This is a genomic window from Streptomyces sp. NPDC014764 (assembly GCF_043082785.1).
Lineage (GTDB): Bacteria > Actinomycetota > Actinomycetes > Streptomycetales > Streptomycetaceae > Streptomyces > Streptomyces althioticus.
Map to the genome: position 1 here is coordinate 395,241 of NZ_JBIBXY010000003.1, position 227,619 is coordinate 622,859.

The 227,619-nt window shown below is 73.0% G+C and carries 200 protein-coding genes, 5 pseudogenes and 2 riboswitches (2 of these 207 running past the window's edge); of the genes and pseudogenes, 95 read left to right on the forward strand and 110 right to left on the reverse strand.

Going from position 1 to position 227,619, the window contains the following annotated elements:
* Positions 1-885 carry the 3' portion of an amidohydrolase family protein gene (locus tag ACF1AG_RS10540; protein WP_391809606.1) on the forward strand. It extends 726 nt beyond the left edge of the window, so only the last 885 of its 1,611 coding nucleotides appear in the window; its start codon lies beyond the left edge, outside the window; it ends in the stop codon at positions 883-885.
* A 39-nt stretch (positions 886-924) separates the two neighbouring features.
* Here ACF1AG_RS10540 and ACF1AG_RS10545 read toward each other — a convergent pair whose 3' ends face one another.
* Positions 925-1,860 carry a trypsin-like peptidase domain-containing protein gene (locus tag ACF1AG_RS10545; RefSeq protein ID WP_391809607.1) on the reverse strand — a complete coding sequence of 312 codons (936 nt, stop codon included), beginning with the start codon at positions 1,858-1,860 and terminating at the stop codon, positions 925-927.
* Between the two features lie 325 nt (positions 1,861-2,185).
* On the opposite strand from ACF1AG_RS10545, the gene ACF1AG_RS10550 reads away from it, so the two are divergent.
* Both ACF1AG_RS10550 and ACF1AG_RS10555 read left to right on the forward strand, forming a co-directional pair.
* Entirely contained in the window at positions 2,186-3,397 is a 1,212-nt protein-coding gene (locus ACF1AG_RS10550) for a pyridoxal phosphate-dependent aminotransferase (RefSeq protein ID WP_387794937.1), read from the forward strand.
* 104 nt (positions 3,398-3,501) lie between these two features.
* Positions 3,502-3,927, forward strand: a complete 426-nt coding sequence (locus ACF1AG_RS10555) for a hypothetical protein (protein WP_387794938.1) — start codon at positions 3,502-3,504, stop codon at positions 3,925-3,927.
* A 152-nt stretch (positions 3,928-4,079) separates the two neighbouring features.
* On the opposite strand, the gene ACF1AG_RS10560 is transcribed toward ACF1AG_RS10555, so the two are convergent.
* Together ACF1AG_RS10560 and ACF1AG_RS10565 are read right to left on the reverse strand one after the other, a co-directional pair.
* Complete coding sequence (locus tag ACF1AG_RS10560) at positions 4,080-4,367, reverse strand: DUF397 domain-containing protein (RefSeq protein WP_387794939.1); 288 nt, start codon at positions 4,365-4,367, stop codon at positions 4,080-4,082.
* The gene (locus ACF1AG_RS10565; protein WP_387794940.1) at positions 4,348-5,202 is read right to left on the reverse strand and encodes a helix-turn-helix transcriptional regulator; all 855 of its coding nucleotides are present in this window, start codon (positions 5,200-5,202) and stop codon (positions 4,348-4,350) included. The genes ACF1AG_RS10560 and ACF1AG_RS10565 overlap by 20 nt, the downstream gene beginning before the upstream one ends.
* Positions 5,203-5,360: 158 nt before the next feature.
* Between ACF1AG_RS10565 and ACF1AG_RS10570 the strand changes: the two genes are divergently transcribed.
* Both ACF1AG_RS10570 and ACF1AG_RS10575 read left to right on the forward strand, forming a co-directional pair.
* A complete protein-coding gene (locus tag ACF1AG_RS10570; RefSeq protein WP_371234221.1) occupies positions 5,361-5,564 on the forward strand; it encodes a hypothetical protein in 204 nt (67 codons plus the stop codon).
* Positions 5,564-6,004, forward strand: coding sequence for an ATP-binding protein (locus ACF1AG_RS10575; protein ID WP_387794941.1), 441 nt, complete (start codon positions 5,564-5,566; stop codon positions 6,002-6,004). Before ACF1AG_RS10570 ends, ACF1AG_RS10575 begins: the two co-directional genes overlap by 1 nt.
* A 37-nt stretch (positions 6,005-6,041) precedes the next feature.
* Here ACF1AG_RS10575 and ACF1AG_RS10580 read toward each other — a convergent pair whose 3' ends face one another.
* Together ACF1AG_RS10580 and ACF1AG_RS10585 are read right to left on the reverse strand one after the other, a co-directional pair.
* On the reverse strand, positions 6,042-6,473 hold the full coding sequence (locus ACF1AG_RS10580) for a hypothetical protein (protein WP_387794942.1): 432 nt from the start codon (positions 6,471-6,473) through the stop codon (positions 6,042-6,044).
* A gap of 259 nt (positions 6,474-6,732) precedes the next feature.
* On the reverse strand, positions 6,733-7,698 hold the full coding sequence (locus ACF1AG_RS10585) for a zinc-binding dehydrogenase (RefSeq protein ID WP_387794943.1): 966 nt from the start codon (positions 7,696-7,698) through the stop codon (positions 6,733-6,735).
* Between the two features lie 80 nt (positions 7,699-7,778).
* On the opposite strand from ACF1AG_RS10585, the gene ACF1AG_RS10590 reads away from it, so the two are divergent.
* The 6 genes from ACF1AG_RS10590 to ACF1AG_RS10615 all read left to right on the forward strand — a co-directional run bounded on the left by ACF1AG_RS10590 (position 7,779) and on the right by ACF1AG_RS10615 (position 12,778).
* The gene (locus ACF1AG_RS10590; RefSeq protein WP_387794944.1) at positions 7,779-8,405 is read left to right on the forward strand and encodes a TetR/AcrR family transcriptional regulator; all 627 of its coding nucleotides are present in this window, start codon (positions 7,779-7,781) and stop codon (positions 8,403-8,405) included.
* 99 nt (positions 8,406-8,504) lie between these two features.
* The gene (locus tag ACF1AG_RS10595) at positions 8,505-9,110 is read left to right on the forward strand and encodes a DUF6058 family natural product biosynthesis protein (RefSeq protein WP_391809608.1); all 606 of its coding nucleotides are present in this window, start codon (positions 8,505-8,507) and stop codon (positions 9,108-9,110) included.
* Positions 9,111-9,168: 58 nt separating this feature from the next.
* Positions 9,169-10,368, forward strand: a complete 1,200-nt coding sequence (locus ACF1AG_RS10600) for an AAA family ATPase (RefSeq protein WP_387794946.1) — start codon at positions 9,169-9,171, stop codon at positions 10,366-10,368.
* A 7-nt stretch (positions 10,369-10,375) separates the two neighbouring features.
* Entirely contained in the window at positions 10,376-11,998 is a 1,623-nt protein-coding gene (locus ACF1AG_RS10605; protein ID WP_391809609.1) for a VWA domain-containing protein, read from the forward strand.
* A 61-nt stretch (positions 11,999-12,059) separates the two neighbouring features.
* The gene (locus ACF1AG_RS10610) at positions 12,060-12,443 is read left to right on the forward strand and encodes a type II toxin-antitoxin system RelE/ParE family toxin (protein WP_391809610.1); all 384 of its coding nucleotides are present in this window, start codon (positions 12,060-12,062) and stop codon (positions 12,441-12,443) included.
* Positions 12,440-12,778 (forward strand): helix-turn-helix domain-containing protein, encoded by a 339-nt coding sequence (locus tag ACF1AG_RS10615; protein WP_033272245.1) that lies wholly within the window; start codon positions 12,440-12,442, stop codon positions 12,776-12,778. The genes ACF1AG_RS10610 and ACF1AG_RS10615 overlap by 4 nt, the downstream gene beginning before the upstream one ends.
* A 292-nt stretch (positions 12,779-13,070) precedes the next feature.
* On the opposite strand, the gene ACF1AG_RS10620 is transcribed toward ACF1AG_RS10615, so the two are convergent.
* Positions 13,071-14,891, reverse strand: a complete 1,821-nt coding sequence (locus tag ACF1AG_RS10620) for a phosphoenolpyruvate carboxykinase (GTP) (protein WP_391809611.1) — start codon at positions 14,889-14,891, stop codon at positions 13,071-13,073.
* Positions 14,892-15,218: 327 nt separating this feature from the next.
* Here ACF1AG_RS10620 and ACF1AG_RS10625 point away from each other — a divergent pair, with 327 nt between their 5' ends.
* The 3 genes from ACF1AG_RS10625 (at position 15,219) to ACF1AG_RS10635 (ending at position 17,698) form a co-directional block, all read left to right on the forward strand.
* Positions 15,219-15,932: a hemolysin III family protein gene (locus tag ACF1AG_RS10625; RefSeq protein WP_387794952.1), complete on the forward strand. Its 714-nt coding sequence runs from the start codon at positions 15,219-15,221 to the stop codon at positions 15,930-15,932.
* Positions 15,933-16,297: 365 nt separating this feature from the next.
* The gene (locus ACF1AG_RS10630; RefSeq protein ID WP_391809612.1) at positions 16,298-16,930 is read left to right on the forward strand and encodes a TetR/AcrR family transcriptional regulator; all 633 of its coding nucleotides are present in this window, start codon (positions 16,298-16,300) and stop codon (positions 16,928-16,930) included.
* A 33-nt stretch (positions 16,931-16,963) separates the two neighbouring features.
* The gene (locus tag ACF1AG_RS10635; RefSeq protein ID WP_359748487.1) at positions 16,964-17,698 is read left to right on the forward strand and encodes a Mut7-C RNAse domain-containing protein; all 735 of its coding nucleotides are present in this window, start codon (positions 16,964-16,966) and stop codon (positions 17,696-17,698) included.
* Between the two features lie 158 nt (positions 17,699-17,856).
* Here the strand turns inward: ACF1AG_RS10635 and ACF1AG_RS10640 are convergent, their stop codons facing one another.
* Positions 17,857-19,950 carry a thioredoxin domain-containing protein gene (locus tag ACF1AG_RS10640; protein ID WP_391809613.1) on the reverse strand — a complete coding sequence of 698 codons (2,094 nt, stop codon included), beginning with the start codon at positions 19,948-19,950 and terminating at the stop codon, positions 17,857-17,859.
* 190 nt (positions 19,951-20,140) lie between these two features.
* Between ACF1AG_RS10640 and ACF1AG_RS10645 the strand changes: the two genes are divergently transcribed.
* Positions 20,141-23,341 (forward strand): tetratricopeptide repeat protein, encoded by a 3,201-nt coding sequence (locus ACF1AG_RS10645; protein WP_391809614.1) that lies wholly within the window; start codon positions 20,141-20,143, stop codon positions 23,339-23,341.
* A gap of 28 nt (positions 23,342-23,369) precedes the next feature.
* On the opposite strand, the gene ACF1AG_RS10650 is transcribed toward ACF1AG_RS10645, so the two are convergent.
* From ACF1AG_RS10650 to mca, 3 genes are all read right to left on the reverse strand, one after another.
* The gene (locus ACF1AG_RS10650; protein WP_391809615.1) at positions 23,370-24,116 is read right to left on the reverse strand and encodes a VWA domain-containing protein; all 747 of its coding nucleotides are present in this window, start codon (positions 24,114-24,116) and stop codon (positions 23,370-23,372) included.
* 209 nt (positions 24,117-24,325) lie between these two features.
* A complete protein-coding gene (locus tag ACF1AG_RS10655; RefSeq protein ID WP_391809616.1) occupies positions 24,326-24,571 on the reverse strand; it encodes a hypothetical protein in 246 nt (81 codons plus the stop codon).
* The gene (gene mca / locus ACF1AG_RS10660; protein ID WP_359601587.1) at positions 24,564-25,445 is read right to left on the reverse strand and encodes a mycothiol conjugate amidase Mca; all 882 of its coding nucleotides are present in this window, start codon (positions 25,443-25,445) and stop codon (positions 24,564-24,566) included. Before mca ends, ACF1AG_RS10655 begins: the two co-directional genes overlap by 8 nt.
* 148 nt (positions 25,446-25,593) lie before the next feature.
* On the opposite strand from mca, the gene ACF1AG_RS10665 reads away from it, so the two are divergent.
* A complete protein-coding gene (locus ACF1AG_RS10665) occupies positions 25,594-25,992 on the forward strand; it encodes a DUF4307 domain-containing protein (protein WP_359601588.1) in 399 nt (132 codons plus the stop codon).
* A gap of 168 nt (positions 25,993-26,160) precedes the next feature.
* Positions 26,161-26,658 (forward strand): transcription elongation factor GreA, encoded by a 498-nt coding sequence (greA, locus tag ACF1AG_RS10670; RefSeq protein ID WP_359601589.1) that lies wholly within the window; start codon positions 26,161-26,163, stop codon positions 26,656-26,658.
* Between the two features lie 57 nt (positions 26,659-26,715).
* On the opposite strand, the gene ACF1AG_RS10675 is transcribed toward greA, so the two are convergent.
* The 3 genes from ACF1AG_RS10675 to ilvA form a co-directional block, all read right to left on the reverse strand.
* Positions 26,716-27,561, reverse strand: a complete 846-nt coding sequence (locus tag ACF1AG_RS10675; protein ID WP_359601590.1) for an ABC transporter permease — start codon at positions 27,559-27,561, stop codon at positions 26,716-26,718.
* Positions 27,558-28,544, reverse strand: coding sequence for an ATP-binding cassette domain-containing protein (locus ACF1AG_RS10680; RefSeq protein WP_359601591.1), 987 nt, complete (start codon positions 28,542-28,544; stop codon positions 27,558-27,560). Before ACF1AG_RS10680 ends, ACF1AG_RS10675 begins: the two co-directional genes overlap by 4 nt.
* 184 nt (positions 28,545-28,728) lie before the next feature.
* Entirely contained in the window at positions 28,729-29,958 is a 1,230-nt protein-coding gene (ilvA, locus tag ACF1AG_RS10685; RefSeq protein ID WP_359601592.1) for a threonine ammonia-lyase, read from the reverse strand.
* Positions 29,959-30,103: 145 nt separating this feature from the next.
* On the opposite strand from ilvA, the gene ACF1AG_RS10690 reads away from it, so the two are divergent.
* The 3 genes from ACF1AG_RS10690 (at position 30,104) to ACF1AG_RS10700 (ending at position 31,517) form a co-directional block, all read left to right on the forward strand.
* Positions 30,104-30,622 (forward strand): MarR family transcriptional regulator, encoded by a 519-nt coding sequence (locus tag ACF1AG_RS10690; protein WP_359601593.1) that lies wholly within the window; start codon positions 30,104-30,106, stop codon positions 30,620-30,622.
* Positions 30,623-30,748: 126 nt separating this feature from the next.
* A complete protein-coding gene (locus tag ACF1AG_RS10695; RefSeq protein WP_391809617.1) occupies positions 30,749-31,249 on the forward strand; it encodes a sigma factor-like helix-turn-helix DNA-binding protein in 501 nt (166 codons plus the stop codon).
* Between the two features lie 19 nt (positions 31,250-31,268).
* Positions 31,269-31,517: a hypothetical protein gene (locus ACF1AG_RS10700; protein ID WP_359601595.1), complete on the forward strand. Its 249-nt coding sequence runs from the start codon at positions 31,269-31,271 to the stop codon at positions 31,515-31,517.
* Positions 31,518-31,535: 18 nt separating this feature from the next.
* On the opposite strand, the gene ACF1AG_RS10705 is transcribed toward ACF1AG_RS10700, so the two are convergent.
* Positions 31,536-32,693 (reverse strand): cystathionine gamma-synthase, encoded by a 1,158-nt coding sequence (locus ACF1AG_RS10705; RefSeq protein ID WP_359601596.1) that lies wholly within the window; start codon positions 32,691-32,693, stop codon positions 31,536-31,538.
* Between the two features lie 150 nt (positions 32,694-32,843).
* Here ACF1AG_RS10705 and ACF1AG_RS10710 point away from each other — a divergent pair, with 150 nt between their 5' ends.
* The 3 genes from ACF1AG_RS10710 to ACF1AG_RS10720 all read left to right on the forward strand — a co-directional run bounded on the left by ACF1AG_RS10710 (position 32,844) and on the right by ACF1AG_RS10720 (position 35,957).
* A complete protein-coding gene (locus ACF1AG_RS10710; RefSeq protein ID WP_359601597.1) occupies positions 32,844-33,962 on the forward strand; it encodes a hypothetical protein in 1,119 nt (372 codons plus the stop codon).
* A 108-nt stretch (positions 33,963-34,070) separates the two neighbouring features.
* Entirely contained in the window at positions 34,071-35,225 is a 1,155-nt protein-coding gene (locus ACF1AG_RS10715) for a translation initiation factor IF-2 N-terminal domain-containing protein (protein WP_359601598.1), read from the forward strand.
* 48 nt (positions 35,226-35,273) lie between these two features.
* Positions 35,274-35,957, forward strand: a complete 684-nt coding sequence (locus ACF1AG_RS10720; RefSeq protein ID WP_359601599.1) for an SAVMC3_10250 family protein — start codon at positions 35,274-35,276, stop codon at positions 35,955-35,957.
* Between the two features lie 296 nt (positions 35,958-36,253).
* On the opposite strand, the gene ACF1AG_RS10725 is transcribed toward ACF1AG_RS10720, so the two are convergent.
* A complete protein-coding gene (locus ACF1AG_RS10725; RefSeq protein WP_391809618.1) occupies positions 36,254-37,294 on the reverse strand; it encodes an NAD(P)-dependent alcohol dehydrogenase in 1,041 nt (346 codons plus the stop codon).
* Between the two features lie 177 nt (positions 37,295-37,471).
* On the opposite strand from ACF1AG_RS10725, the gene ACF1AG_RS10730 reads away from it, so the two are divergent.
* Positions 37,472-38,383: a helix-turn-helix transcriptional regulator gene (locus ACF1AG_RS10730; protein ID WP_359601601.1), complete on the forward strand. Its 912-nt coding sequence runs from the start codon at positions 37,472-37,474 to the stop codon at positions 38,381-38,383.
* Between the two features lie 73 nt (positions 38,384-38,456).
* On the opposite strand, the gene ACF1AG_RS10735 is transcribed toward ACF1AG_RS10730, so the two are convergent.
* Positions 38,457-41,777 carry a S8 family serine peptidase gene (locus ACF1AG_RS10735; RefSeq protein WP_391809619.1) on the reverse strand — a complete coding sequence of 1,107 codons (3,321 nt, stop codon included), beginning with the start codon at positions 41,775-41,777 and terminating at the stop codon, positions 38,457-38,459.
* Between the two features lie 311 nt (positions 41,778-42,088).
* Positions 42,089-43,342: an Ig-like domain-containing protein gene (locus ACF1AG_RS10740; RefSeq protein WP_359606821.1), complete on the reverse strand. Its 1,254-nt coding sequence runs from the start codon at positions 43,340-43,342 to the stop codon at positions 42,089-42,091.
* Between the two features lie 688 nt (positions 43,343-44,030).
* Here ACF1AG_RS10740 and ACF1AG_RS10745 point away from each other — a divergent pair.
* Positions 44,031-44,357, forward strand: coding sequence for an LAETG motif-containing sortase-dependent surface protein (locus ACF1AG_RS10745; protein ID WP_181383235.1), 327 nt, complete (start codon positions 44,031-44,033; stop codon positions 44,355-44,357).
* A 58-nt stretch (positions 44,358-44,415) separates the two neighbouring features.
* Here ACF1AG_RS10745 and hutH read toward each other — a convergent pair whose 3' ends face one another.
* The 3 genes from hutH to ACF1AG_RS10760 form a co-directional block, all read right to left on the reverse strand.
* On the reverse strand, positions 44,416-45,984 hold the full coding sequence (gene hutH, locus ACF1AG_RS10750) for a histidine ammonia-lyase (RefSeq protein ID WP_359748531.1): 1,569 nt from the start codon (positions 45,982-45,984) through the stop codon (positions 44,416-44,418).
* 88 nt (positions 45,985-46,072) lie between these two features.
* On the reverse strand, positions 46,073-47,224 hold the full coding sequence (locus tag ACF1AG_RS10755) for a diguanylate cyclase domain-containing protein (RefSeq protein ID WP_391809620.1): 1,152 nt from the start codon (positions 47,222-47,224) through the stop codon (positions 46,073-46,075).
* Between the two features lie 43 nt (positions 47,225-47,267).
* On the reverse strand, positions 47,268-48,068 hold the full coding sequence (locus ACF1AG_RS10760) for an enoyl-CoA hydratase/isomerase family protein (RefSeq protein ID WP_391809621.1): 801 nt from the start codon (positions 48,066-48,068) through the stop codon (positions 47,268-47,270).
* A gap of 590 nt (positions 48,069-48,658) precedes the next feature.
* Here ACF1AG_RS10760 and ACF1AG_RS10765 point away from each other — a divergent pair.
* Complete coding sequence (locus ACF1AG_RS10765) at positions 48,659-48,781, forward strand: hypothetical protein (protein ID WP_391809622.1); 123 nt, start codon at positions 48,659-48,661, stop codon at positions 48,779-48,781.
* Positions 48,782-48,796: 15 nt separating this feature from the next.
* Here ACF1AG_RS10765 and ACF1AG_RS10770 read toward each other — a convergent pair whose 3' ends face one another.
* Entirely contained in the window at positions 48,797-49,909 is a 1,113-nt protein-coding gene (locus tag ACF1AG_RS10770) for an adenylate/guanylate cyclase domain-containing protein (protein WP_359606814.1), read from the reverse strand.
* A gap of 641 nt (positions 49,910-50,550) precedes the next feature.
* Entirely contained in the window at positions 50,551-51,453 is a 903-nt protein-coding gene (locus tag ACF1AG_RS10775) for a biotin--[acetyl-CoA-carboxylase] ligase (protein WP_391809623.1), read from the reverse strand.
* A gap of 111 nt (positions 51,454-51,564) precedes the next feature.
* Here ACF1AG_RS10775 and ACF1AG_RS10780 point away from each other — a divergent pair, with 111 nt between their 5' ends.
* The 4 genes from ACF1AG_RS10780 to ACF1AG_RS10795 all read left to right on the forward strand — a co-directional run bounded on the left by ACF1AG_RS10780 (position 51,565) and on the right by ACF1AG_RS10795 (position 54,389).
* Positions 51,565-53,154: an acyl-CoA carboxylase subunit beta gene (locus ACF1AG_RS10780; RefSeq protein WP_359753267.1), complete on the forward strand. Its 1,590-nt coding sequence runs from the start codon at positions 51,565-51,567 to the stop codon at positions 53,152-53,154.
* Between the two features lie 9 nt (positions 53,155-53,163).
* Positions 53,164-53,376, forward strand: coding sequence for an acyl-CoA carboxylase epsilon subunit (locus ACF1AG_RS10785; protein WP_391809624.1), 213 nt, complete (start codon positions 53,164-53,166; stop codon positions 53,374-53,376).
* 129 nt (positions 53,377-53,505) lie between these two features.
* Positions 53,506-53,634 carry a morphogenic membrane protein MmpB gene (mmpB, locus tag ACF1AG_RS10790; protein WP_086703397.1) on the forward strand — a complete coding sequence of 43 codons (129 nt, stop codon included), beginning with the start codon at positions 53,506-53,508 and terminating at the stop codon, positions 53,632-53,634.
* Positions 53,635-53,768: 134 nt separating this feature from the next.
* Entirely contained in the window at positions 53,769-54,389 is a 621-nt protein-coding gene (locus ACF1AG_RS10795) for a nucleoside triphosphate pyrophosphatase (protein ID WP_359601148.1), read from the forward strand.
* Here the strand turns inward: ACF1AG_RS10795 and ACF1AG_RS10800 are convergent.
* The gene (locus ACF1AG_RS10800; RefSeq protein ID WP_359753269.1) at positions 54,358-54,822 is read right to left on the reverse strand and encodes a hypothetical protein; all 465 of its coding nucleotides are present in this window, start codon (positions 54,820-54,822) and stop codon (positions 54,358-54,360) included. The two genes, ACF1AG_RS10795 and ACF1AG_RS10800, sit on opposite strands and share 32 nt — an antisense overlap.
* A 364-nt stretch (positions 54,823-55,186) precedes the next feature.
* Here ACF1AG_RS10800 and ACF1AG_RS10805 point away from each other — a divergent pair, with 364 nt between their 5' ends.
* Positions 55,187-56,959: a biotin carboxylase N-terminal domain-containing protein gene (locus ACF1AG_RS10805; RefSeq protein WP_359601150.1), complete on the forward strand. Its 1,773-nt coding sequence runs from the start codon at positions 55,187-55,189 to the stop codon at positions 56,957-56,959.
* A 68-nt stretch (positions 56,960-57,027) separates the two neighbouring features.
* Here ACF1AG_RS10805 and ACF1AG_RS10810 read toward each other — a convergent pair whose 3' ends face one another.
* Complete coding sequence (locus tag ACF1AG_RS10810) at positions 57,028-57,993, reverse strand: DeoR/GlpR family DNA-binding transcription regulator (protein WP_387794967.1); 966 nt, start codon at positions 57,991-57,993, stop codon at positions 57,028-57,030.
* A 99-nt stretch (positions 57,994-58,092) separates the two neighbouring features.
* Positions 58,093-59,541 (reverse strand): NAD(P)H-quinone dehydrogenase, encoded by a 1,449-nt coding sequence (locus ACF1AG_RS10815; RefSeq protein ID WP_359601151.1) that lies wholly within the window; start codon positions 59,539-59,541, stop codon positions 58,093-58,095.
* A gap of 87 nt (positions 59,542-59,628) precedes the next feature.
* Here ACF1AG_RS10815 and ACF1AG_RS10820 point away from each other — a divergent pair, with 87 nt between their 5' ends.
* The 3 genes from ACF1AG_RS10820 to ACF1AG_RS10830 all read left to right on the forward strand — a co-directional run bounded on the left by ACF1AG_RS10820 (position 59,629) and on the right by ACF1AG_RS10830 (position 63,185).
* Complete coding sequence (locus tag ACF1AG_RS10820; RefSeq protein WP_359601152.1) at positions 59,629-60,066, forward strand: gamma-glutamylcyclotransferase; 438 nt, start codon at positions 59,629-59,631, stop codon at positions 60,064-60,066.
* 81 nt (positions 60,067-60,147) lie between these two features.
* On the forward strand, positions 60,148-60,972 hold the full coding sequence (locus tag ACF1AG_RS10825) for a purine-nucleoside phosphorylase (RefSeq protein ID WP_359601153.1): 825 nt from the start codon (positions 60,148-60,150) through the stop codon (positions 60,970-60,972).
* A gap of 578 nt (positions 60,973-61,550) precedes the next feature.
* Entirely contained in the window at positions 61,551-63,185 is a 1,635-nt protein-coding gene (locus tag ACF1AG_RS10830; RefSeq protein WP_391809625.1) for a phospho-sugar mutase, read from the forward strand.
* Between the two features lie 207 nt (positions 63,186-63,392).
* Here ACF1AG_RS10830 and ACF1AG_RS10835 read toward each other — a convergent pair whose 3' ends face one another.
* Positions 63,393-64,127: a PH domain-containing protein gene (locus ACF1AG_RS10835; RefSeq protein ID WP_391809626.1), complete on the reverse strand. Its 735-nt coding sequence runs from the start codon at positions 64,125-64,127 to the stop codon at positions 63,393-63,395.
* A gap of 181 nt (positions 64,128-64,308) precedes the next feature.
* Between ACF1AG_RS10835 and deoC the strand changes: the two genes are divergently transcribed.
* From deoC to ACF1AG_RS10850, 3 genes are read left to right on the forward strand one after another with little or no spacing between them, the layout of a single operon-like run.
* Entirely contained in the window at positions 64,309-65,262 is a 954-nt protein-coding gene (deoC, locus tag ACF1AG_RS10840) for a deoxyribose-phosphate aldolase (protein WP_359601180.1), read from the forward strand.
* A 5-nt stretch (positions 65,263-65,267) separates the two neighbouring features.
* Positions 65,268-66,704, forward strand: a complete 1,437-nt coding sequence (locus ACF1AG_RS10845; protein ID WP_359601156.1) for an aldehyde dehydrogenase family protein — start codon at positions 65,268-65,270, stop codon at positions 66,702-66,704.
* Positions 66,697-67,620, forward strand: a complete 924-nt coding sequence (locus tag ACF1AG_RS10850; RefSeq protein ID WP_359601157.1) for an aldehyde dehydrogenase family protein — start codon at positions 66,697-66,699, stop codon at positions 67,618-67,620. The genes ACF1AG_RS10845 and ACF1AG_RS10850 overlap by 8 nt, the downstream gene beginning before the upstream one ends.
* A 204-nt stretch (positions 67,621-67,824) precedes the next feature.
* Here the strand turns inward: ACF1AG_RS10850 and ACF1AG_RS10855 are convergent, their stop codons facing one another.
* Together ACF1AG_RS10855 and ACF1AG_RS10860 are read right to left on the reverse strand one after the other, a co-directional pair.
* Positions 67,825-69,414, reverse strand: a complete 1,590-nt coding sequence (locus ACF1AG_RS10855) for a hypothetical protein (protein WP_359601158.1) — start codon at positions 69,412-69,414, stop codon at positions 67,825-67,827.
* A 93-nt stretch (positions 69,415-69,507) separates the two neighbouring features.
* Positions 69,508-69,846, reverse strand: a complete 339-nt coding sequence (locus tag ACF1AG_RS10860; RefSeq protein ID WP_391809627.1) for a hypothetical protein — start codon at positions 69,844-69,846, stop codon at positions 69,508-69,510.
* Between the two features lie 59 nt (positions 69,847-69,905).
* Here ACF1AG_RS10860 and ACF1AG_RS10865 point away from each other — a divergent pair, with 59 nt between their 5' ends.
* Positions 69,906-70,616 carry a uridine kinase gene (locus ACF1AG_RS10865; RefSeq protein WP_391809628.1) on the forward strand — a complete coding sequence of 237 codons (711 nt, stop codon included), beginning with the start codon at positions 69,906-69,908 and terminating at the stop codon, positions 70,614-70,616.
* Here the strand turns inward: ACF1AG_RS10865 and ACF1AG_RS10870 are convergent.
* Positions 70,613-71,251, reverse strand: coding sequence for a DUF6518 family protein (locus ACF1AG_RS10870; protein WP_359601161.1), 639 nt, complete (start codon positions 71,249-71,251; stop codon positions 70,613-70,615). The two genes, ACF1AG_RS10865 and ACF1AG_RS10870, sit on opposite strands and share 4 nt — an antisense overlap.
* A 280-nt stretch (positions 71,252-71,531) precedes the next feature.
* Positions 71,532-72,269, reverse strand: a complete 738-nt coding sequence (locus ACF1AG_RS10875) for a SigE family RNA polymerase sigma factor (RefSeq protein WP_359601162.1) — start codon at positions 72,267-72,269, stop codon at positions 71,532-71,534.
* A 243-nt stretch (positions 72,270-72,512) separates the two neighbouring features.
* On the opposite strand from ACF1AG_RS10875, the gene afsQ1 reads away from it, so the two are divergent.
* The 5 genes from afsQ1 (at position 72,513) to ACF1AG_RS10900 (ending at position 76,373) form a co-directional block, all read left to right on the forward strand.
* Positions 72,513-73,190 carry a two-component system response regulator AfsQ1 gene (gene afsQ1 / locus ACF1AG_RS10880; RefSeq protein WP_033272295.1) on the forward strand — a complete coding sequence of 226 codons (678 nt, stop codon included), beginning with the start codon at positions 72,513-72,515 and terminating at the stop codon, positions 73,188-73,190.
* Positions 73,187-74,788 (forward strand): HAMP domain-containing sensor histidine kinase, encoded by a 1,602-nt coding sequence (locus tag ACF1AG_RS10885; protein ID WP_359601163.1) that lies wholly within the window; start codon positions 73,187-73,189, stop codon positions 74,786-74,788. Before afsQ1 ends, ACF1AG_RS10885 begins: the two co-directional genes overlap by 4 nt.
* Positions 74,788-75,423, forward strand: coding sequence for a hypothetical protein (locus ACF1AG_RS10890; protein WP_359601164.1), 636 nt, complete (start codon positions 74,788-74,790; stop codon positions 75,421-75,423). The genes ACF1AG_RS10885 and ACF1AG_RS10890 overlap by 1 nt, the downstream gene beginning before the upstream one ends.
* A gap of 154 nt (positions 75,424-75,577) precedes the next feature.
* Positions 75,578-76,114, forward strand: a complete 537-nt coding sequence (locus ACF1AG_RS10895; RefSeq protein ID WP_359601165.1) for a VanZ family protein — start codon at positions 75,578-75,580, stop codon at positions 76,112-76,114.
* Positions 76,115-76,172: 58 nt separating this feature from the next.
* Positions 76,173-76,373 carry a PspC domain-containing protein gene (locus ACF1AG_RS10900; RefSeq protein WP_359601166.1) on the forward strand — a complete coding sequence of 67 codons (201 nt, stop codon included), beginning with the start codon at positions 76,173-76,175 and terminating at the stop codon, positions 76,371-76,373.
* A 173-nt stretch (positions 76,374-76,546) separates the two neighbouring features.
* Here the strand turns inward: ACF1AG_RS10900 and ACF1AG_RS10905 are convergent, their stop codons facing one another.
* The gene (locus ACF1AG_RS10905; protein ID WP_359601167.1) at positions 76,547-76,894 is read right to left on the reverse strand and encodes an ATP-binding protein; all 348 of its coding nucleotides are present in this window, start codon (positions 76,892-76,894) and stop codon (positions 76,547-76,549) included.
* A 138-nt stretch (positions 76,895-77,032) separates the two neighbouring features.
* Complete coding sequence (locus ACF1AG_RS10910; protein WP_391809629.1) at positions 77,033-78,190, reverse strand: adenosine deaminase; 1,158 nt, start codon at positions 78,188-78,190, stop codon at positions 77,033-77,035.
* 113 nt (positions 78,191-78,303) lie between these two features.
* On the opposite strand from ACF1AG_RS10910, the gene ACF1AG_RS10915 reads away from it, so the two are divergent.
* The gene (locus ACF1AG_RS10915) at positions 78,304-79,062 is read left to right on the forward strand and encodes an alpha/beta hydrolase (protein WP_359601169.1); all 759 of its coding nucleotides are present in this window, start codon (positions 78,304-78,306) and stop codon (positions 79,060-79,062) included.
* A gap of 9 nt (positions 79,063-79,071) precedes the next feature.
* Here ACF1AG_RS10915 and ACF1AG_RS10920 read toward each other — a convergent pair whose 3' ends face one another.
* On the reverse strand, positions 79,072-80,034 hold the full coding sequence (locus tag ACF1AG_RS10920; protein ID WP_359601170.1) for a LysR family transcriptional regulator: 963 nt from the start codon (positions 80,032-80,034) through the stop codon (positions 79,072-79,074).
* 63 nt (positions 80,035-80,097) lie between these two features.
* Here ACF1AG_RS10920 and ACF1AG_RS10925 point away from each other — a divergent pair, with 63 nt between their 5' ends.
* Together ACF1AG_RS10925 and ACF1AG_RS10930 are read left to right on the forward strand one after the other, a co-directional pair.
* Positions 80,098-81,381 carry an MFS transporter gene (locus ACF1AG_RS10925; protein ID WP_387794974.1) on the forward strand — a complete coding sequence of 428 codons (1,284 nt, stop codon included), beginning with the start codon at positions 80,098-80,100 and terminating at the stop codon, positions 81,379-81,381.
* Positions 81,382-81,532: 151 nt separating this feature from the next.
* Positions 81,533-82,555 (forward strand): sigma-70 family RNA polymerase sigma factor, encoded by a 1,023-nt coding sequence (locus ACF1AG_RS10930; RefSeq protein WP_391809630.1) that lies wholly within the window; start codon positions 81,533-81,535, stop codon positions 82,553-82,555.
* A gap of 21 nt (positions 82,556-82,576) precedes the next feature.
* On the opposite strand, the pseudogene ACF1AG_RS10935 reads toward ACF1AG_RS10930, so the two are convergent.
* Positions 82,577-82,819, reverse strand: a pseudogene (locus tag ACF1AG_RS10935) (hypothetical protein); the annotation flags it as partial.
* A gap of 188 nt (positions 82,820-83,007) precedes the next feature.
* Here ACF1AG_RS10935 and ACF1AG_RS10940 point away from each other — a divergent pair.
* A complete protein-coding gene (locus ACF1AG_RS10940; RefSeq protein ID WP_391809631.1) occupies positions 83,008-83,928 on the forward strand; it encodes an AEC family transporter in 921 nt (306 codons plus the stop codon).
* 90 nt (positions 83,929-84,018) lie between these two features.
* Here the strand turns inward: ACF1AG_RS10940 and ACF1AG_RS10945 are convergent, their stop codons facing one another.
* The 12 genes from ACF1AG_RS10945 to ACF1AG_RS11000 all read right to left on the reverse strand — a co-directional run bounded on the left by ACF1AG_RS10945 (position 84,019) and on the right by ACF1AG_RS11000 (position 98,956).
* Positions 84,019-85,293 (reverse strand): thymidine phosphorylase, encoded by a 1,275-nt coding sequence (locus ACF1AG_RS10945; protein ID WP_391809685.1) that lies wholly within the window; start codon positions 85,291-85,293, stop codon positions 84,019-84,021.
* Positions 85,294-85,391: 98 nt separating this feature from the next.
* Entirely contained in the window at positions 85,392-85,793 is a 402-nt protein-coding gene (locus tag ACF1AG_RS10950; protein ID WP_359601174.1) for a cytidine deaminase, read from the reverse strand.
* Positions 85,790-87,064 carry an ABC transporter permease gene (locus tag ACF1AG_RS10955; protein ID WP_359601175.1) on the reverse strand — a complete coding sequence of 425 codons (1,275 nt, stop codon included), beginning with the start codon at positions 87,062-87,064 and terminating at the stop codon, positions 85,790-85,792. Before ACF1AG_RS10955 ends, ACF1AG_RS10950 begins: the two co-directional genes overlap by 4 nt.
* Positions 87,061-88,185 carry an ABC transporter permease gene (locus tag ACF1AG_RS10960; protein WP_359753059.1) on the reverse strand — a complete coding sequence of 375 codons (1,125 nt, stop codon included), beginning with the start codon at positions 88,183-88,185 and terminating at the stop codon, positions 87,061-87,063. Before ACF1AG_RS10960 ends, ACF1AG_RS10955 begins: the two co-directional genes overlap by 4 nt.
* Complete coding sequence (locus tag ACF1AG_RS10965) at positions 88,185-89,765, reverse strand: ABC transporter ATP-binding protein (RefSeq protein WP_359601177.1); 1,581 nt, start codon at positions 89,763-89,765, stop codon at positions 88,185-88,187. Before ACF1AG_RS10965 ends, ACF1AG_RS10960 begins: the two co-directional genes overlap by 1 nt.
* 198 nt (positions 89,766-89,963) lie before the next feature.
* Positions 89,964-91,013, reverse strand: coding sequence for a BMP family ABC transporter substrate-binding protein (locus tag ACF1AG_RS10970; protein ID WP_359601178.1), 1,050 nt, complete (start codon positions 91,011-91,013; stop codon positions 89,964-89,966).
* 314 nt (positions 91,014-91,327) lie between these two features.
* The gene (locus tag ACF1AG_RS10975) at positions 91,328-92,377 is read right to left on the reverse strand and encodes a BMP family protein (protein ID WP_391809632.1); all 1,050 of its coding nucleotides are present in this window, start codon (positions 92,375-92,377) and stop codon (positions 91,328-91,330) included.
* Positions 92,378-92,685: 308 nt separating this feature from the next.
* Positions 92,686-93,915, reverse strand: a complete 1,230-nt coding sequence (locus ACF1AG_RS10980; RefSeq protein WP_359606296.1) for a M20 family metallopeptidase — start codon at positions 93,913-93,915, stop codon at positions 92,686-92,688.
* Positions 93,916-94,174: 259 nt separating this feature from the next.
* Complete coding sequence (locus ACF1AG_RS10985) at positions 94,175-95,263, reverse strand: hypothetical protein (protein ID WP_391809633.1); 1,089 nt, start codon at positions 95,261-95,263, stop codon at positions 94,175-94,177.
* Between the two features lie 44 nt (positions 95,264-95,307).
* Complete coding sequence (locus tag ACF1AG_RS10990; protein ID WP_359606290.1) at positions 95,308-96,243, reverse strand: N-acetylneuraminate synthase family protein; 936 nt, start codon at positions 96,241-96,243, stop codon at positions 95,308-95,310.
* 14 nt (positions 96,244-96,257) lie between these two features.
* Complete coding sequence (locus ACF1AG_RS10995) at positions 96,258-97,616, reverse strand: cytidylyltransferase domain-containing protein (RefSeq protein WP_391809634.1); 1,359 nt, start codon at positions 97,614-97,616, stop codon at positions 96,258-96,260.
* A gap of 32 nt (positions 97,617-97,648) precedes the next feature.
* The gene (locus tag ACF1AG_RS11000; protein WP_359606286.1) at positions 97,649-98,956 is read right to left on the reverse strand and encodes a DUF6716 putative glycosyltransferase; all 1,308 of its coding nucleotides are present in this window, start codon (positions 98,954-98,956) and stop codon (positions 97,649-97,651) included.
* Between the two features lie 198 nt (positions 98,957-99,154).
* Between ACF1AG_RS11000 and ACF1AG_RS11005 the strand changes: the two genes are divergently transcribed.
* Positions 99,155-100,144, forward strand: coding sequence for a glycosyltransferase family 2 protein (locus ACF1AG_RS11005; RefSeq protein WP_391809635.1), 990 nt, complete (start codon positions 99,155-99,157; stop codon positions 100,142-100,144).
* The gene (locus tag ACF1AG_RS11010) at positions 100,141-101,418 is read left to right on the forward strand and encodes a polysialyltransferase family glycosyltransferase (protein WP_391809636.1); all 1,278 of its coding nucleotides are present in this window, start codon (positions 100,141-100,143) and stop codon (positions 101,416-101,418) included. Before ACF1AG_RS11005 ends, ACF1AG_RS11010 begins: the two co-directional genes overlap by 4 nt.
* Before the next feature lie 6 nt (positions 101,419-101,424).
* Here ACF1AG_RS11010 and ACF1AG_RS11015 read toward each other — a convergent pair whose 3' ends face one another.
* Positions 101,425-102,603: an RCC1 repeat domain-containing protein gene (locus ACF1AG_RS11015; RefSeq protein ID WP_359606280.1), complete on the reverse strand. Its 1,179-nt coding sequence runs from the start codon at positions 102,601-102,603 to the stop codon at positions 101,425-101,427.
* 387 nt (positions 102,604-102,990) lie between these two features.
* On the opposite strand from ACF1AG_RS11015, the gene ACF1AG_RS11020 reads away from it, so the two are divergent.
* Together ACF1AG_RS11020 and ACF1AG_RS11025 are read left to right on the forward strand one after the other, a co-directional pair.
* Positions 102,991-103,956, forward strand: a complete 966-nt coding sequence (locus ACF1AG_RS11020) for a glycosyltransferase family 2 protein (protein ID WP_359606278.1) — start codon at positions 102,991-102,993, stop codon at positions 103,954-103,956.
* Positions 103,957-103,959: 3 nt separating this feature from the next.
* Positions 103,960-105,312 carry a polysialyltransferase family glycosyltransferase gene (locus ACF1AG_RS11025; protein WP_359744023.1) on the forward strand — a complete coding sequence of 451 codons (1,353 nt, stop codon included), beginning with the start codon at positions 103,960-103,962 and terminating at the stop codon, positions 105,310-105,312.
* Between the two features lie 370 nt (positions 105,313-105,682).
* Here the strand turns inward: ACF1AG_RS11025 and ACF1AG_RS11030 are convergent, their stop codons facing one another.
* A complete protein-coding gene (locus ACF1AG_RS11030) occupies positions 105,683-106,333 on the reverse strand; it encodes a TetR/AcrR family transcriptional regulator C-terminal domain-containing protein (protein WP_359602066.1) in 651 nt (216 codons plus the stop codon).
* Positions 106,334-106,405: 72 nt separating this feature from the next.
* Between ACF1AG_RS11030 and ACF1AG_RS11035 the strand changes: the two genes are divergently transcribed.
* Positions 106,406-107,806: an FAD-dependent monooxygenase gene (locus ACF1AG_RS11035; protein ID WP_359602065.1), complete on the forward strand. Its 1,401-nt coding sequence runs from the start codon at positions 106,406-106,408 to the stop codon at positions 107,804-107,806.
* Between the two features lie 47 nt (positions 107,807-107,853).
* Here ACF1AG_RS11035 and leuE read toward each other — a convergent pair whose 3' ends face one another.
* Positions 107,854-108,504, reverse strand: a complete 651-nt coding sequence (gene leuE / locus ACF1AG_RS11040; protein WP_359602064.1) for a leucine efflux protein LeuE — start codon at positions 108,502-108,504, stop codon at positions 107,854-107,856.
* A gap of 63 nt (positions 108,505-108,567) precedes the next feature.
* Complete coding sequence (locus ACF1AG_RS11045) at positions 108,568-110,148, reverse strand: methylmalonyl-CoA mutase family protein (RefSeq protein ID WP_359602063.1); 1,581 nt, start codon at positions 110,146-110,148, stop codon at positions 108,568-108,570.
* Positions 110,149-110,469: 321 nt separating this feature from the next.
* On the opposite strand from ACF1AG_RS11045, the gene ACF1AG_RS11050 reads away from it, so the two are divergent.
* Positions 110,470-111,351 carry a L,D-transpeptidase family protein gene (locus tag ACF1AG_RS11050; RefSeq protein ID WP_359602062.1) on the forward strand — a complete coding sequence of 294 codons (882 nt, stop codon included), beginning with the start codon at positions 110,470-110,472 and terminating at the stop codon, positions 111,349-111,351.
* A 249-nt stretch (positions 111,352-111,600) separates the two neighbouring features.
* Here the strand turns inward: ACF1AG_RS11050 and ACF1AG_RS11055 are convergent, their stop codons facing one another.
* The 8 genes from ACF1AG_RS11055 to ACF1AG_RS11090 form a co-directional block, all read right to left on the reverse strand.
* Positions 111,601-112,764, reverse strand: a complete 1,164-nt coding sequence (locus ACF1AG_RS11055) for a hypothetical protein (protein ID WP_391809637.1) — start codon at positions 112,762-112,764, stop codon at positions 111,601-111,603.
* A complete protein-coding gene (locus tag ACF1AG_RS11060) occupies positions 112,764-113,438 on the reverse strand; it encodes an RNA polymerase sigma factor (RefSeq protein ID WP_359602060.1) in 675 nt (224 codons plus the stop codon). Before ACF1AG_RS11060 ends, ACF1AG_RS11055 begins: the two co-directional genes overlap by 1 nt.
* 489 nt (positions 113,439-113,927) lie before the next feature.
* Positions 113,928-114,818: a hypothetical protein gene (locus ACF1AG_RS11065; protein WP_391809638.1), complete on the reverse strand. Its 891-nt coding sequence runs from the start codon at positions 114,816-114,818 to the stop codon at positions 113,928-113,930.
* Positions 114,819-115,050: 232 nt separating this feature from the next.
* A complete protein-coding gene (locus tag ACF1AG_RS11070) occupies positions 115,051-115,668 on the reverse strand; it encodes an RNA polymerase sigma factor (RefSeq protein WP_387794980.1) in 618 nt (205 codons plus the stop codon).
* 195 nt (positions 115,669-115,863) lie between these two features.
* Positions 115,864-116,259, reverse strand: a complete 396-nt coding sequence (locus tag ACF1AG_RS11075) for a hypothetical protein (RefSeq protein ID WP_359602057.1) — start codon at positions 116,257-116,259, stop codon at positions 115,864-115,866.
* A 151-nt stretch (positions 116,260-116,410) separates the two neighbouring features.
* Complete coding sequence (locus ACF1AG_RS11080; protein WP_359602056.1) at positions 116,411-116,989, reverse strand: hypothetical protein; 579 nt, start codon at positions 116,987-116,989, stop codon at positions 116,411-116,413.
* 106 nt (positions 116,990-117,095) lie between these two features.
* A complete protein-coding gene (locus tag ACF1AG_RS11085; protein WP_391809639.1) occupies positions 117,096-117,602 on the reverse strand; it encodes a hypothetical protein in 507 nt (168 codons plus the stop codon).
* A 110-nt stretch (positions 117,603-117,712) separates the two neighbouring features.
* On the reverse strand, positions 117,713-119,263 hold the full coding sequence (locus ACF1AG_RS11090; RefSeq protein ID WP_359602069.1) for a glycoside hydrolase family 20 protein: 1,551 nt from the start codon (positions 119,261-119,263) through the stop codon (positions 117,713-117,715).
* Positions 119,264-119,463: 200 nt separating this feature from the next.
* Between ACF1AG_RS11090 and ACF1AG_RS11095 the strand changes: the two genes are divergently transcribed.
* The 7 genes from ACF1AG_RS11095 (at position 119,464) to ACF1AG_RS11125 (ending at position 126,115) form a co-directional block, all read left to right on the forward strand.
* Positions 119,464-120,105 (forward strand): 2-oxo-4-hydroxy-4-carboxy-5-ureidoimidazoline decarboxylase, encoded by a 642-nt coding sequence (locus ACF1AG_RS11095; protein ID WP_359602054.1) that lies wholly within the window; start codon positions 119,464-119,466, stop codon positions 120,103-120,105.
* 202 nt (positions 120,106-120,307) lie between these two features.
* Positions 120,308-120,688, forward strand: a complete 381-nt coding sequence (gene sdhC / locus ACF1AG_RS11100; RefSeq protein WP_093769371.1) for a succinate dehydrogenase, cytochrome b556 subunit — start codon at positions 120,308-120,310, stop codon at positions 120,686-120,688.
* 5 nt (positions 120,689-120,693) lie between these two features.
* Positions 120,694-121,176, forward strand: coding sequence for a succinate dehydrogenase hydrophobic membrane anchor subunit (locus tag ACF1AG_RS11105; RefSeq protein ID WP_033272338.1), 483 nt, complete (start codon positions 120,694-120,696; stop codon positions 121,174-121,176).
* A 108-nt stretch (positions 121,177-121,284) separates the two neighbouring features.
* Complete coding sequence (gene sdhA / locus ACF1AG_RS11110; RefSeq protein ID WP_033272339.1) at positions 121,285-123,039, forward strand: succinate dehydrogenase flavoprotein subunit; 1,755 nt, start codon at positions 121,285-121,287, stop codon at positions 123,037-123,039.
* The gene (locus tag ACF1AG_RS11115) at positions 123,039-123,818 is read left to right on the forward strand and encodes a succinate dehydrogenase iron-sulfur subunit (protein WP_033272340.1); all 780 of its coding nucleotides are present in this window, start codon (positions 123,039-123,041) and stop codon (positions 123,816-123,818) included. Before sdhA ends, ACF1AG_RS11115 begins: the two co-directional genes overlap by 1 nt.
* A 366-nt stretch (positions 123,819-124,184) precedes the next feature.
* Entirely contained in the window at positions 124,185-125,426 is a 1,242-nt protein-coding gene (locus ACF1AG_RS11120; protein ID WP_359602053.1) for a histidine kinase, read from the forward strand.
* Positions 125,423-126,115, forward strand: coding sequence for a response regulator transcription factor (locus ACF1AG_RS11125; RefSeq protein ID WP_359602052.1), 693 nt, complete (start codon positions 125,423-125,425; stop codon positions 126,113-126,115). Before ACF1AG_RS11120 ends, ACF1AG_RS11125 begins: the two co-directional genes overlap by 4 nt.
* Here ACF1AG_RS11125 and ACF1AG_RS11130 read toward each other — a convergent pair.
* Both ACF1AG_RS11130 and ACF1AG_RS11135 read right to left on the reverse strand, forming a co-directional pair.
* On the reverse strand, positions 126,058-127,281 hold the full coding sequence (locus ACF1AG_RS11130) for an FAD-dependent monooxygenase (protein ID WP_391809640.1): 1,224 nt from the start codon (positions 127,279-127,281) through the stop codon (positions 126,058-126,060). The two genes, ACF1AG_RS11125 and ACF1AG_RS11130, sit on opposite strands and share 58 nt — an antisense overlap.
* Entirely contained in the window at positions 127,278-128,720 is a 1,443-nt protein-coding gene (locus ACF1AG_RS11135) for an MFS transporter (RefSeq protein ID WP_359602068.1), read from the reverse strand. Before ACF1AG_RS11135 ends, ACF1AG_RS11130 begins: the two co-directional genes overlap by 4 nt.
* Before the next feature lie 236 nt (positions 128,721-128,956).
* On the opposite strand from ACF1AG_RS11135, the gene ACF1AG_RS11140 reads away from it, so the two are divergent.
* The 3 genes from ACF1AG_RS11140 to ACF1AG_RS11150 all read left to right on the forward strand — a co-directional run bounded on the left by ACF1AG_RS11140 (position 128,957) and on the right by ACF1AG_RS11150 (position 130,812).
* Positions 128,957-129,364, forward strand: coding sequence for a hypothetical protein (locus tag ACF1AG_RS11140; protein ID WP_359602050.1), 408 nt, complete (start codon positions 128,957-128,959; stop codon positions 129,362-129,364).
* A gap of 185 nt (positions 129,365-129,549) precedes the next feature.
* Entirely contained in the window at positions 129,550-129,987 is a 438-nt protein-coding gene (locus ACF1AG_RS11145; RefSeq protein WP_391809641.1) for a thiol-disulfide oxidoreductase DCC family protein, read from the forward strand.
* 30 nt (positions 129,988-130,017) lie between these two features.
* Positions 130,018-130,812, forward strand: a complete 795-nt coding sequence (locus ACF1AG_RS11150; protein WP_359602048.1) for a TetR family transcriptional regulator — start codon at positions 130,018-130,020, stop codon at positions 130,810-130,812.
* Between the two features lie 35 nt (positions 130,813-130,847).
* On the opposite strand, the gene ACF1AG_RS11155 is transcribed toward ACF1AG_RS11150, so the two are convergent.
* Positions 130,848-133,280: an MMPL family transporter gene (locus tag ACF1AG_RS11155; protein ID WP_387794984.1), complete on the reverse strand. Its 2,433-nt coding sequence runs from the start codon at positions 133,278-133,280 to the stop codon at positions 130,848-130,850.
* 154 nt (positions 133,281-133,434) lie between these two features.
* On the opposite strand from ACF1AG_RS11155, the gene ACF1AG_RS11160 reads away from it, so the two are divergent.
* A complete protein-coding gene (locus tag ACF1AG_RS11160) occupies positions 133,435-134,124 on the forward strand; it encodes a response regulator transcription factor (RefSeq protein ID WP_359602046.1) in 690 nt (229 codons plus the stop codon).
* A complete protein-coding gene (locus ACF1AG_RS11165) occupies positions 134,121-135,593 on the forward strand; it encodes a HAMP domain-containing sensor histidine kinase (protein ID WP_359602045.1) in 1,473 nt (490 codons plus the stop codon). Before ACF1AG_RS11160 ends, ACF1AG_RS11165 begins: the two co-directional genes overlap by 4 nt.
* Before the next feature lie 456 nt (positions 135,594-136,049).
* Here ACF1AG_RS11165 and ACF1AG_RS11170 read toward each other — a convergent pair whose 3' ends face one another.
* Together ACF1AG_RS11170 and ACF1AG_RS11175 are read right to left on the reverse strand one after the other, a co-directional pair.
* A complete protein-coding gene (locus ACF1AG_RS11170) occupies positions 136,050-137,366 on the reverse strand; it encodes a metallophosphoesterase (protein ID WP_359602044.1) in 1,317 nt (438 codons plus the stop codon).
* Between the two features lie 32 nt (positions 137,367-137,398).
* Positions 137,399-137,647 (reverse strand): SCO4848 family membrane protein, encoded by a 249-nt coding sequence (locus tag ACF1AG_RS11175; RefSeq protein WP_349790834.1) that lies wholly within the window; start codon positions 137,645-137,647, stop codon positions 137,399-137,401.
* A 91-nt stretch (positions 137,648-137,738) separates the two neighbouring features.
* On the opposite strand from ACF1AG_RS11175, the gene ACF1AG_RS11180 reads away from it, so the two are divergent.
* Entirely contained in the window at positions 137,739-139,016 is a 1,278-nt protein-coding gene (locus ACF1AG_RS11180) for a D-alanyl-D-alanine carboxypeptidase (protein WP_359602043.1), read from the forward strand.
* Here ACF1AG_RS11180 and ACF1AG_RS11185 read toward each other — a convergent pair.
* Genes ACF1AG_RS11185 through ACF1AG_RS11200 form a run of 4 tightly spaced genes read right to left on the reverse strand, consistent with a single transcriptional unit; the run spans position 138,964 to position 141,768 of the window.
* Complete coding sequence (locus ACF1AG_RS11185; protein WP_359602042.1) at positions 138,964-139,881, reverse strand: YihY/virulence factor BrkB family protein; 918 nt, start codon at positions 139,879-139,881, stop codon at positions 138,964-138,966. The genes ACF1AG_RS11180 and ACF1AG_RS11185 overlap by 53 nt on opposite strands.
* Positions 139,869-140,306, reverse strand: coding sequence for a GtrA family protein (locus ACF1AG_RS11190; RefSeq protein WP_058916825.1), 438 nt, complete (start codon positions 140,304-140,306; stop codon positions 139,869-139,871). Before ACF1AG_RS11190 ends, ACF1AG_RS11185 begins: the two co-directional genes overlap by 13 nt.
* On the reverse strand, positions 140,303-141,238 hold the full coding sequence (locus tag ACF1AG_RS11195) for a decaprenyl-phosphate phosphoribosyltransferase (protein WP_387794987.1): 936 nt from the start codon (positions 141,236-141,238) through the stop codon (positions 140,303-140,305). The genes ACF1AG_RS11190 and ACF1AG_RS11195 overlap by 4 nt, the downstream gene beginning before the upstream one ends.
* Positions 141,235-141,768, reverse strand: coding sequence for a phosphatase PAP2 family protein (locus ACF1AG_RS11200; protein WP_359602041.1), 534 nt, complete (start codon positions 141,766-141,768; stop codon positions 141,235-141,237). The genes ACF1AG_RS11195 and ACF1AG_RS11200 overlap by 4 nt, the downstream gene beginning before the upstream one ends.
* A 132-nt stretch (positions 141,769-141,900) precedes the next feature.
* Here ACF1AG_RS11200 and ACF1AG_RS11205 point away from each other — a divergent pair, with 132 nt between their 5' ends.
* On the forward strand, positions 141,901-143,250 hold the full coding sequence (locus tag ACF1AG_RS11205; RefSeq protein WP_387794988.1) for an FAD-binding protein: 1,350 nt from the start codon (positions 141,901-141,903) through the stop codon (positions 143,248-143,250).
* 35 nt (positions 143,251-143,285) lie between these two features.
* A complete protein-coding gene (locus ACF1AG_RS11210) occupies positions 143,286-144,041 on the forward strand; it encodes a decaprenylphospho-beta-D-erythro-pentofuranosid-2-ulose 2-reductase (protein WP_359602039.1) in 756 nt (251 codons plus the stop codon).
* Positions 144,042-144,057: 16 nt separating this feature from the next.
* On the opposite strand, the gene ACF1AG_RS11215 is transcribed toward ACF1AG_RS11210, so the two are convergent.
* Positions 144,058-144,636, reverse strand: coding sequence for a 2'-5' RNA ligase family protein (locus ACF1AG_RS11215; protein ID WP_391809642.1), 579 nt, complete (start codon positions 144,634-144,636; stop codon positions 144,058-144,060).
* A gap of 208 nt (positions 144,637-144,844) precedes the next feature.
* Positions 144,845-145,858 (reverse strand): tryptophan--tRNA ligase, encoded by a 1,014-nt coding sequence (gene trpS, locus ACF1AG_RS11220; protein ID WP_359602037.1) that lies wholly within the window; start codon positions 145,856-145,858, stop codon positions 144,845-144,847.
* A gap of 131 nt (positions 145,859-145,989) precedes the next feature.
* On the opposite strand from trpS, the gene ACF1AG_RS11225 reads away from it, so the two are divergent.
* From ACF1AG_RS11225 to ACF1AG_RS11235, 3 genes are all read left to right on the forward strand, one after another.
* Entirely contained in the window at positions 145,990-146,532 is a 543-nt protein-coding gene (locus ACF1AG_RS11225; protein WP_359602036.1) for an RNA polymerase sigma factor, read from the forward strand.
* Positions 146,529-147,356, forward strand: coding sequence for a hypothetical protein (locus tag ACF1AG_RS11230; protein WP_387794990.1), 828 nt, complete (start codon positions 146,529-146,531; stop codon positions 147,354-147,356). Before ACF1AG_RS11225 ends, ACF1AG_RS11230 begins: the two co-directional genes overlap by 4 nt.
* A 202-nt stretch (positions 147,357-147,558) precedes the next feature.
* On the forward strand, positions 147,559-148,254 hold the full coding sequence (locus ACF1AG_RS11235; RefSeq protein ID WP_359605707.1) for a hypothetical protein: 696 nt from the start codon (positions 147,559-147,561) through the stop codon (positions 148,252-148,254).
* A gap of 18 nt (positions 148,255-148,272) precedes the next feature.
* Here the strand turns inward: ACF1AG_RS11235 and ACF1AG_RS11240 are convergent, their stop codons facing one another.
* The 4 genes from ACF1AG_RS11240 to ACF1AG_RS11255 all read right to left on the reverse strand — a co-directional run bounded on the left by ACF1AG_RS11240 (position 148,273) and on the right by ACF1AG_RS11255 (position 153,059).
* A complete protein-coding gene (locus ACF1AG_RS11240; RefSeq protein WP_359605708.1) occupies positions 148,273-149,724 on the reverse strand; it encodes a glycine hydroxymethyltransferase in 1,452 nt (483 codons plus the stop codon).
* 35 nt (positions 149,725-149,759) lie between these two features.
* A riboswitch (ZMP/ZTP riboswitch) is annotated at positions 149,760-149,846 on the reverse strand.
* 86 nt (positions 149,847-149,932) lie between these two features.
* Positions 149,933-151,117 (reverse strand): glutathionylspermidine synthase family protein, encoded by a 1,185-nt coding sequence (locus ACF1AG_RS11245; protein ID WP_359605710.1) that lies wholly within the window; start codon positions 151,115-151,117, stop codon positions 149,933-149,935.
* Positions 151,118-151,123: 6 nt separating this feature from the next.
* Positions 151,124-151,465, reverse strand: coding sequence for a hypothetical protein (locus tag ACF1AG_RS11250; protein ID WP_391809643.1), 342 nt, complete (start codon positions 151,463-151,465; stop codon positions 151,124-151,126).
* Between the two features lie 211 nt (positions 151,466-151,676).
* Complete coding sequence (locus ACF1AG_RS11255; protein WP_359605714.1) at positions 151,677-153,059, reverse strand: PLP-dependent aminotransferase family protein; 1,383 nt, start codon at positions 153,057-153,059, stop codon at positions 151,677-151,679.
* Positions 153,060-153,106: 47 nt separating this feature from the next.
* On the opposite strand from ACF1AG_RS11255, the gene ACF1AG_RS11260 reads away from it, so the two are divergent.
* Positions 153,107-153,613, forward strand: coding sequence for a carboxymuconolactone decarboxylase family protein (locus ACF1AG_RS11260; protein ID WP_359605716.1), 507 nt, complete (start codon positions 153,107-153,109; stop codon positions 153,611-153,613).
* Positions 153,614-153,632: 19 nt separating this feature from the next.
* Here ACF1AG_RS11260 and ACF1AG_RS11265 read toward each other — a convergent pair whose 3' ends face one another.
* From ACF1AG_RS11265 to ACF1AG_RS11305, 9 genes and pseudogenes are all read right to left on the reverse strand, one after another.
* Entirely contained in the window at positions 153,633-154,589 is a 957-nt protein-coding gene (locus ACF1AG_RS11265) for an ABC transporter substrate-binding protein (protein WP_359605717.1), read from the reverse strand.
* A gap of 1 nt (position 154,590) precedes the next feature.
* Complete coding sequence (locus ACF1AG_RS11270) at positions 154,591-156,540, reverse strand: ABC transporter permease (RefSeq protein ID WP_391809644.1); 1,950 nt, start codon at positions 156,538-156,540, stop codon at positions 154,591-154,593.
* 335 nt (positions 156,541-156,875) lie between these two features.
* Positions 156,876-157,988, reverse strand: a pseudogene (locus ACF1AG_RS11275) (glycine betaine/L-proline ABC transporter ATP-binding protein); the annotation flags it as partial.
* Positions 157,985-159,517, reverse strand: coding sequence for a GMC oxidoreductase (locus ACF1AG_RS11280; RefSeq protein ID WP_359605723.1), 1,533 nt, complete (start codon positions 159,515-159,517; stop codon positions 157,985-157,987). The pseudogene ACF1AG_RS11275 and the gene ACF1AG_RS11280, both read right to left, overlap by 4 nt.
* A 156-nt stretch (positions 159,518-159,673) precedes the next feature.
* Entirely contained in the window at positions 159,674-161,194 is a 1,521-nt protein-coding gene (locus tag ACF1AG_RS11285; RefSeq protein WP_359605725.1) for an aldehyde dehydrogenase family protein, read from the reverse strand.
* A gap of 442 nt (positions 161,195-161,636) precedes the next feature.
* Complete coding sequence (locus ACF1AG_RS11290) at positions 161,637-162,605, reverse strand: hypothetical protein (RefSeq protein WP_387794992.1); 969 nt, start codon at positions 162,603-162,605, stop codon at positions 161,637-161,639.
* 10 nt (positions 162,606-162,615) lie between these two features.
* A complete protein-coding gene (locus ACF1AG_RS11295) occupies positions 162,616-162,969 on the reverse strand; it encodes a hypothetical protein (RefSeq protein WP_359605727.1) in 354 nt (117 codons plus the stop codon).
* A gap of 2 nt (positions 162,970-162,971) precedes the next feature.
* Positions 162,972-164,693 (reverse strand): hypothetical protein, encoded by a 1,722-nt coding sequence (locus ACF1AG_RS11300; protein ID WP_387794993.1) that lies wholly within the window; start codon positions 164,691-164,693, stop codon positions 162,972-162,974.
* Positions 164,694-164,874: 181 nt separating this feature from the next.
* Positions 164,875-165,864, reverse strand: coding sequence for a malate dehydrogenase (locus ACF1AG_RS11305; protein ID WP_359608119.1), 990 nt, complete (start codon positions 165,862-165,864; stop codon positions 164,875-164,877).
* A 500-nt stretch (positions 165,865-166,364) separates the two neighbouring features.
* Here ACF1AG_RS11305 and ACF1AG_RS11310 point away from each other — a divergent pair, with 500 nt between their 5' ends.
* On the forward strand, positions 166,365-166,727 hold the full coding sequence (locus ACF1AG_RS11310; RefSeq protein ID WP_387794994.1) for a hypothetical protein: 363 nt from the start codon (positions 166,365-166,367) through the stop codon (positions 166,725-166,727).
* Here ACF1AG_RS11310 and ACF1AG_RS11315 read toward each other — a convergent pair.
* From ACF1AG_RS11315 to ACF1AG_RS11325, 3 genes are all read right to left on the reverse strand, one after another.
* Positions 166,637-167,734, reverse strand: coding sequence for a DUF2690 domain-containing protein (locus tag ACF1AG_RS11315; RefSeq protein ID WP_387794995.1), 1,098 nt, complete (start codon positions 167,732-167,734; stop codon positions 166,637-166,639). The two genes, ACF1AG_RS11310 and ACF1AG_RS11315, sit on opposite strands and share 91 nt — an antisense overlap.
* Positions 167,735-168,265: 531 nt before the next feature.
* On the reverse strand, positions 168,266-168,772 hold the full coding sequence (locus ACF1AG_RS11320) for a DUF3017 domain-containing protein (RefSeq protein ID WP_359744094.1): 507 nt from the start codon (positions 168,770-168,772) through the stop codon (positions 168,266-168,268).
* Positions 168,762-169,616 carry a bifunctional methylenetetrahydrofolate dehydrogenase/methenyltetrahydrofolate cyclohydrolase gene (locus tag ACF1AG_RS11325; RefSeq protein WP_359602596.1) on the reverse strand — a complete coding sequence of 285 codons (855 nt, stop codon included), beginning with the start codon at positions 169,614-169,616 and terminating at the stop codon, positions 168,762-168,764. Before ACF1AG_RS11325 ends, ACF1AG_RS11320 begins: the two co-directional genes overlap by 11 nt.
* Between ACF1AG_RS11325 and ACF1AG_RS11330 the strand changes: the two genes are divergently transcribed.
* The 8 genes and pseudogenes from ACF1AG_RS11330 to ACF1AG_RS11365 all read left to right on the forward strand — a co-directional run bounded on the left by ACF1AG_RS11330 (position 169,615) and on the right by ACF1AG_RS11365 (position 176,123).
* Positions 169,615-169,797 (forward strand): hypothetical protein, encoded by a 183-nt coding sequence (locus ACF1AG_RS11330; protein WP_359602598.1) that lies wholly within the window; start codon positions 169,615-169,617, stop codon positions 169,795-169,797. The genes ACF1AG_RS11325 and ACF1AG_RS11330 overlap by 2 nt on opposite strands.
* A gap of 111 nt (positions 169,798-169,908) precedes the next feature.
* A complete protein-coding gene (locus tag ACF1AG_RS11335) occupies positions 169,909-170,502 on the forward strand; it encodes a hypothetical protein (protein WP_359602599.1) in 594 nt (197 codons plus the stop codon).
* Between the two features lie 205 nt (positions 170,503-170,707).
* Entirely contained in the window at positions 170,708-171,457 is a 750-nt protein-coding gene (locus ACF1AG_RS11340; protein ID WP_359602601.1) for an FHA domain-containing protein, read from the forward strand.
* Entirely contained in the window at positions 171,454-172,998 is a 1,545-nt protein-coding gene (locus ACF1AG_RS11345; RefSeq protein ID WP_387794997.1) for a protein kinase, read from the forward strand. The genes ACF1AG_RS11340 and ACF1AG_RS11345 overlap by 4 nt, the downstream gene beginning before the upstream one ends.
* Positions 172,999-173,084: 86 nt before the next feature.
* A complete protein-coding gene (locus ACF1AG_RS11350; protein ID WP_391809645.1) occupies positions 173,085-173,570 on the forward strand; it encodes a hypothetical protein in 486 nt (161 codons plus the stop codon).
* 193 nt (positions 173,571-173,763) lie between these two features.
* Positions 173,764-174,505, forward strand: a pseudogene (locus ACF1AG_RS11355) (FHA domain-containing protein).
* Positions 174,502-175,500: pseudogene (locus ACF1AG_RS11360) on the forward strand (serine/threonine-protein kinase); the annotation flags it as partial. The pseudogenes ACF1AG_RS11355 and ACF1AG_RS11360, both read left to right, overlap by 4 nt.
* Positions 175,501-175,718: 218 nt before the next feature.
* Complete coding sequence (locus ACF1AG_RS11365) at positions 175,719-176,123, forward strand: peptidase inhibitor family I36 protein (protein WP_387834038.1); 405 nt, start codon at positions 175,719-175,721, stop codon at positions 176,121-176,123.
* Between the two features lie 48 nt (positions 176,124-176,171).
* Here ACF1AG_RS11365 and purH read toward each other — a convergent pair whose 3' ends face one another.
* Positions 176,172-177,734 carry a bifunctional phosphoribosylaminoimidazolecarboxamide formyltransferase/IMP cyclohydrolase gene (purH, locus tag ACF1AG_RS11370; protein ID WP_359602609.1) on the reverse strand — a complete coding sequence of 521 codons (1,563 nt, stop codon included), beginning with the start codon at positions 177,732-177,734 and terminating at the stop codon, positions 176,172-176,174.
* On the reverse strand, positions 177,731-178,372 hold the full coding sequence (gene purN, locus ACF1AG_RS11375) for a phosphoribosylglycinamide formyltransferase (RefSeq protein ID WP_037641175.1): 642 nt from the start codon (positions 178,370-178,372) through the stop codon (positions 177,731-177,733). Before purN ends, purH begins: the two co-directional genes overlap by 4 nt.
* Positions 178,373-178,758: 386 nt before the next feature.
* Between purN and ACF1AG_RS11380 the strand changes: the two genes are divergently transcribed.
* On the forward strand, positions 178,759-179,556 hold the full coding sequence (locus ACF1AG_RS11380) for a hypothetical protein (protein ID WP_359744106.1): 798 nt from the start codon (positions 178,759-178,761) through the stop codon (positions 179,554-179,556).
* A 248-nt stretch (positions 179,557-179,804) separates the two neighbouring features.
* Here the strand turns inward: ACF1AG_RS11380 and ACF1AG_RS11385 are convergent, their stop codons facing one another.
* On the reverse strand, positions 179,805-181,442 hold the full coding sequence (locus tag ACF1AG_RS11385) for a DUF6350 family protein (RefSeq protein ID WP_391809646.1): 1,638 nt from the start codon (positions 181,440-181,442) through the stop codon (positions 179,805-179,807).
* Positions 181,443-181,538: 96 nt separating this feature from the next.
* On the opposite strand from ACF1AG_RS11385, the pseudogene ACF1AG_RS11390 reads away from it, so the two are divergent.
* Both ACF1AG_RS11390 and ACF1AG_RS11395 read left to right on the forward strand, forming a co-directional pair.
* Positions 181,539-181,718: pseudogene (locus tag ACF1AG_RS11390) on the forward strand (helix-turn-helix domain-containing protein); the annotation flags it as partial.
* 528 nt (positions 181,719-182,246) lie between these two features.
* The gene (locus tag ACF1AG_RS11395) at positions 182,247-183,380 is read left to right on the forward strand and encodes an RNA polymerase sigma factor (RefSeq protein WP_391809686.1); all 1,134 of its coding nucleotides are present in this window, start codon (positions 182,247-182,249) and stop codon (positions 183,378-183,380) included.
* Positions 183,381-183,468: 88 nt separating this feature from the next.
* On the opposite strand, the gene sucD is transcribed toward ACF1AG_RS11395, so the two are convergent.
* From sucD to ACF1AG_RS11425, 6 genes are all read right to left on the reverse strand, one after another.
* On the reverse strand, positions 183,469-184,353 hold the full coding sequence (gene sucD / locus ACF1AG_RS11400) for a succinate--CoA ligase subunit alpha (RefSeq protein WP_359602615.1): 885 nt from the start codon (positions 184,351-184,353) through the stop codon (positions 183,469-183,471).
* Positions 184,354-184,380: 27 nt separating this feature from the next.
* Entirely contained in the window at positions 184,381-185,562 is a 1,182-nt protein-coding gene (gene sucC / locus ACF1AG_RS11405) for an ADP-forming succinate--CoA ligase subunit beta (protein WP_359602617.1), read from the reverse strand.
* A gap of 571 nt (positions 185,563-186,133) precedes the next feature.
* Entirely contained in the window at positions 186,134-186,739 is a 606-nt protein-coding gene (locus tag ACF1AG_RS11410) for a hypothetical protein (RefSeq protein ID WP_359602618.1), read from the reverse strand.
* Between the two features lie 854 nt (positions 186,740-187,593).
* A complete protein-coding gene (locus ACF1AG_RS11415) occupies positions 187,594-188,772 on the reverse strand; it encodes a VWA domain-containing protein (RefSeq protein WP_359602620.1) in 1,179 nt (392 codons plus the stop codon).
* Complete coding sequence (locus tag ACF1AG_RS11420; RefSeq protein WP_359602622.1) at positions 188,769-191,165, reverse strand: DUF5682 family protein; 2,397 nt, start codon at positions 191,163-191,165, stop codon at positions 188,769-188,771. The genes ACF1AG_RS11415 and ACF1AG_RS11420 overlap by 4 nt, the downstream gene beginning before the upstream one ends.
* Entirely contained in the window at positions 191,162-192,319 is a 1,158-nt protein-coding gene (locus ACF1AG_RS11425) for an AAA family ATPase (RefSeq protein WP_359602623.1), read from the reverse strand. The genes ACF1AG_RS11420 and ACF1AG_RS11425 overlap by 4 nt, the downstream gene beginning before the upstream one ends.
* Positions 192,320-192,452: 133 nt before the next feature.
* On the opposite strand from ACF1AG_RS11425, the gene ACF1AG_RS11430 reads away from it, so the two are divergent.
* A complete protein-coding gene (locus tag ACF1AG_RS11430; RefSeq protein ID WP_359602625.1) occupies positions 192,453-193,616 on the forward strand; it encodes a hypothetical protein in 1,164 nt (387 codons plus the stop codon).
* A 124-nt stretch (positions 193,617-193,740) separates the two neighbouring features.
* On the forward strand, positions 193,741-195,375 hold the full coding sequence (locus ACF1AG_RS11435) for a DUF5691 domain-containing protein (RefSeq protein WP_359602626.1): 1,635 nt from the start codon (positions 193,741-193,743) through the stop codon (positions 195,373-195,375).
* A gap of 389 nt (positions 195,376-195,764) precedes the next feature.
* Here ACF1AG_RS11435 and ACF1AG_RS11440 read toward each other — a convergent pair whose 3' ends face one another.
* Positions 195,765-196,181 carry a cobalamin B12-binding domain-containing protein gene (locus ACF1AG_RS11440; protein WP_359602628.1) on the reverse strand — a complete coding sequence of 139 codons (417 nt, stop codon included), beginning with the start codon at positions 196,179-196,181 and terminating at the stop codon, positions 195,765-195,767.
* Between the two features lie 392 nt (positions 196,182-196,573).
* Here ACF1AG_RS11440 and ACF1AG_RS11445 point away from each other — a divergent pair, with 392 nt between their 5' ends.
* Both ACF1AG_RS11445 and ACF1AG_RS11450 read left to right on the forward strand, forming a co-directional pair.
* The gene (locus ACF1AG_RS11445) at positions 196,574-197,443 is read left to right on the forward strand and encodes an alpha/beta fold hydrolase (RefSeq protein ID WP_359602629.1); all 870 of its coding nucleotides are present in this window, start codon (positions 196,574-196,576) and stop codon (positions 197,441-197,443) included.
* Positions 197,444-197,735: 292 nt separating this feature from the next.
* Entirely contained in the window at positions 197,736-199,298 is a 1,563-nt protein-coding gene (locus ACF1AG_RS11450; protein WP_359602631.1) for a M23 family metallopeptidase, read from the forward strand.
* Positions 199,299-199,370: 72 nt separating this feature from the next.
* On the opposite strand, the gene pcrA is transcribed toward ACF1AG_RS11450, so the two are convergent.
* Entirely contained in the window at positions 199,371-201,851 is a 2,481-nt protein-coding gene (pcrA, locus tag ACF1AG_RS11455; RefSeq protein WP_359602633.1) for a DNA helicase PcrA, read from the reverse strand.
* A gap of 242 nt (positions 201,852-202,093) precedes the next feature.
* Positions 202,094-202,261: riboswitch (cyclic di-AMP (ydaO/yuaA leader) on the forward strand.
* A gap of 7 nt (positions 202,262-202,268) precedes the next feature.
* Here pcrA and ACF1AG_RS11460 point away from each other — a divergent pair.
* A complete protein-coding gene (locus ACF1AG_RS11460; RefSeq protein WP_359602635.1) occupies positions 202,269-203,435 on the forward strand; it encodes an NlpC/P60 family protein in 1,167 nt (388 codons plus the stop codon).
* A gap of 102 nt (positions 203,436-203,537) precedes the next feature.
* On the opposite strand, the gene ACF1AG_RS11465 is transcribed toward ACF1AG_RS11460, so the two are convergent.
* The gene (locus ACF1AG_RS11465; RefSeq protein ID WP_359607918.1) at positions 203,538-203,891 is read right to left on the reverse strand and encodes a hypothetical protein; all 354 of its coding nucleotides are present in this window, start codon (positions 203,889-203,891) and stop codon (positions 203,538-203,540) included.
* Between the two features lie 363 nt (positions 203,892-204,254).
* On the opposite strand from ACF1AG_RS11465, the gene ACF1AG_RS11470 reads away from it, so the two are divergent.
* Positions 204,255-205,295: an NlpC/P60 family protein gene (locus ACF1AG_RS11470; protein ID WP_359607916.1), complete on the forward strand. Its 1,041-nt coding sequence runs from the start codon at positions 204,255-204,257 to the stop codon at positions 205,293-205,295.
* Positions 205,296-205,336: 41 nt separating this feature from the next.
* On the opposite strand, the gene ACF1AG_RS11475 is transcribed toward ACF1AG_RS11470, so the two are convergent.
* Together ACF1AG_RS11475 and ACF1AG_RS11480 are read right to left on the reverse strand one after the other, a co-directional pair.
* A complete protein-coding gene (locus ACF1AG_RS11475; RefSeq protein WP_033272396.1) occupies positions 205,337-206,080 on the reverse strand; it encodes a response regulator transcription factor in 744 nt (247 codons plus the stop codon).
* Positions 206,077-207,369: a PspC domain-containing protein gene (locus tag ACF1AG_RS11480; RefSeq protein ID WP_359607913.1), complete on the reverse strand. Its 1,293-nt coding sequence runs from the start codon at positions 207,367-207,369 to the stop codon at positions 206,077-206,079. The genes ACF1AG_RS11475 and ACF1AG_RS11480 overlap by 4 nt, the downstream gene beginning before the upstream one ends.
* Positions 207,370-207,736: 367 nt before the next feature.
* Between ACF1AG_RS11480 and ACF1AG_RS11485 the strand changes: the two genes are divergently transcribed.
* Together ACF1AG_RS11485 and ACF1AG_RS11490 are read left to right on the forward strand one after the other, a co-directional pair.
* Positions 207,737-209,149, forward strand: a complete 1,413-nt coding sequence (locus tag ACF1AG_RS11485; protein WP_391809647.1) for a PspC domain-containing protein — start codon at positions 207,737-207,739, stop codon at positions 209,147-209,149.
* Positions 209,136-209,387: a hypothetical protein gene (locus ACF1AG_RS11490; RefSeq protein ID WP_391809648.1), complete on the forward strand. Its 252-nt coding sequence runs from the start codon at positions 209,136-209,138 to the stop codon at positions 209,385-209,387. The genes ACF1AG_RS11485 and ACF1AG_RS11490 overlap by 14 nt, the downstream gene beginning before the upstream one ends.
* Here the strand turns inward: ACF1AG_RS11490 and ACF1AG_RS11495 are convergent.
* The 3 genes from ACF1AG_RS11495 to ACF1AG_RS11505 all read right to left on the reverse strand — a co-directional run bounded on the left by ACF1AG_RS11495 (position 209,384) and on the right by ACF1AG_RS11505 (position 212,331).
* Positions 209,384-209,905 (reverse strand): DoxX family protein, encoded by a 522-nt coding sequence (locus ACF1AG_RS11495; protein WP_359607475.1) that lies wholly within the window; start codon positions 209,903-209,905, stop codon positions 209,384-209,386. The two genes, ACF1AG_RS11490 and ACF1AG_RS11495, sit on opposite strands and share 4 nt — an antisense overlap.
* Before the next feature lie 141 nt (positions 209,906-210,046).
* The gene (locus ACF1AG_RS11500) at positions 210,047-211,327 is read right to left on the reverse strand and encodes a hypothetical protein (protein ID WP_359744142.1); all 1,281 of its coding nucleotides are present in this window, start codon (positions 211,325-211,327) and stop codon (positions 210,047-210,049) included.
* A gap of 209 nt (positions 211,328-211,536) precedes the next feature.
* Complete coding sequence (locus tag ACF1AG_RS11505; protein WP_359607471.1) at positions 211,537-212,331, reverse strand: class II aldolase/adducin family protein; 795 nt, start codon at positions 212,329-212,331, stop codon at positions 211,537-211,539.
* 158 nt (positions 212,332-212,489) lie between these two features.
* On the opposite strand from ACF1AG_RS11505, the gene ACF1AG_RS11510 reads away from it, so the two are divergent.
* Positions 212,490-213,005, forward strand: coding sequence for a pyridoxamine 5'-phosphate oxidase family protein (locus tag ACF1AG_RS11510; protein WP_391809649.1), 516 nt, complete (start codon positions 212,490-212,492; stop codon positions 213,003-213,005).
* Between the two features lie 18 nt (positions 213,006-213,023).
* Here the strand turns inward: ACF1AG_RS11510 and guaA are convergent, their stop codons facing one another.
* Complete coding sequence (guaA, locus tag ACF1AG_RS11515) at positions 213,024-214,604, reverse strand: glutamine-hydrolyzing GMP synthase (protein WP_391809650.1); 1,581 nt, start codon at positions 214,602-214,604, stop codon at positions 213,024-213,026.
* A 341-nt stretch (positions 214,605-214,945) separates the two neighbouring features.
* Here guaA and ACF1AG_RS11520 point away from each other — a divergent pair, with 341 nt between their 5' ends.
* The gene (locus ACF1AG_RS11520) at positions 214,946-215,242 is read left to right on the forward strand and encodes a chorismate mutase (protein ID WP_037641140.1); all 297 of its coding nucleotides are present in this window, start codon (positions 214,946-214,948) and stop codon (positions 215,240-215,242) included.
* A gap of 288 nt (positions 215,243-215,530) precedes the next feature.
* Here the strand turns inward: ACF1AG_RS11520 and ACF1AG_RS11525 are convergent, their stop codons facing one another.
* Positions 215,531-215,758, reverse strand: a complete 228-nt coding sequence (locus ACF1AG_RS11525; RefSeq protein ID WP_391809651.1) for a hypothetical protein — start codon at positions 215,756-215,758, stop codon at positions 215,531-215,533.
* 389 nt (positions 215,759-216,147) lie between these two features.
* Here ACF1AG_RS11525 and ACF1AG_RS11530 point away from each other — a divergent pair, with 389 nt between their 5' ends.
* Positions 216,148-217,227: an LAETG motif-containing sortase-dependent surface protein gene (locus tag ACF1AG_RS11530; RefSeq protein WP_391809652.1), complete on the forward strand. Its 1,080-nt coding sequence runs from the start codon at positions 216,148-216,150 to the stop codon at positions 217,225-217,227.
* A gap of 119 nt (positions 217,228-217,346) precedes the next feature.
* Here the strand turns inward: ACF1AG_RS11530 and ACF1AG_RS11535 are convergent, their stop codons facing one another.
* The 6 genes from ACF1AG_RS11535 to ACF1AG_RS11560 all read right to left on the reverse strand — a co-directional run.
* The gene (locus ACF1AG_RS11535) at positions 217,347-219,164 is read right to left on the reverse strand and encodes a GMC family oxidoreductase (RefSeq protein ID WP_359606748.1); all 1,818 of its coding nucleotides are present in this window, start codon (positions 219,162-219,164) and stop codon (positions 217,347-217,349) included.
* 66 nt (positions 219,165-219,230) lie between these two features.
* Positions 219,231-220,844, reverse strand: a complete 1,614-nt coding sequence (locus ACF1AG_RS11540) for a succinic semialdehyde dehydrogenase (protein WP_391809653.1) — start codon at positions 220,842-220,844, stop codon at positions 219,231-219,233.
* Between the two features lie 156 nt (positions 220,845-221,000).
* On the reverse strand, positions 221,001-222,776 hold the full coding sequence (locus tag ACF1AG_RS11545; protein ID WP_359606744.1) for a protein kinase: 1,776 nt from the start codon (positions 222,774-222,776) through the stop codon (positions 221,001-221,003).
* A gap of 126 nt (positions 222,777-222,902) precedes the next feature.
* Positions 222,903-224,222, reverse strand: coding sequence for a protein kinase (locus tag ACF1AG_RS11550; protein WP_391809654.1), 1,320 nt, complete (start codon positions 224,220-224,222; stop codon positions 222,903-222,905).
* Between the two features lie 83 nt (positions 224,223-224,305).
* Entirely contained in the window at positions 224,306-225,955 is a 1,650-nt protein-coding gene (locus tag ACF1AG_RS11555) for a protein kinase (RefSeq protein WP_391809655.1), read from the reverse strand.
* 148 nt (positions 225,956-226,103) lie between these two features.
* Positions 226,104-227,619: the 3' portion of a protein kinase gene (locus tag ACF1AG_RS11560; protein ID WP_391809656.1), read on the reverse strand. It continues 932 nt past the right edge of the window; only the last 1,516 of its 2,448 coding nucleotides appear in the window; its start codon lies beyond the right edge, outside the window; it ends in the stop codon at positions 226,104-226,106.

Here is a 227,619-nt window from a genome sequence, read left to right on the forward strand (position 1 = left end):
CTGACCCGGGAGGCGGGCTGCCCGCTGCACCTGGCCCACGCCACCATGAACTTCGGCGTGAACAAGGGCCGGGCGCCCGAGCTGCTGGCCCTGCTCGACGAGGCGCTGGATGCGGGCGCCGACATCACCCTGGACACCTACCCGTACACCCCGGGCTGCACGACCCTGGTGGCGCTGCTGCCGAGCTGGGCGAGCGAGGGCGGCCCGGAGGCGATCCTGCGGCGGCTCGCGGACGAGGCGACGGCGGAACGGATCCGGCACGACCTGGAGGTCACCGGCTCGGACGGCTGCCACGGCGTGCCGGTGGAGTGGGAGACCATCGAGATCTCGGGCGTCGGCGACCCGGCGCTGGACGAGTACGTCGGCCGTACGGTGCCGGAGTCGGCGCGGGCGCGCGGGGCGGCGCCCTGGGCCGTGGCGCGGGAGCTGCTGCTGAAGGACCGGCTGGCCCCGACGATCCTCCAGCACGTGGGCCACGAGGAGAACGTCCGGGCGATCATGCGGCACCGGGTGCACACCGGTGGCTCGGACGGCATCCTCCAGGGCGCCAAGCCGCACCCGCGCGCCTACGGGACGTTCCCCCGCTACCTCGGCCACTACGTGCGGGAGCTGGGGGTGCTGTCGCTGGAGGAGTGCGTGGCGCATCTGACCTCGCGGCCGGCGGCCCGGCTCGGGCTGCCGGACCGGGGGCTGGTGCGCGAGGGGTTCAAGGCGGACCTGGTGCTGTTCGACCCGCGGACGGTGGACGCCGGGTCGACCTTCGCCGAGCCGCGCACGCTTCCCACAGGCATCCCGTACGTCATGGTCGACGGGCGGTTCGTGATCGAGGACGGGCGGCGCACGGACGTGCTGGCGGGGCGGGCGGTGCGCAGGACCCCGCGCTGACCGCCCGCCCTGCGCCGACCGCCCGCCCCGCCGGGCCCGTCAGGGCTTGGGCACGGTGCAGCCGCTCGCGCTCAGGTCGAGGCGGTTGCCGGTGGTGAAGCAGGCGGTGAAGGGGTAGGTCTGCTGGGCGTAGTTGATGCCCTGGCGGACCGTGACACCGCCGTTCGCGTCGACCTCGCACGGGTTGTTGACCGTGCAGCGGCCGCCGTCCTCGTTGCCGGTGTTGTTGACGGCGACCACCGTGCCGGTGGCGTCGTCGACCACCGGGGATCCGGAGGTGCCGCCGATGGTGTCACAGGCGGAGGTGTAGCGGACCGAGTCCTTCCAGGTCCAGTCGCCCTCCTTCAGCCGGTACGCGAAGCCGTCGACGGAGCAGCTGTAGATCCGCTTCCAGTAGCCGGAGACCACGCTGATGGCGGAGCCGGCGGCCGGGCGGGAACTGCTGAGGGTGAGCGGGTCGATCCCGTACGAGCTCTTGATCTGCGCGTACGTGCTGCTCAGGCGGTAGATCGCGGCGTCCGTGTCGGTCATGGTCGCGTAGACCAGCCGGTTGGCGCGCAGGGTGGCGACCTTGGCGCCGGAGGCGTTCAGCAGGCCGAAGGTGCGGCTGGACGCCCGGTCGGTGAGGACCTGGCCGGGCGCGGGGAAGCCGCTCTCCAGGCAGTGGCCGTTGGTCAGCACCAGCGCCGGGTCGGAGGCGGCCGAGTTCGGCATGCGGACGACGGAGCCGGAGCAGTTGCTCAGCGAGACGGTGCCCGCGAAGTTCACCGCGGCCGACTTCGGCGCGGTGAGCCCCGACAGGGTGTCCGCGACGGCCCCGACCGTGTCGTTGACGACGTCCGTCAGCGACGTGGCCGGGGCCGTGCCCGTGGCCGTGTCCGCGCCCGTGGGGGAAGGCGCGGCGGCGACCGCGGGGGTCGCGCCCGCGCCGGCGAGTGCCAGGGCGCAGAGCGCGACGACGAGAGGTTTTCTCATGGGGGTCCCCTCAATGCGGCGTCGGGCGGCCGGATCGCTCCGGCCGCCCACAAAGTTGTCATGCGCATTGTCATCACGGGGACGCCGGGCGGGCAAGGACGCGTTTTCCCCGGTGCCGGCAGGGCGCGGGACGGCCTACAGGGTCAGCCCTGGAGCTGCGGAAAGAGGGGCCGGGCGCGGGGAGGCCCGGTGTGGAGGCGATGAAGGCGCACGCCCACGATCGTCACGCGGAGGAGTCCGCGCAGGACAAAAACACCCGAACCGACGCGTCTCACGTGGCGGAAAACACGGCCCGAAGGGCCATACCGGGCCGTAAGCTCCCAGCATGCAGGTGATCCAGTCGACCAAGCTCGCCAACGTCTGTTACGAGATCCGGGGCCCGGTGCTCGAGGAGGCGATGCGGCTGGAAGCGGCCGGTCACCGCATCCTCAAGCTCAACACGGGCAACCCGGCGGCGTTCGGCTTCGAATGCCCGCCCGAGATCCTCGAGGACATACTGCGCAACGTGTCGTCGGCGCACGGCTACGGCGACGCCAAGGGCCTCCTGGCCGCGCGCCGGGCCGTCGTCATGCACAACCAGACCCTCGGCATCGAGACCGACGTCGAGCACGTCTTCATCGGCAACGGCGTGTCCGAGCTGATCGTGATGGCGATGCAGGGCCTGCTCGACGACGGCGACGAGGTACTGGTCCCCGCCCCCGACTACCCGCTGTGGACGGCGGCCGTCTCCCTCTCCGGCGGCACGGCGGTGCACTACCGCTGCGACGAGCAGTCCGACTGGATGCCGGACCTCGCCGACGTGGAGCGCAAGGTCACCGACCGCACCAAGGCCCTCGTCATCATCAACCCGAACAACCCGACCGGCGCGGTCTACGACGAAGCCGTCATCAAGGGCCTGACCGACATCGCCCGCCGCCACAACCTGCTGGTCTGCTCGGACGAGATCTACGACAAGATCCTCTACGACGACGCGGAGCACGTGCCGACCGCGAAGGTCGCCCCCGACCTGCTCACCCTCACCTTCAACGGCATGTCGAAGGCGTACCGGGTGGCCGGCTACCGGGTGGGCTGGATGTCGATCTCGGGCCCGCGCGCCCACGCCGACTCCTACATCGAGGGCCTGACCGTCCTGGCGAACATGCGCCTGTGCGCGAACATGCCGGGCCAGCACGGCGTGGTCGCCGCGCTCAGCGGGCGCCAGACGATCAACGACCTGGTGCTGCCGGGCGGACGGCTGCGCGAACAGCGGGACGTGGCGTACGAGCTGCTGACCCAGATCCCGGGCGTGAGCTGTGTGAAGCCGAAGGGCGCGCTGTACCTGTTCCCGCGTCTGGACCCCGAGGTCTTCAAGGTCAATGACGACCGGCGGATGGTGCTGGACCTGCTGCGCCGCGAGAAGATCATGGTCGTGCAGGGCACCGGCTTCAACTGGCCGGAGCCGGACCACTTCCGCGTGGTCACCCTGCCCTCGGTCACCGACCTGCGGGACGCGGTCGGCCGTATCGCCCGCTTCCTCGACGGCTACAGCCAGCACTGAGGCCCGCACACTCCGCACGGAGGACTGATCACTTTCGACCTTGGGTCAACTTTAGACAGAATCTAAGCTAGGATGGTTTCCTGTCAGCACCCAGGAGGCCATCCATGTACGAACCGATCCGCTCCAAGTCGGTCCACAGCACGATGGCCGGCCCTGACGACTTCCCCCACAGGTCCCGCGAGGAGGAGCTGGACATCCAGCTCGCGGGCCATCTCGCCGCGCTGCTCACCGTCACCGACGAGCTGCGCGTGGCAGTGCCCTCGGCCGATCTGGACACCGCGGCCGAGCGGCTCACCCAGGAGATCGCCCGCCTGCGGGGAGGACGTACGCCGGCCCGTGCGACGACGTCCACGCGCGGCCGCGAGCCGGACGCGACGGCCCTGCACCGCAAGGCGCACGCGCTCGCCGGACGCGCCCTGGTCGTCGCCGCGTCCCGCGCGGACACGGCGGCGGCGATCCTGGCCGCCGAGCGGATGGACGCGCACACCGCGGCTCTGAAGCCGCGCCCGCTCGCGTCCACCGCGCACTGAGCCCCCCGCCGGGGCTCCCCACATACGGCCCCGGTCCGCGCGCAACCCGCAGCGACGCGCGGACCGGGTGCCCCTCACGTCACAGGTCGGCCCGCGTACACCGACGCGCCAGGGCCCGCAGATCAGGCGGGCCCCGGGAAACAAGGTGGTGATTACGGCTTCTGCATCTTGAGGGAGGCGACGAACGACGTCCAGGCCTGGGCCGTGACGGTGAGGACCGGGCCGTGGGGGACCTTGGAGTCGCGGACGGGGACGACGGCGGTGTGGGCGTCGCAGACTTCGAGGCAGTTGCCGCCGTCGCCGTTGCTGTAGGTGCTCTTGCGCCAGCGGGCGGCGCCGGGGAAGGCCTCGGCTACCTCGACGCAGTCGCCGCCGCTGCCGTTGCTGTACGTACTCTTGCGCCAGGCAGCTGTACTCAAGTCAATTGCGTAGCTTGCCATTTCTGCCATCCTCAGCCGCTTGCTCAACCAGGGCGAGGGACGCCTCCGGAGGTAGCGCGGCGGCCCTGAGCAGATCGTACGACCTGCGGTACTCCTTCACGAGGCCCGGATCGTCGATGGTGTCCCCGCTGTGGAGTGCCTCTGTGTAGACCAGCGGTGGCGCGTCGGGGAACGTCATGATCTTGGCAGTGCCCAGCATGAACGGATGCGCCCCGCAGTTCCACGGAAGGATCTGGGGAACGATGCGATGCCGCCGGGCCAGCCCTGCAATGTGCTCCCACTGTTCGGCTGCCTGGTCCGGCGGGACGATCGGCTGGCGGAGCAGGGACTCGGACAGGATGGCCCAGTACACCGGAGTCTTGTGGTTCTCCTCGAAGAGACGGGCTCGTGCCAGTCGGGCGGTGGCCTTCTCCTCCACCTCCTCGTCCGGTGCCAGCGGATGGGTCGCCCTCACCACCGCCCGCGCGTAAGCGTCCGTCTGCAACAACCCCGGAATCAGCGTCGGACACCACTCCTCGATGGTCTCCGCGTGCTTCTCCGCCTCCAGCACCCGCTCGAAATAACTCGCGTGCCCCCGCCGCTTCGCCCGCCGCACGTCCTCGCACCGGCGCCGGAAGAAGCCGTCCGTGCCGAGCACCTTGTCCACGTGCTCGGCCAGTTCCGCCGGCATCCGGCGCGTCCCCCGCTCGATCTCGCTGAGGTGGCTCGGGCCGTAGAAGCTGCCCTCGACCAACTGCTGGAGGGTGAGCCCCGCTTCCTCCCGTTTCCAGCGCAGTTCGCTGCCGTAGAAGGTCGGGACGCCCGTCGAGCCGTCGATGTCCTTGCGCTGCCCCATCGTTCACCGTCCATGGGTTGCCGTTACCGCCCGCTCCCCCTTCCCACACCACATACGTGCAGTTCAGGGCCGGGATGCCGAAGGTCTGTCACGCTACGCCGACCGGCGGCACAGTGTGAGCGGTTCGTCACACAGCGCACTGGAAGGTGTGAACCCCCATGCACAGCACCACCGAAGCCGACGCCCGCGCCGAGGAGTTGCGGGCGGCGCTCGCCGCGCACGGCATCACGCTGCCGTCCCTCGGCGTCGACCTCCCCGCGTTCGCCTCCCGTTGCCCCGTCCGGCCGCTGATCGCCCTCGGCAACTGCAACCTCCTCACCGCCCAGGCCCTCACCGCCGCCCTCCGCAAGGGGGCCGCGTGATGCGACCGGCCACGACGCTGGAACTGCTCGCGACACCGGCCGAGGTGTCCGGCGTACGGCGTGCCCTGAGCGCGTACGGCGCCGACGTCCAGCTCTGCGCGAGCGAGCTCGTCACGAATGTGGTCCAGCACCTCGGGGAGGGCGTCCCCGTCACCGTCCGGGTCTGGTGCGACGACGGCGGGCGCACGCGCCTGGAGGTGACCGATCCCGACCCGCGTGCGCTGCCCGTCCTGCGGGCGTCGGTGGGCGCCGACGAGGAGTCGGGGCGGGGGCTGGCGCTGCTGGACGCGCTGGCCGCCAGGTGGGGCGTGGCGTACGGGCCCGGCCGCGGCAAGACCGTGTGGTGCGAGCTGGAGGCGGGTGCGGGCGACGGTGCGGAGCCCGTGGTATCCGCCGGAGGGCCCGGTCGTACGGCTACCGCGGGCCGCGACCCGCGGTAGCCGTCCTGCTGCGGGACGGCCCCCGGTGCACGGCCGGTCAGCGCGCGGTCCGCCGGGACCGGCCGTGCAGGGTGAGGTAGAAGGTGCGCAGCGACTCACGCCGGCTGCCCGCCTCGAAGCAGTTGCGGACCTTGCCGAGAGGGTTCCACACCCGCCCGTCCGGCATCCGTACACCGACCGGCTGCACGAAGTAGGCCCGCCGGTCGGCGTCGAAGTCGATCCAGGTCGCGCCGGCCCGGCGGACCAGCACCTCTCCCACGTACGCTCCGAGCCCCGCCAGCACACCGCTCACCCGGGCCTCGTCCGCTCCGTGCTTGCGCAGTCCGTCGATCAGGAAGTCGACAAGGCGGAGGCTGGCCTCGGAGTAGTCCAGAGGGAGCCGGTTGCCGGCGGTGGTCCGTCCGACGAAGGCAGCGGCGCGCGCCCGCATCTCCTCCGCGTGCATCAGGTGTTCACCCACGTCGCTCACGGGACCACTCCGTTCCGCCGGAATCGGGGAGAACGTTCGCCCGTTCCCCACGAAGTCCAGCGGAACCGTTCGCGGAAGCGTCACGACCAACGGACGTGCGGAATGCCACAGGAAAGCATGCGGGTGCGGGTACAACCTTTGCGTCCGCTGTGCGTCCTGGACCGTCCGGCGCGGGTGGGACTGGCCCCCCGACGGCCCCGGCTCGTGTGCCTTCACACACAGAGCAGCACCTGGACCAGGCGTCCCTTCACGTCCCGGCTCAGGGTGTGAGCACCACCCGCCCGAACACCTCCCCCGCGTCCATCGCGCGGTGGGCGTCCGCGGCCCGGTCCAGCGGCAGCACGTCGTGCACGACGGTGCGCAGCTCCCCCCGCGCGGCCTCGGCGAACTGCTGCGCCCGTACGGCCTGACGGTCGGGGACGGGCACGGTGTCGGCGCTGAAGGTGGCGAACGACAGCGACTTGCGGAAGCCGTGCATCAGCCGCGCGCCGAAGTCCTCCGGCGGCTGCCCGCCGACGACGCCGGCCAGCACGTACCGCCCGTCGGCGTGCAGCGCGTCCAGGGCGTCCGGCAGTCCGGGCCCGCCGACCACGTCGATCACGACGTCGAAGCCGGTGGGCGCGTCCGGGTCGCCGCTCTTCCCGGAGCGGTCGAGCACATGGGTCGCCCCCAGTTCCCGCAGCCGCGCGCCCCGCTCCTCCGACGAGGTGGTGACCGCCACCGCGCCCGCACCGCCCCGCGCGGCGAGCTGCACCGCGGTGATCCCGATGCTGCCCGCCGCACCGCGCACCAGCACGGTCTCGCCGGGCGCGAAGTGGGCCTTGCGCAGGGCGAAGTGGGCGACGATCCCCGAGCCGCCGAGGGTCACCGCGTCCGCACCGCTCAGCCCGACGGGCAGCGCGAGGACGTCCTCGACACGGGCGACGGCCCGCTCGGCGTACCCGCCGGACAGCCCGGTGAACGCCCACACCCGCCGCCCGGTCCAGGAGGCGTCCACGCCCTCCCCCACGGCGATCACGGTCCCCGCGATCTCGCTCCCGAGGAGGTGCCCCTCACGGAACCCGTGCTCGGCGAGCGCACCCCGGCGGATCACGGCGTCCACCCCGCCCACCCCGATCGCCTCGGTGGCGACCAGCACCTGTCCCGGCCCGGGCACCGGCGCGGGAAGGCCGACGACCTCCAGCCCCTCCGGCGCTCCGAACGTCCGGATCACCACGGCTTTCATCTCTGCTCCTTAAAGTCGGTGGCAGCACCGCCGTCGGACCGTAACGGACGCCCCCGTCCGCTCGACCGAAGTGAGAGACGATGACCACCGAAGTGCCTCACCACCCCGTCCGCTCCGACGCCCGCGACAACCGCGCCCGCATCCTGGAGGCGGCACGCGCGGTGTTCGGCGAGGAGGGCCTGGGCGCGCCGATGCGCGAGGTCGCGCGGCACGCGGGGGTCGGTCCCGCCACGCTGTACCGGCACTTCCCGGCCAAGCGGGACCTCCTCGCGGAGACCTTCGCCGAACAGCGGCGCGCCTGCCGTACGGCGGTCAGGGACGCCATCGCGGACCCGGACCCGTGGCACGGGTTCCGCACCGTGATCGAGCGGATCTGCGAGCTGCATGCCCGCAGCCGGGGGTTCGCGGACGCGTTCATGACGGCGTTCCCGGAGGCGATGGACTTCACGGCGGACCGGGAGCGGACGCTGCGCGCGGTGGCGGAACTCGCGCGGCGGGCGCGGGAGACGGGCCGGCTGCGGCCGGACTTCGTGGTCGACGACCTGGTGCTGGTCCTGATGGCCCACCGGGGCCTCCAGGACACGCCCCGCGAGGCACGGGTCGCCGCCTCCCGCCGTTACGCGGCCTACGTCATCGAGGCGTTCCGCGCGACACCGACGCCGGAGGCGGCGACTCCGCTGCCGCCGGCGCCCCGTCTGTCCACGTGAGGGACTCCGTCCACCGTTCGGTGAGCGCCGAACCGTCCGGCCCGTAGCGTCCGGAGTCCCGCGCGGGAGACGCCCGCGCCCAGACGCAGGAGGCGCCCCGTGCCGGAGACGCATCTGAAGGAGCAGCTCGCCGAGCGGTTCCGGGAGATCAACGGGGACCACCCGATGACCGACGCGGACGACGCCTACGTCAGCGCGCAGTTCGTCGTCCTGGAGGAGCTGTGCGCGGCGCAGGACCGCGACACCGACGCGGTGCGGCGGCTGATGCTGGACGGGCGTCTCCCACTCCCTGGCTATCTGCGGTCCGACGGCGCCGAGATGGTGCCGGCCGATCTGTTCGCGCTCGCCGACGAGGCCGGCGGCGTCGGCCTGCTCGAGGCGTGGTTCACCGCCCACTGGGCCGACCAGGTCGCCGGGAAGGCGGAGTGGAGCGCGTATCTCAGCGGACGGTACGTGTGTCTCCGCTCGGTGACCCCGGCCACCATCCGGCGGAAGGACCAGCTGACGGCCGCGATCGGCGCCGCGCTGGAGGAGCCGGACGCCGATGCGGTGCGGCTGCATTCCCTGGCCGACGAGCTCGACGCCCTGGAACCGGCGTTCACGGACTACGACCGTCTCCGGTTCGGCGGGCCCACGTCCCGCGACACCTGCATCGACGCGGTGCGCGCCCGCTTCCCGCGCCCGGACGGGCCCGGGCGTAGGTAGCGTTGGCCGCACGGGTGACCGAGGTCGCCTCTGGTGCGGGGACGGGGAGGGACACGGGATGGCGGGGGACGCGCAGGACACGGCGCGGCGGCTGCGGGCGGTCTGCGAGGAGCTGTCGGAGCGGTTCTTCGAGCGGGACGACGTGGTACGGACGCTGGTGGTGACGCTGCTGGCCGGGCAGCACTCGCTGCTGCTGGGACCGCCCGGCACGGCCAAGTCGGAGCTGGCGCGGGAGCTGACGGGCCGGATCGACGGGGCCGCGTACTGGGAGATCCTGCTGTCGAAGTTCACCGCGCCGACGCGGATGTTCGGGCCGATCGACGTGGCCGCCCTGGCACGGGGCGAGTACCGGCAGGTGTACGACGGACGGGCGACGACCGCGCACGTCGCCTTCATCGACGAGATCTTCAAGTGCTCCACGGCCGCGCTGAACGAGACGCTCGGCTATCTCAACGAGCGGATCTACCACCCCGAGAACGGCGGCGCCCCGATCCACTGCCCGCTGATCGGCGCGATCACCGCGAGCAACGAACTCCCCGACGGGGAGGACTCCGCCGCGATCTACGACCGTCTGCTGGTGCGGATCGAGGTCGGCTATCTGGAGGACCCCTCGAACTTCGCCGCGCTCGTACGGTCCGCCGTCGGCCGCCCCGCCGAACCCGCACCCCGCACCACCCTCGAACTGCCCGCGCTCCGGCGGGCGGTGACCGTGGGCGTCCCGGCGGTGGGGGTGCCCGACGCGATCGTGGACGCGGTGGTGACGCTGCGGGCCGCCCTGCGCCGCAAGGAGCTCGTCGCCTCCGACCGGCGGTGGCGGCAGGGGGTCGGGCTGCTCCAGGCGTCCGCGTACCTCGACGGGCGGGCCGAGGTCGCGGAGACCGACCTGTCCGTGCTGACCCACGTGCTGTGGGACTCCCCCGCCCAGCGCCCGGTGGTGGAGCGCGAGGTGCTGAACCTGGTGAACCCGGACGCCCGGGAGGCCCTCGACCTGGCCGACGTCGTCGAGGAGCTGGAGGCGCAGCTCGACGCGATGGCCGGGCAGTCGCGGGAGGCGCTGAGCGAATGGGTCATCAAGAACGCCCACCACAAACTGGCCATGGCGGGCAAGCGGCTGGAGCGGCTGCGCGAGGAGGCGGCGGGGGCCGGACGGTCCACGGCGACCATCGACCGGGTGACCGGCCGCCAGCGCGCGGTCCGCGCCCGGGTGCTCACCGAGGCGCTGGGCGTGGACGCGTCCATGGTGCCGACCCGGCTCTGAGGCGCGCATGGACGAGGAGACCGAGCAGCTCAACGCGCTCACGCAGCACGCCGGCCGGTGGCTGGCCCGCTCCGCCGGCCCCGCCGAACGGCACACGACGGCCGTGGTGGCGGGCCCGTACGACCGGGTGGCGTGGCGGGACGTCCACGCGCAGTCGGCGGCGCTGCGCGAACTGTCGGCGCAGCTCCTCACCCGGCACGCACACGCGCACGACCTTCTGGCGGACGTCTTCCTGTGCGCGTACCAGGCGGCCCCCCGCCTGCGGGAACGCGCCGTCATGACCCCGTCCCATCTGGTCCACCACCAGGTGGTCACCGCACTCACGCAGTCCTCCGACTTCGCCGCCCTGCGCCGGGACACGGCGGGCGACGCCTACGCAGCCGCCATGGCCGTACTCGCCCAGGCGTCCGCGCTGCGCGGGCTGCTGGAGCGGTCGCGGGAGGCGAGGGAGCGGACCGGGCGGGCGGACCGGGCCCGGCAGGAGGCCGAGGCCGCCGCGGCCGCCGTGGGCGAGGCGCTGCGGCAGGCCGCCGAGGAGGCCGACGGGCAGAGGGTGGTGCCCGCGTCGGCCGCCGCCGCCGTACGCCGGGCGGTCGGGGCGGCCGAGGCCGCCGAGGACGAGGCCCGGCGGGAGGACGGCGCCGCCGCGCAGGCGATGGCGGCGGCGGTTCCCGGCATCAGGTCAGCCGCCCGGAACGCGGCGTCCGCGGCGGCCCGGGCCGTGCGGCAGGAGGCCGCGCTGATGCGGGCGTGGGGTGTGGAGGCGGGCGAGACGGAACGGATGCCGTTCGAGGAGCGCGCCCGCCTCGCCGAACGGCTGCGCTCCGGGCGGCTCGCGCGGTGGGCCGAACTGATCGGCCGCTTCCGGCAGATGGCGGCCGGCGAACGGGCCCGCAAGGTGGAGCACGCCACCGGTGAACTGGTCGGCGTCGCCCTCGGCGACGATCTCTCCCGCGTCATCCCCTCCGAGCTGGCGGTCCTCGGCGTGCCGGAACTGCGCGCGGTGTTCGCCGCGCGGTACGCCGCCGGGGAGCTGATGCTGTACGACAGCCGGGGCGAGCAGGGCACCGGCAAGGGCGCGGTGATCGCCTGCGTGGACACCTCGCACTCCATGTACGCGGAGGGGCCCGGCGGGATCACCCGGGAGGCGTGGTCCAAGGCGTGCGCGCTGGCCCTGCTGGACCAGGCGCGCCACGCCGGCCGGGACTTCGTCGGCATCCTGTTCTCCGCCGCCGACAGGCTCCAGGTGTTCCGCTTCCCGGGCGACCGGCCGGCCCCCGTCACGGATGTCCTGGACTTCGCGGAGGCGTTCCTCGGCGGCGGCACGGACTTCCAGCGCCCGCTGGGCACGGCCGCGAAGATCCTTGAGGAGGAGTTCGACTCCGCGTCCCGCGCCCGCGGCGACATCGTCCTGATCACCGACGACGCCTGCGAGGTCTCGGAGAACTGGACCCACCTGTGGAACGAGATCAGACGCCGCCTGGGCTTCCGCCTCTTCGGCATCGCCATCGCCACCCCGGACACGGCCACCGCCTCCGGCTCGGTCCTGGAGTCGCTCTGCGACAACCTCCGCACGGTCGAGGACCTGACGGACGTCCACACGACGGCGGACCTGTTCCGCGTGATCTGAGGAACGCGCGGGTGCGCTGCCGCGCGTTGCGTATGTCGTCGACGACATATGGCGTGACGGCGTGGATGGACTGTTCACCATCGAGCTGGAGCCCGAGGTGCGCGACTGGCTCGTCACCCTGTCAGCCAGGCACTTCCTCAAGATCGACGAGTACGTCGGCCCGCTGGCGGAGCAGGGTGCTGAGCTGGGCGAGCCTTGTGCCCGGTACCTCGGCGACGGTGTCCGAGAGCTGCGTCCGACGCTCGACGGCGCCGCCATACGTGTCACCTACTGGTTCACACCTCAGCGCACCGCGGTCCTGCTGACCGTCTTCCGAAAAACGAGAATGCGGGAGGACGGCGAAGTCAGGCGCGCGAAACTCGCGCAGAAGGTGTGCGAGGCGGAACACGAACCGGCGTACGAGGAGTTCATCCGAACCGTCGGTGAGGGAGAGGTGAGGCAATGAGCCACAGCCGCTGGAAAAGTTTGCGGGAGCGGAAGCTGGCCGAGGGTCTGACCGAGCCGGAGGACGTGGCCGAGGCCCGCCGCGAGATCCGGCTGTCCATGGCGCTCGCGAAGGCCGTCTACGACCGTCGAGCCGAGCTCGGACTGACCCAGACCGAGCTGGCCGACCGTGCGGGTCTCACCCAGGCGAAGATTTCCCGGATCGAGGGGTCCGACACCGTCCCGACGCTGCCGCTGCTCGCCAAGCTGGCGACAGCACTCGACGCGACGCTGAACATCGCCCTGGACGACGACGACACGCGCGTGACCTTCACCGCGCACGATCACGCGGCCTGAGCGCCGTCGCGAAAGCGCACGCACAGCCGGACGCCCCGGCCTGGAAAGACCGGGGCGTCCGTCGGGGTCTCGGCACGTTCGTGAGCCCCTGGGCGGGCCGTGCCGAAGGGGGGCGGGGGTGGCCCGGTGCCGCGGGTTCCCGTCGGGGCGGACGGGAGGGGCGGCGCCGGGACCGGTACCCCGCACGCCGTTGTGCGGGGCCCCGCCGGTGTGTCCGCGGCCGGCCGTGGCGTGACGATCGCTGGTCAGGGCATCCTCATACCGGCCGGCCGCGGGGTCTGTGCGGGTGTGGTCAGCCCAGGCGCTCCACGAGCGCCCGGTGCTGGTCCCACAGCTCCTTCGGGGTGTGGTCGCCGAAGGTGTTGAGGTGCTCGGGGACCAGGGCGGCCTCCTCGCGCCACACCTCCTTGTCCACGGTGAGCAGGAAGTCCAGGTCGCCGTCGGAGAGGCCGAGGCCGTCCGTGTCGAGGGCGTTCTTCGTCGGCAGCACGCCGATCGGGGTCTCGACGCCCTCCGCCTTGCCCTCCAGGCGCTCCACGATCCACTTCAGGACGCGGGAGTTCTCGCCGAAACCGGGCCAGACGAACTTGCCCGCGTCGTTCTTGCGGAACCAGTTGACGTAGTAGATCTTCGGCAGCTTGGACTGGTCCTTGTCCTTCGCCACGTCGATCCAGTGAGCCATGTAGTCGCCCATGTTGTAGCCGCAGAACGGCAGCATGGCGAAGGGGTCGCGGCGCAGCTCACCGACCTTGCCCTCGGCGGCGGCGGTCTTCTCGGAGGCCACGTTGGCGCCGAGGAAGACTCCGTGGTTCCAGTCGAAGGACTCGGTGACCAGCGGCACGGCCGTGGCGCGGCGCCCGCCGAAGAGGATCGCCGAGATCGGCACGCCCTTGGGGTCCTCCCACTCGGGCGCGATGATCGGGCACTGCGACGCGGGCACCGTGAAGCGGGCGTTGGGGTGCGCGGCCGGGGTCCCCGACTCCGGGGTCCAGTCGTTGCCCTTCCAGTCGGTGAGGTGGGCCGGGGTCTCCTCGGTCATGCCCTCCCACCACACGTCGCCGTCGTCGGTGAGGGCGACGTTGGTGAAGACGGCGTTGCCCCACAGGGTCTTCATGGCGTTGGCGTTGGTGTGCTCGCCGGTGCCGGGCGCGACGCCGAAGAAGCCGGCCTCGGGGTTGATCGCGTAGAGGCGGCCGTCCTCGCCGAAGCGCATCCAGGCGATGTCGTCGCCGATGGTCTCGACCGTCCAGCCGGAGATCGTCGGCTCCAGCATGGCGAGGTTGGTCTTGCCGCACGCCGACGGGAAGGCGGCGGCGACGTACTTGCTCTCCCCCTGCGGCGGGGTGAGCTTGAGGATCAGCATGTGCTCGGCGAGCCAGCCCTCGTCGCGGGCCATGACGGACGCGATGCGCAGGGCGTAGCACTTCTTGCCGAGCAGGGCGTTGCCGCCGTAGCCGGAGCCGTACGACCAGATCTCGCGGTCCTCGGGGAAGTGCGAGATGTACTTGGTGGAGTTGCAGGGCCAGGGGACGTCCGCCTGGCCGGGCTCCAGCGGGGCGCCGACGGAGTGCACGGCCTTGACGAAGAAGCCGTCGTCGCCGAGCTCGTCGAGGACGGGCTGTCCCATGCGGGTCATGGTGCGCATGGACACGGCGACGTACGCGGAGTCGGTGATCTCCACGCCGAGCGCGGACAGCGGCGAGCCGAGCGGGCCCATGCAGAAGGGGACGACGTACATGGTGCGGCCCCGCATGGAGCCGCGGAAGACGCCCTTCTCGCCCTGGAAGATGTCCCGCATCTCGGCGGGGGCCTTCCAGTGGTTGGTCGGGCCGGCGTCCTCCTCCTTCTCGGAGCAGATGAAGGTCCGGTCCTCGACCCGGGCGACGTCGGTCGGGTCGGAGGCGGCGTAGTAGGAGTTGGGGCGCTTGATCGGGTCGAGCTTCCTGAACGTGCCCTTGGCGACGAGCTCCTCGCACAGGCGCTCGTACTCGGCTTCCGAACCGTCGCACCAGACCACGCGGTCCGGCTGCGTCAGCTCTGCGATCTCGTCGACCCAGGAGATCAGTCCCTGGTGGGTGGTGGGGACGCCGGGTTCCGCGATGTCGCGCGCCACGTTTGCTCCTAAATGAGGGGTTTTTGTGGTTGGAGGCCCCGTGGGGGCTGCGACCCGGATGCTGAAAGCGGTGACTCTGGCGCTCATCCGGTGTCGACCGCACTCATTTGATCATCCGACGCGTGCGCCCATCTGTCCAGAGGGCCGCACAGGTGAGCAACGTGACGCTGACCACGGTTACCGTGCGGCTTTACACGCACGTTGAGAGGAGGAAACCGATTCTTTGCGTGACGTCCGACGCGGTCCGCCATGAGACGATGGCCACTTCACGTGGCCCAACAGGACACCGCCAGGTGTAACTTACGGACCCGTAGGTACCATGCGGACATGACTGCGTTCGCCCCCGACACGCCCAAGGACCCGCAGGCCGAAGGCCGGGGCCCGGTGGCGACCTCTCTGCCCCACCCCGTGAAACCGAAGCTGCGCGGCTGGCTCCACCTCGGCATGTTCCCGGCCGCCCTGGTCGCCGGACTGGCCCTCACCGCGTTCGCCGACTCGCCCCGTGGCCGCCTCGCCTGCGGTGTGTACGCCCTGACCGCCTGCCTGCTGTTCGGCGTGAGCGCGCTGTACCACCGGGGCAACTGGAGCCCCCGCATGGACGGGATACTGCGCCGCCTCGACCACGCCAACATCTTCCTGATCATCGCGGGCACCTACACCCCGCTGACGATCCTGCTGCTGCCCGGCTCGAAGGGCCGCTGGCTGCTTTGGGGCATCTGGGCCGCCGCGGCCGCCGGGATAGCCTTCCGCGTCTTCTGGGTCGGCGCCCCGCGCTGGCTCTACACGCCGTGCTACATCGCGATGGGCTGGGCCGCGGTGTTCTACCTGCCGGACTTCATGCGCACCGGCGGCGTCGCCGTGCTCGTCCTGGTCGTGGCCGGCGGCCTGCTCTACAGCGCCGGCGGCATCGTCTACGGCATCAAGAAGCCCAACCCGTCGCCCCGCTGGTTCGGCTTCCACGAGGTGTTCCACAGCCTCACCCTGGCCGCCTTCATCGCCCACTACGTGGGAATCTCGCTGGTCGCCTACCAGCACGCGTAGGAGGCGACGAGGGGCGGCTCCCCGCCCCGCACGCAAGGCCGCGGCATCGACGCCGCGGCCTTTTTCGTGCCCGCACACCCTCCCACACTTTGACGGCTACCATCTTTTGAGAGTGACTCTCATCTCATGCCGCCTGTCACGAGCACATCGGCCCGCCCACCCCCGCCGCTGGTGGGCCCCCGGCGCACTGGTCGCCAGCATGCTCACGCTGGGTTTCGACCTGACGACCCAGTCTGCGTGATCGCCGCGCTGGTCACGGCCCTGCTGGTGGCGGCGTGCCTGCCCGGCCGGCGGTCCGCGACGGCTGCGGGGGCCGCTGACGAGGACACGGCAGGTGCGGAGGCCGATGCCCGACAATGAACGTCATGACGGCCGCACGATCCCCCCTCGCCCCCGACGCCCCACCGCGCCCCGGACTGCGCGAGCGCAAGAAGATCAAGACGCGGGAGGCCATCCGCGGCGCGGCCTACGCGCTGGTCGGGGAGCAGGGGTACGACTCCACGACGATCGAGCAGATCGCCGAGCGCGCCGAGGTGTCCCCGTCGACAGTCTTCCGCTACTTCCCCACCAAGGAGGACATCGTCATCACCGACGAGTACGACGAGCCGCTGCTCGCCGAACTCGCCGCGCGTCCCGCCGACGAACCCTGGACCGACTCCGTCCGGTACGTGATCCGCAAGGCCGTCCGCCTCGCCATGACCGAGCAGCCGGAGATCACCGAGCTGCGCGCCCAGCTGATGCTGGAGGTCCCCGCGGTCCGCGCGCGGATGCGGGAGACCCTTACGGGCACCGGGCGGACGCTCGCCGACGCCATCGCCGGCCGCACCGGGCTCGAACCGGACGGACTGGAGGTGCGGGTGCACGCGATGGCCCTGATCGGCGGCCTGCTGGAGGCCACGATGTACTGGGCCGAGCACGGCCACCGCGAGGACTACGCCGACCTCGCCGACCGGGCGATCGACGTGATCGAGCACGGCCTGCCCACCGCGAAATCCTGAGACGGCGCACGCCCGGCATGCCATTCTGACCGGGTGAACGGTCCCGAGATCCACGTCGAGTTCGCCCCCGAGCTGCTCGTCTTCGTCCCTCAGGCACGCACCACGGGCAGTCTCAGGACGGCCACCGACGGCTTCTCGAGCCTCGGTCACGTCGTCGAGTCCCTCGGCGTCCCGCTGACCGAGGTCGGCGCCCTGCTGGTGGACGGCCGCGAGGCGCCCGCCGGGCACGTCCCGGCCGCGGGCGAGTCGGTGACCGTCCGCCCCCACACGCATCCGCAGCGGGTGCCCGGCGCTCCCCTGCGTTTCCTGCTCGACGTCCACCTCGGCACCCTCGCCCGCCGGCTGCGGCTGCTGGGCGTGGACACGGCGTACGAGTCGACCGACATCGGCGACCCGGCTCTGGCCGCCCGCTCCGCCGCCGAGAAGCGGGTCATGCTGAGCCGCGACCGGGGCCTGCTGCGCCGCCGCGAGCTGTGGGCGGGCGCCTTCGTCTACAGCACCCGCCCCGAGGAGCAGCTGCCGTACGTCCTCGACCGTTTCGACCCCGAGCTGAGGCCCTGGACCCGCTGCACCGCCTGCAACGGGCTGCTGCGCGCGGCCGGCAAGGAGGACGTCGCCGACCAGCTCAAGGAGGGCACCCACCGCACGTACGACGTGTTCGCCCAGTGCGCCGACTGCGGGCGCGCCTACTGGAAGGGCGCGCACCACGAGCAGCTGGAGGCGATCGTGGAGCGCGCGGTGGCGTCCCGGGCGGACCGGGGTCTCTGAGGCTCCCGCCTGCCGGGGCGCCGTTTCCGGCGGATCGTGCCGTAGGTGGGACCGCCAAGACCTTCGGCGTCGTGCCTCCGTATGCGGAGGGCTCCGCCCCCGGACCCCCGTTCGCGCAGTTCCCGGCGCCCCCGGGGGGGCGTTGCCCGCGCCCTCGCCTACCCCCGCCCTCCCAGCGCCACGCGCAGCCGGCCCGGGTCGGTCGTCGGGGCGTCGCACGTGAAGTTGCGGCAGACGTAGGCCGCCGGGGCGCCGTCGACGAGGGGACGGTCGGCGAGCAGCGGGAACTCGTCGCTGCCCTCCGTGCCCGCGGCGACCACCGCGCCGGGCGCCGTGCCCAGCAGGGCGGTGCGGTGCAGCTCCGCGGTCGCCGGGTCGCCCCCGCCCCGCCCGACCACCGCGACCTCGCGCGGCCCGTCCAGCACGGCCTCCGCGACGGCCAGCCCCCAGCCGATGAACCGCGGCACCCGCGGGCCGAGCGCCTTCACCACGCCCAGCGCCCGCTCGGCGGCCGTGCGGTGCGGCTCGGAGCCGGTGTGCGCCGCGTAGCCCAGCAGCGCGCCCGCGGCGGCGGTCCAGCCGGACGGGGTGGCGTTGTCCGTGGGGTCCTGGGGACGCCGGATGAGCCGCTCCGCGTCCGACGCCGTGTCGTACAGGGCGCCCGACTCCGTGTCCTGGAAGCGGGTGAGGACGTGGTCGACGAGTAGGCCGGTGAAGTCCAGCCACACGCCCTCGCCGGTCACCGACGCCAGCGCCAGGAAGCCCTCGGCGACGTCGGCGTAGTCCTCCAGCACACCCGCGTTGGCGCCCACCTGCCCGTCCTTGCTGGTCCGGGCGATACGGGCCTGCTCGTCCAGGTGCACCCGCACCAGCAGGTCGCCCGCGGCCACCGCGGCCTCCACCAGGTCCGGCCGGTCGAAGTAGGCGCCGGTCTCGGCGAGCGCGGCGATCGCCAGGCCGTTCCAGGCGGCGACCACCTTGTCGTCCCGGCCGGGCGCGGGCCGCCGGCCGCGCGCCGCGAGCAGCCGCTCCCGGACGCCGTCGATCCGGGCCGCGTCGAACACCTCGTCGCGCTGCGGCAGCTGGAGCACGGACGCGCCCTCCTCGAACGTGCCCTCCTCGGTCACCCCGAAGTAGCGGGCGGCCAGGTCCGCGTCCGCGTCGCCCAGCACCTCGCGCAGCTGCTCCGGCGTCCACACGTAGTAGGCGCCCTCCACGTGCCGCCCGGTGCCGCCCTCCCGTCGCCCGCCACCACCCTCCTGATGACGCCCTTCGGGCGGCACCACCTCTTCGCTGTCGGCGTCCAGCGCGGAGGCGAACCCTCCCTCGGGCGTGCGCAGTTCGCGGACCATGAAGTCGGCCGTCTCCAGCGCGACCCGCCGCGCGAGTTCCGAGCCGGTGGTCCGCCACAGGTGGGCGTAGACCCGGCACAGCAGGGCGTTGTCGTAGAGCATCTTCTCGAAGTGCGGGACCACCCAGTCGCGGTCCACGGAGTAGCGGGAGAAGCCGCCGCCGAGCTGGTCGTAGATGCCGCCGCGGGCCATCCGCTCGCAGGTGTCCGCCGCCATCTGCAGCGCGCCCTCCGCGCCGGTGCGGGCGTGGTGGCGCAGCAGGAACTCGATGACCATGGACGGCGGGAACTTCGGCGCCCCGCCGAACCCGCCGCGCTGCGGGTCGTACTCCCGGGTCAGCCCGAGCAGCGCCTGCGCCAGCTCCTGCTCGCCGGGCACCTCCTCGCCACCCACGGACAGCTCGCGGCCCGCCAGGTCCCGCGTGATCTTCCCGGCGACCTCGCCGACCTCGTCCCGCCGCTCCTCCCAGGCCTGCCGGACACCCTCCAGCACCTGCCGGAACGACGGCATGCCGTGCCGGGGCGCGGGCGGGAAGTACGTACCGAAGTAGAAGGGCTCGGCGTCCGGGGTGAGGAACACCGTCATCGGCCAGCCGCCGTGCCCGGTGGCCGCCTGCACCGCCTCCATGTACACGGCGTCGACGTCCGGCCGCTCCTCGCGGTCCACCTTGACGCTGACGAAGTGCGCGTTCATCTCGTCCGCGGTGGCCCGGTCCTCGAAGGACTCGTGGGCCATGACGTGGCACCAGTGGCAGCTCGAGTAGCCGACGCTCAGCAGCACCGGCACGTCGCGCCGCCGCGCCTCCTCGAAGGCCTCCTCGGACCAGGTCCACCAGTCGACGGGGTTGTCGGCGTGCTGGAGGAGGTAGGGGGACGTGGCCTGCGCAAGTCGGTTCGCCATGTCTCCATCCTGACGCACTCCGCCCGCCCGGCGCGGGACGGGAGGGGACGCGGCCCGTCGTGCGCCCCCGGAGTGCGCCGCCGTGTGAAGGGATCGTGACGGGGCGGCCGTTGATCGCCGCACCCTCGCGCGACGGGCGGGTCCGCAGGACACTCGTAGCGACACGATCGCCGCCGGAGGGGGACGGGACATGAGAGACGGTCATCGGGCCGACGCCGAACGGCTGTTGGCGCGGGCCGTGGAGGAGGAGGTGCGCCGGTCGGGCGGGCGTACCGACGGGAAGGTGCTGCTGTCCCGGGCGCGGGGGGCGCTGGACGCGATGGCGCGCACGGCGGCCGAGGAGTACGAGGCGTACACCGGCGCCCTGGACGAGGCGGAGGCGGGCCGGCTGTCGTTCCGGCAGCGGTACGCGCGTGAGGGCGGCGGGACGCCGTTGCTGGTGGCCGGTGTGGCGGGCGTCGCGGCGGTGGTCGCCGACCTGACGTTCGGCACGGACACCGGGACCGCGCTGGGCGCGGGTGTGGCCGTCGGCGTGGCCGGGGCGGCGGCGACCGTGGTGAAGGTCGCCGGGTCGCACCTCCCCGCCGCCCACCATCGCGCCGGTGCGGCGGGCCAGCCGGGCGGGGTGGAGCAGCTGCGGCTGCAGTGGCTGACGGCACTGGAGGTGCGGGGCATCCGGCCCTTCCTCGACCAGCAGCGGGTCCTCGCCGCGTCCACGGCGCCCAAGCGGACCGGACCGCGGCTGCGCGGCACCGACAAGAGCGCGGCGGCCCGTGGCCGAAGCGTCCTTGAGCAGTCGTTCGGGCAGCTTCCGGAGCCGCACGGCCCGTTCGCGGGGCGACGCCAGGAGATGGCGCGGATCCGGCAGTGGGTGCAGTCGGCCCGCGCGAGCACGGAGACCCGGCCCACGGTGGTGGTGCTGCACGGGGAGCCCGGCAGCGGCCGCACGACACTGGCGGTGCGGGCCGCGCACGAGCTGAGGGACCACTTCCGCGGTGCCTGCGTGGTGGATCTGCGCGGTGACGGCTCCGGCGAGCCCCCGCTGTCCACGCGGGACGCGCTGCTGCACCTGCTGAACCGGCTCGGCGCGCCCCGCGAGCAGCTGCTGTTCCGGGAGCGGACCTCCCCGGACCAGCAGGTCAAGCGGCTGAGCGAGCTGTACCACCAGCATCTGACCGGCACACCCGTCACGATCGTCCTCGACGACGCCTCCGACCCGCAGCAGGTGCGCACGCTCCTCCCGGAGCGGTCCGACAGCCTGGTGCTCGTCACCTCGCGCTCCCCGCTCGGGCTGCCCGAGGACCTGCCCGCCCAGGTGTACCGGCTGCCGGTGGAGCCGCTGGACGCGGCGGGCGCGGAGGAACTGCTGACCGCCGCCGCGCAGGACGCCTCCGGGCCGTACGACGCCGAGTCCGCGGAGCGGGTGCGGGAGCTGTGCGGGGGCCTGCCGCTGGCGCTGCGGCTGGCCGGCGCCGCCCTCGGGCCGCGCTCCACGCTCGCCCTCGCCACCGACCTCGGCGCCTACGGGCCCGTCGAGCCGGTCGAACGGGCCCTGTGGCTGCGCTACACCGACCAGCCCGACACCGTACGGCGGCTGCTGCGGCGGCTGGCGCTGGCCGGGCGCGCCTCGCTCGGCGCGGCCGCGGCGGCGGCGCTGCTCTCCACCGACGAGGCGGAGGCCACCCGGCACCTGGAGGCGCTGCACCGGGCCGGGATGATCGACCGGGTCCGGCACAGCAGGTACCGGCTGCACGCCCTGGTGCGGGCGTTCGCCCACGCCCGCCTCCTCGACGAGGAGGACCCCGACGAGCGCGCCGCCGCGCAGGAGCGGCTGATCGTCAACTACGCCGAGCTCGCCGACTCGGTGCTGCGGCTGGTCGACGGCAACATGTCGACCCGCTCCGACCGCTTCGGCCCGTACGGCTTCACGTCGCTGGACGAGGCGCTGCGCTGGCTGGACGACGAGTCCAGCTTCATCACCGCCGCGCTGCGGCACGCCGAGGGCGTCGAGCAGGGGGCGGTGCTGAACCTGCTGGGCGCGCTGTGCGACTACTGCCTGCTGCGCGGCGACCTCTACCGGCTGGGCGAGATCAACGAGCTGGCGCAGGCCGTCGACGAGGGGCTGCTGGTCCGCTCGGTGCAGTGGCGCACCGGTATCGCGGCACGTCAGCTCGGCGAGCTGGACACGGCGCGGACCACGCTGACGTCGGTGGTGGACCTGTACCGGGAGGCGCAGCACGAGGCGGGCCAGGCGCGGGCGCTGACCTCGCTCGGCATCACGCTGCACCACCAGGGCAATCTGACGGAGGCGTCGACGCGGCTGCGGGAGGCGCTGGACCTCCAGGCGTCCGACACGCTGGCCGCCGACCGGGCCTGGACGATGCACGCGCTGGCCGCGGTGGAGCGGGACCGGGCCCGGCTGGCCGAGGCGCTGGAGCTGCTCACGGAGTCGCTGGTGCTGCACCGTGCGGGCGAGTCCCTGCACGGGCAGGCGTGGGCGCACTTCCAGCTCGGGCAGCTGCACCTGCGGCGCGGGGACGTGCCGCGCGCGGAGGGCGAGCTGCGCACCGCCCTCGACCTGTACGGCCGCACACGGGACGCGCGCGGTGAGGCGTGGGCGCTGACCGAGCTGGCGCGGGCCCGGCTGGTCGACGGGGACGCGGGCCCCGCGGTGGAGGAGCTGCGCCGGGCCGCCGCCCGGCACCGGGACAACGAGGACGCGCGCGGCGAGGCGTGGACGCTGTACTACCTCGGGCAGGCGCTGGAGGAGAGCGGCGACCTGGACCGCGCGGTGCGGGAGCTGGAACGCGCCCGCACGATGTTCTCCCGCATGCGGGACGTCTACGGGCTGGCCTGCGCCCGGCACCACTCGGCGCGGGTCACCCGCGACCAGCGGGCGGCGCAGACGGGCTCGCTGCGCAACTCCGGGTTCGCCCGGCAGCTGCTGGTGGACGCGCGCGCCGACTTCCAGCGGATCGGGGTGGCGCACGGCGAGGCGTGGACGTGCCTGGAGCTGGCGGTCGTCGACGCGGGCAACGCGCGCACCCAGCAGGCGCTGGCGCTGTGCGACGAGGCGGTCGCGCTGTTCGCCTCCTACGGCGACCGCCGCGGCGAGGACTGGGCGCGCTTCCTGCGCTGCACGCTCCTGCCGTACGCGGCGCCGGGCGGCACGGAGGTCGGCACGGCGGTGGCCCAGCAGGAACTCACGGACCTGGCCGCCGCAACCCACCCGGCCCGCGACCCGAAGATCACCGACTGCGTCGACGCCTACCAGCTGCTCCTGGAGCGAGGCGTCGACCTCGACACGGGCTGGCAGCCCTGGAACCTGGGCCTGGTCCCGACCCGCCACGCCCGGGAGGTGATGGGGGTGACTGTGCCGCTGGACGCGTGAGGGTCCCCGGGGGAGCTGCCCCCTGGTTCTACAGCGCGATGCCGGCGGTGCGGACGGCGGTCAGCCAGTCGGGGAATTCCCGCAGGAGCTGGTCGAAGAGGTCGTCGTCCCGGACGGCACGCGGGGTGCGGCCGGCGTGGAAGAAACCCGCGTTGTCGACGATGCGGCGGGCCGGGACGGCGAGGGTGTCCAGCTTGCACAGGAACGCGAACTCGTTGTCGTCGGGGTCGCCGAAACCGATGAACTGCCAGAACAAGGGAAGGCGAGCGGCCTTGCACAGGTAGCGTTCGGCAGCGAACTTGCTGGTGGGGCCGCCGTCGGTCTGGAAGATGACCAGGGCGGGGCACCGGCTGCCGGATGCCAGGTAGTGGTCGACGACCTCGTCCATGGCCCAGTGATAGTTGGTGCGCCCCATGTGACCGAGGTTCTCGTGCAGCTTGTCGATCCGGCCGCGGTGCCCGCCGAGCGTCAGTTCGGCGGTGCCGTCGACGCCGGTGGAGAAGAACACGACGGGAACGATGCCGTCGTCGTCGAAGTGGGCCGACAGCGAGAGAACCTGCTCGGCCAGGTGCTGCATGGTGCCGTCCCGGTAGTAGGGCCGCATCGACCCGGAGCGGTCCAGCACGAGATACACCGCGGCCCGCACGCCCTCCAGCCCGTGCCTGCGCACGCCGGCACCTGCCGCCTTGTACAGGCTGACCAGGTCGGGGGCCCTTTCCTGCACCTTGGACAGGCTGATGGCCGTGGTGCGTTCACTGCCGTTCGTCGGAAGCACTCCCCCATGGTGGGGCACCGCCTCCGCGCAGGTGCGGCGTTCGCCGGATTCGCTGCGGGCGGGGTGGCCCGCTGCAGGAACGTCCTCACGCGCTTGGCGGGCCCGAACGGGGCGAGGCCTCCGGCGAGGGCGCTGCGCCCGGCGCGGCGGTCAGCGGCACACGGCTGCGGCACCCGGCGGGGCGCCGGGTGCCGTCGCGTGGCCCGGTGTCAGGCCGTCGTCCTGTCGGCTTCGGGCGCGGCGGCGTCCGCCGGGGCCTTGTCGTCAGGCTCGGCGAAGTTCACGCGGCCCATGTGCCGGTTCATCGACTTCATCAGGCCCCAGACCGCCAGGGCCATCACCGCGAAGACGATGAAGCCGAGGACACCGGGGGTGACCTTGTCCTCGTCGAATTCCTTGGCGAGGGGGACCAGGTGGGTCATTGCCAGGCTTGCGCTTGCGCTCATGTCAGCCATTGTCCCGGATGCCCGCGAAGAGGTCGTCCTCGGGGAGGGAGGTGTCCACGAGCGACTTCGCGAGCTCGTACTCCTCCGTCGGCCAGACCTCCCTCTGGAGGTCCAGGGGCACCCGGAACCAGCCCCCGTCGGGGTCGATCTGCGTGGCGTGCGCGATCAGCGCCTTGTCCCGGATCTCGAAGAAGTCGGCGCACGGCACGTGCGTGGTGAGCGTGCGCTCCTTGCGCTCGAACTCGTCCCACCGCTTCAGCCAGTCCCCGTACGGCGACTCCAGCCCGCGCTCCAGCATCGCGTTGTGCAGGGCCTCGGTGCGGGGCCGGTTGAAGCCCTGGTTGTAGTACACCTTCAGCGGCTGGTACGCCGGACCGAACTCGTCCTCCGGGTACTTCGCGGTGTCCGCCGCGCCCTCGAACGCCACCATCGTGATCTTGTGGGTCATGATGTGGTCGGGGTGCGGATAGCCGCCGTTCTCGTCGTAGGTGGTGATCACCTGCGGCCGGAAGGAGCGGATCTTGCGCACCAGCTCGCCCGCCGCCTTGTCGACGTCCTCCAGGGCGAAGCAGCCCTCCGGCAGCGGCGGCAGCGGGTCGCCCTCGGGCAGACCCGAGTCGACGAAGCCCAGCCACTCCTGCTTCACCCCGAGGATCTCGCGGGCCTCGTCCATCTCCTTCTTGCGCACTTCGTGGATGTGCTCCTCGATGTACGGGTCCCCCTGGAGCTTGGGGTTGAGGATGGAGCCGCGCTCCCCGCCCGTGCAGGTCACGACCAGCACGTCCACCCCCTCGGACACGTACTTGGCCATGGTGGCGGCGCCCTTGCTCGACTCGTCGTCGGGGTGGGCGTGCACGGCCATCAGTCGCAGCTGGTCAGTCAAGACTCAATCCTCAAGTCGTGGGCCGCCCTGGGTACGGCGGCGCAGTCGCAGGCTTCTATAGTGACGGAACCGGGGGGCGAAAAATTCCGGAGCGCCGCTCCCGGGGACGGTCCGGGGACGACGGTCCCTTCCTGCCGAGGAGACGATCATGAGTACGTCGAGCACGCGGCTGCCCGAGGGCCGCTACGGCCGCTCCTCGGACCAGCGTGCCGACCGCACCCTCAAGGTCGTCGGCGGTGTGCTCGCCGTCCTGTTCACCGCCCTGATCGGCTGGTTCGGCTACCACTACGTCGCGCAGAACGAGATCAGCGCCGAGCTGATCCGTTTCGAGACCGGCCAGGACGCGGTGAAGGTGCACCTGGAGGTGCACAAGGACGCCGGCGTCGTCGGCTACTGCACCGTGCGCTCGCAGTCCGAGGACGGCGCCGAGGTCGGCCGGGCCGACTTCCGCTTCGACGGCGACGTCACCCGCATCGACCAGGTGGTCACGCTGCGCACCACCTCCCCCGGCACCAGCGCGGAGCTCGTCGGCTGTCACGCCGAATGAGCGGGCGGGGAATACCCGGCCGCTGACCTGCGCGGGCGTGAGAACAGTGGCTTATGTCCTCCCCCTGCGGGCAGTGAATTGTTAGGCTCGTGGTTTCGCCCGTCCCTGGGGGACCATCCTTCCGGGTAGGGCGATGCTTTGTATTCCCAGTACCTACGAGGAGCACCTGTGACCCAGACCAGCGAGAACGTCACCTGGCTGACCCAGGAGGCGTACAACAAGCTCAAGGACGAGCTTGAGTACCTTACTGGTCCCGCGCGCACGGAGATCGCCTCCAAGATCGCCGCCGCGCGCGAGGAGGGCGACCTGCGTGAGAACGGCGGGTACCACGCGGCCAAGGAGGAGCAGGGCAAGCAGGAGCTCCGTGTGCGCCAGCTCACCCAGCTTCTCGAGAACGCCAAGGTGGGCACGCCCCCGGCGACAAACGGCGAGGTGGCGCCCGGCATGGTCGTCACGATCGCCTTCGACGGCGACGAGGACGACACGCTGACCTTCCTGCTCGCCTCCCGCGAGTACGCGAGCTCCGACATCGAGACCTACTCGCCGCAGTCCCCGCTGGGGTCCGGCGTGATGGGCCACAAGGTCGGCGAGGAAGCCGAGTACGAGCTGCCGAACGGCAAGAAGGCCTCGGTGACGATCCTCAAGGCCGAGCCGTACAGCGGCTGACCCACCGCGCGCGAGTCTCCACGGGCCCCCGGCACCTCAGCGGTGCCGGGGGCTTCGTCATGCCGCCGCCGAGCGGTACTTGCGCACGGCCAGGGTCCGGAAGATCGCGATGATCAGCACGGAGTAGATCACCGACGCCCACACCGGGTGCTGCATCGGCCAGGCGTCCGAGGTGGAGACGCCCGGGTTGCCGAACAGCTCGCGGCACGCCTGCACGGTGGCGCTGAACGGGTTCCAGTCCGCGATGTGCCGCAGCCAGGGCGTCATGTTGCTGGAGTCCACGAACGCGTTCGACACGAACGTCACCGGGAAAAGCCAGACCAGGCCGCCGGAGGTGGCCGCCTCGGGCGTGCGCACCGACAGGCCGATCACCGCGCCGATCCAGGTGAACGCGTACCCGGTGAGCAGCAGCAGTCCGAACGCGCCGAGCACCTCGCCGAGGCTGGTGTGCGTGCGCCAGCCGACCAGCAGGGCGACGACGGCGAGCACGAGCAGGGTGAGCGCCGTCTGCACCAGGTCGGCGAGGGTGCGGCCGGTGAGCACCGCGCCGCGCGCCATCGGCAGGGAGCGGAAGCGGTCGATGAGCCCCTTGTGCATGTCCTCGGCGATGCCCGCGCCGGCTCCCGCCGTGGCAAAGGTGACGGTCTGGGCGAAGATGCCGGCCATCAGGAACTCGCGGTAGACCTGTGGGCTGGTGGAGCCGCCGATGTCCAGCGAGCCGCCGAACACGTAGGAGAACAGCACCACGAACATGATCGGCTGGATCAGCCCGAAGATGACCACCTCGGGGATGCGGATCATGCGGATCAGGTTGCGCTTGGCGACGACCAGCGAGTCGCGGACGGAGCGGGTGAACGCGTTCCCGGGGGACGCGACCCGCACGGATTCGGTGACGGCACTCACTTCGCGGCCTCCTCGTCGGACTGCGCGGACTCGGCGGCATGGCCGGTGAGGGAGAGGAACACGTCGTCGAGGGTGGGGCGGCGCAGGCCGATGTCGTCGATCTCGATGCCGTCGGCGTCGAGCTCGCGGATGATCTCGGCGAGCAGCTTGGCCCCGCCGGAGACCGGCGTGGTGATCTTGCGCATGTGCTCCTCGACCGTGGTGTCGCCCTGGCCGGTGCCGCGCAGGCTGTACTTGTCGAGGAGGGCGGCCGCGGTGCGGATGTGCTCGCGGTCGTGCACCACGACCTCGACACGCTCGCCGCCGGTACGGGCCTTGAGCTGGTCGGAGGTGCCCTGGGCGATGACCTTGCCCTGGTCGACTACCGCGATGTCGTGCGCCAGGTGGTCGGCCTCCTCCAGGTACTGCGTGGTGAGCAGCAGCGTGGTGCCGCCGGAGACGAGGTCCTTGATCACGTCCCAGAGCTGCTGGCGGTTGCGCGGGTCGAGTCCGGTCGTCGGCTCGTCCATGAACATCACGGGCGGGGAGACGACGAGGGCGGCGGCCAGGTCGAGGCGGCGGCGCATGCCGCCGGAGTAGGTCTTGGCCGTGCGGTCGGCCGCGTCCGCGAGGTGGAACTGCTCCAGCAGCTCGTCCGCGCGGGCCCGGGCGGCCTTGGCCCTCATCTGGTAGAGCTGGCCGACCATCTGGAGGTTCTCCCGGCCGGTGAGGTACTCGTCGACGGCGGCGAACTGACCGGACAGGCCGATCGAGCGTCTTACGGCGTCGGGGTGCTTCAGCACGTCGATCCCGGCGACGACGGCTCTGCCGCTGTCGGGGCGCAGAAGCGTGGTGAGGCAGCGGACGGTGGTGGTCTTGCCCGCGCCGTTCGGCCCGAGCAGACCCAGGACGGTCCCCTCCGGGACCTCGAGGTCGACGCCGTCCAGTGCCTTGACGTCTCCGAAGGTTTTCACCAGACCTTCGGCTTGGATGGCACCTGGCATATGAATCTCCACGTCATCGTGATTCTTCGGAAAAGCCTAAGTTCGTGTGCCTCCGGGCGCCGGGCGCCGCCCCGGGAGAAAAACGGGGATCGCCGACGGTCACACCGTGACAGAGCACACACCATAACGCGATGTATCGCGTCTCTCAATGCGATTACCCGAAGGGGTGAAGCAGCCGCCGGCGTCAGCCCATGACCGTGTAACCCGCGTCGCGCAGGGCCTGCTGGACCTCGACGCAGTGCGCCGGCCCCTTGGTCTCCAGGTGCAGCTCGACCTCCGCCTCCGTGAGGCCCAGCCGCGGGTCCGTCCGCACGTGGCTCACGTCGAGGACGTTGGCGTCGACCACTGACAACGCCCCGAGGAGCGAGGCGAGGGCGCCCGGCCGGTCGGTCAGCCGCAGGCGTACGGCCAGGTAGCGGCCCTGCGCCGCCATGCCGTGCCGCAGCACCCGCTCCATCAGCACCGGGTCGACGTTCCCGCCGGACAGCACCGCGACGACCGGCCCCTCGAAGGCCTCCGGCCGGCTCAGCAGCGCCGCGACCGGGCTCGCCCCGGCCGGTTCGACGACCAGTTTGGCCCGCTCCAGGCACAGCAGCAGCGCGGCCGACAGCTCGTCCTCGGTGACCGTGCACACCTCGTCCACCAGCTCGCCGACCAGCGCGAACGGCACATCACCCGGCCGCCCCACCTTGATCCCGTCGGCCATCGTCACCGGGTGGCTCAGCGACACGGGGCGCCCGGCGGCCAGCGACGGCGGGTAGGCCGCCGCGCCCTCCGCCTGCACGCCGACGATCCGCACGTCCGGCCGCAGCGACTTCACCGCGACCGCGATGCCGGCCGCCAGCCCTCCCCCGCCGACTCCGACGACGACCGTCCGCACCTCGGGGCACTGCTCCAGGATCTCCAGGCCCACCGTGCCCTGACCGGCGATGATGTCCGGGTGGTCGAAGGGGTGGATGAACACCGCGCCCGTCTCGTGCGCGTACTCCTGCGCGGCGGCCAGCGACTCGTCCACCACCTGCCCGTGCAGGCGCACCTCGGCGCCGTACTCCCGGGTCGCGCTGATCTTCGGCAGCGGGGCGCCCTTCGGCATGAACACCGTCGAGCGCACGCCCAGCAGCGACGAGGCCAGCGCCACACCCTGCGCGTGGTTGCCCGCGCTCGCCGCGACGACCCCCGCGGCCCGCTCCTCGGGGAGCAGCCCGGCGATCCGCACGTACGCGCCGCGCAGCTTGAAGGAGCCGGTGCGCTGGAGGTTCTCGCACTTCAGCAGCACCGGCGCGCCGACCTGCGAGGACAGGTGCCGGCTCCCTTCCATCGCGGTCGTGCGGGCCACGCCGGAGAGCATCTTGTGAGCGCCGCGCACGTCGTCGAGGGTGACGGTGCGCAGCCGGTCGGCCGTGCTGTAGCTCATGCCTCCAGCATCGCAGTTTCCACAGGGACGGCCCCGGTGTGACCAACCCGCGGACGACCGCTTTGCACAGCCCCGGTACGGTCCGCGCCCCGGCCGCGTACCCTGTCGTCCCATCAGCAGCCCATCACGAAGTGAGCCCCCCGCCATGCCCACTACACCTGAAATGTCGATGGACATGACGCCCGATCTGACGGCGGTCGGCGACACCGGTCTTCTCGACACTCTGCAGCACGAGGTGGCGCTCTTCGCCCGCCGTGCCGAACAGACCCGGCTCGGCGGGGTCGGCCAGGTGCGGAACTCCATGGACCGCGCCGCCTACCTGCTGCTCAACCGGCTCGACAAGGAAGGCCCGATGGGCGTCAAGGCCCTGGCCGCGAGCATGGGGATCGACTCCTCGACCGTGACCCGGCAGGTGGCGCCGCTCGTGGACACCGGCCTGGTCACGCGGACCTCGCACCCCGACGACGGCCGCGCCGTCGTGCTCCAGCTCTCCCCGCGCGGCCAGGCCCGCCTGGAAGAAGTACGCGGCTCCCGGCGGCAGTTGATGGCCGAGCTGACCCAGGACTGGGCGCCGGAGGAGCGTGAGGCGTTCTGCGCGCTGCTCACCCGGTTCAACGGCGCGCTGTCCGCCCGGATGGCCGGGCACGAGCGCGGCGACTCCTGACCCGGCCGCGCTCCCGCACCGTGCGCGCCTCTTGACCCGGGGGGCGCCCTGGCCTGATATGTGGAGGGGGACCCCGTCCGCCGCCCGGCGCGGGGCGGCCCTCCGCGAGGGCTTCGGGAGGTGCGGGTGCGACCACGGCATGCGTTCGACGACGTCCGTCGCGCCCAGGAGTTCCGGGCGTACGTGGCGGGCGCGGGCGGACGGCTGCTGCACACCGCGACCCTGCTGACCGCCGAGCCCCCAGGCGCCAACCCGCGCGCCCAGCGCCTGCTCACCCTTGCCCTGGCACGTACGTACGCCTCCTGGGACCGGCTGCACGGCGAGGACCCGTACGACCACACCCGGCGCTATCTGATGATCAGGTTCGCGGTCGGCACCCTGCGGTACGGCGCGCGGCTCCCCTTCCGGGCACCGCCCGGCGGCACGCTGGCCGAGCTGAGCCCGCAGGAGCGGCTGATCCTGGTGATGCGGCTGCACGAGGGCATCGGCGAGGACCAGACGGCGGCCCTGCTGGGCCTGCCGACGGAGCGCGTCCGGGCCGTGCAGAACCGTGCGATGGCCGTCGTGCTGCGTCCCGCGCCCGGACCCGCCCCCTCGCTGGGCCGCGCCGGCACGGTGCCGTCATGACCGGGGAGGCGGCTGGCAGGTGAACCGTTCGGACCGTGAGGAGCGGGTGCGGAGGCTGATGGTGGCGGGCCCGCCGGTGCTGCCGCCCGATCTCGCCGCGGAGGCGGTGCGGCGCGGCGCCCGTATGCTCCGGCGCCGCACCTGTGCCCGGCGCGTGCTGTGGCTGCTGCTGTGCGCGGCGGCCGTGGCGTTCACGGTGTGGGCGCTGACCGCCCGGCCCTGGGTGGAGCCGCCGTCCGACACGACCCCACCCCTCACCGGCTGGTGACCGGCCTTTTGTCCCGGTCTAGCGGCCGAGGGCCTGCTGCAGGTCCTCGAGGAGATCGTCGACGTTCTCGATGCCGACGGACAGGCGCACCAGGTCGGCCGGCACCTCCAGCTGCGAGCCGGCCACCGACGCATGGGTCATCCGGCCCGGGTGCTCGATCAGCGACTCGACGCCGCCCAGGGACTCGCCGAGGGTGAACACCTTCGCGCGGTTGCACACCTCGACGGCCGCCTGCTCGCCGCCCTCGACGCGGAAGGAGATCATGCCGCCGAAGGAACGCATCTGCTTGGCGGCGACCTCGTGGCCGGGGTGGTCGGGCAGGCCCGGGTACAGCACGCTCGTCACGCGCGGGTGGCGGGTGAGCATGTCGGCCACGCGGGTCGCGTTCTCGCTGTGACGGTCCATGCGCACCGACAGCGTCTTGGTGCCGCGCAGCACCAGCCACGAGTCGAAGGGCCCGGCGACCGCGCCCATCGCGTTCTGGTGGAACGCCAGCTCCTCGCCCAGCTCCGCGTCGGCGGTGACCAGGGCGCCGCCGACGACGTCCGAGTGCCCGCCCATGTACTTGGTCAGGGAGTGCACGACGACGTCCGCGCCGAGCGCCAGCGGCTGCTGGAGGTACGGCGTGGCGAAGGTGTTGTCGACCACCAGCCGGGCGCCGGCGTCCCGCGCCACCTGGGCGACGGCGGCGATGTCGGTGATGCCAAGCAGCGGGTTGGAGGGGGTCTCCACCCAGATGACCTTGGTCTTCGGGGTGACGGCGGCCCGCACCGCCGACGGGTCGGAGGTGTCGGCCACCGACCACTCCACGCCCCAGCGCGCCACGACCTTCGCGAACAGGCGGAACGTGCCGCCGTAGGCGTCGTTCGGGATGACCACGTGGTCGCCCGGCGCGAGCAGCGTGCGCAACAGGCAGTCCTCGGCCGCCAGTCCGGACGCGAACGCGAGCCCGCGGCGGCCGCCCTCGAGGGCGGCCAGGTTCTCCTCCAGCGCGGTCCTGGTCGGGTTGGCGCTGCGGCTGTACTCGTAACCGCCGCGCAGGCCGCCGACGCCGTCCTGCTTGTAGGTGGACACCTGGTAGATCGGCGGGACGACCGCGCCCGTCAGGGGGTCGGCCGTGTTGCCCGCGTGGATCGCGAGCGTCTCGAAGTGCTGACTGATGTGCCTGTCGCTCATGCGCCCGAGGGTAGTGCGCACAACGGTGTGATGACGTCCGCGGCCGGTCCGGGCGGGGCGAAGGAGCCTTTTCGGGCGGGCGGCGGGGTTTTTCCACAGGTACGGGCCACGGGTTGGCCATTCGGCCGCGCCGTCTGGTTCGCTTGTGACATGGAGATTCTGTGGGTCCTGATCGCCCTCCTCATGATCAGCTTCGTGCTGCTGCCGTTCCTGCGGCGGCGGCGCGGCGCTGTGGGTCTCGTCCCGGCCGGCCACCCGGACGCGGCGGACCCGGCGAACTACGGCTTCGCGCGCCAGGAGGAGCTGGACATCCGCATGCCCGGCCCCGACCAGGACCTGCTGGACGTCCTCGACCTGGTCCAGCGCACCCAGGACTACCGCGCGGCGCAGCAGCTGCTCGCGGGCACGCCCGCGGACGGCGAGCAGCGCTGGCAGCGGGTGCAGGCGTTCGCGGGCGCCGCGTCCCTGGAGCTGGCGCAGCGGCCCGGCGGGGTCTCCGAGGCGCCGGGCGGCCAGTGGCTGCGGGTGTGGCGCTCCGAGATGCCCAAGGACGCGGGCGGCGCCGCGGTGCACGCGGAGTTCCTGGTCCAGCAGGCGTGGCGCACGGCCGCGCCCGGCTCGGACGAGTTCCGGATCATCATGGAGGAGGCGAAGGCGGCGTGCGGCGAGGCCGCGCTGCTGGCCCCGGGCGACCCGGTGCCGTACATCGTGGAGCTGTCCGTGGCGCGCGGACTCGGTTACCCGCGGCAGGAGTTCGAGCAGGTCTGGCTGAAGATCCTCGACCGCGCCCCGGCGCACATGGGCGCGCACCTGGCCGCGCTGCACTACTGGTGCGAGAAGTGGCACGGCTCGCGGCAGCAGGCGTACGACTTCGCGGAGGCCGCGGCGGCGCGGGCGCCCGAGGGGTCGCTGCTGGCCGCGATGCCGCTGTTCGCGGTGTTCGAGCACCTCCCGGAGGTGAACCTGGTCAGCGGCTTCTACCAGACCGAGGTCGTCTCCAGGGCGATCCACGGCGCGCTGCACGCGGCGCACTCGGCCCGGCCGGACGACCCGATGTCGGCGCATGTGCGGCACATGCTGATCTTCTTCCTGGTGCGCGCCGAGCGCTGGGCGGAGGCCATGAACCAGCTCATACACGTGGACGGGCACGTCGGAGCCCTGCCGTGGACGCTCTCCCCGGACCCGGCCGCCGAGTTCGCGGTGTACCGCGCCCTGGCGGTCGCCGGCTACGAGGCGAACGGCGGCAGCCCGGCCACGCTGCCGCACTGACGTCAACACCCGCACGATGCCCCGGTGTTTGTCCGTATTTTGACCCGTCCGCACCCATATTCTTGACCCCTGCGAGGCCAGGACGGGCCTCCGGTGGAGGAGTCGGGTGTGGCGAACGTACGGGTCTACGAGCTGGCCAAGAGGGTCGGGGTCGACAGCAAGGTCGTCCTGGACAAGATGACCGAGCTGGGCCACTTCGTGCGGTCGGCGTCGGCCACCGTCGAGGCGCCGGTGGTCCGGGAGCTGATCGACGCCCTCGGTGTCGTGCACGAGACGGCCGCGTCCCTGCCCCGGGTGCCGTCGCCCGCGGCGCCGCCCGCCGGTTCGGTGCTGCGGCCGACGCACCACGAGTGGGACCCCACGTCCCGCTGGAAGCCGCTCCAGCCCTTCGACCCGCGCCGCGTCGGGCCGTACACGGTGCTGCGGCGGATCGGCAGCGGTTCGATGGGACGGGTGTTCCTCGGACGCACCCCGGCCGGGCGGCTGCTCGCCGTCAAGGTCGTCAAGGAGGAGCTGGCCGACGACCTGGAGTTCCGCAGGCGCTTCCAGCGTGAGGTGGCCGCCGCGCGGGGCGTGAACGGCTTCTACGCACCACCCGTCGTGGACGCGGACACCACCGGCGACATCCCCTGGCTGGCCACGGCGTACGTGTCGGCGCCGTCCCTGAAGGACCTCGTCGACGCGTGCGGGCCGCTGCCGCTGAGGGCGCTGCGCTGGGTGGCCGCGCAGCTGGTCGAGGCGCTGCGCTCGGTGCACGCGGCGGACATCGTCCACCGTGACCTCAAGCCGTCCAACGTGCTGGTCGGCGTGGACGGCCTGCGCGTGATCGACTTCGGGCTCGCCCTGGCGGCGGCCGCCGCGGCCAGCAAGCTGACCGTCGCGCACACCACGCTGGGGACGCCCGCCTTCATGTCACCCGAGCAGGCGCTGGACGCGCGGAAGGTGACGTCCGCGAGCGATGTGTACGCGCTGGGCGCGGTGCTGGTGTTCGCCGCGACCGGGCGCAGCCCGTACCCGGGCAGCGACCCGGTGCGCACCATGCTCCGCATGCAGACCGAGGCGCCCGACCTCGGCGGGGTGCCGGACGCCTTCGTGGACGTCGTCGCGCCCTGTCTGCGGCCGGACCCGGACGGGCGCCCCGGTCTGGACGAACTGCTGGACCGCATCGTGCGGGACATGGAGCCGGGCCCGGACGGGCTGTACCGGCCCTCGGAGCTGTTGCCGCCGACGGCCTTCGAGTTCCTCGGTCTCCAGGACGTGTGACGAGCGGTGACGAGTGAAGAACGGGGACGTGTGAAGAACGGAGCAGGAGTGCAGGAAGTCATCTACCTGTCCGACCGGAAACTCTCGCAGTTTCTGCCCGGACTGCGGTCCGCGTGGCCCCGGCAGCGGGTCAGCGTCTCCACGCCGTTCGGCGGGGTGGAGGTGGACCCGTCGCCCGGCCCCGCGTCCGACCTGTGGGGCAGGCATCTGCTGCGGGTGGTGCGCCGGGTCGAGGAGTCGGCGCGCTGGTACACGGAGGCGGGGGTGCGGCCGGGGCAGTGGATCGCCTTCGAGGCGCCGCTCAACTACTTCGTCCTGGACGGCGCCGACCCGACGATGGTGTTCTTCGCGGACGCCCCGGAGCCGGACCGTCCGGTCCGGCTGCTGCTGCACGGTTCGGTGGACCATCTGATCGCGGGTCCGCCGGCCCGCGTCACCGACGAGACCCGTCGTTCCGGCACGCTCGTGCGGGATCTGCTGGGGTCCGACGCCAGCGCGCCCGGCGCGCTGCTCGCCGCCCTCTCCGACGACCTCGGCACCGGTCCGGACGGCCGCCGTCCCTCCCTGGTCACCGCCCTCCACGCCCTCCTGGCCCGCATCGACGCCCAGACCCATCCGGAGACGGCGGCGACGATGCGCGGCTACGCCCGAGTCACCACGGGCTTCCCCGCCACGAAGCTGCCCGGTCTGCTGGTCGCGAGCCCTCTGTACGTGGAGTACACGGACGCGTGACGTCCAGGGTGACGGCGCTGCCCGGAGGAGGGGCGGCTGCTCAGGCCGTCCAGGCGGGCGGCAGGGCGTCCAGGGACAGGCCCTCCTCCTCCGGTTCGTCCTCGTCGGGAAGGGCGGGCGCGTCCTCGGGCGGGGCGGGTCCGTCCTGCACCGGGGCCTCCTGCACGGCTGCGGCCGGGTAAGGCCGGTTGGCGGGCTGTTCGTCACCGTGCCACCTTCCCGGGCCACGGCGCAGTAGTCCGTCCGGCACCGGACCGGCGCGACGGCACGGCCGCGACGGTCCGGTGCGCGAGGACTCAGATGGTGGCCGTGTCGATCACGAAGCGGTAGCGGACGTCGCTGTTCTCGACGCGCTCGTAGGCCTCGTTGATCTCGGACGCGGCGATCAGCTCGATCTCCGCGCCGATGCCGTGCTCGGCGCAGAAGTCCAGCGTCTCCTGCGTCTCGGGGATGCCGCCGATCATCGAGCCGGCCAGCGACCGGCCGCCGCCGATCAGCGAGAACAGGTTCAGCGAGATCGGCTCCTCCGGGGCGCCCACGTTCGCCAGCGTGCCCTCGGGCTTGAGCAGGGACAGGTACGCGGCGAAGTCCAGCGGCGCAGACACCGTCGACACGATCAGGTCGAAGGAGCCGCGCAGCTCCTCGAAGGTCGTCGGGTCGCTGGTCGCGTAGTAGTGGTCGGCGCCCAGCCGCAGCCCGTCGTCCTTCTTGCGCAGGGACTGCGACAGCACCGTCACCTCGGCGCCCATCGCGTGCGCGAGCTTGACGCCCATGTGGCCCAGGCCGCCCATGCCGACGATCGCGACCTTGCGGCCGGGGCCCGCGCCGAAGCGCTTCAGCGGGGAGTACAGGGTGACGCCCGCGCACAGCAGCGGCGCGGCGACGTCGAGGGCGATTCCGTCGGGGATGCGCACGACGAAGTTCTCGTCGACGACGACCTTCTCGGAGTAGCCGCCGTAGGTGGGCTCGCCGTCCCGGCCGATGCCGTTGTAGGTCGGGGTCTGGCCGTTCAGACAGTACTGCTCCTTGCCCGCCCGGCACATATCGCACTCGCGGCAGGAGTCGACCATGCAGCCCACGCCCACCCGGTCGCCGACCTTGAACCGGGTCACGCCGGGGCCGACCTCGGACACTACGCCCGCTATCTCGTGGCCGGGGGCCATCGGGAAGATCGCCTCGCCCCAGCCCTCACGGACCTGGTGGATGTCCGAGTGGCAGATCCCGGCGAACTTGATGTCGATCAGCACGTCGTGCTCGCGGACGGCCCGCCGCTCGATGGTGGTGCGCTCCAGCGGTGCCTTGGCGGCGGGCGCGGCGTACGCGGCGACAGTGGTCATACGAAGTTTCTCCTCCTGAGGGGGTCGTGCGCCCGGAATCTCTCCTCCCGGGCCCGCACGGGGTCCAGCCTGCGACAACGGGCGGCGCGTACCCAGACTTCCTGGTTGCCTACGCACGCTGTGCCTACCACTGGCGGGGACAGACACGAGGTGCGTACGAACGGGCACCATGGACATATGGACGAGCACACGGACGACCCGGCCGGCCTGCGGGGCGGACTGGACCCGCGTGCCGAGCTGAGCGAGTTCCTGCGCACGCGGCGGGCCCGGCTGAAGCCGCGGGACGTGGGACTGCCCGACCTCGGACGGCACCGCAGGGTGCCCGGTCTGCGCCGGGAGGAGCTGGCGCAGCTAGCCGGGGTGTCCGTGGCGTACTACACACGCCTGGAGCAGGGAAACGGGCGCAACGTGTCGACGGAGGTCCTCGACGCGATCGCCCGCGCGCTGCGGCTGAGCGACGCCGAGCACGCGCATCTGACGCATCTCGCCCGGCCGGGCCGGCGCCGCAAACGCCCGGAGCCCCGCAGCCGTCAGGCCCGCCCGGCGCTGCGGCAGCTGCTGGACGCGATGGAGACGGTCCCGGCGTACGTGGTGGGCCGGCGCTCGGAGATCCTCGCCTGGAACCGGATGGCGACGGCGGTCTTCGGCGACTGGGGCGCGCTGCCGCCCCAGGAGCGCAACTGGGCGCGGATCGTCTTCCTCGATCCCGCGCAGCGCGAGCTGTTCGTGGAGTGGGAGCAGAAGGCCTGCGACATGGTCGCCTATCTGCGCATGGACGCGGGCCGGCATCCGGACGACCCCGCGCTGTCCGCGCTGGTGGGCGAACTGTCCGTGAAGAGCGAGGAGTTCCGCACGCTGTGGGCACGGCACGACGTCAAGGAGAAGAGTCACGGCGTGAAGCGGCTGCGGCACCCGCTGGTCGGTGAGATGACGCTGCTGTGGGAGTCGTTCCGCCCGGCCGGGGAGGCCGAGCAGTCACTGGTGACGTACTTCGCGGAGGCCGGGTCGCCGTCGTCCGAGGCGCTGCGCCTGCTGGGCAGCTGGAACGCGGACGCGCCGGCGGACGGGCCGCGCACGCCGGCCGCCTGAGAAGCGGGACGGACACAGGAACGGCGACGCCCGCCGGAGGCGGATGCCTCCGGCGGGCGTCACCGGCGCCGGACTACTTGCCGTAGTAGGCGTTGTGGACCGTGATCAGGGACGCGTTGCCCTTCTTGTCGGTGATCTTGGCGCGCAGGGAGACCGCCTTGCCCTTCGCGGGGTTCTTGACGGTGACCTTGCCCTTCGTGACCTTGGTCTTCTGCCAGGTCTTGCCGCCGTTGTAGGAGACGTACACCGCGAGGGACTTGAGGTTCTTGCCCCTGGCGGCGCCCTCCACGACGACCGGGAAGGTGGCCTTCTTGCCGGCCGGGACCTTGCTGTCCAGCCCCGTGACCGCGGCGAACCGGGCCGAGGAGACGGGCAGCTGCTTCTGGCCCGACGTCTTCTTGGACCGGAAGGTCCAGCTCGCGTCGATGCGGGTGGACGCGGCGGCGACCTTGGCGCTCCGCCTGACCGAGGTGGTCAGCCGGTAGGCGGCGTCACCGGACGGGACGGCGAAGCTCTCCTCGCCGAACAGCGGGTCGGTGTGGGAGCCGGCCTTCTTGCCGTTGCGGTAGAGGGTCGTCACTGCGGAGGTGTGGTCGGACGAGCCCACGTGGCCCTTGCCGTCGGCGAACAGCGGGATCAGGCCGTAGATGCTGTTGCCGTCGCGGAAGACGCCGTAGGACGAGGTGAGACGCGGGCCGAAGACGGCCGTGTTCACGGTCTCCTTGTAGGTCCTGCCGCCCTTGTAGGTCCTGCCGGTGCCGATGCTGTAGAACGCGTCGTAGACGGGCCAGCCCTCCTCGTCGACCCCGCCGAGCTGCTCGAAGTCGAGGTCCCATGTCACGCCGTTGACCGTGGACAGGTACAGCGTGCGGGTGCCGGGCAGCTTCTGCTCCTGCGAGAAGCCGGTCGCGCCCGAGCCGCCGGGCAGCCAGCCGAACGCGGTGACGGCGCCCTGCTTGCCGCTCGCCGCGGCGCCCATGCCGACCTGGACGGTGGCGAACTCCTTGGCCTTGAAGGCACGGGTGTAGCCAGTGGCGACCTTCTTCACCTTGCCGCCGCTGACGGCGCTGTACTGCGCCTTGGCGCCGTTGCTGAAGTGGGCGTTCCACTGCTGGCTCAGCGTGCCGTTCGTGATCTGCGGGCCGAGGTGGGCGGTGCGGAAGCCGCTGAAGTTCTCCAGCCACCAGCCGTAGGAGACCGCGCCGTCGTTCGTCTCGATCGTGAAGTCGGTCGCGGCGAACTGCGCCTTGGCGCCCTTGCCCGGCACGGTGAACTTGACCGGCTTGGCCTTGCGGGCGTCCACCGTCACGGTCGTGTTCCTGGTGACGTCCAGCTTGGGCTGGGCGAGCCAGTCGGCGCCCCGCCACTTCTCCGGGTCGGCGCCCACGAGCACGCTGGCGTCCAGGACGTAACTGCCCTTGGGCACGCGCACGCTGACGGTGCCGTCGGCCTCGTACGGCGCGAACGACCGGTCCTTGCCGAGGCCGGTGAGGCCCGACAGGTACGTCATGTAGTTCGCGGTGGCCTTGCCGGAGCGGTCGAGGACCTTCAGCGTGACGGTGTAGGACTCGACCTCGCGCTCCACCGCGGCGGCGGTGCGCACGCTCTGGCCGGCGCCGGTGGCGACCACGTACGCCGAGTACGTGCCGTCGACCGTGCCGCCGAGGCGGGTGTCGGCGGTGACGTCCACGGAGGCCGTGCCGTTCGCCGGGACGGTGAGGGTGGAGGCGCCGAGGGTGAAGAAGCCGGCCGGGGCGGCCTTGCCGTTCGGGCCGGTCGCGGCCGACGTCAGCTTCAGCGTGACGTCCTCGGTGCCGAGGTTGCGGTAGGTGAGCTTCTTGGTGACCGGCTTGTCGTCGGCGTGCGGCCACTGCTGCACGCCGAAGCTCAGCGACACCGGCTCCGCGATCACGGTCTGCGTGATCGCCTTGTCCACCTGGACGCGGCCCGAGCCCTGCTCGAACGGCGTGTACTTCCCGTCCTTGGTGGAGGCGGTGAGCGCGCCCTTCAGCTCCGTGTACGTCCACTCCGGGTGCTGCTGCTTGAGCAGCGCGGCGGCGCCCGCGACGTGCGGGGTGGCCATCGAGGTGCCGGAGATGGTCATGTAGCCGGCCGGCTTCTCGCCGACCTCCTTGGCGATGTCGTTGCCCTTCGCCGAGGCGGCCGTGATGTCCACGCCGGGTGCGGTGACGTCCGGCTTGACGGCGCCGTCGCCGAGGCGCGGGCCGGTGGAGGAGAACTCGGCGAGCTTGTCCTTGTCGTCGACGGCGCCGACGGTGAGGGCGGAGTCGGCGCTGCCCGGCGAACCGATCGACTGCGGGCCCTCGTTGCCGGCCGCGACGGCGAAGAGGATGCCCTTCTCGGCGGACAGCTTGTCGACCGCCGCCTCCAGCGGGTCGGTCTCCGGGGTGTCCATGCCGCCGAGGCTCATGTTGACGATGTCGGCGCCCTGGGCGGCCGCCCACTCCATGCCGGCGAGGATCCCGGAGTCGTCGCCGAAGCCGGAGTCGTCGAGAACCTTGCCGTTGAGGATCTTCGCGCCGGGCGCGACGCCCTTGTACTTGCCCTTGGACCGGGCTCCCGTGCCGGCCGCGATGGACGCGACGTGGGTGCCGTGGCCGACCACGTCCCCGGTGCCGGGCGCGGAGGTGAAGTTCTTGGCCGCGCTCACCTGGCCCTCGAGGTCGGGGTGGGTGGCGTCCACACCGGTGTCCAGGACGGCGATCTTGACGCCCTTGCCGTCGTAGCCGGCCTCCCATGCCTTCGGGGTGCCGATCTGCCCGACCGAGGTGTCCAGGGACGCCTTGCGGACGCCGTCCAGCCAGACGCGTGCGACACCGGAGGCGGTGCGGTCGCCGTCGGTGACGGCCTCCCACAGCTCGGCCGTGGCCTCGTGCTGCGTCTGCACCGCGTCCGCGTTCAGGGACGTCAGCGCCCGGCGGACCGTGCCCGCGTCGCGGACGTCGGCCTTGGCGGTCTTCGCGGCGCCCCGGTAGCCGACGATGACCTTCAGACCGCCGCGGTGCGCGGTGCGGGTCGCCGCCCTGTTCAACTCGGTGACGTCGAAGAGACGTTGGTCCAGTTTGCCGGTCGCGACCAGCCGCGCGGCGTCGGCCGGGACGACCAGCGTGCGGCCGTCATGGCGGCGGATCTGGACGGGTATGTGCTCCCGGCCCTCGGCCGGCTCCAGGCCCACGACGCGTCCCTTGGCGTCCAGTGCGACCCGGTCACCGGTGATGAGGGTGACCCGGTGCTTCCCTTCGAACGCGGCCGCGCCGGCGGACGAGCCGGCCGCCCTGCCCTTCTCCCCGTTCGCCGACGCGGGGCCGGCCATGCCCGCCGCGAGCGCCACAGCGGTCGCCGTGGCGATCGTGGCCGCGCATGCTCTTTTCACTTGTCTGCGCAAGGTTCCCCCTAGCGAGATCTCCGGGCGGCAGAGGTGCCACCCGGCCGGGGGTGGTCTCGTACGCCCGTGCGCACCCCCCGGTGCTCGGAGTATGCCGACCGGTGATCAAGCGGCTCAAGGGATTCGGGAGTGGTCGGCAAGTCGCCGGGTGACTGTGATGTGGCCGCCGGAACTCCGTTACGAGATCGCGTGGTTGGGGCGGGAGGGACACAGGACGGCCGATGCCCCCGTCACCGCTCCCGAAGGAGGGGACGAGGGCATCGGCCGTGTGGTGTGGGTCCGTCGTGGCGGAGGGGGCGTCAGACCGCGGAGCCGGCCTTCCACTGCTCCCAGCTCATGTTCCAGCCGTTGAGGCCGTTGTCCGGGGCGATGGTCTTGTCGCCGGTGTTCTGCACGACGACGACGTCACCGACGATCGAGTTGTTGTAGAACCAGGCACCCGGCGTGCTCGGGTCGTTGGCGCCCTTGGCGTCGGCGAGGCCCACGCAGCCGTGGCTCGTGTTGACGCTGCCGAAGATGGACTTCGCACCCCAGTAGTTGCCGTGGATGAAGGTGCCGGACGTGCTCAGACGCATGGCGTGGGGCACGTCCTTGATGTCGTACTCGCCCTTGCCGTCGTCGTCGGTGAAGCCGACCGTGGCGCCGTTCATCCGGGTCTCCTTGAACTTCTCGGAGATCACCATCTGGCCCTCGTACGTCTTGTTCTCGGGCGCGCCGGCGGAGATCGGGATGGTCTTGACGGTCTTGCCGTTCTGCGTGACCTTCATCTGCTTGGTCTTGGCGTCGACGTAGGAGACCTGGTTGCGCCCGATCTTGAAGGTGACCGTCTTCTGCTGGACGCCGTAGACGCCCTCGGCGCCCTCGACCCCGTCGAGCGCCAGCTTCAGGGTGACGGTGGAGCCCTCCTGCCAGTACTGCTCGGGGCGGCAGTCCATGCGGTTGGCGTTGAACCAGTGGCAGGCCACCTCCTGGCCGCTGCTGGAGGACACCTCGATGCCCTTCTGCACGGCGGCCTTGTTGGTGATGGCCTTGTCGAAGTTGATCGACACGGGCATGCCGACGCCGACCGTGGTGCCGTTGTCCGGGGTGAAGTTGCCGATGAAGCTGTTGGACGGGGAGACCGTCGTGAAGGAGGCGTTCTCGTGGGCGACGAGGCCCTCGGAGTCCTTCGCGGAGGCCGACAGCTTGTAGGTGGTGGCGCGCTCGAGCTGGCCGCTGGGCTTCCAGCTCTTCTTGTCGGCCGATATCTGGCCCTCGACGGCGGTGCCGTCGGCGGTGGTCATCGTGACCTCGGTGAGCTCGCCCTTGTCGACGGTCACCGTGGCCGAGTTGTTGATGGAGGCGTTGTTCGACCCGTCCTTGGGCGTGATCTTGATCTGCGCCTCGGAGGACTTCTTGGCCGCCGCCTCGTCGACCTGCGCCTGCGAGGTGTCCTTGCCGTCGGACCCCGCGGCGTCGTCGTCCCCGCCGGAGCACGCCGAGAGCACCAGAACTCCGCCGAGCAGAGCGGACGCGGCCGCCAGACCCCTGCGCCGCCGCTTACCGTCCGTCATCACACGCTTCTCCATCGTTGCCAGAATCCCAACCCCACGAGGCCCCTGGCGGGAGCCGAGGCACCTCGTCCACAACCTTCAACGCTACGACCGGGTGATCCGGTTCCCGAGTCCCACGCATGTGGGACTCACCACGTCCGCCGTTGCGGACCGCGGGAACGCCGGTCAGTGCGCCGATTGAGACGTGCCGGCCCGGGGCGCCGGTTGCCTTCCGGGGTCAACATTTCCCCAAGTCGCCTCAGCCGGCGCGAAACCCGCCGTCGGGGACGCGTCGTCGTGGTGGGACTCTTCGTCGTCGGACTCGTCTTCGCAGTCCTCGTCGAACCGGTCGCCATCCTCGTCGCCGCTCACCCCTTCACGCGAGTACGAGCCGTGATCCAACCCCCCGCCGCCGTACGCCCTCCGCCCCGGCCGGCCCCCCGCCACCCCCGCCGACCAGTACGAACGGATACGTAAGAGAGCACGGGGATTCTTACTGTGGCCTCGGTCACAAACCTTTGCCCGCAAGCCCGTTGAGCATCCACCCCTCCTCCCTTTCGGGTGAATCCTGGCAAATCGCCACATCTCCCACGGGCTTGTCACCGGAGCGCACAGAGAAGGGCTCGCGTGACTTTCCTGTGACCCGCACGGTTCACTACCATCAGCCCACACGGCCAATTCGCCAGCGCCACAAGGGGATCGATATTCCGTGTCATCCGCGCTCCGTCCGTTGCTGACCGCCACCGCCGCGGGCACGCTGCTCTGCGCCCTGTGGTTCGTCCCGTCCGCGAACGCGACCTCGGACGCCCCGGCCCGGACCGCGCCGTCCGCGAGCCCGTCCCCACAGGTCACCGAGCAGGCGAGAGGCGTGTCGAGCGCGACGACGGCCAACCTGGAGAGCACCGGCCAGGAGGTCCGCCTCGCGGACACCGGCAGCTTCGACAGCACCCCGTACATCGTCGGCGGCACGGCCTGTCTGGCCCTCGGCGCCGGCTTCGTCGTCTATTCGGTCCGCCGGGAGCGCCTGGAGTTCTGAGCGCCCCTCCCACGGCACACCGGGGCCCCGCGGAGCCGTCCGCGGGGCCCCGGCCTTTTCACTTCAGAGGCCCCGTGACCCGTTCCACGGCCTCGACCAGCCGCCCGTCGCGTACGAAGGTCTCCGCGGCGGCGAGGTCGGGCGCCAGGTACCGGTCGGGGCCGGGACCGCCCACACCGGCCTCCCGCAGCGCCTTCAGGACCGCCCGTGTCGCCGGGGCGGGGGTGAGCCCCTCACGCAGTTCCACGGCCCGTGCGGCGGCGTACAGCTCCACGGCGACGACCCTGGTCAGGGCGTCGACGGCGGTGCGCAGCTTGCGCGCCGCCGACCAGCCCATGGAGACGTGGTCCTCCTGCATCGCGGACGACGGGATGGAGTCCGCCGACGCCGGCACGGCGAGCCGTTTCAGCTCGGCGACCAGGGCGGCCTGCGTGTACTGGGCGATCATCAGGCCGGAGTCGACGCCGGCGTCGTCGGCGAGGAACGGCGGCAGTCCGTGGCTGCGGTTCTTGTCCAGCAGCCGGTCGGTACGGCGCTCCGTGATGGAGGCGAGGTCGGCGACGGCGATGGCGAGGAAGTCCAGGACGTAGGCGACCGGAGCGCCGTGGAAGTTGCCGTTGGACTCGACCCTGCCTCCCCCAGAGCCGAAAGCCTGGGAGGTACCCCCAGGCAGTACGACCGGATTGTCCACCGCCGCCGCGAGTTCGCGCTCGGCGACCAGCCGGGCGTGCGCGAGGGTGTCGCGTCCGGCGCCGGCGACCTGGGGGGCGCAGCGCACGGAGTAGGCGTCCTGCACCCGGGGCGCGTCGTCCTGGTGATGCCCCGTCAGGCCGGAACCCTCGAGGACGGCCAGCATGTTGGCGGCGCTGGCGGCCTGACCGGGGTGCGGCCGGATGGCGTGCAGCTCCGGGGCGAGCACCCTGTCGGTGCCGAGCAGCGCCTCCAGGCTCAGCGCGGCGGTGACGTCGGCGGACCGGTAGAGGAGGTCCAGGTCGGCGAGGGCCATGACCAGCATGCCGAGCATGCCGTCGGTGCCGTTGAGGAGGGCGAGCCCTTCCTTCTCCCGCAGCTCGACGGGCCGGATGCCGTGTTCGGCCAGCAGGTCGCCGGCGGGCCGCACGCTGCCGTCGGGGCCCTCCGCCTCCCCCTCGCCCATGAGCGCCAGGGCGCAGTGCGAGAGCGGGGCGAGGTCGCCGGAACAGCCGAGCGAGCCGTACTCGTGCACCACCGGGGTGATCCCGGCGTTCAGCACGTCGGCCATGGCCTGCGCGACCTCCGGCCGGACGCCGGTGTGCCCGGAGCAGAGGGTCTTGAGCCGCAGGAACATCAGCGCGCGGACGACCTCCCGCTCCACCCGGGGCCCCATGCCGGCGGCGTGCGAGCGGACGATGTTGCGCTGGAGCTGCGCGCGCAGGTCCGGACTGATGTGCCGGGTCGCCAGGGCGCCGAAGCCGGTGCTCACCCCGTAGACCGGGTCCGGCTTGGCCGCCAGGGCGTCCACGATCTCGCGGGACGCGGCGAGGGCGGCGACCGCCTCCTCGGACAGTTCGACGCGGGCCCCGTCGCGCGCCACGGCCAGCACGTCGGACGCGGTCACGTCCGACGTCCCCACCACCACAGTGTGCATATTCATATTCAGGAGCCTACGCAGTGAATGCGTCACTGTCACCACCGGACCCGGCCCGCACCCCTTACCCGGACCCGGCCCGCACCCCTTACCCGGGCGCGTGCCGCCCGCGGAACCGGCGCCGCTCCCCGTCGGCCTCCCGCGAGGGTTCGTCCGCGAGCCGAACCACGGGGTCGTCCGCCCCCTCCCGCCCGGCCACCACGGGTTGCGCGGCCCGCTCGGCCTTGGCCCGGTACTGAGCCGCGTCGGCCAGCCGGAACAGCCGCCGCGCCGAATGCACCGGCCCGATCGGGTCCTCCGTGGACGCCACCCCGCACGCGACACCGTCGCCGATGCCCAGCTCAACGGCCCGCCGGCAGACCTCGTCGGCCGCCTTGACCACCTCGTCGGCGGACGGCCCCACCGCCAGCAGACAGAACTCGTCCCCGCCGAGCCGCGCCGCCAGGGCGCCCGGCAGCATCGCCCCGCACAGCGACAGCACGCTCCCGAAACGCTCCAGCAGCCGGTCCCCCACGGAGTGCCCGAGGGTGTCGTTGACCCGCTTCAGCCCGTTGACGTCGCACACCACCAGGCTGACCACGGCCCCGTCCCGCCGGTGCAGCTCGACCGCCTCGTCCAGCCGGGCGTCCACCGCCCGGCGGTTCGCCAGCCCCGTCAGCGAGTCCGTGAAGGCCAGCCGCCGCGCCTCCTCGAGACGCTCGGTCTGCGCGATCCCCGCGGCCACCACGGCGGCCAGCACGGTCGCGAAGTCGGCGTCCGCCCCTCCGAACACGGGCTCGCCCACCGGCCGGGCCACGTACAGCTCGCCCCAGGCCCGCCCGTGCAGCACGATGGGCGCGACCACGCAGCAGCCGCGACCGCGCCGCCGCAGCGCCGCCACCCGCTGGTGGCAGTACCCGGCGCGCCCCTCCTCGGGGCCCTGCGCGGTCTCCACCCAGGCGTCGGGCTCTCCCCCGCCGGCCCACTGCTCGTGCAGGAACTCGGTGATCTCGGCGAACTGGTGCACCGGGTACGACTCGTCGTCGGGGAACTCCTCCTCCCCCTCGGCGAGCTCCCCGACGTTCACCAGCACCCTCAGCCGTCCGAGCTCCCGCTCCCACACGGACAGCGCGGCGAAGCTCCCGCCCAGGGCCCGGCGGGCCCCGCCGGCCGCGGCCCGCCACGCCTCCCGCGAACTGTGCGCGGCGGCCATGCCCTGAGCCAGCGCCACCACGGCCGCCAGACGGCTCTCCTCACCCATTCCCCCAGGTTAGGGATATTTTCCGCTTATCGAGACATCGGGGTCACTCACCCGGCCACTCCGGCCGCCGCTTCTCGTTGAAAGCGGCGACCCCTTCCGCCCGGTCCCCGGAGAACGCCACGGACCGCCAGGCCGCGTCCTCGACCTCGAGACCGGCCGGCAGGTCGAGCCCGTGCCCCAGTCGCAGCGCCCGCTTGGCGGCCCGCAGCCCCACGGGCGAGTTCCCGGCGATCCGCGCGGCCATGGCGAGCGCGTCCTCACGGTCCCGCCCCTCGTTCACCAGCACATCCACGAGCCCGATCTCCCGGGCCTCCCCGGCCTCGACCCGCCGCGCGGTGAAGATCAGCTCGGCCGCACGCGCCGACCCGACCCGCCGGGGCAGCAACTGCGTACCACCTCCGCCCGGGATGACGCCGACGGACACCTCGGGCAGCCCCATGACGGCCGTACGGTCGGCCACGATCACGTCACACGACAGGGCGAGCTCACATCCGCCCCCCAGGGCGAATCCGTGCACGGCGGCAATGGCGGGCACGGGCAGCTGAAGCACCCCGGTGTAGGCGCCCCGCGCCACGGGCCGCTGCCGCACGAGATCGGCATCCGTGAACGAGTTCCGCTCCTTCAGATCGGCCCCCACACAGAAGGCCCGCTCGTGCGACGAGGTCAGCACCACCGCCCGTACGTCCCGGTCCCCACCCAGCGCCGCACAGGCGCCGGCGATCGAACGGGCCATCTCGGTCGACACCGCGTTCATGGCCGTCGGCCGGTCGAGGACGAGCTCCGCGACATGCCCCCGCTCGTGCCGCCGCACCAGCACGAACTCCCCGAACCGTTCCTCACTCATGACACCCTCCGGTTAACGCGGGTTAACTTGGCTCGCCCCGATCATGGCAGCCGCGAGCCGCCGAGGAAAAGGGTCCACCCGTTCGAGTGACATACGACCGACTCGCCTGAGCCGCACCGCCCTCGGCGCATACCGTGCGCACACCGCGCGCGCCGGGGGCGCACGCAGGGGGGAGACAGACCATGACACCGGCCGAGACGCGCACCGTCCCCCGGGGACGCCACCGAAAACCCCGCCACCGCCGCGCCCTTCTGGCCGCGGGCGCCCTGACCCTGACGGCGGGCGCGGCGACGCTCATCCACCTGTCGACGCCGGACGCCCCGCCCAGCAACACGAGGGCGGCCTCGCTCCCCTCCTTGGAGGAGAGCGGCGCCCCCACCGCACCGGGCAGGACGACGAGTCCCCGCAAGGGCACGACACCCCCGCCCACACCCCACCCGAGCCCGACGTCACCGAGGGCCCAGGGCGGAAAGGCACAGGCACCGCTGACGCAGCCGCCACCACCACAGCCGTCGACGGCACCACCAGGCCCGCACACGGCGACACCCCCGCCACCCAGGACGTCACCGACACCTGAGAACCCGCCGGAAGTGAAGCCGACACCACCGGCGTCGACGACGACACCCCCACCCCCGCCACCCGACGACGAGCACGAGGACGAGAAGGACCGCGCCCTCTGTCTCCCGCTGCTGAACATCTGCCTCGGCGGCTGAGAGCCGCGCCGACGGTCAGTCGGCGGATGCCTCCGGGGGAGTCCTCCGGGTGAGCAGCCAGGGCTCGACCACGCCGAGACCACGGACGGGCCGCTGCCACATCGGCTGGAGGGCGAACCGGTACGAGGGCGGCTCCTCGCCCTCCTTCTCCGCCTTCGTCGCCGCTTCGGCCGCAGCGGCCTCGCTGGCCGGCGCGTCACCGGTGCGGATCAGCTCCTGGGCGAAGTCGGCGTCCACCAGCACCGCGTCGCGGGGGGCTATGGAGGTCAGCCGGGAGGCGAGGTTGACGGTGGTGCCGAAGACATCGCCCATCCGGGTGGTGACGGTGCCGAAGGCCATGCCGACGCGCAGTTCCGGCATGGTCTGGTCGTTCGCCATGGTCTCTATCAACCGCAGGGCGATCTCCGCGGCGGTCCCGGCGTCGTCGGCGGCGTACAGCACCTCGTCCCCGAGGGTCTTGATCAGCCGCCCGCCGCGCGCCGCGACCAGATCGGCGGCCGTCGTCTCGAAGGCCTCGACCAGCTCGCCGAGCTCCTCCTCCTCCATCCGCCGGGTGAGGCGGGTGAAGCCCACGAGGTCGGCGAAGGCGACGGCGAGCCGCCGGTCCACCATCTCCTCGTCGTCGGCCTCCTGCACCACACGCCCGGCCGAGGCGGCGAGCTGCCGCCGCCACACGTAGACCAGGAACTCCTCCAGCTCGGGCAGGAGCAGCTCGACGATCGGATACGTGACCTCGGTGCGGGTCATGCCCGGCTCGGGCGGCTCCGTGAGCCCTTCCAGGAACGAATCGATCTGCCATTCGGCCAGACGCGCGGTGGTCTGACCGGTGGACCGGGCGACCTGGACTGCCATGGCCTCACTCAGCAGGCCGGCCTCCACCAGACCCGCGAGGCGGCGCAGAGCGAGGACGTCCGCCTCCGTCAGGGCCTTCGCCTGACCCACGTCGGCGAAGCCCATGGCACGCCAGAAGCGGGTGGCGAGCTCCATCGTGACGCCGGCGCTGCGGGCCGCCTGGAACGGCGTGTAACGGCGCTCGGCGCCCAGAATGAGCTGCTCGAGGCGCAGAGCAAGCGGATCCTCGCCGTCGCCCTGCGCGTCCGCACCGGAACCCGAGTCGTCGACGCTCACGCGTTGCTGCCCTTCCGATCTGTCACGGCCATGTCTCGACCGGGCTCAACTCTACGGCAGGTGTGCGGTAGCTCACTCCGTCAGGTTGGGCCATGGGTGAGGTGTGGGGCGCGTGCCTCTACTTACGCGCCGGGGGCGGCATCCGGGGGTGCGTTTTCAGCCACGGTCGCGGCGGGGCTGGGTGTTGCACACCCGGGTGGGGTGCTGCCCAGATACCCGTCGCGGGTGCGGCCCGCGGGAGTCGGCGCACCTGGCGCCAAACAGGGTGCCGTCGCGCCCACCGTGCCGCCCTGGGCGGCACGGATGCCCGCGGTGAGCGCGCCACCGGTGCCGGTGCAGCCGCCGATGGCGCGGAGGGGACGGGGTGGGGGTGGGCGCCCGCAGCGGCCGGCGCGTCCACGCCCTGGGCAATGCAACACGCACTCTCGCGCCAGACCGAGGACGACCACCCCCACCGCGGCCCCGCACCACCACCCCACCGTGGGCGCTACACCAACCCCCACCGGGGCGGACGTTGCGCCGCAGGCGTCAAACCCAAGCCCCCACCGGCCAGACCCCCACCACAGCCGTCACCCCCCCCCCACCGGGCGCCCCGCCTCCCACCGGGCGCTCCGCCCCCCACCGGGCGCTCCGCCGTCACCTCACCCCGCAGCCCGCAGATGCACGATGTCCCCCGCCCCCACCGGCTCCTGCACCCCCGCCTCCGTAGCCAGCACCAACCGCCCGTCCCCGTCCACAGCCACCGCTTCCCCCACCAGCGCCCGCTCCCCCGGCAGCTCCGCCCGCACGACCCGCCCCAGCGTCGCGCAACCCGCCGCGTACGCCTCCTGCAGCCCGCACGCCCCCGCGTCACCACCAGCAGCCCGCCACCGCCCGTACCAGTCCTCGATCCCCCGCAGCACAGCCCGCAGCAGCGGATCCCGATCAGTGCTCACGGCCCCCGCCAGCCCCAGCGACCCCGCCGTAGGCACAGGCAGCTCCTCGGCCCGCAAGCTGACATTCACACCGACCCCCACCACCACGCCCCCGCCGTCCCCGGTGGCCTCCGCCAGGATCCCCCCAGCCTTCCGCTCCTCTCCCCCCACCGTCACCAGCACGTCATTGGGCCACTTCAACGCCGTGTCCACGCCCGCGGCCCGAGCGAGCCCCGTAGCCACGGCAACCCCCGTCAGCAACGGCAGCCACCCCCACCGCTCCATCGGCACACCGGCATCCCCGGGCCGCAGCGACACGGAGAAGAACAGCCCGGACCGAGCCGGAGCCACCCACTTCCGGTCCAGCCGCCCCCGCGCAGCGCTCTGCTCCTCGGCGACGAGAACGACCCCCTCCCTCAACCCGCCCTCGCCCTCGCCCCCGGCAGCCGCCCGCGCCACAAGGTCGGAGTTCGTGGAGCCGGTCCGCTGCACCACGTCCAGCTCCCTCCACAAACCCCCCTCCCGTACAAGAGCCCGCCGCAACGCGGCGGCGTTCAGCGGGGGCCGGTCGAGATCGGACCACCGACTGCGACGGGGCTCAGGGGATTCGGAGTCATCTCGGGGTGTCATGCAACCCACACTAGGTGTGGGAAACACCGCACTGCCGAACACACAGCCCCCCACTACGCTACGGATGAGTAACCGTCCCCCCCTTTTGAGCAGGCAGGGAGCCGCATCCCGATGTCCGAGCCGGAAGAGCAGCAGCCTGACATCCACACCACCGCGGGCAAGCTCGCGGATCTCCAGCGTCGTATCGAAGAGGCGACGCACGCCGGCTCCGCACGTGCCGTCGAAAAGCAGCACGCCAAGGGCAAGCTGACGGCCCGTGAGCGGATCGACCTCCTGCTCGACGAGGGCTCCTTCGTCGAACTGGACGAGTTCGCCCGGCACCGCTCCACCAACTTCGGCCTCGATGCGAACCGCCCGTACGGCGACGGAGTCGTCACCGGCTACGGCACGGTCGACGGCCGCCCGGTCGCCGTCTTCTCCCAGGACTTCACCGTCTTCGGCGGCGCCCTCGGCGAGGTCTACGGCCAGAAGATCGTCAAGGTGATGGACTTCGCCCTCAAGACGGGCTGTCCCGTCATCGGCATCAACGACTCCGGCGGCGCCCGCATCCAGGAGGGCGTGGCCTCCCTCGGCGCGTACGGCGAGATCTTCCGCCGCAACACCCACGCGTCCGGTGTGATCCCGCAGATCAGCCTGGTCGTGGGCCCCTGCGCGGGCGGCGCGGTCTACTCCCCCGCCATCACCGACTTCACGATCATGGTCGACCAGACCAGCCACATGTTCATCACCGGCCCGGACGTCATCAAGACGGTCACCGGCGAGGACGTCGGCTTCGAGGAGCTCGGCGGCGCCCGCACCCACAACTCGACCTCCGGCGTCGCGCACCACATGGCGGGCGACGAGAAGGACGCGATCGAGTACGTCAAGCAGCTCCTCTCCTACCTGCCCTCGAACAACCTCTCGGAGCCGCCCGCCTTCCCCGAGGAGGCGGACCTGACGGTCACCGACGAGGACCGCGAACTCGACACGATCGTGCCGGACTCGGCGAACCAGCCGTACGACATGCACACGGTCATCGAGCACGTCCTCGACGACGCGGAGTTCTTCGAGACGCAGCCCCTGTTCGCGCCGAACATCCTCACGGGGTACGGCCGCGTCGAGGGCCGCCCCGTAGGCATCGTGGCGAACCAGCCGATGCAGTTCGCCGGCTGCCTGGACATCACCGCCTCGGAGAAGGCGGCCCGCTTCGTGCGGACCTGCGACGCCTTCAACGTCCCGGTGCTGACCTTCGTCGACGTCCCCGGCTTCCTGCCGGGCGTGGACCAGGAGCACGACGGCATCATCCGCCGCGGCGCCAAGCTGATCTACGCCTACGCGGAGGCCACGGTCCCCCTGATCACCGTCATCACCCGCAAGGCGTTCGGCGGCGCGTACGACGTCATGGGCTCCAAGCACCTGGGCGCCGACCTCAACCTGGCCTGGCCGACGGCCCAGATCGCGGTGATGGGCGCGCAGGGGGCCGTCAACATCCTGCACCGCCGCACCATCGCCGAGTCGGACGACGCCGAGGCGACCCGCGCCCGGCTGATGCAGGAGTACGAGGACGCTCTCCTCAACCCCTACGTCGCCGCCGAGCGGGGTTACGTCGACGCGGTGATCATGCCGTCCGACACCCGCCGCCACATCGTCCGTGGCCTGCGTCAGCTGCGGACCAAGCGCGAGAGCCTGCCCCCGAAGAAGCACGGCAACATCCCCCTGTAAGGAGCCGCTGTGACGATCAAGGTCGTACGGGGCAACCCGACCCCGGAGGAGCTGGCCGCCGCACTGGCGGTGGTCAGGGCGCGTGCCGCGGCGGCGGCCACCCTGCCGTCCGGCGCGCCCACGATCCCCGACGCCTGGTCCGACCCGTCCCGCATCGCCGCGCGCCGTGTGCCCCAGCCGGGCCCGGCGTCGTGGTCGCGGACGTACTGGCCGGGCGGCTGACTCCACACCACCGACCAGGACGGGCCGTACGCACCGCGTACGGCCCGTCCGGCGTGTCGAAGGCGTCCGTCGCCAAGTTGAGTACGCGTACTCAGGCGCCCCGCGCAGGCTCCGCCGCACGCTGGAGGAATGCTGTGGTCCGACCCCGAGAACAAGCCGCCGAAGGAACTGCGTGACACGCAGGAGATGCTGCGGCGGCTGGGCGTTCTCATGGCACTGGCCATGGTCCTGGCGATGCTGGTGATCGGCGTCAGGTGATCGGCGCGAGGTCCTCGGCGTCAGGTGATCGGCGCGAGGATGAGCCGCCCTCACTCCGCACGAGGCGCCGCGGCCCCGCGCGGGCCGTGCCGGCGCGAGATGAGCCGTCCGGAGGACGCCGATACGCTGACCGCATGACAGATCAGCCGCGTCGCCGCCTCGTTCTCGCCTCCCAGTCCCCCGCCCGGCTCGGGCTGCTCCGCCAGGCCGGGCTGACGCCCGAGGTGATCGTCAGCGGGGTCGACGAGGACGCCGTCTCCGCCCCCACGCCCGCCGAGCTGGCGCTGGCCCTGGCCGAGGCGAAGGCGTCCGTGGTCGCAGCGCGGCCCGAGGCGAAGGGCGCGCTGGTGATCGGCTGCGACTCGGTGCTGGAGCTGGACGGTCAGGCCCTCGGCAAGCCGGAGGACGCCGAGGAGGCCACCGCGCGCTGGAAGGCGATGCGGGGCCGCGCGGGCACGCTCCAGACCGGCCACTGCGTCTACGACACCGTCAGCGGCCGCTACGCCTCCGCCACCGCCTCCACGGTGGTCCGTTTCGGCGAGCCCTCGGACGAGGAGATCGCGGCCTACGTGGCCTCGGGCGAGCCGCTGCACGTGGCGGGGGCGTTCACCCTGGACGGCCGCTCGGCGCCGTTCATCGACGGCATCGACGGCGACCACGGCAACGTGATCGGCCTCAGCCTGCCGCTCGTACGGCGCCTGTTGGCCGAGCTGGGCGTCGGGATCACGGAGCTGTGGGCGCCGCGGGAGGACTGAGGGGCGGCGTCCCCGCGTCGACGGGCTCGTCGGGCTTCCCCGGCCGCCCGTCGTACGTCATCAGGAGCAGCACGATCAGCGCGAGGACGACGACCATGAAGAGGAACGCCGTCCACCCGATCAGGCCCCATGCGAAGGCGCCGAGCAGCGCATGGACCACGGCGGCGCTGATCAGCAGCACCTTGCCCAAGCCGGCCGGGGCCCGGTCGCGCAGGGCGACCAGCAGGGCCACCACTCCGCACAGGCCGAAGTAGAGCCCGAAGACCACTCCGCCGGCCTTCGACGACACCGACATCACGTCCGGGTCGAGGCCGGCCAGCGACATGTCCTGCCGGTCGACGACGACACCCAGGAACCAGTTCACCGCCAGCACGCCCAGCGCCTCGGCGAACAGCACGAGCGCGACGATCCACGCCACCGGTCTGCGGACCACCGGCCCCCACCCACTTTCGAGCACGACTGTGGTTACCCCGAGTATGTTCGGGACGACGCGAAGGCTACTAACGGGTAAACCTCGGTACAAGGGGCGTGCGGCGGGCAAAGAATCATTGGGCCATTCGTAGGGACTCCACAAAGAATCGAAGTGGGCCGCAGCACGCTCTCACAGAGACCTTGACCACACGACAGGGCTAGGGTTTCCGGGAGGAGTCCTGCGTACCGAGGTGCGACAAGGGATTTCGCGGGTCGAGCGAGCCTCGCATCACGCTCCGTGTGGGCAAGCTCACCACTGGGGACGGGTCGAAGTGCCGTGTCGGCAGTCCCTAAACTCGGCTTGTTTCAAGGAGGGAGCCTCAATCGTGCGCAAGGTGCTCATCGCCAACCGTGGCGAAATCGCTGTCCGCGTTGCCCGGGCCTGCCGGGATGCCGGAATCGCGAGCGTTGCCGTCTACGCCGACCCGGACCGGGACGCTCTGCATGTCCGCGCCGCGGATGAGGCGTTCGCCCTGGGCGGTGACACTCCGGCCACCAGCTACCTCGACATGGACAAGGTGCTGAAGGCCGCGCGGGAGTCCGGGGCCGACGCGATCCACCCCGGCTACGGCTTCCTCTCGGAGAACGCCGAATTCGCCCAGGCCGTTCTGGACGCGGGCCTCATCTGGATCGGCCCGCCACCGCAGGCCATCCGCGACCTCGGTGACAAGGTCGCCGCCCGGCACATCGCCCAGCGTGCCGGCGCCCCGCTGGTGGCGGGCACGCCCGACCCGGTGTCCGGCGCGGACGAGGTCGTCGCGTTCGCCGAGGAGCACGGCCTGCCGATCGCCATCAAGGCCGCCTTCGGCGGCGGCGGGCGCGGCCTGAAGGTCGCCCGGACCCTGGAAGAGGTCCCCGAGCTGTACGACTCGGCCGTCCGCGAGGCGGTCGCCGCCTTCGGCCGCGGCGAGTGCTTCGTCGAGCGCTACCTGGACAAGCCGCGCCACGTGGAGACCCAGTGCCTGGCCGACAGCCACGGCAACGTGGTCGTGGTCTCCACCCGTGACTGCTCCCTGCAGCGCCGCCACCAGAAGCTGGTCGAGGAGGCCCCGGCGCCGTTCCTGTCGAAGGAGCAGAACGCCGAGCTGTACCGCGCCTCCAAGGCCATCCTGAAGGAGGCCGGCTACGTCGGCGCGGGCACCGTGGAGTTCCTCGTCGGCAACGACGGCACGATCTCCTTCCTCGAGGTCAACACCCGCCTCCAGGTGGAGCACCCGGTGACCGAGGAGGTCTCCGGCATCGACCTGGTGCGCGAGATGTTCCGCATCGCCGACGGCGAGGAGCTCGGCTACGACGACCCGCCGCTGCGCGGTCACTCCTTCGAGTTCCGCATCAACGGCGAGGACCCGGGCCGCAACTTCCTGCCCGCGCCCGGCACCGTCACCACGTTCGCCCCGCCGTCCGGCCCGGGTGTGCGTCTGGACGCGGGCGTGGAGTCCGGCAGCGTGATCGGCCCGGCGTGGGACTCCCTGCTGGCGAAGCTGATCGTCACCGGCGCCACCCGCGAGCAGGCCCTGCAGCGCGCCTCGCGCGCCCTGGAGGAGTTCACGGTGGAGGGCATGGCCACGGCCATCCCGTTCCACCGCGCGGTGGTCAAGGACGCGGCGTTCGCCCCCGAACTGACCGGCTCCGCCGACCCCTTCACGGTCCACACCCGCTGGATCGAGACCGAGTTCGTCAACGACCTGAAGCCCTTCGTCTCGCCCGTGGACGCGGACGCCGAGGAGGAGACGGGCCGCGAGACGGTCGTCGTGGAGGTCGGCGGCAAGCGCCTGGAGGTCTCCCTGCCCGCGTCGCTCGGCATGAGCCTGGCGCGCACGGGTCTGGCCGCCGGCGCCAAGCCGAAGCGCCGTGCCGCCCGCAAGTCGGGCCCGGCGGCCTCCGGTGACACCCTCGCCTCCCCGATGCAGGGCACGATCGTCAAGGTCGCGGTCGAGGAGGGCCAGGAGGTCAAGGAGGGCGACCTGGTCGTCGTCCTGGAGGCGATGAAGATGGAGCAGCCCATCAACGCCCACCGCTCCGGCACCGTCAAGGGCCTGAACGCCGAGGTCGGCGGTTCGGTCACGTCCGGCGCGGCGATCTGCGAGATCAAGGACTGACCGCTCACGTCACAGCGCCCGGCGTCCTCCCGGAGGGCGCCGGGCGCTGTCGTACGTCCGCGGGCCGTTCAGCGGCGTCGCATGTCCGCCACCCGGGCGGCCCGCTCGGCGCCCTGCCCCTGGTCGGACGCGGCCCCCAGCGCGACGGCCGTACGCAGGCCGGGGGCCTGACGCCTCGGCCCGGGCAGCGGGACGTCACGGCGCTGCCGGCCCGACGGAGGGCCGTCACCCCCCGAGCTGCCGTTTCCCCCCGGCGCCCCCGCGACGGCGATCTGCACGCCCTGGTCGGCGAGGGCCTGGAGCTCGGTCGCCGCGCGGTCGTCGTGCGCGGGCGGCTCGTCGGTGACCAGCCGGGTGATGAGGTCCGTGGGCACCGTCTGGAACATGGTGTCCGTGCCGAGCTTGGTGTGGTCGGCGAGGACCACCACCTCGGCGGCGGCCTGGACCAGCGCCCGGTCGACGGACGCGGACAGCATGTTGGACGTGGACAGCCCGCGCTCGGCGGTCAGGCCACTGCCCGAGAGGAACGCCCGGGACACCCGCAGACCTTGGAGGGACTGCTCGGCGCCGCTGCCGACGAGGGCGTAGTTGGAGCCGCGGAGCGTGCCGCCGGTCATCACGACCTCGACCCGGTTGGCGTGGGCGAGCGCCTGGGCGACCAGCAGGGAGTTGGTGACGACCGTCAGCCCGGGCACCCGGGCGAGCCGGCGGGCCAGCTCCTGCGTGGTGGTGCCCGCGCCGACCACGATGGCCTCGCCCTCCTCCACGAAGTTCGCGGCGAGGTCGGCGATGGCGGTCTTCTCGGCGGTGGCGAGGTGCGACTTCTGCGGGAAGCCGGACTCGCGTGTGAAACCGCCCGGCAGCACCGCACCGCCGTGCCGGCGGTCGAGGAGTCCTTCTGCCTCCAGCGCGCGCACGTCCCGCCGTACGGTCACTTCGGAGGTCTGGACGACGCGGGCGAGCTCACGGAGCGACACGGCTCCGTTCGCTCGCACCATTTCGAGGATCAATTGGCGACGTTCTGCAGCGAACACGAAACTGACAGTAACGCCGACGACCGTCTGCTTTCAGCAGTTTGCGCTGAATAGCAGAAGTTGTTCGCACGGCCCCACAGCAAGTGGTATAGAGCCGGGTCAGGCCTCGGCGCCCGCCTTACGCGTGTGCAGCTGCCGCGCCACCTCGGCGATCGAGCCCGACAGGGACGGATACACGGTGAAGGCGTTCGCGATCTGTTCGACGGTCAGGTTGTTGTCGACCGCGATCGAGATGGGGTGGATGAGTTCCGAGGCGCGCGGCGCCACGACGACACCGCCGACGACGATGCCGGTACCGGGGCGGCAGAAGATCTTGACGAAGCCGTCGCGGATGCCCTGCATCTTGGCGCGCGGGTTGCGCAGCAGGGGCAGCTTCACGACGCGCGCGTCGATCTTCCCGCCGTCCACGTCGGCCTGCGTGTAACCGACGGTGGCGATCTCGGGGTCGGTGAAGACGTTCGACGAGACGGTCTTCAGATTGAGCGGAGCGACCGCGTCCCCGAGGAAGTGGTACATGGCGATCCGCCCCTGCATGGCGGCCACCGAGGCCAGGGCGAAGACACCGGTGACGTCACCGGCCGCGTACACACCCGGAGCGGTGGTCCGCGACACCTTGTCGGTCCAGATGTGCCCGGAGTCGCGCAGCCGCACCCCTGCCTCCTCCAGTCCCATGCCCTCGGAGTTCGGGATGGCGCCGACGGCCATCAGGCAGTGCGAGCCGGTGATGACCCGGCCGTCCGCCAGCGTCACCTCGACCCGGTCCCCCACACGCTTGGCTGACTGCGCCCGCGACCGCGCCATCACGTTCATGCCGCGCCGCCGGAAGACGTCTTCCAGCACGGCCGCCGCGTCCGGGTCCTCGCCGGGCAGCACGCGGTCGCGCGACGACACCAGCGTCACGCGGGAACCGAGGGCCTGGTAGGCGCCGGCGAACTCGGCACCGGTGACACCGGAACCGACCACGATGAGCTCCTCGGGAAGCTCGTCGAGGTCGTACACCTGCGTCCAGTTCAGGATCCGCTCCCCGTCGGGCTGCGCGTCCGGCAGCTCACGGGGATGCCCTCCGGTCGCGATGAGCACGGCGTCGGCGTTGAGCGTCTCCTCGCTCCCGTCGGCGGCGGTCACGACGACCTTGCGTGACCCGTCGAGCGCCTGCATCCCGTCCAGCCGCCCGCGCCCGCGCATGACGCGCGCGCCGGCGCGCGTCACGGAGGCGGTGATGTCGTGCGACTGCGCCAGCGCGAGCCGCTTCACACGCCGGTTGACCTTGCCCAGGTCGACACCGACCACCCGGGCCGCCTGCTCCAGCGGCGGGGTGTCGTCGGCCACGATGATCCCCAGCTCCTCGTAGGAGGAGTCGAAGGTGGTCATCACCTCGGCCGTGGCGATCAGGGTCTTGGACGGCACGCAGTCGGTCAGCACCGACGCACCGCCCAGGCCGTCGCAGTCGACGACGGTCACCTCCGCGCCGAGCTGCGCGGCGACCAGCGCCGCTTCGTATCCGCCGGGTCCGCCACCGATGATCACGATCCGAGTCACGTACTCCATTGTCCCGCACACTTCACCGTGCGCCCGCCCGGGGGTGCATCCCCTGAGCCACGACCGTCGCGGCACCCCCTGCCGTACCCTTCCCCCATGTCGCTCTACGCCGCTTATGCCGGCAACCTCGACGCCCGGCTGATGTCCCGCCGCGCCCCGCACTCGCCGCTGCGGGCCACCGGCTGGCTCAACGGCTGGCGGCTGACGTTCGGGGGCGAGCACATGGGCTGGGAAGGCGCACTCGCGACCCTGGTCGAGGACCCGATCTGCCAGGTCTTCGTCGCCCTCTACGACATCGCGCCCATGGACGAGGAGTCCCTGGACCGCTGGGAGGGCACGGGCCTGGACATCTACCGCCGCACGCGGATCCGGGTGCACACCCTGGACGGCGAGGAACACGCCTGGACGTACGTCCTGAACTCCTACGAGGGCGGCCTGCCCTCCGCCCGCTACCTGGGCGAGATCGCCGACGCGGCGGAGTCCGCGGGGGCGCCCCACGACTACGTGATGGAGCTCCGTAAGCGCCCCTGCTGACGGAAACGACAAGACAACGATCGCCATCCCGTCACCTCCCACATCTACGCGCGTAGGCGAATTGCGGCTACCCTCGTCGACGTGAACGCTTCTCTTCTTCCGGACGACATCCAGGGCGACCCGTACGCCGCAGCCGACGCCGCCGCAGCCCGCCTGCGCGAACTCACTGGCGCCGAGACCCACGACGTCGCCCTCGTGATGGGCTCCGGGTGGGCCCCGGCAGCGGACGCGCTCGGCACCCCCGAGGCCGAGCACCCGGTCACCGAGCTGCCCGGCTTCCCGCCGCCGGCGGTCGAGGGCCACGGGGGCAAGATCCGCTCCTACCGCATCGGGCAGAGGCGTGCCCTGGTCTTCCTGGGCCGCACCCACTACTACGAGGGCCGCGGCGTGGCCGCCGTCGCGCACGGCGTCCGCACGGCCGTGGCGGCGGGCGCGAAGACGATCGTGCTGACCAACGGCTGCGGCGGCCTGCGTGAGGGCATGCGCCCCGGGCAGCCGGTCCTGATCAGCGACCACATCAACCTGACGGCGACGTCGCCGATCGTCGGCGCGAACTTCGTCGACCTCACCGACCTGTACTCCCCGCGTCTGCGCACGCTGTGCAAGGAGATCGACCCCTCCCTCGAGGAGGGCGTCTACGCCCAGTTCCCCGGCCCGCACTACGAGACGCCGGCGGAGATCCGTATGGCGCGTGTCATCGGGGCGGACCTGGTGGGCATGTCCACGGTCCTGGAGGCCATCGCCGCGCGCGAAGCCGGCGCCGAGGTGCTGGGCATCTCCCTGGTGACCAACCTCGCCGCCGGTATGACCGGCGAGCCGCTGAACCACGAGGAGGTCCTCCAGGCGGGCCGCGACTCGGCGACGCGCATGGGCGAACTGCTCACCCAGGTCCTGGGCCGCCTGTAACCCCCTCCTCCACAACGGGGCTGTGCACCCACGGGTGCGGGTGCCTTCGGCGGGGGCGGCTTTCAGTGACACCCGGCGTCGGTGCGGACCCGGGGGTGTCGGCGCAACTCGGCGCCACGAGGTGCCGCCGCGCCCACCCTCCCCCATCGCCCTGGGCGGCACGACTGCCCGCGGTGAGCGTGCCACCGGTGCCGGTGCCGGTGCAGCCGCCGACGGCGAGGAGGGGACGGGGTGGGGGTGGGCGCCCGCAGCGGCTGGCGCGTCCACGCCCTGAGCCTCTCGAGACGCACTCTCGCGCCAGACCGAGGACGACCACCCCCACCGCGGCCCCGCACCACCACCCCACCGTGGGCGCTACACCAACCCCCACCGGGGCGGACGTTGCGCCGCAGGCACGCGACCCCAGCCCTCACCGGGCGGAAACGTGCCGCAAGCACACCACCCCCGCCCCCACCGGGCGAAAACGTGCCGCAAGCACACCACCCCCGCCCCCACCGGGCGAAAACGTGCCGCAAGCACACCACCCCCGCCCCCATGCGAACCTGACACCACACCGACCGAGAGAGGCCGACCGAACCGTGGAAGACGACGCGCTCATCGCACAGGCCCAGGCATGGCTCGCCGAGGACCCCGACCCGGACACCCGCGAGGAACTCGCCCGCCTCATCGACGACGGCGACCACGCCGAACTCACCGCCCGCTTCGCCGGCACCCTCCAGTTCGGCACCGCCGGCCTCCGCGGCGAGCTCGGCGCCGGCCCCCTCCGCATGAACCGCTCCGTGGTCATCCGCGCCGCCGCCGGCCTCGCCGCGTACCTCAAGAAGCAGGGCCACGACAACGGCCTCGTCGTCATCGGCTACGACGCCCGCCACAAGTCGCACACCTTCGCCGAGGACACCGCCGCCGTGATGACCGGCGCCGGCCTCCGCGCCGCGGTCCTCCCGCGCCCCCTCCCCACCCCCGTCCTCGCCTTCGCCATCAGGCACCTCGGCGCGGTCGCCGGCGTGGAGGTCACCGCCAGCCACAACCCGCCTCGCGACAACGGCTACAAGGTGTACCTGGGCGACGGCTCCCAGATCGTCCCCCCGGCGGACGCCGAGATCGCCGCGGAGATCGACGCCGTGGCGTCACTCACCACCGTCCCCCGCCCCACCACCGGCTGGGACACCCTTGACGACACCGTCCTCGACGCCTACCTCGCCCGCACGGACGCGGTCCTCTCCCCGGCCTCCCCCCGCACGGCCCGCACCGTCTACTCGGCCATGCACGGCGTCGGCAAGGACGTCCTCCTCGCCGCCTTCGCCCGCGCGGGCTTCCCCACCCCCGACCTGGTCACCGAGCAGGCCGACCCCGACCCGGACTTCCCGACCGTCGCGTTCCCCAACCCTGAGGAGCCCGGCGCGATGGACCTCGCCTTCGCGAAGGCCCACGAGACGAACCCCGACCTGGTCATCGCCAACGACCCCGACGCCGACCGCTGCGCCGCCGCCGTACAGGACGGCGGCGACTGGCGCATGCTGCGCGGCGACGAGGTCGGCGCGCTCCTCGCCGCCCACCTGGTCCGCCGCGGCGCGACCGGCACGTTCGCGGAGTCGATCGTCTCGTCGTCCCTCCTCGGCCGTATCGCCGAGAAGGCGGGCCTCCCGTACGAGGAGACACTGACGGGCTTCAAGTGGATCGCCCGCGTCGACGGCCTGCGCTACGGCTACGAGGAGGCCCTCGGCTACTGCGTGGACCCGGACGGCGTACGCGACAAGGACGGCATCACGGCGGCGCTCCTCCTCACGGAACTGACCTCCGAGCTCAAGGCGGAGGGCCGCACCCTCCTCGACCTCCTCGACGACCTCGCCGTGGAGCACGGCCTGCACGCCACGGACCAGCTCAGCGTCCGCGTGAAGGATCTGGGCCTGATCGCCGCCGCGATGCGCCGCCTGCGCGAGCAGCCTCCCACCGAACTGGCGGGGCTGCGCATCACGAGGACCGAGGACCTCACCGAGGGCACGGACAAGCTTCCGCCCACCGACGGCCTCCGCTACACCCTGGACGGCGCGCGGGTCGTCGTCCGCCCGAGCGGCACGGAGCCCAAGCTGAAGTGCTACCTGGAGGTCGTGATCCCGGTGGCGGCCAAGGCGGACCTCCCCGAGGCCCGCACGAGGGCGACGGCCCTCCTGGCCGCGATCAAGCAGGACCTGTCCGAGGCCACGGGCATCTGAGAAAGCGGGGGCGGCCCAGAAGGACCGCCCCCGCCGCACCTCACAGCCCACGCGCCCGAGCCCAGCTGAGCCGGCTCAGCCCGCCCCTCCCCGGCCGGCCCCTCAGCCCGGCCCTCATCCGGCCCGCAGTCCCGCGCTCAGCCGGCCCGCAGCCCAGCTCTCAGCCCAACCCTCAGTCCAACCCTCAGCCGGCCCGCAGCCCCGCTCTCAGCCCAACCCCCACAACACACCCAGCAGCACAGCCCCCGCCACGGCAGGCGCGATGATCTCGTAGGCCCACCGCACGGTGACCTCCCCCTGCGTCCCCGGCTCCCCCTGCCGCCGCTCGTGCAGCTCACGCAGCTCGTCCATGGCCTGGTCCGTCTCGGCCCGACGCGGCCCGTCGGCGGCAAGGGCGGCACCTGCTCCCAGATCGGCGGCCCCCACCGCACCCCCGGGCACCCCGGCACCCCCGCTCCCGCGACCGCGCCCGCCCTGCCCGGCTCGGGCGGCCGCACGCGCGGCCCGCGCCTCCTGCCGCGCCGCCTTGCTGCGCGCCCGTACGGAGACGGGCAGCGCCCACAGCTGGTACTTGGTGCCGGACTCGTCGACGACCTCGTTGGAGAACCCGGACCGCAGCGAGGCGACCTGCCCCCACGGCAGCACGATCAGCCGCAGCGGGTTGCGGATGCGCAGCCGGTCGTCGTTGACGAAGACGGCGGGCCGCAGGGTGTAGGCGAACACCAAGGGCACGAGGAAGAGCATGGTGGCGAGGGCGAGCCACGGCGTGCGGCCCTCGCCGACGAAGACCGCGTCGATGCCGAGCCAGGCGACGATGGCGAGCACCAGCGCGCCTCCGACGACGCCTGCGGGCGAGCGGTAGACACGGTCCTTGTACGGGGTCGTCGCGGTCCCGGCGGGCTTCGTGGGCTCCGGCTCGCGCGACGGGTCGGGGGTCGTCATGCCCCCGATTCTGCACGACCCCGGCCCCGGACCCGAAGGCCGCTCGTCCCGGCCCCGGCCACTTGCCCGTCCCGGACCGGCCCCTCGCTCGCCCCGCCCCCTCCCCCTCACACCCCACGGCCCCGGATCCGTTCCGGGGCTGTACAGCCGCTACGCGCGTAGATATGCTCGTCTGGTGACCATGCCCACCACTGCACCCCACGCTCTGAGCGACGTCACCGCGTCCGACAGCACGCTGCGCCGTTTCCTCCACGGGCTGCCCGGCGTCGACGCGGTCGGCCTGGAGGCACGTGCCGCCTCCCTCGGCACCCGCTCGATCAAGACGACCGCGAAGGCGTACGCCATCGACCTCGCCATCTCGATGGTCGACCTGACGACGCTGGAAGGCGCGGACACCCCGGGCAAGGTCCGGGCGCTCGGCGCGAAGGCGGTCCGCCCCGACCCGACCGACCGCACCACGCCCGCCACGGCCGCGGTCTGCGTCTACCCCGACATGGTGGCCACGGCGAAGGAGGCGGTCGCCGGTTCGACCGTCAAGGTCGCCTCCGTCGCCACCGCCTTCCCGGCGGGCCGCGCCCCGCTCTCCGTGAAGCTGGCGGACGTCCGTGAGGCCGTCGCCGCCGGTGCGGACGAGATCGACATGGTCATCGACCGCGGCGCGTTCCTCGCGGGGAACTACATGAAGGTGTACGACGAGATCACCGCCGTGAAGGAGACCTGCGGGACGGACGCCCGCCTGAAGGTCATCTTCGAGACGGGCGAACTGTCGACGTACGACAACATCCGCCGCGCGAGCTGGCTCGGCATGCTGGCCGGGGCCGACTTCATCAAGACCTCGACGGGCAAGGTCGCGGTGAACGCGACCCCGGCGAACACCCTCCTGATGCTGGAGGCGGTGCGCGACTTCCGCGCCCAGACCGGGATCCAGGTCGGTGTGAAGCCGGCGGGCGGCATCCGCACCAGCAAGGACGCGATCAAGTTCCTGGTCCTGGTCAACGAGACCGCGGGCGAGGACTGGCTGGACAACCACTGGTTCCGCTTCGGCGCCTCCTCGCTGCTGAACGACCTGCTGCTGCAGCGGCAGAAGCTGGCCACCGGCCGCTACTCCGGTCCCGACTACGTGACGGTGGACTGATCACCATGGCACCTGTTTTCGACTACGCCCCGGCGCCCGAGTCCCGCTCGGTCGTCGACATCGCGCCGTCCTACGGCCTCTTCATCGACGGCGAGTTCACCGAGGCGGCCGGCGGCAAGGTCCTCAAGACCGTCTCCCCCTCCACCGAGGAGGTCCTGTCCGAGGTCGCCGAGGCGTCCGAGGAGGACGTCGACCGCGCGGTGCGGGCGGCCCGCAAGGCGTTCGAGAAGTGGTCCGCGCTGCCCGGCTCGGAGCGCGCGAAGTACCTCTTCCGCATCGCCCGCATCATCCAGGAGCGCAGCCGCGAGCTGGCCGTCCTGGAGACGCTGGACAACGGCAAGCCGATCAGGGAGACCCGCGACGCGGACCTCCCGCTGGTCGCCGCGCACTTCTTCTACTACGCGGGCTGGGCCGACAAGCTGGAGCACGCGGGCTACGGCGCGAACCCGCAGCCGCTCGGCGTCGCGGGCCAGGTCATTCCCTGGAACTTCCCGCTGCTGATGCTGGCGTGGAAGATCGCCCCGGCGCTCGCGACCGGCAACACGGTCGTCCTGAAGCCCGCCGAGACCACGCCCCTCTCCGCCCTCTTCTTCGCGGACATCTGCCGTCAGGCGGGCCTGCCCAGGGGCGTCGTCAACATCGTCACCGGTGACGGCCGCGCCGGAGCCGCGCTGGTCGCCCACCCGGACGTGAACAAGGTCGCCTTCACCGGATCGACCGCCGTCGGCAAGGAGATCGCGCGCACGGTCGCGGGCACCCGGAAGAAGCTGACGCTGGAACTGGGCGGCAAGGGCGCGAACATCGTCTTCGACGACGCGCCGATCGACCAGGCCGTCGAGGGCATCGTCAACGGCATCTTCTTCAACCAGGGCCAGGTCTGCTGCGCGGGCTCGCGCCTGCTGGTGCAGGAGTCGATCCACGACGAGCTGCTCGACTCCCTGAAGCGCCGGCTGTCCACGCTGCGCCTCGGCGACCCGCTGGACAAGAACACCGACATCGGCGCGATCAACTCCGCGGAGCAGCTGGCGCGGATCACCGCGCTGGCGGAGCAGGGCGAGGCGGAGGGCGCCGAGCGCTGGTCCCCGGCCTGCGAACTGCCGGAGAACGGCTTCTGGTTCGCCCCGACGCTGTTCACGAACGTCACCCAGGCGCACACCATCGCCCGCGACGAGATCTTCGGCCCGGTCCTGTCGGTCCTCACGTTCCGCACGCCGGACGAGGCGGTCGCCAAGGCCAACAACACGCCGTACGGCCTGTCGGCGGGCATCTGGACCGAGAAGGGCTCGCGGATCCTGGCGGTGGCGAACAAGCTCCGCGCGGGCGTGATCTGGTCCAACACGTTCAACAAGTTCGACCCGACCTCGCCGTTCGGCGGTTACAAGGAGTCGGGCTTCGGCCGCGAGGGCGGCCGCCACGGCCTGGAGGCGTACCTCGATGTCTGACAAGAACGAGAAGACCGAGAAGCCCGAGAAGAACGAGCGCCTCTCCGTCTTCAAGACCTACAAGCTGTACGTCGGCGGGAAGTTCCCGCGTTCCGAGAGCGGCCGGGTGTACGAGGTGACTGACGCCAAGGGCAAGTGGCTGGCCAACGCACCGCAGTCGTCCCGCAAGGACGCCCGTGACGCGGTGGTCGCGGCCCGCAAGGCGTTCGGCGCCTGGTCCGGCGCGACGGCGTACAACCGCGGCCAGATCCTGTACCGGATCGCGGAGATGCTGGAGGGCCGCCGGGACCAGTACGTGCGGGAGGTCGGCGAGGCCGAGGGCCTGTCGAGGTCCAAGGCGGCGGCGCAGGTGGACGCGGCGATCGACCGCTGGGTCTGGTACGCCGGGTGGACCGACAAGATCGCCCAGGTGGTCGGCGGCGGCAACCCGGTCGCGGGCCCGTTCTTCAACCTGTCCTCCCCCGAGCCGACCGGTGTGGTCGCCGTGCTGGCGCCGCAGGAGTCGTCGTTCCTCGGCCTGGTCTCGGTGGTGGCGCCGGTGATCGCGACGGGCAACACGGCGGTCGTGATCGCGTCGGAGAAGGCCCCGCTGCCGGCCCTGTCCCTGGGCGAGGTGCTGGCCACGTCCGACCTGCCGGGCGGTGTGGTCAACATCCTCTCCGGCCGTACGGCGGAGATCGCCGCGCCGCTCGCCGCGCACCAGGACGTCAACGCGATCGACCTCGCGGGCGCCGACGAGGCGCTGGCGAAGGAGCTGGAGATCGCGGCCGCGGACAACCTGAAGCGCGTGCTGCGTCCACAGCCTGTGGACGAGTGGGCGGCGGCGCCCGGCACGGACCGTATGACGGCCTTCCTGGAGACCAAGACGGTCTGGCACCCCACGGGTTCGCTGGGCGCGTCGGGCTCCTCCTACTGACCCCCCCCCCCCCCGCGGCCGGTCCTCCGGACTGCTCGAGGACGGTCGCGGCTCATCTCCGTCCGGATGAGCCCCCGGCCGTCCTCGAGCACCGCCTGACACGGGCCGCCACGACCTGGGCCCGGCCCCGTACGGACGACGCGCTCGTCCGCCGGGAGACATACGACAGCAGCCCGCGCGGTGCACCCGCTCCCCGCCTCGCCGTCACCCCGAGGCCAGCTGCTCCGCTATCTCACTGATCCAGCCCGCCGTCTTCGCCGGGTCGTCGAGGGTCTGCGCCCACGTCTCAGGATCCAGCTCGTGGTCGGCGGGGCCCGCCTTGAGAGCGATGAGGAGGGCCCTCGCGGATTCCCTCATCTCGAGCGTCCTGTCGCCGCTGCCGGGGATGCCGGGGCCCGCCGCCAGGGCGTAGATCTCACGTGCCATGGCCTGGCGTTCGCCCTTCGACACCTTCTTCCAAAACGTCAGGGCGTGCTTCAGCGAGTCAGCGCGCGATGCGGCCTTCTCCGGGGTCTCTCCCTCCGGCGCCCAGCGTTCGGGGTGGCGTTTCTCCTCGTACCGCTTCGTGGCCGCGCGGAGCGCCTTGTACAGGGTGACGCCGAGAACGAGGCCGGCGCCGGCCCCGGCGAGGCCCCACCCGACCGGATTGCTCGCCAGCCCGGCCGTTCCCGCCGCGACCGCCGTCACGACGCCGGCCGCGGCCTTGGCGGACTCGCCCACCGCGCCGCCGACCGTCTCCTTGCCGATCTTGGTGAGCTGCTTCTTCTTCGCGTACTCCTGCGCCCTGGTCAGCCTGTCCGCTTCCCTCTCCCTCTTCCGCTCCGCGTGCTGGATGCTCTCGGCGGCGTCACGGACCTCACCCATCGCCTCCCAGGCGGCGTCGATGGCCTCGGCCACGAGCTCCAGCCGTTCCTCGCCCTCGTGGTCCCAGTAGGCGTCCAGCGCGACGTACGCCTCCGCCGCGGCCCATTCGGCCTGTTCCCGCGACTCGTTCAGCCGGGCCAACGCCGCCACCTCGACGAGGTGAGGGTCGCCGAGCTCCTTCACCCTCTTGTACTTGCGGGCCGCTCCCCCGACGCGGAAGGCCGCCCGTATGCCCTTGACCGCGCCGACGGAAGCACTGGCGATACCGCTCGCTTCGGACGCCACCGCGGCGTCCGCCGCCTTCTGGACCTTGGTCACCTCTTTGGCGATGGCGGCGCTGTAACTTCCCGAACCGGCGGCGCCGATGACCGCGTCGGTCCCCTTGGTCCTGGCCTTCTTCCGCGCCGTGTGGTGCTCGGCGCCGGTCTCGTGCGTCTCGGCGGCCTTCATGTTCTTGTACGCGTCCATGCCGCTGACCACGGCGCCGGTGGCCTCCGTGAGGAGGTTCCCCGACGCGGCGGACGTACCCGAGGCGGCGGCGGAGTGCTTGAGTCCCTCGTCGGCCGTGGCGGCGGCCTGCTGGGTGAAGCCCGCGTTGACGGGGGTCTGGGCTCCCTTGACGAAGGTGTCGATCGGCTCGAGATTCTTCTTGAACCTGTCCAGGAGGGCGGCGATCCGGTCGCGGTAGTCCTTCTTCGCTCCGGCGGACGTGCCACCGTTCTCCGGCGCCTTCCCCTTGTCCGCGCTCCTGGCACGCTGCACCGCCGCCGCCGTGGCCCGGTTGCCGGCGCTGGACTGCAGCCGGAGGAGGGCGTGCCCCACCGGGTTGCGGGGCGGGCTCCCGGCCCGGGTCCCTTCCTGACGCTGCCGGACCGATGTCAGGACGGCCGCGGACGGTCGTGCCGAGGTGCGTTGGGCCGGGGTGCTCATGGACGTACCTCTCCTGCGGCCGGGGCGGGGCGCGGCAAAGCTAGCCGGGCGCGGCCAACGGAAGGGGTACCGCGGGAGAACGCTCGGGGATGCTCAGCCCCTCAGCGCGTCCGTCGCCCGCCCCGCCATTGGGATGCTGCCGACCGACTCCGCCTGGGCGACCGGCCCGGTCACCTCGCGGGAGTCCAGCCCGCGGAAGTCGGCGACCTGCGTGCCGACGCCGTTGTCGAGCGGGTCCACGCCCGTGCCGGCGAGCGGGTTGGGCTTGAGGTCCGCGACCGTTCCGACGACCTGGCCGACGTCGTCGGGCAGCACCTGCGCCTCCGCGGCGGACGCTCCTCCCGCCGCGACGCCGAGCGCCGCTCCCGCCGTCGCGAGTACGGCCATGGAGCGCCGGACGACGGGCGTCCTGGGTGCCTTGTGTCGGGCCATCGCTGTGCCACCTCTTGGCTTCGCAGGGTCAACGGTCAGACGCGCAGCGTAGTGGAGATGTGACGCGCGCTTCAAAGTCGGACCGCCGGGTCGTACGCCACCCGCGCGATGCCTCACACTGGTGTCCCGTGAGTTCCCAGTCGCCCATATCCGCGCGAGTCGTGCTGCTCTGCGGCCCTTCCGGCTCCGGCAAGTCCCTCGTATCGGCCCGCTCCGGCCTTCCGGTGCTGCGCCTGGACGACTTCTACAAGGAGGGCGACGACCCGACGCTGCCGCTGGTGGCGGGCACCTCCGACATCGACTGGGACGACCCCGCCTCGTGGGACGCGGACGCCGCGGTCACCGCGATCGACCGGCTGTGCAGGACGCGCACGGCGCAGGTCCCGGTGTACGACATCTCGCTGAGCGCCCGTACCGGTGAGACGACCGTGGACATCGGCGGGACGCCGCTGTTCATCGCCGAGGGCATCTTCGCGGCGGAGATCGTGGACCGCTGCCGCGAACTGGGTCTGCTGGCCGACGCGCTGTGCCTGAGCCGCGGTCCGGTGCGGACCTTCCGGCGCCGGTTCCTGCGGGACCTGAAGGAGGGCCGCAAGTCGGTGCCGTTCCTGCTGCGCCGCGGCTGGCGGCTGATGCGTCTGGAGCGGTCGATCATCGCCCGCCAGACGGCGCTGGGCGCGTACGCCTGCGACCGCGAGGAGGCTCTGACCCGCATGGCCGCCGCGGCGGTCGCGGGCCGCCCGGCGGCGGCCTCTCCGCGGCAGCTCTAGACCGAGCCGATCAGGCCGTCGAGCACGAACAGCTCGGCGAGGTAGAACACGAAGGCGAACACGGGGGCGAGGACGGCGCACCACCAGAAGCGACGCTCCCCGGCGCGCGCCAGGTGGACGGTCAGCAGGGCCGTGAGGAGCGCGCCGACGGCGAGGAACACGACCGCCTCTCCCCAGTAGTGCAGCGTCAGCCCCATCCAGAGGCCCTCCCCCAGCACCACCATCGCGATGGCCGCTCCCGCCGTCGCCCGTACCGCTCCCTGCCCGTACCGCACGGTCCATCCGCCCCATCCGAGCAGCGGCCCTCCCACCAGGCCGGCCACCGACCAGACGGCGGCGGTGCCGAGCCCTCCGGTACCGAAGGTGTCCCCCAGTGCGGACGCCGTGTAGTAGCCGGCGCAGGTGGCGAGCATCATCAGGCCCCCGCTCCAGGCGGCGAGCCCCCGGGTCCGGATCAGCGCGCCGGCCGCGGCGGCCCAGATGATCCAGGTGGACACGGAGTTGGTGGCCCGCTCCAGCAGGGGCGTCGTCCCGTGGAGGGTGTATGTCGCCCAGCCGAGCAGCAGTCCGAAGGCCGTCACGGCGGCGAGAACTGTGACGGGGGTGTCGCGGCGCGGCGCGGTCATGGTGGCCATGCACGGCACTATACACATCGCGTATACATAGGGTGTGTAGTGCGGGGTCCACCCGCGCTCCCGGGACCGGGCGCACGAAAAAGCGGGACCGCGTGACGGGCCCCCCGGCCCCGCGCAGTCCCGCTGTTTCCGCACCCCCCGGGTGCTCCCCCTCCTTGTTCCCCCGTGCTCCCCCCGCTGTGCTCCCCCGGATCCCCCGATCCCCGTTCACCGCGCGGACGCCCCCCGACGTCCTGACGGTCCCCCCGTGTCCCCCGTGTCCCCCGTGTCCCCCGAACCCTCAGGCGACGAGCTCCCCGAAGGCGTTCTCCTCGTCACGGCCGAAGCTGAGGACCTCGTCCTCGCGCAGCCGGCGGAGCGACCGCCAGATGCTGGACTTCACCGTGCCGACACTGATGTTGAGGATGTCCGCGATCTCCGGGTCCGTGCGGCCCTCGTAGTAGCGCAGGACCAGCATGGTGCGCTGGAGTTCGGGCAGCCGGGCCAGCGCCTGCCACAGGACCGCGCGCAGCTCGGTGCCGCGCATGGCGTCCGTGTCACCGGCCGTCTCCGGCAGCTCCTCGGTCGGGTACTCGTTCAGCTTGCGGCGGCGCCACGCGCTGATGTGCAGGTTGGTCATGGTACGGCGGAGGTATCCGCCGACCGCCGCCTTGTCGCTGATCCGGTCCCACGCCCGGTAGGTCGAGAACAGCGCGCTCTGCAGCAGGTCCTCGGCCTCGAAGCGGTCGCCGGTCAGGTGGTAGGCGGTGGCGTACAGGGAGGCGCGGCGCTCCTGGACGTAGGCGGTGAACTCCGCCTCGCTCACCGAGCGGCGCTCCCCCGGTTCCTCCCTGTACGCGCTTCCCCCGTCGGTGTCCCCCGTGGACGCGTCAACCACCGTCATGATCGCGGTGTGCTGACGCCCGGCGCCGCGAGCGCACCCCCGCATGCCCGCGGCGCCGGACTTCTCGGAACTCCGGTGCACGTCGTGCAGACGCGTGACAACTGCGCTGGTGCTGGTGCCGTGCAGCGTGTTCATCTCGCGCCCCCCGTCGTGGACTTCCGGTGTTTCCGCCTGCGGTTGTGCTGTGCCGAAAAGCTTGCCGCGCCACCTTCATGGCCGTGTCCGCCGACTGTCACAGACGTGTCACAGGGGTCGGTCACCGTGACCGCACACTTCCTCCACAGCCCGGCGGGTGCGAAAGCGGCACGTATCCGGGCCCAAGGGGCACCCACCGCGCGCGGGTCGAACAGGAAGCCCTCCATGGGCCAGAATGAGCGTGTGCCTTCCCTGTTGCTGATCGAGGACGACGACGCCATCCGCACGGCCCTGGAGCTCTCACTGACGCGCCAGGGTCACCGCGTGGCGACCGCTGCCAGTGGTGAGGACGGTCTGAAGCTGCTGCGCGAGCAGCGGCCGGACTTGATCGTGCTGGACGTGATGCTGCCCGGCATCGACGGCTTCGAGGTGTGCCGTCGCATCCGGCGCACCGACCAGCTGCCGATCATCCTGCTCACCGCGCGCAGCGACGACATCGACGTCGTGGTCGGCCTGGAGTCCGGCGCCGACGACTACGTGGTCAAGCCCGTGCAGGGCCGGGTGCTGGACGCCCGGATCCGCGCGGTGCTGCGGCGCGGGGAACGCGAGTCCAGCGACTCGGCGACCTTCGGCAGCCTGGTCATCGACCGCTCGGCGATGACGGTGACGAAGAACGGCGAGGACCTCCAGCTCACCCCGACGGAGCTGCGGCTGCTGCTCGAGCTGAGCCGGCGGCCCGGGCAGGCGCTGTCCCGTCAGCAGCTGCTGCGGCTGGTGTGGGAGCACGACTACCTGGGCGACTCGCGCCTGGTGGACGCGTGCGTCCAGCGGCTGCGCGCCAAGGTCGAGGACGTGCCGTCGTCCCCGACGCTGATCCGTACCGTCCGCGGTGTCGGCTACCGGCTGGATCCGCCTCAGTGACACAGGAGCACCAGGGGGGAGGCCGCGGCTGGTCCGCGGCGCGCAAGGGAGTCTCGTCGCGGCTGCGCTTCACGAGCCTGCGCCTGCGGCTGGTCGTCGTGTTCGGCCTGGTCGCGCTGACGGCCGCCGTTTCCGCGTCCGGGATCGCGTACTGGCTGAACCGCGAGTCGGTGCTGACGCGTACGCAGGACGCGGTGCTGCGCGCCTTCGAGCAGGAGATGCAGAACCGCGCGGGCGCGCTGCCCGAGCACCCCAGGCAGGACGAACTGCAGCGCACGGCGGGCCAGATGGCCAACAGCAGCCAGCGCTTCACGGTGCTGCTCGTCGCCGAGAACCCCGAGGGCCAGACGGTGTACGGCAGCTCGGGCGGGCTGAACGGCTTCTCGCTGGGGGACGTGCCGGAGTCACTGCGCGAGGCGGTGGCCGAGCGGCAGAAGGTCACGTCGAACAACAAGTACCCGCACCATCTGTACTGGCAGCGGATCGTCGAGGACGACACCCCGTACCTGGTGGCCGGGACCGAGCTGATCGGCGGCGGCACCACCGGCTACATGCTGAAGTCGCTGGAGCCGGAGGCGAAGGACCTCAACTCGCTGGCCTGGTCGCTGGGCATCGCCACCGGCCTGGCGCTGATAGGTTCCGCCCTCCTCGCGCATGCCGCCGCGACGACCGTGCTGAAGCCGGTGCAGCGGCTGGGGACCGCGGCGCGGCGGCTCGGGGAGGGGAAGCTGGACACCCGGCTGAGAGTGTCGGGCACCGACGAACTGGCCGATCTGTCACGGACGTTCAACAAGGCCGCCGAGGCGCTGGAGAAGCGGGTCGCGGACATGGCGGCGCGGGACGAGGCGTCCCGCCGGTTCGTCGCGGACATGAGCCACGAGCTGCGCACCCCGCTGACCGCCATCACCGCCGTGACGGAAGTCCTCGAGGAGGAGCTGGAGTTCGAGGGCGGCGGCATCGACCCGATGATCCAGCCCGCGGTGCGGCTGGTGGTGAGCGAGACCCGGCGGCTGAACGACCTGGTGGAGAACCTGATGGAGGTCACCCGCTTCGACGCGGGCACGGCCCGTCTGGTCCTCGACGACGTCGACGTCGCCGACCAGATCACCGCCTGCATCGACGCGCGCGCCTGGCTGGACGCGGTGGAGCTGGACGCCGCGCGCGGCATCCACGCCCGGATCGACCCGCGCCGCCTGGACGTCATCCTCGCCAACCTCATCGGCAACGCCCTCAAGCACGGCGGCTCGCCGGTGCGGGTGTCGGTGCGGGAGGAGCCCGGCGAGGACGGGGACGCGTCGGGCGGCTCGGTCGTCATCCGGGTGCGGGACCGCGGTCCGGGCATTCCGGAGGAGGTCCTGCCGCACGTCTTCGACCGCTTCTACAAGGCCAGCGCCTCCCGTCCGCGCTCCGAGGGCAGCGGTCTCGGCCTGTCCATCGCGCTGGAGAACGCGCACATCCACGGCGGTGAGATCACGGCGGCCAACTCGCCCGAGGGCGGTGCCGTGTTCACCCTGCGGCTGCCGCGGGACGTGTCCGCCGCGGAGTCCGGCGACAAGACCGGCGACGCCGGGGACGAGGGCGCCGAGGGGGACGCCTGATGAACGGACGACACGGACGGCACGGAAGCCACCGGGCCGCCCTGCCCGCCCTCGCGGGGGCCGTGGTGCTGGCCGCGCTGCTGGCCGGGTGCGGGATCCGGGCGACCGAGGTGCCGACCGACTTCGGTCCCGCGCCCTCCCGGGTGCGCTGCTCCCTGGGCGAGCCCGAGAGGGCCGGGCAGGGCGAGCGCGGGCTGCCGGTGCAGGTGTTCCTGGTGTGCGGGCCGTCGCTGGTGGCCGTGGACCGGGCGGTGCGGGTGGCCGACGGCGCGACGGACGCGCGCCGGGTGCTGGTCGCACAGGGCCTGATGGACGAGCTGACGCGGGAGCCGACGGAGCCCGAGCGGGAGGCCGGCTACACCACACGGGTGCGGCAGGGGACGACCGTGACCGGGCCGCGGGCCGGCGACCCGGAGGACACGCTGCGGCTGAGCACCCCGCCCGCCGAGCTGTCCGCGACGGCGCTCGCCCAGATCGTGTGCACCTTCTCCGACTCGGCGGCGGCCGAGGGCAACGGCTCGGTGATCCTGGGCGGGCCCGACGACGCGACGCCGCGGCGCTACCGCTGCACCGACGACGTACGGACCCGTCCGGCGGCCGGGAGGCCGCCCTCCACCGAGGCCACCGGAAGCTGACCCGGCGGGTGCCCGCGGGCGTGGCGCCGCAGTGTGGTGCACGCCTCAGCGGTTGAACGGGGAACATCCCGGAACCGGCCGAGGCGCACGCCGCGTCTTGGGGAGCGTGCAGCGTCAAGGCTTCATCGGCGGCACCGCCGCATCACGTATCCGTATGACCGGAGGCGTCCTCCTGGCCGCGCATCTGGCGTTCGTCGCCTGGTACACGCTGCGCCCCCTGGACGTTCCGTGGGTGATGCCCGCCAATCTGCGGCCGCTGGACGGGATCCGCGCCGACTTCGCGCTGGGCTGGGCGACGGGGCTGCGCCGCACCGGGGAGTCGATGGCGCTGCTCGCGCCCCTGGGCGTGCTGCTGCCGATGGCGGGGGGCCGGCTGGCGGTGTCCCGGCTGGGTTCGCTGGTCCGCACCATGGCCGCGGCCGCCCTGGTGTCGCTGGCCGTGGAGCTGCTGCAGACCGCGGTTCCGGGCCAGGTGGTGGACGTCGACTCGCTGCTGCTGAACACTGCGGGGGCCGCGCTCGCCCACGCCGCCGTGGTGCCCGCCGGACGCGCCTGGCTGCGCCGGGAGGCGCTCCGCCCGGCGACGGAGGGGGCCGTCCGGAGGGAGGAGGCCCCTCAGGGGCGGACCCCGACGATTCCCAGGGTCGGGATCGCCCCGTGGAGCGACGCTTTGCCCCCTTCGTCTCCGTAACGTGGAGGTACTGAGGCAGCCGCACGGGGTGCCTCGCACCGTTCACGAGGGAGTCGCGATGAGCAGCCTCGCCCGCCCCACCGACGACCGCATGATCGGCGGTGTCTGCGCCGGGCTGGCCCGGCGGTTCGGCACCTCCGCGAAGACGATGCGTGTCGTGTTCCTGGTCTCGTGCCTGCTGCCGGGCCCGCAGTTCCTGCTGTACCTGGCACTGTGGGCCCTGCTGCCCTCGGAGGACAAGGCCCGCACGGCCTGGTAGGGCGGCCCGCGCGGCGCCCTCACCCCCGAGGCGCCGTCCGGACGCCGGCCACCCGGTCCCTGCGCGGCATCATCTCCCTGAGGCCTCGCGCGGGGCCGTGGACCTCCGAGTACACCGATGGGGCGCGACCCGTTTCCGGGTGCGCCCCATCGGCCTGTCTCCGGCCGGGAGGGTCAGCGGCCGCCGAGCGGGAGGCCGTTGACGTTGAGACCCTTGGTCGGCAGCTGGTTCACCGGCAGCCCGCCGAGGAGACCGGCGCCCGGCACCTGGGAGCCGAGCTCGCCGGCGACCGGCTTGGCGGTGCCGAGCCCCTTGCCGGCCACGTCCTGGCCCGTCGTCAGCGCCTCGGCCGCTCCGGGCAGCGCGCCGGCCGCCTGGCCCGCCGGCAGAGCCTGGGTGACGGTGTCCAGCCCCGGGGCGGCCGGGAGGGCCGGGGCCGCCTGGGCGGCGCCCGCACCGGCGGCGGCGAAGGCGGCGCCGAGAGCGGCGACACCGAGGGTCTTGACAGCAGACTGCTTCATGAAAGGCGTCCTCGAAATGGGATACGGGGATGTGAGCGGTGCTGCGACCGTAATCAGGCGCCCCCGTCCGCCGCAAACATCGAAATGCGGACGGATGGTGAAAGCGTTGCGCGTTCACCTTTCCCAGTGACGCCCCTTTCAGTCTTCCGTGAGGGAAGAAGCGCTGGTGGAAGCGGTCTGACGGAACAGCCATTCGGATTTCAGTTCCGCATATCCGGGCTTGATCACGTCATTGATCATGGCCAGTCGTTCATCGAAAGGAATGAATGCGGACTTCATCGCGTTGACGCTGAACCACTGCATGTCGTCGAGTGTGTATCCGAAAGCCTCGACCAGGTGCTCGAACTCGCGGCTCATGCTGGTGTGGGACATCAGCCGGTTGTCCGTGTTGACCGTGGCCCGGAAGTGCAGCCGCCGCAGCAGCCCGATCGGGTGATCGGCGTACGAGGAGGCGGCGCCGGTCTGGAGGTTGGAACTGGGGCACAGCTCCAGCGGGACGCGCTTGTCACGCACGTAGGCGGCGAGCCGGCCGAGCTCCACCGTGCCGTCGTCGCACACCTGGATGTCGTCGATGATCCGCACCCCGTGCCCGAGCCGGTCGGCGCCGCACCACTGGAGCGCCTGCCAGATGGACGGCAGCCCGAACGCCTCGCCGGCGTGGATGGTGAAGTGGTTGTTCTCCCGCTTCAGGTACTCGAAGGCGTCGAGGTGCCGGGTGGGCGGGTGGCCGGCCTCGGCGCCCGCGATGTCGAAGCCGACGACGCCCTGGTCGCGGTAGGCGTTGGCGAGTTCGGCGATCTCCAGGGCGCGGGCGGCGTGCCGCATCGCGGTGAGCAGGGCGCCGACGCGGATGCGGTGGCCGTTCTCCCTGGCCAGCCGCTCGCCCTGGCGGAACCCCTCGTTGACGGCTTCGACGACCTCCTCCAGCGTCAGCCCGCCTTCGAGGTGCTGCTCGGGCGCGTAGCGCACCTCGGCGTAGACGACGCCGTCCTCGGCGAGGTCCTCGGCGCACTCGGCGGCGACCCGGACCAGCGCGTCACGGGTCTGCATGACGCCCACGGTGTGCGTGAAGGTCTCCAGATAGCGTTCCAGGGAGCCGGAGTCGGCGGCCTGGTGGAACCAGAGGGCGAGCTTGTCGGGGTCGGTGTGGGGCAGGTCGGTGTAGCCCGTCTCGCGGGCCAGGTCGACGACGGTGCCCGGGCGCAGTCCGCCGTCGAGGTGGTCGTGCAGCAGAACCTTGGGCGCCCTGCGGATCTGGTCCGAGGTGGGGGCGTTCGCGATGGTCTGGCTCGTCATTTCCGCACCATAACTCCTACGCGCGTAGATCGCCCGGTGCCCGGAAGCGCCGATACGGAAAGGTGACCGCACGGACGGGTCGCGTCCACCGCGTCTTCTGAGAATGTTCTGCCATGGCACAGCAAGCGACGCCGGTACGTACGGCCCGGCTGGGGAGGGCGCTCGGCTCGGAGCCGGCCACGGTGAACGGGGTGGCGCTGCTGCTCCCGAACGGCGAGGAGTCCTCCGCCCGCAGACCGTCACCGCTGTCCGCGGTCTCCGTACGCGGCCTGGGACGCCGCCTGGCCCGCGCGGGACGCGACCAGCATCTGGCCACGCATGTCGTCCACTACCGCTACCGCGGCTGGAACGGCGACGAGGCGCACCTCGCGCACGACGCCGCCTGGGCCGCCGACGAGGCCCTGCGGCGCTACGGGGACGTGCCTGTCTGCCTGGTGGGCCTCGGCATGGGCGGCAGGGCGGCGCTGCGCGCGGCGGGCCACGAGGCGGTCAACTCCGTGGTGGCGCTGGCCCCCTGGCTCCCGGAGGAGGACGGTACGGCCCCGGCCGAGCCGGTGAGGCAGCTCGCCGGCCGCCAGGTGCTGATCGTGCACGGCACGAACGACGCGCGCACCGACCCCGAGCTGTCCTTCCGCCTGGCGGCCCGAGCGAAGAAGGCGAACCGCGAGGTGTGCCGCTTCGAAGTCCACGCGGACGGGCACGGGTTGAACCAGTACCGGGACGAAGTGCTGGCGCTGGCCGAGGACTTCGTGATGGGCGTGCTGTTCGGCCGGGGCTTCTCCCGCCCGGTGCAGGACGCGCTGGCGGCTCCCCCGCCGCTGGGGCTGCGGATGCCGCTGGCGGCGGGGTTCGGGACGACGTTACGGCACTGAGGCCGGCCGCTACCGCGGCAGCAGGCTGCCCCGTTTCGACAGCAGGAACTTCTTGAACGCCGCCACCGGCGGGGTGTCCGGGCGGCCCGCGAGCCAGGCCACGCCGATCTCCCGGGCCGCTCTGGGGGCGGTCACCGTCAGTTCGACCACGCCGGGGCGCGGGAAGGGCGGCGGGGGCAGCAGGGCGACGCCCAGGCCCGCCGCGACCAGGCCGCGCAGGGTCTCGGCCTCCTCGCCCTCGAAGGCGATGCGCGGGGCGAAGCCCGCTTCGGCGCACAGGTCGTCGGTGATGCGGCGCAGCCCGTAGCCGGGCTCCAGGGTCACGAACGTCTCGTCGGACGCCTCGGCCAGGCGGACCCGGCGGCGGGCGGCGAGGCGGTGGTCGACGGGGACGACGAGGCGCAGCTTCTGCTCGTCGAGGCGGCGGGCCACCAGGTCCGGGGCGGACGGCACCGGCGAGGTCAGGCACAAGTCCAGCTCACCGCGGCGCAGCCCCTCCAGCATGGCCTCGCCGTAGTTCTGGACGAGGCTGAAGCGGATGCCGGGGTGGTCTGCGCGGAAGGCGTGCAGCAGGCCGGGCACGGTCTCGGCGCCCATGGTGTGCAGGAAGCCGAAGGCGACCTTGCCGGTGGCGGGGTCGGCGTCGGCGCGGACCGCCTCGGCCGCGCGGCCGATCTCGTCCAGGGCGCGGTCGACGGAGGCGTAGAAGGTGCGGCCCGCCGGGGTGAGGGAGACGGTGCGGCCGTGCCGGGCGAACAGCTCGACGCCCAGGTCCTCCTCGAGGCGGACCAGGGCGCGGGAGAGGGTGGACTGCGGCACCTGCATCTCCTGTGCGGCCCGTGTGACGTGCTCGGTGCGGGCCACGCCGGCGAAGTGGGCGAGGCGCGGGGCGAGCAGCCGCGCCATCTCTGCTCTGTCTCGTGTGTCACCGGTTCGTGACAGGCGACCTTCCGACCTCTGCTGATGCACCATGGGAACGATTATGGCGATTCCATGCATTGGACGGATCAGCGGAGGCCTCCGTACGTTCGAGCCATGACTCCCGCCAGTACCGGGGCGTCCACCCGCGTGGACGCCGTCGCATCCGTTCCCTCCGCCCCGCCGCCCGCCGTCGAGACCCGGATGTCCCCGGGCGGTCCCGGTTACCGCCGGATGAGTCTCGCCCTGTTCCTCGCGGGCGTCGCGACCTTCGCGCTCCTCTACTCCACCCAGGCCCTTCTGCCGCTGGTCTCCTCCGACTTCGCGGTCGGCGCGGGCGACGCGAGCTGGACCGTGTCGGCGGCGACCGGCGGCCTGGCGCTGTTCGTGCTGCCGATGAGCGCCCTGTCGGAGCGGTTCGGGCGGCGTACGGTCATGACCGCCTCGCTGGCCGTCGCGGTGACCCTCGGACTGCTGGTGCCGTTCGCCCCGTCGCTCGGGGCGCTGGTGGCGCTGCGGGCGCTGCAGGGCGCGGCGCTGGCCGGGCTGCCCGCGTCGGCTACGGCGTACCTCGCGGAGGAGGTCACGCCGAAGGCGCTGGTGACGGCGATCGGGCTGTTCGTGGCCGGCAACAGCGTCGGCGGGATGAGCGGCCGGGTGATCACCGGCTGGGTGGCGCAGGAGTGGGGCTGGCGGGTCGCCGTCGGCGTGATCGGCGCGGTCGCGGTGGCGTGCGCGGTGGCCTTCCGGCTGCTGCTTCCGGCGCCCCGGCACTTCGAGGCCGGTTCGCTCGCGCCGCGCGTGCTGGCCGGCACGGTCCGCCGCCACCTCGGGAACCCGCTGCTGCGGCGGCTGTTCGCGATCGGCGCGCTGTTCATGACGGTGTTCGGCGGTGTGTACACGGTCATCGGGTACCGGCTGACCGAGGAGCCGTTCTCGCTGCCGCAGGGGGTCGCCGGGTCGGTGTTCCTGGTGTACCTGGTGGGCACGGTGTCGGCGTCCGCCGCCGGACGGCTGGTGGGCCGGCTGGGCCGCCGGGGCGCCCTGTACGCGGGCGGCGCGACCACCGCGGCCGGACTGCTGCTGTCGCTGGCGGGCACGCTGCCGCTGGTGCTGCTGGGTCTGGTGCTGATCACGGCCGGGTTCTTCGCGGGGCACGCGGTGGCCTCGTCGGCCGTGGGCAGGACCGCGACCGAGGGCCGGGCGCAGGCGGCCGCGTTGTACCAGTCCGCGTACTACATCGGGTCGAGCGCGGGCAGCGCGGTGGGCGCGGTGGCCTTCCACGCCGGCGGCTGGTCCGGGACGGTGGCGGTCGGTCTGGTCGCGGTGGCGGGCGTCGCGGCGATCACCCTGGCCGGGACCCGGGCGGCGGCGCGGGCCGGGGAGGCCGCCCCCGCCTGACGGCCGGGCGGGGGCGCGCGCCCGGCTGATCCGCACCACCCTTACCTGCGGATTCGTCCACTCGGGGGGCCGTTGTCAGTGGGCTGCGGTAGCTTCCGAGGTGGTGGGCGCGACGGCGTCCCGCCATGAAGCCGCTTGGGGTGGGTGGACGATGACGAACGGCACGGCGACGACGGACCTGGACGCCACGCTGGAGCGGTACCGGGTGGAGCTCACCGGGTACTGCTACCGGATGCTCGGTTCGTCCTTCGAGGCCGAGGACGCGGTGCAGGACACGATGATCCGTGCCTGGCGCAGCCTCGACAAGTTCGAGGGGCGCTCCAGCCTCCGCTCCTGGCTCTACCGCATCGCGACGAACGTCTGCCTCGACATGCTGTCCGCGGGCAACAAACGCGCCCGTCCGATGGACCTCACGGAGTCCACGCCGCTCGCCCAGGCCGCCCTGTCCCCCCGCCCGGACCACACCTGGCTGGAGCCCATGCCCGACGACCGGGTGCTGCCCACGCCCGCCGACCCGGCGGAGGCCGCGGTCGCCAAGGAGTCCGTGCGGCTGGCCTTCATGGCGGCGCTGCAGCGGCTGCCCGCCAAGCAGCGGGCGGTGCTGATCCTGCGCGAGGTGCTGGCGTGGAAGGCGAGCGAGGTCGCCGAGCTGCTGGACACGTCCGTCGCGTCGGTCAACAGCGCGCTGCAGCGGGCCCGGGCGACGCTCGCCGAGCAGCGGGAGCCGGGCGCCGACGCGTCGGTCTCCGACCCGCTGGACGAGGACCAGAAGAAGCTCCTCGACCGGTACGTGGCCGCCTTCGAGGGCTACGACATGTCGGCCCTCACCGCCCTGCTGCACGAGGACGCCATCATGACGATGCCGCCGTTCGACCTGTGGCTGACCGGCGCCGACGACATCACGGGCTTCATCACGACGCTGGGCGCCCCGTGCGCAGGCTCCCGGCTGGTGCCGGTGCGGGTCAACGGCCTGCCCGGGTTCGCGCAGTACAAGCCCGACCCGGAGAACGGCGGCTTCGCCCCGTGGGCGATCCAGGCGCTGGAGATTTCAGACGGCCGGATCACCGGGTTCCACTGCTTCCTGGACACGCAGCGGTGGTTCCCGCTGTTCGGGCTGCCCCTCCGTCTCGAAGCGGAGACCGACGAGGTCGAGCAGGGCGCACAGCGCGGGTGAGGGGTCGCGCAGCCGTATCCGTCCGCCGGCCCGGCGGGCGGTGAGCTGGAGCCGGGCCAGCAGGTTCACGGCGGCCAGTCCCGGCGGTCCCAGCCCCGCGACGTCGCACACCACGACACGACCGGACCCCCCGCCGTCCAGCAGGGCGCGCAACGCCTCGCACGGCCCGCTCACCTCTCCCGGGGTGAGGGGGCCGCTGATCACGAGTACGGGCGGTGTCATGGCGTCCACGAGCGGTAGACCGGCCGTGGGCCGGTAACTCATCGGCGGGCGGCACGGGCGGCGTTCTCCGGGTGCAGTTTCTCCACCCTCACGGTGACGGAGGATGCGGGTGCCCGGCGCCGAGGATCACATTGACCCGGGCGCGGCCCTCCCCGGAGGGTTGCCTGTATGCGCCACAGATCATCGTCTCCCCTGGTGTCCCGCGCCCTCGGCCGTCACGGGAGGCCACTGTGCAGGGGGTGCTGAGCGGGTTCCTGGTGATCGCCGTCGTGATCGGCGTCGGCTACCTCATCGGGCGGCGGGGGAATCTCGGCACGCAGGGCAGCGAGGTGCTGACCAAGCTGGCGTTCCATGTGGCGTCCCCTGCCCTGTTGTTCACCACGCTCGCCCGCGCGGACCTGTCGGTGGTCTTCTCCGGCCGGCTGCTGGTCACCGCGCTGAGCACGGCGGCGGTGGCGGGCGTCTTCGTCGCGGTGGGCGTGGCGCGCGGCTGGGGCGTGGGCCGCACCACCATCGGCGCCCTGTGCTCCAGCTACGTCAACTCCGGCAACCTGGGCATCCCGATCGCCGTGTACGTGCTGGGGGACGCCTCGCTGGTGGCGCCGGTGCTGCTCTTCCAGCTGGTCGGGGTCACGCCGGTTGCGCTGACGATCCTCGACCTGTCGACGGCGGGCGGGAAACAGCCCCTGTGGCGGCGGCTGCTGACCCCCTTGCGCAACCCGGTCGCGCTGGGGTCGCTCATGGGGGTCGCGGTGTCGGCGGCGGGCGTGGAGATCCCCGGCCCGGTGTGGGACCCGGTGCAGCTCATCGGGAACATGGCGGTCCCGGCGGTGCTGCTCGCCTTCGGCATCTCGCTGCGGGGCAGCACCCTGCCGCTGCGGAGCGGCGACCGGGGCGCGGTGCTGCTGGCCGTGGGCCTGAAGGCGGTGGGTCAGCCGCTGGCGGCCTGGGCTCTGGCGGCCGGCGTGTTCGGCCTGCACGGCGCCCACCTCCTGGACGTGGTGGTCACCTCGGCCCTCCCGGCCGCCCAGAACCTCTTCACCTACGCGAGCAGCTACGGCGTCGGCGAACGGCTGGCCCGGGAGTCCATCCTCGTCTCGACGGCCCTGTCGGTGCCGGTCCTGGTGGCGGTGGCGGCGGTGCTGGGGTGAGCCGGGCCGGGCCCGCGGACCCCCCGGACATGACGAACGGGACCGGCGGGGGTCCACCGGTCCCGTTCGTCCGAAGGGGAAAAGCGCAGGTCAGGCGATGCGTTCCTGGACCACCGGCGTGGCGGTGAAGTCCGCACCGGAGCCGATGTCGAAGGAGCCTTCCAGGGACTGGAGCGCGTAGTCGAAGCGGTCCGGGGTGTCCGTGTGGAGGGTGAGGAGAGGCTGGCCCTCGGTGACCTGGTCGCCGGGCTTGGCGTGCATCTCCACGCCCGCGCCCGCCTGCACCGGGTCCTCCTTGCGGGCGCGGCCCGCGCCGAGGCGCCAGGCGGCGACGCCGATGCCGTAGGCGTCCAGGCGGGTGAGGACACCCGACGACGGGGCCTTCACCACGTGCTGCTCGCGGGCGACCGGGAGCTGCGCGTCCGGGTCGCCGCCCTGCGCGGCGATCATGCGGCGCCATACGTCCATCGCGGAGCCGTCGGCGAGGGCCTTCGCCGGGTCGGCGTCCTTCAGACCGGCCGCGTCGAGCATCTCCCGGGCCAGGGCGATCGTCAGCTCGACGACGTCCGCGGGGCCGCCGCCCGCCAGGACCTCGACCGACTCGCGGACCTCCAGGGCGTTGCCCGCCGTGAGGCCGAGGGGGGTGGACATGTCGGTGAGCACGGCGACCGTCTTCACGCCGTGGTCGGTGCCGAGGCCCACCATGGTGGAGGCCAGTTCGCGGGCGTCCTCGATCGTCTTCATGAAGGCGCCGGAGCCGACCTTCACGTCCAGGACCAGTGAGCCGGTGCCCTCGGCGATCTTCTTCGACATGATCGAGGACGCGATGAGCGGGATCGCCTCGACCGTTCCGGTGACGTCGCGCAGGGCGTAGAGCTTCTTGTCGGCGGGGGCGAGACCGTCGCCGGCCGCGCAGATCACCGCCCCGGTGGTGTCGAGCACGGACAGCATCTCCTCGTTGGAGAGCAGGGCGCGCCAGCCGGGGACGGACTCCAGCTTGTCGAGGGTGCCGCCGGTGTGGCCGAGGCCGCGGCCGGAGAGCTGCGGGACGGCCGCGCCGCAGGCGGCGACGAGCGGCGCGAGCGGCAGGGTGATCTTGTCGCCGACGCCGCCGGTGGAGTGCTTGTCCGCGGTGGGGCGGGAGAGCGAGGAGAAGTCCATGCGCTCGCCGGAGGCGATCATCGCGGCGGTCCAGCGGGCGATCTCCCGGCGGTTCATGCCGTTGAGCAGGATCGCCATGGCGAGGGCCGACATCTGCTCGTCGGCCACCTCCCCGCGGGTGTACGCGTCGATGACCCAGTCGATCTGCTCGTCGGTGAGTTCGCCGCGGTCCCGCTTGGTGCGGATGACGGAGATGACGTCCATGGCCATGGCTGGCGTTCCTTCCGGGGTGCGAAGAGCACGGCCCCTCCGCTCGACGCCGCCCGGGATGCCGGGGGCCGTCGGGAGGGGCCGCACGGGAGTTACTTGGTGAGGTGCTGGGGGCCGAAGGCCTGGGGCAGCATCTCGGACAGGGGCAGGATGCCCTCGGGCGTCTCCAGCAGCAGGTCGGGGCCGCCGAACTCGTACAGCAGCTGACGGCAGCGGCCGCACGGGACGAGGATCTCGCCGCCGCCGTCCACGCACGTGAAGTGCGTGAGCCGGCCGCCCCCGGTGCGCTGCAGCTCCGAGACCAGTCCGCACTCGGCGCACAGGCCCAGTCCGTAGCTGGCGTTCTCGACGTTGCAGCCGGTGACGGTGCGTCCGTCGTCGACCCGGGCCGCGACGCCGACCGGGTACCCCGAGTAGGGGGCGTAGGCGTAGGACATGGCGTCCCGCGCCGCCGCGCGCAGCGCGTCCCAGTCGACGTCGTCGGCCGCGGTCACTTGCCCTGCCCCTTCCGGTACGGCATGCCGTCCGCCTTGGGCATGCGCAGCCGTTGGGCGGAGAGGGCGAGGACGACCAGGGTGATGACGTACGGCGTGGCGGCGACGACCTGGCTCGGGACCTCGTTGGTGCCGGCGTACCAGGCGAACACGAGGGCGCCGACGATCAGGGTGATCACCGCGTTGACGTACTTCTTGCGGATGGCCAGCCAGATGGCGCCGATGACCAGCAGCAGCGCGCCGAGGAGCAGCAGGGCGTGCACGTTGGTGGAGCCGCCGCGCAGGTTGAGGCTGTCGGTGTAGCCGAAGAGGCCGGCGCCGATGGCGAGGCCGCCGGGCATCCAGTTGCCGAAGATCATCGCAGCGAGGCCGATGTAGCCGCGGCCGCTGGTCTGGCCCTCCAGGTAGAAGGGGTTGGCCACGATGGAGAGGAAGACGCCGCCGAGGCCGGCCAGTCCGCCGGAGATGATCACGGCGAGGTACTTGTACTTGTAGACGTTGACGCCGAGGGACTCGGCGGCCACCGGGTTCTCTCCGCAGGAGCGCAGCCGCAGACCGAACGGGGTGCGCCAGAGGATCCACCAGGTGCCGGGGATCAGCGCGACGGCGATCAGGGTCAGCCAGGAGACGTTGGTGACCAGGCCGCCGAGCAGGCCGGCGATGTCCGAGATGAAGAACCAGCCCTTGGCGTTGAGGTCGGTCAGCCAGTCGGACAGTCCTGGCACGGTGAAGTGGCCGAGGGACTCGACCGCCGGGGACTGCTTGGCGGAGCCGCCCTGGTGGCCCTCGAAGGCGAGGGGGGCCAGGTAGCGGGTGGCGCCGAGGGCGAGGATGTTGATCGCCACACCGGAGACGATGTGGTTGACGTTGAAGGTGACGGTCACGATGGCGTGCAGCAGGCCGCCGAGGCAGCCGCCGATGATGCCGACGAGGACGCCGGTCCACGGACCCCACTGGAATCCGGCCCAGGCGCCGAACCAGGTGCCCAGGATCAGCATGCCTTCGAGGCCGATGTTCACCACGCCCGCGCGCTCGGCCCACAGACCGCCGAGGCCGGCGAGGCCGATCGGCACGGCGAGCTGGAGGGCGGTGGACATCTGGCTGACGTTGGTGATGCCGTCGGCGCCGGTGATCAGGCGCACGATCGAGGTCAGGGCCAGGGCTCCGGCGATGACCAGCATCAGGACGGGCAGCGACATGCGGCGGCCGGTCTGCGGGGCGTGCTCCAGCGACGGCTGGTTGACGTCGGTCGCTGTGGTCGGAGCGGTCATCGGCCGGCCACCTCCTTCGTGGTGTTGTTGTCGGCGCCCAGGACGTGTCCCGCGGCGAGTTCGGCGCCGACCCGGCGCTGCTGGCGGCGCAGGCCCCACTCGCGGACGGCCTCGTAGGAGACGACCACCGAGAGGACGATCAGGCCCTGCATGATGACCGCGATCTCCTTGTCGTAGCCGTGGAAGTCCAGCTCGGGCGACGCCTTGTCGAGCCAGGCCCACAGCAGGGCGGCGAAGACGATCCCGACCGGGCTGTTGCGGCCGAGCAGGGCGATGCCGATGCCGAGGAAGCCGATGCCGGTGGGGAAGTTCAGGTTGTACGTGTGCGAGTCGCCGAGCAGGATCGGCAGGCCCGCGAGGCCGGCGATGGCGCCGGAGAGCAGCATGGCGGTGAGGACCATGCGCTTGGGGTCGACGCCGCTGGCGGCCGCGGCGGAGCTGGACGCGCCGGAGGCGCGCAGGTCGAAGCCGAAGCGGGTGCGGTTGAGGGTGACCCAGTAGCCGATGCCGAGGAGCACGGCGAGGATCACCAGGCCGTAGATCTCGCCGGCCGCGCCGAGGTCGATGCCCGGGATCCAGCCGGACTCGTGCATCTCGCCGGTGGTGCTGTTGTTGCCGATCTTGACGCCGAAGACGTCCGGCTTCCACATGTAGACGATCAGCGAGGTGGCGATCGCGTTGAGCATGATCGTGGCGACGACCTCGCTGACGCCGCGGGTGACCTTGAGGAAGCCCGCGATGCCGGCCCAGAAGGCTCCGGTGAAGACCGCGGTCAGCAGCAGCAGCGGGACCTGGAGGAACGCCGGCAGGTTGGCGTGGGCGCCGACGATGGCGGCCATCATCGCGCCGAGCTGGTACTGGCCGTCGACGCCGATGTTGAACAGGTTCATCCGGAAGCCGATGGCCACCGCGAGGGCCGCGATGTAGTACATCGAGGCCTGGTTGATGATCAGGACCTGGACGTCCGCGTACCCGGCCTGCTCGAACATGAGAGCGAACGGCTCGACGGGGTTCTTGCCGGAGGCGACCAGCACGATCGCGCTCAGCACGAAGGCCACGGCGAGCGCGATGACCGGGCCGGCCACCGCGAGGAGCACGCGCTCCTTGTCGAACTTCTTCATCAGCGGGCCTCGTCTTCCGGAGACTCGGCGGACTTGGACAGGTCGGCCTGGGTCTCGGCAGGGGTCTCTTCGTGTTCGAGGTGGCCCTCGGCGGCGCCGGTCATGGCGGTGCCGAGTTCCTCCGGGGTGATGGTGGCCGGGTCGGCGTCGGCGACCAGCTTGCCGTCGTAGATCACGCGGAGGGTGTCGGACAGGCCGATCAGCTCGTCCAGGTCGGCGGAGATCAGCAGCACGGCCAGGCCCTCGCGGCGGGCCTCGCGGATGTGGTCCCAGATCGCGGCCTGCGCGCCGACGTCCACACCGCGGGTGGGGTGGGCGGCGATCAGGAAGCGCGGCTTGTGGCTCATCTCGCGGCCGACGATCAGCTTCTGCTGGTTGCCGCCGGACAGGGAGGCGGCGGTGACGTCGATGCCGGGGGTGCGGACGTCGTACTCGGTGACGATCCGGCGGGTGTCCTCCTGGGCGGCCTTCGGGTCCAGCCAGACGCCCTTGGCGTTGGGCTTCTCGGTGACGTGGCCGAGGATGCGGTTCTCCCAGAGGGGCGCCTCGAGCAGCAGGCCGTGGCGGTGGCGGTCCTCGGGGATGTAGCCGATGCCCTGCTCGCGGCGCCTGCGGGTGGGCCAGCCGGTGATCTCCTCGTCGGCCAGCCGGATGACGCCGGAGTCGGCGTGGCGCAGGCCGATGAGGGCGTCGACCAGTTCGGTCTGGCCGTTGCCCTCGACGCCGGCGATGCCCAGGATCTCGCCCTCGTGGATGGTGAAGGAGATGTCGTCGAGGAGGGCCTTGCCGCCGGGGGCGGCCAGGCGCAGCTTGTCGACGGTGATGACGGGCCGGTCGGTCACCGTGGACTCGGCCGTCTCCGGGGTGGGCAGCTCGCTGCCGACCATCAGCTCGGCGAGCTGGCGCGGGGTGGTCTCGGAGGGCACGGCGGTGCCGACCGTGGTGCCGCGGCGGATGACGGTGATGTCGTCGGCGACGGACAGCACCTCGCCCAGCTTGTGGGAGATGAAGATGACGGACAGGCCCTCGGCCTTGAGCTCGCGCAGGTTGTCGAAGAGTGCGTCGACCTCCTGCGGGACGAGCACGGCGGTCGGCTCGTCGAGGATCAGGGTGGTGGCGCCGCGGTAGAGGACCTTGAGGATCTCCACGCGCTGGCGGGCGGCGACGCCCAGCTCCTCGACCAGGAGGTCGGGGCGCACGTCCAGGCCGTAGCGCTCGGACAGCTCCTTGATGCGGCGGCGGGCCTTGCCGCCGATGCCGTGGAGCTTCTCGCTGCCCAGGACGACGTTCTCGAGGACGGTGAGGTTGTCCGCCAGCATGAAGTGCTGGTGCACCATGCCGATGCCGCGCGCGATGGCGTCGGCGGGCGAGGAGAAGTTCACCTGTTCACCGTGGACCGTGATGGTGCCCTCGTCCGGCTTCTGCATGCCGTAGAGGATCTTCATCAGGGTCGACTTGCCGGCGCCGTTCTCGCCGACGAGGGCGTGGACGGTGCCCTTGCGGACGGTCAGGTGGATGTCGTGGTTGGCGACGACACCGGGGAAGCGCTTGGTGATCCCGGCGAGCTCCACGGCGGTCACCGTCTTGTGGACCGCCGCTCCGGCCGGAGGGCTGCTGGACGCGTTGATGACGCACTCTCCTGGGGACGGGGGCCGTCTACGCGCGTAGCGCCCCTTCGGCAAACAAAGGGGTGGCACACCTGACCGACGGGGTGCGAGGAGCCAGGCTCCTCGCACCCCGTCGAGCGGTCGCGACCCCGCGGTGGTTCAGGGTGTGACTCAGCTCGACTTGACCTTGATCTCGCCGCTGATGATCTTCTCCTTGGCCGTCTCGATGGCTTTCTGGAGCTCGGCGTCGTCCGCGAACTTCGGGTTGGAGTTCGACAGGCTCACCTCACCCGTCTTGAGATCGCCCTTGACGATACCGGTCGCGGGCTTACCGTCCTCGACCGACTTCGCCAGGTTGTAGACCGCCTTGGCGACATCCTTCATCGCCGAGGTCAGGATCGAGTCCTTGTACTTGGCGAGGGCTTCCTGCTTGTACTGGTCGGAGTCGACACCGATCGCCCACACCTTGTTGGCGGCGGCGGCCTCGATGACGCCCTGACCGGACAGACCGGCGGCCGCGTAGACCACGTCGGCCTTCTTCTCGATCTGGCCCTCGGCGGCGCTCTTGCCCTTGTCGGGGCTGGAGAAGCCGCCCTCCTCCGCGGTCTGCGTGAGGAACTGGGAGATGACCTTGACCTTGGGGTCGGTGTCCTTGACGCCCTGCTCGAAGCCGGCGCGGAACTTGTGGATCAGCGGGATGTCCACACCGCCCACGAAGCCGACGACGTCGGTCTTGGTGCTCTTGGCGGCGGCGACACCGGCCAGGTAGGAGGCCTGCTCCTCCGAGAACACCAGGTCGGCGACGTTCTCCGCCTCGACGGTGGCGTCGTCGACGATGCCGAAGGTGGTGTCGGGGAACTTCTCCGCGGCACCCTTCACGGCGGACGCGTAGGCGTAGCCGACGCCGACGATCGGGTTGTAGCCCTGCTTCGCCAGCGAGACGAGGCGCTGCTCCTTGTCGGCGTCGGTCTCACCGTCGGTGGGCTCGACGTCGGCCGTCTCGTAGCCGAACTCCGTCTTGGCCTTCTCCAGGCCGGCGTAGGCGGCGTCGTTGAAGGACTGGTCGCCCTTGCCGCCGACGTCGTAGGCGATGGCGAGACCCTTGCCGTCCTTCGACTCCGAGGAGCCCGAGGAGGTCGAGGTGCCGCCGCAGGCGGAGAGGGCGAGGGCCAGGGACGCGGTCGCTGCGCCTGCGACCGTGATCCGGGAAATCCGGCGCATGTGTGGTGCTCCTAGTCTTACAAGCGCCGGGAACGGTACGGGGTACGGCGCTGGCTTCGCCGCAGATTAACGCGCGTAGACCTGCCTGAAAACCCCTTCTGTCCACCTTGTTATGCGCCCGTGTTCAAGCTGGTTCCGCCAGCCGGGACGGGGCGTTGCTGTTCGCGAAGGGAAGGTGGCGGTCGGTGAGCGCCCGGGGCCTCCCGGGCGGCTTCGGGACGGCCTTTCCGGGGGTACGGCGAAGCGGGCGGGCGCGAGGTGCGCCCGCCCGCTTCGTACGGAAGGCCGGTGCCGGACCGGGTCCGGCAGCGGGGTCACTCCGTGTTGACCTTGATGGTGCCGTCGGTGATGCCCTTCTTGGCCTCGTCCACGGCCTCCTTCAGGCCCGGGATCTCGGCCATCTTGGGGTTGCTGTCGGACAGGCCGACGCCGTTGACCTTGAGGTCGAAGACCTGGGTGCCGGTGAGCGGCTTGCCGTCCTGGACCGACTTGGTCAGCGTGTAGACCGCGCCGCCGACGTCCTTCAGGGCGGAGGTGAGGATGAAGTCCTTGTAGCCGGCGAGGGCTTCCTGGTTGTACTGGTCGGAGTCCACGCCGATCGCCCAGACCTTGGCCTTGGCCGCGGCCTCGATGACGCCCTGGCCGGAGAGACCGGCCGCCTGGTAGATGACGTCCGCGCCCTTCTCGATCTGACCCTCGGCGGCGGCCTTGCCCTTGTCGGGGCTGGAGAAGCCGCCCTCCTCCGCGGTCTGCGTCAGGTACTGCGAGACGACCTTGACCTTGGCGTCGGTGTCCTTGACGCCCTGCTCGTAGCCGGTCTGGAACTTGTGGATGAGCGGGATGTCCACGCCGCCGACGAAGCCGACGGTGTTGCTCTTGGTGGCCTTGGCGGCGGCGACACCGGCGAGGTAGGAGGCCTGCTCCTCGGCGAAGACCAGGGAGGCGACGTTCTCGCCCTCGACGACGGAGTCGACGATGCCGAAGGTGGTGTCGGGGTACTTGGCGGCGACGGCCTCCATGGCGGGGCCGTAGGCGAAGCCCACGCCGATGACCGGGTTGTAGCCCTGGCGGGCCAGCGAGGCCAGGCGCTGCTCCTTGTCCGCGTCGGTCTCGCCCTCGGTGGGCTCGACGTCGGCGGTCTTGAAGCCGAATTCCTTCTTGGCCTTCTCCAGGCCGGCGAAGGCGGCGTCGTTGAAGGACTGGTCGCCCTTGCCGCCGATGTCGTAGGCGATGGCGACGCCGAGGTCGTCCTTGGAACCGCCGCTGTCACCGTTGTCACCGCTGGTTCCGCCGCAGGCGGTGGCGGCGAGCGCGAGCGAAGCGACCCCCACCGCTACGCGGGTCAGTTTGGATATCCGACGCATCTGAAGTTCCCCATTCTCCAAAGCCCCGCAGCGGGTGCTCGGTTCGGCGCACATTAACGCGCGTAGACACTCCTGGGAACGGGGTCGTGCGGGGCCGTTATCCATTCGTGCCGATGGCCGGTTACGTCCTTGTGAACCAGGGGGTCGCAGCGGAGCGAAACGGGCAAACGCGTCTGCACGCGCCCCACGCTGCACCCAGGGGGGCCGCCCCGCAAGCCGAGAGGGCCTGGCGGAGGCGGCACGCGAGAACACGGAAGGGCGGCCGTGTCCGCCGGGGACACGGCCGCCTTGCGTCACACGTACGCCGTCTACCGCAGCGCGTCCAGCAGGGCCGCGGCGGTGAACAGCTCCACACCGACGGTGATGGCGTGCTCGTCCACGTCGAAGTCGCCCTGGTGCAGGTCGCGCACGATGCGCTCGCCGGGGGTGCGGACGCCGAGGCGGGCCATGGCGCCGGGGACGCGCTCCAGGTACCAGGAGAAGTCCTCCCCGCCCAGGCTCTGTTCGGTGCCCTCGACGGCCTCCGTGCCACGGCGGGCGATCATCGCGTCGCGCAGCAGTTCCGTGGCCCCGGCCTCGTTGACGACCGGCGGGACGCCCCGCACGTAGTTGATCTCCGACTTGGCGCGGTGCAGATTGGCCACCTCGTCGATGGCGGCGACCACGACGTCCGGCGCCTGCCGCCAGGTCTCCAGATCCAGGCAGCGGACGGTGCCGGAGAGTTCGGCGTGCTGCGGGATGACGTTGGGCGCGTGGCCGGACTCGATCCGGCCCCAGGTCACGGCGAGCCCGCTGCGGGTGTCGACCCGGCGGCCGACCAGCGCGGGCACGTCGGTGACGACCCGGGCGGCGGCGGTGACCAGGTCGGTGGTCAGGTGCGGGCGGGCGGTATGGCCGCCGGGGCCCTCCAGGGCGATCTCCAGCCGGTCGCAGGCGGAGGTGATGGCTCCCTGGCGCAGCCCGATCTTCCCGGCGTCGACGCGCGGGTCGCAGTGCACGGCGAGGATCCGGCCGACGCCCTCGAGCGCGCCGTCGGCGATGACGTCGGCGGCGCCGCCGGGCAGCACCTCCTCGGCGGGCTGGAAGATCAGCCGGACCGGGCGGGGCAGCAGGCCCTGGCGGTGCAGTTCGGCCAGCACGAGGCCGGCGCCGAGCACCACGGTGGTGTGCACGTCGTGACCGCAGGCGTGGGCGCGGTCGGGCACGGTGGACCGGTAGGCGCAGCCGGCCTTCATGTCGGGGATGGGCAGGGCGTCGATGTCCGCGCGCAGGGCGAGCATGGCGGCGTCGGCGCCGGCCTCCTCGTCCGTCCCGATGTCACAGATCACCCCGGTCCCGCTGGACAGTACGCGGGGGCGCAGGCCCACGCGCTGCAGGCGCTCCTTGATCGCGGCGGTCGTACGGAACTCCTGGTTGCCCAGCTCCGGGTGCATGTGGAGGTCTCGCCGGAACGCCACGAGTTCCGCGCGCAGTGCCTCGGGCAGCGCGCCGGGGAGCACCGCTCCCCCGGGGAGATCGATCTCGGACTCCAGTGACATCAGTGGCTTCACCCTTTGAAGAGTAGGGCTCCGAAGCGCTCCACCGACCCCTGATCAAGAAAAATCAGCCCGTTGGAGGGAGAAAATCCGGCTGCCCTACGCATAGCCGTTCAGCGAGATGGGTACACTCACCGCCCTTTCGGGAAGGGTAGGGGCACTCGGCCTGCCGGGCCATGAGGCCGGTCACAGCCAGGCGTGGGCGTCGGCGCCTTCCGTACTTCCACGGTTACCACGTCCGGCCCAACCCACGCGGACCGGTTCATCTGGCGGACATCGGGCCGGTGTCCGGCGGCGGGGCGGGGTGCAGGGGGTGGGCGCCGCGCGCGGTGCCGACGACGTCGGCGAGGAAGCCCCGGGCGCGCGGTGAGGCGTGGGCGGTGAGCCACGCCGGGTCGATGTCGCACACCGCGATCCGCACACCGGTTCCGGCCAGGGCGAGCGGCAGGGTGTGGACGACGGTGGAGGGGAAGCTGACGACCTCTCGGCCCACGGGACCGCGGCGGGCGACGAGTTCCAGGGGCAGTTCGGGGCGGACGATCTCCAGGCCGGTCCCGACGGCCAGCCGGTGGAGCTTCTCGGTGGTCTCGCGGCGGTGCGCGAAGTACCGCCGGGCGCCGTGGGTCCGGGCCAGGGCGCCGACCGCCGCCACGTAGGCGTCCGCGTTGACCACGCCCGTCTCGACCAGGGAGGTGCCCACCAGGTCGGCGCCGCGGGTGACGCGTGGCGGTCCGAAGCGGTCGCGGGTCCAGGCGAAGGTGTGGGCGCGGACGGTGACGCCGGGTGGGACGTCCGCCATCGGCATGGAGGTGAACACCTCCACGGTGCGGCCGTCGCCGGGGGTGAGCCGGCGCCGGGCGGCGGCGGACACCGGGGCGAGGGCCAGGTCGCGGGGTCCGGGGCGCCCGCCCTTGCGGTGCCAGCGCACCAGGCGTTCGCCGCGGGCCAGCTGGCCGGCGAACTCCATGGTCGCCGTGCCGTCGTCGACGACCACCACCTCGGGCGCCCGGGTGATGGTCAGCAGCAGCTGCACGTAGCGGGAGAACGGGTCGCCGAGGACGACCCGCCGGGCCCGCCGCAGCGGCACGGCGAGGCCGCCTATGGTGCGCAGCGGGGCTGACGCTCCCCCGCGCGCCTCCTCCCAGCGGACGTCGTGCCCCTCCTCACGGGCCAGTTCGGCCATGCGGCGGAGCTGGCCGCGGGTCATCGGGTCGACCGGGGACAGCACCACCATGGCGAGTCCCGCGCCGGGCGCGTGGGCGTGCGCCCACTCCAGCACGTTGAGCAGCTGGACCGGACTCTCCACGAAGGCGAGCGTGCGGGGGCCGGTGCGGCCGGCGCGAGGGCTCATCGACGTACGACCGTTCCCGTCGTAGGGGTGAAGATGAGGGCGGGTCAGACCGACACGGGCTCGCCGGCGGCCGTGGCGATCTCCGCCTCGGCGACGACGCCCGCCACCCGGCGCAGCTTCTTCATCGGGCCGAGCTCGGACTCGTAGACCTTCTTCACGCCGTCGCCGAGGGATGCCTCGACGGCTCGGATGTCGCGGACGAGGCGCTGGAGGCCCTGGGGTTCGACGGAGGCGGCCTGGTCGGAGCCCCACATGGCGCGGTCGAGGGTGATGTGACGCTCGACGAAGACCGCGCCGAGGGCGACGGCCGCGAGGGTGGTCTGCAGGCCCGTCTCGTGGCCGGAGTAGCCGATCGGGACGTTCGGGTACTCCTGCTGGAGGGTGTTGATGACCCGCAGGTTCAGCTCCTCGGCCTTCGCCGGGTAGGTGGAGGTGGCGTGGCAGAGCAGGATGTTGTCGCTGCCGAGCACCTCGACCGCGTGCCGGATCTGCTTCGGGGTGGACATCCCGGTCGAGAGGATGATCGTGCGCCCGGTGGCGCGCAGTTCGCGCAGCAGCTCGTCGTCGGTGAGGGAGGCGGAGGCCACCTTGTGGGCGGGCACGTCGAACTTCTCCAGGAAGGCGACGGCCTCGGTGTCCCATGGGGAGGCGAACCAGGCGATGCCCTTCTCCTTGCAGTAGGCGTCGATCTGCCGGTACTCGTCCTCGCCGAACTCCACGCGGTGCCGGTAGTCGATGTACGTCATCCGGCCCCAGGGGGTGTCGCGTTCGATGTCCCACTGGTCGCGCGGGGTGCAGATCTCCGGGGTGCGCTTCTGGAACTTGACGGCGTCGCAGCCGGCGTCGGCGGCGGCGTCGATCAGCCGGAAGGCGTTGTCGAGGTCGCCGTTGTGGTTGATGCCGATCTCACCGGTGACGTAGACGGGGCGGCCGGGGCCGGCCTCGCGGTCGCCGAGGGTGCGGATGCGGGAGTCGCTCATGACCAGGGGTTTCCTTACTGGGGGAGGGAATCGAGAGAGGGACCGAGGATCCAGCCGGCGATCTCTCGGACGGCGCCGTCACCGCCGGGGAGGGTGGTGACCGCGCGGGCGGCGCCGCGTACGGCGTCGTGGGCGCTCGCGACCGCCACGGGCCAGCCGACGAGGGCGAAGCACGGGAGGTCGTTGACGTCGTTGCCGACGTAGAGCACGCGTTCGGGCGCGATGCCCTGTTCCTCGCACCACTGCTTGAGGGCGAGGTCCTTGCGGTCGATGCCGTGCAGCACGGGGATCCTGAGCTTGCGTGCGCGGGCGGCGACGACCGGGTTCTGTTCGGTGGACAGGATCAGCAGCTTCAGGCCGCTGCGGCGCAGGGCGGCGACGCCGAGGCCGTCGCCGCGGTGCACGGAGACGAACTCCCGTCCGTCCGCGTCGATCAGCACCCGGTCGTCGGTCTGGGTGCCGTCGAAGTCGAGGACCACCGCGTCGATGTCGTCGGCGGTGGGCAGGCCGGTGCGCCCGGTGTCGAGGAGCGGCGCGAGGGCGCGGGCCCGGGCGAGGTCGTGCGGGTCGTCGATCTCCAGGACGCGCGCGGGGTCGGTGCGCACGAGGTCGGTGCGGCCGAAGAAGCGGTGGCCGTGCTCGCGCAGCCCGGCGACGTCCATGGCGTAGGCGGCGCCGGTCTCGAGGAAGTCCTGGGGACGGTCCTGGCGGCGGGGGCGGAAGGACTTGTCGTGGTTGACCCCGTGGCCTCCGGCGGCAGTGGTGGCGGGCTCCGCGCCGGCGGCCTGGTCGTCGCCGGGGCCGGAGGGTGCGCCGGTGCCCGCGCCCCGGTCGGGGGCGGATACCTCGACGGTGCCCGGCACCGGACCGTGACCGGCGGCGGAGAGGCCGGCGCCCGGGGTGCCGGCGCCCGCGTCGCGCCACAGGAAGCCGTGGAACGGGGCCACGGTCACCGCCGTGTCGGCGCCGCCGTCGGCGACCGCGGCGGCCACCCCGTCGACGTCCTCCCGGGTGAGGAAGGGGCTGGTGCACTGCACGAGCAGGACGACGTCCACGCGGGCGCCGTGCAGCGCCTCGTGGGCGTCCAGGGCGTGCAGCACGGCCGCCTCGGAGGTGGCGGTGTCCCCGGCGAGGTCCGCGGGCCGCAGCACGACCTCGGCGCCCGCCTGCCGCGCGGTCTCGGCGATGGCCGCGTCGTCGGTGGAGACGACCACGTCCGTGACGTGCCGGGCGGCGCGGCACTCCCGTACGGCGCGGGCCACCAGGGGCACGCCGCCGACGGGGGCGAGGTTCTTCGCGGGGACGCCCTTGGAGCCGCCGCGGGCGGGAATCACGGCGAGCACCCGGCGGACGGCGGCCGTTGGGTCGGACATGGGGTCAGCTCCTGGAGAAGAGGGCGGGGCGGTCACAGCTCGCCCATGCGGCGGATCACGGGGGCCACGCGCTGCACGCCGTGGCGGTAGGCGCCGCGTGCGGTGCGGCGCACGACCCGCCGGACCGGGCCGGGCGCCCGGTCCCCGGCGGGCGCGCCGGGCAGCGGCGTCCCGTCGGGGCCGAGGTGGTGGCGGGCGAGGACGCCGGGCAGATAGCCGGGCGCGGTGACGGGTGTGTAGTACGGGGTGAGCGGCGGGAGTCCGCCGGGTGCGTCGAGCAGTTCGGCGATGCGGGCGCGGGCCGTGTCGAAGGCCGTCGCGTACGTGCCGTCCGCGGCGACGCCCTGCCGGGCCAGCCACTTCTCGTCGGGCGCCGGGCGGTGTCCGGCGTCGAGCTGGTCCCAGGAGGCGAGGCAGCCGGAGCCCACGAAGTGGTGGTTGCCGAGCGCCTCGCGGATGCCGAGGTCGGTGAGGACCGCGGTGGGGATGCGCCGGTGCAGCGCCTCGAGGGCGGCCGTCGAGCTGACGGTGACGAGCAGGTCGGTGCGGTCCAGGATCTCGCCCATGTGCCCGTAGACCAGGCTCAGGTTGGCGGGCAGGCCGAGGCCGCGGGCCAGCTTCTGGTAGGGCAGTTCCTCGATGTGCGTGGTGTGTTCGCCGGGCCGGGAGCGCAGCTTCAGCAGCACCTCGCGCCCGGGGTGGCGGCGGGCGTGCTCCACCAGCCGGTTCAGCAGGTACGTGCGGTCCGCGCGGGTTTCCGGCACGGACGGCTGGGCGGCGAACACCACCGTGTACGGCGCGTGGCCGCCGGTGTGGGGCGCTCCCCCGAGGAACGGCAGCGCGACCTCGGTGACGGCGTCCGCGTCGGCGCCGACGCCCTCGTACACGGCGCGGAAACGCTCCGCGTCGTCGCGGGAGTTGGCGAGCACCAGATCGGCGCCGTGGCGGAGCAGCAGGCCGTCGGTGAGCTTCTCGTAGACGACGCCGACGTAGCCGGTGACGACGACGGGCCGGCGGGGCCGGTCCTCCCAGGCACGGGCCAGTCCGTGCAGCATCGCCTGCACCCCGCCGCCGACCAGCGCGAGCACGAGGACGTCGCAGGGCTCCTCGTCCATGGCGCGCAGGAACTCGGCCGCGGTGACCTCCCGCAGGGAGTCCGCGCGGACCCCGACCTCGCCGAGCTGGCGGGCGGTGGGCGTGGCGCGGCCCCGCAGCAGGAATCCGTCCAGGCGGATGTCACGCGGCGCGATGCGTTTCGCGGTGAGCGTGCCCCATTTCCAGCGGGTGTCGGAATCCGCGAGGACCGTCACCCTGAGGGGCTTGTTCGCACTTGCTGGCACGCCGAGGACGCTAGGAATCGAATTCCGCGAATTGCCCAACCGCGCCTCAACGAAAAGTTAACAGCACCCCACCGAGAGCCGAACCGGCCCGGGAAACGACCCGAGGCAGAAGCGGTCCACCGGACCGACACATCGAGTTCACCGTCCGTACGGCCGACGGAAAGAAGGCGCGGCGGGCGGCCTTCTAGAGTTTTCCGGGTGCCGAAGCTTTCCGTGATCGTCCCTTTCCGTGACGTCCGGCCGTACGCGCCGGACGCGCTGAGAAGTCTGCGCGCGAATGCCCGCCCGGATTTCCAGTTCGTTCTGGTCGACGACGGTTCGGAGGACGACACTCCGGACCTCGTGGAGCGGGCCGCCGAGGAGCTGTCCCGGCTCGCGCGGGTCCGTGTCCTCCGCCGTGAGCGCCCCGGCGGGATCGCCACCGCGCGCAACGCCGGACTGGACGTGGCGGAGGGCGAGTACCTGACCTTCCTGGACGGCGACGACTGGTACGCCCCCGGGTATCTGCCCCGGCTGGTGGCGGCGGCGGAGGGACTGGGCTGCGACTTCCTGCGCACGGACCACGTCCGGGTCACCGGGCGCGCCCGGTCCGTGCGCCGGGTGCCGGTGGGGCTGCGGGACGAGGTGCTGGACCCGCGGGCGGCGATCCTGCCCGCCGACCGGACGACCGCGGTGGACCACCCGCAGGCGTGGGCCGGTGTCTATCACCGGCGGCTGCTGGAGCGGGGGTTGCTGCACTTCCCGGACGGACTGCGCACGGCGGAGGACCGGCCGTGGATCTGGCGGCTGCACCGGGAGGCGGAGTCGTTCGCCGTGGTGGGCCTGCTGGGCGTGTTCTACCGGAAGGGCGTCGCCTCCTCCCTCACCCGCGTCGGCGACGAGCGGCAGCTGGACTTCGTGCCCGCCTTCGACCGGGTGGTGGCGGAGACGGCGGCGGACCCGGACGCGGACCGGCTGCTGCCGAAGGCGGTGCGGACCTACTGCGCGGTGATCGACCGTCACCTGGCCGAGCGGGACAAGTTCGAGCGGGCGGTGGCCGCGCGGCTGCGGGCGCTGTGCGCGGACGCGCTGCGGCGGCTGCCGCGGGACGTGCTGGACGGGGTGCTGGACTCGATGGACGCGGGACGGGCGGCGCGGCTGCGACGGCTGCGGAGGGCGCCCCTGCGCGCGGGGAGGGGGGCCAGGTGAGGGCGGCCGGTGCGCAGGTGTTCTGCGCGAACAGCACGTCGGCGGTGGTGCTGATGGCCGCAGCGGTCGAGGCGGGGCTGCTGCCGGAGGCGGGGCGGCGGGTGCTGCTGGTGTGCGACGACGCGCCGGTCCCGGAGGCGGCCCCGCCCTGGGACGAGGTGCCGGGCTTCGCGCGGCTGCGGGCCCGCTTCGACACGGTGCTGTCCTGGAACGAGGCGATACGGCCCTTCCACCCGGCGGCCTGGACGCCCCGCGCGGAGGACGTGCCGCTGCTGGAGCGGCACCTGCGGCGGCTGTGGGGTCTCGGGGACGACCGGGTGGAGCTGGTCCTCGGCGCCCCCGACACCCCACCGGCGCAGGCCGTGGCCCGGGTGTTCACGGGTGCGCCCCTGCACGTGTGCGCGGGCGGACCGGCGGACTACGGGCCCACGCGCGGCAAGCTGGACCCGCTGATCGGCACGCGGGTGCGGCAGGTGCTCCACCTGGACCTGATACCGGGTCTGGCTCCGCTGCTGCTCGCCGAGTTCGGGGCGCCCGCCCGGGTGGTTCCGGCGGACGCCTTCCGCGCGGTGACGGGTGAGGTCGCCTCGGCGGTGACGGGGGTGCCGGAGGGGGCGGCGCTGGTCGTCGGGGAGCGACCGTCGGACCCGGCGGGCGAGGAGGACGCGCTGCACGCGGAGATGGTGCGGACGGCCGTCCGACGCGGACACCACCACGTGGTGTTCGCGCCCCATCCCGCGTCCCCGTCACGGCACTCGGGCGCGGTGCGGGCGGAGGCGGCCCGCCTGGGTGTGGACCTCACGGTCCTGGACACGCCCGTCCCCGCGGAGGCGCTGTACGAGGTGTCCCGCCCGGCGCTGGTCGTCGGCCGCGCGTCGGCCGCCGTGTTCACTGCGTCCGCGCTCTACGGTCTGCCCGTCGCACGCGTCGGCACCCGGCGGCTGCTGGACGGGTTGAGGCCGTATCACCACCCCCGGCGGGTCGCCCTGGTGCTGGCGGAGGCGGTGCTGCCGGGGCAGGCGCCCCCTGACGGCGACCTGCGGGGTCTGCTGAGCGCCCTCGCGTTCACCATGCGGCCCCAGGTGCACCCCGCGCTGCGGGCGGACGCCGAGCGGTATCTCGCGGCGGGGGCGTGGGACCGGCGGTGGTTCCCGCGACGGCGGCTCACCGCGTTGGGGCTGCCCGGGGGCGTGCCGCCGCAGCTGGTGTTCCTGGCACGGAACCGGGCCGCGCGGCGGGCGGCCCGGATGGTGCGGAGGACCGTGCGGGGCTGAGGCGGATCAGGCGCCCGCGTCCGCCAGGATCACGTGGCGGCCCGACAGGTCCAGGGCCGGGGCGGGGAGACGGACGCGCACCGGGCGGGCGGCGGGGCCGCCGTCGAGGGCGAGGCCCGAGCCCCACACCCACAGTCCGCCCCGCACGTCGACGGCCAGGCCCGCGAGGCCGTGCGCGGCGATCCTGCGCACCGGGGGCAGGCCCGTCACGCGCACCGGGGTGGCGGAGCTGTGGTCCGAGGTGTCGCCGTCGCCCAGCGCTCCCCCGGCGCCCCGGCCCCAGGCGTGCACCACCCCGTCCCGGTCCAGGGCGTAGGCGGTGTCGTGGCCGCCCGCGACCTGGACGACGTCGGTCAGCCCGGTGACGTGGACCGGGCGGCCGGTCTGGCCGCCCCGCGGCTCGACGCCCAGCAGGCCGTGCGCGTTGTTCCCCCACGCGCAGACCAGCCCGTCCGCGCGTGCGGCGACCACCGCGCCGCCCGCCGGAGCCACGTCGACGACCCCGCGGACCCCGTCGACCGTGGTGAGCCGGGTGCCGTTCGACTCGCCGAGGACCTGGGTGAGGTTGACGCCCCAGCCCTGCACCCGGCCGTCGGAGCGCACGGTGAAGGCGTTGAGGGGGCCCGGTCCCACCGAGACGACGTCCTTCACCCCGGGCACGGCTCGCGGCCGGGTGACCCCCGCGTGTCCGTCGCGCTTCCCCGCGCCGACGAGGAAGCGGTCGTCGCCCCAGGCCCACACGGTGCCGTCGCGCCGTACGACGAAGAAGGTGGGGCCGACGGCGTACACCGCGCGGGCGTCGTCCACGCCGGGGACCTGCTGGGGCGTGGCGAGGTGACGGCGTTCCACGGTGCCCCGGCCGAGGGAGCCCTTGATGTCGGTGCCGTAGGTCCAGACGGTGCCGTCGGCGCGGACCGCGGCGGCGGTGAAGCGGCCGTCCGCGACGGACACGACGTCGGTCAGGCCCGGCACCGGCGCCGGCGTCTCCGTTCCCTCGGGGGCCCCGTCCATCGGGCCCCAGGCCCAGACGGCGCCCGGCCGGGCGGCCGGCGGCTCGGGGCGGGCGGCGGGCCCGTCGGGGCACGGGGGCGCGCCGAGCACCGCCCGGTCCGCCGCGCCGCACCCGGTCAGACCGAGCAGTGCCACTCCGGTCGCCAGCATCCCCAGCCACGTCCTGGCCGTCATGCGCCCCGCCCCTCCGTCGGCCGTCCCGCCGGTCACCAGGGTGCCGGGGCCGGCGCCGGCCCGGCAGGGCGAAGGCCCTCAGAAGCGGCTGAGTACCCTCGCCCGGTCCGGTGGGGAGCCGTCTGAGTACGAACGCCCGACCGCGGGTCGGCCGTTGGCCGAGGACTGTTCACCCCGTGTCCACCCGGGCGCCACCGGTGGACCGCCCTCTCGGGGCAGATTCGCCGTCCGGGGCAGTGCGCATACGGGGGCCGTTCGCCGACCGGGCCGCGTGCGCCCCGCCGCGCCCGGCCGCCGCGCCCCGTCGCCCGGGTGCCGTCACCCGTCAGCCGTCGCCCGCATCCGCCACACGCCGCCCGTCGTCCGTCGCCCGAGAAAGAGGTCCAGGTGCCCAAGCTGTCCGTCGTCGTCCCGATGCACGACGTGGAGGCGTTCGCGGAGAGCACCCTGCGCGGTCTCGCCGCCAACGCGCACCCGGACGTCGAGTTCCTGATCGTCGACGACTGCTCCACGGACGCCACACCCTGGCTGATCGACCGGTGGGCGGAGAAACTGCCGGGCGCGCGGGTGATCCGGCACGACACCAACCAGGGCATCGCGCAGGCGCGGAACTCCGGCATCGACGCGGCGGGCGGGGAGTACCTGGCGTTCCTCGACGGCGACGACTGGTACGGGCCCGGTCATCTCGCCGCGCTGGTGCGGGCGATGGACGAGCTGGGCTGCGACTTCGCCCGCACCGACCATGTGCAGGTCACCGGCACGGAGCGGGTGATCAGGCGGCCCCCCGCCCCGGTGCGCGACGCGGTGATGGACCCGCGCGACGGGATCACGCCCGTCGACACGGAGACCATGGTCGACTACCCGTTCGTCTGGGCGGGCGTCTACCGCCGGCACCTCTTCGACGACGGCGGGATGCGCTTCGTCACCGAACTGCGCACCGCCGAGGACAGGTTGTGGATCTGGCGGCTGCATCTCACGGCGCGCAGCTACGCCTCCCTCGGGCTGCACGGGGTGTTCTACCGGCGGGGCGTCGCGACCTCCCTCACCCAGATCAAGGACTCCCGCCAGCTCGACTTCATCCCGGCCTACGACCTGCTGTTGCGGGACGTACAGGGCGACCCGGAGTGCGACCGCTTCCTGCCGAAGGCCGTCCGCACCTACTGCGCCATGATCGCCTTCCATCTCGGCAAGGCGGACGCGTACGAACCGTCGGCGGCGCGGCGGCTGCGGCAGGAGGCGCGGGAGGCGCTGCTGCGGATGCCGCAGGACGCGCTGGAGGAGACCCTGGCCACCCTCGACAGCACCCGGAGCAGGCTGCTCGGCCGCCTGCGCGACGGGCGGAAGGCTGCCTGACCCATGCACCGAACGACCCAGATCTTCCAGGTCTCGACCCTCTACGGCGCCGCGACCCTGGCCGCGGCGCTGGACGCGGGCCTGTTCGGACCGGCCGGGTCGGCCCGCCGGATCCTGCTGGTCTCGCAGAACGCCGCCGTCCCGGAGACCGCGCTGCGCCTGGACGAGATGCACGGCTACGGGCCGCTCGCCGCCCGCTTCGACGAGGTGGTGAGCTGGAACGAGGCGATCAGCCCGTACCACCCGAGCGCCTGGGGGCCGCGCGGCGCCGACACGGTGCTGTGGCAGCGGGCGCTGCGGCTGCTGTGGGGCATCGGCGAGGACGAACGGGTCGACCTGGCCGTCGAGTCGATCCAGGCCAACCCGGCCCGTGCGCTGGTCGCGATCTTCTCCGAGGCGTCCGTCGACGTCTACGCGGACGGGCTGATGAGCTACGGCCCGACCCGGGAGAAGCTGCCGCTGACACTGGGCCGGCGCGTCCGTCGCCTGCTGCACCTCGACCTGGTGCCCGGTCTGCGCCCGCTGCTGCTGTCCGAGTACGGCGTGGAGCCGGTCGTCGTGCCGGACGGGGCCTTCCGCGCGGTGCTGGGGGAGGTGGCCCGGGAGGCGGCGGACGACCCGCGGCTCACGCCCGTACGGGAGGAGGCGCCGACGGCCGTGCTGCTCGGGCAGTACCTCGCGGCGCTCGGCATCCTGGGCGCGGACGAGGAGGAGGACCTGCACGTCCGGATGCTCGCCGGGGCGGTGCGCGCCGGGCACCGTTCGGTCGTCTTCAAGCCTCATCCGACCGCCCCCGCCGGCTACTCGGCGGCCCTGCACAAGGCGGCGGCCGACGCGGGCGTACGGCTCACGGTGCTGGACGCTCCGCTGCTCGCGGAGACGCTGTACGAGCATGCCCGCCCGGAGCTGGTCGTCGGCTGCTTCTCCACGGCGATGGTGACCGCGTCCGCCTACTACGGCGTGGCCGTGGCGCGGGTGGGGACGGCGCTGGTCCTGGACCGCCTGCGGCCCTACGAGAACAGCAACCGGATACCGCTGGCCCTGGTCGACCACCTGGTCCCGGACCTGGAACGGGACGAGACACCGACGGTGCTGGGCGCGTCGCCCGCGTCGCTGGAGCCGCTGATGCGGACGATGGGGTTCTGCATGCAGCCCCGGACGTATCCGGCGCTGCGGGCATCCGCGGAGGCGTGGCTGCGCGACCATCTCGCGGGCAGTCCCGCGCCGTATTTCCCGGCCCTGCGCCTGGCCGAGCTCGGTCTCCCGGGCAGCAGCCCGGGTACCCGGGCGAGGGTTCGCGCTGCGCGGGCGAAACGGAGGGTGGGGCGGGCGGTCCGCCGGGGCGGCAGGCGGTAGGCGACGCGCCGGCCGGGCGGGGGACCGACTTCGACCGCGGGTCGGCGGGGGCTGGTCACGCAGTTCCCCGCGCCCCCTAGGGCGACTTCACGCCCAGTACCACTCGACCGACGCCCAGTGCGGGCTCGACGCGCAGTTCCCCGCGCCCCCCGATCGCGCCGACCAGGGCACGGGGCCGACTTCGACCGCGGGTCGGCGGGGGCCGGTCACGCAGTTCCCCGCGCCCCTCGCGGTGCCGGTCGGGCAGTGTGCCGCAAGGGGCGCGGGGAACTGCGCGAACGGTGGCAACGGGCACCGTCAGCCTCTGAGTCCGCGGGTCGGACGACCCACCCAGGGGCGCGGGGAACTGCGCGACGATCCCCCACCCCGCTCAGTTCACCCCGTAGCGGGACTCGATGCCGGCGACGATCAGGGCGAGGCCCTCCTCGAACTGTTCGTCGTAGTCGCCGAAGAGCGCCGCCCCCGCCTCCGCGGCAAGCGGGTGGTCCGCCATCAGGCGGGCACGGGCCTCCACGTCGAAGCCCTCGCGACGCTCGCCCGGCACCGGCTCGACCCCCTGCTCCTCGGCGACGAACCCGAGCGTGTACAGGAACGTCGTCTGCAGCGCCCGGGCCGCCTGGGTCAGGCTGAGACCCGCGGACGTGAGCAGCCGGAGGCCCGCCTCCTGCTGGTCCGCGTGCTCCAGGCCGGTGAAGCGCGTGCCGCTGAACACCTTCGCGCCGTCGCGGTAGGCGAGCAGCGTCCGCCGCAGCACCCGGTTGCTCCTGAGCAGCCGCTCCTGCCACCTGTCGTCGGCGGCGAGTTGGACCCCGTCGGTCATCCGGCGGAACATCTCGGTCGCCATCTCGTCCAGCAGCGCCTGCTTGTCCTTGAAGTGCCAGTACAGGGCGGGCGCCTTGACGTCGAGCTCCTTGGCGATGGCGCGCAGCGTCAGCCCGTCGAGGCCGACCTCGTTCAGCAGTCTCAGCGCCGTCTCGGCAACCCGTCGGCGGTCCAGCGGCGCGCGTCGTTCCGTGCTCACACTTGACAACTTAACACCGTTAGGGAGACTCTCAGGGCGGCAGGTCACTTAACACCGTTAAGGAGGCGGATCATGAGCGACACCCATGTCCTGATCGTGGGCGCAGGGCCGACCGGACTCACCCTCGGCATCGACCTCGCCCGGCGCGGGGTCCCGGCACTGGTCGTGGAACGGGAGGACGGGCTGTTCCCCGGATCGCGCGGCAAGGGCCTCCAGCCGCGCACCATGGAGGTCTTCGACGACCTCGGCGTCCTGGACGCCGTCCGGGCGGGCGGCGGCCGCTACCCGGTCGGCATGCTCTGGCGCGACGGCGAGCAGCTCGGCGAGCACCGCCTGATGGACCCGGTGGAGACCACCGAGGAGGCCCCGTACGAGGGCTGGATGGTGCCGCAGTGGCGCACCCAGCGGATCCTGCGGGACCGCCTGGAGGAACTGGGCGGCAAGATCGCCTACGGCCGCGAGGTCATGGACGTCACCCAGGACGAGGACGGCGTGACCGCCCACTTCGCCGCCGGTCCGCCGTTGCGCGCCCGGTACCTCGTGGCAGCCGACGGAGGACGGTCCGCGGTGCGCCGGGCGGTCGGCACCGGCATGACCGGCGAGGCCGTCGACCCGCTGCCGATGCTGGTGGCGGACGTGCGGGTCGCCGGCCTGGACCGGGACTGGTGGCACATGTTCCCGCCCCGCGAGGGCCGCGACGAGTTCCTCACCCTCTGCCCGCTCGCCGGCACCAGCGACTTCCAGCTGGTCGCCCGGTTCTCCCGGAGCACCCGGGTGGACCTCTCCCCCGACGCCGTACGGCAGGTCGTGGCCGCCCGCACCCACCTCACCGCCGAGGACGTCACCGAGGTCCTGTGGGCCTCCGACTTCCGGCCGCGCGCCGCGCTCGCCGACCACTTCCGCGCGGACCGGGTGCTCCTGGCGGGCGACGCGGCGCACGTGCACTCCCCGGCAGGCGGCCAGGGCCTCAACACCTCCGTGCAGGACGCCTACAACCTGGGCTGGAAGCTCGGCGCGGTGCTGTCCGACGGGGCGGACCCGTCCCTCCTCGACAGCTACGAGGAGGAGCGGCGGGCCGTCGCCGCGGACATGCTCGGCCTGTCCACACGCATCCACCGGGGCGAGGCGAAGCGCGGCGGAGCCACCCTGCAACTGGACCTCGGCTACCGGGACTCCTCGCTCAGCGCGGAGACCCGCACCGAGCCGGGACCGGTGCGCGCGGGCGACCGGGCCCCGGACGGCCGAGTCGAGGGCACACGCCTCTTCGACGCCTTCCGCGGCCCGCACTGGACCCTGCTGGCGCTGGGCGCGGACGCCCCCGAACCGCCCGCGGGCGTGCGGCTCGTGCGCGGCCCGTCCCACCGGACGTACGGCACAGGCCTGTTCCTGGTCCGCCCGGACGGCTACGTGGGCTGGGCCGGGGACACCCCGGACGGCCTCGGCGCCTACCTGGCCCGGTGCGGGACGCGCTGACGGCACGTCCGCGTGGGCCGAGACGCGTACGCCGACCCGCGTGCGCCCTACGCGCTCGCCGTGGACAGCTTCGCCGCGAAGCCCAGGAAGAGGGCGCCCGCCGCCGAGGTGGCGCCCGCCGACAGCCGGCGGCGACGGCGGAACGCGGCGGCGAGCCGGGTGCCGCTGAAGATCAGCGCGCTGAGGTAGAGCACGCTGGCGATCTGCGCGAGCGCCCCCAGCACCACGAAGGACAGCGCCGGATAGGCGTAGGCCGGGTCGACGAACTGCACGAAGAAGGCGATGAAGAACAGGATCGCCTTCGGGTTCAGCAGGCTGACGACCAGCGCCCGGCGGAACGGACGCTCACCGGCAGCCTCGGCGGCGGGAGCCTCCTGCGCGCTCTCCTCCCCGCGGGTGCGCCACATGCCCCACGCGGCGCGCAGCATCCCGACGGCCAGCCACGCCAGATAGCCGGCGCCGGCGTACTTCACGATGCCGAACAGCACGGCGTTCGCCTGGAGCAGGGAGGCGACACCGGCGGCCGAAAGCGTCATCAGGACGGCGTCCCCGCACCAGACGCCGGCGGCGGCCGTGTAGCCGGAGCGCACCCCGCGGCGGGCGGCGACGGACAGGACGTACAGCGAGTTGGGCCCGGGCAGCAGGATGATCAGCACCAGGCCCGCGAGGTAGGTGGGAAGGTCGACGACACCGAACATGGCAAGGAGTGTCGCACGCCGTGCGACACTCCTCGCTCCCGTCTCGGCCTGCGAGAACGACCTCTAGAAGGCGTCGCTCGGAACGTACGTCCCCCACACCTCGCGCAGGGCGTTGCAGACCTCGCCGACCGTGGCGCGTGCCTTCAGGGCGTCCTTCATCGGGTAGAGGACGTTGTCCTCGCCCTCGGCCGCCTTCCTCAGCGCGGCGAGCGCCGTGTCGACCGCCTCCTGGTCACGTCCGGCGCGCAGCTCGGCGAGGCGCTCGGCCTGCTGGGCCTCGATGGCCGGGTCGACGCGGAGCGGCTCGTAGGGCTCCTCCTCGTCGAGCTGGAAGCGGTTGACGCCGACCACGACCCGCTCGCCGGAGTCGGTCTCCTGGGCGATGCGGTAGGCGGAGCGCTCGATCTCGTTCTTCTGGAAACCGCGCTCGATGGCGTTGACCGCGCCGCCGAGGTCCTCGACCTTCTCCATCAGCTCCATCGCGGCGGCCTCGACGTCGTCGGTCATCTTCTCGATGACGTAGGAGCCGGCGAAGGGGTCGACCGTGGCGGTCACGTCGGTCTCGTAGGCGAGGACCTGCTGGGTACGAAGGGCGAGCCGGGCGGACTTGTCCGTCGGCAGCGCGATCGCCTCGTCGAAGGAGTTGGTGTGCAGCGACTGCGTGCCGCCGAGCACCGCCGCCAGGCCCTGCACGGCGACGCGCACCAGGTTCACCTCGGGCTGCTGGGCCGTCAGCTGCACCCCGGCCGTCTGCGTGTGGAAGCGCAGCATCAGCGACTTGGGGTTCTTCGCCCCGAACTCCTCCTTCATCACCCGCGCCCAGATCCGGCGGGCCGCACGGAACTTGGCGACCTCCTCCAGGATCGTGGTGCGGGCCACGAAGAAGAACGACAGACGCGGGGCGAAGTCGTCGACGTCCATCCCGGCCGCGACGGCGGTGCGGACGTACTCGATGCCGTCGGCGAGGGTGAACGCGATCTCCTGCGCGGGCGAGGCACCCGCCTCCGCCATGTGGTAGCCGGAGATCGAGATCGTGTTCCACTTCGGGATCTCGGCCCTGCAGTACTTGAAGATGTCGGCGATCAGCCGCAGCGACGGCTTCGGCGGGAAGATGTAGGTGCCGCGGGCGATGTACTCCTTCAGCACGTCGTTCTGGATCGTGCCGGTCAGCTTGTCCGCCGGGACGCCCTGCTCCTCGGCGACCAGTTGGTACAGGAGCAGCAGCAGCGCGGCCGGCGCGTTGATCGTCATCGACGTGGACACCTTGTCCAGCGGGATCCCGCCGAACAACACCCGCATGTCGTCGATCGAGTCGATGGCCACACCCACCTTGCCGACCTCGCCCGAGGCGATCGGCGCGTCGGAGTCGTGGCCCATCTGGGTGGGCAGGTCGAACGCGACCGACAGACCCATCGTGCCGTTCGCGATCAGCTGCTTGTAGCGGGCGTTGGACTCCGTCGCCGTGCCGAAACCGGCGTACTGGCGCATCGTCCAGGGACGGCCCGTGTACATCGTCGGGTACACGCCCCGCGTGAACGGGTACGAGCCCGGCTCGCCCAGCTTCCCGGCCGGGTCCCAGCCCTCGAGGGTCTCCGGCCCGTAGACCGGTTCGATGGGCAGTCCGGACTCCGACTCACGCGCCATGATGTGCTTGCCTCCCGCTGAGCAGCGTTGCTCGATCCGATCGCCGGTCACTGGCCAGTTACTCACCAGTACAGGCCGACCCTTCGACGGACTGTAGCGGTGCGCGTGCTGCCTGGTGGAGGGTCACACGCTGGGACCTTCCTCACAACACCCGTGGGACCCCGCTCACAAGGCCTTTTCCCGGCGGCCGTCACATCCGGTCACTCCCCACCGTGCCTCCTTGTTCCGCTCCGGTCACGTCCGGGGTAGAAACACCGGGTGACGACCGGGCGGGACCGGTGCGGCGGGACGACGGGGGGGACCGAGGTGCGCGGGGAAGCCATGGGGAGGAAAGGCATAGCCGTGCTGGCCGTACTGGGCGCGGCGGCCGTGGGTGCGGCCGGGTGCACGGTGCAGCCGGCCGGTGCGGACGGGAAGGGCGCCCCGCCGGTGCGGGTCGAGGTGCCGTCCCGGACGCCGGACGTGCCGGACGCGCCGGACGGGCCCGCGTCGCCGAGCCGGACACCGGAAGAGCCCGCGAAGCCGTCGCCGTCCGCTTCGTCCGCGAAGCCGTCCAGCAGTCCGACGCCGGCCCGCGTGCTGTGGTCGCCGGGCGACGAAGGGCGGGACGTCCGTGAACTCCAGGCGCGGCTGCGGCAGATCGCCTGGATCTTCCACGGCCCCACCGGCACCTACGACGACCTGACCGCGGAGGCGGTCCGCGGCTTCCAGGGCAAGCGCGGTCTGCCGGAGACGGGCGTGACGGACACGGTGACCTGGCAGCGGCTGCTGGCGATGACACGGGAGCCGGGCCGCTGGGACCTGTATCTGATGGGCGGCCAGCCGGCCGACCAGCCCGACCCGCGGTGCATGACCGGCCGGGTGATGTGCATCAGCAAGTCCAGCCGCACCCTGCGCTGGATGGTCGACGGCCGGACGGTGTCCACGATGCCGGTCCGCTTCGGCTCCGAGTACACGCCGACCCGCGAGGGCGTCTTCCGCGTCTACTGGAAGTCCCGGCACCACGTCTCCACGCTGTACGACTCGCCGATGCCGTACGCGATGTTCTTCAGCGGCGGACAGGCGGTGCACTACTCGTCCGACTTCGCCGCCCGGGGCTACGCGGGCGCCTCGCACGGCTGTGTGAACGTACGCGACGAGGACGCGATCGCGCGGCTGTACGAGCAGGTGCGGGACGGCGACAAGGTCGTCGTCCACTGGTGAGACCTGAAGTGGGCGATGTGACCTGAGGAGAGAGGGGCGCGGGCGGGACCGGGGGAACGTGTCCCGCCCGCGCCAGGTGCACGAGCCGTGGGTACGGGGGGAACCCCGGCTCAGTGCTACGGCCGATGACCAGTCGGCTCACTCAGTACTGCGTCATGAGGGCCGGAAGTGTCACACCGGTCGGTACGTAAGGGGGACGCGGGGGCGTTTGTGCAGGTCAGACGGGTGACGGAGACGCCTGTCCGCTCGCTAGTCCTGCGTGCCGTTTCCGTTGCCCTTGCCGTTTCCGTTGCCCTTGCCGTTTCCGTTGCCCTTGCCGTTTCCGTTGCCGTTCCCGTTCCCGTTGCCCTGGCCCTTGGAGGGGTGGTCGTCGGTGCCGGAGTCCTTGGGGCCGCGACCGCCGCCGTTCCCGTTGCCCTTCCCGTTCCCCGTGCCGTTGCCGTTGTCGCCCTTGCCCTTGCCCTCACCGTCGTCGCCGGTGTCCGGGCGGCCGGCGCCCCGGCCCGGGAGGGTGTCCTGCTGTTCGCCCTTGTCGGCGTCGAGCCGCGTCTCGGCGTCGTGCATGCCGCCCCCGGCGCCCTTGTCGCCCTTGCCGGCCGTGCCGTCCTTGGTTCCGGCGCCCTCCTGGGCAGTGACGCCGCGGCAGTAGGCGGCGACGCGGGAGGCGCCGCCGGCCGCCTCGTGCAGGGCGCGACGGCGTTCACCGTTCACCGGCCGGCCCTGGTGCCAGGACCGGCACGCGGAGACGACGAGTTTCCAGCGGGCGCCGTGGGCGGCCTTGCCCTCGCCGGGCGCCGGGGCCGCGGGTGCGCGGCCGGGATCCTCGCCGCCCTGGGCGCCGTCACGGTCCCCGTCGGCGGGGTCGTCCTGACGACGGTCGTCCGGGGTGACGCCCTGGGCGGGCGGGGAGATCAGCGGGCGCTGGGGGTGCGTGGCCGTGGCGGCGCCCGCCGGGCCGGAGCGGGAGTCGTCGAAGGGGCTGGGCAGCAGCCCGGTACCGGCCAGCACGGCGGTGCCGCCGACCATGCCGGCGACCAGCGCGGCGGCCAGCACGAGCCGGGCGGGACGCGGCCTGCGGGCTCCGCCGGGCGTTCCGTCACGGCCGGTGCGCGGGGCCCCGAGACGGATCAGGCCGACGTCGGAGTCCCCGGTGCCGGCGCCGTGACCGGTGTGCGGGGCCGAGTCGGCCTGTCCTGTCCGTTCGTCCCTCGACTTGCGGAAGGCGGCCAGCGCGGCCGCCTCCCCGGGAAGTCCCCCCTCGGCCGTGGGCGGAGGCGCGGAAAGCGCACGGAGCACTTCTGCGAGTTGTTCGGCCTGGTCACCGGCGGGTGGATCGGCAGCCCTGGGCGACTCACCGTTCAGCAGGCGCTCCGCCGCCTCCGCGTCCAGCCACCTGTACCGCTCATCGGCCATCACAAGTCCTTCTGCGTCCGCGCTCGCAACTGCGTCACACTCGCGGACGTCACCGTACGACGGCGGGGTTCTCTCTGGGGTGGAAGGGCGTCGAGCACACCCGCGGATTCCGGATGGCCGTCCGGATCGTCGCCGAGCAGTTCGGCGAGGCGGCGCAGGCCGCGGTGCGCGGCCGTCCGTACGGCGCCCGGGCGCTTGCCCAGGGTCTGCGCGGCCGTCTTGGCGTCGAGGCCGACGACCACGCGCAGGACGACCGCCTCGGCCTGGTCCTGAGGAAGCCGGGAGATCAGGCTGAAGGCGCCGTCGGTGGCGAGCGCCTCGATCGCCTCGCCGGCCGTGTCGGACTCGGCGGGCCGTCCGGTGAGCTCGGTCTCGTCGCCGCCTATCGCCGGGCGGCGGCCGCGCATGCGGATGTGGTCGAGCGCGCGGTTGCGGGCGATACGGGCGGCCCAGCCGCGGAAGCGGTCCGCGTCGCCGGAGAACCGCTCCAGGTCACGGGCGACCTGCAGCCAGGCCTCGGACGTGACGTCCTCGGCGTCGTGCTCGCCGACCAGTGTCCGGACGTACCCGAGCAGCCGCGGGTGCACTGCGCGGTACACGGTCCGGAACGCGGTCTCGTCCCCGTCCTGTGCCGCGCGCACCGCGGCGGTCAGCTCCGCGTCGTCCCCCAGCACGCGTGCGCCCTTCTGCGCCTAAGCCGGCGCCGCTCTCGCGGACCGGGTTGCTCGCCGTCGTCATTGCTCAATCGGTCGTTGCGGTCTCAAGGCCGCTCGCGGAGGTTGTGGTCGTTTGCCTCCCGCGGCCTGGCGCGAAAGGCACGTTACGACCTGAAACCGCTCCCCGTCCATGACCGTACAAGACGCAACTAACTCGTGGCACGGGACGTGTGACAGAAAACGCATGCCCGGCGCTGTAGAAGATACGGGTCGCGCGCGGCCCGTACCGCGCGACGGCCGGGGCCTCTCCTGTGGGGGGTGGCGGCCCCGGCCGTCTCCGCGAACACATGTGACGGCGCCTCAGGCTCCCCCGCCGGCAGGCGTGCCGCTCAGGGCGACGGGGGTCCCCCGCTCGAGCGAAGCCGGGAGCGGGGAGGGCGGGCGCGACAGCACCCCGCACGCGCCGGACGGCGCAGCCGCCTCCGCCCAGGCGACCCACGTCACCCGTCAGGGCTTCCGCCCGGCACCCTCACCCTCGCCTTCGCCCCTCCCCTTGCCCTCGCCGGAGGGTCCGGCACCGGCCGTCTCCCGCGTGGGACGGCCGACACCCGCTTCTTCCTCCGGCACGGGAGGAACACTCACCGGCGCCGGCACAGAAGCCGTGGGCAGCCCGTCCCCATCGCGTCCCGCGCAGTACGCCTCGACCCGGCCCGCGCCTCCCGCCGCCGCGACCAGCCGCTCCCAGACCGGGGCGTCCAGCACCCGCCCCCGCCCGGCGACCCTCTCGTACGCCCGGCACTGCGCCTCGACGTCCCCGGCGGACCCCGCGGCCTCCGCCGGCCCCGAGCCGCGCCACGCACCGTCACGCCCCGCCTCCGCGGCGGACGCCGACCCCTCCGGGATCCCACCGGCGCCGGAGGCACCGGAGGCGTCCGGCACGACAGGCGCCGAGCTCGCGGACGGCGTCCGGGCCGGCCCGGTGTCCTCGGACCGCCCTCCGCCCTGGGTTCCCGCCGCCTGGATCCCGGCCCAGGCCACCCCACTGAGGGCACAGCCCGCGACCAGGGCGCCCAGCGTCGCCCGCAGCGACCGCCCGCCGAACCGCCGTCGAGAGGCCCGCCAGTCGTCCCGGCGGCGGGTGCGCGCGCCATACGCCCCCGACTCCCGGGCGGCCACGAACGCGGCGACGGCCCGCTGCTCGGCCCCGGTGTCCACGCCGTCACGCACCAGGGCGGCGACGAGCAGCGCCTCCAGCCGGGCCGTGTCACCGGCCGGCCCCTCGACGGAGACGGGTACGGCACGCCCGGACGCGGCCGTCGCACCCGCAGGGCACGCGGAACGCTCTGGGTGCACACGCCGGCGGCCGGCCCGCCCGCCGTCGCTCTGCCGTTCACCCATGTCCGTTTCCGTCCCTGCTCGATCGCGTCCGGCCTGTCCGGCCTGTCCTGTTCCGTCCGCCGGCCCCGCGGCCCCGTGTCCGAGGCCCGCCGGACGGCGCACCCCCTCCCACCAGCGGGAGTGCCGTGCGGGCCCCGGACAGACGGATACGTTCCGTCCGCCCGGCCCGTTCAGCCGCCGCAGCGGCCGCCGAGGCCGTGCCGTGCGGCGTGACCGCCGTTCCGGCCCGCGGTCACGTCGACTCACCCAGCGTCCTGGGCGCCTCATCCGTCACACCGTCGGCCGCGAGCTGCCGCGCCAGGCGCCGCAGACCCCGGTGCGCGGCCGTCCGCACGGCGCCCGGCCGCTTGCCGAGCACGCGGGCGGCAGCGGGCCCGTCGAGGCCCACGACGACGCGCAGCAGCACCGCCTCGGCCTGGTCCCGGGGCAGCCGGCCGACGAGGGCGAGGGCCTGCTCGGTGGACATGGCCTCCATCGCCTGGTCGTGCGTGCTGTGCGGGGCGGGCAGCTCCAGGAGGTCCTGCTCCAGTGCGGACGCACGGGGGCGTACGCGCTGGCGGCGCAGATGGTCCAGGGCGCGGTGCCGGGCGATGGTGGCCGTCCAGCCGCGGAACCCGGCGCCGTCGCCCTTGAACCGGCCGAGGTCGCGGGCGATCTCCAGCCAGGCGTCGGACATCACGTCCTCGGCGTCGGCGCCGACCAGTCCCCTGACGTACGCGAGGAGTCCGGGCTGCACGAGCCGGTAGGCCACGGCGAACGCGGCCTCGTCGCCCTGCTGGGCGCGCGCGACGGCGTCGCCCAGATCCCCGTCGAACGCCTGCGTGCGGCGGGATTCCCCTCCGTGGCCCAAGAACCGTCCTCGTCCGTACCGAGCGCGATGCGCCTCGCATGGCGTGTGCACGTCCGCCGTGTCACACCCCCAGCGACCTCAGCGTGCAGGGCGGCCAAAGTGTCACAGGTCAACGCACGTCCCAGGCCTCTCACGGGCCCCGCACGCCCCCGGCGACGCACCACCCCGGACATTCCCGGGGCCGACCGGCAGGGCTCAGTCCGGCCGCGCCCCCGTCGTCGCGTCCCGGCACAGGAGCCGGAGCGAGCCGTCCTGGGTGTAGCAGCGGCGGGCCTCGTCGATGGGGTCCCAGAGCCGGCCGTCGGGGGTGCGGACCCAGTGGTCGCCGCCGGAGGCCCACCACTCGCCGCCGGCCTGACGCACGATCACCTCGCCCGCGTAGGCCCCGAAACCGCGCAGCACCAGCTCCACGGCGGCATACGGAGCCGACTCACGGCGGATGTCCTCGATCACCCGGTCGACGCTCCACAGACTGCGCGCCGAGTAGTCGAGGCGCATCCGTGCGCCCTCACGCATCGCCGCCACCGCGTCCGCCGCCCAGCGGACCGGCTTCGTCGCCGCCGAGGGCCTGGTCTCCTGCTGTGTCGTCACAGTCGTCGCAGTCGTCACACTCTGGAGAGCGCTGCGGCGAAGCGTTTCGTCACCCCGATCCCGCGGTTTCCCACAACGGGTGCACGACCGCCCCAGAACACTCACAGGGCCGTCGCCGCATGTCCTGGAGCCGGAACAGGAGAAGGGGGTGTCAGGCGTCCCGCCGGCTGCGGCGCGAGACCGCCGCGCGCAGCACCCGACGCCCCTCCGTGGAGACCTCGAGCGCGCCGCGCAGCCCGGCCGCTCCGTGGGCGGCGACGAGTTCCAGGACGGCGGTCTGCCGCCGCAGTTCCGCGGCGAGCAGCGGCGACAGCCCGTCCGTACGGCCCTCACGGCAGGCGGCCGCCAGGCCGGTGGCGTCGGCGTCGCCCGCGCCGTCCAGCAGCAGGTGGATCCGCAGCGCGTCGGCCGAGCACCCGTCGGCCCACCGCCGCAGCGCCGTCCCGGACCGGTCCGGGGGAGCCGTGGCGAGCATGCCCCGCGCCAGCTCCGCCGCCTCGTCGGCGCATGCGCCCGCGGCCTCGCCCGCCGCCGCGTCCAGCTTCTCGCGCGTCTGCTGGAGCACCTCGCCCCAGTCGCCGTCGGAGGGACCCCCGGCGAGGGTGCCCCACAGCGGCCGCAGCGCCTCGTCGTCACCACCCAGGAGCGGCACGCACCGATCCAAACAAGCCACTCCGCTGACGGCCAGTCCGCGCTCGTCGGCCTGTGCGATCAGTTCCTCCAGGCTCATCCACGCCTCCCTCTGCGGGTTCCGCAGGCCCCTGATGAGGCCTTGACGGGCGCCGTACCTCACGGAGCCCGCATTTCCCCTTACTGCGTGCGACAAGCCGGGAGTGTCACTCGGGCACCACGCGCAACCGGTCGAGCAGCCGGAAGAAACCGTTTTCGGCCATCGGACCGGGGTCGGCGGTCAGCACCTCCAGGACATCCTCGGCGGCGACCTCGCGCCCGGCCTCCTCGGCCCAGAAGACGGCCCGCTCGGCCGCGTCGGCCGGCTCCAGGAAGTAGTCGTCGACGGTGAGGCCCTCCTGGCGCCCGTCGAGGTACCCGGCCATCACGTCCCGGCCGAGGCAGGCCGTCCACACCCCGCTCTCGGGGGACGCGGCCTCCACGGCCACGCACTCGCCGGCCATCACGTAGCCGAACAGCGCGGGCGCGCCCGTCTCCTTCGCGAGTTCGTTCATGCTGCCCAGCTCGCCCTCGTGGCCCGGCAGTTCCCACACCTGCCAGCCGTCCGGGGCCTCGGTGCGCAGGGTCAGCTCCCCGGCCGCACCGGCCAGCGCGTCCAGTGCGGTCAGCGGCTGCTCCGCGCGGCCCACGACGAAATAACCCCAGTAGCCCATGTGCCGGTGTCCCCCCGTGTGTCGGTTCCCGGCCCGGCGCGCCGAGCCGTCGGCTCGCCCAGAACATCACCACAGCCGTACGGGGGTTCGCAGGCGTTCGCGGCAATACGTCAGCCGAGCCGGCCCGCCAGGGTGCGGAACTCGGCCCAGGACAGCGTGGGTTCGCCCGCGTCCCACAGCTTCTGGGCGAGGGCCCGCAGCGGCATCCGGATGCCGGCCGCGACCTGCTCCTGGGTCTGGGAGCGGGGCAGGTCGCCCCAGACGGCGAAGGAGCCGCCGAGGATCTGCCGGTCGTACTCGGCGGGGACGGGCTCGGTGCCGCGCAGCACCCGCGGGGTCCACTGTTCGTAGATGCGCTCGCCGGTCGGGTAGACGAAGGTGAGCGGCTCGCCGAGGACGTAGTAAAGGAACTCGTCGTTGTAGTTGATCACCTCGCGGCCCTCGGCCAGGTACTCGGCGGGCTTGCGCGCGCCGATCTCCTTGCCGGTCCAGTAGGCGACCCGGATCCCCTCGTCGGCCTGGACGGACCCGCCGGGGAAGAAGCCGTCGTTCCAGGCGCGGGGGACGCGGCCGTTGGCGCGGACGGTGGCGGCGCGGTCGTTGAGCCAGCCGGTGGTCAGGTCCTCGACGGTGGCGCCGGAGCCGTACTTCTCGCGGGCCGCGGCGGCGAGGCCGGGGAAGGTCGCCTCGGGGTCGGTGACGACGAGGGCCTGGTACTCGTCGCCGCCGAGATGCCATTGGCCGCCGGGGAAGAGACCGGCGTACTCGTCCAGCAGGTCGTCGACGATCCGGGCGGAGTCCGGGTTCGCGATGTCGATGGCGCCGCGCACGGCCTCGCCGTTCGCCTTGCGCAGCTGGAGGTCGGGGTGGGCGTCGATGACGGCGCCGAGGTGTCCGGGCGAGTCGACCTCGGGGACGACGGTGATGTGCCGGCTCTCCGCCAGCTCGACGATCTTCCGGACCTGCGCCTTGGTCAGGTGGTCCTCGGACACGATCTCCGGGTGCGAGTCGGACTCGATGCGGAAGCCCTGGTCGTCGGAGAAGTGCAGACCGATCTCGTTGTACTTCAGGTCGCCCAGCTCGCGTATGCGGTCCTCTATCCAGCCGGCGTCGTAGTGCTTGCGCGCGATGTCCAGCATCATGCCGCGCCGCGGCTTGGCGGGTTCGTCGCGGACCACGCCCTCGGGGGCGGCGCCGGCCCCGCGTATCTCCTGCTTGAGGGTGCGGGTTCCGTAGAAGACGCCCGCCTCCCCCGGCCCGCTGACGGTGACCCGCCCGCCGCGCACGGTCAGGGTGTACGACTCCGGGTTCGCGCCGGAGTCGCGGTTGAGCTCCAGGCGCACGTCGCCGGGCCGCTCGTCGTCCCTCTCCCCCGCGTACGTCAGGCCCAGTTCCTCGGCGGTCAGCCGGCCCTCGTCGGCGAGGGCCGGGTCGGACACGACCACCCGGTGCCCGGGGACGGGCCGCCAGCCGGGGCCGCGCTCGGCGGTGTGCTCGCGCACGGCGGGTATGGTCCGCGGCGCCTCGGACAGCGGGTAGCTGCGGGTGGGGCTCGGCGTCGGCGTCGGCGAGGAGGGCGCGGCCGCCGGGCCGCCGTCGTCCCCCGAGGCCCACAGGCCGAGTCCCACGCCGGAGGCCACCACCACCGCCCCCACGGCCACCGCGACGGCGGTGATCCTCCGCCGCCTCGCCGTCGCCTCCGCGCCGGGACCGCGCCTGCGCTGACCGTGCTGCCTGTGCCGACTCACCCTGCCAACGTACGACCCGTTCGAGTGAGAAGCGTCCACGAGCCGTTCTCAAACTCTGCCGTCCGGGTGAAATGGGGGTACCGATCGGACACGTCTCGGACTCACTCGATAACGTGACGTCACAACTCTCACAGCATCTGCCAACGACACTCACGCGACGCCCACGAGGACCCACGCTGCCTGCGCACCGACTCCCAGACCTCCCCGGCCGAGTCGCCATACCCGAACAGTCCCGCGGCACGCCCGGAACCCCGTCCCCGCTGGAGTGGTTCAACGACGCTCCCGGGCCGGACGCCGAGCGCGCCCTGCTGTCCTGCCTGCACAGCCTGCGCTGGGCCCGCCTGCTGGCCGGCCACCGCCCCTACCCCGACACGGCCTCCCTCCTGGCCGCCGCGGACGAGGCGGCCTACGACCTCTCGCCGGAGGAGATCACCGAGGCCCTGGCCTCCGAGCCCCTCCCCCCGCTACCCGAGGACACCTATTCGGCGGCCCACACCGCCCTGAACGCCGCCCACGCGGCCTACGAGGCCAAGTTCGGCCACGTCTTCGTCCTCTGCCTGGACGGCGTCCCCGAGAACGAGGCCCTCGACCGCGTCCTGGAGAACATCCGGTCACGATTGGCGAACGATCCCGAGGAAGAACACACGGTCACCCGAGACCAGCTCCGCCTCCTCGCCAGGGAGCGTCTGAGCAACGCCCTGGGGGGCGTGGGGAACGGCGCGACCGGCCTCCGGACCGCAACACCCGGCAAATAACCGCAAAACCCCCTTGCCGGTGGCCGCGGCCCCACCACGGCCCCCCTTTTCGGGTGCAAGTTTGATCACACCGGCAGGCCCCCCGTAAGCGCCGCAGGCAACCGTCGCTACCATGCTGGGGGCCGGTGGACCGTACCCGGCCGGGCCCGACCGACAAGGAAAGCCGGCGCGGCCCCAATCCCCGCTCCCGGAGGAAATTTCCGTGCCGGCTGGAACGCTGTACCGCGGCCGGGAAGGAATGTGGTCCTGGGTGGCTCACCGAGTCACCGGCGTCCTCATCTTCTTCTTCCTGTTCGTTCACGTGCTGGACACCGCTCTCGTGCGAGTGTCCCCGGAGGCCTACGACGAGGTCGTGGCCACGTACAAGACGCCGATCGTCGCGCTGCTGGAGTACGGCCTGGTGGCCGCCATCCTCTTCCACGCGCTCAACGGCCTGCGTGTCATCGCCGTCGACTTCTGGATCAAGGGCGCCCGGTACCAGAAGCAGATGCTCTGGACCGTCGTCGCCGTGTGGATCGTGCTGATGCTCGGGGCGATCTACCCCGTCCTCGGCCACGCCGCTCGTGAACTGTTCGGGAGCTGACGCAGATGTCCACGACTGAAACCTCCGCCTCGGGCGTCGGCCCCGTCGAAGGCGCCTCGCCGTACTCCGTCGACAACCCGGCGCCGGTCATCGAGCCCCCGCGCAAGCGGACCAAGAAGACCCCGAAGAGCACCCGCGGCAACTTCGAGCTGGCCGCGTGGCTGTTCATGCGTCTGTCCGGTGTCGTCCTGGTCGTGCTGGTCATCGGCCACCTGCTGATCCAGCTGGTGCTCGACGGCGGTGTCTCCAAGATCGGCTTCGCCTTCGTGGCGGGCCGCTGGGCGAGCCCCTTCTGGCAGGTATGGGACCTGGCGATGCTGTGGCTGGCGATGCTGCACGGCGCCAACGGCCTGCGCACGGTCATCAACGACTACGCCGAGCGGCCGAACACCCGCCTGTGGCTGAAGGGCCTGCTCTACACGGCCACGGTGTTCACCATCCTGCTGGGCACGCTGGTGATCTTCACCTTCGACCCGAACATCCGCTAGGCACGGGGCTGCGAGAATCATGCTGCATTTCCCGGGGGACGACCCCCGGACCCCCGGCCGATGCTCGCACCACCGTCTCCGACAAAGCCCCGCAGTGAGGCGAGATCAGTGAAGATCCACAAGTACGACACAGTCATCGTCGGCGCCGGTGGCGCCGGTATGCGCGCCGCCATCGAGTCGACGAAGCGCAGCCGCACCGCCGTGCTGACCAAGCTCTACCCCACCCGCTCCCACACGGGCGCAGCGCAGGGCGGCATGGCCGCCGCGCTGGCCAACGTGGAGGAGGACAACTGGGAGTGGCACACCTTCGACACGGTCAAGGGCGGTGACTACCTGGTCGACCAGGACGCCGCCGAGATCCTGGCGAAGGAGGCCATCGACTCCGTCCTCGACCTGGAGAAGATGGGCCTGCCGTTCAACCGCACGCCGAACGGCACCATCGACCAGCGCCGCTTCGGCGGCCACTCCCGCAACCACGGCGAGGCCCCGGTCCGCCGGTCCTGCTACGCCGCGGACCGCACCGGCCACATGATCCTCCAGACGCTGTACCAGAACTGCGTCAAGGAGGGCGTGGAGTTCTTCAACGAGTTCTACGTCCTGGACCAGCTGATCACCGAGGTCGACGGCGTCAAGAAGTCGTCCGGCGTCGTGGCGTACGAGCTGGCGACCGGCGAGATCCACATCTTCCAGGCAAAGTCCGTGATCTACGCGTCCGGCGGCACCGGCAAGTTCTTCAAGGTGACGTCCAACGCGCACACCCTGACCGGTGACGGCCAGGCCGCCGTGTACCGCCGGGGCCTGCCGCTGGAGGACATGGAGTTCTTCCAGTTCCACCCGACCGGCATCTGGCGCATGGGCATCCTGCTCACGGAGGGCGCCCGCGGTGAGGGCGGCATCCTGCGCAACAAGGACGGCGAGCGCTTCATGGAGAAGTACGCGCCGGTCATGAAGGACCTCGCCTCGCGTGACGTCGTCTCCCGCTCCATCTACACGGAGATCCGCGAGGGCCGCGGCTGCGGTCCCGAGGGCGACCACGTCTACCTGGACCTCACGCACCTCCCGCCGGAGCAGCTGGACGCCAAGCTGCCCGACATCACGGAGTTCGCGCGGACCTACCTCGGCATCGAGCCCTACACGGACCCGATCCCGATCCAGCCCACCGCGCACTACGCGATGGGCGGCATCCCGACCAACGTCAAGGGTGAGGTCCTCGCGGACAACACCACGGTCGTCCCCGGCCTGTACGCGGCCGGCGAGGTGGCCTGCGTGTCGGTGCACGGCGCCAACCGTCTGGGCACCAACTCGCTGCTGGACATCAACGTGTTCGGCAAGCGGGCCGGCATCGCCGCCGCGGAGTACGCGCAGACCGCGGACTTCGTCGAGCTGCCGGAGGCCCCGGAGTCGTTCGTGGTCGGCCAGATCGAGCGGCTGCGTTCCTCCACCGGCAACGAGCGGGTGGCCGAGCTGCGCCGCGAGCTGCAGGAGACCATGGACGCCAACGTCATGGTGTTCCGCACCGAGCAGACCATCAAGACGGCGGTCGAGAAGATCGCCGAGCTGCGCGAGCGCTACAAGAACGTCGCCATCCAGGACAAGGGCAAGCGGTTCAACACCGACCTGCTGGAGGCGGTCGAGCTGGGCAACCTGCTGGACCTGGCCGAGGTCATGGCCGTGTCCGCGCTGGCCCGCAAGGAGTCCCGCGGCGGTCACTACCGCGAGGACTACCCGAACCGCGACGACGTCAACTTCATGCGCCACACGATGGCGTACCGCGAGGTCGGCGCCGACGGCACCGAGACCGTCCGTCTGGACTACAAGCCGGTCGTCCAGACCCGCTACCAGCCGATGGAGCGTAAGTACTGATGGCTACCCCCGTACTGGACAAGGCGGACGCGGCCGGCTCCCCCGAGCCCGGCTTCGCCGACTCCCCCTACATCACCGTCACCCTGCGGATCCGCCGGTTCAACCCGGAGGTCTCCGCGGAGGCGACCTGGGAAGACTTCCAGCTGGAGATCGACCCCAAGGAGCGCGTCCTCGACGCGCTGCACAAGATCAAGTGGGACCTGGACGGCACCCTGACCTTCCGCCGTTCCTGCGCCCACGGCATCTGCGGCTCCGACGCCATGCGGATCAACGGCAAGAACCGCCTGGCGTGCAAGACGCTGATCAAGGACATCAACCCCGAGAAGCCGATCACGGTCGAGGCCATCAAGGGCCTGACGGTCCTGAAGGACCTGGTCGTGGACATGGAGCCGTTCTTCCAGGCGTACCGGGACGTGATGCCCTTCCTGATCACGAAGGACACCAACGAGCCCACGCGTGAGCGGCTGCAGTCCGCCGAGGACCGCGAGCGCTTCGACGACACGACCAAGTGCATCCTGTGCGCCGCGTGCACCTCGTCGTGCCCGGTGTTCTGGAACGACGGCCAGTACTTCGGCCCGGCCGCGATCGTCAACGCGCACCGTTTCATCTTCGACTCGCGTGACGAGGCCGGCGAGCAGCGCCTGGAGATCCTCAACGACAAGGACGGCGTGTGGCGTTGCCGCACCACGTTCAACTGCACGGACGCCTGCCCGCGCGGTATCGAGGTCACCAAGGCGATCGCCGAGGTGAAGCGTGCGCTGATCACGCGCCGCTACTGAGGCACCGCGCCGTACCACCCCGAGGGCCCGTCTCCGATCCGGAGACGGGCCCTCGGGCGTTCGCGGTGCCCGCGTGCGGGCGCCACTGCCCGCGTGTAGTGCGTCCGCACCAGGCCGTGTGCCCGTCCGGTGCGTGCGCACCAGAGGGGACGGCACCGCGGGACGATGTCCGGCACGGCTGCGGGACCGGAGGGTGGGAGCCATGCGATCCCGTCCCTGCCTGACACGCTCCCCCACCCCCGGCGCCTTCGTGTTCCGGTGGCCGCCCCCTATCCTGGGCCGCGTGCTGCCAGGTCCGGACGTCGCGGGTGAGGCACCGTTCCGGTGCGTCACGGCGCGGCTCCCGGCGGGCCCGCGGTGAATCCGGTGGTGACGCGTACCGGCACCCGCCGGTGGCGGGAAGGGGCGGTCGTCGCGGCCGCCTTCGTGATCTGTCTGCTCGGCGGCACCGTGCGGGTCGACAACACCCTGACCCCGCCGACCGCCGCCGCGTACCTGGTCGCCGTGGTGTCCTGCGCCGTGCTCCCGCCGCGGCACCGAAAGCCCCTGGCCGTGCTGGCGGTCACCACCGCGGCCGGTCTGGTGGCGCAGCCCCTCGGACTGGTGCTGACCCCGCCCGTGATCGCCCCCGCCCTGGTCGCCTCGTACGCCTGCGCGCTGGGCGTGCCGGGCGAACGGCGCGCGGTGGGCGCGGTGTCCCTCTCCGCCGTGGCGCTGGCGGCGTCCGTGCCGCTGTACGGAGACCTCTCGTGGCGGGACGCGGGCCGGATGGGGACGGTGGCGGCGGCGCCGCTGGTGGCGTGGCTGGTCGGGCAGGCGGTGCGGACCCGGCGGGCGTATCTGGCGGCCGTGGAGGAGCGGGCGCGGCGGGCCGAGGAGAGCAGGGAGCTGGAGGCGCGGCGGCGGGTCGCGGAGGAGCGGGTGCGGATCGCCCGGGAGCTGCACGACCTGGTGGCGCACCAGATCACCCTGGCCAACGCGCAGGCCACGGTCGCCGCCCACTTCTTCGACTCGCGTCCGGAGCAGACCCGCGCGAGCCTGCGGGAGCTCGTCGAGACCACCGGTCACGCCCTCGACGAACTGCGCGCCACGGTCGGCCTGCTGCGCCAGACCGGGGACACGTCCGCGCCCGACGGGCCCGCGCCCGGGCTGGACCGGCTGCCGGACCTGCTGGGGGCGTTCCGGAGGGCCGGGCTGGAGGTGTCGGTGCGTGAGGAGGGAGCGGCGCGGACGGTGCCGCCGGGCGTGGACCTCACCGCGTACCGGATCGTGCAGGAGGCGCTGACCAACGTGACCAAGCACGCGGCGGGCCGTGGCGCCCGGGTGGGGCTCGACTGGGGCGGCGGGTGGCTGACCGTCACCGTGTCCGACGACGGGGGCGCCCCGGGCGGGCCGCCCGCCCTGTCGGACCGGCCGCCCGGGTACGGGCTGATCGGCATGCGGGAGCGCGCCGCCGCGGTGGGCGGGGAGCTGACGGCGGGCCCGCGCCCGGAAGGCGGCTTCCTGGTGACCGCCCGGCTGCCCCTGCCGTCCGTGCGTGAGGGCGCGGCCGACGGTGAGGGGACGGGGCGGATGCCCGGAGCCACGGACGAGGGACGGACCGCATGACGCTGAGGGTGCTGCTCGCCGACGACCAGGCGCTGCTGCGCGGCGCGTTCCGGCTGCTGCTGGAGAGCACCGACGACATCACCGTGGTGGGCGAGGCCGGCGACGGCCGGGAGGCGGTGCGGCTGACCCGCGAACTGCGCCCGGACGTCGTGGTGATGGACATCCGCATGCCGGGGGCGGACGGCCTCGCCGCCACCACGGAGATCTGCGCGGACCCGGACCTGCGGGCCACCCGCGTGCTGATCCTCACCACGTACGAGACGGACGAGAACGTGGCGCGGGCGCTGCGCGCGGGCGCCGCCGGCTTCGTGGGGAAGGGCATCGGCGCCCAGGACCTGGCGGACGCGGTGCGGACGGTCGCCGAGGGAGAGACGCTGCTGTCCCCGGCCGCCACCCGTTCCCTGGTCGCCCGCTTCCTGGCCGCGCCGGCCGGCACCCCTCCGCAGGACGCCGGCCGGCTGGACGTGCTCACCCCGCGCGAACGCGAGATGGTGGCGCTGGTGGCGACCGGCCTGTCCAACCAGGAGATCGCCGAGCGGATGGTCCTCAGCCCCTTCACCGTGCGCGCCCATGTGCAGCGCGCGATGACGAAGCTGGAGGCCCGCGACCGCGCGCAGCTCGTCGTCATCGCCTACCGGACCGGCCTGGCGCGGGTCACCCCGGAGGACGAGGCCGGACGCTCCTCGTAGTCCGGAAGGGTCAGGGCGGTGTGGGCCGGGCGGGGCCGCGCGGAGGGCAGCGCGTCGAGGGCGCGCAGCCGCGCGTCGCGCTGTTCCAGGGCGCGGGCCGTGACGGGGAAGAGCGTGGCGCCGCCCTCGTCGACGAGCGCCTGGTTGGCCGTCACGTAGGGGCGCATACGGTCCTCGTAGGCGGCGAAGGCGGCCGTGTGGTCGCGGTGGGCGGCCAGGGCGTGGGCGAGCACGTAGGCGCCGGACAGCGCGAGGCTGGTGCCCTGCCCGGTGAGGAAGGACGGGGCGTACGCGGCGTCGCCGACGAGGGCGGCGCGGCCGTGCGTCCAGCGGGGCATGCGGATCTGTCCCGCCGTGTCGAAGAACAGGTCGTCGGTGTCGCGCACGGCCGCCACCATGCGCGGGATCTCCCAGCCCTCCCCCGCGAACGCCTCGGCCACCAGGGCGCGCCGGGCGTCCGGGGCGCAGAGGGCGTCGCTCGGGGGTTCCGGACGGTGGAAGGTGAGGAAGCCGTGCACCTCGGGGCCGTCGCCGGTGGCGTAGAGGGCGGCGGCCTTCCCCGGGGTGTTCCACAGCACCAGTTCCCGGTCGAGGTGCGCGGGGTTCGGCAGGGTGAAGAGGGCGAAGCAGTAGGCGAGGTAGCGGTGGTAACGGTCCTCGGGGCCGAACAGGGCGGCCCGGGTGGCCGAGTGCATGCCGTCCGCGCCGATCACCAGGTCGTACGTGCCCTGCCGGCCGCTGCGGAAGGTGACGTCGACGCCGTGCGCGACCGGGGCGAAGCGGGAGACGGAGTCGCCGAAGAGGAACTCCACGTCGTCGCGGACCAGCCCGTACAGCGCGTCGGCGAGGTCGCCCCGCCGTATCTCCAGGTCGCGGGGCTCGCCCTCGTCGGCGGGGGCCCGGAGCGAGGCGACGGTGCGGCCGTCGGCGTCGAGGAAGGTGGCGCGGCGGGGGCCGACGTGCGCCTGGCGCAGTCGCGGCCACAGGCCCATCCGCCGGATCACCTCGGTCGCCGTGCCGCGGATGTCGACGGGGTAGCCGCCGCCGCGCAGGGCGCCGGCCTTCTCCACGACGGTGACCGCGAACCCGGCCCGGTGGAGCCAGTACGCGAGGGCGGGTCCGGAGACGCTGGCTCCGGAGATCAGGACGGTGCGCGGGCCGGTCATGAGCGGGTTCCTTCCTTCGCGGGGGTGCGAGCGGGCTCGACGGGGCTCGGGGGCCGGGAGGCGCGCGTGGCGCGGACGAGGAGCAGGCCGAGCGCCGCCGTGACGCCGGTGACGGCGAAGCCGGTGGTGAAGGCCGCCTCGGCGGGCAGCCCCGTGCCGGCGTCGGTCCCGGCGGCGAGCAGCCCGCCCGCGATCTGGGCGCCCACGACGACACCGATCACCCGGGTCACCACGAGCAGGCTGGTCGCGATGCCGGTGTCCCCGGGGTCGACGGCGGTCGCGGCGCCGGCCAGCAGCGCGGTGGTGGCGATGCCCGCGGCGAACGCGGTCAGCGTCTTGGCCAGGGCGAGCTGCCAGGCGGAGTCGTGCTGGGCCGCGAGGCCGAACATGGCGGCGGCGGTGGCGAGGGCGGCCACGGCGACCACGGCACGGGCGCCGAACCGTCGGGCGGCGACCCCGCCGACCGCGTCGCTCATGGCTCCGGCGATCGCGCCGGGCAGGAGGTAGAGGCCGATGTCCGTGGTGTCGGCGTCGAAACCGTAGCCGTCGCCCGACACGGCGAGGAGCTGCGGCAGCAGCAGGGTGACCATGCCGAGGGTGACGGTGACGAGCAGGGTGAGCAGGCACGCCTGCCACATCGCGGGCCGGGCCAGCATGCGCAGGTCGACCATCGGGGAGACGGCCCGGCGCTCGACGCGCACCCAGGCGGTGGCGAGCACGGCCACGAGCACGAGCAACGCGCCCGCGGCGAGGGGCGGAAGACCACCGCCGGTGAGCAGGACGAGGCCGAGCATGAAGGCGAGCAGGGTGGCGCTCAGCAGGACCACGCCGGGCCAGTCGATCCGCTCGTCCTGCCGGACCGGTTCGTCGGACGGCATCAGCCGTGCCACGAAGGCGGCGGCCGCGACGACCACGAGGGTGGGCAGCACGAACATCCAGTGCCAGGACAGGTGTTCCGCGATCAGTCCGGCGCCGAGCATGCCGAGCATGCCGCCGCCGGTGAACAGGGCGACGACCACGCCGATCGCCGCCTGGGTGCGCCCGGCCGGCAGATGGGCGCGGACCAGGATGAAGGACAGCGGCAGCACGCCGACCATGGCGCCCTGGAGGACCTGGCCGAGCAGCAGCACCGGCAGTCCGGGGGCCAGCCCGGCCAGCAGTCCGCCGGCCGCGACGACGGCCATCAGCCGCATCAGCACGCGTTTGCCGCCGTAGCGGTCACCGAGCTTCCCGGCGACGGGGGTGAGGACCGCGCCGGTGACGAGCAGGGTGTTGGCGACCAGCGCGCCCTCGGAGGGGCCGAGCCCGAGCTCGCGCTGGAGCAGCGGGAGCGCGGGTTCCACCACGGACTGGAGCGCGCCCAGGGCGAGCGCCAGCACCCCGAGGGCGGCGATCGCGGGCCGCTGTAAACGCGGCGGCGGGAGCAGGGTGTCGGACATGGACGTCCCGTTCTCGTAGGGGTCGGTGAGCACGTCCCACGGTTCCGTCCGTCGGCCCTCACGGGCATCGTCGCCCGTCACCGTCTTCGCCTGGTGCGTACGCACCAGTTGGGGCGCGGCACTGGTGCGGGGGGACACGGGTCGGGCCGCCGTCCAGCGCGAGTTGAACATGTTCAAAAGAAGGCGTTACAGTCATCTCCGTCAGCGTTTTGAACGCGTTCAAGAAGGGGTGGGGCATGGACCGCACCGTCATCGCCTACGTCATCTACCTGGTCGTCAGCATCGGGCTGACCGTCTGGGTGGCCCGCACGCTCAGCCGCAACGGACGGGTCTTCCTCGCCGACGTGCTGCACGGCAACGAGAAGCTCGCGGACGCCGTCAACCACCTCCTGGTGGTCGGCTTCTACCTGGTGAACCTCGGCTTCGTCGCCCTCTACCTGAGCGACGACGACACCGTCACCGACACCCGCGGCGTCTTCGAGGCGCTCTCCGCCAAGCTGGGCGTGGTGCTGCTGGTCCTGGGCGTGATGCACCTGGCCAACGTGTACGTGCTGAACCGCATCCGGCGGCGCGGGGTGATGGAGCGGGAGCAGAACCCGCCGGTGCCTCCGCAGGACTGGACCGCCCCGGCGGCCCAGGCATGAACGCGGTCGCCGCCGGGCCGACGCCCCCAGAGGCGCGGGGAACTGCGCCCGGTGGATCAACACCCCCAGGGGCGCGGGGAACTGCGCGACCGGCCCCCGACGGGCCGCACCCGGCGTACGACACTGCGAGGCACCCCCTCGGCCGCCGGTACGACGCCGGCCGCGTCCCGCTCCGCAAGCTGACCGTGCTGTACGACGCGGGCTGCCCCCTGTGCACCCACGTCCGCGACTGGCTCGTCAAGCGGCCCCAGCTCGTCCCCCTGGATTTCGTCCCGGCGGGGTCACCCGCCGCCCGGACCCGCTTCCCCGGCCTCGACCACGCGTCCACCCTGTCCGAGATCACCGTGGTCGGGGACGGCGGGCAGGTGTACCGGGGCGCGGCAGCCTGGATCGTCACCCTGTGGGCGCTGCGCGACCACCGGCGGCTCGCACACCGGCTGAGCACCCCCTCCGGGATGCGGTTCGCCAAGGGCGCGGTGCTGGCCGCCGCCAAGTGGCGCGGGGCGACGGCTTCGGAGGGCGGCCGGGTGTACCGCCCCGCCGACGGGTGGACGTACGACCCGCGGGACGGCTGGCACTACACCCCGCCCGGCTGCGGCTCCGACGCCTGCGCCGCGCCGTAGCGCGGGCGGCGGACGTTAGGCTCTGTTCCCGTGCCCGCGAAGAACGACGGCCCCGACCCCGGCGCCCACCTCAGCAAGTCCGAGCAGACCCGCGCCCTGATCCTGGAGACGGCCATGCGGCTGTTCCAGGAGCGCGGCTACGACCGGACCACCATGCGGGCGATCGCCAAGGAGGCCGGGGTCTCCGTCGGCAACGCGTACTACTACTTCGAGGGCAAGGAACACCTGATCCAGGGGTTCTACGACCGGATCGCCGCCGAGCACCAGGTGGCGGTCCGGGACGTGCTCGCCCGGGAGACCGACCTGGAGGCCCGCCTCGCCGGCGTGCTGAAGGCGTGGCTGGACATCGCCACGCCTTACCACGAGTTCGCGGTGCAGTTCTTCAAGAACGCCGCCGACCCGGACAGCCCGCTCAGCCCCTTCTCGCCCGAGTCGGAGCACGCGCGCGAGGAGGCGATCAGCGTGCACCGGGCGGTGCTGGCCGGGACGAAGACCAAGGTGCCCGAGGAACTGCGGGGCATCCTGCCCGAGTTGATGTGGCTGTCCCAGATGGGGCTGTGCCTGTACTGGATCTTCGACCGCACCGAGGGCCGCGAACGCAGCTACCGGCTCGCGGAGCGGGGCGCCCGGCTCACCGCGCGGGGCGTCGCCCTGGCCCGGTTCCGGGTGCTGCGGCCGCTGGTGCGGGACGTGCACGGGCTGTTCACGGAGTTCCTGCCCGGGATGACCCGGGCGCTGCCCGACCCCGCCGTCCGGAAGAACTCCGGCCGGCGGGGCGGGAGCACCGGGGACGACGGGGAGGAGCGCCCCGGCGACGACGGCTGACGTCGCCGGCCGGCCGTCGCCGCCGGTCCTCCGCGTCAGTTGACGACGTCCACCCCGCCGGGCGTCAGCTCCACGTCGTGGACGAGCGGCTCCTCCCCCACGGTCACGTGCGCCGCCCGCGCCCCGTGCGGCGAGGCCGACACCGCGAGCAGATAGGTGCCCGGTGACGGGACCGCCACGACGTACGCCCCGTCGGCGAGGGACACCACCCGGTCCAGCTGACGGCCGCCGGGCGAGAGCAGCGTGACGGCCGCGCCCCGCACCGGCTCACCCTCCGGGGTCCGCACGAAGCCGTGCACCACCGAGGCGGCCCCGTCGACGGCCTTCTCGTCCGGCATGGGAACCGGCGTGACGTCGTCCTCCTCCTTCGGCTCGACCGCGAGGTGCGGCAGCCGCTTCTCCAGTCCGGCCGGGAGCCACCAGTTGGCCCGCCCCAGCAGGTGCATCGCCGCCGGGACCAGCGCGGTGCGCAGCACGAACGCGTCCAGCGCGACCGCGGCGGCCAGTCCCACGCCGGCCATGGCGGCGCCGTAGTCGCCGCTGAGCACGAAGGCGAGGAAGACGCAGACCATGATCAGTGCGGCGGAGTTGATGACCCGGCTGGTCTCCGCGAGGCCGACCCGCACCGCGCGGGCGTTGTCCCGGGTGTGCACCCACTCCTCGTGCATCCGGCTCACCAGGAAGACCTGGTAGTCCATGGAGAGCCCGAACAGCAGCGACAGCATGATGATCGGCAGGAACGACGCGATCGGGCCCTCCGTGCCGAGCCCCAGCACGTCCAGGCCGACGCCCCACTGGAACACCATGACCAGCACGCCGAACGAGGCCGCCGCCGCGAGCAGGTTCATCACGGCGGCCGTCAGCGGCACCACCAGGGAGCGGAACGCCAGCAGCAGGAGCAGGAAGCCCAGGCCGATGATCGTGCCGACGAAGAGGGGGAGCCGGTCGCCGGTCACCGAGGCGAAGTCCTTGGACACCGCCGTCACACCGCCGACGTGCGCCTGGACCCCCGCCCCGGGGATGACGTCCTCGCGCAGGGTGTCGATCAGCCGGTCCGTCTCCACGTCCTGCGGGGAGGTGGTGGGCACGACCTGGATCACGCTGACCCCGTTCGCGGGTGGGGCCGCGACCACCTGGGCCACGCCCTCGGTGTCCTCGACCGCCTTGATCAGCCCGCTGGGCGCCTCTCCGTCCACGACCACCTGGAGCGGGCCGTTGAAGCCGGGGCCGAAGCCCTCGGCCAGCAGGTCGTAGGCCTTGCGGGTGGTCGTCGAAGCGTCGTCGTTGCCCTGGTCCACGGTGCCCAGACGCAGCGACAGCAGCGGCACCGCGAGCGCGGCCATCAGCACCACCGCCACGGCGGCCACCGCGCGTGGCCTGCGCTGCACGGTCGCCGACCAGCGCGCGGCGAGACCGCTCACCTGCTCGCCCTTCGCGTCCGAGGCCGCGAGCCGGCGGCGCTGACGGCGGCTGAGCACCCGGTGCCCCAGCACACCGAGCAGCGCCGGCAGCAGGGTGATCGCGGCGAGCACGCTGAGCACCACGGTCAGGGAGGTGCCGATGACGACACCGTCCAGGAACCGCAGGTTGGTCACCAGCATGCCGGCGAGCGCGATGCACACCGTGCCGCCCGCGAACAGCACCGCCCGGCCGGAGGTGTTGAGCGCGGCGACCGCGGCGTCCTCCGGGTCCTTGCCGCTCAGGATGCCCTTGCGGTGCCGGGTCACGATGAACAGGGCGTAGTCGATGCCCACGCCCAGACCGATCAACGTCGCCAGCAGCGACGCCAGTTCGGGGACGTCGGTGACATGGCTGATCAGCTGCGTGCCGAACATGCCGCCCGCGACGCCGAAGACGGCGACCACGATCGGCAGCAGCATCGCGAACACCGACCCGAACGCGACGAACAGCACCACGGCCGCCGCGAGGATGCCGACCAGTTCGGCCGTGCCCGTCGGCGGTTCCTGGACCCGGGTGACGGCCTGGCCGCCCAGCTCCACCTGGAGCCCGTCGCCCGCCGCCTCCTGGGCCGTGTCGACGACGTCCTGCACCAGCGTCTTCGGCACCGCGTCCGCCTGCTCGGCGAACGTCACCTGCGCGTACGCGATCCGCCCGTCCTCGCTGATCTGCGCCGCGCCCTGCTCCCCGTAGGGCCCGGCGACCGCGCCGACGCCCTCCATGCGCCCGATCTCAGCGAGCGCGTCCTCCATCCGGGAGCGCACCGCCGCGTCGCGCACCGTGCCCTCGTCGGTCTTCCACACCACGGTGTCCGTGTCCCCGGCGCGCTCCGGGAAGGCCTTGCGCATCAGGTCGTAGGCCCGCTTGGAGTCCGTGTCCGGGAGGGAGAAGACCTCCGCGTAGTTGGTGCCCGCGCTGCTCGCCGTCACGCCCAGTCCCAACAGCGCCCCCGCCCACAGCACCAGGACCACCAGCCGATGCCGATAGCACCAGCGTGCCAATACCGTCACGTGTCCGCTCCTTCGTCGCTCGGTCGGTCCCCCGGGTCCTGGCGTCAGAATCGGCGGCGGCACCCGCCCGGGGACACGACTCGCCCCGGACTCTCAAGGAACTCCAAAGCGACAACCGGTACTTGGCCGCACGGTCACGCCGATACTGGGGGACATGACGACAGCTCCCGGCACCGTGCTGGTCGTGGAGGACGAGGAGAGCATCGCGGACGTCCTCGCGATCGCGCTGCGCTTCCACCGCTTCGAGGTCATGACCGCGGGCACGGTCCGCGAGGCGCTCGCCCTCACCGAGCACACCCGGCCCGACTGCGCCCTCCTCGACGTGATGCTGCCGGACGGCGACGGCCGCGCCCTCGGCCGCGAACTGCGCGAGCGCAGGCCGGAGACGGCGCTGGTGTTCCTCACCGCGCGGGACGCCCCCGCCGAGATCGTGGGGGCGCTCGGCTTCGGCGACGACTACATCACCAAGCCGTTCAACATCGACGAGGTCGTCGCCCGCATCACGGCCGTGCTGCGCCGCACCCGCCCCGCCGACGTGCTGCCGCAGCCGGCGCCGCTGCGCCACGGCGACCTGGAACTCGACGAGACGACGTACTCGGTGCGCCGCGCGGGCCGCAGCGTCGAGCTCACCCCGACCGAGTACGCGCTGCTGCGCTTCCTGGTGCGCAACGCGGGCCGGATCGTCCCCAAGGAGCAACTGCTGCGGCACGTCTGGCAGTACGAGCACGTCCCGCAGGAGTCGACCGTCGTGGAGACCTACATCAGCTATCTGCGGCGCAAGCTGGACACCCTCGGCCCACCGGTCATCACCACCCGGCGCGGCGTCGGGTACGGGCTGACGTGACACGCCGGACACGCCTGCCGCGCCCCGGCCGCCCCCGGGTGCGGTCGCTGCGCGCGCAGCTCACGGTGGCGAACGTGGTGCTGCTGGCGCTGGGCATCGTCGCCGCGACCACGGTGAGCGTGCTCGGCATGCGCTACTACCTGCTCGACCAGATCGACACGGAGCTGGTCCGCACCCGCGACTCCCTCGGCGGCTCGGAGCTGACGCTGCGGCAGATCGACTCGCTGAGCGCCCTGCGCTTCCTCCGCGACCGGGTGGACCCGGAGTGGAACCAGGACGACGACGTCCCCGACTCGGTCTTCGCCGCCGTGGACCGCGAGGGCGAGCCGGTTCCCGTGTTCGGCTTCGCCCCGTCCCGGGCGCAGCGGGACCTGGCGGACGCCGTGGGCGACCCGGACGCGCTGATCCGGGACCCGGAGCCGCAGGACGTCACCGTGCGCGGCAACGCCTACCGTGTCACCGCCACCCGCCTCGCCGACGGCACCGGTGTCCTCATCGCCGGGTCCACCGAGCCGCTGCACGACGGTGTCGCCAAGGCGGTCAGGCTCGACCTGGCCATCGGCACACTGCTGCTGCTGGTGCTGGCCTGCCTCACCATGATGGGGGTACGGCGGCGGATGCGGCCGCTGGAGGACATGGTGGAGACGTCGTCGGCGATCGCCGAGGGCGACCTGACCCGACGGGTGCCCTCCAGCTGCGACACCTCCCTGGAGGTGGAGCAGCTGCGGCTGGCGCTCAACTCGATGCTCCAGCAGGTGGAATCGGCGTACCGCACCCGGGAGCGCAGCGCGGCGCAGCTGCGTCGGTTCGTCGCCGACGCCTCCCACGAGCTGCGCACCCCGCTCGCGGCGATCCGCGGCTACCTCCAGCTGTACGAGCGGGGGATGCTGCGCGACCCCACGGAGCGCAGGCGGGCCTGGGACCGGATGACGGCCGAGTCCGACCGGATGGGACGGCTGGTCGACGAACTGCTGGTGCTGGCCCGCCTCGACCAGCGGCCGGAGCTGCGCAAGCGGAACGTGGACGTGTGCCGGCTGGCGCGGGACGCGGCGCAGGACCTGCGGGTGCAGCAGCCGGACCGTCCGGTACGGGTGGACGCGGAGGGCGTGGCGCTGGTCCACGCCGACGAGGCGGGCCTCCGCCAGATCCTGGGCAACCTGGTCGGCAACGTCCGCACCCACACCCCCGCCGAGGTGCCGGTACGGCTCGGCGTGGCCGGCGCGGACGGCGAGGTGCGGCTGTGGGTCGCGGACGAGGGCCCGGGCCTCGCCCCGGAGGACGCGGCCCGGGTCTTCGACCGCTTCTTCCGCGCGGGCGGCGGTGCGGGAAGCGGCCTGGGCATGGCGATCGTGCAGGGCGTCGTCCACGCCCACGGCGGCGGGGTGACGGTGGACACGGCCCCGGGGAAGGGCCTGACGGTCACGGTGACGCTGCCGTCGTGCGCGGAGAAGGGCCCGCAGGCGGACTGAGCGGGCGCCCTGAGCGATGCCGACCGTACTGGACGCCTGGGCCCGCCCGGCGGGCCGATCGCGGACCGCCGCCGCCCCCACGCAAACCGGCCCCGGGCACCCCCGAGGGGCGCAGCCCGACGAAGGCCGACCGGCCCTGCGTACCGGTCGCGGGTCGCCTGCCCACCGCGAACCGGCCCCGGACACCCCCGACCGGCCGGAGGCGGAGCGGCCCGAGGCAGCCGCCGAACGCCGACCGCCCCAGCGAACAGCGATGGCCGGCTCTCCGACTGGCCCGGAGAGCCTGGACCCACACGCCGACCGGCCCCGCAGACCGATCGCGGACCGCCGCCGCCCCCACGCAAACCGGCTCACGGGCACCCCGGCCGGAGGTCGAGCATCCCGTGGGCAGCACGCGGGTCGTCCCCCGAGGAGGCTCCGCCGGCCCGTGGCCGGAGACGAACGCGTCGGTCGCGGCTATGCCTGGAGGGACGCCAGTTCGATCACCGTGATGTCCGAGGGGGCGCCCACCCGGGTGGGCGGGCCCCACGCGCCGGCGCCCCGGCTGACGTAGAGCTGGGTGTCGCCGTAGCGGTCGAGGCCGGCCAGGGTCGGGTTCGCGCCCCGGGCGATCAGGTTGACCGGCCAGAGCTGGCCGCCGTGGGTGTGGCCCGAGAGCTGGAGGTCCACGCCGTGGTCGACGGCCTCGTGGATCTGCACCGGCTGGTGGGCCAGCAGCACGGAGGCCCGTGCGCGGTCCCGGTCGCCGAGGGCCCGGGCGAAGTCCGGTCCCTGGCCCTCGTCCTCGCCGGCGACGTCGTTCACGCCCGCGAGGTCGAAGTGGGGCAGCTCCGTGCGGGCGTTCTCCAGCGGGTTCAGGCCGAGTCGGCGGACCTCCTCGATCCACTGCTCGGCGCCGGAGAAGTACTCGTGGTTGCCGGTGACGAAGAACGACCCGTGGCGCGCCGTCAGCTGGGCCAGCGGGGCGGCGGCGGGACCGAGGTCCTTGACGCTGCCGTCGACCAGGTCGCCGACGACCGCGATCAGGTCGGGCTGGGTCGAGTTGATCGTGTCGACGACCTTCTGCGCGAAACCCCGCCCCAGCACCGGGCCCAGGTGGATGTCGCTGACCACGGCGATCCGGTAACCGTGCGCGGCGCGCGGCAGCTTGGCCAGCGGCACGGTGACCCGCTCGACCTTCGGTCCGCGCAGGACGCCGTAGGTCCCGTACCCGACGGTTCCGACCGCGGCCGCGGCCGCGGCTCCGCCGACGACCCGGGAGACGAACAGCCGGCGTGAGGGGCCGGACACGTCCGTCGCGGCTCCCGCCCCGCGGGTCTCCTCCGTCGTCGTGGCGTCCTGCGCCGGGACGGTCGCCTCCGGGCTCTCCGCCGGCTCCGGGTCCGCGCCCTCCGCCCGCCCCGCCGGTATCGGGTCGCGGGCCGGCGCCGGTTCCGGGGCGGAGGCCCGTGCCCGCCGCTCCAGCACCCTGCGCAGCACGGGGCGGACCAGTTCGCCGGCCAGCAGGGCCAGCAGCAGGTACAGGGTGAGGGCCAGCCACAGGTACCCCGGCCAGGCCAGCACGCGCCGGAGGGTGAACGGCGCCTCCGTGCGGGAGGCGACCATGCCGCCGATGAACAGCAGCCACCCTCCGACGACCACCGCCAGGCCGATGCGGCGCACGGGGCCGGGCCCCGTGGTGGTGTCCCGGAACAGTCGGCGCCACACGTACCAGTTGCCCGTCACCAGGACGGCGACGACCAGCAGTGCGACGAGTACGAAGACGATGGCCACGAGGCGGACTTCCCCTGCTTCCCGTTACGGCGTCACGTCGTCCGTGACGTCCGGCTCAATGCGCGCAGACCGCGCAACCCGATGCCCCCGACGACCGTCCCCAGTACGAAGGAGACGACGGCGAGCGTCAGGTGAACGAAGAAGTACGCCGTGGGGTGCCCGTCGTCGAAGGCGAGCCCACTGCTGTCCTTGACCAGGTTCTTGACGAAAGTGATCCAGATGACCCAGCTCCACACCCCGAAGGCGAGCAGGAACCAGGAGACGGGGCGGCTGAGCTTCATGCGTCCAGTATCGCCACGCGGTGACCGGTTCCCTTCGCGGGGTGGGGACCGGGCGGGGACGTCCACAGAGATGGCATGTACCTTGCGGACCGTGCCCGCTACCGAGAAGACCGTCCGGCGCTCCGCGCTGGTCGCCTCAGCCGTCCTGCTGTCCACCGCGCTGACCGCACCGGCCGCCCTCGCGGCGCCCAAGCCGACGACGTCCCCGACCGCCGCGCCGCCGGCCCGGATGTCGACCGTGGGCGGCGAGCGGCTGGGCAGGCCGGGGACTCAGGTGAACCTGGCCGCCGGGGTGCCGGTGCTGCCGAAGGAGTTGTCCGCGCGGTCGTGGATCGTCGCGGACGCCGAGAGCGGCGACGTGCTCGCCGCGCACAACGCGCACTGGCGGCTGGCCCCCGCGAGCACGCTGAAGATGCTGTTCGCGGACACGCTGCTGCCGAAGTGGCCGGGGACGACGACGCACCGGGTGGAGCCCTCGGACCTGGCGGGTGTCGGCGCCGGGTCCAGCATGGTGGGCGTCAAGGAGGACGAGACGTACACCGTCCACGACCTGTGGCTCGGTGTGTTCCTCCGCTCCGGCAACGACGCCGTGCACGTGCTGTCCGCGATGAACGGCGGCGTGGAGAAGACCGTCGAGGAGATGAACGAGCACGCCGAGGAGCTCCAGGCCCTCGACACACACGCCGTCAGCCCCGACGGCTACGACGCCCCGGGGCAGGTGTCCTCCGCGTACGACCTGACCCTGATCGCCCGCTCCGGGCTTCAGAAGAAGGACTTCCGGGAGTACTGCTCGACGGTGCGGGCGCAGTTCCCCGGGGAGACGAAGAAGAACAAGAAGGGCAAGCGGGTCCGCGGCTCCTTCGAGATCCAGAACACCAACCGGCTGCTCAGCGGCGACTACGACGTGCCCGTCTACCAGGGCATAGCCGGAGTCAAGAACGGCAACACCACCCACGCCGGGGCGACCTTCACCGGTGTCGCCGAACGCGGCGGCAACGTGCTGCTGGTCACCGTGATGAACCCGCAGAAGAAGGAGTCCAACGAGGTCTACAAGGAGACCGCGCGCCTCTTCGACTGGGGCTTCGCCGCGGCCGGCAAGGTCGAGCCGGTCGGCAAGCTGGTGCCGCCGAAGAGCATCCAGGAGGCGGAAGCCGCGGCCGGTCCGTCCGCGTCGCCCGGCCAGGCGGGCGGCGGCACCGGCGCCGGGTCGAAGCCGGTGGCGAGCGCGCACACGGGCGGCGGCGCCGACGGCATGGGCGTGGCGCTCGGCATCGCCGGCGGGGTGGTGGTGCTGCTGGCGGGCGGCGCGTTCCTGGTCAACCGGCGCTGGCCGCTGCCGGACCTGGTGCGCCGCCGTCCCCGTCCGTGACCTCGCCGGCCTCGTCCTCCTTGCTGGGCGTGGCCGTCCAGGCGGCGCAGAACAGCACGAGTTTCGTGGTGAGGTTGATCCACAGCAGCAGCGCCACGGGGACACCGAACGCGCCGTACATGCTCTTCGCGGCGACGCCCTGGATGTAGCCGCTGAGCAGCAGCTTCAGCAGTTCGAAGCCGACGGCGCCGGTGAGCGCGGCGACGGTCACCCGGCGCCGGGACGGCTGGACGCCGGGCAGCAGGGTGAGGACGTAGACCAGGAGCAGGAAGTCGGTGCCGGCGGCGACGGCGAACGCGGCGGTCTGCAGGACGATCCCGCCCCAGCCGCCCTTCTCCAGTCCCGCGGCGTCGCTGACCCGGCCGACCAGGGCGGTGGCGACGGCGGAGGCGGCCAGCGTGACGAGGACCGCTCCGCCGAGGCCGACGAGGATGCCCGCGTCCTTGCCTTTGCGCAGGAAGGGGTTCTCGTCGTCGTCGGGCAGCTCCCACACCACGCGCAGGCACTCCCGCATGAGGCCGGCCCAGCTGATGCCGGTGAACACCAGGGCGGCGCCGGCGATCAGACCGATGGTGCCCGCGTTGTCCACCAGCTCCCCGACGTCGAGCTGGTCGGAGATGCCGGGCACCTGGTCGGTGATGGTGTTCTGGAGGGCGTCCTGGCGCTCCTTGCCGAGGGTCGCCGCGCCGATCGCGGCGGCCACGGTGAGCAGCGGAAACAGCGCGACGAAACTGCGGAACGTCATCGCCGCGGCGAGCCGTGTCCAGTGCACCCGGTCCAGCCGCTCGAACGACCTCCACGCGTGCGTGAGCGACAGCCGGGTCAACCACGGCCCCACCAGCGGGAGCTTTTTCAGCCAGTCCACGAACCGACTCTGCCCGCGTCACGGAAGACCAATGTCCTGGTGCCCCAGAAACGGACGACGGTGGCCAGTGCCATGCCGACCACCGCGCCGGACACGGTGTCCGCGCGCTGCGAGGTGTAGCCGAGGCCGTAGTGGCTGACGGCGAGGCAGAGGAGCTGCACGGCGGCGCCGGCGAGGTTGACGGCGAAGAACACCGCGTACGGCCGGGCGCCGCGCACGCGCCGGTCGCGGTAGGTGCCGTGGGCGTTGGCCGTGTAGGCGACGGTGCAGCCGGCGACGAAGGACAGCGCCTTCGCGGTGAGCGGCCCGAGTCCGCCGGGGCCGCGCAGGTACGTGAAGAGGGCAAGGTCGACGGCGTAGGCGAGGAGGCCGGCGGTCGCGAAGCCGAGGAGCTCCCGCCGGTGCCTGCGCAGGCGGTCCCTCACCAGTCGGCCACCGCCGCGGCGTACATCGCCGCCCACGCCAGGCCGATGAGGGCGAGGGCACGGTCGCCGAGCACCACGTCCTCCGGTTCGCCCGCGGTGCCCCGGTCGGCGAAGACCGCGTAGCGCAGCACGGCGAGGACGAAGGCGACGACGGACAGCTGGCGCCAGGGCAGGACGCTGGTGTGCGGCACGCCGCCCTCCTCCAGGGCCCACAGGCAGTAGCCGAGGACGGCGACCCCGGCCGCCAGCTGCCACACGAAGCGCAGGTAGCCGGTGGTGTACTCGGTGAGCAGCGCGCGCGTGGCGCCGCCGTTCCCGGCGAGCTGCACGGCCTCGGAGTAGCGCTTCGCGGCGACCATGAACAGCGCGCCGAAGCCGGTGGTGATGAGGAACCAGCGGGACAGAGGGATGCCGAGGGCGAGTCCGCCGGCGACCGCGCGCATCACGAACCCGGCGGTGACGACGGCGAGATCGACGACGAGGACGTGCTTGAGGCTGACGCAGTAGGCCAGTTGCATCACGAGGTAGCCGGCGAGCAGCGCGGCCAGCTCCGGCGGGCACAGCAGCGCGGCGGCGGCCGGGGCGAGCACGCCGAGGGTGATCCCGGCGGCGTAGGCGACCCGCACCGGGACCTGTCCGGCGGCGACCGGGCGGCGGCACTTGACGGGGTGGGCGCGGTCGGCCTCGGCGTCGCGGGCGTCGTTGACCAGGTAGACGGCGGCGGCGCAGGCGGTGAACAGCACGAACACCAGGGCGAGCCGGGTCAGGGCGTTCGCGGTGAAGAGGACACCGGCGGCGGCGGGGGCGGCGGCCACCAGGACGTTCTTGACCCACTGCTTGGGGCGCGCGGTGCGCAGCAGACCGGTGAGGAGCCCGCCCCGGGCGGACCGCGTGGCCTGCCCGCGGTCGGAGCGCTCGCGCAGCAGCGTCACGCCGTGCCTCCCGTCATCCAGCGGGCGCCGAGCCTGGCGGTGAGCGCCCCGAGTGCGGCGCCCGCGGCCACGTCCGACGGGTAGTGGACGCCGGCCACCAGCCGGGACACGCACACCGCGGCGGCCAGTGGAGGCACCGACCGGGCGCCGAGCGCGCCGAAGGCGACGGCGGCGGCCGCGGCGGAGGTGGCGTGGGAACTGGGGAAGGAGTGCCGTCCGACGGTGCCGACCAGCGGTTCGACGTGCGCCGGGCGGGGGCGGCGCACGACCCGCTTCACCACCGAGCTCGCCGCGTGCGCGCCCGCGGTGAGCGCGGTGCCGCGCAGCCAGGCACCGCGCCGGGGACGGTCCACGACGGCGCCCGCGAGGCCCGCCGCGACCCATACGGCGCCGTGCTCGCCCGCCCAGGACAGGGCGCGCGCGGCCCCGGCCACGCGCGGGTCGGAGCCGCACGCCCTGAGCGCGGAGACGATCCGGTGGTCCACCCCGTGGAGACCGCGGGGCCGGAAGAGGTCGTGCTGGTCGTCCATGTGGCTCACTGTTCACCCCCGGCGCACCGGAATTCCACCGCTTCGGGACGACATCCCATTAATCACCCGTTTCGGGGACGGGATTGACGTTTCAAAACCAACGGCACACAGAGGGGCGATACGGTCGCCGTCATGCCTGCCGACACCGTTTCCGTCACGGGGTGGGGCCGCACCGCTCCGTCCGCCGCCCGGCTGGTCCGTCCGCGGACGTTCGAGGAGGCCGCCCTGGCCGTCCGGGGGTGCGGGGCGCGCGGCGGCATCGCGCGCGGGCTCGGCCGGGCGTACGGGGACGCCGCGCAGAACGCGGGCGGCGAGGTCTTCGACATGACCGGCCTGGACCGGATCCACGCGATCGACGCCGACGGCGGCACCGTGCTGTGCGACGCGGGGGTGTCCCTGCACCGGCTGATGGTGGTGCTGCTGCCGCTCGGCTGGTTCGTGCCGGTGACGCCCGGCACCCGGTACGTGACGGTCGGCGGGGCGATCGGCGCCGACATCCACGGCAAGAACCATCACGTCAGCGGGTCCTTCTCGCGCCATGTGCTGTCGTTCGAGCTGCTCACCGCCGACGGGCAGGTGCGCACGGTGGTTCCGGGCACGCCGCTGTTCGAGGCGACCGCGGGCGGCATGGGGCTGACCGGGGTGATCCTCACCGCGACGGTCCGGCTCCAGCCCGTGCGGACGTCCTGGATGTCCGTCGACACCGAACGCGCCTCCGACCTCGACGATCTGATGGCCCGTCTCGCCGACACCGACCACCGCTACCGCTACTCGGTCGCCTGGATCGACCTGCTGGCGCGCGGGAAGGCGACCGGCCGCGCCGTCCTCACCCGCGGCGACCACGCGCCGCTCGAGGCCCTGCCGCGCTCCGCCCGCCGTGAGCCGCTGTCGTTCCGCACCTCGCGTCTGCCCGCCCCGCCCTCCTTCGTTCCGGAGGGGCTGCTCAGCCGGACCACCGTGGGGCTGTTCAACGAACTGTGGTTCCGCAGGGCGCCCCGCGCGCGGACCGGGGAGCTCCAGCGCATCCCCGCGTTCTTCCACCCGCTGGACGGGGTGCCGCACTGGAACCGGATCTACGGGCGGGGCGGCTTCGTGCAGTACCAGTTCGTCGTCGGACACGGCCGGGAGGAGACCCTGCGCCGGATCGTGCGCCGGATCTCCGAGCGCCGCTGCCCGTCCTTCCTCGCCGTCCTCAAACGGTTCGGGGACGCCGACCCGGGCTGGCTGTCGTTCCCGGTGCCCGGCTGGACCCTGGCGCTGGACATCCCCGCGTCGATGCCCGGCCTCGGCGCCTTCCTCGACGAGCTCGACGAGGAGGTCGCGCACGCGGGCGGCCGCGTCTACCTCGCCAAGGACTCCCGGCTGCGCCCCGAGCTGCTCGCGGCCATGTACCCCCGGCTGGACGACTTCCGCGCCCTGCGCGCCGAACTGGACCCGCGCGGGGTGTTCACCTCGGACCTGTCGCGCCGCCTGTGCCTGTGACCCCCTCCCCTCCCCCGGCCCTTTGAGGAGCTGTCGTGAAGGACGCCTTCGGCCTCCCCCAGTCCCTGCTCGTGCTCGGCGGTACGTCCGAGATCGCGCTCGCCGTCGCCCGGCGGCTGATCGCCCGCCGCACCCGCACGGTGTGGCTGGCCGGCCGCCCCTCCCCCGGCCTCGACGAGGCGGCCGGGCAGCTGCGCGCGCTCGGCGCCGAGGTGCACACCGTCGACTTCGACGCTCTCGACCCGGCCGGCCACGAGGACGCGCTCGGCAAGGTGTTCGCCGAGGGCGACGTCGACATGGTGCTGCTCGCCTTCGGCACGCTGGGCGACCAGGCGCGCGACGAACGGGACCCGGGGGCCGCGGTGCGGGTCGCGCAGACCAACTACACCGGCGCGGTCTCCGCGGGCCTGGTCTGCGCGGGCGCACTCCAGGCGCAGGGGCACGGCTCGCTGGTGGTGCTGTCGTCCGTCGCGGGCGAGCGGGCCCGCCGCGCCAACTTCATCTACGGCTCCAGCAAGGCCGGCCTGGACGCGTTCGCACAGGGCCTCGGCGACGCTCTGTACGGCACGGGCGTGCACGTGATGGTGGTGCGCCCGGGGTTCGTGCGCACCCGTATGACGGCGGGCCTGCCGGAGGCGCCGCTGGCCACCACCCCGGAGGCGGTGGCGGCGGCCGTGGAGCTGGGGCTGCGGCGCCGCTCGGAGACGGTGTGGGTGCCGGGCGCGCTGCGCGTGGTGATGTCGGCGCTACGGCATCTGCCGCGGGGCGTGTTCCGCCGGCTGCCGGTGTGAGGGCCGGACGCCCGGGTCAACGCGCGGAGACAGATCCCCGGCCGACGTGTCCGGCCTGCGGGGGTACCACGACGGTCCCGAAGGGGAAGTCGCGCAGCTTGCGCCACACCGCGTCGGCGCCCTGCTCGTAGAGGGCGAAGCCGGTGCAGGGCCACTCCGCCTCGTACCCGGCGAGGTCCTCGAAGGCGCGGTCCATGGCCGCCTCCTCGATGCCGTGCGCCACGGTGACGTGCGGGTGGTACGGGAACTGCAGCTCGCGGGCGACCGGCCCGGCGGGGTCGCGGACCTGCTGCTGGAGGCGCGTGCAGACCTCCGCGCCCTCGACGACCCGGACGTACACCACCGGCGACACCGGCCTGAAGGTGCCCGTGCCCGACAGCCTCATCGGGAACGGCCTGCCCACCGCCGCGACCTCGGCGAGGTGCGCCTCGACGGCCGGGACTGCCGTGTCGGCGACCTCCGTCGGCGGCAGCAGGGTGACGTGCGTGGGGATGCCGTAGGCGGCGGCGTCGCCGAAGCCCGCGCGCAGCTGCTGAAGCCGGCTGCCGTGAGGCTCCGGGACCGCGATCGACACACCGATCGTTACGGTCCCCACGTCGTCTCCTGTCGTTGTGGTGGTGAAGCGCGGTGGTGGAACGGGTGCGCGTCCGGGTGGCCGCCGAGGCGGCCACCCGTTCTCGACTGTACGACCACGACCCGGTCGCGGGCAGGCGCAGTCGGAGTGATGTACAGCGCTGTGCGGTGGTACGAACGGGGCACGTGGGCCCGTTCACCGCGCCGGCGCCGTGGCCGGCGCGGGGCTCTCAGTGCTTGGCGGGCAGGAAGCCGACCCGCTCGTACGCCTGGGCGAGGGTCTCCGCGGCGACGGCGCGGGCCTTCTCGGCGCCCTTGGCGAGGATCGAGTCGAGCGTCTCCGGGTCGTCCAGGTACTGCTGGGTGCGCTCCCGGAACGGGGTCACGAAGTCGACCATGACCTCGGCCAGGTCCGTCTTGAGCGCGCCGTAGCCCTTGCCCGCGTACTTCTGCTCGAGATCCGCGATCTCGGTGCCGGTGAGGACGGAGTAGATCGTGAGCAGGTTGCTGACGCCGGGCTTCTCCGCCACGTCGTAGCGGATCACCGTGTCGGTGTCGGTGACGGCGCTCTTGACCTTCTTGGCGGTGGCCTTCGGCTCGTCGAGCAGGTTGATCAGGCCCTTGGGGGTGGACGCCGACTTGCTCATCTTGACCGCCGGGTCCTGGAGGTCGTAGATCTTCGCCGTCTCCTTGAGGATGTACGGCTTCGGGAGCGTGAAGGTGTCGCCGAACCGGCCGTTGAAGCGCGTGGCTAGGTCGCGGGTCAGCTCGATGTGCTGGCGCTGGTCCTCGCCCACCGGCACCTCGTTCGCCTGGTAGAGCAGGATGTCCGCGACCTGGAGGATCGGGTACGTGAACAGGCCGACGGAGGCGCGGTCGGCGCCCTGCTTCGCGGACTTGTCCTTGAACTGGGTCATGCGGGAGGCCTCGCCGAAGCCGGTGAGGCAGTTCATCACCCAGGCGAGCTGGGCGTGCTCCGGGACATGGCTCTGCACGAACAGCGTGCAGCGGTCCGGGTCGAGGCCGGCGGCCAGCAGCTGGGCCGTGGCGAGCCGGGTGTTGGCCCGCAGCTCCTCGGGGTCCTGCGGAACCGTGATCGCGTGCAGGTCGACGACCATGTAGAAGGCGTCGTGGGTCTCCTGGAGCGCCACCCACTGGCGGACGGCACCGAGGTAGTTGCCGAGGTGGAAGGAGCCTGCTGTGGGCTGGATTCCGGAGAGCACGCGGGGTCGGTCAGTCGCCATGCCTCTCATTCTCTCAGGTTCCGGGAGGCGGTCCGGAACGAGTCCGGAACAGGTGGGAACCGATCAGTTCCGCGCGGTGTAACAAGAGAGTGAGGACGCGGGAGGGGGGCCGCATCGTCGATGAGGCCGCGGTGATCGCACGCGTACGCGCCGGGCAGCCGGAGGCGTACGCGGAGCTGGTGCGCGCCCATACGGGCATCGCGCTCAGGGCGGCCGCCGCGCTCGGCGCGGGCCCGGACGCGGAGGACGTGGTGCAGCAGGCCTTCGTGAAGGCGTACTGCGCGCTGGGGCGCTTCCGGGACGGCGCGGCCTTCCGGCCGTGGCTGTTGTCGATCGTGGCCAATGAGACGAGGAACACAGTGCGCGCGGCGGCACGCAGGACGACCCTGGCCGGCCGGGAAGCGGCCCTCGTCGGGGCGGAGCCGGTGATACCGGAGTCGGCCGACCCCGCCGTCGCCACGCTGGAGACCGAGCGCCGCGCGGCCCTGCTGGCCGCCCTGGACCAGCTGAGCGAGGAGCACCGGCTGGTCGTCACCTACCGCTATCTGCTGGAGATGGACGAGCGGGAGACCGCCGAAACCCTGGGCTGGCCCCGGGGCACCGTGAAGTCCCGTCTGAACCGCGCCCTGCGCCGGCTCCAGCGGCTGCTGCCGGAAGGGGGTGCGCCGGCGTGAGCGGACCGCGGGAGGAGGAGCTGCGGCGCCTGCGCGAGGAGCTGCGCGCCTACGGCCGCTCCCTCGACGCGCCGGACGGGGCGGCGGGTGCGGAGACGATGGCCGAGCGGGTGGTCGCCCGGATACTCGCCGAGCGGGTCCCCGTCCCCGAACCGGCCCCCCGGTCCCGCCTGCGGGCGGTCCGGCACTGGACGCGGGCCCGCATGCGCACCCTGCTGGCCGCCCTGTGCGGTCTGCTGACGGTGCTGGTGCTGACGCCGCCGGTGCGGGCGACGGTGAGCGACTGGTTCGGCTTCCACGGCGTCCAGGTACGGCAGGACCCGTCGGCCGTGCCCACCCCGGGCGGCCGGGTGCCGGACTGCGCCGCTCCGGTGCGGCTGGAGGAGGCGTCGCGGCGGGCCGGCTTCACCCCCGTGGTCCCGGAGGCGCTGGGCCCGCCGGACGCGGTCTCCGTGGGCGCGCTGCCGCACGGCCGGTCCCTGGTCAGCCTGTGCTGGAGGGACGACGACGGCCGGACGATCCGCCTGGACCAGTTCCCGGGCCGCTTGGACCTCTCCTTCACCAAGTCGGTGCGTGAGCAGCCGCAGTGGCTGGACGTAGGCGGCCAGGCGTTGTGGTTCCCCCGCCCGCACGTCCTGACGTTCTGGATGTCCGACGCGGAGGGGCGCCGCTTCACACGGGAGGACCGCACGGCGGGGCCGACACTGCTGTGGAGCCCTGAGGGCGAGGTCACCCTCCGCCTGGAGGGGGTGGGGTCGCGCACCCGGGCCCACGAGATCGCGACGTCCGTCCCCACTTCGGGGCTCGAACGCCGGACGGGCTGACTTCAGCCCGTCCGGCGTTCGATGACGAGGCCCGAAGGGCCGAAAGGGGGTCTGGGGCGCAGCCCCAGGGACGGGAAGGGAAGGGGCGGCGGGGGCGAGAAAACCCGGTGGGAACCCCACCGCACCGGCCGGTGTATCAAAAGTGGCAGGCGGCTCGCAGAGGGAGCCGCACGAGGTTCGACCAGCCCAGTGGGGGACCGACATGCACACCTGGAAGGACTGCGTACGACGACACCTGACGGCGATCACGCTCGCGGTGCTGACCCTGATCCTGTGCGGCAGCACACCCGCCTCCGCAGGAGGCCCCACCAGCGTCCTGATCGTCTCGGCGACCACCGGCAGGACCGCCTCGCTGCACTACGCCGACAAGCGCTACACGGAACTCGAGCGCCTCCTCGGCCCCATGCACCAGGGCACCCGCACCGAGCCGCCCCAGCTCGCGACCGCCTCCGGCCGGCACATCAACGTGACGTGGATGGTCCACGACGTGACCCCGTGGCGGGTGGACCAGATCGCCCTCCCGGACGGCGGCCAGGACGTGTGGATACACACCTCCACCCGCATCACCGACGGCGACGACGGCGTCTGGCACCGCGCCAAGTCCCCGGCGAAGCTCCGCGCGCTGCTCTCGGAGCTCGGCGTGACGGGCGCCGGCGTCTCCGCGCCCGCGGCGCCGCCGGCCCCCCGTGAGGACCTGCACATGGCCCCCACGCCGGCGGCCGCCTCCGCCACGGACGAGGGCGCGGACGCCGCCGCGTGGTGGTGGGCCGTACCGGGCCTGGCGGGGGGAGCCGTCCTGGCCCTGGTACTGCGCCCGTACGCGCTGCGGGGTGCGGCCGCGATACGCGACCGCCGGAACCGGGACGACGGCCCCCGCCAGGAACTCCTCGACGTGTGACGGAGCCGGCAGGCGCCCTCAGCCGAGGTCGACCTCCGGGTACAGCGGGAAGCCGGCGACCAGGTCGGTGGCCCGGCGCGAGATCTCGTCGGCGACCTTCTCGTCGAGCACGTGGGACGCCTTGGACGGCGCACCGGACTTGGTGGTGCCGGGCTCGGTGGTGGTGAGGACGCGGTCGATGAGACCGGCGACCTCGTCCATCTCCGCCGTGCCGAGTCCGCGCGTGGTCAGCGCCGGGGTGCCGATCCGGATGCCGGAGGTGTACCAGGCTCCGTTCGGGTCGGCCGGGATGGCGTTGCGGTTGGTGACGATGCCGGAGTCGAGCAGCGCCGCCTCGGCCTGGCGGCCGGTGAGGCCGTAGGAGGTGGCGACGTCGATCAGGTTGAGGTGGTTGTCGGTGCCGCCGGTGACGAGGGTGGCGCCACGGCGCATCAGCCCCTCGGCGAGCGCGCGGGAATTGTCGACGATCCGCTGCGCGTAGTCCTGGAACGAGGGCTGCCGCGCCTCGGCGAGGGCGACCGCCTTCGCGGCCATGACGTGCGGCAGCGGGCCGCCGAGGACCATCGGGCAGCCGCGGTCGACCTGGTCCTTGAGGGAGTCGTCGCACAGCACCATGCCGCCGCGCGGGCCGCGCAGCGACTTGTGGGTGGTGGTGGTGACGATCTGGGCGTGCGGCACGGGGTCGAAGTCTCCGGTGAGGACCTTGCCGGCGACGAGACCCGCGAAGTGCGCCATGTCGACCATGAGCGTGGCGCCGACCTCGTCGGCGATCTCCCGCATGATCCGGAAGTTCACGAGACGGGGGTACGCGGAGTAGCCGGCGACGATGATCAGCGGCTTGAACTCGCGGGCGGTGACGCGCAGCGCCTCGTAGTCGATCAGGCCGGTGGCCGGGTCGGTGCCGTAGGAGCGCTGGTCGAACATCTTGCCGGAGATGTTGGGCCGGAAGCCGTGGGTGAGGTGGCCGCCGGCGTCCAGGGACATGCCCAGCATGCGCTGGTTGCCGAAGGCCTGGCGCAGTTCGGCCCAGTCGGCGTCGGAGAGCTCGTTGATCTGGCGGACGCCGGTCTTCTCCAGGAACGGCGCCTCGACGCGGTCGGCGAGGACCGCCCAGAAGGCGACCAGGTTGGCGTCGATGCCGGAGTGCGGCTGGACGTAGGCGTGGCGGGCGCCGAACAGCTCCTTGGCGTGCTCGGCGGCGAGCGACTCGACCGTGTCGACGTTGCGGCAGCCGGCGTAGAAGCGGCGGCCGACGGTTCCCTCGGCGTACTTGTCGCTGAACCAGTTGCCCATCGCCAGCAGGGTGGCCGGGGAGGCGTAGTTCTCGGAGGCGATCAGCTTGAGCATCTCGCGCTGGTCGGCGACCTCCTGCCCGATCGCGTCGGCGACGCGCGGCTCGACGGCGCGGATCACGTCGAGGGCGGAGCGGAAGGCGGTGGACTCGGGGGTGAGCGAAGGCTCGGCAGACATGGGGACCTCCGGACGTAGCGTTCAGCGTTCACGGTACGGATGGCCCAGGCGCACGGCACGTTTCTCGCGGGCCGCTCCCCGATGGTTGGTCCCATCCCAGCGCGCCAGTCACGGCCCGCGCGCCAGGTTACCGGGTGGGCGGGAGCGGCGCGGCGGGTGTCCGCGATGCGGGAGTGACCGTCACCCCTGCCGTCGGCGGGGCGACCGGTCAGAGGATGACGTGGGGCAGGAAGCGGGCGTACCCGTCGGTGACCAGGCCGGAGGACTCGCGGATGCCGAGACCGGCGGCCTCGTTCTCCACGACCCAGGTGCCGAGGACGACGCGGTTGCCGTCGAAGTCGGGCAGCGGGGCGAGCTGCTGGTAGCAACAGGGCTCGTCGCGGAGGTCCGGCGCGGTGCCGGGTTCGTGGACGGTGACGCCGGCGCCCTCGCGGCCCAGCAGCGGCTTGGCGACCCAGCCGGTGGTGTCCGCGAGTTCGCGGGGGCCGTCGAGGTAGGCGGGGAGGAGGCTGGGGTGGCCGGGGTGGAGTTCCCAGAGGATCGCCAGCAGGGCCTTGTTGCTGAGCAGCATCTTCCAGGCGGGTTCGATCCACAGGGTGGAGCCGGTGCCGCCGCCGTTGTCGAGGGTGTCGAGCACATGGTCGGCGAAGCGGTCGGTGGTGAGCCACTCCCAGGGGTACAGCTTGAAGATGCTGCGGATGAATCGCAGGCGGTTGTCGACGAAGCGGCCGGAGAGGCGGTCCCAGCCGATCTCCTCCACGGACAGCCAGTCGGTCTCCAGGCCCGCCTGTTCGGCGGTCTCCTTGAGGTAGGCGACGGTCATCAGATCCTCGCCGCACTCGTCGCCCGCGGTGTGCGCGAAGTACAGCGGGCTGCCCGGCGGGAGCAGCGCGGACTGCCTCTTCCATGCGTCGACGAGCCGTTCGTGCAGGGAGTTCCACTGGTCGGCGCCGGGGAAGCGCTCCTCCATCCAGAACCACTGCGGGGAGGCCGCCTCCACCAGGGAGGTCGGGGTGTCCGCGTTGTACTCGAGGAGCTTCGCCGGGCCGGCGCCGTCGTACCGGAGGTCGAAGCGGCCGTACAGGGAGGGCAGTTCGTCCCTGCGGTGCCAGGACTCGGTGACGGCCTCCACGACCCGGGGGTCGGTGATGCCGAGGTCGGCGAAGCGGCCCTCGGCGACGATGTGCCCGGCCGCGGCCAGGCTCATCGCGTGCAGCTCCTCGACCGTCTCCTCGAGCGCCTCGACCTCGTCCAGGCCGAAGACGTAGTAGGCGCTCTCGTCCCAGTAGGGGCGCAGGGAGTCGTCGGGGTAACGGGTCAGCGGGTAGACGAGCCCCTGCTCCTCGACGGTCTGCTGCCAGCCGGGGCGGGGCTCGGTGGTGCGCCGTTCCACGACGGCTCAGCCCCCGCCGCTGCCGGAGCAGCCGAAACCGCCCCGGGCGACGGCCTCGCTGCGGCTGAAGGTGCCGCGCTCGGCGTAGCCGTTGCGGACGTCGGAGTCGTAGTACCAGTCGGCGTCGGTGGAGCGGGACCCGCTCCTGCTCTTGCCGAGGGAGCCGGAGGAGCCGCCGGAGCAGTTCTTGTCGGAGACGACCTTGTACCCGTCGCCGAGCGTGTAGCTGTTGCGGTCCACGCACCGCCGGTCCGGGTCGGACCCGCAGGCCGACAGTGCCGCCGCGAGCACACCCATGCCGCCCAGCACCACCGTGCTGGACCGCAGTCGTCGCCGTGTCTGCGCCATGCCTTTCGCTCCCCCTCGTGTCGCGCCGGACCGTTCCCGTGTCGCCCGGCTCGCGGCGGACAGCCTAGAGACCGTCCGGCCGGGACGCACGGGACCCCCCCGGGCCCGCGCCCGGCAGGGTTGACGGTTTGTCACCGTGCGGCGGGATATGGCCGGTCGGCGCTCACGGAAGATCCACAGGTGCCGGCCGTGGGAGGCGGCTCGGGGGCGGTCATGGCAGGGAGCGGAGCAGCGCGTCCAGCGTGCCGGCCCAGGCGTGGTCGGGCGGGGTGGCGTAGCCGACCACGAGGGCGTCGCCGACGGGCTCGGTGACGCCGGGGTGGCGGAAGGAGTCCAGGCCTTTCACGGCGAGGCCCTGCCAGGTGGCCGACCGCTGGACCGACTGTTCGGTGCCGGGCGGCAGTTCGAGCACGGCGTGCAGTCCGGCCGCGATGCCGGTGACGCGGACGTGGGGCGCCCCGGTGGCGAGGGCCTGCACGAGGGCGTCGCGGCGGCGCCGGTAGCGCAGGCGGGCGGCGCGGACCTGTCGGTCGTAGGCGCCGGAGGTCAGGAACTCGGCCAGGGCGAGCTGTTCCACGACGCTCACCGTACGGCCGCCGCCGTGGTCGGCCACGTCCTGCAGCAGCCAGGGCGGCACCACCATCCAGCCGAGCCGCAGGCCGGGGGCGAGGGACTTGCTGGCGGTGCCGAGGTGCACCACCCGGCCGGGGTCGAGGTCCTGAAGGGCGCCGACGGGCTGGCGGTCGTAGCGGAACTCGCCGTCGTAGTCGTCCTCCAGGATCAGGCCGCCGGTGCGGCGCGCCCACTCGACCACGGCGGCCCGGCGCTCCGGGAGGAGCGCCCCGCCGAGCGGGAACTGGTGGGCCGGGCTGAGCAGCACCGCGCCGGCGTCGCCCGGGTCCTGGGCGCGGGTGCCGAGGGTGTCACGGGCGAGCGGCGCGGTCCGCAGGCCGGCGCGGTGGACGAGGTCCCAGTGGACGTCGAGGCCGTACGGCTCGACGGCGAGCGTGCGGGCGCCACGGGCGCGCAGCACCCGGGACAGCAGCTCCAGCCCGTGGGCGAAGCCGGAGCAGACGACGACGTGCCCGGGGTCGGCGCGCACGCCCCGCACCCGGGAGAGGTAGCCGGCGAGGGCCTCGCGGAGTTCCGGGCGGCCGCGCGGGTCGCCGTAGCCGAAGGCGTCGTGGGGCGCGGCGGCCAGGGCGCGGCGGGTGGCCCTGAGCCACTCGGTGCGGGGGAAGGACGCGAGGTCGGGGGTGCCGGGCATCAGGCTGTACGGCAGCCGGCCGGGGGTGCGGCGGGGCGTGGGGGCGGCCGGGCGTTCGGGGACGGCGCGCGGGGCGACGCGGGTGCCGGAGCCCTGGCGGGCGGTGAGCCAGCCCTCGGCGACCAGGTCGGCGTAGGCGTCGGCGACGGTGTTGCGGGCGATGCCCAGGTCGACGGCGAGGGAGCGGGAGGAGGGCAGCCGGGTGCCGGGGGCGAGCCGGCCCTTGCGGACGGCCTCCCGCAGCGCGTCCGTGAGGCCGCGCCGCACCCCGGGGCCGCTCGGGTCCAGGTGGAGGTCGATGCCGAAAGTGGCCCAGCGTTCTGCCATGGAACTGGACCATACTCCTGGGCTGCCCGGTTCCTAGGCTCGACGGCATGACGAACACCGACACGACAGGGACGGCCCCCTACGCGGCGGAGGAGCCCTCCCGCATGGAGTGGGCGAAGCACGCCCCCGAGGTCTACAAGGCGATGGTCCGGCTGGACGTCGCGGCCCGGCAGGGTCTCGACCCGAAGCTGGCCGAGCTGGTCAAGATCCGCGCCTCGCAGCTCAACCACTGCGCGTTCTGCCTGGACATGCACAGCAAGGACGCCCTCGCGGCGGGCGAGAGCGTCGAGCGGATCATCCAGCTGGCCGCGTGGGAGGAGTCACGCCACTTCTACACGGAGAAGGAGATCGCCGCGATCGAGCTGACCGAGGCGGTCACCGTGCTGACCGACGGTTTCGTGCCGGACGACGTGTACGAACGGGCCGCGAAGCAGTTCGACGAGGCGGAGCTGTCCCAGCTGATCGCCGCCATCGCGGTGATCAACGCCTGGAACCGGTTCGGCGTGACCTGCCGGATGACGCCCGGCCACTACCAGCCGGGACAGCGCCACTAGAGGTGCGACCGGAGGCCGCTCAGGGCAGCCACCTCTCCCAGACGGAGCGGTGGCTGTCCACCCACTTCTCCGCCGCCTCGCGCGGCGACAGCTTCTGCTCGGCGATCATCAGGGAGACCTCGTTCTGGTCCTCGGTCGTCCACTCGAAGTTCCTCAGCAGTTCGGCCGCCTTGCCGCCGCTGCGCGCGAAGTCCGCGTTGAGGTACTTCTGCAGCGGGGTGTGCGGGTAGGCGCAGGCGACCTTCTCCGGGTCCGCGTCGCAGCCCTCCTCGTACGGGGGCAGCTTCACCTCCGTCATCGGCACCTGCTCGGACAGCCACTGGGGCGTGTACCAGTAGGTGAGGAACGGCTTCTTCTCCTTGGCGAACTGCTGGATCTGGGTGATCTGCGCGGCCTCGGAGCCGGCGAACACCACCCGGTAGTCCAGCTTCAGGTTCTTCACCAGCGCCTTGTCGTTGGTGACGTAGGAGGGGGAGCCGTCGAGGAGCTGGCCCTTGCCGCCGCTCTCCGGGGTGCGGAACTGGTCGGCGTACTTGTCGAGGTTCTTCCAGTCGGTGACGTCCGGGTGCCGCTTCGCGAAGTACGTCGGCACGAACCAGCCGATGTGCCCGGTGACGCCCAGGTCGCCGCCGTTCACGATGGTCTTCTTGTCCTCGACGTACCGCTGCTCCTGGTCGGGGTGGCCCCAGTCCTCCAGGATCGCGTCCACGCGGCCCTGGCTGAGGGCATCCCAGGCGGGCACCTCGTCGACCTGGACGGTGTCGACGCGGTAGCCGAGCTCGTGCTCCAGCAGGTACTGGGCGACGGCCACGTTGGCCTGGGCCCCGACCCAGGACTGCACCGACAGGGTGACCGTCCTCGCCCCGCGCGCGTTGGCGAACGGCGAGGCCTGCTTGGTCATGTCGGCGGCCCCGCAGCCGGTCAGCAGCAGGAGCGCGCAGCCCGCCGCCACGGCGGGCATCGTACGGATCCGCATGTCACGCTCCCTTCGTCGCGCGGCGTCCGGTGGGCTGGGTGACCCGGTCGAGCATCAGGCCCAGGCAGACGATCGCGGCGCCGGCCACCAGACCGGTCGCCAGGTCGCCCTGCGCGAGGCCGAAGACGACGTCGTAGCCGAGTGCGCCGCCGCCGACGAGGCCGCCGATGATGACCACGGCCAGGACCAGGACGACGCCCTGGTTGAGGGCGAGCAGCAGCGCCGGGCGGGCCAGCGGGAGCTGCACCTGCCGCAGCTGCTGGGCGCCGGTCGCGCCGAGCGAGCGCGCCGACTCCAGGGCGGCCGGGTCGACCTGCCGCAGTCCCTGCGTGGTGATGCGGACGACGGCGGGCAGCGCATAGACGACCGCGGCGGCGACCGCGGGGGCGCGGCCCACGCCGAACAGGGCGACCACCGGGATCAGGTACACGAACTGCGGCATGGTCTGGAACACGTCCAGCACCGGGCGCAGCAGCCGCTCGACGCGGTCGCTGCGCGCGGCGGCGACACCCGCGGCGAATCCGATGACGAGGGTCACCGCGACGGCGGCGAGCACCTGCGACAGCGTGTCCAGCGACGGCCCCCACACGCCGAGCACGCCGATGGCGGCCATCGCGAGCACGGCGGAGAGCGCGGTGCGCCAGGTGCCGATCAGCCAGGCCAGGGCGGCGACGATCAGCAGCACGCTCCACCAGGGCAGCCACTGGAGCCCGTCACGGAGCGGGTCGAGCACCCAGGTGGTGAAGCGGCCCGCCCAGTCGGCGGTGCCTCCGACCACGGGGACGCCCGAGTACAGGTGCGCGGTCATCCAGCCGACGGCCCGGTTGACCGGCTCCGTGATGCCGACGACCCAGCTCTCCGGCCACTCCAGCCGGCCCGCGAGACGTCCGGCGACGGCGACGACGGCCGCGGCGGCCAGGGCGCACGCGCCGAGCAGGCGGGCGTCCGGGGCGGGCGCGTCACCGAGCCGGGCGCCGGCCGCGCCGGTCACCCGGTCCAGGACGACCGCCAGCAGCACGATCGGGATGCCCGCGGCCAGCGCGGCGCCCACGTCGACCGAGGCGAGCGCCTGGTAGACGCGGTCGCCGAGGCCGCCCGCGCCGATCACGGAGGCGATGACGGCCATGGAGAGGGCCATCATGATCGTCTGGTTGAGGCCGAGCAGCAGTTCCTTGCGGGCCAGCGGGATGCGGGCGGTCAGCAGACGCTGGCGCGCGGTCGTCCCGAGCGACTCGACGGCCTCCAGCACCTCCTTGTCCGCGCCGCGCAGCCCGAGCGCGGTGAGCCGGGCCATCGGCGGGGCGGCGTAGACGACCGTGGCGAGCACGGCCGCGGGGACGCCGATGCCGAAGACCAGCACGACCGGCAGCAGGTAGGCGAAGGCCGGCAGGACCTGCATGGTGTCGAGGACAGGGCGCAGCGCCCGGTGCATACGGTCGGACAGTCCGGCCGCGAGCCCGAGCAGCGCGCCCGCCACGACGGACGCGGCAACCGCGACCACCATAAGCGCGAGCGTCTGCATGGTGGGCACCCACATACCCAGCAGCCCGCACGCGAGGAACGCGGCGGCGGTCCCGAGCGCGAGCCGGATCCCCGCGACACGCCAGGCGGTCAGCGCGGCCACGGCCGTCACTCCCGCCCAGCCGACGGCGAGGAGGGCGAGGTAGACGGCGCGTACGGCGATGACGACGGCGTTGCTGACGTGGCCGAGGAAATAGAGGAAGAGGGGGTGGGAGTCGCGGTTGTCGACGATCCAGTCACTGACGGTGCCGAGCGGCGCGGACACGTCGACGGTCAACGCCCCGGGCCACGCCCCGCTCCCCCACCGGCTCGCCGCGAACGGCACGACGAGGGCGGCGAGCACGAGGAGGACGCCGAGCTTGCGGACATGGGGGTTGCCGAGGACGCCGGGCGCCGCGGCCCCCCGCGCGGTGGCGGTGACCGCGGCCATCAGACGGCCCCCTCCCCGGCGGCGGAAGCCGCCCCCTCGTCGGCGCCCCGCGCGGGCACGGCGGGCCGCCCGGCGGGCCTGCCCGCGCTCCGGCCGGCGGGGCCGGTCGGGGCGTCGTCGGCGGAGGTGTCCGGGCCCGGCCCGGCGAGCGCGTCCCCGCCTGCGGCCGGGCTCCCGTCGGGTACGACCGCCCCCCGTGCCGCGGAGCCCTCAGCGCCTCCGTCAGCGGCAGCCGGCCCGCCCGACGCACCGTCGGCGGGGCCGGTCGGGGGCGGCGCATCGTCGGCGGGGCCGGTCGGGGGCGGCGCGGCGTCGGCGGGGCCGGTCGGGGGCGGCGCGGCGGACGTGGCCGCGGGCGCGGTGGAGGGGTGGCCGGCCACCACGTTCAGCAGGGCTTCCGCGTCCACCACGCCCACGCACTCGTCGCCGTCCAGGACGCGGGCGGGGGCGCCCTCGCGGGACACCGTGGTGATGGCCTCCGACACCGTGGTGTCGGGGGTGACCGTCGGGCCCGTGGCCGTCCGTTCCGCCGGTGAGGCGGGGCGCATGGCCGTCCGGACGGTGAGGACCTGCTCGCGCGGTACGTCCTGGACGAACGCGCGCACGTAGTCGTCGGCGGGCGCGCCCACGATCTCCTCGGGCGTGCCGAGCTGCACCACACGGCCGTCCCGCATCAGCGCGATGCGGTCGCCCAGCTTCAGCGCCTCCTGGAGGTCGTGCGTGATGAAGACCATCGTGCGGCCCTCCTCACGGTGCAGCCGCACCACCTCGTCCTGCATGTCCCGCCGGATCAGCGGGTCGAGCGCGCTGAACGGCTCGTCGAACAGCAGCACCTCGGGGTCGACGGCGAGGGCGCGGGCCAGCCCGACCCGCTGCCGCTGACCGCCGGAGAGCTGGGCGGGCCGGCGCTGTTCCATGCCCGCGAGACCCACCTTGGCGACGACCTCGGCGGCCTTCTCCCGCCGCGCGGCGCGGCCCATGCCCTGGATCTCCAGGCCGTAGGCGACGTTGTCGAGGACGGTGCGGTGCGGCAGCAGACCGAAGTGCTGGAAGACCATGGCGGCGCGATGGCGCCGCAGTTCCCGCAGCCGCGTCCCGTCCATCGCGCGGACGTCCTCGCCGTCGATGGCGATACGGCCCGCGGTCGGCTCGATCAGCCGGGTCAGGCAGCGCACCAGCGTGGACTTGCCGGAGCCGGACAGGCCCATGACGACGAAGACCTCGCCCTTGCGGACGTCGAAGGAGACGTCCCGCACGGCGGCCGTGCAGCCGGTACGGGCACGCAGCCCGGCCGCGTCGAGGGAGGCGAGGGCGGGGTCGGCGGGCACCCTGTCGGCGCGGGGCCCGAAGACCTTCCACAATCCCTCGACGGAGAAGACGGGCGGAGCCTCCACGTCGGACGCGGGGGCGGAGCCGGCGGCGGCTACGGCCGCTGTCGCCGCGCTCATCGGGCATCACCGCCGAGGAGATCGACGGCCCGCTCGCCGACCATCAGCACGCCGATCATGGGGTTGACGGCGGTCATGGTCGGGAACACGGAGGCGTCGGCGACGCGGATGCCCTGGAGGCCCCGGATCCGCAGCTCGGGGTCGACGACCGCGGTCTCGTCGTCGGCGGCGCCCATCTTGCAGGTGCCGGCCGGGTGGTACACGGTGTGCGCGACCTTGCGGGCGTACTCGCTCAGCTCCTCGTCGGCGGTGACGTCAGGCCCGGGGGCCACCTCCCGCTTGAGCCAGTGCGCGAGCGGCTCCGTCCTCGCGATCTCGCGGGCGATGCGGATGCCGTCGACGAGCGTGCGGCCGTCGTAGTCGTCCTCGTCGGTGAAGTACCGGAAGTCCAGCGCCGGCTTCACCCCGGGGTCGGCGCTGGTCAGGTACAGCCGGCCGCGGCTCTTCGGCTTCGGGATGTTCGGCGTCATGGAGACCCCGAACTCCGGCCGCTCGTAGCCCAGTCGCTCCGGGTTGTCCGTGAACGGGATCTGGTAGAAGTGGAACATCAGGTCGGGACCCGCATGTCCGGGGTCACGGCGCACGAACAGACCGGCGTCGGAGTCCATCGCCGAGTTCTCCGGGATGGGCCCGTTCGTCTCCCACACGATCACCGACTCGGGGTGGTCGAGCAGGTTCTCGCCGACGCCCGGCAGATGGTGCGCGACGGGGATGCCGAGCGCCTCCAGGTCCTCGCGCGGCCCGATGCCGGAGTGCAGCAGCAGCCGCGGCGAGTCGACGGCGCCGGCGCACAGCACCACCTCGTTGCGCGCGCGGATCAGCACCTCCTCGCCGTCCTTGGTGCGCACGCGGACGCCCTCGGCGCGGGTGCCGTTCAGCTCCAGTTTGTACGCCCAGGTCTCCAGCCAGAGCGTCAGGTTGGTCCGCTCGTTTATCACCGGGTGCAGGTAGGCCACCGAGGCGGAGGACCGCTTGTTGTTCTCGGGGTGGTAGGCGAGGTCGAAGAAGCCGACACCCTCGGCGAACGGCTTCTTGTTGAAGCCCTCGATGCGGGGCACCTCGAGCGCGGTCTGCGCGGCGTCGACGAAGTCGCGGGCGATGGCGTTCCGGTCCTTCTCGTCGACCGGCACGATGTTGTTCTTCAGCCGGGCGTAGTACGCCTCCATCTGCACGGCGCCCCAGCCCTTGGCACCGGCCTGCTCCCACTCGTCCCAGTCGGACGGCAGCGGCTTGAACGCGATGAGGGTGTTGTGCGAGGAGCAGCCGCCGAGGACGCGGGCGCGGCTGTGCCGGATGTGCGAGTTGCCGCGTGGCTGCTCGGTGGTGGGGTAGTCGTAGTCGAGCTCACCACCGAGCAGGCCCATCCAGCGGCGCAGCGTCAGCACGTCGTCCCGGCCGACGTCGCTGGGGCCGCCCTCGATGACGGCGACGGTGACGTCCGGGTTCTCGGTGAGTCGGGAGGCGATGACGGAACCTGCGGTCCCGCCGCCTATGACGACGTAGTCGTAGACAGGGGTGTCCTCGGTCATGGGGTACTCCAAAGGCTCGGACTGAAGGGCGCCCCGGGAAGGGCGACCCAAAGGGGGCGCGGAGCTGTGTCGACATGCGGCTCCGCCGCGTGGGCACGACCAGCCACGACGGCGCCGCAGCCGCCACGCGACACGCGGCACCGCCCCGTCACGGCATCAGCCGCGGAACCACCGGACCGGCGCCGGCGCCAGGTTCTGGTACACGTGCTTCGTCTCGCGGTACTCCGCGAGCCCCGCCGGCCCGAGTTCGCGCCCGGTGCCGCTCTTGCCGAAGCCGCCCCACTCGGCCTGCGGGAGGTAGGGGTGGAAGTCGTTGATCCACACGGTGCCGTGACGCAGCCGTCCGGCCACCCGGCGGGCGCGGCCCGGGTCGGCCGTCCACACACCGCCGGCCAGGCCGTACTCGGTGTCGTTGGCGAGGGCGACGGCCTCGTCCTCGGTGCGGAACGTCTCGACGGTGAGGACCGGTCCGAAGACCTCCTCCCGCACGACGCGCATCTCACGGTGGCAGCGGTCGAGGACGGTCGGCTCGTAGAAGTAGCCGGACGCGGGGCGTTCGGGCGCCGCCTCGGGCCGCTTGCCGCCGCAGCGCAGCACCGCGCCCTCCTTGAGGGCGGACTCGACGTACGACTCGACCTTCTCGCGCTGCTGCGCGGAGACGAGCGGGCCGCATTCGACGCCGTCCTCGGTGCCCCGGCCGAGCCGGATCTTTTCGGCGCGGCGGGCGAGTTCGCCGACGAAACGATCCCGCACGGACTCCTCGACGATGAGGCGCGCACCGGCCGAGCAGACCTGACCGCTGTGGATGAACGCCGCGTTGAGGGCCTGGTCGACGGCGGTGTCGAAGCCCTCCTCGGTGGCGCAGGCGTCGGCGAACACGACGTTGGGGTTCTTGCCGCCGAGCTCGAGGGCGACCTTCTTCACGGTCGGCGCGGCCGCCTGGGCGACCTTGGTGCCGCTGACCAGGCCGCCGGTGAAGGAGACCAGGTCGACGTCGGGGTGCTCGGCCATCCGCGCGCCGACGGTGTGACCGGGACCGGTGACGATGTTGGCGACGCCGGCGGGCAGACCCGCCTCGGTGAGCAGGCCGATCAGGGCGACGGTCGTCATCGGGGTGATCTCGCTGGGCTTCACCACGAAGGTGTTGCCCGCGGCCAGCGCCGGGGCGATCTTCCAACTGGCCTGGAGCAACGGGTAGTTCCAGGGGGTGATCAGGGCGCAGACGCCGACCGGCTCGTGCACGACCACGCTGTGGACGTCCGGCGAACCCGCGTCCACGACCCGGCCCGGCGCCTCGGCGGCGACCAGGTCGGCGAAGTAGCGGAAGGCGTCGGCCACGCAGTCGATGTCGACGCGGCCCTCCTCGACGGTCTTGCCCGCGTCCTGGGCCTCCAGCAGGCCCAGTTCCTCGCGGTCCCTGACCAGGAGGTCGGCGACACGACGCAGCAGCGCGGCCCGCTCGGTGACGGGGGTGCGCGGCCAGGGCCCCTCGTCGAAGGCGCGGCGCGCCGCCGCCACGGCGAGGTCGGTGTCCTTCTCGTCGCCCTCCGCGACCACCGCGAACGGCCGGGCGTCCGCCGGGTCGAGGATCTCCCGGGTGGCCCCGGAGACCGCGGCCCGCCACTCGCCCTCCGCGTAGATGGTGTCGCGCGCCCGCAATGCTGTGCTGTCCGCCATGGTGGGTACTGCCTTCCGTTCTCTTCCGCGCCCGTGAGTCACATGCCTGTTACCCCCGAGACCGGGTGCGCCTGCCCTGCCGGGCGGAAGTCATGCGGAATCGAGGCGGGGGAGTGCGCTTCGTCACGCAGTCACCTGCGGCACGGAGGGCGTGGCGGCGCCCTTTCGACGCCGGGTGCACGTCATCCGTGGCCGATCGCGCAGTTCCCCGCGCCCCTGAGGGCGCCACGGCGGGCGGCACGCCGTCCCGCCCACCGCGGGCAGCCCTTTCCACGCCAGGTGCACGTCATCCGTGGCCGATCGCGCAGTTCTCCGCGCCCTTGAGGGCGCCGCAGTTGCGGGCATTCGTGCCGCTGGGGCGGCACGGGTGGGCGCGGGCGGCACCTCGTCGGCGCCGAGTTGCGCCAACACCCCCGCCCACACCGACCGACGGGACGTCAGGTCAGCCGCACGTCGCCGACGGAGGACAGAAGTGCTCCACCGCCAGGAGCGCCAGCTCCAACTCCGGGTCCACCCCATCCGTCGGCGCCCCGTACGCCGCCACCGCGTAGACCTTTCCGTCCTGCGGGGACCGGAAGCGGACGTCCTGGACGTGCCAGCTGCCGACCTCGGGCTCGCCCCGCAGCGAATCGGCGAGGTACTCGAGACGCAGCCCTTCGCCGCCCGCGTCCAGCCGCACCATCTCGACCCGCTGGAAGCCGTCCGGCTTCGGTGTGTCCTCCGACAGGTACAGCTCGAAGGACTCCTCCGGCGAGGACTCCGCGATCTCGTACACCTGAAGCCGCCGGTACCCGTCCGGACTCCGGTAGTTCACGACGTCGAAGCCGTGCTGCGAGGACGCCGTCTCCCGTTCCCACCCCGTGGGCCGGGCGATGGTGAACCCCTCGGCGTCCTGGTGCAGTTCGAACCCCTCGGGCAGCGGCGACGCCTCGCCCCCGGGCGATTCCGAGGACCCCGAGGGCTCAGAGGACTCGGACGACCGGAAGGACTCCGTGGGCACCGTCCCCGGCTCTCCCGCCGGCGACGGCGACATCTGCGCGGTGCTCGCACCCGTGCCCCCCGCACGGTCGTCCGCGCCACCGCCCCCGCTGTCGTCCCCCACGACCAGGCTCAGCACCAGCGCCACCGCGACCCCCACCGCCGCGGCCCCGCCCAGCACACCCCACACCATCCGCCGCTGCCCGGCGCCGGGCGGCCCCGACGTCGGCGGCCCCGACGTCGGCGGCCCCGGGACGGACCACCCCGCGCCCCCCGGGGCGTCGGGATCGGTCACCCCGTGCGGGGCAGCCGAGGGCACGACCGGCTGGAAGGACGGTGGAGGAGGCGGCGGCGGAGTCACCGGCGCCGCCGCGCCGCTGCCGTCCTCCCAACACTGGGCGTCCTCGTTCCAGTACCGCTGTCCCCCGGTCATGGCGCCCCTCTCACATCCCCAGCAGCCCGGCGACGGCCCCGGCCGACGAGAACAGGGTCAGGACGCTCTGGGCGTCCGTGAGCGCCTCGCGCAGTCGCTGTATGCGGCTCTCACCGGCCGTCCCGTTGCGGGTGATCTCCTCCTCGGTGTCGGCGAGGGTGGAGTCCAGCCGCGCGACCTGCTCGTTCTCCCGCAGCCGGGCGAGGTCCGCACGCAGTTCCCGCACGGCGGCCAGCAGCTGCTCTGCGGTCTCGTCGCGCGCCGGAGCCGCGGTGTTGTGCGTCTCGGCACGGGCGTTGGCGCCGAACGCAAAGGAGGAGTTGTCGGCGCGGCCGATGCTGACGTTCGGTTCGTCGGATGCCATCGTCAGTCGGATCCCTTCTGCGGCACGGGGCCGCCGGTCGTGGTCTGGGCGCGCGCGTGGTCACCGAAGGCGAACGACGAGTTGTCGGCGCGCCCGATGTGCACCGCGCCGCTGCTGATGTTGACGATCTTCTGCACGAACTCGCCGGTCTCGTAGCCGGCTTCGCCCAGCGCCAGCCGCACACCGCGGCCGATGCGGTCCTGCACGCTGCGCAGGTACCGTGCGACGTCCATCTCCTGGAACGTGGACCCGGCGGGCGCCGCGGCCAGCTCCCGCACGGACAGGGCCGGCCCGTCGGGCAGTGCGTGGGCGTGGCCGCCGGTCAGCAGCCGCCACAGGTAGGCCGCGCCCCGGCCGAGGGTGATGAGCGAGTCGCCGGCGGAGCGGGGCACCAGGACGACGGAGCCGGCGATGCGGCCCTTGATGTCGTGCAGGAACTGGTGCGCGATACGGTCGGCGTCCTTGAAGTCCTCGCGGACCGGCAGCAGCACGTGCGGCGCGATCTCCAGCATCAGCATCCGGCCCTGGGTGTGGACGCGGACGAAGACGGTGACGACCAGCTCCTCCTCCCAGCCGGCGACGCGGACGCGCAGGAAGTGCCTCCGCTTCTCGCCGCCCTCCTCGACGGCCCGCGTCCGGTGCTGCTCGAAGTCGCCCGCCGCGTACGGCGCCTCGTCGCGGCGCTGGAGCCCTTCGACGGGCAGGAACACGCACTCGTCGATCTCCAGCCGCCGCAGCCGGTCCCGTACGCCGGGGCCCGCGTGCTCGGCCGGTTTCCGCAGCTGCTCGATGAGGGGCCGGACCCGGTCGAGGATGGCCCGGTTGCTCAGCGGCTGCTGGTCCGCGTCCTCGTCGGGCCGCAGTTCGACGGCGAGCACCCAGGTGTCGTACGCCGTGCCGGCCCCGCAGAACGGGCGCGCCTCGTGGTACATGACGAGCGGGGTGTGCTGCTCCAGCCGGATGCGCTGCGACAGCCGCCGGAAGCGGGGCCCCTCATAGCGCTCGGCGGGGTCGCTCGCCGCGTCCGGGAAGCGGGCCGGGGACAGTTCGGCGGCGATGACCCGGGCGAACTGGGTGCGGCGCCCCGCGACGCACAGGCCGATGACCACGAGCACCCCGAACCCGAGCCACGCCTGCCACGGCTCGGCACTCCCGGTGAGTTCGCCGGTGACCGCCCCCAGCACGTCCTCGTCGCCGGAGGGGCCGTACGGCGAGGAGGAGTACGAGGAATCCTCGGGCCCTTCGCCCAGCGCCACGGAGAGGACGGTGAAGAACGCGAACGCGGTGAAGACGCGTCCGCCCCAGCGGGCCAGGAACGCGGCGAGCGAGCGGTACCACGGCGGCCGGGCGTCACGGCCGCGCAGCAGGGGTGCGACGGCGAGCAGCAGGCTCGGCCAGACGAAGTAGAGGAGCAGACCGCCGCTGATCGGCGTGCCGACGATCCACAGGCCGACGACCGCTGCCGCCCACAGCATCTCCAGCCGGCGGGCGCGCAGCGCGTGCGCGAGGACGCGGGCCGCGTCGAAGCCCAGCGAGGGTGCGACGACCCGCTGTTCGTGGAGGTAGAGCTCCTCGACGACCCGGTCGCGGTAGCCGGCGTCCAGGTACGCCCCCGCGCACAGCAGCCGGGACGCCTCGCTGGCGTACGGGGGCACGGGCGGCGGGCCGTCCGGCGTCCCGCCAGGGCGCTCCGGCTGCTGCTGGGGTACGAAGGCAGTGCTCACGCGGATCCCCCGATACGCGAATGGACGTCACCACCACGCGGAGTGACGGGGCATCAGCATAGGGGAAGGACGGGTGGGTGCGAACCGGATTGACCACAGGGGCCGCCGGGACCGTGCGACGCGCGGGGCCCCGTACCGGACGAACCGGTACGGGGCCCCGCGAAGGCCGTGGTGGCCGGGCTCAGATGAGGCCGAGGGAGCGGACCGCCTCGCGCTCCTCCTCGAGCTCCTTGACGGAGGCGTCGATGCGGGTGCGGGAGAACTCGTTGATCTCCAGGCCCTGGACGATCTCGTACTTGCCGTCCTCGACGGTGACCGGGAAGGAGGAGATGAGACCCTCCGGGACGCCGTAGGAGCCGTCGGACGGGATGCCCATGGAGACCCAGTCGCCCTCCGCGGTGCCGTTGACCCAGGTGTGGACGTGGTCGATGGCGGCGTTGGCGGCGGAGGCGGCCGACGAGGCGCCGCGGGCCTCGATGATGGCGGCGCCGCGCTTGGCGACGGTCGGGATGAAGTCCTCGGCCAGCCACTTCTCGTCGTTGACGACCTCGGCGGCGTTCTTGCCGGCGATGGTGGCGTGGAAGATGTCCGGGTACTGGGTGGCGGAGTGGTTGCCCCAGATGGTCAGGCGCTTGATGTCCGAGACCGTGGAGCCCGTCTTCTTCGCGAGCTGGGTCAGCGCGCGGTTGTGGTCCAGGCGGGTCATGGCGGTGAAGCGCTCGGCCGGGACGTCCGGGGCGGCGGCCTGGGCGATCAGGGCGTTGGTGTTGGCCGGGTTGCCGACGACCAGGATGCGCACGTCGTCCGCGGCGTGGTCGTTGATGGCCTTGCCCTGCGGCTTGAAGATGCCGCCGTTGGCCTCGAGGAGGTCACCGCGCTCCATGCCCTTGGTCCGCGGCCGGGCCCCGACGAGGAGGCCGACGTTGGCGCCGTCGAAGGCCACGTTCGGGTCGTCCGTGATGTCGATGCCCTGCAGCAGCGGGAACGCGCAGTCGTCCAGCTCCATGGCGGTGCCCTCGGCGGCCTTGAGCGCCGGGGTGATCTCCAGCAGGCGCAGCTTGACCGGCACGTCCGCGCCGAGCAGCTGGCCGGAGGCGATGCGGAAGAGCAGGGCGTAACCGATCTGGCCGGCCGCGCCGGTGACGGTGACGTTCACGGGAGTGCGGGTCATGGCGTTCTCCGTATGACAGCTGGCGGTGGGGCGGTCCCTGCCCCCTGGTGCGGGATCCCCGCTCCGGCTCGTGACCGGTGGCCGCCACGATGATCGATCACCGGTTCGAATGATCGATCTCTTGGCGTCAAGAGAGATCCAGCGGTCAGGCTATCGCGCATCCGTGGGCACGCACGGCCGGGCTCCCTGTGGCCCGTCCCACAGAGTGACCGCGCACGCACGCGGGTAACCGAGGGCGGCGGCGAGGTGAGAAAGAGGGGGCGGCCGCTCCGCCCGGGAGAGGTGAGGGCGGGGCGGCCGCCGTCCGGGACCGACCGTGCCGGTATCCCGTGGGGGTACTTGTCGCGTGCCCGCCCCACGCTGTCGCATTCACGTCACCACGCTTCCCACACATGTCACGACCCGTACGGGCTACGCGGGCGAGGGATCCGGCCACCCGGCCCGACGGTCCGGCGATCCGGCCGGCCCGCCTCGGCGTCCGCAAAGCGGGAGCGGGCCGGATGGTCCGCGGCAGCGGCCAGGTGGTTCGCGGGAGCGGCCAGGTGGTTCGCGGGAGCGGCCAGGTGGTTCGCGGGAGCGGCCAGGTGGTCCCTGGCAGCGGCCGCGTCGTTCACGGCAGCAGCCAGATGGTTCGCGGGAGCGGCCGCGTCGTTCACGGCAGCAGCCAGATGGTCCCCGGCAGCAGCCGCGTCGTTCACGGCAGCAGCCAGATGGTTCGCGGGAGCGGCCGGGTGACCCGTGGTCCGGCCGCCCTGCGGGAGCGGCCGGACCGTCAGTCCGTGCAGCCCTTCTCGCCCGTCGCGGCCAGCACCGCGCAGGCCTTCGCCTCGGTGGCGGAGGCGACCGGCACCATCATCGTGTAGGCGACCGTGTCGCCCGGCGCGTCGACCGAGTCGGTCTGCTGGGACGCACCCGAGCTGATCTCGACGGTGTCCCCCTGCGTGGCCTGCGTGATGCGCCCCCACGCGGCGGCGCAGACCTCGCTGTAGCGGATCTCGACGGTGGTGGCGCCGACGACCGCGGAGCCGGCCGTGGTGACGAGGTCGCCGCTGCACCCCATCACCTCGGCGTCCTTGCCCGCGCAGCTCTTGCCGCTGCACTTCACGCCGGGAGGCAGCGGCGCTTCCTTGGTGACGGTGGGCGACGGGGAGGGCTTGGCCTCCTTCTTGTCGCCCTGGGTCTCGGTGACGTACAGCCCGGCGGCGACCACCACCAGCGCGCCGAGCGCGCCGACGAGGAACATCGCGGTGCGCCGCTTGCCCGTGGGACGGCCGGGACCGCCGCCCGGACCCGACGGCTCCGCGGGCGGCGGGCCGTACCCGCCCGCCGCGGGCGCCCCGGGACCGTACGCCCCCGGGTAACCGGCGTCCGGGTTGACGACCCCCCAGGAGTTGCCGCTGCCCGACGCGTCACGCACGTCGGTGGCGGTCGGCTGCGGCGGCACGCTCGGCGACACCCCGGCCGGGCCGGCGACCCCCGTACGGGTTCCGCCGCCGCGGGAGCGTCCGCCTCCGCCCGACGGCGGCCCGGCCAGCTCGCTCAGCGCGGCGCGCGCCTGCGAGATCCGGATCGCCTCCATGGTCATGTCGTGCCGCATCTCCGAGCGGCTCCAGGCGCGCTCGGCGAGCTCCCACATGGTGGTCAGGTGCACCGGGTTGGTCCCGGTGACCTCGGCCAGCGCCACGATCGCGCCCTTCGGCGCGAGCAGCCGGCCGTTCAGATAGCGCTCCCAGGACGTCTTGCTGTAGCCCGTGCGGTCGGCGACCGACGCGACGCTCAGCCCGCTGCGGTCCACCAGCCGCCTGAGCTGGCTGGTGAACTCCCTGATCTGCGGATCGAGTTCATCCGGCAAAGCCTTCCAACGAGGCATTGCTCTCCCCCTCTTCCCCCCGGTTCGTGCTGGTGTTTCCCTCGCGCATGGTGCCCACTGCCACGTCCCGTCTGGCTACCCACAGGGATGCCACCGGGACGGGTCTCAGTTCCCGGGGTGGGGGCGCACGGGAGCAACAGGGCGCGTGCGGCGTCGCACGCCCAGTCGCTTGCGCTCCAGTGTCCCACCGGCCGACCACCCGGCCGAACGGAACCCCGGAACCCGCGGACCGTGCGAACCGGACCGGTACGACCGTCCCACCGTCCTCCTGTCCTACCACCCCGGCGCCCGGACGCGGGGGTGTCCGTGGCCACATCACCCCTGCGCGGTCGCCCGTGTCGCGAACTGACGCCGGGGTCATCGCAAGGATGTACGGGGATTCCGGGGCGCGTACCGGAACGGTTACTTCCGTGCCACAGCGGCCAAGCCGCCGTTGATCCGGCCGTCCGCCGTGCAGGAACGTGGTGCGCGGCGGCGGCCCGTCCTCTCACGGGGGTGTGGACGGGCCGCCGTTCCTGCCGCTCGGGCGGCTCAGCTGTCGACCGTGAAGTGCAGCATGTCCTGGAGCCACGGGAACTGCAGCAGCGGATCCGGCTGCATCATCAGCGCCAGCAGCACGATCACCAGGCCGAGACCGCCGTAGGTGACGATGTCGGTGAAGCGGGAGCGCACGGCGAGCATGCCGACGTCCGGCACCACCCAGCGCAGCACCGCCCCGGCCACCAGCGCCGCGCCGATCACCAGCAGCCCGACCCGGAACACGTCCAGCGCCGTCAGCAACAGGCCCAGACCCACGGTGAGCAGCACGGCCAGGATCGGCCACTGCCGGGCGGGCGCGGGGGCGTCGCCGGGAGCCGCACGGCCGCCGCCCTCGGGACGCGCGGTGTCCCGCGTGAACAGCGGGAACCTGCGGGTGGCGCGGCGCGGGGCGCCCTCGGCGTCGGGCGCGCTGACCGCGTCGCGCACGGTGACGTCCTCGGGGGACTCCTCCGCCGCGGGGGCCTCGGGCGCGTCAGGTGCCTTCCGCTCAGCCGACACTGCGCTCCGCCGCCTCGACCACGTTGACGAGCAGCTGCGCCCGGGTCATCGGGCCGACGCCGCCGGGGTTGGGCGCGACCCAGCCGGCCACCTCGGCCACGCCCGGGTGGACGTCGCCGACGATCTTGCCCTCGGCGCTGCGGGAGACGCCGACGTCCAGGACGGCCGCGCCCGGCTTGACGTCCTCGGGGCGGATCAGGTGGGCGCTGCCGGCCGCCGCGACGATGATGTCCGCGCGCTTGAGGTGCGCGGACAGGTCGCGGGTGCCGGTGTGGCACTGGGTCACGGTGGCGTTCTCGCTGCGCCGGGTCAGCAGCAGCGGCATCGGGCGGCCGATGGTGACGCCGCGCCCGACCACCACGACCTCGGCGCCCTTGATCTCCACACCGTGGCGGCGCAGCAGGGTGATGATGCCGTTCGGCGTGCAGGGCAGCGGGGCGGGCTCGTTGAGGACGAGACGGCCGAGGTTCATCGGGTGGAGGCCGTCGGCGTCCTTCTCCGGGTCCATCAGCTCGAGGATGCGGTTCTCGTCGATGCCCTTGGGGAGTGGGAGCTGGACGATGTAGCCGGTGCAGGCCGGGTCCTCGTTCAGCTCGCGGACGACCGCCTCGATCTCCTCCTGCGTGGCGGTGGCGGGCAGTTCGCGCTGGATGGAGGCGATGCCCACCTGGGCACAGTCGCGGTGCTTGCCGGCGACGTACTTCTGGCTGCCGGGGTCGTCCCCCACGAGGATCGTGCCGAGGCCGGGCGTGACGCCCTTCTCCTTCAGCGCCGCCACGCGGGCGGTCAGATCGGACTTGATCTCAGCTGCGGTGGCCTTGCCATCGAGAATCTGGGCGGTCATGACCCCATCCTCGCGGATGACCGGGTCACTGTTCCAATCAGCCCGCATTCCGGTCGGCCGCGAGGTCAGGACCGGGCATTCGCTCACCATCGACGGCAATGCGAGCAAGATCGCGATGTTGCACTTGCACAACACATATGTCGTACCGCTGGACAAGGAAAGCAACGGTCAAGAACGATGAACACACAGTGCCGCGGGCAGAACCGGGGGGACGGACCGCATCTGTAGTACTTCCTCCGCGCCGTGCCTCGCGTCGTCCCCGCAACTGAAGCGCAACGGAGGAAGAACCGCCATGAGTTTCGGCGACCCGAACAACCCCTACGGGCAGCCGCCCCAGCAGCCCCAGGCCGGCCCCGGCTACGGCTACCCCCAGCAGCCCGGCCAGCCCGCACAGCCCGGATACGGCTACCCCTCGGCGCCCCCGGTGGGCCAGCCCTACGGCGGCGGTTACGCACCCACCCAGATGCCCGGCATCACGCGCGCCGCGCAGGTCCTGGTCGGCGTGATCGCGCTCGCACACGTCATCATCGCGGCCGTGTACGGCGTGGCGCTGGCGCAGTGGGACGAGTCGATGCGCGAGGCCGGCATCGCGGGCGACGCCGAGGTCGAGCAGTACGCCGACCTGGGCAAGGGCGTCGTCGTCTTCTTCGCCGGCCTGGCCGCCGTCTTCGCGATCCTCGGCCTGGTCCTCCTGCTGCAGTACGCCAAGGGCGGCAGCTCGGTCCGCGTCTGCTCGATCGTCTACGCCTCGTTCGCGATCGTCAGCGGTCTCTTCGCGCTGGCCATCTACCTGCTCGGCCTGGTCATCTGGGTCGTGTCGGTCCTGGTGATCGTGTTCTGCGCGAAGCGGGCGAGCACGGAGTGGTTCCGGCGCCCGAGGTACTGACCCCGGGAGACCGTCCCGCCGACGTTCCACCACAAGGCCGTGTCCGCCCGTACCGGGGGACACGGCCTCGGTGTTCGCCGCGACGGACCCGTCCGATTCGCGCCAATCCCGCCGCGCACCCGTGTCCTACCCGATCGGGGGAGGCCCGGCGGCCGGGCGTCCCTCTACCCTGGCCGAGTAGCTGTCAGGCATGGGGGGATGCACCGTGTACAGCCTCATCGTCGTACCTCCGGCGACCGTTCCGGAGGACTCCGGCCGCCGCGACCGGCTCCGTCTGGCGCCCGGCGAGCGCCTTTCCTTCGGCCGCGCCCCGCAGGGCGACGGCCTGCGCATCGCGCACGACGGGGTGTCCCGCAGAGCGGGTGAGATCACCGCGCAGGGCGACTTCTGGCTGCTGAGCAACCTCAGCCGGGAGCAGACGTACGTCGTGGAGAACCCGGAGGGCGCGGGCGAGCACATCAAGGTCGGGCCCGGCCGACTGGACGCGCCGGTGCCGTTCGAGTTCTCCCGGATCGTGCTGCCGGCCTGCGGCGACCTGCTGCCGCTGGAGGTGTGGGCGCCCTGCCACGAGCACGTCCGCGTCGACGCCTGCGACGACGGCGCCGCCACCGCGCCCGCCTTCTCCCTGGACCGCTCCAAGCGGTACTTCGCGGTGCTGGCCGCGCTGTGCGAGCCGCGGCTGCGCGGGGCACCGCACGCGCCGCTGCCCACGGTGGAGCAGGTGGTGGAGCGGCTGCGCCCGCTGTGGCCGGCCGCGTCCCGCACCGCGGTGCAGTGGAACATCGACTACCTGGCGGTGAAGCTGCGCCTCAAGCCCGGCCCGGAGACCGCGGAGCCGGGGCCGCGGCTGAACGGCAAGAAGGAGTCGCTGGTCTCCCTGGCGCTCCGTTTCGACCTGGTCCGCGAGGACGACCTGACGGTCCTGGCGGTCCCGCTCCGCCAGGGGGTCCGGTGACGGAGACGTACGCCGTGCCGGTGCCCAAGGGGTACCGGGTGGGCGCGTGGGAGGTGCGCGAGCCGATCGCCACGGGCGCGTTCGTCAGCGTGTACGCGGGCCGCCGCACCGGAGGCGCCGGGGACGGGCCGCGTGACGTCGCGCTGAAGTTCCTGCCCACCGGCACCCGCACCCCGCGCCAGCTGCACCATCTGCGCGAGCTGGCCGAGCGTGAGGTGGCCGTGCTGCGCCGGCTGAGGCAGCCGCGCCTCATCCGGATGTTCGAGACGCTGACCGTCGACGACCCCGGGCACCCGGAGCTGGACGGCGCCACCGTGCTGGTGCTGGAGAAGGCGGAGGGCTCGCTGTCGGCGCTGACGGACGCCTCGCCCCGGCCCGGCGCCGGGCCCGGCCTGCTCGCCCAGATCTGCGAGGGGCTGGCCCAGCTGCACCGGGCGGGCTGGGTGCACGGCGACCTGAAACCTGCCAACGTGCTGCTGATGGCGGACGGTTCGGTCCGCCTCGCCGACTTCAACATGGCCGCCGAGCTGGAGGGCACGCACGCCTACACGTCCGCGTTCTCCACGCCCGACTACACCCCGCCCGAGCTTCTGTGGTCCGAGATCGGCGAGCGGGGCCGCCGGATCCGCGCGTCCGCCGACGTGTGGGCGTTCGGCGTGCTCGCCCATCTCGTGCTCACCGGCACCTTCCCGCTGCCCGGCGCCACCCCGGCGGCCCGCCGCACGGCCGCCGCCGCGTACGCCGCCGGCACCGACGAGCTGCGGCTCTCCCCCGAACTCCCTGACGCCTGGCGGGACGTCGTCCGCGCCTGCCTGTCCCGTACGCACGCGGAGCGGATCGGCGTGGAGGAGCTGCTGGGCCGGGTGCGGGACGCGGCCGGCGCGGGACGCCCCTCCCGGCTGCCCCGGCTGCTGCCCGCGCGGCGCGGCTCCCGGCGGACGGTCGCCGTCTCGGCGGCCCTCGCGACCGCCACCGTTGCCGTCCTCGGGTTCGGATTCGACCGGTGGGCCCTGTCCGACGGCAAGCCGAGCGCGAGCACCAACGATTCGGTCACGTACGGGGCCGACGTGCTGCGCACCGACCGGGGGGTGTCGGCCGCCTACCGGCTGCTGATCGTGGAGACCGCGCACGACTGCCGCAGCGGGGACGTCACCGCGCCGCTGATCGCGGCCATGCTGAAGGTGGAGAGCGACTTCGACCCCGACCTGTCCGACCCGGTCAGGAACGAGTACGGCATCGCGCGCTGGACGCCGAAGGTGCTGCGGTGGTGGATGAACGAGGACGGCACACCGGGCGAGACCGTGCCGGAACCGCCGTTCCCGCCCGCCGAGTCGGTGCCCGCGATGGGCCGCTACCTGTGCTGGATCGCGCCCCGCCTGGACGACGAACTGCGGGAGGACCGGCGGGTGCTGATCGCCGCCGCCTACCGCACGTCCTGGCGCAGGGTGAACGACGCGGGAGGTGTCCCCGCGAAGTACCGCTCCTACGCCGACCGGGTCGCCCATTACCTGAAGGAGTACACCCCGCCCGGCCGGAGGTGACCCTCACAGGTGCGAGGTACCGGACGGCGCGCTCCCCCGGCACGGTGTGAACCCACCGCCTCCGCGGTGCACCGACCAGTTCGTTCATGGGGGAAACAGTGAACACCTTCAAGTCCGCCGCGCTGCTCGTCGCGGCCACGGCCCTCGTCGCCGGCAGCTCGGTCGCGGCCACCGCCGCCCCCGACCCGGACGGCACCCGGGTCACCTCGCTCCAGCGGACGGCCGAGCAGGTGCTGGGCGGCGACGCCAAGCCCGTGCGGGTCACCGCCGACGCGGTCGCCTACGACGGCCTGACCGTCACCGAGGCCCCGCGGGGCAGTGCCTCCACGAAGGCCCTGTCCTGCGGCTACGGCCACCTGTGCATGGTCGTCAACGGCACCAAGTTCGACTTCTACAAGTGCCAGACGTGGGAGCTGACCAACTGGATCGGCGACGGCCCGTTCACCAACAACCAGACGCCGGGCACCGTCGCCCGCTTCTACAACAAGGACGGCAGCGTCCGCTGGACGTCCACGGCCTACAAGTCGGGCACGGCCACCTGGGACCCGATCTGGTCCCTGCGCCCCTGCTGACGCGGACGGTCCGAGGGCGGCTCCTGGCCCAGCTCCCGGTAGCGGGGCGGGGAGCCGTCCCGTTCCGGCCGCCTTCTGGCCGAATCGCCGAGGCCGCCCCGAAGCCGGGTCCGCCCCGTCAACTCACCCTAGCCTGGCGGATGTTGCACTGGGGAACGGTGACCCCGAGAGATCGGGGGAGGGGGACGACTCCATGTACAGCATCATCGTCGTGCCGCCGGCGGCCGACCGCGCCGGCGGGAAACAGATCAAGGTGGCCACGGGGGAACGCCTGCCGTTCGGCAGGGCGGTGACGGACGGCGGCCTCGCGCTCGACCACGCGGGGGTGCCGCGGATCGCCGGGGAGATCTCGGCCCACCGGAGGTTCTGGCGCTGGACAACTTGAGCAACGATCAGACCTACGTGGTGGAGAGCCCGGAAGGCGCGGGCGAACACATCAAGGTGGCGCCGGGCCGGGTGGAGACGCCGGTGCCGTTCGAGTTCGCGAGGGTCGTGCTGCCCTCCGCGGGCGACCTGCTCGCCTTCGACGTGTGGGCGCCCTGCCACGCCTACCGCACCGCCGACCGCCGGGGGCTGCCGGGTGCGCGACCGTCCCGGCGTTCGCGCTGGACCGGACGAAGCGGTACTTCGCGGTGCTCGCGGCGCTGTGCGAGCCCCCGCTGCGCGGGGAGCCGCACGCCCCGCTGCCCGCGGTCGAGGAGCTCGTCGAGCGGCTGCGGCCGTCCTGGCCGTCGGTCACCCGCTCGGCCGTCTACTGGAACATCGACTACCTGGCGGTGAAACTGCGCCTGCGTCCGGGCCCCGACGACGCCGACCGGCCCCGACGGGCCAACGGCAAGAAGCAGTCCCTGGTGTCCCTCGCGCTCCGCTTCGACCTGGTGCGCGAGGACGACCTCGTGGTGCTCGGACCGAGCCGCAGCGAGGTGGTCCGGTGACCGGGACGCCGTGCGCCGTACCCGTGCCGAAGGGGTACCGGGTGGGCGCGTGGGAGGTGCGTGAGCCGCTCGCGTCGGGCGCGTTCGCCACGGTCTACGCCGCCCGCCGAACCGACGGCGGGCAGCCGCGTGACGCCGCACTGAAGTTCCTGCCCACCGGCACCCGCACCCCGCGCCGGCTGTCGCACCTGCGCGACCTGGCGGACCGGGAGGTCGGCCTGCTCGCCCGGCTGCGGGCGCCCCGGCTGATCCGGATGCACGAGACGCTGACGGTCGACGACCCGTCCCGTCCGGACCTGGACGGCGCCACCGTCCTCGTCCTGGAGCGCGCCGAGGGCTCCCTGGACACGCTGCTGCTCCGGATGCCGGTCCCCGGGGCGGGCCCTGCCCTGCTCGTCCAGATCTGCGAGGGCCTGCACCAGCTGCACCACGCGGGCTGGGTCCACGGCGACCTGAAACCCGCCAACGTGCTGCTGATGGCGGGCGGTTCGGTCCAGCTCGCCGATTTCAACACGGCGGCGGAACTCGAACTGGACGGCGCCCACGCCTACTCCCCCGCCTTCGCCACCCCCGACTACTCACCGCCCGAACTGCTGTGGCCCGAGTTGGACGAACGCGGTGCGCTCATCCGCCCCTCCGCCGACGTCTGGGCCTTCGGGGTGCTGGCCCACGTGGTGCTGACGGGAGCGCACCCGTTCCCCGGCGGCTGCGCGGAGGCCCGCACAGACACCGTGACGCGGTACGCGCGCGGCCTGGAGGAACTGCGCCTGTCGCCCCTTCTGCCGGACGCGTGGCGGGACGTCGTCCGCTCCTGTCTGACCCCCACGGGCGCGGACCGCCCCGACGCGAGCACCCTGCTGCGCCGCGCGGAACGGGCCGCGGGCTGCTCGGCGCCGCTCCGCTCCCCTCGCCCGAGAGCCCGCCGCCGTCCACACTCCGCGGTACTGGCGGCCGTCGCGGCCCTCACCCTGGCGACCGCCGCGACGGCCTGGACCACCGTGCGGGACGCCGGCCCGCCGTTCACCGCGCCGCACCTGTGCGAAAAGCACCAGGGCGACGAGGACACGGGACCGCTCGCCGGGGACCCTGCAACTTTCGAGGTACCGCGCTCGGCGCCCTGACCGGAGAGTGGTCCACGACCGCCACCGCGTGTGGCTCTCGCATCGGGGGAACGCAGCACTCCCTCCGCAGGATCCGACCAGGAGGAGCTTGTATGAAGCACATCCGGGCACTGCGCACGAAGGCCGGCGTCGCCGCCGGGGCCACCGTCCTCGCGGGTCTGGGTCTCGGCGCCGCCGCCGCGCCCGCCCAGGCCAAGGAGGCCGCCTACAGCTGTCCTTCCGGAAGCGTCTGCTTCTACAGCGGCGACAACGGCTCCGGCAGCCGCTGCGTCTGGAGCGGAAACGACAACGACTGGCGCAACGGTGACATCCAGTGCTCGTGGGCCGCGGACAAGAACGTGCGCTCCATCTACAACAACGGCACCAGCGGCATGGTGGTCATCTACTACAGCGGCGCCAACTACCAGACCCGCAAGGGCTGCACCACCAAGGGCACGAAGGGCAACCTCGCGGGCACCTACAAGCTGCGCTCCCACAAGTGGGCCAACAGCTGCTGACCCGTCCGAGCGGGCCGTGCCCCTGGGGCGCGGCCCGCTCCGCCGGGCTCAGTGGAAGAAGTGCCGCGTCCCCGTGAGGTACATCGTCACGCCCGCCTTCTTCGCGGCCTCGACGACCAGCTCGTCGCGGACCGAACCGCCCGGCTGGACGACCGCCTTCACGCCGGCCTCGGTGAGGATCTCCAGGCCGTCGGGGAAGGGGAAGAACGCGTCGGACGCGGCGAAGGAGCCACGGGCGCGCTCGGCACCGGCCCGCTCGACCGCCAGCTTCGCGGAGTCGACGCGGTTCACCTGGCCCATGCCGACGCCGACCGACGCGCCGTCCTTGGCGAGCAGGATCGCGTTCGACTTCACCGCGCGGCAGGCCTTCCAGGCGAACGCCAGGTCGGCCAGGTCCGCCTCGGACAGGGCCTCGCCGGTGGCCAGCGTCCAGGTCGCCGGGTCGTCGCCCTCGGCCTGGAGCCGGTCCGTGACCTGGAGCAGCGCGCCGCCGTCGATCGGCTTGACCTCGACCGGGGCGGACGGCGCCTCGGGGGCGCGCAGCACGCGGATGTTCTTCTTCTTGGTGAGCGCCTCGAGCGCGCCGTCCTCGTAGTCCGGGGCGACGATGACCTCGGTGAAGATCTCCGCGACCTGCTCGGCCATCTCCTTGGTCACCGGGCGGTTCACGGCGATCACGCCGCCGAACGCGGACAGCGGGTCGCAGGCGTGCGCCTTGCGGTGCGCCTCGGCGACGTCCGCGCCGACCGCGATGCCGCACGGGTTGGCGTGCTTGATGATCGCGACGGCCGGGGCGTCGTGGTCGTACGCGGCACGGAGCGCGGCGTCCGTGTCCGTGTAGTTGTTGTACGACATCTCCTTGCCGTGCAGCTGCTCCGCCTCGGCGAGACCGCCCGTGCCCGAGACGTACAGCGCGGCCGGCTGGTGCGGGTTCTCGCCGTAGCGCAGTGTGTTCTTGCGCTCCCAGGTGGCGCCGAGGAAGTCGGGGAACTGCGAGTCGTCGACGGGCGCGTACTCGGAGGCGAACCAGGAGGCGACGGCCACGTCGTACGCGGCCGTGTGCTGGAAGGCCTCGGCGGCCAGCCGCTTGCGGGTGGCGAGGTCGAAGCCACCGCCCCCGACCGCGGCGAGGACGTCGCCGTAGCGGGCGGGGCTGGTGACGACGGCGACCGACGGGTGGTTCTTGGCGGCGGCGCGGACCATCGAGGGGCCGCCGATGTCGATCTGCTCCACGCACTCGTCGGGCGAGGCGCCGGAGGCGACGGTCTCGCGGAACGGGTAGAGGTTCACGACCACGAGGTCGAACGGCTCCACGCCGAGGTCCTTGAGCTGCTGCTCGTGGTCGGCGAGACGCAGGTCGGCGAGGATGCCGGCGTGCACCTTGGGGTGCAGCGTCTTGACCCGGCCGTCCAGGCACTCGGGGAAGCCGGTCAGCTCCTCGACCTTGGTCACGGGGACGCCCGCGGCGGCGATCTTCGCGGCGGTGGACCCGGTGGAGACGAGCTCCACCCCGGCCTCGTGCAGGCCGCGCGCGAGATCCTCGAGGCCGGTCTTGTCGTAGACGCTGACGAGCGCCCGTCGAATGGCCCGCTTGTTGCTCTCGGCGGTCACTGGATAACTACCTTTCGTCCCTCGATGCGATAGCCGTTGCGGGCGAGGCGCCCCACGACCTCGACGAGCAGCTTTCGCTCGACTTCCTTGATGCGCTCGTGCAGAGCGCTCTCGTCGTCCTCGTCCCTGACCTCCACCACGCCCTGCGCGATGATCGGCCCGGTGTCGACGCCGTCGTCGACGAAGTGGACGGTGCAGCCGGTGACCTTGGCGCCGTACGCGAGCGCGTCCCGTACACCGTGGGCTCCCGGGAAACTGGGCAGCAGAGCGGGGTGGGTGTTCACGAACCGCCCGCCGAAGCGCGCGAGGAACTCCTTCCCCACGATCTTCATGAACCCGGCGGACACCACGAGGTCGGGCTCGTACGCGGCGACGGCCTCGGCGAGCGCCGCGTCCCACTCTTCGCGGGCGGGGTGGTCCTTGACCTTGCACACGAAGGTCGGCAGCCCGGCCCGCTCGGCCCGGGCCAGCCCTTCGATGCCCTCGCGGTCCGCGCCGACGGCGACGACCTCGGCCCCGTAGGCGTCGGGTCCGACGGCGGCGATCTCGTCGAGGAGCGCCTGCAGATTGGTGCCGGATCCGGAGACCAGCACGACGAGACGACGCCTGGCGCGCTCGGCCACGGGCTTGGCGGCCACGGTGGGGCCCTTTCTCGGGAAGCGTCCGTACGGTCGGCGGCACAGCGCTTTGTACATTCCTACGAATGCTTCGCGCCCCCCGATACGGGGAAGCCTACGAAGCGGCCGACCGGCAGCAACGATACCGGCACTCCCGACGGGCCCCCACGGGACGGGGGCGTGGCCGGAAGGTAGCGTCTGGTACGAGCCGGCCGGGGTACACAGTTCTGGACACCGGGGCGCACGGGAACGCCGACCGCGCACCGTTCGTTCACAGGGCGACGGACCCGGGCCGCGCGGAGCTGACGGGAACGCACCAGCTCACCGCTCACTCGTAGTCGATACGTCGTGCGAGGCGGTCACACCGCACTCACGCCGTGCTTCACAAAGGGGAAGACGCTCACTTGATGCCGGACCGCAGCCTGCGACTCCTCACGTTCCCCCAGCAGTCGGCCCAAGGAGGGGAGCGTGGCGCCGTGCTGCTGCGGGAGCGCCCCTCCTCGCCGCCCGACGCCCCCCGCGGCGACGGCGACGACCGCCGTGACGGCCAGGGCCAGGACTCCCGGGACGGTCAGGGGACGGGCCAGGACGACAACCCGTTCGCGCCCCCGCCGGAGGGGACGCCCGACCGCCCCTGGCAGCCGCGCCACCCCTCGGGCGGTGAGGGCGGCAACGACAGGGGCGGTCGCTCCCCCTGGGGCCGTAACTGGAGCGACCGGCAGCCGGGCCGTTCCTCCGGCGGCTTCGGCGACCGTCCGCGTGGCCCCGAGGGCCAGGGCGGCGGCCAGCAGGGTCCGGGCATGCGCTGGGACCCCACGGACCCGGCCCAGCGCCGCGCGCGCTACGCCCTGCTGGGCGGCATGTGGGCCTTCTTCTTCGCCCTGTTCAACTGGCCGTACCTGGCGCTGCTGCTGGGCGCGCTCGCCCTGTACTGGAGCATCAGCGCCCTGCGCGCCAAGCCCCGCGGGCAGGACCCGGACGCCCCCGCGCCCGAGCAGAAGGGCCGCCCGCAGACCACGGCGGCGGTGAGCGGCCTGGTGACGGCGAGCCTGGCGCTGCTGCTGGTGGCCGGCGTCTTCGGCGCCCGCCTGATCTACAGCGACTACTACGAGTGCACCAGCGACGCCCTCACCCAGCAGGCACGCCAGTCCTGCGGGGATCACCTGCCGGAGCAGCTGCGGGGCCTGCTGGACGAGGAGAGCTGACGGTCCGCCCTCCGGACGTCCTTCGTCCTCGCACCGACCCCCGTCCACCCGCTCAGGCGGATGGACGGGGGTCGGTGTCGTCCGGGGCCGTGCTGGGTCCGGGTCAGGGGGCGGGCGGGGTCCGGCGCCGTCCGGAGCCGACCGGGAGCGGCGGACGCAGCGGGCGGAGGGCTGCGAGGGCGCCCCGGGGCCGCGCGAGGGCTCGTCGTCCGTGGCCTGCGGGCGAGCGGCGGGTGGGACGCGTGCGCTCACGCGGGTGGACGGGGGTCGGTGTCTTCGGGGGCGGGCAGGTCGCTCGCGGGTTCGGTTCTCCGTGACGACGCGAGGTCCGTGAGGGGCGCGGCGGGTGCGGAACGCGCGCCGAGGCCCAGGGGGTCCGTGTCGGCGCGGAAAACATCGGGATCGTCGTCGTCGAGGAGCAGGTAGGGCTCGTCGGAGGTGGCGGGCGCAGGGGCGGGAGCGCTTCGTCCGCGCTTCCGCCTGAACCAGGTGCCGCGAGGGAGCCGTTCCCTCAGGGCCGGGCGCGGGAAGGCCGGACGGCGCCGGGGGGCGACCACGCGGTCCGGACGACGCCCGCCCCGCCCGTACGACCGCCGGAGGCGCCACGCTCGTACGGTCAGGGCCGTCGCGGCGGCCGTCAGCCCGAGCCACAGCGCCGTCGCCAGGCCCACCTGCCACCACACCGGGCCGAACCGGGCCAGCGCGGCCGTGCCCAGCGGGCCGCCCGCCAGCCCGGCGAGCAGCGCCATCAGCACCCCGCACAGACCGGCCGCGAGCGCCGCCGCACCGGCGGTCCGTCCGGCCGTCCAGATGCCGAAGCGTCCGCCGCCCGTCACGGATCCGCACCCGACGAACCACCCCACCACGACTCCTGCCGTCAGCGGCAGCGCCGCGACCGCCCCCTGCAGCGCCGTGCCCGCGCCCGGGTCCGGCACCGCCGCCAGCAGCGGGAACGGCGGCAGCAGCGGGGCGGCCTGAGCACCGAGCGGCGTCACCGTGATGCCCGTGCCGAGCAGGAAGCCAGGGCCGAGGGCGTAGGCCGCCGCCCACACCGCCGCGTTCGGCAGCAGCGCGACGCAGAGCAGCAGCACCGCCAGCCACCCCGACCACCCCTCGGTCAGCCCTCCGAACGTGCGGCGGGTCTCGCCGAGGTGCCAGCCCAGTGCCACCGTCAGCAGCACCGCACCGCCCGCGACCAGCACCGTCGCCCCGGCCGCCGCCGCGCGCGCCGCGACGCCGGGACGGCCGTCGGGACCCAGCACCAGGTGCCGCGCCCCGCGGGGCAGCACCGCCCCCAGCACCTGCTCCAGCGGCCCGCTGGGCCGTCCGTACGCGGTCCACACGCCCGTCCCGGCGGCCACCAGCGCGACCAGCGGCACGCACAGCGCCGTCCACGGCCACGAGGGGCGCAGAGCACCACCGGCGGCGTAGAGGGCGGCGGGGACGGCGACGCCGAGGTAGCCGAGCACGACGCCGGCCCAGGCGATACGGCCCGGCATCAGCGGGGCGTTGTCGCGGGCGCCTCCCTCGGCGGTGTCCCGTGCCGCCCGGTGCAGCAGCCACACCGGTACCACGGCGAGCAGCAGCGGGGGCAGGCCCACCGGGGCGGGGACGCCGGAGAGGGTGTCGACGCGGACCAGTTCGGCGCCGTGCGCCAGCAGCCACAGGGCCGCCGCGACGTGCAGGGCTCCGCCGGGTCCGCTGTCCGGGTAGGGCGAGCTGACCCACAGCAGCATCACGAGCACGGTGAACGCCGCGAGACCCAGCCCGGCCGCGAGGGCGCCACCGGCAAGGCCGTTGGCCAGCCCGGGTGAGCGGTGACGCACCCGGAGGAGCAAGGAGGCCGGCATCGATCGGCGTACGGTCGTCTGGATCACGCCCGCCATGCTCCCAACGACACGCGCTTTACCGGCGTAACGGGCGAACCTCGGCTGTGTCGCTCAATATACGTTTATGTACTTTTCTGTACTGAGGGACGCCCAGTGACGCGGAGCCCTGCCGTTCCGCTCCCCCCGCCGAACGAACGCCGACGCCTGCGGGAGGCCTGCGCGCTGACGCGCGCTCAGCTCGCGAAGCGTCTCGGGGTACGCCCCGACACGGTGCGCGCCTGGGAGTCGGGGCGCAGCACGCCTCGGGGGCGCAACAGGGTCGCCTACGCGGAGTTGCTCTCCACACTGGCTTCGGACACGGAACGTCAGGCGCCGCAAGCCTCGGGCGGGGTGACGTTCCGTACGGCACCGGTCGAGGGCGCCGGAGACAAGGCCGCCCTGGACCCCGCCGAGTTCGTCCTGACCCCTACGGCGCTCGTCTCGCCGGCGTGGGCGGACACATCGTCAGAGCCGGGCTCGCCGTCGGCAGACCGACCGGCGGTGGAGGCCGGGCGGGCGCCGGGTCCATGCCGCGAGTCGAAGAACTCGACCGAGTTGGACGGCGAGCGGGCATCGGATGGCGGACCGGAGCCCGGGAACGGGCCGGGGCCGGAGGACGGCCCGGCCTCGGACGACCGGCACGCCTCCCCGAACGGCACGGCGTCGGAGCGGAAGGCGGGGCCGACAGGTGACCCCCGGCCGGGCTGGGGAGCTGAGCCCGGGCACGGGTCAGCGCCGGAGCCGGAGGCTGTGCCGGCGAGCGAGCCCGAGTGGGGGAACCGAGACGGGTCGGCGCGCGGGACAGCACCCGATCGGCAGACGATGCCGACCGGCAACCCCGAGCGGGACGCGACACCGACCGGCGACCCCAAGCGGGAGACGACGCCGACCGGCAACCCCAAGCGGGAGACGACGCCGGCCGGCAGCCCCGCGCCACGGCGCGAGGCAGCGCCTCGGCAGGACGCGGTGCCGGCGAGCGACCCCGCGTCGGCGGGCCGGGGGCCGTGCAGCGGTGGGGACCTGCCAACGCCGGGCGGGGCGGACCATGGCGGTGGGCGTCGGCGTCGGTGGCCGCGGCCCTCCTGGGCGCGGGTGTTGCGGCCGTCGGGGCGGGAGCGTGCGTCGGGGGTGGTCCCCGTCGCGCGGGGGGCGGGGCCGTATCTGACGCCCGCGCAGGCCTTCGACGCGCTGTACGCGTACTGCGCCCCCGCCCTCGTCCGGCAGGCGTACCTGCTCACCGGGCGGCGCGACCTCGCGCACGAGTCCGTGGAGCGGGCTTTCCAACGGGCGTGGGACCACTGGCCGGAGGTGGCCCGCGACCCGGACCCGGCGGGGTGGGTGCGGGCGGCCGCGCACGACTGGGCGCTGTCCCCCTGGCACCGCCTCCGCCGCCGCTACCGGCACCCCGAGCCCCCGCCGCCCGAGGAGGACGACCGCACGCTGCTGGACGCGCTGCTGAGCCTGCCGCCGCCGTACCGCCGCACGCTCGTGCTGTACGACGGCGTCGGCCTGGACCTGCCCGAGACCGCGGCGGAGACGGAGGCCAGCACGCGGGCCGCGGCCGGGCGGCTGATGCACGCGCGGGAGGTCCTCGCCGAGCGGCTGCCGGAGCTGGCCGATCCCGGGGAGCTGCACGACCGGCTGGCGGAGCTGGCGTCCACCGGCCGGACGCGGGCGGCGGAGCCGGCGGCGGTCCGCGGCGGCAGCGAGCGCCGGGCGCGTCTGTGGACGCGGACGGCGGCGGCCGTGACCGTCGTCCTGATCGGCAGCACGGCCATGACCCTGCGCACCGCGCCCACGCACTACGTACCGCCCGTGCCGCCGGGCGAGACGGTGCGGGGCGTGCCTCCCCGGGTGGCGCCGGGACCGCTCTCGGACGAGCAGCGCGAGCTGCGCGACTACCTGCGCAAGGCACTGCTCGACGGCCCGGAACGCCTCTCCCCCCAGGCCCGCTGAGCCGCGCCCCGCGCAGGAGAAGACGGGTGGGCCCGTCCCCCGCCAGGGGAACGGGCCCACCCGTACGATGCGCTGTCGCGCCGGCGATTCAGCCGGCGAGGATCGCGCGCGCCAGCTTGGCGGTCTCGGTCGGCGTCTTGCCGACCTTGACGCCGGCGGCCTCGAGGGCCTCCTTCTTCGCCTGCGCGGTGCCGGAGGAACCGGAGACGATGGCGCCGGCGTGACCCATGGTCTTGCCCTCCGGCGCGGTGAAGCCCGCGACGTAGCCGACGACCGGCTTGGTCACGTTCTCCTTGATGAAGGCCGCGGCCCGCTCCTCGGCATCGCCGCCGATCTCACCGATCATCACGATCAGGTCGGTCTCGGGGTCGGCCTCGAACGCGGCGAGCGCGTCGATGTGCGTGGTGCCGATGATCGGGTCGCCACCGATGCCGACGGCGGTCGAGAAGCCGATGTCACGCAGCTCGTACATCATCTGGTACGTCAGCGTGCCGGACTTCGAGACCAGACCGATGCGGCCCGGCTTGGTGATGTCGCCCGGGATGATGCCCACGTTCGACCCGCCGGGGGTGATGATGCCGGGGCAGTTCGGGCCGATGATCCGGGTCTTGTTGCCCTTCTTGCCCGCGTACGCCCAGAAGGCGGCCGAGTCGTGCACGGCGATGCCCTCGGTGATCACGACGGCCAGCGGGATCTCGGCGTCGATGGCCTCGACGACCGCGTCCTTGGTGAACTTCTCCGGCACGAAGATGACGGAGACGTTGGCGCCGGTCTTCTCGATGGCCTCCTTGACGGTCCCGAAGACGGGTACCTCGGTGCCGTCGAAGTCCACGGTCTGACCCGCCTTGCGCGGGTTGACGCCGCCCACGACGTTGGTGCCGTCACCGAGCATGAGCTTGGTGTGCTTCATGCCCGTGGCGCCGGTCATGCCCTGGACGATGACCTTGCTGTCCTTGTTGAGCCAGATAGCCATGGTGTGTTGTGTCCTCGTCCTGAGTGCTTACTTGGCGGCGTGGGCCAGCTCGGCGGCCTTGTCGGCCGCGCCGTCCATGGTGTCGACGCGCTGCACCAGCGGGTGGTTGGCGTCGGTGAGGATCTGCCGGCCGAGCTCGGCGTTGTTGCCGTCGAGGCGCACGACGAGCGGCTTCTCGACCTTCTCGCCGCGGTCCTCCAGCAGCTTCAGGGCCTGGACGATGCCGTTGGCGACCTCGTCGCAGGCGGTGATGCCGCCGAAGACGTTGACGAAGACGGACTTGACGTCCGGGTCGCCGAGGATGATCTCGAGGCCGTTGGCCATGACCTGGGCGGAGGCGCCACCGCCGATGTCCAGGAAGTTGGCCGGCTTGACGTTGCCGTGCTTCTCACCGGCGTACGCGACGACGTCCAGGGTGCTCATGACGAGACCCGCGCCGTTGCCGATGATGCCGACCTCGCCGTCGAGCTTGACGTAGTTGAGGTTCTTCTCCTTGGCGGCGGCCTCGAGCGGGTTCGCCGCGGCCTTGTCGTGGAGCTCCTCGTACTCGGGGTGACGGAACTCGGCGTTGTCGTCGAGCGACACCTTGCCGTCCAGGGCGATGACGTCGCCGGAGGCGACCTTCGCCAGCGGGTTGACCTCCACGAGGAGGGCGTCCGACTTGATGAAGGTGTCCCACAGCCTGATCAGGACGTTGGCGACCTTGTCCGCGACCTCGGCCGGGAACTTGGCGGCCTCGACGATCTCGCGGGCCTTCGCCTCGTCCACGCCGTCGATGGCGTCGATCGCGATCTTGGCAACGGCGTCCGGACGGGTCGCCGCCACCTCCTCGATCTCCATGCCGCCCTCGACGGACGCGATGGAGAGGAAGGTGCGGTTGGCACGGTCGAGGAGGAAGGAGACGTAGTACTCCTCCAGGATCTCCGGGGCCGTCTCGGCGATCATCACCTTGTGGACCGTGTGGCCCTTGATGTCCATGCCGAGGATGTCGGTCGCACGGGCCACGGCCTCGTCCGCGCTCGCGGCCAGCTTCACGCCGCCGGCCTTGCCGCGGCCGCCGACCTTCACCTGGGCCTTGACGACGGACTTGCCACCGAGACGCTCAGTGGCTGCGCGGGCCGCCTCAGGCGTGTCGATGACTTCACCGGCCAGCACCGGTACATCGTGCTTGGCGAAGAGGTCCCTCGCCTGGTACTCGAACAGGTCCACGCGCTTCCGTCCCTATCAGTGATCTCGCGGTTCGTTGGATGCGTGGGCGTGCCGCGAAGGGCAACGTGACGTCCGCTCTGTCACAAGGGAGGCGCACACGGTGTCCGAGCGCGCGGCATGTCCGTCTCGCAGGTTATCGCCGCATGGGGGGAGCCTCTAAATCGCGGGTCACACGTGAGCGGTGATACCTGTCACATGATGTCGCCTTCTCCGGCACCGCGTGCCGCGCGTGAGGGGCCTCACCGGGCTGGGGTTGGCCCGGTGAGGCCCTGCCGAACAACCCGGACGGGCAGTGACGCCCGGGGCCGGGATTGCGGGGCGGCCGGCCTCCATTCCCCAATGGCGGCCGGTCTCCCCTCCGCGAGGTCGCGGCCGGACGAACCGACGGCTTTCGGCTGTCCGGTCCTGATGCCCCGCGGAGTCCTTTGTTACCCGTGAGTCAGGAACGGGTGACAGGCGGGTGCGCGCCGGAGGACGTCGGGACGGCCGGTCCACGGCGGTTTCGGCCGGGACGGGGCGTCTGTCCGTACGGACGGCTGCGCGCGCCTGCGCGGGAGGGTCGCCGTCCGGCCTAGGCGGGCGGGACGTGGACGTCCCGGCTGTGCTCGCGCGTGCGGGGGGTCTCCGCGGGCGCGGCGGCACCCGGCAGGAGCCGGGGCACGGGCCGGTGGGCGGCGGGCACGGCACCGGCGTCGGCGTGCCGGGCGGTGCCCTGGTCGGCGGACGACCGGCTGCCGGGAGCGCCGTCGCCCTCCCCGCTGTCCGTGGGGACGAAGGGCGCCTGGAGCGGGGCGGCCGTCGTCCGGGAGGCGGGGATCACCTCAGCGGCGGTGGGAGCGCCCTCGGGGGCGGCCACGGTGGGCCGGGGACCGTGGGTGACGTGGGCGGCCGGTACGGCGGGGGTGTCTGCCGCGGTCGGCGGGGGCACGGGTGCCTGCTCGCCGGGGGAGGCCGGAACGGGGAGGAGATGCGCGGGGAGGCCCGCGAGCCCCGCGGGACCCGGAAGGGCGGGCAGGGCCGGAAGGGCGGGAAGCCCCTGCAACACCGGGGGCGACAGCACAGCGGGCTGCTCCGGCACGGGCAGGGACACAGCGGGCAGGGACACGGCAGGAAGAGACACGGCAGGCAGGGACACGGCAGGCAGGGCCGAGGTGGCGGCGCCCAGTTCCTGGGTCACGCCACGGACCACCTGCCCGACGGGCCGCAGAACGTGTCCGAGAGGCCTCTCCGCAGGGCCCTGCTCCGTGCCCGACTGCTCGGCGGTCGGCTGCACGACCCGTTCCACGACAGTTCGCACCACGCGCTCGTCCGCGACACGCACCGCCTCACCGAGAGACAGCGCGGTCCGCTCCTCTCCCGGTCGGGCACCGGCCGCGGCCCCGGGCCGCGCCGCCCGCTCACCGCCGGGCGCCGCGCCCGACGTGACCGCAGACCGCGAGCCCCGCGCATCGCCCACCCGCGCGCCCGGCTCGGTCACGGGCTGTGCAACAACCCCGGCGCCAGGCCGCGAGCCCCGCTCGCGCACCACCAACTCAGCGCCGGGCACAGGCCGCAAGGCCTCCTCTGGCACCACCGGCTCAGCCCCGAGCACAGGCCGCGAGCCCCGCTCGCGCACCACCGGCTCCTCCGCAGAGCTCCCCTTACTCCCGGCCGGCTTCTCGGCCGCTGGCGTGTCGCTACCCGCCGTGAGGCCGTTCAGCACGGACCCGACGCTCCCGGCGTCCAGCCGCACGACTCCGGTGGACGGGCCGTCCGCCGCCTGGGCCTGCTCCCCGAACAGGACGCCCATGACGAACACCGCCCCCGCCACCAGCGCCAGCCGAACCGCACGCCTGCGAGCCGCGGCGCGCACCACACGCGCGGCGGCCCCGGGCACGGCTGTTGCTGACCAGGTCGACAGGGCGTTCCCTCTCCGGACTGCGGGGACCACCGGACACCTTCACGGGTCCTCGATCGAACGCCCCCGATCCTTGCACGCGACGCCCGCGGTCCCGCAACCCCCGTGTCACCGATGGGCACTCATGTCCGTTTTCAGCGCGCGGAGTCCGGCCCGGCCGCTCCGGCGTCCGGTATCGGCAGCGGCCGCCTTTCGATCGCCGCCGCCATCACCTCGGGGAAGAGGTCGGGGGTGCAGGCGAACGCGGACGCGCCCAGTGCCGCGAAGGCCGCCGCGTGCTCCCTGTCGTACGCGGGCGCGCCCTCGTCGGAGAGAGCGAGCAGCGACACGAACTGCGCGCCGGACGCCTTGATCGCCGCCACCCGCTTCAGCATCTCGTCGCGTATTCCTCCTTCGTAGAGGTCGCTGATCAGCACGACGACCGTGTCGGCGGGCCGGGTGATGCGCGACTGGCAGTACGCGAGCGCCCGGTTGATGTCCGTGCCGCCGCCGAGCCGGGTGGCGAAGAGGACGTCGACCGGGTCGTCCAGACGCTCGGTCAGGTCGACGACCTCCGTGTCGAAGACGACGAGCCGGGTGGCGACCGCCCGCATGGATGCGAGCACCGCCCCGAACACCGAGGCGTACACGACCGACGAGGCCATCGACCCGGACTGGTCCACGCAGAGCACGACCTCCTTCTTCACCGACCGCGAGGCCCGCCCGTAACCGACGAGCCGCTCCGGCACGACCGTGCCGTGCTCGGGGAGGTAGTGCCGGAGGTTGGCGGCGACGGTGCGGTTCCAGTCGATGTCGTGGTGGCGGGGCCGGCGGACGCGGGCGCCGCGGTCGAGGGCGCCGGTGAGGGTGGCCCGGGTGCGGGTGGCGAGCCGCTCCTCCAGGTCCTCGACGACCTTGCGCACGACCTCCCGTGCCGTCTCCCTCGTCGTGTCGGGCATCGCATGGGTGAGGGAGAGCAGCGTGCCGACGAGGTGCACGTCGGCCTCGACCGCCTCCAGCATCTCGGGCTCCAGCAGCAGCGTGCCGAGGCCGAGCCGGTCGATCGCGTCACGCTGCATGACCTGGACGACGGAGGCGGGGAAGTACGTGCGGATGTCACCGAGCCAGCGCGCCACCGACGGCGCCGACGCCCCGAGTCCTCCCGCCCGCTCGCGCCCCGCCGTGGGGGTGTCGTCCCTGCCGTAGAGGGCGGTGAGGGCGTCGTCGACCGCGGTGTCCTGTCCGGACAGCGCGCGTCCGGTGCCGTCGGCCGTGTCGCCACCGAGCACGAGCCGCCACCGGCGCAGCCGCTCCCCCGCCGTGTCCTCCGTCATCGCCGCACCACCGCTCCCTCCCCGCGCGTCTCATCGTCGCCGTCCGGCCCCAGCAGCAACCGCAGCACCGGCAGGACGGCGTCCGCCCGCGCCTCGTCCACACCCGGTCCGAAGCCGGGCGCGCCGGCCGCCGCGGTGTCCGTGCGGTCGCGCCGCCCCGGTCCCCGACGCACCGACTCCCCGAGCGTGCGCCGCACCCTCGGCTCGTACGCCGAGAACGTCCGTCGCAGCAGCGGCAGCACGTCCGTGAACGCCTCCGCCGGGACCGCCGTCAGCCACCGGTCGACCAGGCCGAACAGCCGCTCGTCGTGGACCAGCAGCAGCCCGCCGCCGGAGCCGCCGACGAACCCCTCGATCCACGCGGCCGCGTCCGCCGGAGGCGTGCCCGGCGACAGCACGAGCCCCATGAGCCGCGCCGCCTCGTCCGGCGCCAGCTCGCCCTCGTCGAGCAGGAGGCGCACCGCCCGCCCGCGCAGCACCCCGGGCACGGTGTCCCGCGTGGACAGCGTCCGCAGCACGGCCCGCCAGCGTGCGCGGAGTCTCCCGTCGCGCGCCGCGGGGACCTCGCCGAGCAGGCCCAGCGCGCCGTGCACCGCGTCGACATGACCCCGCATCTCCTCGGCCGCGTCGGCGTCCAGCCCGGCGCAGGCGGGGGGCAGTCCGACGAAGACCCGCTCGGCGAGGCCCGCGGCGACCTCGGCGAGGGCGGCGGTGTCGGTGCCGCGGACGTCGCCGTAGCGCAGCGAGCGGACGAGGGCGGGCAGTGCCTGCGCGAGGTGGGCGACGTCGGTGTCGAGCGCGGCTCGGTCGGCGAGGACGCGCATCACCACCGGCAGGGCGCCGGGCAGGGCGGCCATCAGGCAGTGCTCCGCGAGAGCGGTGACGTCGGCGAGGCCGCGCGCGGAGACCGCGTCCGCCTCCGCCTTGGCCGTCGCGGCGGCGAGCACGGTCGTCCCCCACACCCCCGCCTCGGCGGTGCGCACGGCCAGCTCGGGCTCCCAGCGCAGCCGCCAGGTCTCCCGGAAGGTGCCGGTGCCGGAACGTGAGGCGGCCGGGCGTCCCCAGTCGATGCCGAGCAGCCGCAGCCGGTGCAGCAGCCGGCTGCGCTCCGCGCCGGTCTCCTCGCGCAGGTCGAGGTCCAGCTCCCGCTCGGCAGCCTCCGGTCTGAGCCGCAGCCGGCGCCGGGTCCGCTCCAGGTCCCGCTGCAACGGCACCGCCGGCACGGTGTCCGGCACCTCCCCCAGCACGTCGCCGACGACCAGCCGGTCGCGCACCAGCGCCAGCGGCACGTCGGAGCCCTCGCACATCACCGCCCGCACGGCGTCGGTGGCCTCGCCCAGACCCGGCAGCGGCCGTCCGCGCATCGCGGCGAGGGTTTCGGCGAGCCGCACCGCTTCGATGACATGGCCGGGCGACACGGTGCGGTCCTCGGCCCGCAGCAGTCCCGCGACCTTGGTCAGCCAGCGCTCGACCGGCCGGTCCGGGGCGGCGAACAGATGCGCGTACCACCCGGGTGAGTCGATGCCCGCGCCGTAGCCGCCGGCCCGGGACAGCCTGCGGTGCGTCCACGGCACCCACGTCATGTCCGTCTTCACCTTCGGCAGCCCCTTGAGCAGCGCCCGGTCGGCCGCCACGCCCGTACGCCGCCGCAGCGCGGGCACGTGCCACGCCCCGCAGACCACGGCCACGCCGTCCTCGAACTCCCGTTGCGCGTCCCGTATCCGCAGCCGCATGTGGGCCTCACGGATCAGGTCCCGCCCGTGCCCACCGCTGCCGTACGTCTCCCGCAGCAGCGTCATGGCCTCCTCCAAGGCCGTGAAGGGCGCGAGCGCGTCGCCCTTTCCCGCGCCCCGGTGTTCGACGACGTCCTCCCACCAGCGCTCGGCGTCGTCGTACCCGGCGGTGTCGGCGAGCACCCCCAGCGGGTCGACCCGCACGTCCTCGTCCGGGGGGCCCTGCTCCGCCGCCCCGGCGTCCGTGCCGCCGCCCTCCCCGTCCTTGTCCTCCTGGTCCTTGTCCTGCTCGTCCCGGTCCTGCTCGTCCTGCTCCCAGGCGAGCGTGTGGGCGGCCGGCAGGTCGATGAAGCGGGCGGGCACTCCGTGCTCCAGCGCCCAGCGGAGCGCGACCCACTCCGGCGAGAACGCGGCGAGCGGCCAGAACGCCGACCGACCGGGCTCGTCCACGGCGTGGGCGAGCAGGGCGACCGGCGGACGCATGTCCTCCGCCGCGGCCAACGGGATCAGCGGATCGGCCTCGGGCGGGCCCTCGACGAGCACGACGCACGGCCGAGACGCCTCCAGCGCGGCCCGCACGGCCTTCGCCGACCCGGGCCCGTGGTGCCGCACGCCGAGCAGCAGCGGCTGCCCCGCACCCTGCGCCCGGCCCCTGTTCACGCGCCGGCCTCGCGGCAGGCACGGTAGAAGTCCGACCAGCCGTCGCGTTCGCGGACGACGGTCTCCAGGTACTCCTGCCAGACGACACGGTCCGCCGCCGGGTCGCGGACGACCGCCCCGAGCACGCCCGCGGCGACGTCACCGGCCCGCAGCACGCCGTCGCCGAAGTGGGCGGCGAGGGCCAGACCCCCCGTGACGACGGAGATCGCCTCGGCGGTCGACAACGTGCCGCTGGGCGACTTCAGCTTCGTCCGCCCGTCGGCGGTCACGCCGTCACGCAGCTCCCGGAAGACGGTGACGACCCGCCGGATCTCGTCGACGCCGTCCGGCACCGCCGGCAGGTCCAGCGACCGCCCGATCTGCTCCACACGGCGGGTGACGATGTCGACCTCCGCCTCCGGTGTCTCCGGCAGCGGCAGCACCACCGTGTTGAACCGGCGGCGCAGGGCGCTGGACAGCTCGTTGACGCCTCGGTCGCGGTCGTTGGCCGTGGCGATCAGGTTGAAGCCGCGGACGGCCTGCACCTCCTGCCCGAGCTCCGGGATCGGCAGTGTCTTCTCGGACAGGATCGTGATCAGGGAATCCTGGACGTCGGCCGGGATGCGGGTCAGCTCCTCGACGCGGGCCGTCCTGCCCTCCGCCATCGCCCGCATCACGGGGCCGGGGACGAGGGCGTCGCGGCTGGGGCCGTGGGCGAGCAGCCGGGCGTAGTTCCAGCCGTAGCGGATAGCCTCCTCCGGGGTGCCGGCCGTGCCCTGCACCAGCAGCGTCGAGTCGCCGCTGACGGCGGCGGCCAGGTGCTCGGACACCCAGGTCTTGGCCGTGCCGGGCACGCCGAGCAGCAGCAGGGCACGGTCCGTGGCGAGGGTGGTCACCGCGACCTCCACGACCCTGCGCGGACCCACGTACTTGGGGGTGATCACCGTCCCGTCCGGCAGCGTCCCGCCGAGCAGGTAGGTGGCGACGGCCCACGGCGACAGGCGCCAGCGGGCGGGGCGCGGGCGGTCGTCCTGGGCGGCCAGCGCGGCCAGTTCCTCCGCGAAGGCGTGCTCGGCGTGCGGACGCAGGGTGTCCGTCCGCCCGGTGCCGGTGTCCGCGGGCACGGAGCCGTTCCGCCGCGGGTCGACGGACGTCGGTTCTGCGGACACAGACATGGCTGGGTCCCCCTCCAGCTCGGCCGGTTCGGATCTGTCACCCACCGTGCACCACGCCACTGACAATCACCCCCGGCCTGCACACATACCCGGCCGACACGGACTGTCAGTGGCGGGGCCTACCGTCGAGGACATGAGTGATCGGGGGGTGCGCCGAACCGTGACGCAGGTACCGGCACAGGCATGTGACGCCGCGTCGGCCGGCGCGGGTGAGGTTGTGCCGGACGGACTCGCCGAGCCCTCGTCCGGCACGGCGGGCGAGTCAGTGCCGGGCGGGTCCTGCGAGCCCTCGCCCGACGAACCGGACGCCGCGGCCTCCGCGTCCCCACCGCCCGTCTCCCCACCGCCCGTCTCCCCCGGAGCCCAACGGCGGGCCGGGCGGCGGGCCGAGCGAGTCACCGCGGGGGCGACCGAGCTGGAGCAGCGTCTCGCGGACCTGCTGCGCGGCGGGCTGATCTCGGCCGAGCAGTCCGGTAGCGCCCTGTGGGAGGAGACCGCGGCCCGCATGGTCGACGCGCAGGCCCCGGGACTGGCCAACCGCGTCCGGGAGTTGGGGGCGCTTGCGTACGCCGGCGCAGGCGCCCCCGTACGTCTGCTGGAGGAGTGCGCCCTCCTCCATCTCCTGGCCCGGGCCTGGCTGCGTCGCGACCGGCTGCCCGAGCCGCTCGCCGCGACGGTCCGCTCCCGAGTCGGCCTGACCGCGTCGCCGGAGGGCCCGGCGATCCGCGACGACTGGCTCGTCCTCGCCCAGTACGACACCTCCGACGGCCACCTGACCACCCGTCGCATCTGGCTGCACGGCACGGCGTCCGGCCGTACGGCGCTGCTCCTCTCCTACGGGGCGGCGGGCCGCGCCCCCGACCTGACCCTCCCGGCCGGGCCGGCGGTCGACGCGGAGCTGACCCCTTACCCGGGCGCCGGGCAGCCGCGGATGGCGCTGACCGAGCGGTTCGGGCCGCCCACGCCGACGACCGTGCGCCCGCCGGGCACGACGACGTCCGGGGCGCTCGCGCGTTACGGCGCCGCGTTGCGCGACGACCCGTGGCGGGAGTCGGTCCCGGTGACGCTGGACCGGGTGGTGCCGGTCCAGGACGGTGACGGCTGGCAGCTCGCCGACGCCGACGAGGACCACGCCCTGCCGGTCGGCGCGGCGGCCCGGTCCCGCGCGGGGCTGTGGCGGCTGGTCGCCCTCTCCGGTGGCGCCCCGGTCCGGGTGTTCGGCGAGTGCGGCCCCCGCGGTTTCACTCCCCTGGCGGCCTGGCCGCAGGGTCCGGGAGAGGTGGTACCCCTGTGCTGACCTGCCACTTCCGCGCCTCAGTCGCCTCCGGCCCCGCCACCCCCATGCATCTTTCGGACATCGCTGGACACTCGGTGCGCGTGAGTCTTCGACCGCACCGGGACCCCCGTCGGAAAGGAAGCTCATGAGCAGGACGACCGCCACCGGGGCCGCGTCCCTCCCGGACCACTGGGAGGAGCTGCTGACCTCGGCTCTGCTGGGCACCGACCGGCGCACCCCGCCGGGCGCGGCGCCCGGATCGCAGGCGCCGTCGGACCTGCTCGACGCGGCCGCAGCGGCGACCGTACGGCGTCGGGCCGGGCTGCGGCCCGCGCGGCCCGCCGAGCGGCTGCGGCCCGCCCCGGAGGACCCGCGCGCTCCGCTGCCGCCCGCCGCGGCACACAGGCTCGCGGCGCTGCTCGCCGACCGCCCCGGCGCGTCCGGCGGCGGCCGCCGGGGCGCGGCGCCGGACCTGACGGAGCTGCTGCCGCAGTGGCTCCAGGCGGCCAACGCCCGTGGCTACGCGGCGCCCCCGCAGGCCCTGCCCGCACTGCTCGACGCGGCGCGGGGCCGCACCGACCTGCGTCCGGCGGCGCTGCGGTTCGCGGGCCCGCGCGCGCTGTGGCTGGCCCGGCTCAACCCGGACTGGCGGTTCGCCCTGCGTGCGGCCCCCGGCGGCGGCCCCTCGGCACCCGATCTCCGTGACCCGCAGGGCATACGGCGACTCTGGCAGGAGGGCCTCTTCGCCGAGCGGGTCACGCTGCTCACCGCCCTGCGTTCCCGTGACGCGGCGGCCGCGCGCGCCCTGCTGGAGGAGACATGGGCGACGGAGCGGGCCGAGGACCGGCTGATGTTCCTGGACTCCCTGCGCGCCGGACTCGGCCCGGACGACGAGACCTTCCTGGAGCGGGCGCTGGCCGACCGCAGCCGCAACGTACGGGCGACGGCGGCCGAACTGCTGTCTGCGCTGCCCGCCTCGGCACTGGCCGCACGGATGGCGGTGCGCGCCGCGGCGTGTGTGGCGGTGGACCGCACGCGGGACGTGCCGACGATCGTGGTGGAGGCGCCGCACGAGTGCGACGCGGCGATGGAGCGCGACGGTGTGGTGGCCAAGGCGCCGGCCGGACGCGGGGAACGCTCGTGGTGGCTGGGCCAGTTGGCGGAGGCGGCGCCTCTCGGCACCTGGCCCGGGCGGCTCAGCGGGCGTACGCCCGAGGAGATCGTGGCGCTGCCGGTCGCCGACGGCTGGCAGGGCGAGCTGCACGCGGCCTGGTGCCGGGCGGCGGTGCGGCAGCGGGACGCGGCCTGGTCGCGCGCGCTGCTCGGGGAGCCGTCCGCGCCGGAGGCAGGCGGTCCGGGAGCGGTGTCCCTCGCCGAGCGCGCCCGGCTGCTGGCCACTCTGGACTCCGGTGAGCGGGCGGCGTGGGTCGCCGGGTTCATCGAGACGCACGGCCTGTCCGAGGCGTTCCAGTTGCTCGGGGTGTGTGCGGTGCCCTGGGCCCCGCCGCTCGGGCGGGCCGTGGTCGACGCGCTCAACATCGCGCGGGACGCAGGGAGTTATCCATGGAGTTTCAGCGGAGTCATGGGCCTGGCCGAGCGCTGCCTCGACCCGTCCGAGGCGAGCCGTCTGGACGCGCTGCTGGCGATACCGGACGAGCCGGAGGACGCGGCGCCCGGCGCCGGGAGCTACTGGTCGGAGGCGTTCCGGCGCCTGGTGACCACGTTGCGGCTGCGCGGCGCGATGCTGGCGGAGCTGGCTCCGGAGGACCCGGCGCCCTGACCGGGCCGGCCGGCCTCGTCAGGCCCACGCTCACCGCCGCAGCAGGGTGGGGCGGAGCAGCACACACCGGCGGACACCCGCGGCGCCGACGCCCGGACACGGGCATCCCGCCGCCCGCCGTCGCACGGGCGGCAACGGCTCCCGCAGCGCCGACACCGGAAGCACCGGCTCCCGCGGCCCTCGCGACGACGGCAGGCGCCGCCCCGGCCGCGCCGGCACCGGACGCCCTCACCTCATCGACGTTCGACGACCTCGTCGCGCCCGCCACGGACGCCCCGGCACCCTTCCGGGAAACCCAGGCGCCCTCGGCGCCCGCGACCATGACCACACGGGCGCCCATGCCCGCAGTCCCGGCGGCACACCACCCGCCGGCCGCTGAGGCCCCGCGCCTACGCCTCCGCGGGCTGGTGGACGTTCGCCCGGACCCAGTCGACGATGGACGCCGTGGTGGCGCCCGGCGTGAAGATCTCCGCGACGCCCTTCTCCTTCAGCGGGGGGATGTCCGCCTCGGGGATGATGCCGCCCCCGAAGACGAGGATGTCCTCCGCGTCCCGCTCCTTCAGCAGCTCGATGACCTTCGCGAACAGCGTGTTGTGCGCGCCCGAGAGGATGGACAGGCCGATCGCGTCGGCGTCCTCCTGGATCGCGGTGTCGACGATCTGCTCGGGGGTCTGGTGGAGCCCGGTGTAGATCACCTCCATACCGGCGTCGCGCAGGGCCCGCGCGATGACCTTGGCCCCGCGATCGTGGCCGTCGAGCCCCGGCTTGGCCACCACCACGCGGATCGGACCGGCTGCCACACCCATCACTGCCTCCATGAAGCGACTACATCCATCCGTATCGACCAGTACCGCACACATCGCACGGATTCCCCGGCCCGAACCGGCCGCAGAAGTGAACGAACGTTATCTCCAGCATCCCGCAACCGGCAGTTTCACGGTGCACAGGGAGGGGGAAATCACACGGTGGGACACGTCCGTCGCGCAGCGTTCCCGGGCCCGGCCTCCAGGCCGAGTGCTCGTGCGACACAGGGACAACAGTGGGAACATGCGCATAAGGGATGCGCCTCGAGGTCGACCCACCACCGCGCACCGTCCGCGCTTCACCGGCGCGCACCGTCGACCGCACTCGGAGCGCCATTCCACGAGGGCACACGGGGGACGAGGCTGTCCCCTCGCGTGCCGACAGGAGGTCGGCCATGAAGGTCACCCAGGCAGCTCTTCCGTTCCTGCCCCTCTGCCGGCGTCTTCTGCCGGCCCGGCTGGCGGATCTCTCCGTGGGCCTGCTGAAGGCGACCGCCCTGGAGCTGGCGATCCTGGCGGGCCACGTCCTCCTTTATCCCGCCGGCATCATCCAGGAGCGGCGCGGCCCCGACCGCTCCGCCCTGACCGCCCCGGAGGGGACGGCGCAGCTGCCGGCGGAGGCCAAGCCCCCGGTCGTGCTGCTGCACGGCTTCATCGACAACCGCTCGGTCTTCGTCCTGCTGCGCCGCAGCCTGGCCCAGCACGGCCGGCAGCAGATCGAGTCGCTCAACTACTCCCCGCTGACGTGCGACATCCGCACGGCGGCCGAGCTGCTCGGACGGCATGTCGAGCAGGTCTGCGAGCGCACGGGCAGCGAGCGGGTGGACGTGGTGGGACACAGCCTCGGCGGGCTGATCGCGCGGTACTACGTGCAGCGGCTGGGCGGTGACCGGAGGGTGCGGACGCTGGTCACGCTCGGCACCCCACACTCCGGCACGCGTGTGGCGCCGCTGGCCAACGCCCATCCGATCGTGCGGCAGATGCGTCCGGGCTCGCCGGTGCTGGAGGAGCTGGCACAGCCGTCGCCCGGGTGCCGTACGCATTTCGTGGCGTTCTGGAGCGATCTCGACCACATCATGGATCCGCTGGAGAACGCGTGCGTCGAGCACCCGGACCTCAAGGCGGTCAACGTGCGGGTGAGCGGTGTGGGGCACCTGGCGCTGCCGGTGCACCCGGCGGTGGCGACGGGCATCCGGGAGGCGCTGGACACGGCGCAACCGGGTGAACCGTCCGGCGGACGGGCGAACGGCCTCACGGTGGCCTGAGGCGCAGGGGCGCACGACACGCCCGCACCTCTCCCCGCTACGGAGCGATCTTCCGCATCCAGAAGCGAACAACATCGGTCAGAGACGGCCGACTTGCCGACGCCCACGCCTCACAACTTCGAACACGAGTCGAACGTAGAGCCAAGACCGCGTCCACCGACCGCCGAAACCCGACCGAATGCCCGTTTCCTGCGGCCGCGAAACCTGGGGAAGATTGTCGCGCCCGCATACCGCCGGGTACAGTCGCCGCACTGCTCTGGCAGCCCCTGTTGTCGAGGCGAAAGAGAAGTTGGTGAACGACCGTCACCCGTCGGGGATCATGACCCCGGCTCCGGCCTCCGATGCCGCCTCGGCGCCCTACGCGTCGTACGGCAGCCAGGAGGTCCCGTACGGGGACGTCACCTCCTACGCCGGCTACGACGCCACCTACTACGGCACCGGCGAGCACGCCGCAGGCACCTTCGCCGCCGACCCTCTCTTCGGGAGCATGCCGGGCGAGGACCCCGCGCAGGCGGCCTGGACCACCGGCCAGTGGACGGCCGGCGCGCAGGACACCGGGCACTACGACGCCTACGCCTTCCAGCAGGCCGCGTACGACACCGGCGGCCACGACGCGACCGCCTGGACCACAGGACAGCAGCCGATGGCGGTGATCCCCCAGCAGGGCGGATCCCCCGAGACCGGCCAGTGGGACGCGAACGCGTGGCTCCAGCCCGACCAGGCCGAGCAGCCCGCGGACCCGACCCAGCAGTGGGACTGGGGCACGCAGACCTTCGACAGCGGCGTCTACGACGCCACCCAGTGGAACTCCGACGGCGGGGAGACGCCCGCACCGGACGCGCAGTACGGCGGAGAGCCGTACGAGCAGGAGAACTCGGCGGCGCACGCGGACTTCGGGGCGCGGGAGGACTTCCCCCAGGAGGGCTTCTCCCAGGAGTCCTACGACCAGGACGTGCCCGACCAGCCGTACGCGGAGGACGACTACCGCGGAGAGCCCGGTCCGGACGAACCCGGGGCCGGTGAACCGGCCGACACCGGCGAACTGCCCGCCGTGACCCTCCTCGACGGGCAGGAAGAGGTCACCCCCGCACCGCGCGCCGCCTCCCGTTCCGGGTCCCGCTCCCGCCGCCGCACCCCGCCCAAGCGCTCCGCGCTGCTGACCGTGGCCGTTCCCTCGGCGTGCGTGATGGGGGTCGCCGGCATCGCCGCCGCCTCGGTGGGGGATCTGTCCGAGGAGGGCGGCCAGGAGGCGCGGACGACCGCCGCGGACGCCCAGCCGGTCCAGCCGTCCGCCGCAAACGTCAAGCTGGACACCCAGCTCGAGAGCCTCGCCGCCGGCGCCGACGACTTCGCCGACCGGGCCAGCCGCGCCCAGGGCCGCATCGACCTCAAGGCCCAGCAGGAGCTCGAGCGCAAGCGGGCGGCCGAGGAGGCGGCCCGCAAGGAACGGCTCCGCCCGAAGTTCGCGCTCCCGGTGGCGCAGCACGGACTCAGCGCCTACTACGGCCAGTCCGGCATCAACTGGATGTCCCTCCACAGCGGCATCGACTTCCCCGTCTCCTACGGCACGCCCGTGCTGGCGGCGACCGACGGCACGGTGCGCACGCAGTACAACTCCGCCTACGGCAACATGCTGATCGTGACGGCGAAGGACGGCACGGAGACGTGGTACTGCCACCTCTCCAGTTACCAGGTACCCTCCGGCGCGACCGTCAAGGCCGGCGATCAGGTCGCGTTCTCCGGGAACTCCGGCAACTCGACCGGCCCTCACCTGCACTTCGAGGTCCGCCCGGGCGGCGGCTCGGCGATCGACCCCCTCGCCTGGTTCCGCAGCCACGGCCTGGAACCCACGTAGGTCGTCCCGTGGACCGGTGCCCGTCGCGGCACCGGGGCGCACCCCGGCCCACGACGGGCCCCGCACGGACGGCTAGAGCTTCTCCACCGGCGCGTACCGCAGCAGCAGGCGCTTGGGCTTCTCGTCGCCGAAGTCGATCGTCGCCTCGGCGTTCGCCCCCGTGCCCTTCACCGCGACGACCGTGCCCAGGCCGAACTGGTCGTGCGTGACCCGGTCCCCGACGGCCAGCGACACCACGGGCTTCTCCGAGGTGCGCCGGGTGGCGAAGCCGGAGGCGCCCGACGCGGACGAGCGGGAGCGGGACGACGACAGCGACGCGGCCACCCCGGACACCGGGCCGTTGGCCACCGGACCGCTCGCACCGGTCCGCTTCCACTCCACATGCGTGACCGGGATCTCCTCCAGGAAACGCGAGGGCGGGTTGTACGACGGCTGGCCCCAGGCGCTGCGCATCACCGACCGGGTGAGGTAGAGCCGCTCGCGGGCGCGCGTGATGCCGACGTAGGCCAGGCGGCGCTCCTCTTCCAGCTCCTTGGTCTGGCCGAGGGCGCGCATGTGCGGGAAGACGCCGTCCTCCATGCCGGTGAGGAAGACGACCGGGAACTCCAGGCCTTTGGCGGTGTGCAGGGTCATCAGCGTGATGACGCCGTCGCCGTCCTCCTCGTCGGGGATCTGGTCGGAGTCGGCGACCAGCGCGACCCGCTCGAGGAAGTCGGCCAGCGTGCCGGTCTCGCCCTCGCCGCGCTCCTGCTCGAACTCGAGGGCGACAGCCGCGAGTTCCTGGAGGTTCTCGATGCGGGTCTCGTCCTGCGGGTCGGTGGAGGCCTGCAACTCGGCGAGATATCCGGTGCGTTCGAGGATGGCCTCCAGCACCGTCGCCGGACCGGCGCCCGACTCGACGACCGTACGGAGGTCATCCATCAGCGTGTTGAACCGCTTGACGGCGTTCGCCGACCGGGCCGCCATGCCGTACGCCTCGTCGACGCGGCGCAGCGCCTGCGGGAAGCTGATCTTCTCCCGCTGGGCGAGGGCGTCGATCATGGCCTCGGCGCGGTCGCCGATGCCCCGCTTGGGGACGTTGAGGATGCGGCGCAGCGGCACCGAGTCCTCGGGGTTGGCCAGCACCCGCAGGTAGGCCAGGACGTCCCGGACCTCCTTGCGCTCGTAGAAGCGCACGCCGCCGACGACCTTGTAGGGCAGGCCGACGCGGATGAAGATCTCCTCGAAGACACGGGACTGGGCGTTGGTGCGGTAGAAGACGGCGACGTCGCCGGCCTTGGCCTCGCCCGCGTCCGTGAGGCGGTCTATCTCGTCGGCGACGAACTGCGCCTCGTCGTGCTCGGTGTCGGCGACGTACCCGGTGATGAGCGCGCCCGAGCCGGCGTTGGTCCACAGGTTCTTCGGGCGGCGGGACTCGTTGCGCTCGATGACGGCGTTGGCGGCGGAGAGGATCGTCTGGGTGGAGCGGTAGTTCTGCTCCAGCAGGATGGTCGTCGCGTCCGGGTAGTCCTCCTCGAACTGGAGGATGTTGCGGATCGTCGCGCCGCGGAAGGCGTAGATGGACTGGTCGGCGTCGCCCACCACGCACAGCTCGGCGGGCGGCACCTCGGCCTCCGGCGGGACGTCGACGGGGTGCTCGGAGGCGCCTCCGACCAGCTCGCGCACCAGGGCGTACTGGGCGTGGTTGGTGTCCTGGTACTCGTCGACCAGGACGTGCCGGAAGCGGCGGCGGTAGTGCTCGGCGACGTCGGGGAAGGCGCGGAGCAGGTTGACCGTCGTCATGATCAGGTCGTCGAAGTCCAGGGCGTTCGCCTCGCGCAGCCGGGACTGGTAGAGCGCGTAGGCCTGGGCGAGGGTCTTCTCGAATCCGTCGGTCGCCTGGGCGGCGAAGTCCTCCTCGTCGATCAGCTCGTTCTTCAGGTTGCTGATCTTGGCGCTGAAGGACTTCGGCGGGAAGCGCTTGGGGTCGAGGTCCAGGTCGCGGCAGACCAGGGCCATCAGACGCTTGGAGTCGGCGGCGTCGTAGATCGAGAAGGACGACGTGAAGCCGAGCTTCTTGGACTCCCGGCGCAGGATGCGGACGCACGCGCTGTGGAAGGTCATGACCCACATCGCGTTCGCCCGGGGCCCGACGAGCTGCTCGACGCGCTCCTTCATCTCGCCCGCGGCCTTGTTGGTGAAGGTGATCGCGAGGATCTGGCCGGGGTGGACGTCCCGCTCGGCGAGCAGGTGGGCGATGCGGTGGGTGAGCACGCGAGTCTTGCCGGACCCGGCTCCCGCGACGATGAGCAGCGGGGAGCCGGAGTGCACGACCGCGGCGCGCTGGTTGTCGTTCAACCCCTCCAGCAGCGCGGCGGAGTCGATCACCGGGCGCGGGGCGCCGTCCCGGTAGTAGGAGTCCCGCTCCGGGGGCACGTCGAACTTCCCGCCGAACAGATCGTCCGGCAGGGGCTCCGGGGCGTGCTCGTCCTCGGGCGGCGGCGGGGGCTCGTCCGCCGGGCCGCGCTGGGCCTGGAGGTCCGCCAGGAAGCTGTCGTCAAAGAGGCTGCTCATCGCTCTCCGAGTCTAGGGCGCTCCACCGACAACCCGGGGCCGCCCCGGAAACATCCCCCGGCCTCTCCCGGAGGCGCCACGGCGGGCACCCTCCACGGTCGCCGCCTCACCGTGCGTGACACCCACCGGAAGGTCACGAAAATGTATCGGGCATATCACCCATCAACCTTCACAAGGGCCACACCAGTTGGCTACCGTGCGGTCCGGGCCGCTCGTCCCCCGCCGGCGAACCTCGCCGGGCCGCGCGGCCTCCGCCGAGTCCGTCACTGTCCACCGTGGCAGCCGGAGCCGGGGACCCACCGAGACTTGGGGTGAATCGGCCCACTCTTCGGAGCGGCCGTAGGGCAACCCTTCCACACACCCGCCCGAACCCGACAGCTAACCCGGTAGGCGGAGCACTGGAAGGAGTCGCCTCCCTTGGCGTCGCACCGCAAGTCGCGCACCCCGGGCCCGCGCGTGGCAGGCATACGCACCCCGGCCCTCGCCACGGCCGCGCTCACCTCCGTGGCCCTGCTCTCCCAGACCGCCGACGCCTCGCCGGGCGAGGACCGGCCCAGCCTGGAGGAGGTCGAGAAGAAGGTCGGCGACCTCTACCGCCAGGCCGAGTCGGCGACCGAGAAGTACAACGCGGCCAAGGAGAAGACCACCAAGCAGCGCAAGCGCGTCGACACCCTCCTCGACGACGTGGCGAAGCGCACACAGAAGCTGAACGAGGCGCGCTCGGAACTGGGCTCCTACGCCGCCGCCCAGTACCGCACCGGTGCCGGCATGCCGGACACCGCGACGTTCCTGCTCGCGGAGACCCCGCAGGACATCTTCGACCAGCGTCAGGTGCTGGACCGGATGACCGGCCGCCAGAAGGCGGCGGTGGACGACTACGTCACCCAGCAGACCGAGACGATGAAGAAGCGGCAGGAGGCCACCGAGAGTCTCCGCACGCTCACCGAGACGCAGGGCGACCTGAAGACGGCCAAGGCAACCGTCCAGAAGAAGCTCGCCGACGCGCGCGGACTGCTGTCGAAGCTGACCGCCGAGGAGAAGGCTCGGCTCGCCGCGATCGAGAAGCGCAAGCAGGAGGAGGCCGCCCGCAAGGCCGCGGAGCTGGCCCGTCAGCAGGCGGAGCAGGAGCAGGCCCGCGAGGAAGCCGCGCAGCAGGGAGGCGGCACCTCGGAGGGCTCCGGGTCCACCGGCTCGACCGGGACCCCGCCGGCCGACTCGTCGTACGGCACCAAGGCGGAGAAGGCCCTCGCCTTCGCCCGCGCGCAGATCGGCAAGCCGTACGTCTGGGGCGCGACCGGCCCCGGCTCCTACGACTGCTCGGGGCTGACCCAGGCCGCCTGGAAGGCAGCCGGCGTCTCCCTTCCGCGCACCACCTACGACCAGGTGAACGCGGGCACCACCGTCCCGGTGTCCCAGGCCCGGCCCGGCGACCTGGTCTTCTTCTACGACGACGTCACCCACGTGGGCATCTACATCGGAAACGGCATGATGATCCACGCTCCGAAGCCGGGCACGTACGTCCGCGAGGAGTCGATCTACTACGACGGCGACTCCGCGATCCACAGCATCGTCCGCCCGGCCTGACGGCCTCCCGGACAGACGGAAACGGAACCGCCGACCGGGCCGGTGACGGCTCGGTCGGCGGTTCCGTGTCGGCGGCGGTGCCCGGCGCCCCGGGGCGCGGGCTCAGGTCCAGAGGACCGCGATGAAGATGTTCGCCACGGTCAGCAGGCCGACAAGGCCGAAGACGCCCTTGTCCACCTTCTCCTCGTCCCGCTTCACGTAGACCAGGCCGAGGATCACGATCAGCAGCGCCAGCTTCACGCCGATCTTGATGTGGTCGACGGAGTGGTCCTGGGCCTCGTTGAGGCCTACGAGGGCGACGCCGGTGACCAGCATCGTCAGCGCTCCGTGCAGCATCGCGGGGACGAAGCGGGCGGTGCCCGCGCCCATCGCCTTCATCTGGGTGAGGAAGCCGCCGAGCAGCGACGCGATGCCGATGATGTGCAGACCGACGAAGATGTGGAGGAGTACGTCCATGAGGCCGGAGCCTAGCCAGGGGCGTCCCATAGCATTCCGCCGCCCTCACCTTTCCCGCCTTCACCACATCGGTCATCACCCTGAGTGAGAACGAAGCGCCGTGCGCACCCCAACGGTCACTTACGGTCACGCGGCGGTCCGTGGACGACAGTTCCGCACAACTCGTATCCCGTGCCGCGCGGCCGGGCCTAGCGTCCTGCCCCAGGTGACCGGCTCCGCATCGCCGCTCGGTCAGGAGCGGCGGCCGGACACCACCGCCGAGGAAAGGGTCCGGCGGCGGACGGCTCCCCTGTCACCCCGCCGCCGGACCGCCGGGCAGTCGTCCGGCTCCGGCGGGCGTCGACGGGAAGGACGGCTTGGAGGGTGGCAGCGCACCGCAGGTCACGGCAGCGCCCGGCGGGCGGCACCACGGCCCGTGCGGCCGTCACAGTCGTCCTGGCGGGAGCGGCCACGACGGCCGGTTTCGACGGAGCGGCACACGCGGCTCCGCGGCCGGCGCCCGCGGGCGCGGACGTGGACCGTCTGTACCGCGAGGCCGAGGTCGCGACCGAGAAGTACAACGGCGTCAAGGAGAAGGCGGATTCGGCGCGGGAGCGGCTGCGCGACCTCCAGGACGAGACGGCCCGCGCCCAGGCGCGGCTCAACGAGGCCCGTGAGGCCCTCGGGACGGTCGCGGCAGCGCAGTACCGCGACGGGGGACTCGACCCCGCCCTGCGCCTGATGCTGTCCGACGACCCCGACGCCTATCTCGACGGCGCCGCCGTCGCCGAACGCGCAGGCAGCCGCCACCACGCCGAGCTGGGCCGGGTGCGCGCCCAGCTCCGGGAGATCGAGAAGCTGCGCGGCGCGGCCCGTGTCGAGGTGAAGACGCTCACCACCCGCCGGGCCGAACTCGGGCGCCACAAGCGGACGATCACCGAGAAGCTGTCCGCCGCCCGCCAGGCGCTGTCCCGGATGTCACCCGAGGAGCGCGCCCGGATCACCGGCGGCACCGACCGCGCGGCACGCTCGGCCGGCGACACGGCCCGTGACGCCGCCCTGTCGCAGGCGCCGAACGCGCGCGCCGCGCAGGCCGTCGCATACGCTCACCAGAAGCTCGGCAGCCCTTACGTGTGGGGCGCGACCGGCCCGGACGCCTTCGACTGCTCGGGCCTCGTGCTGGCCGCGTACCGCTCCGCCGGCGTCTCCCTGCCACGCACCACGTACGCGCAGATCGACGCGGGCCGCCGGGTCTCCCGCTCCGAACTGCTCCCCGGCGACCTGGTGTTCTTCTACTCCGGCATCAGCCACGTCGGCCTCTACATCGGCAACGGGCAGATGATCCACGCCCCGAACCCGTCGGCCCCGGTCCGCGTGGCCCCCGTCGACCAGATGCCGTTCGCGGGGGCGAGGCGGGTGGTGTGACCGGGACCGTCCGGTCCGGAGGGCCCGGACGGTCCGGCGGCTCAGACCAGGCGGCGGGCCGTCGCCCAGCGGGTCAGCTCATGGCGGTTGGACAGCTGCAGCTTGCGCAGCACCGCGGAGACGTGCGACTCCACCGTCTTCACCGAGATGAACAGCTGCTTGGCGATCTCCTTGTACGCGTAGCCGCGGGCGATCAGCCGCAGCACCTCCCGCTCGCGCTGGGTGAGACGGTCGAGGTCCTCGTCGACCGGCGGGGCGTCCGTGGACGCGAAGGCGTCCAGCACGAACCCGGCCAGCCGGGGCGAGAACACCGCGTCGCCCTCCTGCACCCGGAAGATCGAGTCGACCAGGTCGGTACCCGTGATCGTCTTGGTGACGTAGCCGCGGGCACCGGACCGGATGACGCCGATCACGTCCTCCGCCGCGTCCGACACGGACAGCGCGAGAAAGCGCACGGGCCGCTCCGGGTCACCCATCAACGACGTGCAGCGCCGCAGCACTTCCATGCCGCCGCCCCCGGGCAGGTGCACGTCGAGCAGCACCACCTCGGGCCGGGTCGCGGTGATGACCGTGACCGCCTGGTCGACGTCGGCGGCCTCGCCGACCACCTCCACACCGGTCTGCTCGGTCTGCCCGATCTCCGCCTGGACCCCCGTACGGAACATGCGGTGGTCGTCGACGAGGACCACGCGCACATGGCGCCGCCCGGTGCCGCCGGCCGGCTCCGCGGTCCCGTCCGCCGGTGCCGCTTCCGCCGCTGCGTTCGCCTCGGTCGGCTCGCTCATGACGTCTTCTCCGCCCTCTCCATCTCCAGCTCGACCTCGGTGCCCCCGTCCGGCACCGCGCGCAGCCGCGCGGTGCCGCCGTTGCGTTCCATGCGGCCGATGATCGATTCTCTGACGCCCATGCGGTCGGCGGGTATCGAGTCGAGGTCGAACCCGGGACCGCGGTCCCGGACGGACACGAACACCGTCCTCCCCTCGACCTCCGCGTAGACCTGGACCGCGCCTCCCTCGCCACCGTACTTGGCGGCGTTGACCATCGCTTCCCTCGCGGCCTGCATCTGCGCGCCGATCTTCTCGTCCAGGGGGCAGTCGCCCACGACGACCACCTCCAGGGGGACGCCGTGCTTGTCCTCGACCTCGGCCGCGTTGCGCTTGACCGCCTCGGCGAGGGTGGCGGGCTCCTCGTCCTCGTCCTTGCCGTTCCCCTCCGGCTTGTAGAGCCAGGCGCGCAGGTCGCGCTCCTGGGCCCGCGCCAGGCGGCGCACCTCGCCGGGGCTGTCCGCGTTGCGCTGGATCAGGGTGAGGGTGTGCAGCACGGAGTCGTGGACGTGGGCGGCGACCTCGGCGCGCTCCTGCGCGCGGATGCGCATCAGGCGCTCCTCGGAGAGGTCCTGGGTCATACGGACGAGGTACGGGCCGGCGAGCAGGGTGACGCCGACGAGGACCGCGAGGGCGGCCTGCAGCACCGCGCCGAGGTGGCTGCCGGAGCCGCGCAGGACGAATATCCCGGAGGCGCCCGCCGTCACCAGCAGCACACCGGCGACGGCCCGCAGCAGCGTCATCGTCCGCCGGCGGCGGCCGACCTCCATCCAGCGGGCCCGGCGGGCGTTGTCCGCCTGCCGCCACACCAGGGCCACGCCCGCACCGACCAGGACGGTCGGCCACAGGTAGGCCCGGGCGCCGTTGGTGAGGTTCACGCTGCCCACGAAGATCATGGCCACCACGACCATGAGCAGCAGGGCGACGATCTGCCCCTTGTCCGGTTTCCGCGTGACGAGTCTGCGGCGGCCGTCCTGGGCGGTCTCGGTGGTGATGGGCGACGGCGGCCTCTGCGCGTCGACGCCGCCCACCCCGAGCGGCACGAAGAACCAGAACGCGGCGTACAGCAGGGCCCCGAGACCGTCGGCCATGAACAGGGCGACGAACGCGAGGCGCACCCAGATCACGGGCAGTCCGAGATGCCCGGCGAGCCCCCGCGCCACTCCCCCGAGCCAGCGTCCGTCACTGCTGCGGTAGAGCTTGCGCGGCGGCCGCGGCTCGGCGAGGGGCGCTGCTGCGGCTTCCGACATGCCAACGATGGTCACACGCCGAGCAATCCAGGGCATCAGGGTCCGTCCCGGAAACTCCCCTGATCCCGACGTCGGGGTCGACTGCCACCGGACCGGCGGCCCCTCCGCGTCTCCGGACACCGGGGCGTGTGCCCACGCCTCGGGGCCTGCACCCCGGTCACGGGTCGATGCGGCTCCGGGCCACGGAGCGTCCGGCCGCCCGGACCGGGAACCGCACGGCCCCGAGCCGCAGGAGGGCCGAGCCCCGGGACCCGACCCGTCCGGTCACGGAACGGCCGCCCCCGAGGCGTGCCTCGGGGCGGATATCAGGGTCCGGCCAGGGTCGTTCCGACTGCCGCTCGGGCGGCTCGGCCGCCACCATGGACGCATGACGGATCACCAGCATGCCGCGTCGGACCCGGGACCGCGTCCCGGGTCCGGGCCCGGTGCGCCCGCCGCGGACCCCTCGCGTGCGGGTGCGGGGAAGGAGGGGACGGCCGGCGTACCGGCGGGGGCCGTCGACCCCGGCCGGCACTTCCGGCGCGACCGGGGGCACCAGATGTTCGGCGGTGTCTGCTCCGGTCTCGCCCGGCAGTACGACATGGACCCGGTGATCTTCCGGATCACGCTCGCCGTGCTGTCCGCGACCGGTGGCATCGGCCTCATCTTCTACGGCTTCGCCTGGCTGTTAGTCCCGTACGACGACGAGGACGAGAACCAGGTCCGCCGGCTGCTCACCGGCCGGGTCGACGGTCACACCCTGGCGGCGGTGCTGTTCGCGCTGGTCGGCTGCGGTGTCTTCCTGTCCATGCTGAGCAACGACGGGGTGCTGAGCTTCGCCGTCATACTGTCCCTGCTGCTCGCGGGCGCCGCCTACTGGTCGCGGCGGCGCGGTACGCCGAGCCCGGACCCGATCGCCGCGCAGGCCGCCGCCGACGCCCCGCCGGAGCCGCAGGCCCCTCCGGTCCCGGCCGCGTACCCGTCGTGGTGGCGCGAGCCCATCGTCAAGGACGGCACCTATGTCGGGGGCACGGGTTACCTGTGGGGTCCCGAGGACTCGCGGGACCTGGACATCGCCACCGCGGTCGGCGTCGGCGTCCGCTCCGGGAGCGGCGGCGGCGTGAAGGACGTGTGGCGCCCGCCGCAGGCGCGCCCGCCCAAGCCGAGAGGGCCCCGCCGGAGCGGCGGCTGGGTCTTCCTGTTCGCTCTGCTCGCGGCCGGTCTGGGCACGGGCCTCACCTGGGAGACGCAGCCCCTCGGCACCAGCCTGCAGACGGGTCTGGCGTGCGCCCTGGGCGTCATCGGCCTCGGAATCGCCGTCAGCGCCTTTCTCGGCCGCACGGGAGCGGGGTCGATCGTCCTCGCGGTTCTCACGGCGGGCCTGCTCGCCGGATCGACCGCCATGCCCGACGACATCGGCACGGACTGGACCCGCACGGGCTGGCGGCCCGCCTCGGTCGCGCAGATCCGTCCCGTGTACGACCTGGGCGCCGGCGAGGGGAAGCTGGACCTGTCGGCGGTCCGCGTCCCCGCCGGCGACACGGTCTCCACCCAGGTCGAGGTGGGCCTGGGCCGCATCCATGTGATCGTTCCCCGGGACGCGACCGTGCGGCTGCACATCGAGGTGGGGCTCGGTGACATCCAGGTGCCGGGCGACGGACGGAAGGACGTGGACGTGGCGCCTGGCAAGTACGAGGAGATGACCCTGGAGCCGCCACCCGGCGCCGGGAAGGCGGGCACGCTGCGGCTCGACCTCCGGGTCGGCGCGGGGCAGGCGGAGGTGAGCCGTGCTGCGTCATGAGTTCCAGCCCGGACGGCTGATCGCGGGAGCCGCCCTCGTCGCGGCGGCGGTGGTCTACGGCGGGGACGCGGGAGGGGCCTGGGAGACCCCCTGGTTCGTGCTGATCCCTCTCGTCGTGGGCGGCCTCTGCCTGGCCGGCGGGGTGGGCGCCGTGACCGGACTGGTGCGCCGCCGCCGGGGCCGCCCGGCCCCCGGAGGAGCGGACACGGCCGACCACGCACGGACGAACGGGGGTTAGAAGGTTCCGCGGCGTCGCCGTGCGCGGAGGGCGGCGTCCACGGACAGCAGCGGGGCCCCGGCCAGGATCAACGGGGTCCAGGCCATGAGGTACGGCAGGTCGTTGCCGTAGTAGTACGGTTCGGCGGCCCAGCTCACGGTCAGCCACAGGCTGAGCGAGATGAGCGCCCCGCCGAGGGCGGCGATGCGGGTGAGCAGTCCGAGCAGGGTGCCGATGCCGACGGCCAGCTCGCCGAAGGCGATGGCGTAGCCGAAGCCGACGGGGCTCTCCAGCGCCATGTCGACCAGCGCGGGGATCGCGGAGGAGTCGCGGACGGCGCGCATCATGTCGCCGATCGACCCGGCCCCCGAGTCCTTGAGGAAGGCGCTGTCGGTGAGCTTGTCCAGGCCGGCGTAGACGAAGGTGACGCCGAGGAAGATCCGCAGCGGCAGCAGGGCGTAGCGGGCGGCGGTGCCCCGCAGCCCGCCGTCGCCGTCGGGACGTGGGGTGTAACTGTCTGCGCGCATGCCGTGCGTCATGTCGCCGCTGCCTCTCGACTCCGGGCCCACCTGGACAGACCGAACGTACGGCAATCGGCGTGGGATGAACCCGGTCGACAGCGTTTTCTCAGGGAAGCGACAGCGACCCACCAGCTACGGCGGCGCTCCGCCGTCCCACCGTCACTCCGTGACGTCGATGGTGTAGCGGTTGGTCTCCACTCCGGCCGCGGTGACCACCTGCACGTCGACCCGGCCGGGCTCCACGTCCGCGGGGACCGGCACGGTCAGCAGGTCGTCGGCCGGGTTGTCGAAACCGCCCACCACCGGCACCAGCGGCACATGGACGTGCACCGGGCCGACCCGCACCACCATGCGCGCCAGCCGGTCCGCGCCCTGCGCCCCGGCCGGGACGAACCCGGTGCCGCGGATCTCGATGTCGTCACCGGTGCGGATGGGCGCGTCCAGATCCCCGGCCTCCCGGGCCCGTACCACGGACAGGATCACCGGGCGCCCGCCCTCGGCGTACTTGCCCGCGAGGTAGGTGCCCGCCGACACCAGCACCACCACGGCCAGCCCCCAGGGCAGGTCGGGCAGCTGGTCGGGACGGCGGGCCAGCCGTACGGCGGCGAAGGCGAGGGCGACGGTGTTGATGACGACGTACTGGATGTCGGCGAAGCTGCCGCGTCCGGAGTCGTCGGTGAGCAGGTCGGCCGCCCTGGGCCGGTGGGCGCGCACCTTCTGGAGCCGCTGTCCCTGCACCCGCAGCCCGACCACCCGGCGCACCAGGACGGCGATGCCGCAGACAACGGCGAGCACGGTCACCACGCCGGCGCCCCGGGCGAGTTCCAGGCCGTCGATCAGCGCGTCGCGCTCCCGGTGGTCGGAGGCGGCCGCGAGCCGCCCCACCAGCACGAGGACGGCGAACGCGACGAGCAGGACCCAGGAGCCCGCCACCGCGCGGGACGTGGAGAGCCGGTTGTCCTCGCCGATGACCGGCGCGAGCGCACCGCCGCGTGCCCGGTGGTACCAGGACGCCGCGGTGAGCGCCCCCGCCACCAGCACCGCGGCCAGCAGCCCCGCGGTGCGCGCGGAGGTCCAGCCCGCGCCGATCGCGGTGAGTGCCTGCACGAGCAGCAGCGCGAGGACTCCGGCCCAGACGACGACCGCGGTCCGCTGCCAGAGGCGGGCCAGCCAGGCCGCGCCCTCGGCCCGGCCGCGTTCGGCCACCGCCTCGGCGGCCTGGGCGAGTTCCTCGGAGACCCACTGCCGGGAGGCGGAGGCGGAGTGGGCCACCGCGGCAGGGAGCCCCTGGCCGGTGGCGTACTCGTCCCGCTTCACCAGGAACGCGGCGACCGCGCGCCGATGCCCCTCACGCGCCCCGTGCGGACAGTCCCCGCAGGTGCAGCCGCCCTCGTGGGCAGCCGGATCCGCTCCGCCCTGTCTCGCCTCCTGCACCGCCACGCCCGAAGCCGCCTTCCCGCACTACCCGACACATCTCGACACACCACGACCGCCGTCGGCGGCCACCGGACAACTCCCCCGCATCGAGAGCGAATTGTGCCCTACGCCACGCCCGTCCCGTCCGCCGGGCCCGGTCGCCACGGGTGAACTCCGAGGCGCCGTGTTGACGCACCTCCCCCGCCCTCCCGCGCGCCCCGCCACACACGCGTTCAGTCCAGCAGATCCGGCTCGCTCCGCGTGATCTCCCGCCACATCGGCTGGTAGTTGATCCACGCCACCAGGTCCCCGCCCAGCTGCTCCCGGGTGGCCGCCGCCTGGCGGTGCTCGATCAGCACGGGACGGCCGGCCGCCCGCGCCGTGAGCTGCACCTGGCAGGAACGCTCCATGGTCATGAACCACCAGGCCGCCGCGTCCACCGAGTCGCCCACGGTCAGCAGCCCGTGGTTGCGCAGCACCAGCGCCTTGCGGGTGCCGAGGGCGGCGGCGATGCGGCGGCCCTCCTCGGGGTCGACGGTGACGGAGGTGTAGGCGTCGTAGAGGGCGTGGTCCTCGTAGAAGGCGCAGCTCTCCTGGGTGATCGGGTCGAGCAGCTCGCCGAGGGCGGCCAGCGCACGGCCGTGCACGGAGTGACAGTGGGCGACGGCGACGACGTCCGGCCGGGCCGCGTGCACCTGGGCGTGGACGGCGAAGGCGGCCTGGTTGACGTGGTGTCCGCCCTCGACGACCTGGCCGTCCTGGTTGGCGAGCACCAGGTCGCTCACGGTGACGTGCCGGAACGGTATGCCGAACGGGTTGACCCAGAAGCAGTCGCTGAACTCGGGGTCGCGTGCGGTGATGTGCCCGGAGACGCCGTCCTCGTAGCCGAGCCGGCCGAACAGCCGCAGCGCGCCCGCCAGCCGCTCCTTGCGGTGCCTGCGTTCGTCCTCGAGGGAGTCGTGCATGGGCGGCATGGCGAACTGCAGTTTGTCGGTGGGCACCGGCGGGGGCGGAGTGGGCCCGTGCATGAGTCCTCCCGCGGGGGGTTCGCGTACGGGGCGGAAGTTACCCGGGGGGCGCGCCGTACGACAGCTCTGTTCCGTAACACCGGACATCCGTCCGGATACCCGGCGGACCACCCGGATACCCGACAGAGGATGTCGGTCTTCCGGGTCACACTCGCTCCATGAGCACGCACACGGACATGGACGGCCGGAGTGACGCCGGCGTCACCTGGGGAGCGTTCGCCGCGGCCGAACCCGGTCTGGCGCGGACCGTCGAGGAGCGCCTCGCCTCCCACACACACCACGTCCTGGCGACCCTCCGCAAGGACGGCTCGCCGCGCACCACGGGCCTGGAGGTGCGCTTCCTGGGCGGCGAGCTGTGGTTCGGGATGATGCCGGGGTCGATGAAGGCGCTGGACCTGCGCCGCGACCCCCGCTTCTCGCTCCAGGCGAACCCGGGCGAGGGCACGACCATGGGCGGCGGCGACGTGCGGATCGCGGGCCGGGCGGTCGAGGTGCCGGAGGACGACACGGAGACCCGCGCCCGGTACGCCGAAGAGGTGGAACCGCCGGAGCCGTTCCACCTCTTCCGCACCGAGGTCACGGAGGTCGTGCGGACCTCCGTGGAGGACGAGAAGTACCTCGTCGTGGAGGTCTGGAAGCCCGGAGCGCCGGTGCGCACGCTCAGGCGGACATGACCTCGGACCGCTGGGGGATCACTCCCACTCGATGGTGCCCGGCGGCTTGGACGTGACGTCCAGCACGACCCGGTTGACGTCCCGGACCTCGTTGGTGATCCGCGTGGAGACCTTCGCGAGGACGTCGTACGGCAGCCGCGACCAGTCGGCGGTCATGGCGTCCTCCGAGGACACCGGGCGCAGCACGATCGGGTGACCGTAGGTGCGGCCGTCGCCCTGGACGCCGACCGAGCGGACGTCGGCGAGCAGCACCACGGGGCACTGCCAGATGTCACGGTCGAGACCGGCCGCGGTCAGCTCCTCGCGGGCGATCGCGTCGGCCTCGCGGAGCAGGTCGAGCCGCTCCTTGGTGACCTCGCCGACGATGCGGATGCCCAGGCCGGGGCCGGGGAAGGGCTGCCGGTGGACGATCTCCTCGGGCAGGCCGAGCTCCTGGCCGACCATCCGGACCTCGTCCTTGAACAGCTTGCGCAGCGGCTCGATCAGCTGGAACTCGAGGTCCTCGGGTAGACCGCCCACGTTGTGGTGGGACTTGATGTTGGCGGTGCCGCTGCCGCCGCCGGACTCGACGACGTCCGGGTAGAGGGTGCCCTGCACCAGGAACTCCACCGCGGGGCCCTCGTCGGCGATGATCTCGGCCTGGGCCTGCTCGAAGACCCGGATGAACTCCCGGCCGATGATCTTGCGCTTCTGCTCGGGGTCGGAGACCCCGGCCAGCGCCTTCAGGAACCGCTCCTCGGCGTCGACGACCTTGAGCTGGACGCCGGTCGCGGCGACGAAGTCCTTCTCGACCTGCTCGGTCTCGTCCTTGCGCATCAGGCCGTGGTCGACGTAGACGCAGGTCAGCTGGGAGCCGATGGCCTTCTGCACCAGAGCGGCGGCCACGGCGGAGTCCACGCCGCCGGACAGGCCGCAGATGGCGCGCTTGTCGCCGACCAGCTCACGGATGGCGGCCACCTGCTCGTCGATGACGTTGCCGGTGGTCCAGTTCGGCGTGAGGCCCGCGCCGCGGTACAGGAAGTGCTCCAGCACCTGCTGTCCGTGCGTGGAGTGCATCACCTCGGGGTGGTACTGGACGCCGTAGAGCTTCTTCTCGTCGTTCTCGAAGGCGGCGACCGGGACGACGTCCGTGGACGCGGTGACGGTGAAGCCCTCGGGGGCGGCGGAGCAGGCGTCGCCGTGCGACATCCAGACCGCCTGCTCCTCGGGGGTCCCCTCGAAGAGGGTGGAGGAGTTCTTGGCGACGTGCAGGTCGGTGCGGCCGTACTCACGGGCGCCGGTGTTGTCCACCTGGCCGCCCAGGGTCTGTGCCATGAGCTGGAAGCCGTAGCACATGCCGAAGACGGGGACGCCGGCCTCGAAGAGCTCGCGGTCGAGGCGGGGGGCGCCCTCCTCGTACACGGACGAGGGGCCGCCGGAGAGGATGATCGCCGCGGGGTTCTTGGCGAGGATCTCCGCGACCGGCATGGTGCTCGGCACGATCTCGCTGTAGACCCGCGCCTCGCGGACGCGACGGGCGATGAGCTGGGCGTACTGCGCGCCGAAGTCGACGACCAGGACGGTGTCGGGCGCGTTGGCAGCGGGAGTCGCTGATGACACGAGGTGCCTTCCGGCGGTGGGGAGGGGGTCTTGTGCCTCCCGATTCTACCGAGACGGCGACGCGGTCCGTCCCGGCCCGATCCGCGCCCGGCGCCCCCCGCCACGTCTCACCATGCGGGCCGCGCGTTGGACGGACCGGGCCGACCGGGCATACTGGCCCCATGCTCACGCACCCGACCTTCCTCTTTACCTATGGCACCCGGCCCGCCGGCTGCCATGGTCGTGCTGCTTGAGCAGCTGACAAGCGACTTCCCAGGCGCCCCGGGCCGACAGGTCCGGGGCGCCTGGCGTTTCACCGGACCGTGTCGCTCCGGGGCCATCACCCACCGAGGAGCCCTGACATGACCGCCGTCACCACCGAGCCCACCGAGAAGACCGGCGCCCGCACCGCCGAGGCCGCCGAGCTGATCAGCGACGCCCGTGAGCGGATCGACGCCCTGGACGACCGGATCATCGGTCTGGTGCAGGAACGGATGGCGGTGTCCGCCGTGATCCAGAAGGAACGGATCGCCTCCGGCGGCCGCCGTGTGAACCTCTCCCGCGAGATGGAGATCCTCGCCACGTACCGGGACGCCCTGGGCAAGCCGGGCACCGCACTCGCCATGACCCTGCTGGAGCTGTGCCGGGGCAAGATCTGAATCCGCGTTCCCGGTACTGGCGTGCGGATCGCCTCTCACCCGTCCGGTGCGTGACCGGCGGGCCAGGCGGGTCGTTGGTACCGGTGTCCGCGTCAGCCAGGGGCGGACCGGAGCAGCATCACGCGTGGCTCGCCGGAGCGATGAGACGGACGGCTCGTGCCGTGCGTCGTGGGACCTCGCTCCGGTACTGGTGACCGGGAGGGCAGGGGACAGCCGCCCCGGTCACGCGAGAGATCGGCCGGCCCCGGGGACGCCCGGGGCCGGCCGACGCGCGTGCCCCGGCACCGCTCAGGTGCGGGAGACGACCCCGCACTCGCCCTCGCTGGACACGGCCGTGCTGCGGTCGTACGGGTCGCGGGTCGCACCGGCCCGCGGGGACTCGGTCCGCAGGGCGGGACCCGTGCGCCGGCCCTCCGGCCGGGCGGGTGCGGCGGGCTTCCTCTGCCCGAACCGGCGGCCCTCGCGGCCGGCCGCCGCGGCCTGGGCCTCGTCCATGGCGCGCAGCCGCTCGGTCACCGTCCGGGCCCGGGCGGAGGGCTCCTTCGGCGCGGAGTCCGGGACACCGGCCTCGCTGTTCCGGAGGAACTGCTCCCACCTCGTCGTCGGAAGGGGCCGAGGACTCCGGCCGGGACTGTTCGGACGGCTTCTCGGCCACGGGAAGGCGGTCCTTCCCTCGGCGTGATGCAAACGCACGTGATCTTGGCGGGCGGCGAGCCCAACCCAGCAATCACCCTGCCTGCGCGTGATCTACATCACGTAAAGATTCTGTGAGATCCGGGACAACCATCCGCGGGTCTCGGTGATCGAACTCACCGACATCAGCGATCAGACCCGTGCGCCCCGCACGGAGGCGCTCTTCGACTCGTGCCGCGACCGCGCGGCACGCCGGACTCACCGAGGTCTTCATGAAGCTTCGCCGCGCCCTGGCCGCAGCGGCCGCGACGGCAGCGATAGTCCCGGCCGCCCTCCTCGCGGCCCCCGCCGCCCACGCGACCGACCCCGCGTCCGCCGCCTCCGCGACCCGGTCGACGGAGGCGGAGACGACCGCCCCGACGACCGCCCCCGCCGAGACGGAGTCCACGGAGTCGGGCGCCGGCGAGCAGGACGGACAGCCGGAGCAGGACACCGACGACCCCGCGAACGGCGACGAGGGCGGCACCGGCGAGGAGGGGAACGGCACCGACGACGGCTCCGCCTCGTCCTCCCCGTCCTCCAGCCCTTCGCCCTCGGCCTCCACCTCCGCCTCCCCCTCGCCGAGCCCCAGCACGAGCACCCCGGCCGAGGAGGACCCTGAGCTCTGCCTCGACGAGGACGGCGAGAGCACGGCCGAGCTCAGCGACGCCCTGCGCAGCGGTCTGTCGGGCCTGCCCGAGACGATCGTCGCGGGCAGCGGCTGGACCACGTTCTCCTTCGACGTCAGCAACCGCGGCGACGAGGAGATCAAGAACATCAAGCCGCTGATCGGCGTCGCCGCCATCGGCTGGGAGGACGTCCGCGACCACTCCGGCCAGATCACGGTCCAGGCGTACGACAAGGCGGCCGGCACGTGGAACACGCTCGCGGGCGCCGCGGGCGAGGGCGCCACGTTCGCCGCGTTCTCGCTGGGCGCCGGCCAGTCCGTCTCCTACCAGCTGCGGCTCTCCGTCAGCGGCGAGGTGCCGGACGCGCTCGGCCTCACCGGCGGTTTCGCCGAGTACTCGGACACCGAGGGCTGCTGGATCGCCGACGACCCGAACGGCTGGATCTACTTCTTCGACATCCTGGCGGCCGGCTCCGACGCCGGTGACCCGGACGACGCCGAGCCGCAGACCGGGGGCGTCAAGGAGCTCGACAAGGTCAGCGAGGTGAAGATCACCGGCAGCCTCGCCGAGACCGGCTCGAACTCGGCCCTGCCGGTGATCGGCCTGGTCGGCGGTGTCGCCGTCGTGGCCGGCGCGGGTGCGCTGTTCGTCGTCCGCCGTCGCAAGGCCGGCGCCGAGGCGTGATCCCGGCCGCCCGTGCGGCGGCCCCGTGACAAGGGGAAAGGACCTGAGCTCGGAGGGGGGCACAGGTCCTTTCCTCTGTGTCACGCATACGCGGCTACTTCTGTGTCACGCATGCGCGGCTACTTCTTCGGCGGCACCGCCGGCATCCCCAGGAACGGCAGCTTCAGCGCGCCGAACGCGTCGGCCGGGACTGCCGGCGCCTTCGGCTCCACCGGGTTCAGCCGCCGGTACTCCTGGCCCTGCGCCGGACGCGGGTCCTCCTCACCCTTGTTGGGCCAGAACGACATCGCCCGCTCGGCCTGCGCGGTGATGGTCAGCGAGGGGTTCACACCGAGGTTCGCGGAGACCGCCGACCCGTCGACGACCGTGATGCCGGGGTGCCCGTACAGCCGGTGGTACGGGTCGATCACGCCGGTCGCGGGCGAGTCTCCTATCGCGCAGCCGCCGAGGAAGTGGGCGGTGAGCGGCATGCCCGTCAGCTCGCCCACGTTGGAGCCGGCGAAGCCGTTGATCTCGGCGGCCAGCGCGGACGCGCCGTCGGTCGCCGCCTTGATCTGCTTGGGGTTGGGGGCGCCGTGTCCCGGCCGCGCGGTGAGCAGGCCGCGGCCCACCCCCGACGGCTTGAGGTACGTGGTCAGGGAGTTGTCCAGGGACTGCATCACCAGGCCGATGATGGTCCGCTCCGACCAGCGCCGGTTGGACAGCGACCGCAGCATCAGCCAGGGGTGCCGGGCCGCGTTGCCCAGCCAGCCCAGCACCCGGACCGCGCCCGAGGCGTTGTCGGCGTACGGGACCTGGAGGATCGACAGGGAGCCCATCGAGTTGGAGCCCTTGCCGTAGCGGACCGGCTCTATGTGGGTGTTCTCGTCCGGGTGGATGGAGGACGTGATGGCCACACCGCGGGTGAAGTCTGCCTTGGGCTCGCCGGTCGCCTTGCGGTAGCGGCGGTCGTCGGTCTGCGCGCCCACCAGCGCCTCGGAGTTGGTGCGGGTCATCTCGCCCAGCCGGTCCGAGAGGTGCGGGAGCTGCCCGCCCGCGCGCATCCGGTGCAGCAGCGTCTGCGTGCCGTAGGTGCCGGCGGCCAGCACCACCCGGCGTGCGGTGAACGTGCGGCCCTTGCCCTTGCGGCGGTCGTTCGTGGGGAGGGTGGCGACGGCGAACCCGCCGCGCGAGTCCTCCGTCACCGACACGGCCGTGGTCATCGGGTGCACGACCGCGCCCGCCTTCTCGGCGAGGTACAGGTAGTTCTCGTTGAGGGTGTTCTTCGCGCCGTGCCGGCAGCCCGTCATGCACTCGCCGCACTCGGCGCAGGCCCGCCGCGAGGGGCCCGCCCCGCCGAAGTACGGGTCGGGCACCTCCTGCCCCGGCGTGGCCTTGACCGTGCCGTCGGCGTCCTCGCCGTCGCCGAAGAAGACCCCGACGGGCGCCATGTGGAAGGTGTCGCCGCAGCCCATCCGCTCGGCCGCCGCCTTCAGATGCACGTCCGAGGGGGTCATCGTCGGGTTGAGCCGCACGCCGAGCATGCGCCGCGCCTGGTCGTAGTACGGCGCCAGCTCCTCCTGCCAGTTGGTGATGTTCCCCCACTGGGGATCCTCGAAGAACGGCTTCGGCGGCACGTACAGGGTGTTGGCGTAGTTCAGAGAGCCGCCGCCGACCCCCGCGCCGGCCAGCACCATCACGTTGCCCAGCAGATGGATGCGCTGGATGCCGTACATCCCGAGCTTGGGCGACCAGAGGTAGTTCTTCAGGTCCCAGGAGCTCTTCGGCAGCGACTCGCGGGTCCAGCGGCGGCCGGCCTCCAGCACGCCGACGCGGTAGCCCTTCTCGGTCAGCCGGAGCGCCGAGACGGAACCGCCGAAGCCCGAGCCGACGACGAGGACGTCGTAGTCGTAGCCGGCGTCGCCGTCGGGGGCGGGGACGGAGTTCTCCTGTGACACGTGCTCTCCTCGTCGAAAGCTCTCGTTCGAAGCCGCGGCGCCGGGAGGGGGACCCGGCGGAGTGACCTAGCGGAAGCGGAACGCCTTCATCAGGCGCAGGCTGCGGCTCATGAAGGCCGCGTACTTCTCGTCGTCCATGCCGAGCGACGGCGCCATCGGCAGCAGCCGCTGCTGTGCGACGGTCTGGGCCTCGGTGTACTTGAGGATCCCCTCCGAGCCGTGCCGGCGGCCGAGACCGGAGTCCTTCATGCCGCCCATCGGGGCCTGCACGCTGCCGTACGCCGGGGCGTACCCCTCGTTGACGTTCACGGTGCCGGTGCGCAAACGGGCGGCGATCTCGCGGCCACGGCGGGCGTTCCGCGTCCACACCGACGAGTTGAGCCCGTACGGCGTTCCGTTGGCGCGCTCGACCGCCTCGTCGTCGGAGGAGAAGCGGTAGATCGAGACGACCGGGCCGAAGGTCTCCTCCGTGCACACGCTCATCGGGGTCTCGACGCCGTCGAGAATGGTCGGCTCGTAGAAGTAGGGGCCGATGTCCGGGCGGGCGGTGCCGCCGGCGAGGACCTCGGCGCCCTTGGCGACGGCGTCCTCGACGTGCCGGGTGACCGCGTCCAGCTGTCGCTGCCCGACCAGGGAGCCCATGTCGGCGCCGTAGGCGAGGGCGGTGCCCAGGCGCAGCGCCTTGGTGCGGGCGGCGAAGCGCTCCAGGAAGGCGTCGGCCACCGCCTCGTGGACGTAGAGCCGCTCGATGGAGATGCAGAGCTGGCCCGCGGAGGAGAAGCAGGCACGGACGGCGCCGGCGGCGGCCTTGTCCAGGTCGGCGTCCTCCAGCACCAGCATGGCGTTCTTGCCGCCGAGTTCGAGGGAGACGCCGACCAGGCGGGCGGCGGCGCCCTGCGCGACCTCGCGGCCGGTGCGGGTGGAGCCGGTGAACGAGACGTAGTCGGCGTGCCGGACGACCTCGGGTCCGACGACCGGGCCCTCGCCGAGGACGACCTGGAACACGCCGGCGGGCAGTCCGGCCTCGATCAGCAGGTCACGGGCCCACAGCGCGGTCAGGCAGGTCTCCGTGTCGGGCTTCATGACGACGGCGTTGCCCGCGACGAACGCCGGGAGGGCGTCGCCGACGGACAGTTCGAGCGGGTAGTTCCAGGGGGCGATCTGACCGATGACGCCGCGCGGGTGGCGCAGCTCGGTGACCTTCGTCAGCACGGGCACGGCGCCCGTGTGCCGCTTGGGCCGCAGATAGGCGGCGGCGCGGCGGCCGTAGTGGCGGGCGGCGACGGCGACCGCCTGGACCTCCTCGTGGGCGTGCAGCCGGGCCTTGCCGGTCTCCAGCTGGACCAGGTCCAGCACCTCCGCCTGGCGGCTGAGCACCAGGTCGTGGAAGCGCAGCAGCACGGCGGCCCGCTCCCGGACCGGTGTCCGAGCCCACACGGCCTGGGCGGCGCGGGCCGCCTCGAACGCCTTCGCCACGTCCTCGGGCGTCGACTCGGGCAGGTCGGCCAGCTTCTCGCCGGTGAACGGCGTGTGGTTGGCGGTGCGGCCGGAGCCCGCCACGCCCTTGGTGAGCCGGGCGACCAGTTCCGGCGTGACCACGTCGGCTGCGGTGCGTACGCCCTGGGGGGCGGGGGCCAGTGGATTGGTGCCGGTCGTTTCCCGGGTCTGCGCGTCCGTCATGAGGCGCAGAGTATGCCGGGGCGCACACTTTGTGTACCCGTCGGTAACAGATTCGCGCAGGGCTCACACATTGCCAGTGAACGCTGGCAACGAAGCCGCTGATCAGCGCGTTGCGGTCACCGGCGCCCCGCGGGGTGCCGGTGACCGGGCGGGGTGTCAGCGCTTGTGGACGTCCCAGGTGTCGAAGACGGTGCGGGCGATCTCGCGGCCGTCCTCGGCGAAGTAGCCCTTCGCGGGGTAGACGACCCAGAGCCGGTACATGTCGCCGTCCGCGTTCCGGTAGTACAGGACCTGCGCCTCGCGCTGCAGGGGCGGCGTGGTGGTCGTGGTGAAGACGATCGTGTTCGTCGCCGCGTCCTGCTCCTTGTACGTCGTCTCCCGGGGCCGCCCCTGCGGCGCCGGCGTGGCGGCGATCCCCAAGGAGAACTCGCCGTCCTTCAGCTCGTTCCAGTGGGCGAACGCCTGCTCGGACGCCGACGCCGGGATCTTGTCGTCCTCGTCGTCGGCGTTCAGGTCGCGGTCGGTCTCGATCCGCACCATCCCGCTCGGGTCGGTGAAGGAGGCGACGGTGCCGTCGGCGTCCTCGGCCGGCTCGTCCTTCACGAAGCCCTCCGGCACCGCGAGGGAGACACCCGCCCGGTCGCCGAGGTCGTGCGTCTTCCAGCCGTCGGGCAGCGGTCCCGCGAACGGGTCCGCGATCACCAGGCCCACCACGACGGCGGCCGCGACCACCGCCGCGCCCAGCCCCAGGAGCGCCCTGCGGCCGATACGGATGCCACTCTCGCGGCCGGGCGCGGGCAGCGGGGCCACCTGGGTGGGCTGCGGCACGGGCGGGTTCGCAGCGGCCTCCAGGGCGGCGCGGACCTGGGCCGCGCCCGGACGGCGCGCCGGGTCCTTCTGGAGCAGCGCCGTGATGATCTCGGCCAGCGGGCCCTGCGCGGCGGCGGGCGGCGCCGGCGTGGCGTTGAGCACGGACTGGAGGGTGGCGGGCGTGTTGCTGCGGCGGAACGGCGACACGCCCTCCGTCGCCGCGTACAGCACCACGCCGAGCGACCACAGGTCGGAGGCGGGGCCGGGACGCTGGCCCAGCACCCGCTCCGGGGCGATGTACTCGGGCGAGCCGACGAAGCCGCCGGTGTCGGTCAGATTGGTCTCGCCCTCGATCTGGGCGATGCCGAAGTCGGTGAGCACGACCCGGTCGTGCCGGCCCAGCAGCACGTTGTCCGGCTTGACGTCCCGGTGCAGGACGCCCGCAGCGTGCGCGGCCTCCAGTGCGCCGAGCACCTCCAGGCCGACGCGGGCGGCCTCGCGTGCGGAGAGCGTGCCCTCCTCCTGGAGCACCGCGCCGAGCGAGCGGCCCTGGACGAGCTCCATCACGATCCACGGCCGCCCGTCGACCACGGCGACGTCGTGGACGTTGACCACGGCGGGGTGGTCGAGCCGGGCGGCGGCGCGGGCCTCGCGGCGCATCCGCTCGAAGACGTTGACCCGTTCACGTTCGGGAAGGTGGTCGGGGACCCGGGGCTCCTTGACGGCGACCTCGCGGTCCACCGTCTCGTCCTTGGCCCGCCACACGGTGCCCATGCCGCCGTGACCGAGCTTGGCGAGCAGCCGGTAGCGGTCGGCGATCACCCGTCCCGCGCCGGGATCGGGCGCGGACGGACCGGACGGAACCGGGTCACCCACCGGGGCGGCCTGCTGCGGGCCGCCCGCCTGCGCGGTGTCCCGTCCCCGCGCGCCGTCCGGCGCGGGGTGCGGCGCCCGGCCGTGCGCGTGCGCCTGGCCGTCCCCCTGGGGCGGGACCACGACGGTCGGAGCCGCGTAGGGATTGCCGGGATGCGGCACGGCCGCCGGCGGGTTCTGGTTGGGCGGTTGCAGACCAAAACTGGTCGGCTCGTCGGCCCCGTTGCGGGCTCCCCCGTCACTGCTCATGGCTCCATGCATATCGTGCCGGACCACCGCCGCTCCACAGCGGGCCGCCACCGGTCACAGACCCGTGACCGACGCCGGGACTTATGCCGCTTTTATACGGCTATGCGGGTACGACCTGCCTGTGGGTTAGGCAGCCGAGGCTGCGGCGGAGGTGTCCGGCGGGGACGGACTCGTCCCGTCCGGCGGCGTGGTCGGGTCGCCGGCCTCCGTGGACGAGGCGCCGGCATCCGACGGCGAGGCACCGGCCCCCGTGGGTGACGGCGCCGGACGCTGCGGGGTGGTGGCAGGCGGCACGGGGCCGGGCGTCGACCCGGGCGCGGGCGTCTCGGGCGCCGTGGTGCTCGGTGTGCCGCCGCCTCCCTCGCCGCCCCGGTCCTGGAGCAGCAGCGCCCCCGCGGACACGCCCGCCCCGGCCAGCGCGGCGATCACCAGCGCCGCCACCAGAGCGCCCCGGGTGGGCTGGCGCCGTACGCCGCGACCGGCCGGCGCGCCCCGCGGGGCGGCCTCCGGCACCTCCCGCCACAACGGCAGCCGGCGGCGGGGCGGGTCGCGGTCCGGCAGCAGGTCGAGCGGGGCCGTCTCGGGCGTCCGGCCGGTGGCCAGGAACGCGCGCAGCATCCGTTCGGCCCGGTCGGCGTCCAGCCGCCGGTCCGGGTCGCGCTCCAGCAGGCCCAGCACCACGGGCAGGATCGGCGCGGCCTGCTCGGGCGGCCGGATCTCGTCGACCACCACCGCGTGCAGCACGCCGCTCAGCGAGTCGCGACGGAACGGCGACTCGCCGCTGAGCGCCGCACACAGCAGCGCGCCCAGCGACCACAGGTCCGACTCGGGCCCGGTCCGCGCGCCCGACATCCGCTCGGGGGCGGTGTACTCGGGCGAACCGACGAACGACCCGTTCTCGGTGAGCGTGGTCGAGCCGGGCATCTGCGCGATGCCGAAGTCGGTGAGCAGCACCCGGTCGGTGCCGTTCTCCAGCAGCACGTTGGCGGGCTTGAGGTCGCGGTGCAGCACCCCGGCCTCGTGCGCGGCGCGCAGAGCCCTCAGCAGGTCGACGCCGATCCGCGCGGCCTCCGCCGCGTCCACGGGCCCGTCGGACGCCATCCGGTCGGCGAGGGACGGTCCGTCGATCAACTCGAGGACGATGTAGGGACGTTCGTCGTCCTCGACGACGTCGTGCACGACGATGATGTTCGGGTGGCTGAGCTGTGCCAGGGCGCGTGCCTCGCGCAGCGTGCGGTCCCGCTGCCGCCGCGCGTCGGCCGCGGTGAGCGTCTCGTCGAAGGGCAGCGCCTTCACCGCGACGCCCCGGCCGAGCAGTTGGTCCGTGGCTCGCCACACCACGCCCATGCCGCCGCGTCCGAGCAGCTCTTCCAGACGGTAACGTCCCGCCACGACGCGGGCGTTGGCCCCGTCCGTCCCGTTGTCCGGCTCCCCCTCGGTCACCATGCGCCCATCATGCCCCACCGGATGTGTCCGCTCCGGTACGGCGATTCGGCCAACGGGCGCACGTCCGCGCACGCCGGGGGCGGTCAGGGCTCGCGCCAGCCTCTGAGAATCGTCTCGAACTGCTGCATGGTCGTGTCCCAGTCCTCGGCGGGCCCGGCCATGTACAGGGCGTACTCCACGCCGTCGCGCGTGAGGTACATGTGGTCCACCGCCCGGTACGGCCCGGGGAACTCGGTGTCCTTGGGCAGCGCGGTCCAGCTGTACTCCAGGCGCGCGGCCTCGCGGTCGCGGTATGTCAGGCGCTTCAGCTCGATCTGCTCGTAGTCGACCAGACGCCCGCCGACCTGCTGGTCGAGGTCGCTGAGGTGGTCGAACGGGTCGTCGAAGTCCGGGGCGTCGTCGGCCGCTATGCGCAGGAAGTGCTTGCCGCCGTCGGGGGTGTAGTCGACCTGCTGGGTCTCCTCGTCGAACACCACCCGCTCCCAGTCCTCGCCGGGCAGCACGACGGTGAATCCGAAGGGGTCGCTGCGGCGCACCCACCCCGCGGGCAGGCCGTCGGTGTCGGTCCCCTCCGTGTCCGACACGCCGGGCGTCGCAGGAGCCTCGGCGGTCTCGCCCGGCGCGGCCGGGACGCCACCCCGGTCGTCCTGCTGCTGGAGCACCACCGCCGTACCGCCGCCGATGATCGCGGCCAGCGCCACGACCAGGGCGACCGTCCGCCCGCGCGAGCGCCGGCGAGGCACCGTCGGCGCCCCGTACGGCGCCTGCACGGAGGTGGAACCGCTGCTCTGCGGGCGGGCCGGCGTGCCGGTCGGGTAGGGCTGTGCGCCCGCGCCGGGGTGCGGTCCGGTTTGGCGCGGCAGCGGGACGCGGGCGCCGACGGCCTGGGTGGGCACGTACTCCTGCGCCTCGCGGGGCCGGCGTCCTTCCGCGGCCTCGGCGAGCATCTGCTCGGCCGTCGCGGTGTCGGGCCGGGTGGCCGGATCCTTCCGGAGGAACGCACTGATGACGGGCGTGAGCGGCCCCGCGTGCCGGAGCGGCTCGGCCTCCTCCTCGACGACGGCCTGCATGGTGGTGAGCGGCGAGGTGCGGCGGAACGGCGAGATGCCCTCCACCGCCGTGTAGAGGGTGGCGCCGAGCGCCCACAGGTCGGACGCGGGGCCGGGGTCGTGGCCGCGGACCCGCTCGGGCGCCAAGTAGTCGACGGAGCCGACGACCTCGCCGGTACGGGTGATGGCCGCGTCGCCGTCTATCTGCGCGATGCCGAAGTCGGTGAGCAGCACCCGCCCGTCCCGGCCGAGCAGGACGTTGCCGGGCTTCACGTCGCGGTGCAGGACGCCGGCGGCGTGCGCGGCGCGCAGGGCGCGCAGCACCCACAGGCCGATGCGGGCGGCCTCGCGGGGCTCGACGCGCTCCTGCTCCTTGACCGCGTCGGCCAGCGAGCGGCCCTCGACCAGCTCCATGACGATCCACGGCCGGCTGTCGTGCTCCAGCACGTCGTGCACGGTGACGACGGCCGAGTGGTTGATCCGCGCGGCGGCCCGCGCCTCCGCGCGGGTGCGGGCCAGCAGGGTGGCCTGTTCGCTGTCGGAGACGTAGAGCGCGGCGGTGAGTTCCTTGATGGCGACGGAACGGTGCAGCACCTCGTCGTGTGCGCGCCACACCCGGCCCATGCCACCGCTCCCGATGGATTCGCCGAGTCGGTAGCGGCCCGCGACGAGCGAGCCCTGCATCTGATTCACGTTGCCCCGCAATGGTCTTGACAGGGTCAGGGTAGGTACCCCGGCCTGTCCTGGGAACCGAGGGGGTGCCAGAGAGACCGCACTGTGATGGTTTGTCGCGCCCCCCGTGTCGCGTCTTCCCCCACGGCCGCACCGGTGGTCAGCCGGTGTGCCGGTACGTGGCGGCCGCCTGCTCGTAGAGCCGTGTCACCTCGTCCCGTTCGCCGTCCGGGCCGCGCACCTGCAGCACGTGGTAGCGGCCGTCGATCAGCGCGGCGAGGTTGCGCACGTACAGCTCGCCCCGGTCGCCGGTCCAGGTGAACTGGCCCTCGGCCATGACCCGCCCGCCGACCTCGATGGTCTTCAGGCCGGTCGAGGTGGCCCAGCTGGAGTCGCGGTACGGCTGGAGCTCGCGCTCCCCGTCCCGCTGGTAGGCCATGGGGTCGCCGCCGAACTGCTGGGCGCTGTCCCGGCCGGGCACCACGATGAGCTCGAAGTCGCCCTTGGAGTAGACGACCTGGCCGCTGCCGTTCTTGCCGGTGCGCTGCCAGCCCTCGGCGACGGCGACCTCGAAGCCCTCGGGGTCCTTGCGCAGCGTGAAGCCGTCGGCGACGTCGGGACCGGTGGTCTGCGTCTTCGTGGAGGCCGACTCCTCGGGCGCGCTCGGCCCGCCGTCGCCGCCCGGGGAGTTGTTGCCGTCCGGGCGCGCGTCACCCGAAGGGCTCGGCGCGGCCCCTCCGGCGGCCGGGGTGCGGTCGGCGGAGGGCGACCCGGTGGTCTCCTCGCCGGCCTTCGGCATGAACAGCACCGCGTAGGCGATCGCCGCCGCCATGGCGAGGAGCACCAGCAGGAGCAGGGTGCGGCCGAGGCGGCGTGGTGAACCGGCGCGCGGCGCCGCCTTCTTGTGCCGTCCGTGCTGCGCGGGCAGTCCGGCGCGCCGCCTGCGGACGAGTTCGCCCCGGCGCCTTATGACCGGCAGACGTCCCACGTCGACCGGCGGAGCCGTTATGACGTTCAGGCCCGCCTCCGGCTCGGGCGCCGAGCGCACCAGCGACCGCAGCCAGCCGCGCAGTTCCTCGAAGTCGGGGCGCTCTGTGGGGTCCTGGCGCAGCAGCGACTCCACGACCGGGCGCAGCGGACCGCACTCCTCGGCGAAGGCGGGCGGCTCGGCGCACACCATCTGCACCAGCTCGGCCGTCGACTCCTCCGGGTAGGGGGCGTGCCCCTGGACGGCGCGGAACAGCAGCGCGCCCAGCGCCCACAGGTCGGTGACGGGTCCGATGGGCGGTGCGAGCTGCCAGTTCTCGTGCACGGGCCCCGCCTGCTCGGGCGCCCAGCGCTCGGTGACGGGCCCGACGACGGCCATCCGCGCCTGCCGGGCGCGCTCGGCGGCCAGCGCGGTGGCGGGGCCCCGGCGCGCGGGGGTTTGCGGGGCGGGCTCGTCCCAGCGGCCGGGCGCCGCGGCGGATTCGGGGGCGGCGGGTCCGGGGGCCGCGGGTCCGGGCGTGCCGCTGGCCTGGGCGCCGATGCGGGGTGTCGCCCCGTGCCAGCCGGAGGCGGCCACTCCGTACGGGTCGGCTATCTGTCCCGGGGGCGTCGACGGCCGCTGCTCGGCGCCCTCCTCGGGGGCGGGCCGCGTACCGGGCAGCGCGCGGGAGCCCTGCTGGGCCTCCTGC

Coding starts and splice junctions, on each gene's coding strand:
- ACF1AG_RS11545 (WP_359606744.1), bottom strand. CDS start 222,776: ATGAGCAGTGACGGGGGAGCCCGCAACGGGGCCGACGAGCCGACCAGT.
- ACF1AG_RS10725 (WP_391809618.1), bottom strand. CDS start 37,294: ATGACCACTGTCGCCGCGTACGCCGCGCCCGCCGCCAAGGCACCGCTG.
- ACF1AG_RS10855 (WP_359601158.1), bottom strand. CDS start 69,414: ATGAGCACCCCGGCCCAACGCACCTCGGCACGACCGTCCGCGGCCGTC.
- ACF1AG_RS11055 (WP_391809637.1), bottom strand. CDS start 112,764: ATGGCCGATGAGCGGTACAGGTGGCTGGACGCGGAGGCGGCGGAGCGC.
- ACF1AG_RS10570 (WP_371234221.1), top strand. CDS start 5,361: ATGCACAGCACCACCGAAGCCGACGCCCGCGCCGAGGAGTTGCGGGCG.
- ACF1AG_RS11435 (WP_359602626.1), top strand. CDS start 193,741: ATGAGCAGGACGACCGCCACCGGGGCCGCGTCCCTCCCGGACCACTGG.
- ACF1AG_RS11380 (WP_359744106.1), top strand. CDS start 178,759: ATGCCGGACCGCAGCCTGCGACTCCTCACGTTCCCCCAGCAGTCGGCC.
- ACF1AG_RS11045 (WP_359602063.1), bottom strand. CDS start 110,148: ATGGCGCGTGAGTCGGAGTCCGGACTGCCCATCGAACCGGTCTACGGG.
- ACF1AG_RS11135 (WP_359602068.1), bottom strand. CDS start 128,720: ATGTCCGACACCCTGCTCCCGCCGCCGCGTTTACAGCGGCCCGCGATC.
- ACF1AG_RS10955 (WP_359601175.1), bottom strand. CDS start 87,064: ATGACCGCTCCGACCACAGCGACCGACGTCAACCAGCCGTCGCTGGAG.
- ACF1AG_RS11310 (WP_387794994.1), top strand. CDS start 166,365: ATGGTCCGCGGCAGCGGCCAGGTGGTTCGCGGGAGCGGCCAGGTGGTT.
- ACF1AG_RS10730 (WP_359601601.1), top strand. CDS start 37,472: ATGGACGAGCACACGGACGACCCGGCCGGCCTGCGGGGCGGACTGGAC.
- ACF1AG_RS10705 (WP_359601596.1), bottom strand. CDS start 32,693: ATGAGCGACAGGCACATCAGTCAGCACTTCGAGACGCTCGCGATCCAC.
- ACF1AG_RS10710 (WP_359601597.1), top strand. CDS start 32,844: ATGGAGATTCTGTGGGTCCTGATCGCCCTCCTCATGATCAGCTTCGTG.
- ACF1AG_RS11415 (WP_359602620.1), bottom strand. CDS start 188,772: ATGACGGAGGACACGGCGGGGGAGCGGCTGCGCCGGTGGCGGCTCGTG.
- ACF1AG_RS10560 (WP_387794939.1), bottom strand. CDS start 4,367: ATGGCAAGCTACGCAATTGACTTGAGTACAGCTGCCTGGCGCAAGAGT.
- ACF1AG_RS11485 (WP_391809647.1), top strand. CDS start 207,737: ATGACGGATCACCAGCATGCCGCGTCGGACCCGGGACCGCGTCCCGGG.
- ACF1AG_RS11520 (WP_037641140.1), top strand. CDS start 214,946: ATGACCGCCGTCACCACCGAGCCCACCGAGAAGACCGGCGCCCGCACC.
- ACF1AG_RS10780 (WP_359753267.1), top strand. CDS start 51,565: ATGTCCGAGCCGGAAGAGCAGCAGCCTGACATCCACACCACCGCGGGC.
- ACF1AG_RS11295 (WP_359605727.1), bottom strand. CDS start 162,969: ATGGCATCCGACGAACCGAACGTCAGCATCGGCCGCGCCGACAACTCC.
- pcrA (WP_359602633.1), bottom strand. CDS start 201,851: ATGAGCAGCCTCTTTGACGACAGCTTCCTGGCGGACCTCCAGGCCCAG.
- ACF1AG_RS10905 (WP_359601167.1), bottom strand. CDS start 76,894: ATGAAGCAGTCTGCTGTCAAGACCCTCGGTGTCGCCGCTCTCGGCGCC.
- ACF1AG_RS11505 (WP_359607471.1), bottom strand. CDS start 212,331: ATGCACGGGCCCACTCCGCCCCCGCCGGTGCCCACCGACAAACTGCAG.
- ACF1AG_RS10875 (WP_359601162.1), bottom strand. CDS start 72,269: ATGAACACGCTGCACGGCACCAGCACCAGCGCAGTTGTCACGCGTCTG.
- ACF1AG_RS11125 (WP_359602052.1), top strand. CDS start 125,423: ATGACGCTGAGGGTGCTGCTCGCCGACGACCAGGCGCTGCTGCGCGGC.
- ACF1AG_RS10890 (WP_359601164.1), top strand. CDS start 74,788: ATGAACGGACGACACGGACGGCACGGAAGCCACCGGGCCGCCCTGCCC.
- ACF1AG_RS11495 (WP_359607475.1), bottom strand. CDS start 209,905: ATGACGCACGGCATGCGCGCAGACAGTTACACCCCACGTCCCGACGGC.
- ACF1AG_RS10985 (WP_391809633.1), bottom strand. CDS start 95,263: ATGAGCCCTCGCGCCGGCCGCACCGGCCCCCGCACGCTCGCCTTCGTG.
- ACF1AG_RS11395 (WP_391809686.1), top strand. CDS start 182,247: ATGCCGACCGGCAACCCCGAGCGGGACGCGACACCGACCGGCGACCCC.
- ACF1AG_RS11385 (WP_391809646.1), bottom strand. CDS start 181,442: ATGGCGGGCGTGATCCAGACGACCGTACGCCGATCGATGCCGGCCTCC.
- ACF1AG_RS11115 (WP_033272340.1), top strand. CDS start 123,039: ATGGCTACCCCCGTACTGGACAAGGCGGACGCGGCCGGCTCCCCCGAG.
- ACF1AG_RS11025 (WP_359744023.1), top strand. CDS start 103,960: ATGCACCGAACGACCCAGATCTTCCAGGTCTCGACCCTCTACGGCGCC.
- ACF1AG_RS10795 (WP_359601148.1), top strand. CDS start 53,769: ATGACAGATCAGCCGCGTCGCCGCCTCGTTCTCGCCTCCCAGTCCCCC.
- ACF1AG_RS10990 (WP_359606290.1), bottom strand. CDS start 96,243: ATGAGCGACTCCCGCATCCGCACCCTCGGCGACCGCGAGGCCGGCCCC.
- ACF1AG_RS10655 (WP_391809616.1), bottom strand. CDS start 24,571: ATGGCTGACATGAGCGCAAGCGCAAGCCTGGCAATGACCCACCTGGTC.
- ACF1AG_RS11065 (WP_391809638.1), bottom strand. CDS start 114,818: ATGGGTGAACGGCAGAGCGACGGCGGGCGGGCCGGCCGCCGGCGTGTG.
- ACF1AG_RS11175 (WP_349790834.1), bottom strand. CDS start 137,647: ATGAAGCTCAGCCGCCCCGTCTCCTGGTTCCTGCTCGCCTTCGGGGTG.
- ACF1AG_RS11465 (WP_359607918.1), bottom strand. CDS start 203,891: ATGGACGTACTCCTCCACATCTTCGTCGGTCTGCACATCATCGGCATC.
- ACF1AG_RS11240 (WP_359605708.1), bottom strand. CDS start 149,724: ATGTCTGCCGAGCCTTCGCTCACCCCCGAGTCCACCGCCTTCCGCTCC.
- ACF1AG_RS11330 (WP_359602598.1), top strand. CDS start 169,615: ATGACCCCATCCTCGCGGATGACCGGGTCACTGTTCCAATCAGCCCGC.
- mmpB (WP_086703397.1), top strand. CDS start 53,506: ATGCTGTGGTCCGACCCCGAGAACAAGCCGCCGAAGGAACTGCGTGAC.
- ACF1AG_RS10895 (WP_359601165.1), top strand. CDS start 75,578: ATGACCGGAGGCGTCCTCCTGGCCGCGCATCTGGCGTTCGTCGCCTGG.
- ACF1AG_RS10645 (WP_391809614.1), top strand. CDS start 20,141: ATGAGAGACGGTCATCGGGCCGACGCCGAACGGCTGTTGGCGCGGGCC.
- ACF1AG_RS11140 (WP_359602050.1), top strand. CDS start 128,957: ATGGACCGCACCGTCATCGCCTACGTCATCTACCTGGTCGTCAGCATC.
- ACF1AG_RS11235 (WP_359605707.1), top strand. CDS start 147,559: ATGCACACCTGGAAGGACTGCGTACGACGACACCTGACGGCGATCACG.
- ACF1AG_RS10605 (WP_391809609.1), top strand. CDS start 10,376: ATGGACGAGGAGACCGAGCAGCTCAACGCGCTCACGCAGCACGCCGGC.
- ACF1AG_RS11335 (WP_359602599.1), top strand. CDS start 169,909: ATGAGTTTCGGCGACCCGAACAACCCCTACGGGCAGCCGCCCCAGCAG.
- ACF1AG_RS11160 (WP_359602046.1), top strand. CDS start 133,435: ATGACGACAGCTCCCGGCACCGTGCTGGTCGTGGAGGACGAGGAGAGC.
- ACF1AG_RS11130 (WP_391809640.1), bottom strand. CDS start 127,281: ATGACCGGCCCGCGCACCGTCCTGATCTCCGGAGCCAGCGTCTCCGGA.
- ACF1AG_RS11260 (WP_359605716.1), top strand. CDS start 153,107: ATGACGAACACCGACACGACAGGGACGGCCCCCTACGCGGCGGAGGAG.
- sucD (WP_359602615.1), bottom strand. CDS start 184,353: ATGGCTATCTGGCTCAACAAGGACAGCAAGGTCATCGTCCAGGGCATG.
- ACF1AG_RS11105 (WP_033272338.1), top strand. CDS start 120,694: ATGTCCACGACTGAAACCTCCGCCTCGGGCGTCGGCCCCGTCGAAGGC.
- ACF1AG_RS11365 (WP_387834038.1), top strand. CDS start 175,719: ATGAAGCACATCCGGGCACTGCGCACGAAGGCCGGCGTCGCCGCCGGG.
- ACF1AG_RS10970 (WP_359601178.1), bottom strand. CDS start 91,013: ATGCGCCGGATTTCCCGGATCACGGTCGCAGGCGCAGCGACCGCGTCC.
- ACF1AG_RS11555 (WP_391809655.1), bottom strand. CDS start 225,955: ATGCAGGGCTCGCTCGTCGCGGGCCGCTACCGACTCGGCGAATCCATC.
- ACF1AG_RS10945 (WP_391809685.1), bottom strand. CDS start 85,293: ATGGACGTCATCTCCGTCATCCGCACCAAGCGGGACCGCGGCGAACTC.
- deoC (WP_359601180.1), top strand. CDS start 64,309: ATGCCCACCACTGCACCCCACGCTCTGAGCGACGTCACCGCGTCCGAC.
- ACF1AG_RS11350 (WP_391809645.1), top strand. CDS start 173,085: ATGGGGGAAACAGTGAACACCTTCAAGTCCGCCGCGCTGCTCGTCGCG.
- ACF1AG_RS11430 (WP_359602625.1), top strand. CDS start 192,453: ATGAGTGATCGGGGGGTGCGCCGAACCGTGACGCAGGTACCGGCACAG.
- hutH (WP_359748531.1), bottom strand. CDS start 45,984: ATGCACACTGTGGTGGTGGGGACGTCGGACGTGACCGCGTCCGACGTG.
- ACF1AG_RS10600 (WP_387794946.1), top strand. CDS start 9,169: ATGGCGGGGGACGCGCAGGACACGGCGCGGCGGCTGCGGGCGGTCTGC.
- ACF1AG_RS10545 (WP_391809607.1), bottom strand. CDS start 1,860: ATGAGAAAACCTCTCGTCGTCGCGCTCTGCGCCCTGGCACTCGCCGGC.
- ACF1AG_RS11530 (WP_391809652.1), top strand. CDS start 216,148: ATGAAGCTTCGCCGCGCCCTGGCCGCAGCGGCCGCGACGGCAGCGATA.
- ACF1AG_RS10625 (WP_387794952.1), top strand. CDS start 15,219: ATGACTGCGTTCGCCCCCGACACGCCCAAGGACCCGCAGGCCGAAGGC.
- ACF1AG_RS10640 (WP_391809613.1), bottom strand. CDS start 19,950: ATGGCGAACCGACTTGCGCAGGCCACGTCCCCCTACCTCCTCCAGCAC.
- ACF1AG_RS11325 (WP_359602596.1), bottom strand. CDS start 169,616: ATGACCGCCCAGATTCTCGATGGCAAGGCCACCGCAGCTGAGATCAAG.
- ACF1AG_RS10550 (WP_387794937.1), top strand. CDS start 2,186: ATGCAGGTGATCCAGTCGACCAAGCTCGCCAACGTCTGTTACGAGATC.
- ACF1AG_RS11445 (WP_359602629.1), top strand. CDS start 196,574: ATGAAGGTCACCCAGGCAGCTCTTCCGTTCCTGCCCCTCTGCCGGCGT.
- ACF1AG_RS10850 (WP_359601157.1), top strand. CDS start 66,697: ATGTCTGACAAGAACGAGAAGACCGAGAAGCCCGAGAAGAACGAGCGC.
- ACF1AG_RS11510 (WP_391809649.1), top strand. CDS start 212,490: ATGAGCACGCACACGGACATGGACGGCCGGAGTGACGCCGGCGTCACC.
- ACF1AG_RS11440 (WP_359602628.1), bottom strand. CDS start 196,181: ATGGGTGTGGCAGCCGGTCCGATCCGCGTGGTGGTGGCCAAGCCGGGG.
- ACF1AG_RS11290 (WP_387794992.1), bottom strand. CDS start 162,605: ATGACCGGGGGACAGCGGTACTGGAACGAGGACGCCCAGTGTTGGGAG.
- ACF1AG_RS10930 (WP_391809630.1), top strand. CDS start 81,533: ATGACGAACGGCACGGCGACGACGGACCTGGACGCCACGCTGGAGCGG.
- ACF1AG_RS10630 (WP_391809612.1), top strand. CDS start 16,298: ATGACGGCCGCACGATCCCCCCTCGCCCCCGACGCCCCACCGCGCCCC.
- ACF1AG_RS10925 (WP_387794974.1), top strand. CDS start 80,098: ATGACTCCCGCCAGTACCGGGGCGTCCACCCGCGTGGACGCCGTCGCA.
- ACF1AG_RS10555 (WP_387794938.1), top strand. CDS start 3,502: ATGTACGAACCGATCCGCTCCAAGTCGGTCCACAGCACGATGGCCGGC.
- ACF1AG_RS10900 (WP_359601166.1), top strand. CDS start 76,173: ATGAGCAGCCTCGCCCGCCCCACCGACGACCGCATGATCGGCGGTGTC.
- ACF1AG_RS10870 (WP_359601161.1), bottom strand. CDS start 71,251: ATGGCCACCATGACCGCGCCGCGCCGCGACACCCCCGTCACAGTTCTC.
- ilvA (WP_359601592.1), bottom strand. CDS start 29,958: ATGAGCTACAGCACGGCCGACCGGCTGCGCACCGTCACCCTCGACGAC.
- ACF1AG_RS10815 (WP_359601151.1), bottom strand. CDS start 59,541: ATGGAGTACGTGACTCGGATCGTGATCATCGGTGGCGGACCCGGCGGA.
- ACF1AG_RS10845 (WP_359601156.1), top strand. CDS start 65,268: ATGGCACCTGTTTTCGACTACGCCCCGGCGCCCGAGTCCCGCTCGGTC.
- ACF1AG_RS10835 (WP_391809626.1), bottom strand. CDS start 64,127: ATGACGACCCCCGACCCGTCGCGCGAGCCGGAGCCCACGAAGCCCGCC.
- ACF1AG_RS10995 (WP_391809634.1), bottom strand. CDS start 97,616: ATGTCCGACCCAACGGCCGCCGTCCGCCGGGTGCTCGCCGTGATTCCC.
- ACF1AG_RS10920 (WP_359601170.1), bottom strand. CDS start 80,034: ATGGTGCATCAGCAGAGGTCGGAAGGTCGCCTGTCACGAACCGGTGAC.
- leuE (WP_359602064.1), bottom strand. CDS start 108,504: ATGTTCGGTGTCGTCGACCTTCCCACCTACCTCGCGGGCCTGGTGCTG.
- ACF1AG_RS11270 (WP_391809644.1), bottom strand. CDS start 156,540: ATGGCCGCGGTCACCGCCACCGCGCGGGGGGCCGCGGCGCCCGGCGTC.
- ACF1AG_RS11315 (WP_387794995.1), bottom strand. CDS start 167,734: ATGCCTCGTTGGAAGGCTTTGCCGGATGAACTCGATCCGCAGATCAGG.
- ACF1AG_RS10860 (WP_391809627.1), bottom strand. CDS start 69,846: ATGGCCCGACACAAGGCACCCAGGACGCCCGTCGTCCGGCGCTCCATG.
- ACF1AG_RS11550 (WP_391809654.1), bottom strand. CDS start 224,222: ATGGTGACCGAGGGGGAGCCGGACAACGGGACGGACGGGGCCAACGCC.
- ACF1AG_RS10680 (WP_359601591.1), bottom strand. CDS start 28,544: ATGCCAGGTGCCATCCAAGCCGAAGGTCTGGTGAAAACCTTCGGAGAC.
- ACF1AG_RS10960 (WP_359753059.1), bottom strand. CDS start 88,185: ATGAAGAAGTTCGACAAGGAGCGCGTGCTCCTCGCGGTGGCCGGCCCG.
- ACF1AG_RS11200 (WP_359602041.1), bottom strand. CDS start 141,768: ATGGACGACCAGCACGACCTCTTCCGGCCCCGCGGTCTCCACGGGGTG.
- ACF1AG_RS10585 (WP_387794943.1), bottom strand. CDS start 7,698: ATGAAAGCCGTGGTGATCCGGACGTTCGGAGCGCCGGAGGGGCTGGAG.
- ACF1AG_RS11280 (WP_359605723.1), bottom strand. CDS start 159,517: ATGACCGAGGACACCCCTGTCTACGACTACGTCGTCATAGGCGGCGGG.
- ACF1AG_RS10740 (WP_359606821.1), bottom strand. CDS start 43,342: ATGACGGACGGTAAGCGGCGGCGCAGGGGTCTGGCGGCCGCGTCCGCT.
- ACF1AG_RS11080 (WP_359602056.1), bottom strand. CDS start 116,989: ATGAGCCTGGAGGAACTGATCGCACAGGCCGACGAGCGCGGACTGGCC.
- ACF1AG_RS11035 (WP_359602065.1), top strand. CDS start 106,406: ATGAGCGACACCCATGTCCTGATCGTGGGCGCAGGGCCGACCGGACTC.
- ACF1AG_RS11255 (WP_359605714.1), bottom strand. CDS start 153,059: ATGGCAGAACGCTGGGCCACTTTCGGCATCGACCTCCACCTGGACCCG.
- ACF1AG_RS11085 (WP_391809639.1), bottom strand. CDS start 117,602: ATGGGCTACTGGGGTTATTTCGTCGTGGGCCGCGCGGAGCAGCCGCTG.
- ACF1AG_RS11285 (WP_359605725.1), bottom strand. CDS start 161,194: ATGGCGGACAGCACAGCATTGCGGGCGCGCGACACCATCTACGCGGAG.
- ACF1AG_RS10910 (WP_391809629.1), bottom strand. CDS start 78,190: ATGACGAGCCAGACCATCGCGAACGCCCCCACCTCGGACCAGATCCGC.
- ACF1AG_RS11265 (WP_359605717.1), bottom strand. CDS start 154,589: ATGCGGATCCGTACGATGCCCGCCGTGGCGGCGGGCTGCGCGCTCCTG.
- ACF1AG_RS10615 (WP_033272245.1), top strand. CDS start 12,440: ATGAGCCACAGCCGCTGGAAAAGTTTGCGGGAGCGGAAGCTGGCCGAG.
- ACF1AG_RS10575 (WP_387794941.1), top strand. CDS start 5,564: ATGCGACCGGCCACGACGCTGGAACTGCTCGCGACACCGGCCGAGGTG.
- ACF1AG_RS11305 (WP_359608119.1), bottom strand. CDS start 165,864: ATGACCCGCACTCCCGTGAACGTCACCGTCACCGGCGCGGCCGGCCAG.
- ACF1AG_RS10565 (WP_387794940.1), bottom strand. CDS start 5,202: ATGGGGCAGCGCAAGGACATCGACGGCTCGACGGGCGTCCCGACCTTC.
- ACF1AG_RS11050 (WP_359602062.1), top strand. CDS start 110,470: ATGGGGAGGAAAGGCATAGCCGTGCTGGCCGTACTGGGCGCGGCGGCC.
- ACF1AG_RS10665 (WP_359601588.1), top strand. CDS start 25,594: ATGAGTACGTCGAGCACGCGGCTGCCCGAGGGCCGCTACGGCCGCTCC.
- ACF1AG_RS10760 (WP_391809621.1), bottom strand. CDS start 48,068: ATGAGTGAGGAACGGTTCGGGGAGTTCGTGCTGGTGCGGCGGCACGAG.
- ACF1AG_RS11250 (WP_391809643.1), bottom strand. CDS start 151,465: ATGGCGCAGACACGGCGACGACTGCGGTCCAGCACGGTGGTGCTGGGC.
- ACF1AG_RS10820 (WP_359601152.1), top strand. CDS start 59,629: ATGTCGCTCTACGCCGCTTATGCCGGCAACCTCGACGCCCGGCTGATG.
- ACF1AG_RS10975 (WP_391809632.1), bottom strand. CDS start 92,377: ATGCGTCGGATATCCAAACTGACCCGCGTAGCGGTGGGGGTCGCTTCG.
- ACF1AG_RS10755 (WP_391809620.1), bottom strand. CDS start 47,224: ATGGGTGAGGAGAGCCGTCTGGCGGCCGTGGTGGCGCTGGCTCAGGGC.
- ACF1AG_RS10690 (WP_359601593.1), top strand. CDS start 30,104: ATGCCCACTACACCTGAAATGTCGATGGACATGACGCCCGATCTGACG.
- ACF1AG_RS11480 (WP_359607913.1), bottom strand. CDS start 207,369: ATGTCGGAAGCCGCAGCAGCGCCCCTCGCCGAGCCGCGGCCGCCGCGC.
- ACF1AG_RS10980 (WP_359606296.1), bottom strand. CDS start 93,915: ATGTCACTGGAGTCCGAGATCGATCTCCCCGGGGGAGCGGTGCTCCCC.
- ACF1AG_RS11425 (WP_359602623.1), bottom strand. CDS start 192,319: ATGTCTGTGTCCGCAGAACCGACGTCCGTCGACCCGCGGCGGAACGGC.
- ACF1AG_RS10590 (WP_387794944.1), top strand. CDS start 7,779: ATGACCACCGAAGTGCCTCACCACCCCGTCCGCTCCGACGCCCGCGAC.
- ACF1AG_RS11475 (WP_033272396.1), bottom strand. CDS start 206,080: ATGAGCGAGCCGACCGAGGCGAACGCAGCGGCGGAAGCGGCACCGGCG.
- trpS (WP_359602037.1), bottom strand. CDS start 145,858: ATGGCGACTGACCGACCCCGCGTGCTCTCCGGAATCCAGCCCACAGCA.
- ACF1AG_RS11015 (WP_359606280.1), bottom strand. CDS start 102,603: ATGACGGCCAGGACGTGGCTGGGGATGCTGGCGACCGGAGTGGCACTG.
- ACF1AG_RS11540 (WP_391809653.1), bottom strand. CDS start 220,844: ATGACGGACGCGCAGACCCGGGAAACGACCGGCACCAATCCACTGGCC.
- ACF1AG_RS10775 (WP_391809623.1), bottom strand. CDS start 51,453: ATGACACCCCGAGATGACTCCGAATCCCCTGAGCCCCGTCGCAGTCGG.
- ACF1AG_RS10915 (WP_359601169.1), top strand. CDS start 78,304: ATGGCACAGCAAGCGACGCCGGTACGTACGGCCCGGCTGGGGAGGGCG.
- ACF1AG_RS11205 (WP_387794988.1), top strand. CDS start 141,901: ATGCCTGCCGACACCGTTTCCGTCACGGGGTGGGGCCGCACCGCTCCG.